Raw genomic sequence first — 230,686 nt, forward strand, 5'->3', positions numbered from 1 at the left:
CCTCCTGCCACCTGTGTTCAAATCCAAGGGTCTGACCGGGAAGTGAGGATGCAGTTTGGATAACTTGTGGCATTCACTTGCGGTCTCAACCGTGTGGCCCGAAGACTAGACCTAGATAACCGGGTAAACCGTGAAACAGGTCACAATCAACAAGCTATTCACTTTTATCTCTTATAAATTTTGACAAGTCACACAAAAATTAAATTCGCCCTAGTCACTTTTTCGACTATATATGCAGTCATAAAGAGATAATCACCAGGAATAGAATATGTTAATTCGCACATCACAATACTAAACCGGCAAGCCATGCGCCCATAACTCATTGATTAATTTGACCCTTTATTTTTCACAAAGCAGCATTGTGAATATTTAGCCGGGTTTTAGGCATAACTAATACCAATAAATAATTTACGGAATAAATTTTCAGGCAAAAAGAGAGCTAATGATGAATATATAGCTATGCAGCTCTGATCACTGTTTTTTTATATTCAACATAAAAACAGCAAGTTAGAAGTAGATTAGCAGTCAAGGTAATGCATAAAAATTTAGGAAAAGTGGCCAATCGCGCATAAAATCCTGAAAAGTGAAAATGATAAATAATTTTAACAATCCAATATTAATGCAATAGCTCCGTATCATGTTCGATTATTAAGCTATACAACCCTTACATGGTCGTTAAGAATTCAAGAAAAGGCATGAAAAATGAATTAAGTTGAGCCAACCCATGGTGACCATCCCAGAGGGTAATGAAGCGAGACACAGGGCATCCTGGGCTAGAGCTCTTTCGGACTAACCAGGGTCATCACTTCAGCCTGAGATAAAGAATTTCTGGCTTTGCTAAGCTGACCCTCTGCAGCATGGATGCTGCAGTAGAGCTCCAGGGAGGGCACTGCGAGTCCGTCTGCAAAGCCCGAGATTAATCACAGTATTGACTCCATTTATGGAGAAAATGCTCTAGCAAGACAACGAGCGGTTATATGCCGGACAGGATCAGGTCTCCATGAATCGGCGCCACCGAGCTAAGAAAGACCCTTATGATGAAGGGACACTCCAGTCATGCTCCTTTTAAGGCAGGCATCCCCTTCACACCGAGATCGGCATCACCCGGTTACGCCCCAGCTCCTTGGCCTTGTAGAGCTGTTCGTCGGCACGCTCGATCACCTTGGCGACAGTGTCCCCCTTGCTAAACTCAGCTACCCCGAACGAGGCAGTGATCTTGTCGACCTTCTTACCGGTTCGCCTATCCTGAATCGACAGCTTCTCCAGACCGCGGCGAACGCTCTCGGCAAACTGGCGCGCCACCATCAGCTTTTTACCGGGCGCCACCAAGGCAAACTCCTCCCCCCCGTAACGATAGGCCTGGATCCCCTCCTTACAGCTATCCTGCAGGCGCCGGGCAACCATCTTGAGCACCAGATCCCCAAGCTGATGGCCATATTCATCATTGAATGCCTTAAAGTGATCGATATCGACCAGCACCAGGGAATAAAGCTGGCTCTGCTGATGAAATGATTCCAGCTCCTGATCAAAGCTGCGCCTGTTCAAGAGCTGGGTCAGTGCATCGTGAGATGCCTGTTTACGGCTCTCCTGCAGGGCATTGCGCAACTGCTCTATCTCCTGCTGCGCCTCGGCCAGCTGCTTATGAAAGTGACTTGTGACCTTTTGAATATGCGCCGAGCCACTCACCAGCTCGCGGATCACCCCAACCGTTTCATCCAGTGACATCCCCTGCTCTTCAAAGTGCTCCAGCGAGGCAAAGCGCTTGTTCAGCATATTCTGGAAGTCATCCGTATCGCTAAGGGTATCTTTCATGGTGTGAAACATTTCACTGGTCATCGCCTCAAGACTCTGGCGTAGCTGCTCCATGTTGGCCTGAGATTCCTGCTCGACATGGGCCTGATAGAGAGTGTTACAGGTCACCTCGCTAATAAGGCCCGTGTCCTGGAGCTTTTCGTCAATAGCCCGGTTGAGCTCAGGTTTCTCTTCTGAGACATAGGTATACCAGAGGGTATAGTTACAGGGGGTTGCCGGGATCTGATATTTCATCATCAGGGGGACAACCTGCTTCAGGTAAGCGGCAGATTGGCGAAAATCATCCATGCCCATAACAGCATCCATCTATCAAGCAGGAACACTCTCTATAGTATGGACCCTATTAAGGACACTGCACGGCTGAGATGCCACTCCTCCCTCTAAAGTTTGCTAAGGATCTCTGGAGGTAGCTTGAGCTCATCATTGCAGTTGATGCCGATCCCGCGCTCAAGGATCTTGCGGGCGATATTTTGAGCATCTTCAAGGGAGTGCATCTGATAGCTGCCGCACTGATAGCGGTTAACCTCGGGAAGCTTGGACGGATCTGCCACCTGGAGAATATCCTTTGCCGATGCCAGCCAGGCATCAGCCACCTGCTGCTCCGAGGGGGAGCCGATGAGGCTCATATAAAAACCGGTGCGACATCCCATGGGGGAGATATCGATGATCTCGACGCTCTTGCCATCAAGATGGTTGCGCATGAAGCCGGCAAATAGGTGCTCAAAGGTATGGATCCCCTCCTGAGACAGAGCCTCCTGATTAGGCACGCAGAAGCGTAGATCAAAGACGGTTATACAATCTCCGGAGGGAGTGTGAAGGGATTTGGCCACCCGCACCGCGGGGGCCTGCATTTTGGTGTGATCAACGGTAAAACTGTCCAGCAATGGCATCTGAGCTCTCCACCGAGACTAGCCAAAGAACAGCCTCCAAAGCCAACCATGGCTGAGCTCTTCCTGGCAGGAACGAAACTGTGCTCCGTAGGTTTCGGCGCGTTTTTGAACCCGCTTGGCTGTCTTGATGAGCCAGGCCTTGTTGCGATAACTGCCACGCTTATACCCACCCCACCCTTCATGGTAGTTCAGATATTGGGCGTAGGCATTCCACTTGGATACCTTATTAATCTTATTGGTCTTGGTGATATACCAACCCATGAAGTCGATGGCATCGGCAAAGTCATCCCGATCGCCACTGTAGTTGCCAGTTTCACGCTGATACTGCTCCCAGGCTGGATCCATCGCCTGGGCATAGCCATAGGCGGAGCTCACCCGCCCGATCGGAATAAAACCTAAGAAGTAATCCATCGGCGGCTTGGCATCATCGCGAAAGCTACTCTCCTGAAACATCATTGCCATGGGCACCTGAACCGGAACCCCCCACTTATGATTCATATCCATCGCCGCATCATACCAGCTACGATTTTGCCGAAAGATGTCGCAAATATTATGGGGGTTATCGGGCAGTGAGCTGCAGCTACTCAGCAGCGTCAGTAACACCAAGACTATCACTGAACGTTTTAGCATCAAATCAACTCATCTCGCTTAGGGGGCTCCCGCTCTTCCACCACAGGTGCTGAGCCCGGAGCGCCCAGGCTCGGTACCTGCCGTGGATCACAGGGCGTCTTCGTTCTCTTCGCCGGTACGAATTCGGATCACCTGCTCAATTTCACAGACGAAGATCTTTCCGTCACCTATCTTACCGGTACGCGCCGTATTCTGAATCGCCTCGAGGCAAGCCTCCAGCTCCTCATCGGGGATCACCAGCTCAATCTTCATCTTGGGGAGAAAGTCCACCATATATTCGGCCCCGCGATATAGCTCGGTATGCCCCTTCTGCCGGCCAAACCCCTTCACCTCGGTCACTGTCATCCCGGTGATCCCGACTTCGGAGAGAGCCTCCCGAACATCATCGAGCTTAAAGGGCTTGATGATCGCCTCAATCTTTTTCATGGTTCATCCTTACCAGTTATGTCGTCCGAACCCCGAGGTAATCGGGTAACGTCGATCTTTACCAAAGTTACGGGGAGTGATCCGCGGCCCAATCGGAGCCTGGCGTCGCTTATATTCATTGAGATCCACCAGGCGAACCACCCGGCGCACCGTTGCTTCATCAAAACCTTCGGCAACAATCTCCTCAACCGAAGCATCCTGCTCCACATAACGCTGCAAAATTGTATCCAATACATCGTAAGGGGCAGGCTATCCTGATCCACCTGATCCGGAGCCAGCTCAGCCGATGGGGGACGTGTGATCACCCGATCCGGAATGATCTCCTGGTCACGGTTACAGTAGCGAGCCAGACGATACACCAGAGTTTTTGGAACATCCTTGAGCACATCAAAACCACCCGCCATATCACCATACAGAGTCGAATAGCCGACCGCTACCTCGCTCTTATTGCCCGTGGTCAGCACCAGCTTGCGATGCTTGTTGGAGATAGCCATCAAAAGAACGCCCCGACAGCGTGCCTGCAGGTTCTCCTCTGTGGTGTCACGCTCGCTGTTCTCAAACAGAGGATTGAGCTGCTGCATGAAGCTATCAAACATAGGCTCAATTGGCACGATATCAAACTGCACTCCCTGGCGCTCAGCCTGGGCCTTGGCGTCCTCGACACTCATCTGTGAGGTATAGCGAAATGGCATCATCACCGCCTGCACCCGATCGGCTCCCAGAGCATCGACGGCGATCGCCATGGTCAGGGCCGAGTCAATCCCGCCGGAAAGCCCCAGCACGGCACCGGCAAAGCCGTTTTTATTCACATAATCGCGCACCGCCAGAACCAGGGCCTGGTAGATGTCTGCCTCTTCATACTTCTTGGCCGGCACCGGTAGCACATCAACCTGAGGCTCAGCATCAACAAACTCAACCAGCTGACACTCCTCCTGAAAGGGAGCCAGCCTGTGAGTCAGCACTCCTGCACGGTTGAACACCTTGGATCGTCCATCAAAAATAAGCTCATCCTGACCACAGATCTGGTTGAGATAGACCAGGGGTAGATTGGTCTCCTGGCAACGCTGTTTCATCAAATCTTTGCGGATCCAGGGTTTATCCTGGTGGAAGGGGGATGCATTGATAGAAACCAGGATTTCGGCGCCCTGGCGCTTGGCATCCTGCACCGGGGCATCAATCCACAGATCTTCACAGATCAAAAGACCCAGCTTCACTCCCTTAAAATCAACCACCAGGGTGCCGTTACCCTCGACGAAATAGCGTTTTTCATCAAACACGCTGTAGTTCGGCAGGCTCTGCTTGAAGTAACGTCCCAGCACCTTGCCCTGATGCAGTAAAGAGACCGCATTATAGAGCTTACCCTCTTCGCGCCAGGGATGCCCCACCAGCAACGCCGTTTCACCACTGCGCGCCTGCATCAGCGCCAGGGCGTTTTCAACCCGCTGCATCAGGTCTGCGCGCAACAACAGATCCTCGGGGGATAGCCGGTTAATGCCAGCTCAGGATACACCACCAGATCGGCGCCCTGTTGCTCTGCATCAGCCAATACCCCGAGCATCTTCTCGGCATTTTGTTCGATCGCGCCCACTACCAGATTCAGCTGGGCAAGCATGATGGTTAATGATTTAGCCATATTTAGCTCGGTCTCTGCTCAAAATTAAACTCCCAGCATAATAAGAAAAAGCATCGCCTCAAGCCAGCTTCGGCGAAGCATCTGCTAAGAAAACGGCTACTTTTCAACCTGAAAGCGGCTTTTCCTGCTTGCCTGACCAGGAGTAACCTTAGCTTAGATTCTCCCGGTAACCGGGATCACTCCCCCGAAAAAGAGCTCTGCTGATGCAGCCCCCCTTGATTGAGATAATCAAATTGGGTGGTTCTTCAAGGCCGGGCCCACAAGTAGCGCACTCATCCAGCCGAAGCACTGCCCGAATGTTCATGCATAATGACTCAAGCCTCCTTCTGGCAATGGGTCGAAAAAATAGCCAGCATCGGCTGGCACTACTAAACCCCTGACAGTGACAGGTTACCTCCCGCTTACACTTTGTAAATCTTATAGTTATGCATTTTTTTTGTATTTTCTTTGCAAACGTGTTCAAATGCCGGACGAACCATTGTTAACGGTTTGTTTTCAAAATACATATCAGATGTATCTTCTTTAGAATAATAAATCAGAAATACGCCTTTATTTGAAATTTTATATGCCTGAATCGTTAGCGTTCAGGATCTTTCCCAATTTTCAGCAGAGGATGTTCTTTTTATGAGTTCTTCGATAACACAAGCTCCCCCCCGACGACTTGGATTAATGACACTACTGATGAGTGGTATGGGCTCAGTCATCGGATCCGGTTGGCTGTTTGGTGCCTATCATGCTGCCCGGATCGCCGGCCCCGCCTCTATCATCTCCTGGATCATCGGCTGGGCTGCCGTGCTGGTGGTAGCACTGACTTATGTTGAAGTAGCAACCATCTTCCCCAAGGCCGGAGGCCCGGTTCGCTACCTGGAGTTTACCCATGGTTCAGTGGTGGGTTACATGGCCGCCTGGGCCACCTGGCTGTCGATCGTCACAGTGATCCCGGTGGAGGCCGAAGCCTCGGTCCAGTATATGGCCTCCTGGAAGTGGCCCTGGGCGGAGCACCTTTTTAATGTCGCAACCGGCTCTTTGAGCACCACAGGGCTGGCCCTGGCTGCTGTGCTAATGCTGGTCTATTTTGCCCTGAACTTCTGGGGACTATCGCTGTTTGCCCGCTCGCAAAATGCCATCACTACCTTCAAGATCCTGATCCCCTGCTTTGCGGTGGGCTCTATAGTGATCGCGGGCTTTCACCAAAGTAATTTTACCCTGGTTCATCACGCCTTTGCCCCTTACGGTTGGGCTGGCCCCCTAACCGCAGTGGCAACCGCAGGAATAGTCTTTGCCTATAACGGATTTCAAAGTCCGATGCACTTTGCCGGAGAAGCGAAAAACCCCAAACGGGATCTGCCGCTGGCGATCATCCTCACCACATTGTTTGCGGTTATCCTCTATATCGGGCTGCAGGTCGCCTTTATCGGGGGGGTTGAACCCGGTGCCCTGGGCAAGTCCGGCTGGCACCTGAACTTCAGTTCGCCCTTTGCCCAGCTGGCGATCGCCCTGAACCTGAACCTTTTGATGATGCTGCTGTATCTGGATGCCTTTGTATCACCCTCGGGCACAGGTATCACCTATATGGGCACCACCACCCGAATGCTGTTTGCCATGAGTGAACATGGTCACATGCCCCACAAGTTTCAGGCCCTGCACCCGCGCTATCATATTCCGCGCCCGGCGCTGTGGGCCAACCTGGCGGTTGGCTTTCTGTTCCTCTACCTGTTCCGCGGCTGGGGACACCTTGCCGGGATCATCTCGGCCGCCACCGTCATCACCTATCTGGTAGGACCTATGTCGGCCATGTCACTTCGAAAAATCGCTCCGGATGCCGAACGTCCGGTACGGATGGGCTATCTGCAGATCCTGGCTCCCATCGCCTTTGCGATCTCCTCCGAGGTGCTCTACTGGTCTCGCTGGCCGCTGACCGGCAAGGTGATCATCATTCTGCTGATGGGATTTGTGATCTACGCCTATTACCAGAATAAGCGTGGCTGGAATGGATTTATGCGACACCTGAAGGCCAGTGCCTGGTTGCTCTGCTATTTCCTGACCATGATGCTGCTCTCCTATATCGGCAGCAAGGAGTTTGGCGGACTGGATATTCTGCCCTTTGGTTACGGCATGGCAGTAGTTGCCCTCGCCAGCGTGTTCTTCTTCTACTGGGGGGTTAACAGTGCCTGGCGAACCCCCATGCTCGAAGAGGCGCTCAAAACACCGCACTAAACGAAAGGCTGGACGCCGAGCTTAAATAGGGTATCAGGGAGGATACCCGGACCATGGGGCAACATGGATGATGCCTTGAGTCTGTAGATATATTTAAAACTCTCTCTATCTATAGGGCGAGTAACCCATTCATCTTAAACACTCACCTCTATACTCCCCCTGACTAAAGGCTCCTGAGAAGCCTCGATTCTCAAAATATTTTTGACAAACAAACAATAATTACCATGTTTTTAATCTTAAGCTCTTCCACCATAATTCACTCATCGGTTCAACGAAATCTAAATGAGGTAGATCATGAGCAAACTCACTATAGTGGCCAAGATAGTGGCAAAGACCGAACACAGCGAAAGCGTTAAACAAGAGCTTCTCAAGTTAATTGAACCCACCCGGGCAGAGGAGGGTTGCATCCAGTACGACCTGCACCAGGATAATCAGGACCCGGCGGTTTTCCTTTTCTATGAAAACTGGCAGAGCCGTGAGCTATGGCAGCAACACATGAACTCGCAACACCTGCAGGATTATGTCGCTGCTACCGAGGGGATGGTTGCCGAGTTTATTCTCAATGAGATGACGCATATCGGTTAAGTGTGATTTTAATTGTGCTGCGCACAACTGATTTGCAGCTTCGCTGCAGATGCCGGTGCTGACCGGCGGCAGGCAAGAAGGTGCGCTCGCCCGCACCCTCTTGCATCTCCCGGGGCGCCCCGGACCTCGCTTTATCCTCGGCTCACCTGAAGCTTGAAGTACCACGTAGACAGGCCTTCCATGGCCTGGCTACGCTTACACAACGTCCTGTTGCTCAACTTCAACCCCCTACGGCTCGCCTCAGTGCTCGCTCACGGGGAATTAACTATCTCTCTTCGAATCAGCTCTTGAGTAAGGTCTTAAAGGCAAGTTGAAGCTTATTTTTTCGAGGTATGGGCACTCAGATCACCCATAAGCAAAGCTTTGCAGCATGGCTCACTTGAGACCAGGAAGGGACGGGTTGACATACGGGTCTCTTTGTCTGCTGCAAATGCCCTATTTTTGCCCGCTCAATCTCTCAGTGCTATGCAGCACTCAGCAGAAGCGCTAGACTGATCTGCCCGATATAAATTCACTTAACGGACTATGAGACTGACACGGAAGGCACGCTATCAGCTAATCGCCGAGCAAGGCGATCTCGTGCTATTTCGCAATCTCAAAACCGGCAGTGACTCCCGGATGAATCCTGTTGAATTGGTCAATCAGGGACTGATCGAACAGTTCAGTGATCGGGACAGGATCAAGGTGGGTTATGCCGCAGCTGCGCAAGATGACTCCATTGTTGTCGCTAATAATAAAGGGAGTATCGCAGTTTATAGCTATAGCCGAACCCTATTCTTTCCAATTCTATTTACCGGTTATATTCTTTGCATATTCGCATCCTGTATCTTAGATGCATCCAGCACAACAATTTTCAATATACAAACTCCAACATCTTTTCTAATCCTTCCCCTCGTTTATGTATTTGAAGATTGCGTTACTGAACTATATGGGTTCAGTACAGGCTTAAGATTGATCACCAAGGGATGGCGTTGTTTCCTAAATCGATGGAACCTTTTGGTTTGAGCAAGATCTGATCTCCCATCGTCATGATGGGAAGCTTCAAATGGGTAAATCCAACGGCAAAATCAAGAACTGGTCTCAATACAATAAAGCATTGGTAAAGCGTGGCTCGATCACCTTCTGGTTGGATGAGAATGCAGTCAAAAACTGGCATTGTCAGGAGCACCATGGCGACAGAGGAAGAGGCTTCACGTTCAGTGATACCGCTATCGAAACCGCGTTGATGCTCAAAGGAGTATTCAGCCTTCCACTGAGGGGGTTGCAAGGATTCCTTGATTCGGTCTTTCAGCTCATGAATGTTCCTCTTAAGTCACCGACTTATAGCTGTATCAGCAAACGAGCGAAGACCGTTGAGATAAAATATCGCCGCCCCAGCCGAGGCCCTGTTGCTCACGTGGTCGTTGATGGGACAGGGCTCAAAATCCACGGTGAGGGAGAGTGGAAAATGCGCAAGCACGGAAAAGAAAAGCGCCGAGTTTGGCGCAAGCTCCACCTGGCTGTTGATGCTCAAACTCATGAAATCATAGCAGCCGAGGTCAGCCTTGATAGTGTTGGAGATAACGAGGTGTTGCCGACCTTATTAAACCCACTACGACGCAAGATACAGCAAGTCTCAGCAGATGGTGCATACGATACAGAGGCTTGCTATGCACTGTTACAGAGAAAGGGTTGTAAACCAACGATTCCTCCCCGCAGTAATGCAGCTTACTGGAAAGGAGATCATCCCAGAAATGAAGCTGTCGAAGCGCTTAAAAATGGGCAGCTTTCACAATGGAAGCATGACAACGACTACCATCAGCGCTCGTTAGCAGAAACAGCAATGTCTCGCTACAAACAGCTCAATTCTCCACAGCTGAGCTTACGTTGTTATAACGGTCAGGTTGGGGAAGCCTTGGCCGGAGTTAAAGCTTTAAACAAAGTGATCGGGCTTGGTATGCCTGTCAGGCAGCAAGCTGCCTGAATGGGTACAAGTCAATTATCAGACTCGGATTTAGGAAACAACGCCCCAAGGGATTATTTATCCTCCTCTTATTATCTTTGTTGATTAAGTTAATCTTTACATTCTGCTCTATTAGTCAATCAGGAATACACTCTGTTATTCAAGATAGATTCTCTTATTTATCCGGAGACCTTTCAACTAGCTCACTAGATGATTTCATATCTTCATTTGTTGACCTATATACTTTCTCTAAACTATTCAGATTTCTAAATGGGAGAAGCTTCTGGATAAGATCGCTTGCATCTTCATGTGTCTCCCAGACTGTTTGCTCTTTTATCGGTGGATTTATCATTTTATATACAGTTCCCACTACACCATTTAGCTCAATCTATAACATCATGTTTCTTTTTTGGTGTTATAATATTGCCTTTTCATTCTTATATCTACCGATATCCTATCTGATTATCTATGCTGTGAAAAACATAAGCATCAATCCAAAATATAGGCATTTCTCATGGAAGCCTACTTGTTTTTGCATTGCCAATATTATGGCTATTCTTGCATTAACTCTTTGTGGCACTACTCTGGAGTTTTTTGGTATTGAAATCAGTACCTCTGCTTTAATTTTAGCGGCCGTCGCCAGCTTAACTGTGGCTTATCTTCGCGATGACACATACTTACACTCTCTGGCATTGATCTCGATTGCAGGCATCATCATCGCTATCCTGACTCGTCAGCAACTTCCCTCTCAGATGTCTCAGGAGCTACTCATCACCGCATTAACTCTTGGGTGTATTTGGGTCCTTGGCTATTTACAGATACCGGTACTTCAAATACCTGGAGTCGGATTAATCCTAGCGATTATAGCGGTAGACTCTGGCCCAAGCTTTGCCGGATTTACCGTAACCTTGCTTCTCCAGGGAGCTATCTGCTGGTTGATCATGGATAAAGCACTCAGTCAAAGATTCCTGAACCATCGGGCTAGGTGGAAATTCCTACAACAAGGAATCAGTCTACTGATTGTTGCCAGCCTGGTTTATGCAATCGAGTTTGAGCTACTTCAGGCAAGTACCAGCCCCACTTTTTACGGCTTGTGGATCGCCATTGGCATTACCCTTGGCTGTGCCGGGTACCTTGCCTTGCGAGCCTATAGCCACCCATCACCAAAGCAAGAGACCCTTGCTATCAGTTAAATGATTCTCATTTCATCTCTAATTCGATAATAGATGACAAAAAGTTCTATCAACCACCGACCTGTTTCACAAAAAATGAACAAAAAATAGTAAGAATCACTGTGAAAGGTGAACGCCTGGGTATAAAATGACGCGTTTTTCATACTAGCCAAGGACATTGGATCATCATGTTGCGAAGAAAAGCTCGCTACGAACTGATTGTGGAGCAAGGAGACACAATCGAGTTCGAGGATATCAAAACCCAAAAGCGCCTTCAAATGAACCCGTTAGAAATCGTTAACCAGGGCTTAACCGAGCTTTTTAACGATGAAGACAGGGCAACCATAGGGCATGCAGCTGCTCGTAAAGACTCCTCTATTGTGGTGGCCAACAATAAAGGGAGTGTGGCGGTTTATAACTATGCAAGAACTTTATTTCTTCCATTATTATTTACTGCTTATGTTGTAAGTATAGTTATTAACTGCTTCATGGATGCCTCTAGCGTCAATTTCTTTGGTTCCATTGTTCCACTGTCTTTTTTTATTGGTGCACTGAGCTTTGTTTTTGAAGATTGTGTTACTGAGCTATATGGCTTCACAAGAGGCATCAAACTTATCTGCCAATCGTTTGTATTTCTTGTGATTTTGTCTGCTATTCTTTTTTTACTTGTGCACCTCTCAAGTGACAAGGAATTTCTTGGTTTCTTCTCGTATTACCCTGGTGACTTATTAGCTAGTTCATTTGCTGTTTCCATTGCCTCTCTTATTGATTTATTTGTATTCTCATTTCTTTTTAAATTTTTTAGGAACTATGGTTTCTGGCTCAGATCTATTGTTTCATCTTTCATTGCCCAATTTTTCCTATCTATTATAGGTGCATTCATAGTAACTTATTTGATTCCAGACTCTGCAACACCGTTTAAAGAGGCATTCAATAACGGAATGCTACTATGGGCTTTTAATATATCCTTTTCCATTTTATATCTTCCACTTGCATACGCAATAATTGGATTTGTAAAAAAAAAGGGTAATTAACTCAAAATACCGTACATTCAAGTGGAACTCGCAGTGCTTAAGTCTCGCTAGCAGCATATCTATTCTTGCCCTAGTAACGTCAGGGATGACGTTCAGATTTTTAGATGGAAATATCAGCACTTCAATTATCCTTCTCACTCTTCTCGCTGTTACTTGCTGGACATACTTAAAAGATAGCGTTTACCTATTAGCTCTAGTTCCTATATCAATAGTTGGGCTTGGTGTTGCAATATATCTCAGAGATCTCTTTCATATTCCATCTTCTGATAGTCTATGGATTAATACAATTATTTTATGTTGTATCTGTGTTCTCACTTATCTGAGAAATCTCCCTCTACAGCTTGCTGTTGGTGTAACCCTGATCTTAGTTATAGCACTCCAGATGGAGCTAGACTCGCTAAGCGTTGCTATTACTCTGATGTTACAAGCGCTGATCATCTGGCTAGTACTGGACACAGCCATCACCCAAAAACTTTCCAAAGAACCAAGCCGCTGGCTGGTTCCTCTTGGGATCATCACCTTCCTGGTGGTTGGTGTTCTCATCTATGAGACCGAGTTATCCGTGGGTGGATTTAGTGGTATGGCTCCGGATTACCTGGCCCAGTCTATTTTCGCAGGCGGCCTGCTACTGGCGCTTTATTATGCGTTTCGTCGCTGGCAATGCTACCAGCATGCAATACAGGGCGCGCAACTCTTGGAGCGCCGTCGCGAGCTTGCCAACAACCACCAACTCTACCGCTTGAATCACAACCCGGATGATGAGTGGCCCCAGAGTAAGCGTCAGGAGTTAGATCTTTTTATTCAAAATGAGGAGGAGAAGCAGGAGCGCCGCCTGCAGATGGATCGTAGCTACCGGAATAATCTCTTTAAATACCCTGAGATGAAGATAGCAACCCGCGACATCTTTGAGCGCTCTTTGAAAGCTGAACTTAATAACCCGGAAGTCGGGATCGGCAGCATCTTTCTCATCGAGTTTGGTGAACTGCAGGATGAAGATACCCTCAAGCTATTGAGCCTAAGTATCCATCACCTGCTGCGTGAGCAGCCCAAGCATTTGGTAGCCCGTTACGATCACAAGACTGTCGCTATCCTGCTTCCTGAAACCACTGAGCTACAGGCGCAGAACCTGACCTCCATGTTCAGCTCCACCCTGTATAACTACTTTAGCCAGGCAGAAGATCATAGCCCTTTCCATATGGGAACCGTTAGCTTTACTCACCTGGAGAGAATGCAGGAGATCCTCAATCAGGCTGAATATGCGCTGCACCTGTCTCGCCGCCTGATCGATCGCTGCTGGTACCAGCAGGAGAAAGGACTTATCTATAAACAGTCTCACGGCTGGAGCAACTGGCGAAAGCACCTGCAACTATGTATCAATCAAAATCGCCTGGAATTTAGCCTGGAGCGATATCAGGATATCCTCGGCCAAACGCTGTTTAGCAACTTTATGGCAAAGATTGAAGGGATCAGCGGCAATACCCTGGAGGATGAGCAGCTTAGCCTGATGGCTGAAAAGTCAGGGCTCTCTTTGGGACTGCTAGACCTTAAGCTTAAAGCGGCCTGCTCTGTGCTCTTTACCAGTAAAGAAAACCTCTGCCTGAATACCCACGCTGGCGTGCTTAGCAATAAGTCCAGTCTGAGCCAGCTACTCATAGAGCTGTATGGCTACCCGATGGAAATACGCCAGCGACTTATCTTTGAAATTCGCGAGTCCGAAGTCGCTGAACAGCTTAGTGCATTGAAGATGGCAAGTTTTGCCCTGCATGCCCTGGGTTGCAAGCTATGTATCAGTCGGGTCGGCCGACAGGTTGAAGCGATGGAGTATGTTCGAGAGCTGAGTGTGGACTACCTGAAACTCGATGAGCACCTACTCTCCAACCTGACCCCAGACAGCCGCCAGAGCAAGGCACTTCAAAGCATTCGCCTGATGATCGAAGGCACTCAAACCATGCTCCTCGCCCACCAGGCTGATGACGAAGCCCATTGGGCCAAACTTCAGCTAGAAGGCATAGAAGGAACTCACCTGGCTCAAGGCTAACCAAGCCTGTAGCAGAGGGGCTTCCCTCTGCTACTCTCATAGCCCGCCAATAGCATGACTTTGTTTAACATTCACTGCGGGATACAATGGGCTGCTTCGGGGCAGGTGGGATACCTATGATACGATTGCGAAGGAAAGCACGTTACAGCTGGATTGCCGAGCGCGGCGACCTAGTGCTGTTTCGCGATCTCAAAACCCAAACCAACATACAAATGAATCCGGTCGAGTTGGTCAACCAGGGACTCACCGAGCAGTTCAGCGATCAGGACAGGATCCGCATTGGCTATGCCGCCGCCGGGCAAGACTCTTCGGTCGTAGTCGCAAATAATAAAGGTAGTGTTGCGGTCTATAGTTATTCCAGAGCTCTATTCATTCCTATTCTTTTTACTGCATATATAGCCTCAATTTTTATTTCATGTATAGCTGATGCAGGAACTTTCACCGCATTTGGAATAATCACCCCGATATCCTTTATCATTTACCCGTTAACTTTTGTGTTTGAAGATTGTGTTACTGAGCTTTACGGAAGAGAAAAAGGGCTGAAAATTATATTTCATGCATTGCTTCTCCTGTTACTATCCTCCGCTGTACTTAAAGGGATATTTGCCCTATCAGAAAACCTTGATTACGAATCAAGCAATAATTTTCTGAGTACAATGAGCTTCATTCCTTTTGATGTTGCTTATGCAAGTGTGAATGCCTTTATATCGTCAGCGATAGACATCATCGTTTTCTCCTTAATCTATACGCAACTTAGAAACTATGGCTTCTGGTTTAGAGCAACCGTTTCATCATTCTCTGCACAATTTGTTGCCTCTATCCTCGCTGGTCTGTATTACTACTTTACTGTAATGACAAGCGCTCCCTTTGGTGAAATCTATAGCAACTCCCTATTCTATTTTCTATGGAGCTTTGGCCTCTCGGTTGCTTATATTCCACTATCCTACGCAATTATTATCTCAATAAAAAAGCTTTCCGTGAGTCCAAGATACAGGGAGTTTGTCTGGAACAACTGTCGACTTGCTGTCGTCAATATACTCGCTATTTTGGCCCAATTGTTCTCCGGCATAACCCTGAACCTCTATGATCTTAATATCAGCGTCTCGGCCCTCCTACTGAGCGCTATCTGTGCTTTAACCCTGGCCTACCTACGAGACAACACCTATATCAACACCCTCGCGATAACCTCCATTATTGGCCTGTTTTCCGCATGCCTCTGCCGGCAGCAACTCCCCGCTCCTATGAGTCAGGAGTTGTTAATTACCTCGCTGGCACTAGGTTGTATCTGGCTGTTAGCTTATCTGGAAAACCCATGGGTTCAGCTCGGTGGCATGCTGATTGTTTTGCTGATGACAGCCTTAGACTCTGGCCCAACGCTCGGTAGCTTTCTGCTGACGCTACTCCTGCAAGGGGCCATCATCTGGCTGCTGCTGGATAAGGTAGTGTGTCAGCGGCTACTAGCCCACAGAAGCTCCGTGCACTATCTGGCTGCTCTGCTCAGCCTGACTTTGATCGCGACCCTGACCTATACCCTGGCTAGCCCATTACTGCAGGAGTTTAATGTCCCCCTTCCCTCCCTGTGGCTGGGAGTCGCTCTGGTTGGAGCCAGTTGCGGCTACCTTACCCTGACACTAACTCGATATAAGGGGCTTCGCCAGAGCCCCTTATACAACCTCTGATCCAGATTTATCATAAGGAATGAGCGATGCACTTTGATCACCAGAACACCCGGGGATGCTATAACGCAAGAGAGGTCGATGCCAGCTGGCTCCAGTGGTGCCAAAAACTGCTGGAGCCCGTCGATAAAACCGTCATCGACTTAGGTTGTGGCGGTGGTATCTATGCCCGGGGTTTTATTCAGGCCGGAGCATCTCATGTGTACGCTCTGGATAGCTCCGAGCAATATATTCAGGAGGCTGCCGGGGATAACCCATTCCCCGGACAATTAGACTTCATTCATGCCGATGCTTGCGCCGTTCCCCTGGGCGATGCGGTTGCGGATATCCTGTTTGAACGCGCCATGGTTCACCACCTGAATGAGACTCAAAAGCTCAGCAATCTCCGGGAGGCCAGGCGCCTTCTTAAACCTGATGGCCTGCTGGTGATTCAGGATCGCACCTTTGATGACATTCTGGATATCAGCCCCCAATCCTGGATCCGCTCAACCCTATTTGAGTGTTTCCCGCGCCTCCTGGAGTTTGAAGAGAAAAGATGCCCCAGTACAGCTTCTTACCTGAGGCTGATGAAACAGGCCGGATTCACGGATATTCAGCAGCTCCAATACCGGGAAGTCAGAAAGCGTTACCCGGACTTTGAAGCGCTGGCCACTGAAATCAAAAGCCGCAAGGGCAAGAGTATTCTCTATGAGCTCAGTGAAAATGAGCTCAAACTTTACTGCCAGAAACTTAAAATAAAAAGCCTCTCTCACCCCCTGGTGGAAACGGATCGCTGGAGTGTCTGGCTGGCCAATAACACCAGGTAACCGGCAGAAGGGGCAGGTAGGCCTCACTGATGACGCCCTGCGCCCCCTCGTGCTTAATCACGCATACTGCGGCTGAGACACCCTCTCTCTGGTTAACAGACTGCTCTTTGATGCAAACAGAGACATGGCGAACCAGGCAAGAGTGCATCCAAGGCAAAGGATGAGGGGCAGTGTCCAGCTCCCTTGCTGCTCGTGTAGTGATCCCATGGTCACAGGCCCTGCGGCTGCCAAGAGATAGCTAACTAATTGCGCCATTCCCGATAAGCCTGCGGCCTGATGAGCACAGGTTGTACGAAGGCTCACCAGAGCCAGGGCCAGAATAAAACCCCCTCCGGCACCAAACCCAAAAATTGATGCCCATAGGATAGCCATAGAGGGTGCGAGCAGCAGCCCCGTGATACTGGCAAATGCCATCAGAGGCATCATCATGCAGATGGCTCGTTTATCCTTAACCCGCGCCATCAGTGGGATCAGGATAAATGCGGGCAAGGCGGTAAAGAGCTGTAATAGCCCATGGATGAAGCCCGCCTGAGATTCGCTATAGCCACTATCCACCAGTATGGTTGGTAGCCAGCAGATAAAGATGTACATCAAAAGTGAGTTCAGCCCCAAAAACAGGGTCACTTGCCAGGCAATGGGTGAACGCCACAGGTAGCCGTGGCTCTCTATTTCCGGGGTATCCCGGGCCGGGGCGGTGTGCTTTTTTAACTGGGGCAGCCAGATGACTATGCCGATGATAGGAAAGATCAAAATACCGCCAAGGGAGAAGGCCCAGCCCGGAATGAAGGTGAGTCTTGCTGACTCGGCGACTTGCATCAGAGGAATCGCCATACTCGCACTGATAAAGGAGCCCACTCCCATCGTCAGGGTGTAGATGGCTGTGATGGTGGTAATTTTTCCGGGAAAGTCTCGCTTGATAAGCCCTGGCAGCAATACATTCGAAATCGCAATTCCGCCACCTATGATGAGGGTACCACCAAACAGGGTGGATACTGTGCCCCATGAGCGCACCAGGATACCGACAAGCAGCAACATCAGTGACAGCATCAGGGCCTGCTCTAATCCGCGCTTGCGCCCCAGCATAGTCGCGATGGGCGAGAAGAGTGCAAATGCCAACAAAGGGAGAGTTGTGAGCCAACCGGCCTGGGTTGCAGACAGATCGAGCTGCAGGCGAATTTGCTCTAACAAAGGGCCGACCCCGGTAATTGGGCTGCGCAGGCTGATGGCGATCAGAATGATCCCGATTAGCAGGCCAACCGATTGGTTAAAGCGAGACGTTTTAAGTATTGCCATGGGTCTTCCTCGTAATCATTTCTGGCTAAGATTAAACCTCTCCTTATCTGTAGTATTTAGGTATATTGACTTTATATTTCTAAAAACGGTCATTGTTATGCGGCTTCCCCTCTTTCCTGAGTTTGATTCTGATGATTACCCGCAAAAAGCCGTGGGTGTGATGCTTACCGGGGGAAGTCATGATGATGAAACACCCTTTCATCATCACCATAAATGCCAGCTGGTGATGCCGCTCAGTGGTTTTATTAAGTGTAAAATTGAAGATGCGATCTGGATGGTTCCGGCTAACTCTGCGGTATGGATCCCAAGTCAGGTGCCCCACAGTAACCTGATTTCAGCGGATGCGAGTGTCTGCATGCTCTTTGTTGATCCGGACGCAGCTAAGATGCCAGACCAAAGCTGTACCATCTCAATCAGCCCGCTACTCCGCGAGCTAGTCTGCCACCTCATCGAACAGGATCAGCATTACCTGCCACAAAGTGCTACCGCAAGACTGGTGGATGTTCTGCTCGAACAGCTCGTCAATATGCCCACCCAGCACTTTGACTTTCCGATCCCAACAGAGCCCAGGCTGCATGCCATCGCACTGAGATTGATAGCCGAACCTGGTGACAGGCGCACCGTGGGCGAGTGGGCCCGCCAGTTTGCGATGAGCGAAAGAACTCTTACCCGCTTGGTCCGCCAGGAGGTGAAACTAACCTTTGGCCGCTGGCGCGGCCAACTTCATATCGTTCTGGCGCTGCAAAAACTTGCTTCCGGTGAGAGCGTGCAACGAATAGCTGATGATCTAGGCTATGAATCCGTCAGCGCCTTCATTACCTTCTTCAAAAAGAACCTCGGCCAGCCACCAAAGCAATACATGAAAACACAGGATCATTGATGTGAGCTGACCAAAGGTCAGCAGCTTAAGGGTACTTGTGCCTACGGCACAATTGTCCAGCCGCGGATGCTGCACATGGAGGTGCGAATGTAGCGAGAGTCATGGATGACGATAGCTACTCCCAGGCATCCCGCCTTCCACGGCATTAATACATCCTGTATGGCAGGATATGCTTGTCCAATACCCTCTTCACTCCCAAGGACACCCCGGTATTTGCTATTTCCTTATGCTTCATCAGATTCACTAACGGACAGACGGATCGTCCATGTCCCAGCTGTCCTTCAATCACGATTATCGTCCTGATAATCCTTCCCAGTTCAGCGTCCCTGCTTCTCGCTTCATTGCTGCGCAATTACGCCCATGTGATTGATACGTTCATCAACAATGAATCATTCGGCGAAAATTGATGGGGCCCAACTTCTCCCCCGTGAGCGAGCGCTGAGATGAACCGTAAAGGATTAAGGCTTAATCGCATGGATGCGATGAAAGCACAGTATCAATAAAGGATGTATTGTCTGTGCGAGGCCTTAATTCTTAGGTGAAGCGAAGACTAAGCGAGATCGGGGCGCCCCGGGAGATGCAAGAGGGTGCGGGCGAGCGCACCTTCTTGCCTGCCGCCGGTCAGCACCGGCATCTGCAGCGAAGCTGCAAACCGCCACCCGCAGGAGAAAAATCTCAGTCTGATCTGCGGTCAGCTTATTTGTGCCCGCGGCACATAGTCGGGGCGCCGACAGCGCCCTACTTTTGTATCGCCAAAAGTAGGCAAAAACGCGCTGCGAGTCCATCCGCAGAGCTACGCGGCTCAGCATCCTGCCTCGAATACAATATTCACTTTTAAATCTGAGTCACTGCATGCGTTCGGAGAGAGGGTTTTAATCCCCCATGAGCGAGCGCTGAGATGAGCCGTAAAGGATTAAGACTGAATCGCATGGATGCGATGAAAGCACAGTATCAATACAGGATGTATTGTCTGTGCGAGGCCTTAATTCTTAGGTGAATCGAAGACTAAGCGAGATCGGGGCGCCCCGGGAGATGCAAGAGGGTGCGGGCGAGCGCACCTTCTTGCCTGCCGCCGGTCAGCACCGGCATCTGCAGCGCAGCTGCAAATCGCCATCCGCAGGATGAACAAACATAATAGGGAGATTGGGGGCCAGAGAGGCCCCCGAAAAATCAACTAGCGTAATTCAGCCGGAAGCTCAAACACTATCGACTCTTCCTGCCCCGGTAGCTCTGAGCTCTCTTTGCCACCAAAGGACTTCAGGGTCTCGATCACCTGCTGGATCAATACCTCAGGGGTTGAGGCACCAGCGGTCACCCCGACCTTGGCGACATCGGTAAACCACTCCCTGTTGAGTTGACTGGCATCATCCACCAGCCAGGCCGGTGTCCCGAGATTTTCGGAAAGCTCACGCAACCGGTTGGCATTGGAGGAGTTGGTCGACCCGACCACCAGCATCACATCTGCCTCTGCGGCCAGGGAGCGTACCGCGTCCTGACGATTCTGGGTGGCATAACAGATATCATTCTTGCGTGGCCCCTGGATATTGGGGAAGCGCTCCCGCAACGCCGTGATCACGCTCTGAGTCTCATCAACGCTCAGGGTGGTCTGAGTCACATAGCGCAGCTTATCCGGGTTGTTCACCTCAAGCTCTGCCACCCCCTGGCTATCTTCCACCAGGTACATGCCGCCTTCGGGGTTCTCATACTGACCCATTGTGCCGATCACCTCGATGTGACCTGCGTGGCCTATCAGAACCACCTCTTCGCCCTTGAGGCTGGCCCGGTGAACCTCCATATGCACCTTGCTCACCAGCGGGCAGGTAGCGTCAAACACCTTAAGCGGGCGGCTCTTGGCCTCCTCGCGCACCGATTTAGCAACACCGTGGGCAGAGAAGATGGCGATGCTGCCGTCGGGGATCTCGCTGAGCTCCTCAACAAACACAGCCCCCGCCTCACGCAGCTTGCTCACCACATAGCGATTGTGCACCACCTCGTGACGCACATAGATGGGAGCCCCAAATTTCTCCAGGGCACTCTCAACGATACTGATTGCCCGATCCACGCCGGCACAAAAGCCGCGGGGGTTTGCCAGTAAAATTTCCATCATCCGGGATTACTCACATCTAGGATCTCTACATCAAAATTCAGGGTCTGACCCGCCAGTGGATGGTTGAAGTCCACCGTCACCGAGTCGCCCTGGACCTCACGGATCATTCCGGCAACCTGCCCGCCATTTGGCTGCTCAAAGCCGACAATCACCCCGGGCTCCAGCTCGATCTCCGGAGAGAAGCGCGCAGCCTCCATGTGGTGGATCTGATCCGGGTTCGACATGCCAAAGGCATCCTCGGGGGCCAGGGTAAAGCTCTTGTTCGAGCCGATACTCAGCCCTTTGAGGCAAGCCTCAAAGCCTGCGGTCAGGCTGCCATCACCCATTTTGAGACGGGCGGGTTTATCCTGGGTCCGGCTGGTATCTGCGACCGAGCCATCTTCAAGCTTAATGGTGAAGTGAAAGGTCACTTCACTATGATCACTAATCAGGGTATCTGTCACTTCAAGACTCCTTCTTCTTATTGAAGATACTCTCCAACACCAGCATCACCGCCCCGACACAGATGCCACTATCGGCCAGATTAAAGGCCGGGTAGTGGCTACCGCCCAGGTGAAAATCGATAAAATCGATCACATGCCCGAGGTGGATACGATCAATAACATTGCCCAGAGCACCACCTATGATCAATGCAATGGCGATCCCCAACCAACGGGACTTTGCAGGCAGTCGCTTGAGCCAAACCGACAAGACAATCGCGATCACTATGGCGAAGCCGGTAAATAGCCAGCGCTGCCAACCGGACTCATCGGCAAGAAAGCTAAAGGCGGCACCTGGGTTAAACACATAAACCAGGTTCAAAAAGGGAGTCAGCTCAATCCCCTGAAAACCATAGGGAATGGAGATACTCACCCAGTACTTAGTGAGCTGATCCAGGATCAGCACAAGGGCCGCCAGCCATAGCCAGCGAAGCCCTGATTCACAGCGAAACAGTCGTCCCATCACTTTTAAGACTCCTCCTTCTTATTGAAGAAACTCTCCAGTACCAGCATCAGTGCGCCGACACAGACACCGCAATCAGCCAGGTTAAACCTTGGGAAATGGCCGTAATTGAGGTAAAGATCGATAAAATCGATCACATGACCCAGATATAAGCGATCAATCAGATTTCCAAGGGCACCACCTATGATCAGCGCAATGGCAATCCCTATCCAGTGCGACTTCGGCGGCAGGCGCTTAAGCCATGCCAGCAAGGCTCCGGCAATCCCGATCGCAAAGCCAGTAAACAGCCAGCGCTGCCAACCCGATGCATCCGCCAGAAAGCTAAAAGCCGCTCCGGAGTTAAATACATAGACCAGGCGCAAGAAAGGATTCAATTCAATGCCCTGACTCCCATAGGGGATGTTGCTACTGATCCACAGCTTTGTGAGCTGGTCCAGGATCAACACGAGGCCCGCCAGCCATAGCCAGCGAAGCCCCGATTCACAACGAAACAGCTTTAGCATCAGGCGTATTGGCGGGTCTCGCCATTACCCTCAACATTGCTGTAGCAGCGACCACACAGAGCGTCATGGCCCTCAATTGTGCCAACCTCAGGGGTACGGTGCCAGCAGCGATCGCACTTCTGATTCTCGGAAGCACGCACACTCACCTTTAGACCCTCTACCTCGGTCTCGCTGGCCTCCGCCGGAGCCTCAGCTTCCGGCTTCACCTCGGCCTTGGAGGTGATCAGCACAAAGCGCAGCTCATCTTCGAGCAGCCCCAGCGACTCAACCAGCTCGGGCTTGGCATACAGGGTAACTTCCGCTTCCAGTGCGCCACCGATCACCTTCTCGTTACGTGCCAGCTCCAGCTGACGGTTAACCGCATCACGCACCTCGAGGATCTGCTGCCAGTAGCCATCGTTGAGCTTCTCCTGACCATCTAAGCCAAACAGTCCCTGATACCACTCGCCGGTAAACACGAACGTGTCACGCTCACCCGGCAACTCCTGCCAGATCTCGTCTGCGGTGAAGCTCAGGATCGGTGCCATCCAGCGCACCAGGGCCTCAACGATGTGATAGAGAGCCGTCTGACAGGAGCGACGTGCCACACTGTCGGTCTTGGCGGTGTACTGACGGTCCTTGATGATATCCAGGTAGAAACTACCCATCTCCACCGAGCAGAACTGCATCAATTTTTGCAGAACCACGTGGAAGTTGTAGTTGTCGTAAGCTTCGATGATCTCACGCTGCAGGGTTTCGGCACGGCCGACCGCCCAGCGATCCAGAACCACCATATCCTCTTTGGCAACCATGTGCTGTTTCGGATCAAAGCCGTTGAGGTTCGCCAGCAAAAAGCGCGAGGTATTGCGGATCCGCCGGTAAGAGTCGGCGGCACGCTTTAGGATCTCATCGGAAACCGACATATCCCCGGTGTAATCGGTCGAAGCGACCCACAGGCGCAGGATGTCACCACCGAGCTTATTCATTACCTGCTGCGGGCTGATCACATTGCCCAGAGACTTGGACATCTTGTGGCCCTTGGCATCTGTGGTAAAGCCGTGAGTCAGTACCTCTTTGTAAGGGGCCTCATCTTTCATCGCGATAGAGAGCATCAAAGATGACATGAACCAGCCGCGATGCTGATCCGAGCCTTCCAGATAGAGGTTGGCAGTGTGGCCGCCAAACTCGGGGCGGGCATCAACCACTGAGGCGTGGGTAGCACCTGAGTCAAACCAAACATCCAGGGTATCCAACACCTTGCGATACTGGTCGGCCTCATCACCCAGCAGCTCCGCCGGGTCCAGATCCCACCAGGCCTGGATGCCGGATTTCTCAACCCGCTTGGCCACCTCTTCCATCAGCTCGACGGTGCGAGGGTGCAGCTCATCGCTCTCTTTATGGATGAACAGAGAGAGCGGAGTCCCCCAGGTACGCTGACGGGAGATACACCAGTCCGGACGATTCTCGATCATCGCCTGGATACGGTTCTCACCCCAGCTTGGGATCCACTTCACTTTCTTGATCTCTTCCAGGGCGCGCTGACGCAGACCCGCCTGATCCATGCTGATGAACCACTGAGGCGTAGCACGGAAGATGATTGGAGTCTTATGCCGCCAGCAGTGTGGGTAGGAGTGCTCCATATTTTCATGGTGCAGCAGGGTGCCATGCTCTTTGAGCACCTCAATCACATCTGTGTTGGCCTTAAATACATGTTTACCGGCAAATAGCTCGGTATCCGGCAGATAAACCCCGTTATCGCCAACCGGGTTGGCCACTTCCAGGCCATACTGCTGACCGACCGCGAAATCTTCCTGACCGTGGCCAGGGGCGGTGTGTACCACACCGGTACCGGACTCCAGAGTGACGTGATCGCCGAGGATCGCCGGAACATCGAACTGGTAGAAGGGGTGGTTGAAGCGAAGGTGCTCCAGCGCCGCGCCCTTACAGTATCCCAGGTTGTGGTACTTGGTGATCCCGGCTCTGTCCATCACATCTTTCACCAGCTCAGCAGCGACGATGTAACGCACCGGATTCTCATCCCGCTCCACCTGTACCAGGGCGTAATCCAGATTCTCATGCAGGGCCACCGCACGGTTGGCCGGCAGGGTCCAGGGGTGGTGGTCCAGATCACTACCGAAATGGCGCCCTTGCCCGGATGCCCCTCGGCACAATCGAAACGGCTGGCGACCTCGGCATCATCGACGGCACTGAACAGCACATCGATAGAGGGAGAGGTCTTGTCATAGTACTCAACCTCGGCCTCAGCCAGAGCTGAGCCACAATCGGTGCACCAGTGCACCGGCTTGGAGCCCTTGTGCAGGTGGCCGTTTTTGACCACCTTGGCCAGAGAGCGGATGATCTCGGCTTCGGTGGAGTAATCCATGGTCAGATAAGGCTTATCCCAGTCACCCAATACGCCCAGACGTACAAAGCCCTCTTTCTGTCCGGCGATCTGCTTGCTGGCGTAGTCACGGCACTTTTGACGAAACTCAGCCGCAGAGACTTTCTGGCCCGGCTTACCCACCTTCTGTTCAACTTTGAGCTCAATCGGCAGACCATGACAGTCCCAACCCGGAATATAGGGGGAGTCAAAACCGGACAGGCCTTTGGCCTTGTTAATAATGTCTTTGAGGATCTTATTGAGTGCATGGCCCAGGTGAATATCACCATTTGCATAGGGAGGGCCGTCATGCAAAATAAACGGCTTCTTCCCGGTTTTGGCCTCGCGAATTTGGCCATAGAGATCCTCTTGCTGCCAACGCTTGAGCATCTCAGGTTCACGCTTCGCCAGGTTTCCGCGCATCGGAAATCCTGTCTCGGGAAGATTCAGGGTATGTTTATAATCACTCATGGATCCAAAATTCCGTAATTGGGCTTATTTCTGGGAAATTGATTCAAAATACTGCCGGGCCGCCGCGGCGTCCCGGCTAATCTGCTGTTGCAACTGGGCGAATGAATCAAACTTCTTCTCATCGCGCAGCTTGTGTCGAAATACGACTTTTAACTGCTGACCATAAAGGTCGCCATCAAAATCAAAAAGATGGACCTCCAGCCTGGGCTGTAAGCCATCCAGGGTTGGACGAAATCCGATATTAGCCACCGCCGGATAACGGTTAGAGCACCATATCACATCCACCACATAAACACCCACCATGGGCAATACCAGCCGACTGGGCTTGATATTGGCAGTAGGAAAGCCGATGGTTCGTCCCAGCTCATCACCGTGACAGACCCGGCCACTAATCGCATAATCACGCCCCAACATCCTGCGGGCCTCATCAAAGGCGCCTTGCTGCAAGGCCTGGCGCACCGCTGTGCTACTGACCCGCAGTTGATCCACCAGGATGCTGTGGCTATCGATGACCTCAAACTGATGCCGCTTTCCGGCCTCACTGAGCATCTGAAAGTCACCGGCCCGATCGCGGCCAAAACAAAAATCATCGCCTACCAGCAGGCTCTTGACCCCGAGCCGTTCAATCAGAAGCTTCTCAATAAACTCCCCTGCATCCATTCCCGCAAACTCCGGGGTGAAACGGATACAGAGTAATCGCTCCACTCCCAGCTCCCTGAGTGCCTGGTACTTTTCACGCAGGCAAGACAAGCGGGCCGGCGCCTCCTGGCCTAAAAAAAGCTCCTGAGGCTGAGGCTCAAAAACCATCACGCAGCTGGGCAACTGGTAGTGCTCCCCCCTGGATTTCAGGCGTGCGATGATCGCCTGGTGCCCGAGGTGGATACCATCAAAGTTACCTATGGTCAGGACACAGCCATGGTGCTCCGCCCTGATATTTTCTACTCCACGAATAAGCTCCATCTACATCTTCGAGCCCTGCTAACGGTCAAACTGGCGAATTATATACCAGACGCCGCCTCGGATCAGCCCTCATCCATGGCTTTTAAAATGACGGGGCGGATCCCGCAGATAAGAGTCGCCAACAGATAGCTCACCACGCCGATGCCGATGAGCTTGGAAAGCTCCATCATGCTATGCCATGAGCTCCAGTGCACCCACTGCTCCAGCGGCGGTGAAAAGTACTCCAAGGCTCCCCCCATCACCGCCGCCGCGAACACCAAACGCAGCACAAACCAGGCGGTCGCCCTCCCCGGGCAGTAGACATCTTTACGGTAAAGGCCCCAGAACAACATTCCGGCATTGAGAATACCGGACAGGGCGGTGGCAAGCGCTAGTCCCACATAGCTCAAGGGGTACACCAGGATGGCGTTAAACACCATGTTGGCGATCATCGCGATGATCCCAAAACGCACCGGGGTTTTGGTATCCTGACGGGCGTAATAGCCAGGCGCCAGTACCTTAACCATCATGAAGCCCACCAAGCCGATGGAGTACACATGCAGACTACGGGCGGCCATATGCACCTCGTGGGCGCTAAACTCCCCATGCATGAACAACACCCGTAGCAAAGGCTCACTGAGCACCACCAGCCCGACGGTCGCCGGCAAGCCCAGGGTCAACACCATTCGAACTCCCCAGTCCATGGTCTGATCAAACTGCTTGGAGCTCTGATCCACATGACGCCTCGACAGCGCCGGCAGGATCACAGTGGCGATCGCGATGCCGAACAGTCCCAGGGGAAACTGCAACAGGCGATCTGAGTAATAAAGATAACTAATGGAGCCGGTGGCCAGAAACGAGGCCAGAAAGGTATCAAACAACAGATTAACCTGGCTGACCGAAACCCCGAACAGCGCCGGGATCATCAATTTTCGAATCCGTGCCACCCCGGGGTGATTCCAGCCCCACTTCGGCAATACCAGCAAACCCTGGCGCTTAAGAAACGGCAACTGAAACACAAACTGCAATACGCCACCGGAAACCATACCGATCGCCAGACCAAACTCGGGATTCTCCATGTGCGGCGCTAGCCACAGTGCCGCCGCGATGAGGGCAAGGTTGAGAAAAATTGGGGTCAGAGCCGGAACCGCAAACTTCCCCCGGGTATTGAGAATCGCCCCGGACATAGCGGTCAATGTGATGAACAAAAGATAAGGGAAGGTCACCCTCAGGATATCGCTGGCCAGCACAAACTTCTCGGCCTCAGGCCCGCCACGCAGGTAATCCAGGAACCAGCCGGTGCCAAAAATCATCGACACCACGGGAGATGCAATCATGCCGATGATGGTCACTACCCCTACCAGCATTCCCAGGGTCCCGGCCACCCGGGAAAACAGCTCTCTGACCTCGTCATCCCCATGCTTTCTCTGATATTCGGTCATCACAGGAACAAAGGCCTGGTTAAAGGCTCCCTCGGCAAACAGGCGCCGCAGGAAATTGGGGATCCGGTTGGCAAAAAAGAACACATCGGCTGCGGTACCGGCTCCCAACAGGTGGGCGATCACTATGTCTCTGACCAGCCCTAATACACGCGATGCCAGCGTCATCACTGAAACAACAAGACCCGATTTTATTAATTTTTTACTCAAGGGTATCTCCGGGGTGCTCTGACAGAAAAAATCTGTGTAAACGTGCAGCAAGCTGCTACAATCAGCCCGACAGTTTACCCACCTCTCTGGGCACTTGCTACAGGGACGGTGGTTATTTGCACAAATGGTTTGACAAAACCCGCGAAAAAAGGCATATTCCGGGCCTTTCGATAAACTCGCTAAGACAGTTTTAGGAGTAATACCTTGGCTAATATCAAATCTGCTAAGAAGCGCGCGATTCAAGCAGAGAAACGCCGTCAGCACAACGCAAGCCGCAGCTCAATGATGCGTACTTACGTAAAGAAAGTTATCGCAGCTATCGAAGCTGGTGATAAAGAAGCTGCTCAAAAGGCGTTCGCCGTAGCACAACCTGTGCTGGATCGCATGGCAACCAAAGGGTTGATCCACAAAAACAAGGCAGCTCGTCATAAGAGCCGTCTGAGTGCTAAAATCAAAGCACTGTAAGTGGGCAACCTGCCAATAAAAAAACCGGCTTAAGCCGGTTTTTTTATGCCTGCTCCCCGCTCAGCCGGGAATGCAGAAGCAGCGATACAGGGTCTCCAGTACCGCTCGCACCTCATCACTATGCACCCGATAATAAACTTTTTGTGCGATCTTGCGTGTCGCAACCAACTCATCTCGCCGCAGCAGTGCTAGGTGTTGTGACAGGGCCGACTGGCTCAGGTTGAGTTTTTCATTGAGCTCCGTCACCGACAACTCCGCATCGAGCAGCATACAGAGGATCATCAACCTCTGCTGATTGGCCATCGCTTTCAACAGCTCGGCCGCTCTGCCCGCATTCTCTTCCATCTCAGCCAGTTCCATCCCATCGAACTCCTTAGATCGCCACCGGTGCCTTGATATGTGGATGAGGATCGTAACCCTCAATCACAAAATCTTCGAACCTGTAGTCAAAAATCGACTCTGGCTTACGCAAAATTGTCAGCTGCGGAAGTGCTCTTGGATCCCTTGATAGCTGCAACTTGGTCTGCTCCAGGTGGTTGGAGTAAAGATGTACATCTCCGCCACTCCACACAAAGTCCCCCACCTCAAGATCACACTGCTGGGCGATCATATGGGTGAGCAGGGCGTAGCTGGCGATATTAAACGGCAGCCCCAAAAAGACATCACAGCTGCGCTGATACAGCTGACAAGAGAGCTTGCCATTGGCCACATAAAACTGGAACAGGGCATGACAGGGAGACAGGGCCATCTTGGGCAGGTCGCCCACATTCCAGGCCGAGATGATCATCCGCCTCGAATCGGGATCTTTTTTGATGAGCTCGATCACCTGAGAGATCTGATCGATCACCTCCCCATCCTGACTCACCCAGCTGCGCCACTGCTTACCGTACACAGGGCCCAGGTCGCCATTTTCATCGGCCCACTCATCCCAGATAGAGACGCCATTATCTTTGAGGTAACCGGTGTTGGTATCGCCATTAAGAAACCACAGCAACTCATAGATGATCGAACGCAGGTGACACTTCTTGGTAGTGACCAGCGGAAAGCCCTGCTGGAGATCAAAACGCATCTGGTGGCCAAACACAGAGAGGGTCCCGGTACCGGTCCGGTCCTCTTTGGCCTGCCCCTCATCTAAAATATGCTGCATCAAATCCAGGTACGCTTTCATGCTTTCTCCTCTGAAGAATTACCAAACCAGCCGGGTTTACGGTGGGCGATCAAGATAAAGGTCAGGCCAATCAGAATCATTGGCGCAGACAGGATCTGCCCCATGGTGAAGTAGTGGAAATAGAATCCCATCTGCGGATCGGGCTGACGGAAAAACTCTGCAATAAAGCGGAACAATCCATAGCAAACCAGGAACATGCCGGCCACCGAACCTCGTGGCGGGTTACGCTTCCAATAGAGATTGAGAATAATGAAGAGCAGGACTCCCTCCATGGTGAACTCATAGATCTCTGAGGGGTGGCGCGGCAGGGGGCCGGCCTGAGGATAGATGACACCCCAGGGCATATCGGTCACCCGTCCCCAAAGCTCACCATTAATAAAGTTACCGATGCGCCCGGCACCTAATCCGAAAGGCACCAGGGGCGCGACAAAATCGGCAACCGTCATGAAGTGGCGGGAGTTTTTGCGCCCAAACAGCCACATCGCCAGGATCACACCGATCAGGCCACCATGAAACGACATCCCTCCGGTCCAGATCTTGAAAAGATAGAGAGGGTTGGCAATAAAGTAATCCCACTGGTAGATCAGCACATAGCCGATCCTTCCTCCCAGGATCACCCCCAGAAACGAGTAGAACACCAGATCGCTGATCTGCTCGCTGGTCCAGAATCCATTCGAACGCTTCGCCCTGGCATTTGCCAGCAGCATCGCAAAGCCAATTCCAACCAGGTACATCAAGCCATACCAGCGCACATGCAGGGGTCCAAGGCTGAACGCGACAGGATCGATATGAGGATAAACCAGATGATGAATCACTGAATATTCCTGTAGTTAACGGGTGAAGCGGCATTGTCCGATCAATCCCGATGGAGCTCAAGCCCCAATCGAATTTCTGAAAGGCTAACGTAAGGAACGCCACAAAGCCTAGTGACTCTGCAGAGCTCAGAGTCCTCTGTGGATCCGGCTCATTTAGAGCACTTCGGGTTAAGCTGGGTCATCATTTAAGCTTGGACAAAAGAATTTCTGGCTTTGCTAAGCTGACCTTCTGCAGCATGGATGCTGCAGCAGAGCACCAAGGATGGCATTGCGAGTCAGGATGCAAAGCCAGAGATTCATCCCAGCATTGACTCCATTTATGGAGAAAATGCTCTAGTAAATTCAGGCCCCTGCCCTGAGAAAACCACCGAGTTTTTTAAACTCGAGGTAGTCGGTGAAACTTTTTCGCAGCAGCTCAGAGCTCTCTTCGGCCATTCCCTGCTTGAGCAGAGGCTGAAGCTCATCGAGGCGCACCCTGCGTAATATATATTTGATCCGGGAAAGGTTCATCCGGTTCATGCTCAACTGCCGATACCCCATGGCCACCAGCACCAGGGCACCGATTGGATCGCCAGCCAGCTCACCGCAAACCGACAGCGGCTTGCCATGCTCACGAGCGAGCACCGGCAGGGGCTCAAGGGCTCGCAGCAGCGCCGGGTGCAGCACATCATACAGAGGGGAAACCCGGGTATTATTTCGATCCACAGCTAACAGATACTGAGTCAGATCATTGGTCCCGATGGAGATAAAATCGACCTTGCCCGCCAGCTCATCGAACAGATAAAGCAGTGAGGGGACCTCAAGCATCACCCCCAGACGAGGTAGCGCAGTGATCTCTTCTCCTGCTCCCTCTTTCTCCTCTTTGAGCTCTTTCCAGGCTTGCTCCAGCAGACGGCGAGACTCGAAGATCTCATGCAGCGTGGTGACCATTGGCAACATGATAGAGAGGTTTCCCAATCCCTGATCGGCTCTGAGCATCGCTTTGAGTTGTTGTAAAAAGATCTCCGGATGATCGAGCATCAGGCGGATGCCACGCCATCCGAGGAAGGGATTTGGCTCAACCACGGGGAAATAGGGCAAGAGCTTATCTCCCCCCACATCCAGGATCCGCATGCAGACAGGCTTATCCCGAAAATGTTTCAAAATGGCCCGGTAGCTTGCCTGCTGCTCCAGCTCGGATGGGAAGCTATCCTGTAGCATGAATGGATACTCACTCCGATAGAGGCCGACCCCATCAAAGTGCAGTCCATCATGGATCTGTTCCTCTCCCAGCCCAATATTCAGCAAAAGTGAGATCTCGACTCCATCCTCCAGGGCCGCAGGCCCCTGTTCATGATGCATCACATCATCAATCAGGCTACTCTCCTGGGCCTGGTACTCCCGATAACGTTGCATGGTTGAGGAGTCAGGATTGACAAAGAGATCGCCACTGTAGCCATCAATGATCAGCGAGCTATGATTGAGTTCATCCAGCGGAAGGTTAAGCCCCATCACAGCAGGTACCCCCAGAGCCTTGGCCAAGATGGCGGCATGGGAGTGGTGAGAACCATGGGCTGACACTATGCCTCTAAGTTTATCCCGAGGCAGCTCAGCCAGGGTTGCAGCACTTATCTCTTCGGCGATCAGAATAAACTCATCCGGAAACTCCTGCTGATCGACCTCATTCTGGACCAGCCGGCTTAACAGGCGACGGGCAACATCACGAATATCTGAGGAGCGCTCCTGAAAATAGGGATCGCGCATCTGAGAGAACTGGGCCACCATCCGCTCACTCACCAGTTTGACCGCGGTCGCTGCCGTATGGCTGCGCTGGCCGATCTCATCGCGTATCCCCTGCAGGTAGAGGGGATCCTTGAGGAGGTGGCGGTAGATATCAAAAATGGCAAGGGTATCCCCGGACAGGGTCTCCTTCAGGCATAGGGAGACCCTGTCCAGCTCATCAAAGACCTGTTCAATGGCCAGATCCAGGCGTACCAGTTGCCGGGCCGGGTACTCGGCCTTATGGATACCCACCTGCTCCAACTCGACATGGGGGTTCCAGATCAAAGCCTTGGCGATCCCGATCCCGGGGGCACTGGCAAGGCCCTGAAAGTGCTGGCAGATCCCGAGATGCAAACCTGTTTGCAGCTTTCCTTTGGCCTCATCATGGGCGATCACCACCGCAATCTGCGCCGCCAGAGTGACCAGGAAGGACTCTTCACTCTCATCAAAGAAACGCTTTTGCTGTTGCTGAACAACCAACACCCCCAAAACCTGGCGCTGGTGAATGATAGGAACCCCAAGAAACCCATGGAGCTGGGTGTCACAGAGTCCGGGGAGATCGATAAAACGGGGGTGCTGATGAATATCCGCGAGATTGATCGGCTCTTCACGCAGAGCCACCTGCCATTGGACCCCTTCACCCAGAGGTAGGGAGAGCTCACCTATGGCATCGGCACAGGGGCCGCAGGCAGCCATCAGGGATAGCTGCTGTGACTGCACGATAAATATGGAGCAGCAATCTGCTCCCATCACGGCCCGTGTCTTATTAACCAGAATATCGAGCGCCGATTGAAGCTCAGCTGCGGCACTCACCTGTTCAACTATCTCTCGTAACTGTGTCAGCACCTAAGATCTCCTTTCTTATTTACGGTGCCGCTTACCCTCCCGCTGAGAGTTAAATGGCATCGCCAGGGGTGCAAACTCCTTCATGACACGTCGGTACACCTCTCTCTTAAAGGATACGACATGACGCACCGGATACCAGTAACTAACCCATCGCCAATCATCAAACTCAGGGTGCCCATGGCAGCCGAACTGGATGTTAGATTCGTTCGACTCATTCAGACAGAGCAGGAACCATTTCTGCTTCTGCCCAATGCACAAGGGCTTAGAGTCCCAGCGGATCAATCGCTTGGGGAGTCGATACTTAAGCCAGTTGCGAGTTGAGCCAAGGAGAGTCACATCTCCTTTTTTTAGCCCTATCTCCTCATGCAGCTCGCGGTACATCGCATCTTCTGCTGTCTCATTCTCATCGACACCGCCCTGGGGAAACTGCCAGGAGTTTTGCCCAAAGCGCCTGGCCCACAAGACCTGACCTTTGCGATTGCACACTACGATACCAACATTGGGACGATATCCATCACCATCCACCACGCAATCACCTGTTATAAAAACTGATTTCTGTTAGAGATTGTTTCACAATAGCCCGTTACCAGCAAATCAGCCTCATCCCGGATAGCTGTTTGTGAGGTCACTCGCTCTCTAAGCCTTAAATCCCAAGCCAAAAAATAGGTTAAAACAACAAAATAGACATTTAATAAGCTTAAAAATCCATTTTATTGATGAGTTAACACCTGTTTATGATGAATAGCTCTCATTTTTTAGATAAAAATGAGGTAGTGGATAACTTAGCTGATCCTGATGGGGACGCCCCCAGAGTCGGGAGATGAAAGGCATTACAAATAAGATAACCAAATGATTATTATTACTTTAATACAAAGAACAGGAACCTTGACACTCACAGAGTTATCCACTTATCCCTTGAAAACAAGCTGATCATCTTGAGAAACACCGGTTAACATCTACATTTTTGTGGAATGAAATAGATGCCTTATGATGATAATCAACTAAAAAGCATAAAAATATCTGTTGCTTTTTCCGTTATCCAGAGTTGATGTGGATAACATTGTGGATTAAATCAAGATCCGGGTGAATACTCACTCACCGAAGCATTGTCAAATGATCCATGTAACAATAAACCCTTTGAAATCATTCAATTAGAAAAGAAAGCTCCTTCTGCCTCATTTGTAGCTCCCATCGCACATTTTTTATCCGTAACATAGGCTGCACTAAGGATAGTGCTTTAATCCTGGCTTAAAAGGCCATAGAATATTTCGCCGCTTCACAAATAGCACCGCCATGAAACTTATCCCTCCCGGCTCAGAAGAGCAGCTATTACAACGAGCAGAACAACTGGCTGGCTTGTCGATGGCCGAGCTGGCAGAGATAGCCCAGATTCAAATCCCAAAGGATCTACGCCGGGATAAAGGCTGGATTGGCCAGATGCTTGAGCTGCACCTGGGTGCCGAAGCCGGCAGCAAGCCGGAGCAGGATTTCCCCGAACTAGGGATTGAGCTCAAGACCATCCCGGTTGATCAGCTGGGCAAGCCGACAGAGACCACCTTTGTCTGCGTCGCCCCCCTTTACGATATTCTGGGCCTGAGCTGGGAGAGCTCCAGTGTTCGTAATAAGCTCTCCAGGGTGCTGTGGATCCCGATAGAGTACAACCGACAGCTTCCCCTGGCTGAGCGCCGGGTTGGAACTCCTCTGATCTGGAGCCCCTCAGCCGAGGAGGAGCGCAAGCTCCGTCAGGACTGGGAAGAGCTGATGGAGATGATCGCTCTCGGGGAGGTGGAGTCGATCACAGCCCGAACCGGACAGGCCCTGCAGCTCAGACCCAAGGCAGCCAATCGTAAAGCCCTGACCCGGGCGATTGGCTCCGATGGCCAAACGATCATGACCCTTCCCCGGGGCTTCTATCTCAAGACTCAGTTCACCCATGAGATACTCAAGCGACATTTTATGTTGTAATATACTCTCTTGAACCCTATAGAGTGTGTGGAATACTCGGAATTCATTCACAGCAATGATTGGGAAAAGTGAGTGATTATTGGGTACTATAGGAGAGTAAAGGCAAGAAATTTCTGATTTTTTAAGCTTTTCTGAGTTCTTGCCTTTACTGATTCTGTATTGATAAGGAGATTGAAATGCCGGTGATCAAAAAATTCCTAAAGTCTCGTCCAGAGGTTAAGGTAACCTTCGAAGTTGATCCGAATAGTGTTGGCGATGCCAAAAAAGTCAATATTATTGCTGAGTTTGAGCAGTGGAAACCTATCGCCCTCAAGCGTCTTAAATCAGGAAGCTTCAAGACAACCCTGAACGTTCCAACCGACAAGCAGGACCAATTCCAGTTTCGCTATCAGCTTATCATGCAAGATGGCCGTGAAGTGTATCAAAACGACCCTCAAGCCGATGGCTATATTCCAAACGAGTATGGAGAAGAGAATTCCGTGCTGCGAGTTTGTGAATAACCACCTCAAAGAGGTGGTTGAGCCAACCACCTCTTTCTCTTTTCTCACCTGACATCACTCAATATTTTTGATCCTCTCGACCACTTCGGGTGGCATCTTCAATGCCAAACGATCGAGTAACCGCTCTTCACGCTCATCTCCACCGAGCTCCTCACCGACTGAGTTCAACAACCAGTAATAAGCTTTCTCGTAATCAAGCGGACTACCATAGCCTTCGAGCAGAAGCTCAACCAGCTCGACCCGTGCAGGACGATAACCCAGGCTGGCCGCCTCTATCATCAAGGGCATGGCTCGCTGGGCATTTTGCTTGACCATGGTCCCGGTCGCATAGGCATGGCCAAGATAGGCCAGGGCCTCAGGTAACCCCTGACGGGCCGCTCGCCAGATAAAATCAAAACCAAGGGCTACGTTGGAATCAACACAGACCCCCTCGGCTAACATATTCCCCCATAAAAACCGGTAGGCGGGCAGCTTCATCACCAGGGCTCTGGCCTCAATATCCTGAACCAGCTGACACTCATCGAGGACGACACGCTCCAGGTGCAGCCCCTTATTTATGAGTTTCAGGAGATCATCCTCCCGGTAGATCTGAACCGCGCCATAAGGATCCTCTTCCTCGACGATTGGCTCTGGCTTTGACTGCTCCTTGATAGCCACCTTTTTCTGAGCTTCTGGTGCGGGTTTTGTGAGGGGCTTGGCCACAGCCTCTTTCTCGGCTATCTCGGCGCTTTTAGCCTGACCACTGGCAGCACTCGCAGCTGGATCCTGGCCTTCAGGTTTAGCGTCCGCCACCTGGGCCCGGCGAGCTTTTTCACTCACCACCTCTTCGGGGCTCTTCACCGCCTCCTTGTCTGCTTTTTCTGCGACTGAGACCGGCTCCGTTACCTCAGAGCTCACGACGGCCTCAGGTTCGGCTTCAGGCTTAAGGGTTTTTTCTGTCACCGCCGCCGGTGCTTTCTCTGAAATCTGCTGGTTTTTTTGCTGCTGGACCGGCTGGGATGGCAAGGGCTCGATCGCCCCGCCTACTTTAGCCGGAGCCGTGGTCGCGGTCGCCACTGTCGGCATCTTAACCTGGGGGGTCACAGGTCCCTGTGAACTGGCAGGCTCTTGTGCCATCACCAACCAAGGCAGCAGAGCAAGGGTCCCCCAGTACCTGGGTAACAAAAACATCGCGGCGCTCCTTTCATGGCAGCAGCGGTCAACTTAGTTGATTTATGCAAAATAGACGCCACCGACAAAAGATCTTGAGATCGCTCTATCTATAGGTATAGGTGATGTAAGGAAGGAAAAAAATGCCGGGAGAAAAGGGGCCAGAGGCAAGCTCTGGCCGCGGGTCAGGATTTACCTAAGTTACTGTGTTGCTGCTCCCGATACAGCTCGGGGATGATCCGTGCCCGGGTCACCATGTTATTGGTCACCTCCAGGATTTCAATCGGGTATCCGGCAAGACGCAATGAGATATTGGCTCCCGGAATATCTTCCAGGTACTCCAGGATCAAACCATTGAGGGTGCGCGGACCATCGGTTGGAAACAGCCAGCCCATCTCCTTATTGAGATCGCGGACACTGACGCTCCCTTCCACAATGTAGGATCCATCCTCCTGAGGGTGGATCTCCTCGCTGGGGGTCGGTGCGATAGTGGTGGTGAAGTCACCGACAATCTCTTCAAGAATATCATCCAGAGTCACCAGCCCCTGGATGTCACCATATTCGTCGACCACCAGGCCGATTCGCTCCTGGTTGCGCTGGAACTTGAGAAGCTGCACATTCAGAGGGGTTCCCTCTGGAATGAAATAGATTTCTCGCAGCGAACGCATCAGCATCGCCTTATCGAAGTGATCCTTATCATTGGCCATGAGATGCATCATCTCCCGGGCATGAATAAAACCGATGGCGTCATCCACGTTATCCCGGTAGAGCAGAGTCTTGGTGTGGGGGCTCTGCACCAGCTGGCGAACTATATCCCGCCAGTCATCATTGATATCGATACCGAAGATCTCACTGCGAGGTACCATGATATCCTCCACCGTGACCTTCTCCAGATCCAGGATACTCAGCAGCATATCCTGGTGGCGACGCGGGATCATGGTTCCGGCCTCATTGACCACGGTTCTCAGCTCATCTGAGCTCAGCTCTCTGCTGATCCCCCCCTTGGTGCGAATGCGAAACATCATCAGCAAGCCATTGGAGAGCATATTGATCAGAACCACCAGCGGATACAGGGCCTTCATCAGAGGCTTGAGGATCCAGGAGACAGGGAACGCCACCCGCTCCGGATAGAGAGCGGCCAGGGTTTTTGGCGTCACCTCGGCAAAGATCAGCACCACCAGGGTCAAAAGCCCGGTTGCCACCGCGACCCCAAGATCACCATACAGGCGCATTCCGAGAATGGTAGCGATTGCCGATGCCAGGATATTGGCCAGGGTATTGCCGATAATGATGAGGCCAATCAGGCGATCCGGGCGCTGCAGCATAGATTCGACCCGCTGAGCGGATTTATGGCGACGTTGCACCAGGTGCCTTAGTTTATAACGGTTGAGGGTCATCATCCCCGTTTCTGATCCTGAGAAAAATGCAGAGATCGCAACAAATAGGATCAACAAACCAAATAACAGATGAGTTGAGAGGTGTTCCAAGAAGGGTTCCTTTTCTAATAATCTGGTTACATTACTAAGAGTAACCTGGGCCGCTGTCAAGCTTAGGCGGCATTAATGGAGCACCAGACTCTGGATAAAGTGGCTACCAAAAAACGCCAGGGATAAAAGAGCAATGCCTATCACATTGCACCACATGGTTTTTCGAGCCCGCCACCCATACCTGTGATGTCCCCAGATAAACAGCAGGTAACAGAGCCAGGCCAGCAGGCTTCCCCCGAGCTCCTGACCCATCTGCCAGGAGGTTTTTTCATGTAGCAGAAACATCCCGGAAAAGAGCGCTAACGTCAGCAGAAAAAAACCCAGGGCAATAATGAAGAATAGCTGGCGCTCCACCGTCATCAGGGGCGGCATCTTGATGCTGGCTGGACGAAGCTTGCGCTTTTTAAGGCGCCAGTCCAGATAGCCCAGTTGCAGGGAGAACAGACAAGCGATCAGCAGCACAGAATAGGCAAACAGACTCAGGATAATATGCAGCAGCAGGGCGGGATTATCCCCGAGGTGGGTAATCACCACGCTATCACTCATGGAGACGGCAGCAATAGTCGTCAGTGCAAAAAGATAAACAATCGGCAGTAGCAACCAGCCATTGAGCCGCTCAGCCAGAATGCTCATCAACAGGGCCACCATAAAGCTTATGATCGCCATGGTATTCAGCACACTGAGGTTTTGGCCGGCATCGACAAAAACCACCTTATTGAGCCAAACAAAATGAATAACCAGGGCGATAGTAGCCGCAGCCCGCACATGAACCCGGCTCACCCCTTTGGATGAGACGAACTGATGCAGGCACAGCAGGACTGACAGCAGATAAAATGCGAGAGCCGCAATTGGCAAGGCGTTCATGAAATCAGCGGGACCCAATTAGCTATTAGCCAAATAGCACCAGTATACAAGAGCTGTGGAAGCTGAGCTACCGCGCGATCGATCCTTACGCCAAATCAGGTTATAATCGGCGCAATTTTCTGCCTTACGGTTATAGAATCGGGACACTCCATGTTTGAGAATTTGACAGATCGACTGTCGCGAACGCTGAAAAACATCAGTGGCCGCGGTCGACTCACTGAAGATAATATCAAGGAAACCCTGCGCGAAGTGCGCATGGCTCTGCTGGAAGCAGATGTTGCCCTGCCGGTTGTTCGCGAGTTCATCAAGCGCGTTAAGGAGCGTGCGGTCGGTCAGGAGGTCACCAAGAGCCTCAGCCCGGGCCAGGTATTTATCAAGATCGTAAATAGCGAACTGGTTGCAGTGATGGGCGAGGAGAACTCGGCCCTGGATCTGGCAGCACAGCCGCCTGCGGTTCTGCTGATGGCTGGCCTGCAGGGTGCGGGTAAAACAACCACGGTCGCCAAGCTGGCCAAACACCTCAAAGAGCGTGACAAGAAAAAGGTGCTGGTTGTCAGTGCCGACGTTTACCGTCCGGCAGCAATCAAGCAGCTGGAGACCCTGGCCGGTGAGGTCGATGTCGAATTCTTTCCAAGTGACATCAAACAAAAACCGATCGCCATCGTCAATGCCGCGATTGATCATGCCCGCAAGAAGTTTTTTGATGTCCTGATCGTCGATACCGCTGGTCGTCTGCACGTCGATGAGCAGATGATGGGTGAGATCCAGGAATTGCACGCCGCGGTCAAGCCGGTTGAGACCCTGTTTGTGGTCGATGCCATGACGGGTCAGGATGCCGCTAACACCGCCAAGGCCTTTAATGATGCCCTTCCCCTGACCGGGGTGGTCCTCACCAAGGCAGATGGTGATGCCCGAGGTGGTGCCGCCCTGTCGGTGCGTCATATCACAGGTAAACCGATCAAGTTTATCGGTATGGGTGAAAAGACCGATGCCCTGGAGCCCTTCTTCCCGGACCGGATCGCATCACGCATCCTGGGAATGGGTGACGTACTGTCACTCATCGAAGAGGTTGAGCGCAAGGTCGACAAAGATAAGGCCGATAAGCTCGCCAAGAAGATCAAAAAAGGTAAGGGCTTTGATCTCGAAGATTTCCGTGACCAGCTACAGCAGATGGGCAACATGGGTGGCATGGCCGGACTGCTGGACAAGCTCCCCGGAATGAATCAGGTACCGGATCAGGTCAAGAACCAGGTCAACGATAAGATGATGGTCCACATGGAAGCGATTATCAGCTCCATGACTCCCCATGAGCGCCGTTTCCCCGATGTGATCAAGGGGTCACGCAAGCGCCGTATCGCCAATGGTTGCGGGCTGCAAGTCCAGGATGTCAACCGCCTGCTCAAGCAGTTCACCCAGATGCAGAAGATGATGAAAAAGCTCTCCGGCAAGGGTGGCATGCGCAAGATGATGAGCGCCATGCAGGGAATGATGCCTCCCGGCGGTATGGGAGGAATGGGTGGCGGCCGCGGCGGGCGTCCATTCTAAAATTTTGTCAGTGGCTACTAGCCATATGGCACTAAGGGGCAACCGATCTGCATAAAAAATAGTAAGATCGGTTGCATTTGCCGTGAATAAAAGTAAAATTTCGCGGCTTACTGTAAGCAAGGTTCGGCTAGTCCGAGCCCTTTTTTATTGAAAATATATAGAGGACGGTATGGTAACCATTCGTTTACAACGCGGCGGAGCTAAGAAGCGCCCGTTCTATCAGGTAGTTGTAGCTGATAGCCGTTTCTCCCGCGATGGTCGTTTCATCGAGCGAGTTGGCTTCTTTAACCCTGTAGCTTCTGGCCAGGCAGAAAAACTGCGTCTGGACATGGAGCGCATCGAGCACTGGACTACTCAGGGCGCTCAGGTATCTGATCGCGTAGCCAAGCTGATCAAAGACGCAAACAAAGCGGCTTAATCGGTAGGTGCTTAAGTGAAAGAGCAAATCGTAATCGCCCGTTTGGGTGCCGTGTACGGTATTAAAGGCTGGCTGAAAATCCACTCTTTCACCGATGTGGCTGGAAGCATTTTTGACTATCAGCCCTGGCTGATGGAACAAAAAGGTCAGTTCAAAGAGCTGACGATCAGTAACTGGCGTCGCCACAATAAGGGTTTGTTGGTCAAGCTTGAGGGCATCGACCAGCGTGAGCAGGCTGAACTGCTGACCGGTGTGGAGATCTCGGTCCATAAGGACCAGTTACCTGATTTACAGGATGGCGATTATTACTGGCGTGACCTGATTGGGTGTAGCGTCAAAAACACCAGCAACTACGATTTTGGACAGGTGACCCAGATGATGGAAACCGGCTCAAACGACGTGCTGATGGTAAAAGCCAATCTGAATGATGCTTTTGGCAAAAAAGAACGGTTAATTCCGTTCATCGAAGAGCAGGTGATCCAGTCTGTTGACTTGGAAACCCGCACTATAACTGTTGATTGGGATCCGGGTTTTTAATGTGGTTAGGGGTTGTTAGCCTCTTCCCTGAAATGTTCAGAGCTATCTCTGATTTCGGGGTCACAGGTCGGGCCATCAAACAGGGACTGATCCAGCTTGAGTGCTGGAACCCTCGGGACTTTACCCATGACCGTCATCGCACCGTTGATGACAGGCCATATGGCGGAGGACCGGGAATGCTGATGATGATTCAACCACTGCGCGATGCGATTTTGGCAGCCAAGCAGGCCGCCGGAGGAGACGCCAGAGTCATCTACCTCTCCCCCAGGGGAGAAAGCTGGAGCAATCCGGTGTCAGAGAGCTTGCACAACACCAGAAGCTGATTCTGGTTGCCGGGCGCTACGAAGGCATCGATGAACGCTTGCTGCAGGCTGAGGTGGATGAGGAGTGGTCGGTCGGAGACTATGTCTTAAGCGGTGGCGAGCTCCCCGCAATGACGCTGATTGATGCGGTGTCGAGGCTGGTCCCCGGTGTATTGGGTAAGATGGAGAGTGCTGAGCAGGACTCCTTCGAAGATGGTCTTCTGGACTGCCCCCACTACACGCGCCCTGAGTCACTGGATGGAATGCAAGTTCCCCAGGTTTTGCTCAGTGGTGACCATAAGAAGATCGATCGTTGGCGGTTAAAACAGTCGCTGGGACGGACCTGGCAGAGAAGACCGGAACTACTAAATAATCTAGCTCTGACTGACGAGCAGGAAACACTTCTTGCTGAGTTTATTCGTGACACTCACGAATAACTGTAGAGTTATCAGTTACACCTAGGTAGGAATATTGAAATGAGCAATATCATTAAGCAACTTGAACAAGAGCAGATGCGTCAGGATCTTCCTGAGTTTGCACCAGGTGACACCGTTCGTGTCATGGTTCGCGTAAAAGAAGGCACCAAAGAGCGTCTTCAGGCTTTCGAAGGCTTCGTAATGGCCAAGCGCAACCGTGGTCTGCACTCTGCGTTCACTGTACGTAAGATTTCAAACGGCGAAGGCGTTGAGCGTACTTTCCAGACTCACAGCCCAGCTGTTGCGAGCGTTGAAGTGAAGCGTCGCGGTGACGTTCGCCGTGCCAAGCTGTACTACATGCGTGGCCGTACCGGTAAGGCAGCTCGTATCAAAGAGAAGCTGGCCAAGCGTAAGTAATAGGGGTTACCTCCCAACGGAGAGTAAGCTTTCCGTTTACGCACGAAAAACCCGCCATCAGGCGGGTTTTTTTATGGCTTGTGCTGCGCACAGCTGTTTGCAGCTTCGCTGTATTTGCCGGTGCTGACCGGTGGCAGGCAAGGCCGTTCTCAGGCATCCTGCCTTCCACGGCATTGATATATCCCTATATGGCAAAGGTGCCCGCGCTTCTGATATACAGGGAAGTGTGAATGCCGCGATAAACATGGATGTTGTTAGCGGCGTGCATCTCCCGGGGCGCCCCGAACCTCGCTAAATCCTCGGCTCTCCTGAGGATGTGCCATGCAGACAAGACCTCCCTTTCTTGACTGCATTCTCGTGGCATCCATGCCACTCAACCTTAACCCTCTACGACTCGCCTCCGCGCTCGCTCACGGGGATGTATAACCCGCACTTCGATTTAACACCGTGATTTAGTTTGAAGATTCGAGGGTAATCGTAACGGCACCATAAAACTGAATCGGAGAAAGGTCCTATAGCCTCCTGTCAATTTCCCCCGAGGTGACTCGTAGTGAACAAGACCGAACAGCATGGAGGCTGTGAATGGACAGCCCGCACATGGATGTGCGGTTTGTCCATTGTCTTGTGAGTCAAGACAAACCGAGGAGAAGGGAAATTCCAGGGCGCCGGTGGATTGTTAAGGAGGGAGGCGCTCTCTCCTTAACCCGTCGCCGCTCGGCAGCGGCAATGTGCCTCTGGCACAAATCGCTGACCACAGGTCAAGCTGAACATATTTTTATCCTTCGGATGGCCCAGTGCCTCGCCCATTGGGTGGGGTCTTGTGGCTACCGCCACTTTTGTCGGGGGTGCCCGACGACACCTTACTTTTGTACCGCCAAAAGTAAGCAAAAGCTCTCTACGCGTGATGAGTCCCTCCATCAAGCTCCGATGCTCGACATCCTGTCTCGGAAAGAAAAAACAACAAATATTAACGGTTGCCTCACCGCTTTCTCACGGGGTGTCCTTGGGAGTCCAGAGGGGGTTGGACAAGCAATCCCCTCTGGCTGTCGTCGGCAGCCCGACACTATGTTCCGCAGGCACAAATAAGCTGGCCGCAGGTCAGAACCATCTGTCAGCGGTATTTGGCGTAGATCTTCTCCAAGGCCCCATCGGCGCGCATGGCCCGAATCGTTTCATCAAATTGCGGCAGTATTTTGGTGAAAGGAGAGCCTCTTCCAACACATAGGTGAAACTTAACCGGCTTAAAGGGCACCGGAATCGCTAGCAGGTTAGCCCCATAGCCGGACTGCTTGATGTAGTAGTTGATGGCATGGGTGGCCTCAACAAAGATATCGTAGCGATTCTTATCCATCAGTTGCAGCACCCGCTCAATGGTGGGCCCCCAGATGATATCCATCTTCCCAAGTTTCAATTTCGCCCAGCCATTTCCCAGATAGGAGACCTGGCGAAATGGCTCAAGATCGGGAAGAGTCTTGATCTGCTCAATCTGTTTGAGCCTGGAGTTCTCCTTATTGGTCAACAAAGAGAAGGTCACCGGCAGGACGGTTTCTTCGCTGAACAGGGTATACTCCTGACGCACAGGCGTTGGCACTGTAACAAATGCGTCGGCCTTGTGCTCCCTGACCCTGAGCTGCGCCCTGGCCCATGGGTAGCCCTGGTGTTCGACCTTGAGTTTCATCCTGTTCTGCAGAGCCTCGGTGGCTATATCCACCAGGATCCCCTTCATCTGCCCCTTCTCCTTCCATGAGTAGGGCGGGTAACTATCAAAATAGGTCATTACCATGGTGGGTTGTGCAGTAGCCAATGCAGGAAGTAGGCTCAAAAGTGCGATCAGCCAAGTTCTCATCGGGAGCTCCAGGAAAACCTTGATGCTCTGAGTATAGCCAGATGAAGCTCATGACGATCAATCCTCACCCCATCATCACTGGTGATGTTTCGGCTTTGTCGAAGTAATCGCGACCCGAGCTCACGGGGAGTTAACTTCCTCTCTATGATTCAGCAACCAAGCCGGTCGTGAGAGTCTCATGCTGCTTGATGCTTTCGAGGCAGGACGCCGAGCCGCGCAGCTCGATGGAGGGGTGGAAATACGCAGCAATGGAGCGAGAAGCAGGATGCTGAACTGGAGAAGCCTATAGGGATATAGGCTCATCGCGCGAAGCAAGGTTTTGCTTACTTTTGACGATACAAAAGTAAGGCGGTGTCCGCGCCCCGACACCTGTGCCGTAGGCACAAAGCAACCTGCCCGTAGGGCTACAATCCCTCGCTCATCAAACACCTCTTTGGCGGTGAAGCTTGCATTAAGCGCAGCCGGGAATCCGGCATAGACTGCCATCTGGGTGATGATCTCCAGGATCTCCCGGGGCGTACAACCCACATTGAGAGCCGCGTTGATATGGACCTTGAGCTGTGGCTGGGCATGCCCCAGTGTGGTGAGGGCCGCGACCGTTGCTATCTCCCTCGATCTTAAATCAAGCTCGCTGCGGCTATAGATATCCCCGAAGCCAAACTCCACGGTATAACGAGCCAGGGCCGGATTGATCTCACTTAAAGAGGAGATCACCTCCTCTCCGGCACGACCATCGATTTCGCTGAGCTTCTCCAGACCCTTTTCAAAACGTGTGTTGCTGCGCATCTCTATCTCCTTAAGTTCAAACTCCCGAAGTGATTCTCCGGGCCACTGGAGATAGAGCCTGAGGGTTAGAGTATGCTCTAAGTCAATAGGTTATTTTATATTTAATAGGGAAATGCTTTTTCACCACTGATGAAAGAATCATACAAAGCGATCTTGTCCTGAATGTTTCTCAGATGTTCCTGCTCGATAGCAAGTCGCTGCCTGACAATCTCAACATGGGCCTCCAGCAATGCCTTGCGTTCCTGCATTGTGGTATCCCCCTGCTCCCTCAGCTCTGCATAGCGTTGGATCTGAGAAAGAGGCATTCCCATATCCTTGAGGCGCAGCACAAACTCCATCCACTTGAGATCCTGGCCGTTAAAAAACCGATGACCACTACTGCTTCGGCGGATCTCCCTGAGCACCCCGATCTTTTCGTAATAACGGATGGTATGTGCGCTGACGCCGACCCTGCTACTGAACTCTTTGATATTCACACTCTCTCCTACTGAGCTTTCGAGTCAGGCCTCGATTTTACAGAACAAGGACCCTGGCTATATAAAAAATTATCACCTCCTCAAAAAACCAGGCTGTGACCCCGATCGCAAATTAATGTAACCGGTTACATTAACTCTCACGACTTATATATCCTGTAAGCCGCATCCTTATTGACGATGCGACAAAATGTCTTCATTTGGCGACATTTTGCACATTTTTTATGCGACAGTTTTGAGCGGAATCCTGCTCTAGCTTAAGGCTTGGATCATTTGCCATCTTGGCAAATACCTTTACAGGAGTTTAATCATGCGTGTTCATTCTAATTCCATCATCAAACCACTCCAGAGGGTTAAGCCCCTCTGCTTTGGTGCCTTGCTATTCCCCTCATTGTTGATGAGCCCTGTCAGCCATGCAGGTGCTTTAGATGCAAACTCTTTATGTAGCCACCTGACCGAAGGAGCCAACTGCACTCAAGATACCAATCTGCTCTCAGGTATTAGCAAAGTAGAGGACCTGGATCGCTTCTTCTGGAGAGCAGATAACTTTTATCACTCGGGACCCGGGGAAGCTCAAATCTACACAAAGGGCCAGATTCAGTTCAACGGGTCAGATCAGAGCGTTTCATTGATAGCGGAAAAAAAGCCATCGGGCGGACATAACTACAGCTCAGGATGGCTGGCAACTCAGGGCGTTTTTGATATCAACAGGGTCGGAGGCAAGCCCGGTGATCCAACAATTAAACGCGGTGCAATCGAGGTGACCGCCAAAGTTGCTTATAGCAATGGGCTCTGGCCTGCTATCTGGATGATGCCCAACAACGATCGAATGAATGATGGCGGGGGTCACCCCTGGCCAGGAGCGGGAAAAGACACCTGGCCTGCCGGAATGGAGATCGACATCCTGGAGCTGATGTATAAGCCTTACCCCGTCATGTCTACTATCCACTACCCAAGCAACCCTTATGCTGGCGATGGAAGCGAGGCAGTGAATGCCGCTCCTGCCCAGGGGATCTCAGGCTATCACCACTATGGAATGGAGTGGAACCTGACCCAGTACGGGGATTACATGACCTTTTACTATGATGGAGATTCCTACTTCCAAATCGAGCTTCACCCGGACTCTGCCGTTTTGCGCAACCTTAAAACGGGTGGGACAAAAAATCTAAGCCCCGAAGCCTCTAAAACCGCTTACGACTCTTTCCATAAAGGATTTGATTCAGGCTATTACCTCATCATGAACATGGCCGTCGGTGGTGCTGTCACAGAACCGATCAAAATTGATGGTTTACCACAAGAGCAACGTGAGATGCGGATCCAGGCCGTGCATAGATACATCATAGGTAACAGTGAATCCGCCCAGGAATCTTAGTCCCTGCTGGCACTTAAACGTTGAGTAAGCAAATCCCTACATGGGTTCTTGCTGCCAGTCCTCAACCTCAGTGCCAGTCATTTTGAAAAACGACGAATGATAAAAATCTCAAGGGGTTATAAATCATGTCTTTTACTTTGCCAAACAGATATCAGCTTAGCTGTGCCGCTCTGATCCTCTGTAGCCTGGGAATGACTTTCGCCGCCAGTGCCGGTGAAAACCCATTTGAAGGGGTTAGAGGGATTTACACTGTACTAAATGATAGTGAGCTGCTTTCAGCCCTTGATAGCTGCCAATTGCCCGAGGAAGCAGGCGTGCGTATTATCGCGATGGCGATCACCGAATAATATGATGTCGATCACCTCAACATCCCGTCTCACAGACTGGGTTATTTTTTACCCTGAGTGATCGGCATCCGTCAACTCTGCGGTGATTTTTCTCATCGATTCTCCGCATAATTCTACACGGATCGCTCCATGAACCAGACGATCCAGGATCGCATCCGCATGGGTTGATTCACCGATCATTGTGTGCCAGTGCTCCAGCGGAAGCTGGCTGCCGATCAGTGTGGCTCCGTGACCATGGCGAGCATCGATTAACTCCAGTAGATCGCTACGCTGAAGCGCATTCAGCGACTCCAGTCCCCAGTCATCGAGGATCAGAAGCGGCGTGTTTCTCAACTGAACCATCAGCTTTCGATAGCTGCCATCAGCCTGAGCCAGCTGCAGTTGCTCCAGCAGCTCTTTAAACCGGAAGTAGCGAACCCCGAGTCCCTGCAGACAGAAGTGATGGCCCAGGGCGCAGGCCAGATAGGTTTTCCCGCACCCGGTCGCCCCGGTCAGGATCAGAGTCTGCCCCAGGCTAAGCCAGTATCCCTCTGCCAGTGAGCGGATCTGGGCTCTATGCAAGCCGCGATCACTTCGATAATCCAGTTGCTCCAGATTTGCCTGCAGCCGGAATCGGGCCTGCTTGATAAGGCGCTCGATCCGCCGCTGAGACCGATCCGTCAGCTCCTGCTCCAGCAGCAGGCTGAGTCGCTCTTCGAACCCGAGTTCCTGGTAGTGCCCGGGTTGCTGATGTTGCCTTTCCAGGGCATCCCGGATACCACTTAGTTTCAGCTCCCGAAGTTGCTGTTTGAGTTGTTCTGTCATCTTTGATCCTTAGTGATAGTAGCCTGAGCCACGGATATTGAGGTGAGTGAGCTCCGCCAGACGATCCGGCTGAGTTTCGGGCAGTGGCTGGCCATCCAGCCCCTTTTCCAGGATGGAGCGGATCCCTTTCTGATAGTAAACGCCCGTTCGGTCTGCTCGCTGGCAGGCCGCTTCTAAGCGGGGGCGTCCATATCGCTTTTCCAGGTTGAGGATCCCAAGGCTGGCCCGATATCCAAGCTCCGGGTGGGACTTTCGGTAGAGCAGCTGTTTGATCACCGCAAGCGTGGAGGGGCCTATCTCCTGAGCCCAGTTCAGAAAGCGTCCCGGGGTCCATTGCATCTGCTTTTGGTGTGCGACCGGCATATGATCGGGGTGGGTGGTTTGCCCTCCCTGCTGATAGCTGCGTGGATGTGTCGCGACACAGCGACCACCATGATAGATCCGTACCAGGTTGTCGCAGATATGCGCTTCAAGCTTGCGTTTGAGCAGGGTATAGGGAACCGAGTAGTAGTGCTTGTCGAGCTCGATGTGATAGTCGATATGAACCCGAACCGCCTTCACCCGGGTGAACTGATAGGGGTTTTGAGGCAGCGATTTGAGCACCGGTTTGTCTAGCAATTCAAACTGTGATTTACGGCTTCCCGGCAGCTTCTTGAACGGGCGATTGTTCAACTCGGTGAGCAGAGCCCCGATCCGCTGGTTTAGCTGAGCCAGACTGAAGAAGGTCTCATGGCGCAGTTTTGCCAGGATCCAGCGCTCAACGATCTGCACGCCCACCTCAGCCTTGGCTTTATCTTTGGGCTTGTAAGGACGGGCAGGAAGCACTGCAACACCATAGTGTGCAGCCAGCTGCTGATAGGTAGGATTGAGATCTGGCTCGTAGCGACACGCTCTACTGACTCCGCTTTTGAGATTATCCGGAACGATCATCTCTGGTACTCCCCCCAGAAATTCGAAGGCCCGTTTATGGCTCATCACCCAGTCTTCCAGCCCCTGACTCAAGGTTGCATCGGCGTAGGTGTAGCTGGATGCACCCATCACAGCGACAAAGATCTGAGCCCGACGCTCCTCCCCAGTCCTCGGATCCACGATGGGCACGGTTGGACCGCAGTAATCAACAAACAGTTTTTCACCGGCTTTATGGCTCTGACGCATTGAGGGAGACTGGCATTTACGCCACTCACGATAACGCATGCAGTAATGGTTATAGCTGTAGTGGTTCTTGGGATGTCGCTCAGCATACTCCTCCCACAGGAGTTGTAGCGTCATCCCTTTGCGTCTGAGCTCCTGATGGGCCACGGCCCAATCCGGCAGAGGAGGTGTCTGACGAACCGTGATCCGGGTCTCAAGGAACTCACGGCGCAGCCGCTCTTCATCCCACTCAGCAGGCAGAGGCCATTGGCATAGCCCCATCTGTTGGGCCCTTTTGCAGTAATTGGACACAGTCGACGGAGACACAGACAGGCTGCTTGCGATCTGGCGGTGACTCAGGCCGCCTTGGTACTTGAGTCTGAGGATCTCTTTGAGTTTTCGCATGGTGATATGCACCGTTGGCATGGCTGGCTCTCCGCTCGAGGTCAAACAGAGAGCATAGCCGGTTAAAAAAACACCTGCGAAACGGGAGTTGAAATGAATAACATTTCGGTCGGGACTGCATAATATTCATGCCGATCACCCAATAATATAAAACTCAAAAGTGATCGCCATCGATATTATTGAGCGATCGCGATCGATATTATTCAGTGATCGCTATCGATCTTATTGGGTGATCGCGATGGACCAAAAAACGCAAGGCGACCGGCAGCAGGACTCCGGATGCGCCATCCTGGTCCACCCCGGGACCTATAGCACCCAGGGAACGGTCGGTTACTTTACTCAGGTTGCCGGGCTCGGAAAAAACCCGGATGCCGTCCACATCACCGGAGGGGATGGGATCACTCCCGCCCCGGGTACTGCTGCTCCGAATGATACCCGAACCTTCTGGAGAGCCCTCGAAAATATGCATATCGACAGCGAGGTTTGGTCTGTATCACAGGGAGCGGCTCTCAGACGGATGCACCTGGGCTCGTTAAAGCTCAGCAAAAACGGCTACTCCAGTGGCGGTTTTATCGCCGACACCAGGATTGATGGAGGGGTGAACTACGGCTCGCAGCAACAGTGGTTTACCCGTAATTCAGAAGCTCAAACCTGGCAAGCCGGAGGAAACCCTTTTAATAAGGTATTCCTGGGCAGCACTCAGCAGGGTAACAAAATAGCAGCCCCCAATCCCAGGACAACTGTGGTTGATGTCAGTCCACAGGTTGCAGAAAAGCCCTTTATCATAGAGGAGAATAACCAATACCGGGTATTTGTGCCCAGCGCTGAATCCAACAAGACAGGGCCAACCACAGACTGGAGCAATCAGCCCGGCTCGAGCTACCCAATTCTCAGATCCGATGAAACCTGTTCTTCGGGAGCATGCTTTCATCTGGTCACACCGGATAATTCAGCAGCCGACATCAATCAATTACTCTCCTCCTCTTCAACCAAAGGAATTATCTTTGCTCCTGGGAATTACCGCTTCGAAGCTCCCATTGTGGTTTCACAAACGAACACTGTTTTGCTTGGGCTCGGCTACCCTAAGCTCCATTCAAGCGCCCAAAATAAGCCGGTCATCGAAACCCAGGCCTCAGGGGTTACATTATCCGGGCTTATGTTCGGTAACAATCAGGGATCCGAGTCTGATCTGAATAGTAGAACCGCTCCCTATTTGCAAATGGATAAGGCAAGTGGTGATAACTTAAGTTACCTGCATGACATTTTTGTGCGCATCGGGATCAATGAGCAAAAGGCCTCAGATCTGAACCAAGCCGCTATTGTCATCAAACAGAACAATGTCATCGGTGATAACCTTTGGCTGTGGGCCAGGGATGGTGGTGGTCAGGTCGGCTCAGCCTATCATGGCCTCTACATCACAGGTGATAACGTCAAGATGTATGGCCTTTCCGTTGAGCACTTTTACGGGAGTCAGGTAACCTGGAGTGGAGATAAAGGGGCTGTTTACTTCTATCAGTCAGAATTACCCTATAGTCCACCAGCTACAGGGGGAGATAAAAGAGAGCCCTCTTTTAAAATAGAGTCCTCGGTCAAAAAATTCGATGGCTATGGGATTGGTGCCTATGCCGTGGTTGGTAACAGCTGGTCAGATGCAACCCTTTATGCTCCCAATCACTCCGGCATACACCTGACCAATACATTCTTCTGGAATCTCGCAAATCCCGGAAACATCAACCATGTCATTCAAACCACCAATGATGGTGTAACACCTGTGTTTATCGATTGGGATTACGGAAAGAACGGCAATTACAATCAAGCCTATAAAACCTATTGGCAGGGCGAGCAGTAACAAGAGCTACAACCCTGAATAGTTAAACAGAGGGGATGGGTCGCTCCTTTAGTGGTCTAACCCTCTTTTCGCTGTTTATGAATCCATTCGCACAATCCGGCAATTCTTACCCTCAGCACGATTCGATTCTCACAGACTATTCCTGGCCCATAGTTTGCAGAGTGCTAGTTGAAAATGGATAAGAATACGCGAGGTGGTAGCGATGAAGTCGTGGAAGATGACAGCTTATAGCGAGCTTTGGGTTAACTGGTGTATGGCCTGGCTGTTGTTGAGTTGCTCTATCACTCTGTTGTTCCCCGATGCCCTGCTCCATGGCGCCGTCAGTGAGTGGATTGAACGCCATATCACCTACCTGGTCCTGGGGATCTTGTTTTCCAGCGCCTATTTTCTGGCCCGGGCATTGCTCCTGTTATGGGACTGGCTGATGAGTAAGCTCGAGATCTGGCACTCTCAGCACCGCCTGGAAAGGATGATCAATCACCTGGACTTTGCCGAAAAGGCGATTCTGCGCGAGTTCGTACTACAGCGCAAGAGTGTCATAAAATTGCCACTGGCCGAGCCTGCGGTCAAAAATATGTTAGATAGCGGCATTCTGGATTTTGCCTATGGCCAGCCCAGCAGCAATGATCAGGCTCATATCAAGCCGATGATGATCTCGCTGAGGGCCCGACCACTGCTGACTTACAAGGTTCTGGGAATGAGCCGCGGTAACATGAGTGAAGAGCAGATCGAGCAGATGATGAGTGCCCGTCCCAAGTTTGCCAAGAACTAAGCCACAAGTCTCCTTACGTTTTAGTGCGGGCCTCCCGCACTATTTTTTTGTCCGCTCCGCCAGATAGCCCTGATAATCGGGAACGCTGATCGTTACGCTCTCGCTCATATGTGGTGAGTCCATCAAAAAGTCGGCAGTAGCTCTATTGGTAGCCACCGGAATATTCCACACCGCAGCCAGCCGCAGCAAGGCTTTGACGTCGGGGTCGTGTGGCACCGCATTAAGCGGATCCCAGAAAAAGATCAGCACATCGATTTTCCCCTCGGCGATTAGGGCTCCCAGCTGCTGATCGCCACCCATGGGACCGGAGAACAGGCAGTTGATTGGCAATCCAGCTTCTCTTCCCAGCAAACTGCCGGTTGTTCCGGTCGCATAGAGGTGATGGAGCTTCAGCTGTTCGGCGCGAGAGCTCACCCAGTCGATAAGATCGGCTTTCATGTGATCGTGGGCCACCAAAGCAACTCGCTTGTGAGCCTCCATTTGCCTGCTTGTATACTTCATGACTTTCTCCTGTAAAAGCAATTGACAGCAGTCTACCGAAAAAAGTGCGTTACGCACTCACCCACGAGGCGAACTGTGATCCTCCATGGATCAAAGTGAAGTTTATTGTTAAAGCATAGCCCCGGTTGGCCCCCTGCCATCCCATTTTCGGCGGTTCAACATAAAATTATTTGACAATTTATAAAAAAAGTTGAGAATCAACCCATCCTCTCTCAATCTTATGGGGCTTTACGTGACGGAAGACACACTGCAACGGCGCTTTACAGCAGAAGATCATCTGCTGATGGACTCTTATGCAGATCTTGTTGATTCTCTCGCAGCCTTTGCCGGCCTCCATTGTGAAGTGGTACTACACTCACTTGAGTCACTGCATAATTCAGTGATCAAGATTGCCAACGGTTTTCATACCAAGCGTAGTGCCGGGGCGCCGATTACCGACATGGCTCTGGAGCTGGTAAAGCGCCTTGAACAGTCTTCTGAAAACTTTGTCGCCAATTACATGACACGCACCGATGACGGTTTGATGATGCGCTCCACCACCATGGGACTGCGCAATTCAAAGCAGCAGTTGATCGGACTATTGTGCTTTAACATGAACATCAGCGCTCCGTTTCATGAGCTTGCTGCCAATTGGCTGCCGGTGGGCAATGAACCGATGTCAGATTCACCCGAGACTTTCGCCTCCAATGTGGAAGAGCTGGTCACCCGGACGATTGAGAGAACTATTCATGAGATCAACCAGGATCCTCAAGTCGGCAATCAGAATAAAAACAAACTGATTGTCACTCGCCTGCATGACAAGCGGATCTTTGACATCAAAGACGCGGTACTGCTGGTCGCAAGTAAGCTTGGGATATCCAAACACACGGTTTATCTCTATATCCGACAACACAAGCAGGAAGAGCACAGCTAGCCAACCTGCACTCCCAAGGAGCAAACGATGAAAGAGATCATTGCCACTGAAAAAGCACCAGCAGCGATTGGCCCATATGTTCAGGCCAGCAAGCTGGGTAACATGGTTTACACTTCAGGCCAGATCCCTCTGGATCCAAAGAGCATGGAAGTGGTTGCCGGTGGCGTTGCTGAGCAGGCTGAGATGGTGATGCAAAACCTGATGGCGGTTCTGGAAGAAGCTGGTGCCAACGCAGACACAGTGGTTAAGACCACCTGTTTCCTGAGCGACATGAACAACTTTGCTGCATTCAACGACGTATACGGCAAATACTTCCAAAACGTTGCTCCGGCACGCTCTTGTGTTGAAGTCGCTCGCCTGCCAAAAGATGTTCTGGTGGAAGTTGAAGCGATCGCTTACATCAAGTAATCTGAGCCATTGGCGAATGAGGCTGTTCTAAGCAGCCGGATGAAGGCCTCTGCATGTCAGGGGCTTTTTTATAGGTAAATGATGGTGACCCATGAGTGCTCCTCTGACTTTTGCTCTGCTGATCTCCGGCCCTCCCTACGGCAATAGCCGAGCCAGCCGGGCTCTTCAATTGGCCAGAGCAATCCTGAATGCTGGCCACAAGCTGCCGCGTATCTTCTTCTATCAGGATGGCGTCCTCAATGCCAATAGCCTGCTTGCCCCGGCCAGTGACGAGTTTGATCTGCACCAGGGGTGGTGTGAGCTTGCGCAACAGCAGGGGGTCCAGCTGGAGATCTGTGTTGCCGCCGCCCAACGCCGCGGCGTTCTGGATCAAAATGAAGCCAGACTTGCCCGCAAACCTGGCTCAAATACAGCGGTTCCCTTTGAGATGACCGGCTTGCTGCAGCTTAGTGAAATCACCGAACAGTGCGATCGGCTGATCCAGCTTTAGGAGATATTATGACACCAACTGCCTATATCTTTCGAAGCGCCCCCCATGGTAGTGCCTCTGGCCGTGAAGGGCTGGATGCCCTGCTTGCCGCCTCTGCCGTCAATGAAGAGCTCACCGCTCTTTTTATCGAAGATGGAGTATATCAGCTACTAAGGGAGCAACAGCCGCAGCAGATCCTCGGCCGCGATTACGCACCCACCTTTAAGATGCTAGATCTCTATGATGTTGAACACATCTACGTGTGTGCTGAGTCTATGGCGGCTCGTGGACTCTCGACTGAGGATCTGCTGATCGATGTGACCCCCTGCCTCGCCGGGATATCATCGCTCAGTTCGCCGCACACCCCATCCGCCTGATGTTTTAGGAACCCAGATGCTACATATCGTTCAGGACTCGCCCTTTAGTCACTTAACTCTGGATCAGGCTCTGAGCTATCTTGGAGAGCAGGATCAGCTGCTACTGATGGGGGACGCCGTTATAGCGGCTAGCACTGCAAACGGCAATGATGCTCTGACCCGGCTAGCCGGTCAGCAGCTTCTGTATGTCAGCCTCCCGGATCTTGAGGCCCGGGGACTTAAGGCTCAGTGTGGGCAGGCTGTCGACGATGCCGGACTCATCGCCCTCGTCGCCAAGCAGGGATCACCGTTAACCTGGTAGAGTCGACCACACAGCAGAATTTGCACAAAATTTCTTACGCCAGAGGCATTTTTGGCCTGTATAATTCTTGACTCAGCACCTAGGCAGTAATAAAATTCCGCGTCCCCATTTTATGGGGATGTTTTTCACACGTTTATGAAAATGAATTTTCAGGAGCTACATTAGATGGCAACTATTAACCAGCTAGTGCGTAAGCCCCGCGAGAGACAAGTTGACAAGAGCAACGTCCCTGCGCTGGCTGCTTGCCCACAGAAGCGTGGCGTATGTACTCGTGTATATACTACCACTCCAAAGAAACCAAACTCTGCACTCCGTAAGGTGTGTCGTGTTCGCCTGACCAACGGTTTTGAAGTTTCTTCATACATCGGTGGTGAAGGCCACAACCTGCAAGAGCACTCTGTTGTTCTGATCCGTGGCGGTCGTGTAAAAGACTTGCCAGGTGTTCGTTATCACACCGTTCGTGGTGCACTTGACTGTGCCGGTGTTAACGATCGCCGCCAGGGCCGTTCTAAGTACGGTGCTAAAAAGCCTAAATCTTAATGGTTCTCCGTTAAGTAAGGCCAAACAACTTTTAGTTTAATCCCAGGTTTTGGAAATTACCTGAAGATACGGAGAATTAGCAATGCCAAGACGTCGCATTGTCGGTCAGCGTAAAATGCTGCCAGATCCTAAGTTCGGATCTGAGCTGCTGGCTAAGTTTGTAAATGTAGTAATGGTAGACGGTAAGAAGTCTACTGCAGAAAAAATCGTATATGGTGCACTGGAAATCTGTAACCAGAAGTCCAACAAAGAGCACCTGAACATCTTCGAGGAAGCTCTTGAGAATGTTCGTCCAACCGTCGAGGTTAAGTCTCGTCGTGTTGGTGGCTCTACTTACCAGGTTCCTGTAGAGGTTCGTCCTGTGCGTCGTAACACTCTGGGTATGCGCTGGATGGTAGACGCCGCTCGTAAACGTGGTGAAAAATCAATGGCTCAGCGCCTGGCTGGCGAGATCCTTGACGCGGCTGAGAACAAAGGTTCTGCAGTTAAGAAGCGTGAAGATGTTCATCGCATGGCTGAAGCGAACAAAGCGTTCGCTCACTATCGCTGGTAGTCTGCTGGTGCAGATCATAAAATCTGCACCTATCATTAGATTCCAGGGATTTTCCTTAGGATAAGAGGGGACGTATCGTGGCTCGTACAACTCCAATCGAGCGTTACCGTAATATCGGTATCTGTGCTCACGTCGACGCGGGTAAAACCACTACGACTGAGCGTGTTTTGTTCTACACCGGCCTGTCTCACAAAATTGGTGAGGTTCATGACGGTGCTGCGACCATGGACTGGATGGAGCAGGAGCAGGAGCGTGGTATCACTATCACCTCAGCTGCGACTACTACATTCTGGCGTGGTATGCAGGGTCAATTCGAAGAACACCGTGTCAACATCATCGACACCCCGGGACACGTTGACTTCACTATCGAAGTTGAACGTTCTCTGCGTGTTCTCGATGGTGCCGTGGTTGTTTTCTGTGGCTCTTCAGGTGTTGAGCCTCAGTCTGAGACCGTATGGCGTCAGGCTGACAAGTACAGCGTTCCTCGCATGGTATTTGTCAACAAGATGGACCGTGCCGGTGCTGACTTCGAGCGCGTTGTTGAGCAGATCCGTGAGCGCCTGGGCGCTACCTGTGTGCCAATTCAGCTGAACATCGGTGCTGAAGATGAGTTCAAGGGTGTTATCGATCTGATCAAGATGAAGGCGATCAACTGGAATGAAGAAGACCAGGGGATGACCTTCACCTACGACGAGATCCCTGCTGAGCTGCAGGATCGCGCCGCTGAGCTGCATGAAGAGCTGGTTGAAGCTGCCGCTGAAGCCACTGAAGAGATGATGGAGAAGTACCTCGACGAGGGCGAACTGTCAGAAGAAGAGATCAAAGCAGGTCTGCGTCAGCGCACCCTGAACAACGAGATTGTTCTGGCGACCTGTGGCTCTGCATTCAAAAACAAAGGTGTTCAGGCAGTACTGGACGCGGTTGTTGAATTCCTGCCAGCTCCAAACCAGGTTGAAGCGATCAAAGGCGTGGACATGGATGACAATGAGATCACCTGTCCTGCTGATGACGACGCACCATTCGCGGCTCTGGCATTCAAGATCGCCACTGACCCGTTTGTTGGTACTCTGACCTTCATGCGTGTTTACTCTGGTGTTCTGCCTACAGGCTCTGGCGTTTATAACTCTGTTAAAGAGAAGCGTGAGCGTGTGGGTCGTATGGTTCAGATGCACTCTAAAGATCGTAAAGAGATCAAAGAGGTTCGCGCTGGTGACATCGCTGCAGCGATCGGCCTGAAGGACGTGACCACAGGTGATACCCTGTGTGACATCGACCACAAGGTTGTTCTGGAGCGTATGGAATTCCCTGAGCCTGTTATCCAGATCGCTGTTGAGCCTAAGACCAAGGCTGACCAGGAGAAGATGGGTATCGCTCTGGGCAAACTGGCTGCAGAAGATCCATCATTCCGTGTTGAAACTGACGAAGAATCAGGTCAAACTCTGATCGCCGGTATGGGTGAACTCCATCTGGACATCATCGTTGACCGTATGAAGCGTGAGTTCAAGGTTGAATGTAATGTTGGTAAGCCTCAGGTTGCGTATCGTGAAACGATCCGTAAAGAAGTTGAGGTTGAAGGCAAGTTCGTTCGTCAGTCTGGTGGTCGTGGTCAGTTCGGTCACGTCTGGCTGAAGCTGGCACCTCTCGTAGACAGCGAAGAGAACTTCGAGTTTGTCAACGAGATCGTCGGTGGTGTGGTACCAAAAGAATATATCCCTGCGGTAAGCAAGGGTATTGCCGAGCAGATGACCGGTGGTGTTCTGGCTGGTTACCCAGTCCTGAACGTCAAGGCGACTCTGTTCGACGGCTCTTACCACGATGTTGACTCGTCAGAAATGGCATTCAAAATCGCAGGTTCTATGGCATTCAAGAAGGGTGCTCTCGAAGCAGACCCTGTACTGCTTGAGCCTATGATGAAGGTTGAAGTTACTACCCCTGAAGACTTCATGGGTGATGTAGTTGGTGACTTGAACCGCCGCCGTGGCATGATCGACGGTATGGACGATGGCGCAGCTGGCCTGAAGATCGTTCGTGCTCAGGTACCACTGGCAGAAATGTTTGGCTATGCAACTGACTTGCGTTCTCAAACTCAGGGTCGTGCTTCTTACTCTATGGAGTTCTTGAAGTACAATGAGACTCCGAATAACATCGCTCAGGCGGTGATTGAGAACCGTAAAGCCAATTAAGTTAACTTAAAAATAATTTAATATCCTGCCCATGGCTTCCTCGTGGGCAGGCTCAACCTAGGAAGGACAACGTTGTGTCTAAAGAAAAATTTGACCGTTCCAAGCCCCATGTAAACGTTGGTACTATCGGCCACGTTGACCATGGTAAGACCACTCTGACTGCAGCTATCACCTCAGTTCTGGCTAAGACCTACGGTGGTGAGATGAAGGCGTTCGATCAGATCGATAACGCTCCTGAAGAGCGTGAGCGTGGTATCACCATCGCAACTTCTCACGTTGAGTATGACACTCCTGAGCGTCACTACGCTCACGTAGACTGCCCAGGACACGCTGACTATGTTAAAAACATGATCACCGGTGCTGCTCAGATGGACGGTGCTATCCTGGTTGTTGCTGCTACTGATGGTCCTATGCCTCAGACTCGTGAGCACATCCTGCTGGGTCGTCAGGTTGGTATCCCATACATGATCGTGTTCATGAACAAGTGTGACATGGTTGATGATGAAGAGCTGCTTGAGCTGGTTGAGATGGAAGTTCGTGAACTGCTGTCTGAGTACGACTTCCCAGGTGACGACCTGCCAGTAATCCAGGGCAGCGCTCTGAAAGCACTGGAAGGTGAAGCTGAGTGGGAAGCTAAGGTTGTTGAGCTGGCTGAAGCACTGGATTCTTACATCCCTCTGCCTGAGCGTGACATCGACAAGCCATTCCTGATGCCTATCGAGGACGTATTCTCAATCTCTGGCCGTGGTACTGTTGTAACTGGTCGTGTTGAGCGCGGTATCGTTACCGTTGGTGACGAAGTAGAAATCGTTGGTATCAAAGAGACTACCAAGACTACTTGTACTGGTGTTGAAATGTTCCGTAAGCTGCTGGACGAAGGTCGTGCAGGTGAGAACATCGGTGCCCTGATCCGTGGTACTAAGCGTGACGAAGTTGAGCGTGGTCAGGTTCTGGCTAAGCCAGGTTCTATCACTCCTCACACCAAGTTCGAGTCTGAGGTTTACGTTCTGTCTAAGGACGAAGGTGGCCGTCATACTCCGTTCTTCAAAGGCTATCGTCCACAGTTCTACTTCCGTACTACTGACGTGACCGGTACCATCGAGCTGCCAGAAGGCGTTGAAATGGTAATGCCTGGTGACAACATCAAGATGGTTGTAAACCTGATCTGCCCAATCGCAATGGACGAAGGTCTGCGCTTCGCTATCCGTGAAGGCGGCCGTACTGTTGGTGCGGGTGTTGTTGCTAAGATCATCGAGTAATCGATAATCTAATCAACACGAAAAAGGTCGCTTCGGCGGCCTTTTTTATTATCTGCAGAAAACCACCTCCGGCTTCATGACTGAGCCCGAACTGAGATCCAGATACTCCCCCCTTCATCTAAAGGCGACTAAGATATAATCAGTTCAGCAAAGGATGATGCAATTATGAAAATACGGATCCTGGGTGTTGGCTGTATCGCTCTGATTGTTACAAGCCTGCTCGGCGGATGTGCCGTCAACCAGTCCAGACAGCGCACCAGCATAGTGGATTACCTCTACCCGAAAAATACGCAACAGGTGATCGAGCCATCAATTCCGACACTCAAGCTTCCTCTGAGCGTTGGTATCGCCTTTGTCCCCAACCCTCAATCCCAACCCGGAGCTCCAAACCTTTGGTCCGGGAGAGTGGATCAGAACAACCTGACGGAAGAGACCAAGATGGCTTTGCTACAAAAGGTGCAAAGTCATTTTGAGAAGCTCGACTTTGTCAGTGATATTCAGCTGATCCCTTCGGCATACCTGACACCGGAGGGGGGATTTAATAACCTTAATCAGATCCAAAATATGTTTGGGATCGACGAGATCGCCCTGGTCTCCTACGATCAGGTTCAATTTACTGACGAGGGAGCTCTTTCGCTTACCTACTGGACCCTTATCGGGGCTTATGTTGTCTCGGGTGAAAAGAATGACACCAGCACCATGCTGGATACGGCAGTCTATGACATCAAGAGCCAGAAGATGCTATTTCGGGCGCCAGGGATGAGCCGGGTCAAGGGATCATCGACTTTGGTGAACCTGAGTGATCAGCTGAGAAAAGATAGCGTGACAGGCTTTAATCAGGCAACCGAGCAGATGATTAAAAACCTGGATATCCAGCTCAAGCTGTTTAAGGAGAAGGTGAAGAGTAACCCTGACAAGTTCAAGGTAGAGCATAAAAAAGGCTACACAGGCGGGGGAGCATTTGGGCCAGTCATGCTAATACTCCTGCTGATTGCTGGCTGTATTTTCAGACTTAGATTTCGCCAAACCGATTAAGCTCATTGAGGCCGCCAGTGCGGCCTCTTCCTTCCTGATGCATATATTTTCCTTTGATTCAGGATATCTTCAGTATTTGTTGCCTAGGCCGTACAGAAAGCATACAATCGCCAGCTTTCATCATCCCCTGCGACAAACCAAGTTGTTCCTCCGCAGGGTATATCTGAATTGGTGACACTTTAAGCGTCACTCATGAAACCCCGGTCATACATATGACACGAGTTACCGCCTGGGAGGCATTTTTGAGTTTTTTAAGAAAACTGCATCAGGGGCAGCTGAGTATCAGCTCTCACCTGCTCACTCTGATCTATTCCTTTTTTATTATAACCTTCTGCAATTTCTCTTTGTGGAGCGATGCGCTGCATGGTCATGGAGCGGATCCTCATCCGGCAAGTCCCCTGCTTGCATTCGTGCTGTACCTGGTGCTTATTATTGTTCTCAACACCCTGCTGTCGATCGTCTCTTTTAAATACCTGCTCAAGCCGATATTAATCGTGGTGCTGTTTATCGCTGCCGGTACGGCACACTTTCTGGATAACTACGGCGTCATGATCGATAAGAACATGATCCGCAATGTGATGCAGACCGATGTTCACGAGAGCGGTGAGCTACTGACAACCCACCTGCTTGTCTACATGCTGCTGTTAGCCGTGATCCCAAGCTATGTCATCAGTCGCCTGAAGATCTCCTATCACTCCTTCTTCAAAGAGCTGGCGATTCGGGTGGTGACAGCCTTGGTCCTGCTGCTATTCGCCGGGGCTCTGATGTGGAGCCAGTACCAGGATCTGGCCTCATTTATTCGCAACAACCGCTACCTGAGGTTCGTGCTGGACCCATCGGCTCCCATCTACTATAGCTTTGGCTATCTTCGGGGAGATATTCATAAGGGCCCCATCGTTCTGAAGAAGCTCGGAACCGATGCCCACAAGGGCAAGACCCTGAGCGAGTCGAAGAAAAAGCTCCTGACGATTGTGGTCGTTGGCGAGGCGGCACGGGCACAGGAGTTCAGCCTGGATGGCTATCCACGCCAAACCAACCCCGAGCTCTCCAAACTGGATGTAGCCAGCTTCAAGCAGTTCTCAAGCTGTGGCACCGAAACCGCGGTCTCGGTTCCCTGCATGTTCTCCATCTATAATCGCAGCGATTATAGCTACGAGAAGGGGATATCAACCGAAAATGTAGTCGATGTGCTCAAGCATGCCGGATTCAACCTGCTGTGGCGCGACAATGATGGTGGCAGCAAGGCGGTCGCCGATCGGATCAAGGAGATCGATGTAGACTCCCTTGGGGATACCCGGGACTGCAAAGATGGGATGTGCAGGGATGATGCGCTGCTCTATAAGCTGCAGGACTACCTGGACAAACAGACCGGTGATACTGTGATTTTCCTGCACCAGAAGGGCAGCCATGGTCCGGCCTACTATCGCCGGGTTCCCGAGGCCTATACCCAGTTTAAGCCAATCTGCAAGTCAGCATCTTTCTCTGACTGCTCACGCCAGCAGATCATCAACTCCTATGACAACACGATCCTGTATACGGATCACCAGCTCGCGAGAGTGATCGATTTTCTCAAGAAAAATGAGGGACGTTTTAACAGCTCTATGCTGTATCTCTCCGATCATGGGGAGTCCACGGGAGAACATGGGATCTATCTGCATGGCACCCCCTACATGTTTGCTCCCAGTCAGCAGACCCATATCCCGTTTATCGCCTGGTTCTCCCCCGGTTATAAAAAGGAGATGGGGCTCAACATGCAGTGTGTCAACAAGCTGTTGAATAAGCCTTTCTCTCAGGATAACCTGTTCCATACGCTACTGGGTGTGACCGATGTGAAGAGCAAGGTCTATCAGCCCGAGATGGATATCTTCAGAGAGTGTCGCCAATGAAACCCGGTAATACAGGGCTAATCCGCATCATCAAGGCAACCGGCTACTCCCTCAAGGGATTTGCCGCCGCTTTTCGCCATGAGGCAGCCTTTCGTCAGGAGCTGTTGATGGCGGTGATCCTGATCCCACTGGCCCTGTGGCTGGGCGATAGCGGGGTCGAGCGAGCAGTGCTGATCGCCAGCGTGGTGTTGGTGATGCTCGTTGAGCTCGTCAACTCGGCGATTGAAGCCGTGGTCGATCGCATCGGCTCTGAGCGTCACGAGCTGTCGGGGCGAGCCAAAGATATCGGCTCTGCTGCGGTGATGTTGGCACTGCTATTGATGGTTGTCTGCTGGGCACTGATCCTCTGGCCCTAAACCGAAACAAACAGACCGGCTTAGGGCGGTCTGTTTGCATCTGTACCCTCTCCTTTGCGATAAACTCCCCTTGCTTCACCGCACGCATGCCGATAGAATATCAGCTCATTTTTTGACCTGGCGTTATTCTGATGTCTCTGAGATCCCTACTTTGCGCTGCACTACTGCTGATTGCCTTTTGCGGCACAGCTCAGGCTGAAAGTACGCCAAGTGCATCTCAGGATCTCATCCCGCAAACCGAGATGCACCAGCTCATCCAGAAGGGACTGGCTCAATTCAAGCAGCGTCTGGTCACCCTGACCGCTATCAAAAACTCTAAGCCCCTCATCGATTTGAGTAAGCCTGAGCCCACAAGTAACGATGACTATTTTGGCCCCACCCTGAGAGTCGATAACCCTCTGACGGAAGATCAGCAGATCTGGGTTGGGATCAAGGCGCCCCTGAGCTAATAATTAGCTCACAGTCACAACCTGAGTCTCCATTCTGAAGCCGCTCTCCTCTGCAACCAGTTTGACCTCCATTGCCTTGATCTCAGACAGGGATCGCAAATGGGTACCACCACAGGGGATCACAGCTTTCGGTTCCCCCTCCAACTGACAGTGCCAATAGCGAGAATCCAGCAGCCCCTCTCCCGCATGCTCCATCCACACCTTTGCCTCTGCGGCCTGCCACCCATTAAGTTGCTGATTAATTCGGGCTGTAATCTCAGGCAGTTGCTCCAGCGCATCGGCCGAGTTAAAACCTTTTTTGCGCAATGACTTTCCAAGGCGGTAGCGATCCAGTGATTCAAGCTCGGCAATTTTTGACTCGGTGATCGCCAGGCGATCAAAATCAATCTCTCCCAAAGCATCGCGAGCCCCGGGATCTTTGCGCCAGTACTCCCTGAGCGCCCGGTTAAGAGCCAGGGAAGCCAGGTGACAGCCGGTATGGGCCGCACTTAGCCGTGACAGGTATGCCATATCCAGCTCAAGAGTCACCTGCTGGCCAATCTCAACTTGTGGCTGACACTCCAGGAGATGAGCCGCGACAAAGACCCAGCCTTCACTGCCCACCTTCACCGGGATCTCATGCTCAAGATAGAGCTCGCCAGCTGAGTTATAGGCTCCCAGAATGCAATTGATTATCGGGTAGCTCTGCCCCTTAACCCTTAAACTTCCCCGGTCCCCCGGCTGATCCGGCCAGCGAAAATTCTCGGCATGGAACTGGGTCTTTTCAGTCACGGCTATCCAACCGCGGGCGGTTTGCTGCAGATCCAGCAGGCGGGTTTCCAGCTCAGGACAAGATGCCTCCAGGCGGGTGGGTTTCATCTCAAACATCATGCTCTCTTCATTGTGTGTATTCAACGACGGCGGTTTATCCAGTCAAAAAGGCTGTGGCTGACCCATTCAAATCCGCTATCTACCCATCCCAACAGGGTGCCACGCCAACGAATACAACTCAATCACAAAGGTTGTTGCGCCTGTGGTAGTAATTTTATACAATAGCGCGCCTTTTAAATCAGTCACATTCTATTCGTTCCTTGCCTCTTAAGGTCTGACTGAGCCTAGGCGGAGGCTGATTAATCCGTAAGGAGCAACCATGCGTCATTACGAAATCGTATTTATGGTGCATCCGGACCAGAGCGAACAGGTTCCGGGCATGATCGAGCGTTACACTGGTTCGATCAAAGAGAACGGCGGTCAAATCCACCGTCTGGAAGATTGGGGTCGTCGTCAACTGGCTTATCCAATCAACAAGCTGCACAAAGCTCACTATGTTCTGATGAACGTAGAAGCTGAGCAAGCGGTTATCGACGAGCTGGAAACTACTTTCCGCTATAACGATGCTGTACTGCGTAGCATGGTCATGCGCGTTAAAAACGCTGTAACTGAAGCTTCTATCATGGCTAAGGCCAAAGAAGAGCGTCAAGAGCGTTCTGACCGTCAAGAGCGTCAGGTTAAGCGTGAAGAGTCTCAGCAGCCTGCTGCCGAGTAAGCATTTAAGTTATAGAGGATAAGCGCAATGGCACGTTATTTCCGTCGTCGTAAGTTCTGTCGCTTCACCGCTGAAGGTGTAACTGAGATCGATTACAAAGATCTGGCGACTCTGAAAAATTATGTTACTGAGTCTGGCAAGATTGTACCTAGCCGTATCACTGGTACTCGTGCGAAGTATCAGCGTCAGCTGGCTCGCGCAATCAAGCGTGCTCGTTACCTGGCTCTGCTGCCATACACCGATCTGCACAAGTAATCGGTAGTTAGCAGGCCTAACTCCATTCATATTAAGAGGAAAGGTAATGGAAATCATTCTGTTAGATAAGTTCGCTAAACTTGGCTCACTGGGTGACAAAGTTTCTGTTAAATCTGGTTATGCTCGTAACTTCCTGATCCCACAGGGCAAGGCTGTTATGGCAACCAAAGAGAACATGGCTGCTTTCGAAGCGCGTCGTGCTGAGCTGGAAGCAAAAGCTGCTGACGATCTGACCCGTGCACAGGGCCGTCTGACTCTGCTGACCGAGATGGACACTGTCGTGATCACCACTAAAGCGGGTGACGAAGGCAAGCTGTTCGGCTCTATCGGTACTCGCGACATCGCTGATGCCGTGACTGCTAAAGGTCAGGAGCTGGCTAAGAGTGAAGTTCGTCTGCCTGAAGGCGCTCTGCGTCACACTGGTGAGTTCGAAATCACTGTTCAGCTGCACTCTGAAGTTAAGGGTGCTATCAAGCTGGAGATCGTTGCTGCCGAGTAATCTCGTCTGCCTTGATCAGAAGCTGAAAAACCCGTGCCACCTGGCGCGGGTTTTTTGTTATGGTACTGTCTATGCCAATCGTTTTAGGAACGCCCTATGGCCAACTGGATTGAAGCCACAGTCACCGAAAATCATCACTGGAACCCTCAGCTTTTTTCTCTCAAAATCTCGGCCCCACTCCAGCCTCACCTGGCCGGACAGTTCGTCAAGCTGGCGCTGGATGAAGGCGATAAGCGCGTCGCACGAGCCTACTCCTTCGTCAATGCCCCGGATAACAGAGCCCATGAATTTTTGATCATCGAGATTGATGATGGCGCCCTGACCCCCAAGCTCAACCAATTAAAACCCGGCGATAGGCTGTGGGTGACAGAGAAGCCCCAGGGTTACCTGACCCTTGATGAACTCCCTGAAGGCAAAGATCTGTGGCTGCTTGCCACAGGTACCGGCCTCGGACCATTTCTCTCTATTTTGCAGGAGTCGGGAGTCTGGGAGCGTTTTAGCAAAATTAACCTGGTCCACGGGGTACGCTTCGCTACCGATCTCGCCTACCAACCGCTGATCGCCAAGCTGCAGGCCCAATATCCGGATCGCCTGAGTTATGTCCCTGTGGTGAGCCGGGAATCCCACAATGAAGGGCTTAGCGGCAGGATCCCTGCGGCGATAGAGTCCGGAGCTCTCGAAAGCTACTGTGATACTAGCTTTACCCCTGACTCTAGCCAGGTGATGATCTGCGGCAACCCGGCGATGGTGAAAGATGCAATCACAGTCCTGAAACTCAAAGGACTGACAAAAAACCTGCGGCGTAAGCCGGGTAACATAACAGTTGAACAGTACTGGTAAGCAAGGAGTGTTTGATGGATGTAAGCTGTAAGGCGCTGATTTTTGACCTTGATGGAACCCTGGCCCATAGCATAGAGGCTCATAATCAATCCTGGGCCGAGGCTCTCAATCAATTCGAGATCCCCTTTACCCGGCAAAGGATGAATCAGCTCGGCGGGGTCTCACTCAAAGAGACGATCCGAATATTGCTTGAAGAGGCTGATATGCAGCAGGATCAGGCCGCTGTACTTGCCGCCAAGGAAGAGGCTTTTTATCGCCGGGTTGAGCAGGGTATCAGGGAGACACCACTGGTTGAGCAGGTGGTACGTTACTTCTATGGAAAGCTGCCGATGGCCGTTGGCACCGGATGTGAAACCCTGATGGCCCAGCGGGTACTGGAGGCGATGGGGATCCGCCACTACTTTGATCAGCTGGTCGGCGTAGAGCAGGTATTACATGGTAAACCTGCCCCGGATATCTTTTTGCGCTGTGCCGAGCTCCTGGATACCCAACCTGAGTGCTGCATGGTGTTTGAAGACGCCGAAGCCGGAGTCCAGGCGGGCAGAAGAGCAAAGATGCAGATCATCGATGTTCGTCAGGGCTGGCCAACGGCTGCAGAGTTACTATCTCTTTAATTCCATAAATATAGAAATACCACTTCCCCACAGCATCCATTTACGTTAAAGTGAATGCCGTTTGAGGTTGAAAAATGTTTCAGCCGCCACCATTTCTTGTTACAGAGCATGGACGCTGAGGTCTTATGCATTCTGACTGGCAGCCAGCCCCAGGGCGACTGTTCCAATTCAGCTAGCTGGAGCTATCTTGTGAGCGAATCTTGTACCAAGCAACTGGAGCAACTATCGACTCCGGAAAATATTTCCTCCCTGCGAGGGATCCGTCGTGGCATAGAAAGGGAGACACTGCGTGTCACTCCCGATGCTCATCTGGCACAGAGCCATCATCCTGCGACTTTGGGCTCAGCCCTCACCCACGCCAACATCACGACCGATTACTCTGAAAGCCTGCTGGAGTTTATCACCCCGGTCTCGGACTGTACCGAAATCCTGCTCAACCAGCTGTCGGATATTCACCATCAGGTCACCAAACAACTCGATGGCGAACTGCTGTGGCCGATGAGCATGCCCTGTATCGTCGAAGACGATGCGGGTATCCCTCTGGCCCAGTATGGCAGCTCTAATATCGGTAAGATGAAAACCCTGTACAGGGAGGGGCTACGCAACCGCTATGGCAGCAGGATGCAGGTGATTGCCGGGGTCCACTATAACTTCTCAATGCCGGATCGCTTCTGGAGCCTGCTGCAGAAGCTCAATAACAACCAGCAGCCGCTGCAGGATTTTATCTCCGACAGCTATATGGGACTGATCCGTAATTTCTACCGTTACGGCTGGCTGATCCCCTATCTGTTTGGTGCCTCTCCCAGCATCTGCCGCTCATTCGTCGAAGGCCGTGAGCAGGAGCTGCCTTTTGAGAGCTATGGCAATGGCACCCTGTTTTTACCCCATGCCACCGCGCTACGTATGTCTCGCCTGGGTTACACCAGCACAGCTCAAAGCAAGCTGGATATCTGTCACAACAGCTTACGTGGCTATATTCGCTCCCTGCAACAGGCCGCCTGCTGTAAAGAGCCTGAGTTCAGCGCAATAGGCCTTTACAACAAAGATGGCAAGCGCCTGCAGCTCAATGACAACATTCTGCAGATAGAAAATGAGCTGTATGCGCCGATCCGCCCCAAGCGCACCACTAAGCCGGGAGAAACACCTCTGGAGGCCCTGCACTCTCGTGGTATCGAGTATATTGAGGTCCGCTCTTTGGATATTAACCCATTCAATCCCCTTGGGATTGGTGAAGAGGAGATCCGCTTCCTTGATGAGTTCCTGATCTGGTGCCTGCTCACCCCATCGGCTCCGCTGACCCAATCGGAGACCACTGCCAATCGGAGTAACTTTGAGAAAGTGGTTCTCGAGGGGCGCAAGAGCGGACTAGAGCTTGAGCTGAATGGGCAGTCGATCGGGCTTCAGGATTGGGCGAAAGAGATCTTTAATCAGCTCAAACCTATCGCGCAGTTGTTGGATAAGTCAGTGTGCCGGGATGCTTATCTCAAGAGCTGGCAGCAGCAACTCAACAAGATTGAGGAACCTGAGCTGACCCCATCGGCGCTCCTGCTGGCAGAGTTTAAGCGCCGGGGTGGCAAGATGACCGAGCTTGCGATGGAGCTTGCTCAGGAGTACCGCCAGGATCTGCTGAACCGGGATTACGGCTACTTTGATGCCAACTACTTCAATGAAGAGCGCGAGCGCTCATTGCAGCAACAGCGGCAAATCGAAGCCACCGACAACATCAGCTTTGAGGCATTTCTTGAGAACTACTTCGACAAGCTCCAAGGCAAATACCAGCCTCAACATCTGACCAAGGAATAACCTCAGGCAGGATAAAATCTCAGGGGCCATCATGCGCCCCTGAACAAATTAGTGTGGATAGATAATCAACCCTTTACCGAAGTTTCATGCAGATACCGCCAACATAATTGCCCATCAGTTAACTCCATGATGGCAGTTGCCCATCGCTGGCTTATGACATCGTTTTGAGAATGCACCTCTCGGTAGCAAACAACTGCATTATCTTCTATTACAGTAATCACTTCTATTGAGTCAATATCAATCTTTAACCCCTCTCTCTTTCCCATGTTATTTATAAACATCTCATTTACCTGAGTTAAGCCTATCCTCTGTCCCTCAGTAGTGACCATTTCAAAATCATCAAGGAAATAGCTATTAATTTTTTCAAGTGCACCATCGATTAAAGGCTCTTTATTTATAAAGATGTCTTCTATTAGCTCATGGATATCAATAATGCTTTTCTTTGCCTGAAACTCTAGGTTATTTTTCATCAATTGCGCCTTTTACTTAATTTATAGTAAGAATATCATTCACTAATCATTTAGAAGATCAAATAAGTCATGAATAAGATATCTTTAACGAAGATATAATCCACCATTAATATCTATCGTCGTTCCGGTAATCGATGATGCATCGGGCGATGCTAATATGGCCGTCATCTTAGAAATATATCCGGGGTCACCATGCTTTCCTACTGGAATTGAGTTATTAATCTTTTGAATCTCCTCAGAAGATAGGATTTCTCGATTCAACTCAACATCCAGAGGACCAGGTGCTATGGCGTTTACAGTAATCCCCTGTGATGCTAACTCACGTGCAAATACTTTTGTTAGAGTAATGATCCCCCCTTAGATGCCGCGTAGTGGGCACCGGTTGCTGAGCCCCCGTTCTGGCCAGCCAGTGAAGAGATGTTAATTATTCTCCCATAATTATTATCTTTAAAATAACTACCGAAAACCTGACTCCCTAAAAAAACACTCAATAGATTTGTTGAGCTAACATCCAAAAATTCATCCGGGGAGATATCAAATATTGGCGTCGTACTTGTACGGGCGGCATTATTAACTAGCACCCCCACTCCTCCAAATCTCTCTGCAACTAGTTTTAAAGCAGATTCAAACCCAGACTTGTCTGTCACATCCAATCTTATAGCAATTGAAGAACCACCATCTTTATTGATCCTATGCGATAATTTTTTTGCTCGTTCTAAATCAATATCTGTTATGGCAACATGATACCCAGAGTCTGCTAGCTCTTTAGAAATAGACTCACCCAGACCTCGCCCAGCTCCGGTGATTACTGCGACATTTTGATAATTAAGTGTTTTCATTACTCACCTTCATTAAATGGTGTTTTTTATTAGTTTAATACCCTATCAGCTACAGCATGAGCTGAATAAATTAATAGAGTAAATATGATGCATAGGAAAATTAACACTTTCTCAATCATCGTGAGAGAAGATAAGTTAGCAAGAGTGGTTATGCTTTCTGTTTGACTATTCTAATAATATCTGTTTATCTATCAATATTCGAATTATCAATTAATAATTACTCTAGAGGTAATAATGAAGCAGTTCCAGGGACTCTACGAGTTTGTGTCTGTTGCTGAAAAGCTCAGCTTTAAACTTGCCGCTGAGGCACTTGGCGTTTCACCAGCCCAAGTCAGTCGCCAAATCTCAACCCTGGAACAAAGACTCGGGGTCAAGCTCCTGTACCGCTCCACCCGACAGGTGGCCTTAACCGAATCTGGCGGTATCTATTATGATTACTGCAGCAAGATCATTGAACAAATAGACGAGGCAGAGAGTGCGATAAGCCAGCTCCAGCAGAACCCCATGGGCTTACTACGCGTCACGGCTCCTCATGCCTATGGAGAGCAGGTCGTCTCACCACTTCTCAATCAATTTGTAATGCAATATCCAGAACTCAAACTCTGGCTACAGCTTTCTAACCAGGTCATCGATCTGGTCCAGGAGGGCATTGATCTTGGTATTAGAATTGGCAACCTGACTGACTCCAGCATGATTGCGCGTCGTCTGACCGAACGCTCCTTGCACCTGGTTGCCACTCCTGACTACCTGGCTAAATTTACAAAGCCAAACTCTATTAGAGAGTTGGTGAATCACAGCTGCCTGGCACGGTTTAATCAGGCATGGAGCCTGAAAATTGATGGCAAAGAGCAAAGCTATAAGCCAAAAGGAAAGCTTAGTAGTGATAGTGCTCAGGCACTTCTTAATGCTTGCCTGGAAGGACTTGGCATCGCTCAACTTCCGAACTACTATCTTGACAGTTACCTGGCATCAGGAGAGTTGATCCCATTACTTGAGGCACACCAGCCTGATCCTGAAGGTATCTGGGCAATCTACCCTCATAACCGCCAGCTATCACCCAAAGTGAAGTGTGCCGTCGACTTTCTGCAGGAGCGGATTCAGGGCACTATAGATAAATAGGGAAAATATCAGCAAACCCGACCATATAGCCAAGAAAGCTGTAGTAAGCAGGGTCTTACTCGTTGTAGATCACTATCGTCAGATGAAACTGATCTGAGATCAGCTAATTAGTTTACGAGCTCAACCATCTCCTCCTTCATAAGAGAGTCGTATGCCTCCTGTAATTTAAGCTTAATCGAATCAGGGGTCGCCAGGCTGAGCGCTATGTATGGAGGGGTTCTGAAAAGAGGCATAACATGAACGGCTCGGTTGGGATCCCAGCCATAGTGGGAAAATTCCGACTTCATGGTGGAGTCATCGAAGGCGATCATGTCGAACCTGTCATAGAAGAACATCTTGATGGTCAACTCAACCGCATGAGGTGTATACAGGTTATGAAAACCATTGTCTTGTAGCCACAAGTGATCCATTGAGTCCTTATTGGCCCCGATCCTATAGCTCTTAGCCTCCTGCAAAGTGATAGGGCTGATATGCTTATTCTTTTTCAGCCTATACAGAGAAGTAACTCCCCCACGCCCCAGGGGCCTGACCCACTTAAACAGTTTCTCGCGAGTTGGGATCCGGATGATGGTATAGATCATGACACTTTTATCTTCCTGGGCCATTCGATACGCCCTTGCCCATGGGTAAACCTTGATCTGATACTTGATTCCTGCACGCTCCAGAACCTTCTTCACTATCTCGGTTGACAGCCCTTTAACCTCGCCAAACTCCTCATAATTATATGGCCGCCAGTTTTCAGTCACCACCAATAGCTCCTCTGAATGGCTATTCAGCGAGCAGGAGAGCAGAGGCAATAGCAGCAACAGTCGCATCCGTTTAACACGACTGCGGATAACATGACCCAGTCGAGAAAAGTGTCCCATTCGTAAACGATCGGTGAACCAGGTGGGGATATTACTCATGCCAGCTCTCCATGCCGGGATGAATCCAGATCAATTCATCGCTTCGATAGCTCATCCTCTCTTGATTATTGTCCCGAACCACAGATAGCTCCAATTTTCACAGGGCACTTCGGATCCGGCCAATCGCTTCTCTTGGCAGGCTCTCACAGGTGGCACCCAACCCAACTAAGGTTAGGCACTGATATTTGCAAACTGTTGCACTCTTCTTTCAACTTCTGGAATATAGAACACTGCCCTTCCTGCCCGGGAAGAACTCAGTCAGTTCAGGGAGTATCGATTTGAAAAAAAAGGAATTTAAGGGATTACTGCTGCAGATCCGCGATCAGCGTAAGGTCCGCCTAGAGGAGTGGGAAAGCTTTGCCTGTTTAAGTGGCCTGGCCCTTGAACAGCTGGATATTCTCAACGTGTTTGATACCCCGCACTTTGATGCCGATGTGCTCCAGGGGTATGACGCTCTGTTCGTCGGCGGTGCCAGCGAGGCGAACGTTCTGCAGCCCGATAAATACCCCTTTGTTGGCAGTGCCCAGCGGCTGCTTGTGGAGTGCCTTGACTCTGAGCTTCCGGTCTTTGCCTCCTGCTTTGGCTATCAACTGGCAGTGTTAGCCCTGGGAGGTGAGATCATCCACCAGCAGCAGGACTTTGAGATGGGCAGTGTGCCTATCTCTTTAACCCGTGAGGCACGTCAGGATCCTCTTTTCTCAAGGGTTGATGATCCCTTTATGGCGATCTCCGTCCATCAGCAAAAATCCCTGCAGTGTCCCCCGGGCTGTGTCTCTCTTGCCTATACTCAGCAGTGTCACCACGCCTTTCGGGTCAAGGATAAACCCTTCTGGGCATTTCAGTTCCACCCAGAGGTCGACCGGGCAACCCTGGTGGAGCGGCTAACCTTCTATAAAGACAAATACACCACGAATGATGCCCACCTCGATGAGGTTTTGAAGAGCACGGTTGAAACTCCCGAGTCCAACGCCCTGCCTCGAATATTTACAGACTGGGTGGTATCACAGAAGAGCTGACTCAGGGGAGTTGGATCTCGATATCCTTGCGCGTGACCAGATCCGCTCCGCTGGCATCAAGCCTTGCAACCAGCTCCCAAGAGAGCCTGGCGTCCTCCCCGGGTTGAATCAGCTCGGCCCAGGCTTTCAGAGAATGCCGACTGCCCCTGACCGGTTGAAGATTCTCTTCAGAAAGCCTGAACATAAAATCATATGATCTCTCGTCGGCTGGCTCATAGTTGCCCCCCTCATCCAGCAGCAACTCCTGTCGATAAAGGGTCTCCTTGAACTCCCTGACTCGATCCCCCTGACTGCGGCGAGCCCTCTTTATGCAGTGCAAGTTAATCTTGAGCCGATTCCCCCGGATCTGACGTTTGGCCTTGACCCTGAGCCTGCCACTCACCGGCTGCTGCGGACTGAAGGGACCAGGCTCACACTCTATGGTTAGCTCCCCCTTGCTGCGTCTTAACAGGATCAACCCAAGGGTACCTCCCACCACAAGGATAAAAGCAAACAAGATCATCAGATTATCAAATGGCATGTAAATATCTCCTGACAGGGAGCCGCGCTCGGCAACACGAGCCGATGAAAGATACCTCTTTACCTGACAGTATGTATCCCAACCTCTTTAAGGAGAACATTTTCTCAGCAGGGTCGACAACAGTATGGAAAGGATCCGGACAATAAAAAACGGCAACCCGGGATGAGTTGCCGTTTACTACCAGACTTTCAAAATGTTAATGCTACCTCTTAGGTAGGACGGTGTTTCACAATGTTAGGCCAAGGGGTTGGCTTTCTCATTCTCTTCTGCCGGATATAAGCAGGGTTATCTCAACATTTCTAACCAACGGTGATTGGCCCTTCTGGCTGCTCGAAATATTGATGCGAGCAAGATTTAAATTACGCCCTTCCTCCGTCACTTCAATAGTTATCTTCTCCAGATGAGATCCCGATCACAGAGCTTTTTCACTCCTTCCCGGGTCAGCTTGCTTCTGCCGGGATAAGTTGGCAATTAAAAGTGAATTTAACCAATCACTTCAGGAACTTTTTGAGAAAAACTCTCATCAAAGATATGGGGAGAGATCTCCTTATATCCATATCAAAAAAGAGAGCACATAACCTATGAAAAAATTTTTGTCTGTAGTGGCGATACTTTTTGCCTTTACACTCACGACAGCAACCGCAGAGGCGAAGAAATTCGGAGGGAGCCGCTCCTTTGGCAAGAGCTATAAAACTGCTCCGGCCCAACCTAAGAATGGTGCAACCAGCCAAGCCCAACAGAAAACCCAATCAAACAGCAAGAAAGGGCTGATGGGCGGCCTGCTGGGAGGCCTCCTGGCCGGTGGCCTGTTGGCGGCCCTGATGGGTGGAGCCTTTGAAGGCTTCAAGATGATGGACTTTTTGATCATGGCGGTGATCGCCTTCGTGCTGTTCCGCATTTTCAGAAGCATCATGCAGGCCAAAGCCGGCGCCATGAAACAGCAGCAGCCAGCCTACGCAGCCAACACGCAGCAGCGCACCTCTGAACTGAACTGGGGACAGCAATCCTCAGCGGCAGCCACTTCTGATCCCCATGTACCTTTTAACCTGCCCCAGGGATTCAATCTGGATGCATTTCTGGAGGGAGCCCGCGACCACTACAACACACTGCAGCAGGCCTGGAACAGCAATGATTTTTCCAAGATCCAGGAGTATGTGACCCCGGAACTCTACAACCTTCTCAAAGAGGAGCGTGCAACCCTCAAGGGAGAGCAGCACACCGAGGTCATGTACCTTAACTGTGAGCTGGTTCGAGCCGATCAAACCGCGAGTGCATCTCAGCTCAGCGTACTGTTCACTGGTCGTTATCGCGATGCCAAGAGCGGCGAAGAGGAGGATATTAAAGAGGTATGGCACCTGGAGCGCGCCCTGAATCAGAGCAACGCTCCCTGGCTCATCGTCGGTATTGAGCAGTAATTATCACACCAGAGCCCCGCAGGAGAAGTCCAATCCGGGGCTCTGAGCCCAAGACTTCAGGGGCTGCAGCTTCACATTGGAAGCCTCTGCAACCCCTGCTATGGAAGTCTTACCTTTTCCCGGTAGGAGGCTGCAGCTGCTCAATGGCACAGGCAAGCCTGACGAAATCTTTTTCGCTTGGATAGGGTAATAGATCTTCTAAATCTTCAACCATGGCGCGGATCCCTACCAACCCAACATTCGCCGCACAGCCCTTCAGGGCATGCAGCAGGTAACTGAGTTGCTCGGTATCCTCCTCTATAAAGGCATCATGGGCCTTTCGGTAGAGCCCTATCAGCTCATGATGAGCCAACTCCATTAAATCAGGCTCTGCGTGGAAGTGAGTGGCTGTATCCACCCGAGGGGCGCTATGCAGGGTTACTCCGCGCGCTTGCTGAAACACGCAGGCCTTTTCCACGACCCTGGCCAGCTGCATCAGGGTCACCGGCTTAACCAGGTAATCATTCATCAGCTCCTCAAGAAGCGCACTTCGCTCAACCGGGTGAGCATTGGCAGTTAATGCCACTATGTAGCAGCCAGGATCCAGTACCTCTGCAAGCTCTCTGCGCCAGAGCCGGGTCACTTCTACCCCATCAATATCTGGCAGGCGAATATCCATCAGCACCAGATCAAACACCTGCTCCTGTGCTATCTTTAACGCCTCTTGCCCACTTCGTGCCTGCACAACCCTCTGCCCAAGCTTGGTTAACATTTTGCAAGTCAACTCTCGGTTGGTCGCGATATCATCCACCAGCAGGATATTAAGCTCTGCCGTTTGCAGCTGCTCCTGAGGCTCAGGGGATAAAACCAGGGCTGAGTCCTCTCCGGGCTCCACGGTCTCAGGCAGTTCGACTGGCAGTGTCAGGGTGAAAGTTGAACCGAGCCCAACTTCACTTTCAACGGTCAGATCGCCTCCCATCATCTGGGCAAGCTTCGAGCTGATGGCCAGGCCTAATCCTGAACCGGACTGGAGATCCGGTGCCTGACGATAGGGCCTGAAGATCAGCGGTAGCTGATCGGGCTCAATCCCCACTCCCGTGTCCCGAACCCTGAGCCGTAACTGCTGTTGATCACGTTCCAGGGTGAGCACGACGCCTCCCTCTGTGGTGAAATTGATAGCGTTGGACAGCAGGTTGATCAGAATCTGTTTTAGCCTTAGTCCATCACAAACCATGCTCTGGGGAATATCGGAAAAATCATTGAGAGTAAGATACAAGCGCTTACGGATTGCGCGCGATTCCACGACCTTCAAGGATTCCTGAGCCAGCTTTACGATTGAATATGGCTTACAGGTCAGAGCCATCTCCCCGGCTTCAATCCTGGAAAAGTCCAGGATGTTGTTTATCAGTGACAGCAAAGACTCGGTGCAGTGCTCGGCGGTCTGGGTCATCCCAAGCTGCTCCCGGTTAAGGCCGGACAGCTTGAGCAACTCCAGAGCCCCCACCACCCCATTGAGCGGGGTGCGGATCTCATGGCTGACATCGGTGAGATACTCACTCTTGCGCTGGTTGGCTATCTCGGCGGCTTGCCTTGCGATCTCTGACTGCTGCAGCGCCCGGCTGCTCTCATCAAGCTGTTGGTTGAGCTGCTTAAGTCTTTCGTACTTTTGCGCCAGGTGATGACCTATTTCTGCGACAATAATCATCAGTGGCAGGAAGAGAAAAAAGAAGTTTCCGATGATCGAAACCCAGGTCGCCGTTGCTTTATAATCAAGCCCACGCGAAAGGGGGGTTGGGTCCACACTAGTGACCGTCAGGTACCCGACCCCGGACATAAGTAGCATGCAGATCGCTGCCGTCACATAAGCACTGCGCCTGCCGAGGAAAATAAGTGCCACCAGAATCGCACCTATGATATCTCTCTCAAGAGAGATCACCGTCCCCCAGACCAGATACTCATAAACCGCCAGGACGATAAAAAAGAAGATAAACAGGAAAGCTTTAAGCTGATAGTTCAGCCAGCGATAGCTCAAAGAGGTAATAAAAACGCTGACCATGCCAATGGTCGACAGCGTATAACTTGGGCTCCAGCCAACAAAGTAGGCACGGGTAAAAAGGAGGCAAGTCGCCAGTAAAACAAGGAGCCCGATAAGTCGCCATGCTCGATTTAATAGAGTCTCCTGAATCTCTCTATGCTCAGCAACTCCTGTTACTGGGTGATTCGGTTTGTTATCGCTCATGGCCTTCTCAAATTAGCCCGCTGTCTCGGGGAATACTATTAGTTATCAAGGTTCAGGTTGTGCTTTAAGGCTGGCGATCAGCCACTGATTGATCTCTGATGCCAGCTGCAGGCTTGCCTGGCTGCTGGCTTTAACCATCCCTTCGGGGCTCACGATGGCGGAGCTCTCGATTTTAAACTCTTTTTGTCCAATCACTTTGCCAGTGCGATTATCTTTCAGGGTACAGGCGACCTCCAGCAGCAACTGACTCTGCTTATCTAAAAGCATCAGGCTGTTAAGATGACTCATCAAGCTGTAATTGCTAAAGCCTATATAGCCGCCGGGAACGACAAACAAACCGGCGTGTTGAGTCAGGTACTGATTGAGCAGTCCGGTCAGCATATTTTGCGGCGGAGCTACCCACTGGTGACTGGCGTAGCTGCCAAGGGAGTACTCCCCCTGGCTGAAATACATCGCCTTACCATTAAAGGGTTCACTGGCGGTCATTCGCTGCAGCAGTAAGATCGGCTGCTTGTTTGGAGCAACGACCCCAGAGGTCGATGATTCGGACTTAGGGAGCACCAGCTGGTATTGAGTCATGGCGGGCTGCTGGACCGGCTCAAGGGCACAGCCACTCAGGGCGAACAGAACCGTCATGCTTAAAAGAGCCATTAGCAAATGTCGCATATTATTTCTCTCCTGGTCCCGGGGCCTTGGGCGCCTGACCTCGTACCAGGGCCGATGGATTATTGTTAATCGTCTCAAGCAGCAACTCCAGCTGGCGAGAGGTGTTGTTTACCCGCTGCAGAGTCTGGCCTAGGGTTGGCAGTATGGTCTGGTTCATTCCCTGGACCGTTGTATTGTTGAGGCTCTTGCTTAACGCCGTCAGCTCCTGACTCGCCTTGGCGATATCCTTGGAGGTCTGCCCGATATTTTGCATCATCTGACCCATGTTGCCGCTATTGGCTGAGACATTGGCCAAAATCTTGTCAAGGCTCGCCAGGCTGTGGGCAATGTGCTGATTGCTTTTGGAAAAAGCAGAGGTAACATCGGCAAGATTGTTGAGGATCTGCTGCAAATTATTGGCATTTTTCTCATTCACCAACTCCCCGATCTGATCGGTCACTTTCGCGATGTTTTTTGAGATATCCATCACCTGACTGGTCACGCTGTTAAACAGGGAGGGGTGTGTCGGGATCCTGGGATAGGGCGCCTCGGTGCTGGGTGGGCGTAATACCCCTTTCGCCTCATCTTTATCGATCTGCAGCCCCACATAGTTGAGGCCCGTGATCCCCTGGGGCACCAAAGTGGCATAGGTGGCCATGGTAATAGGTGAGCCCTCTGCGATATCCAGGTAGACATCCACATTGCTTGGATTGTGGCGGTCCAGCTTGATTTGCCGCACCTTACCGATCGCAACCCCGTTAAACTTAACGTCTGAACCTATATTGAGCCCATCCACAGACTCATGAAATACGGCAACATAAGTGTAATATGTTACCGACTGCAACCCACGCGCCAGCCAGAATCCGATAAAGATCAGGACAAAGGTCGCCAGGATGATAAAGAAACCGACAAAGATGTAGCGGCTATTGTTGTTCATGCAAGATCTCCTGTGGATCACTGTCATGCTTTTGGAAACATTGAGCTGCCTTGCCCCGCGGCCCGTTAAAAAAATCATAGAGGGTCTTATAGCGCGTCTCTTTGGCCGCATCCTCGACACTGCTATGCACCAGCACCCGCTTTTGCCCGAGGTAGACCACCTCATCGACAATTCCCCAGATGGTATCCAGGTCATGGGTGATGATGATCACCGTCAGATCCAAAGACTCCTGAAGCCCCTTGATCAGCTGATCCAGCTCATAGGCACCCTGAGGATCGAGTCCCGCAGAGGGCTCATCTAAAAATATGATTTTAGGATCCAGCGCCAGGGTTCGCGCCAGGGCGGTTCGCTTGAGCATCCCCCCGCTCAGCTCTGCCGGCATTTTAGCAAAGCTGCTTTCGCTGAGCCCAACCATTTTGAGCTTCAACTTGGCAATGTTCTCAATATGCCGGTTATCAAAATTGGTATATTCACTAAGCGGAAACATCACATTCTCCAGCACGGTCAGGGATGAAAACAGAGCGCCCTGCTGAAACATCATCCCCATGTGGCTGGTGAATTTTTTGATCTGGAGCTCAGATAAAGGGATGCCGGCAATCTGCTCTCCATACAGGTAGATCCCGCCCTCAGTCACCTGCTGTAGCATCAGGATCTCACGGATCAGGGTGGTTTTGCCGCAGCCACTATCCCCAATGATAGCGATGATCCGCCGCTCGCGGATCTCCAGGTCCAGATTTTTATGCACCCAAAGGTCATCAAAACAGGTTCCAAGACCCTCAACCCGGATGATCACCTCATTTTGCTGCTCCATCCTGCTTATACTCCGGTAGTACTGAAAATTATCGAGAAGATCGCATCAGTAATGATAATAAAGAAGATGGCATAAACCACGCTGCGAGTCGTTTCTTCACCAATACTATTGGCATCCCCCTTAACCTTAAGCCCCCGGTAACATGCCACCGCCGCAATAATGATCGCAAAGACCGGAGTCTTGATGAGGCCGATCGCGTAGTGCTTGACGGCAACCGTCTTGCCAAACTGAATCAGAAACTCAGAAAAACTAAGTCCCAGAACCGCCTTAGACATCAACATGCCTCCCAGGATACTAGCGACATCGGCCAGTACCACCAGCAGAGGCAGAGCAATCATCAGGCCTGCGATACGCGGCATCACCAGACGCTTAATCGGTGAGAGGCCGAAGGTCTGCAGGGCATCCACCTCCTCCTGGACCTTCATGGTTCCTATCTGGGCAGCGAAGGCCGCCCCCGAGCGCCCCGCAACGATTATCGAGGTGATAAGCGGGGCAAACTCCCGCAACACCGAGACACCCAACAGATTGACCACAAAGATATTGGCGCCATAGGTCGCCAGCTGTGGTCCCATCTGGTAAGCCAGTACTACTCCTATCAGAAATGACAACAAACAGACGATACCTATCGCCTGATAGCCGGAGTTATACACCACATCCATCACCAGCCGTCCCCGCACTTTCCAGGGCGCCCTGGCAGTTTCAAACAGGGTCTGGCCTATCTGGCCAACAAAGCCGACAAAAGAGACAAAGTCTTTGATGTGCTGACTGGTTTTGACACCAATCTGGTAGGCGATCTCAAATTGATGGGTTTTACCGTTGCGGGTCTTCTCAAAGGTACTGTTATCCGCGACCAGCTTAAACAGTATCCCCTGCTTGGGGCTTAACAACAGATCGATTTCACTCGCCTGCTTCTCCTTTAATCGTCCCTGGAGTTCATTGATAAAATAGGCACCTGTCGTATCTAACCTGCCAATCTCCCTGGCATCGATCTCTTGGATCGGCATATCCGGGTCCAGGGTCTCGATGAGGTTTTTGGCGATCCCCTGCCAGGTCCAGTTACCCGTGAGCTTGATCCGGCCCTCATTGACGGTGAAATTAGCAACATTTCTCTCTAACCGGTTATTCTCAATATCTTTATGCATACCCTGGCACGCTGCGGCTCATCTCTACCCATGATTAAATACATGCACCCATAAGAATGCAACAACTGACGCTGCAGCATACTCCTTTAATCCGGCACGCGACATCTTTATAAATCCTCAACCATTTAACAAAAAACCAACATCCGAGGGCTATCAAAAATCCTCACTTTTCAGCGGGAAATAATTACCTCGAATTTGTGATCTGAAACAGGTATCTCATTTGTGTTTTCTTTACTTTCGTAATCGAACACAGTTAGGAAGGACTCGCTCAAAACGAAATGACAGGGTTGAAGTGATGGAGCCCGCATTTTCTAAAATCGTGGGCCAAATGTTCTGGACTTGTTACAAAAAATAAGCAAAATCAAAGACCGTTTGATTTTGATAGAAAAAGCTCACTCAGTGAGCAAAATCGAACATTTAAACTCACGTGATGGAAACAACACAAAAGGACAACCCTATGAGCTTGAAAAGCCAGGATAATCTCTTGGGAGAGTGTATTGCCGAGTTTCTTGGGACAGGTTTATTGATATTTTTTGGTGCCGGCTGTGTCGCAGCCAAGGTGCTCTCCGGGGCTGAATTTGGCCAGTGGGAGATCAGTATTACCTGGGGATTGGGTGTGGCGATCGCTATCTATGTTGCAGGTGGTGTCTCCGGTGCTCATATCAATCCGGCAGTCACCCTTGCTCTTGCCGCGTTTAAAGGCTTCGAAAAACGCAAAATTATTCCCTATATCATCGCCCAGGTTGCCGGAGCTTTCTGCGCTGCCGCCCTGGTCTACTTCCTCTATATGAATCTGTTCCATGACTGGGAGACAACCAACCACGTGGTGCGTGGTAGTGCCGCCAGCCTGCAAACCGCCGGCATATTCTCCACCTATCCTTACCACTCCCTGAGTAATTTTCACGCATTTCTGGTTGAGCTGACCATTACAGCCGTCCTGATGATGGGGATCCTGGCACTGACAGATGATAACAATGGTGCTCCCAAGGGAATGGCTGCGGCCCTGCTCATCGGTCTGCTGATCGCCGTCATCGGTGCGTCCATCGGCCCGCTGACTGGCTTTGCGATGAACCCTGCCCGTGACTTTGGCCCGAAACTCTTTACTTATCTGGCAGGATGGGGTGATATCGCTCTCAGCGGAGGGCGAGCAGACCCATACTTCTGGGTCCCCATTTTAGGCCCCATAGTCGGAGCCCAGGTTGGCGCCTTCATCTACCTGAAGCTGGTTAGCCCCTATCTTCCAGCTCACCGCCGTCCAACCAGCGAAACCAATGACAAGGCTACCGACTCAACTCATATCAGCCACAATGCCTGATAGACATGGAGAATAAGCAATGACCGAGGAAAAAAAATATATCGTCGCTCTGGATCAGGGTACCACCTCTTCCCGTGCGGTGATCTTTGATAAAAATGCACGCATTGTCGGCGTTTCACAGCATGAGTTTACCCAGATCTACCCACAATCGGGCTGGGTTGAGCATGATGCCATGGAGATCTGGGCCAGCCAGAGCGGCACTCTGACCGAGGTCCTGGCAAAATCAAATATCGGCAGCCATGAAATTGCAGCCATAGGGATCACCAACCAGCGTGAGACCGTGGTGGTGTGGAACAAAGAGACCGGGCGCCCCATCTATAACGCCATCGTTTGGCAATGTCGCCGCACCACAGAGACCTGTGATCAGCTCAAGGCCGATGGTCTTGAGGACTACATCCGCGACAATACCGGCCTGGTGGTTGATCCCTATTTTTCCGGCACCAAGCTCAAGTGGATCCTGGATAACGTCGAGGGCGCTCGTGAGCAGGCGATGCGTGGTGAGCTGCTGTTTGGCACCATAGATACCTGGCTGGTGTGGAAGATGACTCAGGGACGGGTGCATGTCACCGATTACACCAATGCCTCCCGTACCATGCTGTTCAACATCAATACCCTGGAGTGGGATGAGAAGATGCTGGATCACTTGGGGATCCCGGTATCCATGCTTCCAGAGGTTAAGGCTTCCAGTGAGGTATATGGCCAAACCAACATCGGTGGTAAGGGGGGAACCCGGATCCCTATCTCCGGAATCGCAGGCGATCAACAGGCGGCTCTGTTTGGTCAGCTCTGCGTGCATAAAGGGATGGCTAAAAACACCTATGGCACCGGCTGCTTCTTGCTGATGAATACAGGTGATAAGCCGGTCAAGAGCCAAAATGGCCTGCTCACCACCCTAGCCGTTGGCCCCAAAGGCGAGGTCAACTATGCCCTGGAAGGCTCGGTCTTCATGGGTGGCGCTACCGTACAATGGCTGCGTGATGAGCTCAAGCTGATTCACGACACCGCCGATAGTGGTTATTTTGCCAGCCGGGTCAAAGACACGGCCGGGCTCTACCTGGTGCCCGCCTTTGTTGGCCTGGGTGCCCCCTATTGGGATCCCGATGCCCGTGGAACCCTGATCGGTCTGACCCGCGGAACCAACCGCAATCACATTATTCGGGCTGCCCTGGAGTCGATCGCCTATCAGAGCCGGGATGTTCTGGAGGTGATGCAGCAGGATTCGGGCCTGAAGCTTCCCACCCTTAAGGTCGATGGTGGCGCCGTAGCCAATGACTTCCTGATGCAGTTCCAGGCCGATATCATAGGCACCCGGGTAGTACGCCCCACCCTGATCGAATCAACCGCCCTGGGTGCAGCCTATCTGGCAGGTTTGGCTGTTGGCTTCTGGGAGAGCACCGCCGAGCTTGAAAATAACCTGCAGGTCGATGCAAGCTTTACCCCTGAGCTGGAGCGTGGCGAAAGAGATAAACGTTACCGGGGCTGGAAGCGAGCCGTGGAGCGCTCACTTGCCTGGCACCAGGAAGATAACCAAGAGTAATTCATCAGGGGGCGAAAGCCCCCTTTTTTGATGCTGGCAAACCCGACCTTTCAACCGGGTGAGCCCATGAAACCTGAGTGGCTTAGAAACGACCGTTGATAATCGGGAATACCGGTAGATCCTTACTGACAAAGGTGCCTGACTTATCATAGTTGATGAGGCCAATCTGCACCCCTTTCTCGATATGGTTGGTGCCATTGATCAGGCCAAACTGCAATCCTGTCAGGTTATCCGCAAAGTTAACAAAACCGAGCTGAGCTCCCTTCAACGGCCCCTGATTCAGGTTTAGCAGGCCAAACTGGGCACCTGTGTAAGCGCCTCCCGTGTAGTTCATCAGGCCCAGGCTGGCGCCGGTTGCCGTATTATCATTCCAGTTGACCAGGCCAAGCTGAGCACCCGTCATGTCGGCCCGGTTGCGGTTTGCTCCAAAAAAACCAAACTGTAACCCCTTAAACTGGTTCACATCCGACAGACCAAACAGGGCAAAGTCCACACCGGACACCTTATCGGTTTGTCCATAGAGCAGCACCAGCCGCCCCCCTCTACATTGTCATTAGGAAAGTTCTTGTTGGGAACCGACAGCTGTACGGGCTGAGTTTGTTGAGTTGGTTGAGCTGGCTCAGCAGCCATAGCCGAGGCGGATGCCAATGCTAACAGGGCGAGGGTCACGGGTCTGAGTTTCATTTTATTATCCTGGATTGTTTGTCTGTCGGAAATATCAACGGCAACTTTCAGTAGTAACACTGAAAGCTGCCGTCACAAACTAAAAACCAGCTAACCGATGAAAGGGAGGGTCTCAGTCGAAATTCAGCTCCATCATCTGATGGGGTAACCCGGCCTCTTCAAACTCACTGCCGTAGGCCTTAAAGCCAAGCTGCTGATAGAAGTCGATCGCATGGCACTGGGCCCCCAGATAGACCCTGGGGAGCTGCTGGAGGCGGGCCGACTCAATGAGAGTCTCGACCACCAGACGCCCTACACCGCTGCCCCTATGAGCTTTTAAGACGGCAATCCGCCCGATATGTCCATCGGACTGCATCCTGCCGGTGGCGACAGGAGTCTCCCCCTCATAGACCAGCACCTGGGTTGAAGCCGGATCCAGCCCATCGAGGTCGATGGCGGCATCAATTCCCTGCTCCAGGGTAAATACCTGCTCCCGAACATAGGCGATCGCTTCAGCATTCTGACCCGAAAAATCGACAACCCTGGCTTCGAGCTGTCCCTGGGAGCAGAGAAGCATCATCTTGTGGGGGATCCCATCCTCCAGCTCCTCTTCACCTGCAACCCTGAATTCATGCTGCAGGTAAAAGTCCTCAAGATAGCTCTGGGCATGGGCCCCGATATTAGAGCTTGGCCACAGCCGACGACACTCAGCAACCCCACGCTCCAGCAGGTGATGGGCGATCCCCTGGCCCCGCTGTGCGGGCGACACCACCACCCGACCGATCATCGCCTGGTTATACTCAGCGGACACGGGAGCCAGCAGGCGTAGGTAGCCAACCAGGGTCTCCCCCTGCCAACCACACAGATGATAAGTTCCCGAGAGGCGGTCCTGACCATCGGGATCCAGATAGGCACACTGCTGCTCGACAACAAACACCTGGCTACGAAGTGCCAATATCTGATAAAGCTCTTCTGGACTTAGCTCGCAAAAGCGCTGACAACTCCAGCGCAGCTCCTGACTGTGCATCGCTCAACTTCTCCCCGGGAAATCTGAAATTTACACTCTACGCTGACGCACCGCCTCAAACAAGCAAACCCCGGTGGCGACCGAGACATTAAGGCTGGAGACAGCGCCAGCCATAGGGATCCGAATCAACTGATCGCAGCACTCCCGGGTCAGGCGGCGCATCCCTTTCTCCTCGGCTCCCATCACCAGAGCCATGGGCCCGGTGAGCTGGGCCTGATAAAGCTCAACATCCGTCTCTCCTGCAGTGCCCACAATCCAGATCCCTCGCTCCTGGAGAGATCTGAGAGTCCGGGCCAGGTTAGTCACCTGAATGAAGGGAACAGATTCAGCCGCACCGCAGGCCACTTTGCGGGCGGTACCACTCAGACCGCCTGATTTATCCTTAGGCACCACCACAGCCGTGACACCCACCGCATCGGCGCTGCGCAGACAAGCTCCAATGTTGTGGGGATCGGTCACCCCATCAAGCACCAACAACAGCGGAGATTCACTCTTATCAAGCAGCTCCTCCAGATCCTGTTCATTGAGCCTTGGCGCCTCACGTAATCTCAACATGATCCCCTGGTGACGACCTCCTTTGGCTTTGTCATCCAGGTTCTTGCGTGACATGGTCTGAATCGAAACCCCATAGGCTTTAAGCTGCTCGAGCAGCGGCATCAGCCGCTGATCGAGGCGTCCCTGCATCACAAAAGCCTCAATGATCCGCTCCGGGCTTCTCTCTATGGCACTGCTGGCGGCATGGATGCCGAAAATTAATTCATGACTCATTTGCTACTCTTTTTTACCTGCTTGCTGCTTTTGCGCCGTGGGCGCTTGTTGCTACTCTCTGTTGATCTCTTTTTTGGCGCTTTCTTTTCGGAAGTGCTGCTACGACGTTTGGTGGAGGCTCTCGCCCCCTTCTCCTTTTCGGCACCAGATGTTTTAACAGGCTTTGCTGAGCTCTTGCCAGGCCGGGAGCGACGCTGCTTACCCTTATCTTCACCCACCAACTCAAAGTCAATCTTGCGATCCTCCGGATCGGCCCGCACCACCTTGACCCTGAGCTCATCACCGAGACGATAGACACGGCGGAAACTCTCACCGATCAGAGATTGGCGCTGCGGATCAAACTGGTAGTAATCGTTCTGCAGGCTGGAGACATGGACCAAGCCATCGATATGCAGCTCCCTGAGTCTCACAAAAAAGCCAAAGCCGGTCACCGCCGCGATTACCCCATCAAACTCAAGGCCGACATGATCCTGCATGAATTCACACTTGAGGCGATCCGAAACCTCGCGGGTCGCATCATCGGCGCGCCGCTCCGTCATTGAGCAGTGCTCCCCCAAGCCATCGGTCTCATCATGCTGGTAGTTAAAGCCACCATCCGAGGTCCACTTCTTCTTAAACAGCCCCTGCTCTTTCTTAAACAGATACTTGATGGCCCGGTGCAGAATCAGATCCGGATAGCGGCGGATCGGTGAAGTAAAATGTGCATAGGCGGTTAATGCCAACCCAAAGTGCCCCTCGTTTGAACCCTCATAGATAGCCTGCTTCATCGAACGCAGCAGCATGGTCTGAATTAGTTCGGCATCGGGGCGTCCCTCGATCTTGCGAGCCAGTTCGGCAAAATCCTTCGGCTGGGGCTGGTTGCCACCATTGAGAGATAATCCGAGCTCCCCTAAGAAGCTATGGAATGCCGTTAACTTCTCCTCACCCGGGCGGGCATGGGTACGGAACAAAGCCGCTGCCTTATGCTTATCCACGTAGCGAGCTGCCGCTATGTTTGCCAGGATCATGCACTCTTCGATGAGCTTGTGCGCATCATTACGCACCAGGGGCACGATATGATCGATTTTACGCTCGGCATTAAAGATAAAGCGCGTTTCCTGGGATTCAAACTCCATCGCACCCCGCACCTTACGGGCCGCATTCAAAGCCTGATAGAGGTTATGCAGCTCCTCGATATGTGGAACCAGGGGCGCATACTGCTCACGTAGCTCCTTATCCCCCTCCAGCATCGCCGCTACCTTGGTATAGGTCAGCCGCGCATGAGAGTTCATCACCGCAGGATAAAACTTGTACCCGGAAAGCCGACCCGCCTTAGAGACTGTCATCTCACAGACCATACACAGGCGATCAACTTTGGGGTTCAGCGAACACAGGCCATTGGAGAGCACCTCGGGTAACATGGGGACCACCTGATCAGGAAAATAGACCGAGTTACCCCGGGTATAAGCTTCCTTATCTAAAGCGGTGCCAAGCTTCACATAATGAGAGACATCGGCAATGGCAACCCACAGCCGCCAGCCACCAAGGCGCTTTCGCTCACAGAAAACAGCATCATCAAAGTCCCGGGCATCTTCGCCATCAATGGTGACCAGTGGCAGCTCTCGCAGATCCATCCGATCTTTCTTGGCCGATTCCGGTACCTCCTCCTTAAGACCTTTGACAGCCTTGGTGACCTCCTCGGGCCAGGTATGGGGAATGCCGTGAGTGCGCAGGGCCATCTCGGTTTCCATCCCCGGCGCCATCTGCTCGCCCAGCACCTCGGTGATCCGCCCGACCGCATTGCGCCGGCGCGATGGCCGGTGGATCAGCTCAACAACCACGATCTGGCTTTGACGAGCACCCCGGTTCTCTTCGGGCGGAATGATAATATCCTGACAGATCCTCTGATCATCAGGCACCACCATGCCAATCCCATCTTCAATGAAGTAGCGACCTACGATCTCATTTTCCCGGCTCTTGAGGACCCGCACCAGGCGAGCCTCCTTCTTGCCGCGGTAACTCTCACCATTGGCCTGAGCCAGGATGTAGTCACCGTGCATCAGCTGCTCCATCTCCCGTGCCGATAAAAAGAGATCGCCCTCTCCATCGTCCGGGCGGAAAAAGCCATAGCCATCCCTATGCCCCATCACATATCCCTGGAGCATATTCAGTCGTGACGGAAGCGCATAGCAGCGACTGCGGGTAAATACCAGCTGGCCATCACGCTCCATCGCTCGCAATCGATAGCGCAGGGCCTTGGTCTGCTCCTCCTCTTCGAGCTTGAGCAGTTTAACCAGCTGATCAAAGCTGGCAGGGGCTTTTCGCTCCTCAATCATTTGCAGAATAAATTCGCGACTGGGGATCGGGTTTTCGTATTTCTGAGCCTCTCGCTCAAAGTGGGGATCGGCTGGCATAAGATACTCGCTTTTGAAGGTCGGTCATTACTATAAATGTATGCCACACAGCGGATCTATGATGGCAGGCAGTAGATATTGGATTGCACCGCAACCCATTTATTTTCGTCATATAAATTTTTTCTTGGTCCTTTTCGGATTCTGTTTCGGAGCAACAAAGGCTGCTGCTGCGATACACACCAAGATCGCTATCAGCCCTATCAGCTCAAATATTTCAGTTCCCATCACATCAGAGCCTCCTGAAAGTCATCTCAAGAGTGCCTGAATTCGGGCAGGGAATCACCCGTTGATTATAAAAAACACTCGGCTTGAACCGCTTTTTACGCTTTTTATCAGGCAAGCTCAACCTTTTGTGAGATATTCGGCGATTTAGCTTACCTGAGTTAACCTCGTCCGCGAACTAAAGGGGGACGAGGCACCGGCTTCACGACTCTTTGCTCACGCTGTTGCACCGGGCTGACGCCTTGAATATCGCCACACTCAGCCTCGATACAGTGAGGTGTGACGCCGGGCTTCACAACCTGAGGTGTATGGGTTGGCTGGCCTCTTTGTGGTGCTCCACCCATTCGGCCTGGCATCGCAAATGCCGCCAGGCAGATAAACAGCCCGCCACACGCTATCAATAACTTGAGCCTGAACATAGTGCACACTCCTCGGCCATGACTAAGTTAAGCATGGTTCGCCGCTGAGGTTCTGGCGAGGTCGTCTGAGAGATTCAGGGTAAGTTTGATATAGGGATGATATGCAAAAAAGCCCCAACCTTTCGGCTGGGGCTTTCGATATGGCGGAGCGGACGGGACTCGAACCCGCGACCCCCGGCGTGACAGGCCGGTATTCTAACCAACTGAACTACCGCTCCAAAATCAAAGTCTGGCGATGACCTACTCTCACATGGGAACCCCCACACTACCATCGGCGCTACGGCGTTTCACTTCTGAGTTCGGAATGGGATCAGGTGGGGCCACCGCGCTATGGTCGCCAGACAAAAAACTTAAATCCAGAAAGTGATTAATTCGTTCTTAAGACACACAAGCGTCTCTCACTTGGGTGTTGTATGGTTAAGCCTCTCGGGTCATTAGTACAGGTTAGCTCAACGCCTCACAACGCTTACACACCCTGCCTATCAACGTCCTAGTCTCGGACGGCCCTTCAGAAGACTTATAGTCTTAGGGATGACTCATCTTGAGGCCTGCTTCCCGCTTAGATGCTTTCAGCGGTTATCAGTTCCACACGTAGCTACCGGGCAGTGCCACTGGCGTGACAACCCGAACACCAGAGGTGTGTTCACTCCGGTCCTCTCGTACTAGGAGCAACTCCTCTCAATCATCCAACGCCCACGGCAGATAGGGACCGAACTGTCTCACGACGTTCTGAACCCAGCTCGCGTACCACTTTAAATGGCGAACAGCCATACCCTTGGGACCTGCTCCAGCCCCAGGATGTGATGAGCCGACATCGAGGTGCCAAACACCGCCGTCGATATGAACTCTTGGGCGGTATCAGCCTGTTATCCCCGGAGTACCTTTTATCCGTTGAGCGATGGCCCTTCCATTCAGAACCACCGGATCACTATGACCTACTTTCGTACCTGCTCGACGTGTCTGTCTCGCAGTTAAGCGGGCTTATGCCATTGCACTAACCGTACGATGTCCGACCGTACTTAGCCCACCTTCGTGCTCCTCCGTTACTCTTTGGGAGGAGACCGCCCCAGTCAAACTACCCACCAGACACTGTCCCTAATCCAGATAATGGACCGAGGTTAGAACATCAAACATGCAAGGGTGGTATTTCAAGGATGGCTCCACGATAACTGGCGTTACCGCTTCGAAGCCTCCCACCTATCCTGCACATGCAGGCTCAATGTTCAGTGCCAAGCTGTAGTAAAGGTTCACGGGGTCTTTCCGTCTAGCCGCGGGTACACTGCATCTTCACAGCGATTTCAATTTCACTGAGTCTCGGGTGGAGACAGCGTGGCCATGGTTACACCATTCGTGCAGGTCGGAACTTACCCGACAAGGAATTTCGCTACCTTAGGACCGTTATAGTTACGGCCGCCGTTTACCGGGGCTTCGATCAACCGCTTCTCCCGAGGGATAACGACATCAATTAACCTTCCGGCACCGGGCAGGTGTCACACCGTATACGTCCTCTTTCGAGTTTGCACAGTGCTGTGTTTTTGATAAACAGTCCCAGCCACCTGGTCACTGCGACCACCGACAGCTCCATCCGCAAGGGACTTCACCATCAGCGGCGTACCTTCTCCCGAAGTTACGGTACTATTTTGCCTAGTTCCTTCACCCGAGTTCTCTCAAGCGCCTTGGTATTCTCTACCCGACCACCTGTGTCGGTTTGGGGTACGATTCTCTGTAATCTGAAGCTTAGAAGCTTTTCCCGGAAGCAGGGTATCAATGGCTTCCATCCCGTAGGATGTTCGTCTCGTGTCTCAGCCTAATGAGCGTCCGGATTTACCTAAACACTCAGCCTACGCACTTTCACCAGGACAACCAACGCCTGGCCCACCTAACCTTCTCCGTCCCTCCATCGCAATTACAGCGAGTACAGGAATATTAACCTGTTTCCCATCGACTACGCCTTTCGGCCTCGCCTTAGGGGTCGACTCACCCTGCCCCGATTAACGTTGGACAGGAACCCTTGGTCTTTCGGCGTGGAGGTTTTTCACCCCCATTATCGTTACTCATGTCAGCATTCGCACTTCTGATACCTCCAGCAGACTTCTCAATCCACCTTCACAGGCTTACAGAACGCTCCCCTACCCAGCATAACTAGTATGCTGCCGCAGCTTCGGTGTATCACTTAGCCCCGTTACATCTTCCGCGCAGGCCGACTCGACCAGTGAGCTATTACGCTTTCTTTAAATGATGGCTGCTTCTAAGCCAACATCCTGGCTGTCTGGGCCTTCCCACATCGTTTCCCACTTAGTGATAACTTTGGGACCTTAGCTGGCGGTCTGGGTTGTTTCCCTCTCCACAACGAACGTTAGCACCCGCTGTGTGTCTCCCGGATAGTACTTATTGGTATTCGGAGTTTGCATCGGGTTGGTAAGTCGGGATGACCCCTAGCCGAAACAGTGCTCTACCCCAATAGTATTCGTCCGAGGCGCTACCTAAATAGCTTTCGGGGAGAACCAGCTATCTCCCGGTTTGATTGGCCTTTCACCCCCAGCCACAGGTCATCCCCTAACTTTGCAACGTTAGTGGGTTCGGTCCTCCAGTTGATGTTACTCAACCTTCAACCTGCCCATGGCTAGATCACCGGGTTTCGGGTCTACTCCCAGCGACTATTCGCCCAGTTAAGACTCGGTTTCCCTACGGCTCCCCTATTCGGTTAACCTCGCCACTGAAAGTAACTCGCTGACCCATTATACAAAAGGTACGCAGTCACACCCCGAAGGATGCTCCCACTGCTTGTACGTACACGGTTTCAGGTTCTATTTCACTCCCCTCACAGGGGTTCTTTTCGCCTTTCCCTCACGGTACTGGTTCACTATCGGTCAATCAGGAGTATTTAGCCTTGGAGGATGGTCCCCCATGTTCAGTCAAGATACCACGTGTCCCGACCTACTCGATTTCATTCAATATTCGCTTACGTGTACGGGGCTATCACCCTCTATCGCCGGACTTTCCAGACCGTTCCACTTGCTCATATCAAACTTAAGGGCTAATCCCCGTTCGCTCGCCGCTACTTAGGGAATCTCGGTTGATTTCTTTTCCTCCGGGTACTTAGATGTTTCAGTTCCCCGGGTTCGCCTCTACATGCCTATGTATTCAGCATGAGATACTCACTAAAGTGAGTGGGTTTCCCCATTCGGACATGGTTGGCTATAACGCTTCTTACCAGCTCACCAACCCTTTTCGCAGGTTAGCACGTCCTTCATCGCCTCTGATTGCCAAGGCATCCACCGTGTACGCTTAGTCACTTAACCATACAACCCCAAATGAACTCAGGGTCATAAAGCAACTAATGTATTAGTTGTTTTCCGCCTCAAGTTTCCAAGACACTTGTTATGTCTAAAGAACTTTGAATTTAATCAGCTTTCCAGATTTTTAAAGAACAAGACTTTCTATACAAGAAAAGTCACAGAGATACATCAATGCATCTCTCTGACTTCTCGAGAATTGGTGGAGCTATGCGGGATCGAACCGCAGACCTCCTGCGTGCAAAGCAGGCGCTCTCCCAGCTGAGCTATAGCCCCAACTCTATGTCATACCAATTCCTTTCGAGACAAGGCATGAAATGAGGACGCTTAGTTCACTAAGCGACGATTTTCATAACGATGCATCGGAATGAATTGGTGGGTCTGAGTAGATTTGAACTACCGACCTCACCCTTATCAGGGGTGCGCTCTAACCAACTGAGCTACAGACCCATAGAAACTCTTATATAAATCGAACAGTACAATCTGTGTGGACACTAGCATGATAAAGCGCATAGGTAAGGAGGTGATCCAACCCCAGGTTCCCCTAGGGTTACCTTGTTACGACTTCACCCCAGTCATGAATCACAAAGTGGTAAGCGCCCTCCCGAAGGTTAAGCTACCTACTTCTTTTGCAACCCACTCCCATGGTGTGACGGGCGGTGTGTACAAGGCCCGGGAACGTATTCACCGTGACATTCTGATTCACGATTACTAGCGATTCCGACTTCATGGAGTCGAGTTGCAGACTCCAATCCGGACTACGACGGACTTTATGGGATTCGCTTACTCTCGCAAGTTCGCTGCCCTTTGTATCCGCCATTGTAGCACGTGTGTAGCCCACCCCGTAAGGGCCATGATGACTTGACGTCGTCCCCACCTTCCTCCGGTTTATCACCGGCAGTCTCCACAGAGTCCCCAACTTAATGATGGTAACTGTGAACAAGGGTTGCGCTCGTTGCGGGACTTAACCCAACATCTCACGACACGAGCTGACGACAGCCATGCAGCACCTGTATCTGAGTTCCCGAAGGCACTAATCCATCTCTGGAAAATTCTCAGTATGTCAAGGGGTGGTAAGGTTCTTCGCGTTGCATCGAATTAAACCACATGCTCCACCGCTTGTGCGGGCCCCCGTCAATTCATTTGAGTTTTAACCTTGCGGCCGTACTCCCCAGGCGGTCAACTTAACGCGTTAGCTCCGAAACCCACAACTTATAGTCACAAGCTTCAAGTTGACATCGTTTACAGCGTGGACTACCAGGGTATCTAATCCTGTTTGCTCCCCACGCTTTCGCATCTGAGTGTCAGTCTCTGACCAGGGGGCCGCCTTCGCCACTGGTATTCCTTCCGATCTCTACGCATTTCACCGCTACACCGGAAATTCTACCCCCCTCTCCAGGACTCTAGTCTGCCAGTTCCAAATGCTATTCCGGGGTTGAGCCCCGGGCTTTCACATCTGGCTTAACAAACCACCTGCATGCGCTTTACGCCCAGTAATTCCGATTAACGCTTGCACCCTCCGTATTACCGCGGCTGCTGGCACGGAGTTAGCCGGTGCTTCTTCTGCGAGTAACGTCACAGATGCGCAGTATTAATACGCACCCTTTCCTCCTCGCTGAAAGTGCTTTACAACCCGAAGGCCTTCTTCACACACGCGGCATGGCTGCATCAGGGTTTCCCCCATTGTGCAATATTCCCCACTGCTGCCTCCCGTAGGAGTCTGGGCCGTGTCTCAGTCCCAGTGTGGCTGATCATCCTCTCAAACCAGCTAGAGATCGTCGCCTTGGTGAGCCCTTACCTCACCAACTAGCTAATCTCACATAGACTCATCCAATCGCAAGAGGCCCGAAGGTCCCCCTCTTTCCCCCGAAGGGCTTATGCGGTATTAGCCACCGTTTCCAGTGGTTATCCCCCTCAACTGGGCAGATTTCTATGCATTACTCACCCGTCCGCCGCTCGACGCCGAAGTAGCAAGCTACTTCTCGTTTCCGCTCGACTTGCATGTGTTAGGCCTGCCGCCAGCGTTCAATCTGAGCCATGATCAAACTCTTCAATTTAAATCATTGCTCTCTTTAATCACTGAATTAACTTATATAGTCACTCAACAATATAAAGAGATAAAATATGTTTTATCGCTTTAACTCATTGCGAGTGCCCACACAGATTGCCTGTTCTAATTTTTAAAGAGCGTTGCTTCTTCTCGAAGCAGGACGAGCATTCTACCCGTTCCGAATTTTGAGTCAAGCCGTTTGTTTCAACTTTTTGACCTCGTCGCCAGTGCGCTTGGCACTGCCTGACAACGGAAGCGAATTATAGAGATCTCCCGCGCTCATGCAAGGCTTTTTTTAAGAAAAATGCTAAAAAGACTGAGGCTCGAGGTTAACCACACCTTAGCAAGGCATTTTGCACACTTTTATCCACAAAACCCGTCAAGCAGAACAAAGTTTAACCAAAACTTACCGAAGGCTGACACGAACTGAACAAATATAGCTGCTATTCTCTCCACCTTATCTGGCGTCGATGGACAAGAGCCGTTAACATAACCCCTATAACATAATTATTTTGGTGCCTTCACACATAGAGGACGTATCCATTATGAAAATCGAACTCAACGGAAAAACTTTCCTGAGAGCTGTATTGGCGGCCATTATCCTCGCCGCTGTTGGTTATCTTGTTGCACATGCGATGCACTGGACCCTGGATCATGAGCTGGTGTTTGCTATTGGTCTGGCGATCGGTGGTTTTGCCGTGGCTCTGTTTATGCCGGGTAAGCGGGTGACAACACTGGAAACCAAAACCCTGTATGTGGGTAATCTGCCATATCGCGCTAACGAGGTTGCTGTTCGTACTCTGTTCGAAACATACGGTCGGGTTCTCTCGGTACGCCTGATGATCGACAAAGAGACAGGTAAGCGCCGTGGCTATGGATTTGTTGAGATGTTGGAAGCCGACGCGAATCAGGCTTTGGCAGCTTTGAACGAGAGTGAATATCGTCAGCGGACTCTCAAGGTTCGCGAGGCAAACGAGAAGAAAGAGCCGATCAATATTGCTCCGGATGAGAATGATTAATCGACCCTCAGTATACTGAATGAAAAAAGCCTTCTTTAAGAAGGCTTTTTTATTGGCAGTGAGAGTCACTCCCTGTCTGCAGCGCTACTGAGCAGCCGATAGCCACTGAAGCCCCTCTTTTCAAAACTCAAGCGTAAGCGGTCGACTTTAGCTTCACTTTTGGTATAAAGCGCAAGGTAATCGCTTGCCACTGTGCAAGCCCCCCTCTCTTTATGAGCAGGCTTAAGTAAAGCAATAACCCTTCTGGCAATCGCATCTCCTGAGTCAATCAACCGAACCCCTGGGAGTAAAGTTGTCAGCTCCTTACTAAGCAGAGGAAAGTGAGTGCAGCCCAACACCACACAGTCCGGTGCCGGACGATGAAAAAGAAGTGGCGAGATATCTGAAGCAAGCTTATCCCGTTCGACCTTAAGCCCCTGCAACTTACGCTCTGCCTGCTCAACCAGATTTGGAGCCGGGCAACAGAGCACCTGCTGTCCCCGGGCAAACTGCTCTGCGAGTTGTCGGGTATAGGTACTATTCACAGTGCCGGCTGTTGCCAGCAGCCCAATCACCCCGCTCTGGCAAAGAGCTGCGGCGGGCTTGATGGCCGGCACAACTCCCACCACGGGAATAGATAAAACCTCCCGCAGGGCATCCAGCACCCGGGTACTGGCACTGTTACAGGCGATCACCACCAGCTCTATGTCTCGTTGAGATACGACTTGAGGGATCAACTGCAGACAGCGCTCAGTCAGCTCAGTTGCGGTGAGCTCTCCGTAAGGGTAACAGGCGTTATCAAACAGATAGGTATAGTTAGCATCCGGGATCCGGGTGTGGATCGAGTCAAAAACAGAGAGTCCACCCACCCCGGAATCAAACAGCAGAATATTGTGTGACACCAACTACACCTTCACTTGATTAGATACGACAGCTTACACCGACATAGATACCCCGATCGGCACTTGGGTAGCCCTGATCCGTTTGGTATCTCTTGTCGAGCAGATTATCGATTCGGCCCTTGAGTGTCCAGCGCGCATCTAGCTGGTAGCTGGCGGTCGCTGTCCATAAGCTATAACCACCTAGCACAGAGCTTTTATCAGAGGCTAGCCGCTGTCCGGTGTAATCATACTGAAGGCCCAGCCTTAGTTGCTGAAGCTGGATGTCGCCCTGCCAGCCACCTAACCAGCGTGATGTCAGCTGGATATCCTGCCCTGTTTCTTCATTCTTTGGCCGCTGATAAGTCGCATGAAGTCTCTGAGACGCAATTCCAGAAGTAAAACCCAGAGTACCAGTAACGCCCTGCACTCGCGCCTGACCGATATTCTCCGCTATATAGGTTGAGGGGTTCGGTACAATCTTATTGGTCACACGATTATCGAAAGCGTTTAATTCCCAGCTAAATAACTCAGGCTGACCAGATAGTGTTAATTGCCAGCTTTTACCTTTTTCGGGCTTTAACTCTGGGTTTTCATAGCCTGGAAAATACAGATCCATCAAGCTTGGAGCCCTGAAGCTAGTCCCATAACTCAACTTAGCTTGGTAACCCGGCGCAAAACTCCAACCACCTCCGATGCTCCATGTCTGATGGTTGTTATATTGCTCATTGTGATCGGCGCGCCCACTGAGCTCTGCACTCCAAACGCCATGCTGATATTGCACTAAGGAATATGCGCCGGTGTTGTCTCTATGATTTGGAGCATCAAATGTTTGAGAATAGGATATCGATTCAGGCATTAGTTGATCCCGACGCCAATCCAACCCCGCTCCCAGAGTCCAATCCGGAGTTAACCAAAAAGTATTGCTCCAGTTACTCTGATACTGACGAATTGAAGTATAAGCAGGAGCACTACCTTTCGAATCAGCAGTGCTACCGTTCCACATTTTATATTTCCCAAAGCCTGCACTAAGAGCGGTACCATAGCCACTATGTTGGTAACGCAGCAGCCCATTTACATTAGTGTTTTCCACCCAAGTCTCGTTATCAGATGTAAATCCTACTGATTTAGTCTCACTCTGCTGGTGTCGTACTGTGCCGTAAAAATCTAGATCTGTTGCTAACTGCTGACTATAACCGACTAAGCCATTATAGGATTCAAATCCATAATTATGACCATCATTGTAGCTTACCGGTTTGATGTTATACCCTCGGTCTCCTTTACCATCGAGTGCTACTTTCAGGTGCCCATTTTTAGTGGTATCAAAAGAACTCACCAGGCTACCACCGGCGTAGTTGCGGCTACCAATAGTGCCATCCAGTAAGGTCGACTGCTCCCCCTGAGGATCTCGGGTAATCAGGTTGATCACTCCGCCCATAGCATCTGAACCATAGATGCTGGCGCGGGCGCCACGGATATACTCGATGCGAGAGATAGAGTTGAGTGGCAACTGGCTTAAATCAACAGATCCGCTATAGGAGGATGATGCGGTACGCATTCCATCAACCAATACCAATACCTCACTTGAGGATGCTCCCTGTATTTGAATAGAAGCCTGATGTCCAGGGCCTCCCAGCTGTTTGACCTGAACCCCAGGTAGGGTATTAAGCACATCCACCAGAGTCTTGGCCTGCATTTTCTGGATCTGCTGGGCTGTAACCACTTCTACTGGAGCTAATACTGAGGCTTTGGCCTGAGGAAAATGGTTGGCGGAAATTACAAAAGTTTCATCGGGAGTTTTTGAAGTTTCATTTTGAGCCGGTTGCGACTGAGCACAAGCAACCGCTGGCAGCAAGAGAGCTGCCAAATAGAGCTTTGACATTTAAACGTCCTAGTTCGCGTAGTGTCTGAAAACCGCATCTGCGGAATATACCTGGTCGGTCTTCGGGCTCAGAGACAGACTGCATACCTACGGCGATGGCTTCCCACCCTTGGCAGTGCCACATCATATCGCTTTCGTTTCTCTATACCGCTGCGCGCCAGCTCCGGATTCTCACCGGATTCCCGATTAAGCTCGAGGGCACCAAGGCATTTGAATTATATGAGGGGAAGTTGGGCTTGTATATCCTGACTCATAACAAGCTCAACCATCGGGTGAAACACACAGGGTGAGATTTAACCTGAATCATCCATAACTGATACTGATAAATGGCACTTCCTTAAACCCCTGCAGCATATTGACACGCAGTGTTAACACAAACAAAAAGTTGGTTACAAGGTGACTGAAGCGTAGCAAGATAGGCGCGACCTGCACCTCATCATGAAGCAGACGATGGAGCTGGCGTACCACCTTTTTTCCCTGACAGCGGCAAAGATGCAGGGTACAGCCAAGTGTTTCACCCCGGGGCAGCACAAATCCACCGACACAATCCCGGGTCAACTCCTGATAATAGGCATATCTTTGATGCAGCCACTCCAGGTCCTCCTCAAAGATCCCACAGCGCCCCCGTACCGAGCCATTGAGGTGATAAATCAGAAGCTGTAATTTATCCAGATCACCACGAATCTCCCCGGCATCCCCGGGTAACTCACTCAGCCGTGCTAACACCATTCCAAGCCCAGAGCAGAGCTCATCGGTCAGCATCTCAAAGTCACAGATTCCCCCCTGCTCTTTCATAAAGGGGTAGCAAAGCTCAGCCAGGGCACGTTTTCTCTTATCGCTCATCAGATTATTGCCAAAGGTAGGGGACAGTAGGAGGAGTGTGCCAGCACTCGGTGAGTGCTGGCAACAGTTGGTCTGGCTGTGTGAGGGATTATGCCAGATCGGATATCACTTTAAGCAGGCGCTCATTGAACTTATTAAACTCATTCAAAGACTCAAGGAATGTCTCCATGAATTTAGGCTGCTCCTCAAGATTTGGCTGCATCAACACAACCTGCTCGGTCAGCTTGGGAAGCTCCTCTTCGGGCAGTGTGACTTGTGCCCTCTCGGTGAAATCTTTGAGAAGATCAGCATAGTCCGCCAGAGGCAGCAGTGAATCTCTAACCTCAGGCTGAGGCAGCTCCTGCTGGTAGGTCTGCGACACACTTACAGCTCGGGAGTGCTTGAGATTAAAGGCAAAGCCCATCAGCTCTTCATCGTCATAGCCAACCTGGGTGGCCATCTCGAACGCTTCATCCAGATCACCGGCAAAAAAGGTGGTTGCCAGCTCATCCAGCTGAGAGACCAGCTCACCGATTGCAGCAAGCTCCTCATCATCCAGCTCACCCTCTACAGACAGGCTGAAGTGACGAGACTCCTGCAAATGCAGATGCATCTTCTCGGATGAGAGTTCGCGGTGCTCACTGGCCTGGCTATGTCCTTCATTGGGCCCTAAGCCATAAGCTGCAGCGGCTCTTGGGCTGACACTATGACTAAACTGTGCCTGGCTTCGCTCACCGATATTGAGCGTCACCTTATCACCATCATTGGTGGTGATCTCGAGGCTGGTTTGCTTTTGCTCCGCGGCTGCGAATCGGGTGTCTACAGCCTGTAATACTGGCTGCTCCTTCACTCCGAACAGCTCATCTTCGAAGGCTTGCATTCGCTCACCGATGAGATCATAACTCTTGTCGATCCCCTCGGAGAGCTTTTCTGTCATCACACCCAAACCTTCCAGCTCTTCACGAGCCTGGGAAAAACCCTCATCAATACCGCGCCGAGCTGCATCCATCATGCTCCGGAGCTTTTCATCATCAGCGCCATCGGCCTGAGCGTAGCGTACCCGCGCCTCAACAAAATCCATCACGTTACGGGCAACCGCTTCAAAATCAAACTCGAGAGGGGGCTCCGCGGGCTCTTTCACCTCAGGAAGTTCTTTCCCTTCAAGCCGGACATGCATGTGCAGCGACAAACTCACAGCCTTAAAACCGATCTGAACCGCTGAAGATCGATCGAAAAGGGACGGTTTGTCGTCTGTCTGTTGTGAGCCAGGTGACTCAGCTTTAACCCCTGGTGGTTGAAGGCGAGCCAGCAAGGCCTCTCTTAGGCCATGAATTTCCATAAATCCTCCAGACCAACTGTTAAATATACCCTCGTCTGTAAGTATCGGCCTGAATGGATAAAACTTAACCAAAAAAGCTGGACAATCTTTTACTGCTCTTTAAAATCAGCCCACTTGATTACAGTTAACACACCGAGAGCCAACCGATGACCTCATCCCCAACCGATGCCAACCGCTATCAGACACAACTTCAGGAGAAGGCTCAGCGCCTGGAACTACTGTTCGCCGACTTCAAGGCACCTGAACTGGAAGTGTTTGAATCTGTAGAGGAAAACTACCGGTTGCGGGCCGAGTTCCGAGTCTGGCATGAGGGTGAAGATCTCTACTACATCATGTTTGATCAGAAAACCCGTGAGGCTTATCGGGTCGATCAGTTTCCAGCGGCCAGTGCCCTGATCAATGAACTGATGCCCAGGATTATTGATGGTGTAAAAGAGATCCCCGCATTGCGCCGTAAACTGTTCCAGGTTGATTTTCTGTCTACTCTCAGCGGTGAAATCCTGGTCTCCCTGCTGTATCACCGACAGCTGGATGATGAATGGCAAAAAGAGATCCACCAGCTCAAAGACAGATTAGGTCAGGATTACAACATCGATTTTGTCGGACGAGCCCGTAAGCAGAAGATCTGCATCGAGCGCGACTATGTGATTGAAAAACTCGATGTCGATGGTCAGGAGCTCATCTATAAGCAGATGGAAAATAGCTTCACCCAACCCAATGGTGTCATCAACCAGAAGATGCTTGGCTGGGCTCTGGACTCCACCCAGGGCTGTGAAGGTGATCTGCTGGAGCTTTACTGTGGTAATGGTAACTTCTCTTTGGCCCTGGCTAAAAACTTCAGGAAGGTTCTGGCGACTGAGATCTCAAAATCCTCGGTGGCCTCGGCTCAGTACAATATCGCTCAAAATCAGATCGATAATGTCACCATTTTGCGAATGTCTTCCGAGGAATTTACCGAAGCGATGAACGGGGTGCGCAGCTTCCGCCGCCTTAAGGATATCGACTTAAGCGAGTATCAGTGTGAAACCGTCCTGGTGGATCCACCACGGGCCGGACTGGATGATGATACCCTGAAGATGATTCAGCAATACTCTCGTATCGTTTATATATCCTGCAATCCGGATACGCTGCACGCCAACCTGCAGACCCTGAGCCAGACCCACAAAATTGAGCGATTTGCACTGTTCGACCAATTCCCCTATACCCACCACATGGAAGCGGGTGTGGTACTGACTCGCAAGTAACAACAGAGACTCGGATTTACATACCGCTGCGATATGTAAATCCGACTAGAAGCTGTCCCCATCAGTAATAAGTGATCTCCGATACTTTGTGGGCGTGATAAGATATCCGCCCATTCCAGTTCAGGATCAAATCTAATATGAAGTTTCAAGCTGCAATATTTGATATGGATGGGTTGCTGCTCGATACTGAGCGCGTGTGCATGACTATCTTTAAGCAATCCTGTGCTGAGTTGAATATTCCCTTTCTTGAAAAGGTTTACCTCTCCATTATTGGAAGAGATGCGGCAGGGATAGAGCAGGTTATTCGTGATGGCTATGGCCCGGAGCTAGATTATCCCACACTCAATGCCGAGTGGCGTAAACGCTACTACGCAGTCGTCAAACACCGGGCCATTCCGGTCAAAGAGGGTGTCATCAAGCTACTGCAATGGCTGAAATCTCACGAGATACCAACCGCAGTTGCAACCTCAACCCATAAAGAGATCGCACAGATAAAGCTCAGATTAGCAGGACTTGATCAATACTTTGACAACCTGACCACGGGTTGTGAAGTGACTCAGGGAAAACCTCATCCAGACATTTATCTTCTGGCAGCGAAACGCCTTGGCAAACGACCCGAACATTGCCTGGCATTTGAAGACTCGAACAATGGTGTCCGCTCCGCGGTAGCGGCTCGAATGACCACTTATCAGATCCCGGATCTGGTGGAGCCAACTAAAGAGGTCAAGGCACTCGGACATCAGATCAGGCCATCACTGGCAGCGGCCTTAGAAGAACTTGCAGCGCCTTGAGGCTCATAGCCAGAAGCTATTGAACAGGCTCAGTGAATAACAGACATAAAGAAAAGGCCGTGCAATGCACGGCCTTTTCCGGTCCAGTTTCGCAGGCAAATTACTTCTTGCCGACCATGCCGAAACGCTTCTTGAAGCGATCAACACGACCACCGGTGTCCATCACACGCTGCTTACCAGTGTAGAATGGGTGACACTCAGAGCAAACGTCCAGGTGGATGTCTTTGCCCATAGTAGAGCGAGTCTTGATCTGATTACCGCAAGAACAAGTTGCAGTGATCTCGGCGTATTCTGGATGGATACCTTGTTTCATGGAAAAACCCCTAGTTAAGGCCGCGTCGCTACCTGATCCAAAGCCAGGCACCACACGTAAATTAAACATACTCTTCGAAGGCGCGAATGATATAAGATCCTCTACGGATAACGCAAGTATTCGTGAAGAAAAAATAGCCAAATTTTAAAATGAGCAAAAGAGATCCGCTTATGAGTTGCCTGTTGCTAAAGGTTGCCCTCCCTGTCCCCCTGCGTAGGAGCTTTGACTACCTCTGTGAAGAGCCTAAGGCTGAGGTGGGCTGCAGGGTGAAGGTGCCTTTTGGCGCACGGCATCTTGTTGGGATCGTAACCCATAGTGAACCCTTGACCGAACCCGCCTCTGAACGCCTTAAGAGTGTCGAAAAAGTGCTGGACTCAGAGCCTCTCATCGAACCCGGACTCTACCAGTTTTTAGAGAAAAGCGCTCACTACTATCACCACTTCCCGGGAGAGGTTCTGCTCCATGCCCTTCCTCCCCTGCTGAGAAAAGGCGAGCCAGCACAGCATAAGCCCAAAATCTACTGGCAACTCAGCCCGAAGGGGGAATCATTTGATATCAGCACTCTCAAGCGAGCCCCCAAACAGCAGCAAGCATTGATGGCACTTATGGATGGCCCCGTCCATAAGGAGTCTTTAAGTGAGCTCAACATCAATGGTGCAACCCTCAAGGCTCTTAGGGAAAAAGGCTTGTGCCAATCTGAGGCACTAGAGATCAATGATGACTCCTGGCATGTAAGTTTTAAAAGCTTTACTCCTGAGACATTAATACCCAACGTCGAGCAGCAGCTCGCAATTGAGACTATCAGTCAACAGTTAGGACAGTTCTCACCGATTCTTCTGGAGGGGGTGACCGGCTCAGGCAAGACAGAAGTCTATTTGCGGATCCTGGAGCAGGTTCTCAGCCAGGGGCAGCAGGCGCTGATTCTGGTTCCCGAGATTGGGCTCACGCCCCAAACCGTACAGCGGTTTAAGCGGCGCTTTAATGTGCCGGTGCTGGTACAGCACTCGGCGATGAATGAACGGGAGCGGCTCAATGTATGGCTCAAGATGCGTGATGGTAGTGGAGCTCTGCTGATCGGCACCCGCTCTGCTCTGTTTACCCCTGCCCGTAACCTTGGACTCATCATCATAGATGAGGAGCATGACAACTCATTCAAGCAGCAGGATGGCTTTCGTTATCACGGGAGAGACCTGGCGGTCTTGCGAGCAAAACTGGAGAATATCCCGATCCTGCTTGGCTCGGCGACCCCCTCTCTGGAGACCATATATAATGCCGAGCAGGGGCGCTATCGGCACCTGACACTCACCGAACGTGCCGGAGATGCGGCCTTTGCAGATCAGCACCTTTTGAATATTCGTGGCGTTCAGCTTACTTCCGGGCTATCGCCACAACTTATCACCCTCATCAGTGAACATCTTGGCCGGGGAGAGCAGGTTCTGCTATTCCTTAACCGCAGGGGTTATGCCCCCTCTTTGCTGTGTCACCAGTGCGGCTGGGTTGCCCAGTGTCCGCACTGTGATATCCCGCTGACCCTGCATCAGGGGCAAAGGCGCCTAATCTGTCACCATTGCGACTACAGGATCAATCAACCCTATAACTGCCCCCAGTGTCACCAACCACAACTGATGGGCTCAGGGTTGGGTACCGAGCAGGTAGAGCAGGCTTTAAAGCAACTCTATCCTCAATACCAAACGATTCGTATCGATCGGGATACAACCCGGCGTAAGGGTGAACTGGAGGAGCACCTTGAGGGCGTGGTTCGCAAGGAGTACCAAATCCTATTGGGAACCCAGATGCTCGCCAAGGGACACCACTTTCCGGATGTCACCCTGGTCGCTCTGCTGGATGTAGACTCAGCTCTATTCAGTCCTGATTTTCGGGCTCAGGAGCGACTGAGTCAGCTCATTACCCAGGTTGCCGGGCGCGCCGGACGCAGTGATAAACCAGGAACCGTTCTGCTACAGACCCATCACCCTGAGCATCCTCTGCTCCAGGATCTCATCAGCCATAATCACGCTTTAGTGATAAGAGAGCTGCTCAATGAGCGTCAACAAAGCATGCTCCCACCCTATAGCTACCAGGTGTTGCTGCGAGCAGAAGCATTTAACGCCGAGGATGCCATAAGGTTTCTGGAGGAGGCCTGTGGCATTTTACATCCTGCCGCAGTAAGTATCGGGGCAATTCAGCTATTGGGCCCGATGCCTGCACCGATGGAGAAGCGCGCCGGACGTTACCGCTACCTGTTACTCCTACAGGCAAGTCAGCGCCAGCCATTAGCAAGACTATTGAGTCACACTCTTGAACAACTGGACAAACTCAAACGGCCGAATCAGCTGCGCTGGTCACTGGATGTGGATCCACAGGAGTGGATCTGAGCCATCCAATCTATGGTCACTGCCGCGGGTAAAAGCTCGGAGATCTCACATATCCCCTGAAGCCTTATTCCGGGCTGCTGGCACCTCCCCCCCGGGTCTCTGCCCGGGATCAGTAAAACTGACTGAATGACTCTATACTCAAATTGGATCCTCTATTTCATACATAAGGAAGGCTGTTGTGGTTGCATGGAATGCACAAACCATGGGAATGGATATCGAGGTGATTGACCATCAACATCAGAGGTTAATTCAGATCATCAATGAGCTGGAGTGGGCGATTCAGGAAAAACCATTCGATAGAGAAAAGCTCAAGGAAGTACTGGGTAGCATGTTTGACTATGCTTACTATCACTTTCAAACCGAAGAATTTTACCTGGATAAATTTAATTACCCTGGAATTGTGAGTCACAAAAACGAGCACCGGTATTTTATTGAGCGCTACCAGATGCTGATAAAGCTATTCAACACAGATGATGACTACCTTGAGATCGCCAAAGATGCACAGGAGTTTCTCGAAAATTGGCTAGTCTCGCATATTTGCGGCACGGATCAGGGCTATGCGGCACTCTTTAAAGAGCATGGGATGTAGCCAAATTCCGGCCAAGACGCAGTTCCAATAAAACTCTATAATGGCCACTTTTAAGTCCCGCTTTGGAGTCACCATGTATTACCCCATATCCCATCACAGCCTGCAGCTTGCAAAAGATAAGCACAGCAAGCGACAGAAACAGCCTCGAGCTCAGCTGGTATGGTTGATTGATGGTGAAGCCTCGGTTCGACTCGGGAACAATTACTATCCTCTAAGCAGGGGATCCCTGTTGTGGCTGCCCGCGGACTGCTTAAGCTCACTCAGGGCCGACAGCGATTGCTCCATGTTTATCTCTAAGTTGTCACTTCGGGTCACCGGAGAGCTCCCCGGGCAAGCGGGTTACTTCAGCAGCTCTCCCCTGCTCGATGCCCTGGCGATAACCCTGCAAGATTACCCCCGTGAAATGAGCTGGGAGGGTGAGTATGGCCGGATGGGACGCTGCATTCTGGATCAACTCAGACACCAGAGCTTTAGCAAACTATAACCAAAGGGTAGTGTTTCACATCTGTTGTTGATGTCTGATTTCATGTCTCACCAACACGGTGTGTATACTTCCATGGAACCTCTGCTGCCGCAGCTATCATCCCTAATAGCCCATCCCAGCTCGGTGTCCATACCTCGCGTTCAATGGCTCTGTGAGCCATCTCCCCCCTACGGCAGAAGGTCGGTGACCTTGAAATCAGTACACCTTTGTATGAGCAACGGATCTGAGACATAACCAACCAAAGCTCTGCTTTTCCCCTGGGGAAAATTGACCTACAGACTGCAAGTCATGAAGCGTCCCCGGGATCAGCGGGGACGCCATAAGAGTTAGAGAGTGATTAATGACATCTGTTGTTGATGTCTGATTCAATCACCACCGACACGATGTGAATCCATCCCTGGAATCTCTACTGCCGCAGCTATCATCCCTAGCCATCTCCCCCCTGCGGCAGAAGGTCGGTTGCATTGAAGCCAGCACATCTTAAATACCGGCAACAGATCTGAAATATGACAAATTAGTGCTTGGCAGGCTTGAGGGTTAGCGAATAACAATACTCAGGCTCTTCAAGTAAAAACTCGGAGTGGACACTAGGGCTCCAGGAGTCATCTCCCCCAACTCCCATGTGGTAGCCATCTAACCTCAGGTAAAGGCGATCCTCTTTAACCAGCTCATTAGTATGCCGAGCCTCTGCGAGGTTCTCCTGACTATAGGGGCTCACACCGAAGTGAAACCACCCCTCAACCAGCAGGGAGCCGACCCTTAGGGTCTGACAGTCACAGCGCAAACCATTTTCGGTCGGGAAGATATAGTCGGTATGCATCTCCTCCAAAGATCGGGTATAGCTGCCTATATCTGCGGACAGTTTACGATCGGGGTAGTTTTCATGGGGGCCTCGACCCAACCAGCTCACCTCACGGGTATTCAGGGGTAATTCAAACTCGACTCCAACCCGCGGCAGTGAAGGAAGCTCACTGTTCCTCTGAGCCCTTATCTCAAGCTTAATCTCCCCTCTGCCATCGATCCGATACAACCACTGGCTGCTCAAGCGATGCTCACCACTGGCAAGGTACTCACGACTAACATGGACCCAGATCTCACCGCCCATCACAGAGGCATCAATGGTCCGGCATTTTGCTTCGAGTTTGTCCAGCCCAGCGGCTTTCCAGCGTTCAGCCCAGGCATTGGGGTCGATTCTGTCGACCTCACTCACCCCAATATCATTATCCAGGGGTGCCCGGTAGAAGTTATCCCTGGGGGATTGAGCAGCATCTCCTTCCCCGCAACCAGCCACTGAGCCAGGTCACCAGAGCTAGGATCAAAGGTAAGGCTAAAGCCATCACCGGTGACCCGGATCGCATCTGTGGTTGTTTCTAGCTGCGGGGCTGAAACCTCGGAGGGTTGCCACTGAGCTAACGCCCTGGCCCCCGGTAACTGAATTTGCCCGCCAGCCACACTGTACCCAGCTTTTGCCCATGAAGTATCTTCACTGAGCTGAACATCCAGGGTCAGGTAATAGCTGGCACCGGGTTTAACTGCGGGTAGCTCATCCATGAGTCTGAGAAGCTGCTTTTGTTGCGGCTCAATCTGTAACCTGGCGGTTCCTTCAGCAACCGTCTTGCCATCTTCGATAATGCTCCAACACAGGAGCTGGTTGCCGACAGCTTCAAAAAGGTTCTCAGACTGAACCTCCAGGGTTAAAGGCTCAGCATGGATAAGCCTGAACTGCAGGAACTGCTGAGCCCGTTTGGCTTCATAGGCACTGGGGTGCGGGGTACGATCCGGGAAAAACAGACCATTGGCACAAAACTGGCGATCATTGATGCTATCCCCAAAGTCTCCTCCATAGGCCCAGTAACTTTGACCCTGTTGATCTTGCTTGGTCAGTCCCTGATCGACAAAGTCCCAGATAAACCCACCCTGCAGGCGAGGGGTCTGACGAAATGCCTGCCAGTATTTATCAAAGGAGCCCAGGCTATTGCCCATGGCATGGGAGTACTCACACAAGATAAGTGGCCGCGACTCATCACTGCGGCCGATCCAGCTTTTAATCGACCACTTGGGATTTGCCTCGGTTGGCTGATCCTGATCGACCCTGGAGTACATAGGGCAGATAATATCGGTGACCGGACTGTCGGCTCCCCCGCCTTCATACTGAACCGGACGGCTTGGGTCCCGATATTTGATCCAGTTATACATGACCGCATGGTTCGCCCCGACACCCGATTCGTTTCCCAGGGACCAGATGATGATGGAGGGGTGATTTTTATCCCGCTCCACCATCCTGATTGTTCGCTCCAGATAGGCGGTGGACCAGAGCGGATCATCGGATAGCCGCCCCATCGGCTCCATGCCATGGGTCTCCAGGTTGGCTTCATCAATCACATACAGGCCATGGCGATCACAAAGCTGATACCAGTAGGGATGGTTCGGGTAGTGAGCCGTTCGAACCGCATTAAAGTTGTACTGCTTGAGCAGGCGGATATCCTGCTCCATACTTTCCCGGTCAACCGCATGCCCGCGCTCAGGATGATGCTCATGGCGGTTTACCCCCCTGAGCAGCAGCGGCTGGCCATTAAGCTTGAGTAAGCCTCCCGAAATCTCCACCTGGCGAAAACCAACATCACAGGCCTCCATATCGACAAGCTTTCCACTGCCATCATAGAGACTCAGTACACATCGATATAGGTTGGGAGCCTCCGCAGACCACTTGTGTGGGTTACTCAATTTAAGACTATGTTCAATCCTGTCATTCCAGCCTCCGCGCTCATCTTCCGCTCTCTGGTTGGTCATGGCTCTCACAGCGTCTGTCACAGGCCCGTTCTCATCAAAAAGCTGCACCGTTAAGCGATGTTCAGCAGATCCTTGAGTCAATCGTGTACACACCTTAAGCTCAGCATCCCGGTAACAGGCATCCAGCTCGGTCACCACAGAGAAATCTTCGATGCCCAGTTGTGGTTTGCTGAGCAGAGTTACATCACGGAAGATTCCGCTGAGCCACCACATATCCTGATCTTCCAGGTAGCTTGCGTCTGACCAGCGCATCACCATCAGCGCCAGCACATTCCCCCGGGGCTTGAGATAGTCGCTAAGATCAAACTCGGCAGGCAGGCGGCTATCCTGAGAGAACCCCACCCAGCGCCCATTACACCACAGATGAAAAGCGGAGCTTACGCCGTTAAAGATGATCCGGTTGGATCGTCCGGACCAGTTTTCGGGAAGATCAAACTCCAGGCGATAACATCCGGTTGGGTTTTCAGCAGGAACTCTGGGTGGGTCCACCGGGAAGGGGTACTTCACATTGGTATAAATTGGCTTATCGTGCCCCTCAAGTTGCCAGTTTGCCGGAACCTTGATCATCGTCCAGGCAGCTTCGGGACAAAAACTCTCCTCTGTAAACTTATCCGATACCTGTTCCGGGGAGTCATACAGACAAAACTGCCACTGCCCGTTTAAACTCAGCTGGTTCTGTGAACTGCCCTCATCACGAGCCTGCTTTAGATCCTGATAGCTCGCTAGTGGACTATGGGCCTGGCGGCGGTTCACGCTGGTTACCTGAGGGTTTTCCCAATCCCGGCGCGCAATTATTTCGGCAAAAGAGTGCATCTTATCTTTCCTTATCAACATCTATAAGCGGGTAAATACATTCAGCAGAGCGGCCTCACCAATGCCTAATTCATGTCAGGCATCGGCAATCCTGTATGTGATATCCCCCATATCAGGAGATCCCGTGGCCCGATGAGTAACAGGGTTAGCCACACCGAAAGAGGCAGCTAACCCTGGAATCAAAAGTCGCAACGAATGAAGATGAGTTGCGATTAAAGTCTCTTACCGGCTGGGAGCTGGCAGATCTTCTCCTGTAACCTCGTCTGAGTCTTGCTGCTCATCGTTCAGCAGCTCTTCCTGGGTCATTCCCATCTTGGCGCTTAGTTTGCCCAGTACATCCTGATGGAAAGATTCGGTCAGTTTTACCTTTTTAATGAACACGATCCCGGCGATTAAAAACAAAACCAGTGGCACAGCAAACATCACCAGTTTGAATTTCAGGAGATTGCTGGGATCGGCAGCAACACTCTCGGGAGTAGCATTGTTGGTCATAGAGACCCAGATTGCAGTCAGTCCTACGACCCCATTGGAGATAGCTCCACCCAATTTATCCAGCAGAGGTCTGACACACAGGGTAGTCCCTTCGGAGCGAGTTCCTGTTTTGAGCTGTCCATACTCCACGCTATCTGCCAGCATCAGCAGGACACAGACAAACAACATTGGGTAAGGGAAGAAGAAGAGAATATATCCAGCCATAACCATCGTCAGGCTCTTACCCGCCAGCCAGAAAATGATGAGACCTATCAGCATCACAGCGATACCGACGATGAAGACGTTCTTCCTGCCCTTCAGAAGGCGGCTCAGGAAAGGGAACAGGGCAACACTGACAAAGCCGAGAACTAAGTTGATGGTTCCGATAAGTGCAAATTTAGAGGCATCACCGAAAACATAGGTAAAATAATAGAGCAGGAACGAAGTACAGATGACATATCCCAGAGCAAACAGACCATAAGACACGGCCAGCCACAGCAGCTGATCATTGCGGATGATTGCCGAGAAAACCTTGAGGATGTTTGTCTTCTCTTCTGATTTTCTCAGGGCTGAGTTTTGCTCTTTTGACCAAATAAGGGTACAGACAGCACCTGCAAAGGAGACAACGGCCACAATCACTGCAAACGCCAGCCAACCATGCTTATCACCGATAACTGACTCTGTTCCGTGCTCTTTTGAGAAAAAGAGAACTATGGGTACTACACAAACTGCAACCGCAGCTTGTCCCAGAGTCGAACCGATCCGCGCAAATACACCGACCGACTCGCGTTTCTCGCTATCGGAAGCCAGCGCAGGAATCATCCCCCAGAAGGCAATATCTTTAAATGAATAAACAACATCAAGAATTGCAAAGATGAGTATGAAAAGGGCTATGTAGAGAAATGGATTAGAGGTGGATAATCCGCCCAGATCGGTGAATAACAAGATGATACAGATAGAACCTGAGCCACCACCCAACAGTATCCAGGGTTTAAACTTACCGAAGCGGGATTTTGTATTATCAATAATACCGCCAATCATAGGGTCTATGACCAGCTCGACAAAACGCAACACAAAAAGCATCAGGGATACGATCGCGATCATCTTGGTACTGGTACCCTGACTCATACCAGTTGTTTCAGGGTTGAACAACTGAGAGGTGATAAACATGATGAGATAAGTTGAGAGGGCTGCATAAAAAACATCATGGCCAAATGCACCACTAGAATACGCAGCAAGTGTTTTACGAAATCCTTTAGTATATTTCATACTATCCTTTCCCACATAAAATTATGAAAGTTTTCCCATGACAGCAGTACCTTCTTCCCTGCGTATTTCTGGATCCATCCAGGCAAATCGACTCGTCATCACCGGCAACAGCTGGCTCATCCAAAATTGAATGCATATTTCAACGATGGGCAGTGTAGCGACTCCCTGAAACGAAAACGGTGAAGAAGGTCACAAAGTGTAAACGTTTACCCAGAGGCCCCGGCTAAAATGAGATCCATTTCACTCAAAAATGTCGCACAAAAAAGGAATTTGAGTATAAAAGACAGCCAACACGGCTAATTTGGATACAGACTTGCTAGCCAGATAGTTCATATCCGGCTAATAACTGATAATGTCGCAGGAGTCAGGTAAAACGCTTACACAAGAGGTGTAAACCCTCAAATGCGGGGAGGCATAGCTACCGAATAGCGCTTGATCAGGGTTGGTACATAGAGGCGGCTATGGTTGGTTGCGACTTGCTTGTTCTCTGCCAGGGCTAATGCCTGGTGAGCACACTGGGCAGCCATAATCGCAATTGGATAGCGCATAGTGGTGAGTTTAGGTCTGAGATAACGGGCAAAGATCACATCATCGAAGCCGATCACTGACACATCTTCGGGCACACGATAACCATTATCGGTCAACACAGAGATAACCCCGGCAGCCATGGCATCGTTATAGACAAAGACCCCGGTCAGGGGCAGGCCCTTCGCCAGCAGATTGAGCATCGCCTGCTCTCCTCCCTCTTCATCGGGCTGTGTGTACTCCACCAGCTCCGGATTAAAAGGAAGATCTGCCTGCTCCAGGGCTTGCCGGTAACCGGCGCAGCGGCTTAGAGTGTCATCAATCTGATGATTGGAGCTCACGTGGGCGATCTGCCTGTGGCCCAGCTCCAGCAGGTGGCGGGTTGCGATCATCCCCCCCTTGCTGTTGTCCAGGGCAAAGCAGCGCCCCTCCAGCTCGGGGATCATCCGGTTAATCAGCACCATCCCGGGCGCCCGCCTGGCATATTCTATGAGCTCGGCATCACTGAGGGCTTTACTGTGAATGATCAGGGCATCGCTGCGCTGCTCACACAAGAGCTCCAGTGCCTCACGCTCCATCTGCTCCTGGTGAAAGCCACTACATACCAGTAGCTGCTTATGATTATCCCGGGCAACCTGAGAGATGGCATTGACCATGGCGCCAAAAAAAGGATCGGAGACATCTGCCACCAGCACCCCGATACAATCACTGGTTTGATTCACCAGAGCCCTGGCATAGGCGTTCGGCCGGTAACCTAATGACTCCATGGCCGCCATCACAACCTGCCGCGAGCTTTCACTGGCCTTGGGTGAGTTATTGATGACCCGTGATACTGTCGCAACAGACACATTCGCCAGCCTGGCGACATCCTTGATGGTTGACACGAACAAAGCCCTATATGTAATCGATAACAAGGGGTGGATTATCCTGCATTGTTGGCAGTTACTCCAGTCATAAGCTGCACTTGTCGCCTCAGCTTCCACCATTCCATAGCATTTTTTGCACAAGATCACAGTTTAAAACATGGCTGGAAAAGCCACTTGCCTTGCAAGTGTAAACGTTTACACTAGACAGCAATTTCAACTCTCAATGATTCCGGCTAAGCTACGGCTTTTGGTTCCCTTCAAGGAGTTATAGCATGGAAAAAGTTCTGGTCACCGGCGGTACAGGTTATATAGGAAGCCACACCTGCCTTGCCCTGATAGCGGATGGCAAGCAGCCCATCATCATAGATAACCTGTGCAATAGTAAACCCATTGTCCTGGATCGCATTGAAACCATCAGTGGCAAGCGTCCTGTTTTTTATGAAGGTGATATTCGGGACAGAGCCCTGCTGGATCGGATCTTTGAAGAGCATCAGATCCAAAGCGTTATCCACTTTGCTGCTCTCAAGGCGGTCGGTGAGTCGACCCAGGTTCCCCTTCGCTACTATCAGAACAATATCGCCGGAACCCTGAACCTGCTTGAAGCGATGCAGGCTCATGGGGTTAAAAGCTTTATCTTCAGCTCCTCAGCCACCGTCTACGGTGATCCTGCATCTGTGCCAATCACCGAGGAGTTTCCACGCAGTGCGACCAACCCCTACGGCCGCAGTAAACTGATGATTGAGGAGATCTGTGAAGATCAGCTCAAGGCTGAGAATGACTGGAGCATCACCCTGCTTCGCTACTTCAATCCGGTTGGCGCTCACGAATCAGGAACTATGGGTGAAGATCCCAGCGGGATCCCCAATAACCTGATGCCCTATATCGCCCAGGTGGCCATTGGTCGTCGCGACGCCCTCAGTGTATTTGGTAATGACTACCCCACAGCCGATGGAACCGGGGTCAGGGATTATATCCATGTCATGGATCTCGCCGAGGGACATGTGAAAGCCCTCAACGTCTGCAGCGCCAAGCAGGGGCTGCATGTGTACAACCTGGGAACCGGGCAGGGATACAGTGTCCTGGAGATGGTCAAGGCCTTCTCTGACGCTGCTGCACGCCCCATTCCCTATCAGATTGAGCCTCGCCGCCCCGGTGATATCGCCGAGTACTGGGCCAATCCGGCCAAAGCAGAGCGAGAGCTGGATTGGAAGGCCAGCCGCACGCTTTCACAAATGACGGCTGACAGCTGGCGCTGGCAGTCTCAAAACCCCATGGGTTATGAAGAATAATCGTTAAGGAATGCATTATGTTTAATCCGGTAGATCATCCACACCGCCGCTATAATCCACTTTTACAACGCTGGGTTATCGTCTCTCCCCACCGCGCCAAACGCCCCTGGCAGGGGCAGATCGAGGAGCCGGATCAGAGTGCCCGACCGATGCACGACCCTGAATGTTTTCTGTGTGCCGGAAACATCCGCATCAATGGTGAGAAAAACCCGGACTACACAGGGACCTTCGTGTTTGGCAATGACTTTGCGGCCCTGATGGATGACACACCGGATGCTCCGGTTTCTGAAGACCCTCTGTTCCAGAGTCAAACGGCCCGGGGCGAGAGCCGGGTGATCTGTTTTTCACCTAATCACGCCAAGAGCATGCCGGAGCTCTCAGAGACCGCGATCGGCCAGGTCATCGAAACCTGGTGTGAGCAGGTCACGGAGCTGGGGCAAAAATACCCCTGGGTCCAGGTCTTTGAAAACAAGGGATCGGCGATGGGCTGTTCCAACCCACACCCTCACGGGCAGATCTGGGCCAACAGCTTTATCCCGAGTGAAGTAGCCAGTGAGGCGCAAGCTCAATTAAACCATTTTAATGAGCATGGCACCCCCATGCTCCACGAATATGTGCAAAAGGAGCTTGCGCGCCAGGAGCGGATCGTGGTCGAAACCGAGCACTGGGTCGCACTGGTTCCTTACTGGGCAGCCTGGCCTTTTGAAACCATGCTGCTCCCCAAGGCACATGTGACACGTCTGACAGAGCTCAGCGATACCCAAAAATCCGATCTGGCGATTGCACTGAAGAAGCTGACCAGTCGCTATGACAACCTGTTCCAGTGCTCCTTCCCCTATTCCATGGGGTGGCATGGAGCCCCCCATACCGATGAGTCATCAACACACTGGCAACTGCATGCTCATTTCTATCCGCCCCTGCTGCGCAGTGCAACCGTGCGTAAGTTCATGGTGGGCTACGAGATGCTGGGAGAGTTGCAGAGGGATCTGACCGCCGAACAAGCAGCCGAACGTCTGCGCAGTGTCAGTGATGTGCATTACACACACAAGTTTCAGGAGAGATAAGATGGCACCTCTACAGCGAGTGAAGACAATTTTTCAGGAGATTTTTTCAAGTGCGCCGGCGATGCTGGTTCAGGCCCCGGGGCGAGTCAACCTGATTGGTGAGCACACAGATTACAATGATGGTTTCGTCCTGCCCTGTGCCATCGATTTTCAGAACTGCATCGCCATCGGCCCCCGCGATGATGGCCAGCTGGTCGCCATTGCCGCCGACTACGATAACCAGAGTGACGAATTCGATCTGGGCTCAGAGATCCCCAAACATGCTAACCAGCTGTGGAGCAACTATGTTCGCGGCGTCTGTCATCACCTCAAGGCCCGGGGCTACGCCCCCGGCGGTGCCAATCTGGTGATTTCGGGAAATGTCCCTCAGGGGGCAGGACTAAGCTCATCTGCGGCCCTCGAAGTGGTGGTGGCTCAGGCTCTCAACGAGCTTTATCAGCTCAATATCCCCAAACAGGAGCTTGCGCTGATTGGTCAACAGGCCGAGCACACCTATGCTGGCTGTAAGTGCGGGATCATGGATCAGACCATCTCTGCGATGGGCAAAGAGCACCATGCCCTGCTACTGGACTGCCGCTCCCTGGAAGGGCAGCTGGTCTCTATGCCGGACGATCTCTCACTGCTGATCATCGACTCGAACGTTGCCCACAGCCTGGTCGATGGTGAATACAACGCAAGACGGGCTCAATGTGAAGCCGCGGCACGCCACTTCGGGGTTCAGGCGCTGCGAGATATCGATGAAGATCAGCTGAATGCACGAATTGATGAGCTGGACTCGGTTGTTGCCAAGCGTGCCCGTCACGTGGTCACTGAAAATGCCCGCACCCTAAAGGCTGCTGAGGCCCTGAAAAACCGCGACATGTTATTGATGGGGCAACTGATGGCTCAATCCCATGCTTCGATGCGCCATGACTTCGAGATCACGGTCCCGGAAATTGATGCTTTGGTGGATATAGCTAAAGAGGTGGTTGGAGAGCGCGGTGGCGTGCGCATGACTGGCGGTGGCTTTGGAGGCTGTGTGATCGCACTGGTTCCTGAACAGCTGGCCGATGCGGTTCAGTCTGCGGTGGAAGCCCAGTACCCCGAGCGAACCGGACTGCAACCTCGGATCTTCCGCTGCCGGGCATCTGCCGGCGCCGGACGGGTTGAGTGAGGAGCAGATGATGAATCAATCCAGGGAACAGGTTTGGCATTCAGACAGCTTCGAACAGCCGATTCACCACTTTGAGCTCAATAACGGTCAGGGACTCAAGATGCGCGCCATGGAGCTTGGCGCGACTATCACCTCTGTGACCCTTGAGGTTCAGGGGGAGACTCGGGAGCTGGTCCTGGGTTGTGACACCCTTGAGGACTACCTCAGCCAGGAGGTTTACCTGGGAGCGACTGTGGGTCGTTATGCCAACCGCATAGCCAATGCCAGGATTAACGATGGTGAGCAGGAGTTTGAACTGAGCATCAATCAGGCACCTCACTGCCTGCACGGTGGCGTTGATGGTTTCCATCGCCGCCACTGGCAGGGTGAACAGCTCGATGCTGCCTGTGTGCGCTTTAAGCTCAGCTCAGCCGATGGGGATCAGGGATTCCCCGGAACTCTGGACGTCAATGTCACCTACCGCCTCACCGAGGATAATCGACTGAGTATCGAGTACCGGGCGACGACCGATAAACGCACCCCGGTCAATCTCACCAACCACAGCTACTTTAATCTCAATGGCTACCCGGGTGATTGTCGCCGCCACACAGTGCAGTTGCAGGCGAACCGGTATCTGCCAATCAATCAACAGGGGATCCCCCTGAGCACCCCAATTAGCGTCGAAGGTTCTATGGAGCTGCGCTCCCCGGTTCAGCTCAGCCAGCAATGGTTGCAGCATCCGCAGCTAAAGCTTGCCCGGGGCTATGATCACTGCTACCTGCTGGATCGCGAAGCGCACCAGGGAAAACCTGCAGCCATCGTCAGCAGCGATGATGAGAGAGTGACGCTCTATTTTTATACGGATCAACCCGCGGTGCAGTTTTATACCGGGAATTACCTGTATCCGGCCCCGGCCCGTGCGGGTACTCACTACCAGAATCACCAGGGTTTCTGCCTGGAAGCACAACGGGCACCGGATGGCCCTGCGCATCCGGAATATAGCGGCGATGTCTGGTTAAATCCCGGCGACACCTACCGCCAAACCACCCAGTACCAATTTCTGGTGAGATAAAGTCATCCGCTGAAAATCTCCCTGATGGGATCTGCTCTGGCAATTTTAGGGGCTGATCCCATTTTCATCTGGACAGCTCGCCTCATGATCAAGTAAAAATGGGGCGTCTGCCTGCATTACCATCCCCTCCCGGGATGTTCCAAAGGGCAGCGTCTCAGTGGAATTCCCCGAAGCGAACCAGTACAATTCAGCGCTGGGTGATTATTTACTCACTGAGTTATCTATCTACTATTTTCACTTTCCGGTGGTCAACAATGAAAGAGCATATACAACATCTACTTGAACAGGCCGTTTCAGCACTGAAATCCAAAGAGATCCTGCCCGCTGATATCGCACCACGCATTCAGGTAGACCGATGTAAAGATCGTGCTCACGGCGATCTGGCCACCAACCTGGCACTGATCCTGGCTAAGCCTGCAGGTAAACCGCCCAGGACTCTGGCCGAGGCGATTATCGAAAACCTGCCCTCCTCCGACCTGGTGGGTAAGACAGAGATCGCAGGCCCAGGCTTCATCAACTTCTTCATGGATCGCGGCTATCTGGCCCGGCAGGTCGAAGCCGTGGTCAAGGATGAGCACGCCAATGTGCAACGTCCTGAAAAAGTCCAGACCGTGGTGGTGGATTACTCCGCGCCGAACGTTGCCAAAGAGATGCACGTGGGTCATATCCGCTCCACCATCATCGGTGATGCGGTTGTGCGTACCCTGGAGTTCCTGGGACACAAGGTGATCCGCGCCAACCACCTGGGAGACTGGGGAACTCAGTTCGGCATGCTGATCGCTCATCTTGAAGATCTGCAGAAACAGAACCCTGACTCTCTGAACATGGAGCTTTCCGATGTGGAAAACTTCTATCGGGAGTCCAAAAAGTGCTACGACAGCGATCCGGCCTTTGCCGAAAAAGCGCGTAACTATGTGGTGCGCCTGCAAGGAGGCGACCAGGACGTCTTGGCGATGTGGCAGAAGCTGGTGGATGTAACCCTGGAGCAAAACTCCAAGGTTTATGATCGTCTGAATGTTTCCCTGACCCGTGACGATGTGATGGGTGAGAGCATGTATAACCCAATGCTGCCGGCCATTGTCGAGGATCTTAAAGAGCGCGGCATCGCCGTCGAAGACGATGGTGCCCTGGTGGTATTTCTCGAAGAGTACGCCAACAAAGATGGCCAGCCGATGGGTGTTATCATCCAGAAAAAAGATGGCGGATTCCTCTACACCACCACAGATATCGCCTGTGCCAAGTACCGTTATGAAACCCTGGGCGCAGACCGGGTGCTCTATTTCATCGACTCACGTCAGCATCAGCACCTGATGCAGGCCTGGACCATAGTTCGCAAGGCTGGCTATGTGCCTGAATCTGTACCTCTGGAGCACCATGCCTTCGGGATGATGCTGGGTAAAGATGGTCGTCCGTTTAAGACTCGCTCCGGCGGCACCATCCGCCTGTCTGATCTGCTGAACGAGGCCCACGAGCGGGCAACCAATCTGCTGGAGAGCAAGCTGAGCGATCTGAGCAAAGAGGAGCGCGATGAGATTATCGAGGCGGTAGCCATAGGTGCGGTTAAGTATGCGGATCTCTCCAAGAACCGCACCACGGACTATATCTTCGACTGGGATAACATGCTGGCCTTTGAGGGCAATACGGCACCTTATCTGCAGTACGCCTATACCCGGATCCAGTCGATCTTCCGTAAAGCGGGTGTTGATGCAAACTCCCTCACCGGGCAGATTGTTCTCAACGCAGATGCCGAAGATGCGCTGGCACAGAAGCTGACCCAGTTCAACGAAGTGGTGCAGAGTGTTGTCGCCAAAGGGATGCCTCACCTGCTGTGTACCTACCTCTATAGCCTGTCCGGGGCCTTCATGAGCTTTTATGAGGCTTGCCCAATCAATAAGGATGGTGTCAGCCCTCAGGAGAAAGAGTCCCGCCTGCTGCTGTGTGCCGCAACCGCCAAGACCCTGAAGATTGGCCTCGAGATGCTGGGGATCAAGACTCTGGAGCGTATGTAATCTATGGCGACCAAGGATTATGTCCGCCGCGGTAAAACCTCCAGCAAGAAAAAAAAGGGCGCTTCACGGCGCCCCACCAAAAAACGGAATGCGCCACAGCGGCGCATTCCCGTTATAGCGATTCTGATCGCCGTTATCCTGGTTGGTGCTTTTGGTTATGGCCTGTTCTGGCTGGGACAACATAAAAGCTCCACGCCTCAAACCAGCGAACTCAAGCCCCAGGCTAAGCCTCCCAAGAAAGAACTCCCTAAGCCTCCGGCTGAGCACTGGAGCATTGCCAGGCAGCTTGAAAACAAAGAGGTCCAGGTTGTGGTACCGGAGCAGCCTAAACCTCCTCATCCCTACCAGATGCAGTGTGGCTCATTCCGGGTCGAAAAGCAGGCTGAAACACTCAAGGCTCGAATCGCCTTCCAGGGGCTCAGCTCGCAGATCCTCAAGAGCAAGAGCAGCAAGGGTGGTTACTGGTATCGAGTTGTGCTTGGCCCCTACCCGCGCAAGCGTGAGGCACAAAATGATCAGCACAAGCTTCAGCGAGCCAAAATCTTCGGCTGTGCAATCTGGTATTGGCAGGGTTGAAAAACCCAGCCTCCATCCTCATGTTAGATAGAAACTATCCCTCCAGCAGGATTAAGGCGCTGGAATCAACACTGAGAGGCTTCAAGTGACTACTATTGTTTCAATTCGCCGCGACGGCAAAGTAGCAATTGGCGGCGATGGCCAGGTTTCCCTGGGTAATACCGTAATGAAGGGTAACGCTCGCAAGGTCCACCGTTTATACAATGGCAAGGTGATCGCAGGCTTTGCCGGCGCGACTGCTGATGCTTTCACCCTCCTGGAGCTTTGTGAAGCCAAACTCCAGGCACATAATGGAAATTTGGAGCGAGCCGCGGTATCTCTGGCCAAAGATTGGCGTACCGATCGCGCGCTGCGTAAACTCGAGGCGATGCTGGCGGTCGCCGATAAGGACAACTCTTTTATCATCACGGGTAATGGTGATGTCGTATCCCCGGAGCAGGATCTGATTGCGATCGGCTCGGGTGGTCCTTATGCCCAGGCTGCGGCCCGCGCTCTGTTTGAAAATACCGAGCTCAGCGCCAAAGAGATCGTCGAAAAAGCCCTGACTATTGCCGGAGACATCTGCGTCTACACCAACGGCAACCAGAATATCGAAGAGCTAACCAATTAAGCGCGGGCAGTGCCTCGCACTGCCCTGCCTGCAAATACAGGATTTCAAACCATGTCTGAAATGACTCCCAGAGAGATTGTCCATGAGCTGGACCGCCACATTATCGGCCAGAATGATGCAAAGCGCGCCGTTGCGATCGCCCTGCGTAACCGCTGGCGCCGGATGCAACTTGAGCCAGAGCTTCGTCAGGAAGTCACGCCCAAGAATATCCTGATGATCGGCCCTACCGGTGTCGGTAAGACAGAGATCGCCCGCCGCCTGGCAAAGCTTGCCAATGCTCCCTTTATCAAGGTTGAGGCGACAAAATTCACCGAGGTTGGCTATGTGGGCAAAGAGGTTGACTCCATCATCCGCGATCTGACCGATGTTTCGATGAAGCTGACCCGTGAGCTGGAGATGGAGCGGGTTCGCTATCGCGCCGAAGAGAATGCCGAGGAGCGCATCCTCGATGCCCTGCTGCCAACACCTAAAGACAACTGGAACAAGGACGAGAAGCCGAGCAACGACAATACCCGTCAGATCTTCCGTAAAAAGCTGCGTGAAGGCCAGCTCGACGATAAAGAGATCGAGATCGAGCTGTCACAGCCTCAGGTCGGCGTTGAGATCATGGCACCTCCGGGCATGGAGGAGATGACCAACCAGCTACAAAGCATGTTCCAAAACATCTCTGGTGGTGGCACCAAGAAGGCCCGCAAGCTGCGGGTTAAAGATGCTCAGAAGCAGCTCATCGAAGAGGAAGCGGCCAAGCTGGTCAATCCCGAGGAGCTCAAAGAGCTGGCTATAGCTGCGGTTGAAAACCACGGTATCGTATTTATCGATGAGTTCGATAAGATCTGTAAGCGTGGCGAGAGCAGTGGCCCGGATGTTTCCCGTGAAGGGGTTCAGCGCGACCTGCTGCCACTCATTGAAGGTTCAACCATCAATACCAAGCATGGCATGGTGAAAACCGACCACATCCTGTTTGTCGCCTCCGGCGCCTTCCAGGTGGCCCGTCCATCGGATCTGATCCCTGAGCTGCAGGGACGCCTGCCAATTCGTGTCGAGCTCTCCGATCTGACCAGTGAAGACTTCGTGCGGATCCTGACCGAGCCAAATGCCTCGCTGACCGAACAGTATCAGGCACTGATGAAGACCGAATCGGTCGATATTGAGTTCACCAAAGAGGGAATCGATGCCATCGCCAAGGCGGCCTGGACTGTGAACAAACAAGCCGAAAATATCGGAGCTCGCCGTCTGCATACCGTCATGGAGCGCCTGATGGAGGAGATCTCCTATGATGCCTCGGAGAAATCTGGTGACACCTTCATCATTGATGCAGAGTATGTCGACCAGCACCTGGGAACCCTGGTTGAGAATGAAGATCTGAGCCGCTTCATCCTGTAAACCTCAGGAGCCATGCTCTTTGGCATGGCTCTTTCTTCTGCCCGCACTGGCGATTTTTATCCCACTACCCCCCCTTTTCATCCTCCTCAAATACCTGGCTCTTAGCACCTCTCAGCAGCAACTCACTTTTAGCCTCATAAGTCGCAAAATCTTACCCCTTTTTGTTCTATGTCAGCATCTGATACGACAGATGGCGGGAAAAACAGCCTAGCCGTTGAAAACACTTTTGAAGCCTTTATACTGGAGATCAGAGTTTTCTGGGTCCCAATACGCGAGGGCTGATAATGGAATACAATACTTCTGAGCTTTGTGATACCTATCTTGATATGGTCGATGTTGCCGAGCCCATGTTTACCACCTTTGGTGGACGAAATTCATTTGGCGGTATCATCACCACGGTAAAGTGCTTTGAGAGCAATGGGTTGCTATCTGAAGTGGTTCAGGAGAACGGTGTTGGCCGGGTGCTGCTGATCGATGGTGGTGGCTCGCTGCGCAGAGCGTTAATCGATGCCGAGATCGCTGAGATTGCCACTGAGAATGGCTGGGAAGGGATTGTCTGCTACGGCTGTGTGCGTGAAGTTGACACCCTGGAAGAGCTGGATATAGGGATCCAGGCACTGGCATCGATTCCGGTTGGAGCCGATAGTGAGGTGAGTGGAGAGCGGGATGCGGCGGTCAACTTTGCAAGCGTCACCTTCTTGCCAGAGGATCACCTGTATGCCGATACCACAGGCATCATCCTCTCGCCCGAACCCCTTGATATTGAATAACTCATACAAAAACGCCAGCTAATGCTGGCGTTTTTGATTTACACATTCTCTTCGACCTGTTCAATTTTTCCCAACAGGGCATGCAGACGCTCTTGCCAATGGTTGTGCTCATTGCGCATATGATCGTTTTCGTTACGCATGTGCTCATTTTCCTGGCGAAGGTGCTCATTCTGCCCACGCAACTCTTCAAGCTCCATTTGGAGTAGCGAAATGGTGTCAACTGCCGCCTGAACCTTAGCTTCCAATTTTTCAAACACTTCGAAAGACATAATGAATTCCCACCTGTTATTGCTTGACCAATAAAATTCCCTGTATCTATGCAGGATACCTATTACTCATGGCCTCAACAAGACTCCATGAGTAATCGATCGTTAAAAAATCCGAGCTACTTCAATGTTTAAAGCCATGGCTAGGCTCGACTCCCCCAATGCCCCTGATTACGCAGCTCTTTGGGAACTACAGAGAGAGGATCCATGTGGACAATCACATCGGCCCCGGGAAACTCCTCAAGCACCCGCTGCTCCACCCTGTCGGCAAGCGCATGGGCCTCCAGCAGAGGCTGGCTGTCATCAAGCTCTAAGTGGAACTGGATAAACCGGGTCGGCCCCGCCTGGCGGGTCCTGAGATCGTGAACCCCATAAACACCCTCAATCCCGGAGGTTAACTCGAGGATCCGCTTTTGCTCCTCTTCGGGAAGCTCCCTGTCCATCAGGGACTGGGCTGCATCATAACCGATCTTCAGTGCACCATAGAGAATATAGCCCCCCAAGAGCAGGGTGAACAAACCATCGGCCCACAGCCAACCAAAATAGGAGAGCGCCAGAGCCAAAAGTACCCCAAAATTCAAAAAGAGATCCGTCTGGTAATGCAACGAATCAGCCTTGATCATCAAAGAGCCGGTCCTCTTGATCACATAACGCTGGAAAGACACCAGGATCAAGGTTGCTACGACAGAAAATAGCATCACTCCCATGCCAGCTCCCAGATGAGAGAGCGGCTGAGGCGAAATTAGGGATGAAATCCCATGGATCACCAGAAGAACCGCCGAGCCACTAATGAAGGCAGACTGGGCCAATACAGCCAGGGATTCGACTTTACCATGACCGAATCTATGATTTTCATCGGCGGGGGTCATCGCAAAACGGATCGCTAAAAGGTTAATCAAAGAGCCGGAGATATCCAGCATGGAATCGGTCAGAGCTGCCAGAATACTGGCCGCATCCGTGGTAAACCAGGCGATCAGCTTAACGACGATTAACACTGCAGCCGTAAGGGTTGCAGCCCAGGCCGCTGATTTGACCAGGCGAGAGTATTGCTGCTCCACAGCAGTGCTCCTCTTAGAAAAAATGAAAAGCCGATTATACCCCTATCTGGCTAAGACCTTCCATTTCTCTCACAAGCTGGGTATGCTGCTGAGCTTTCATTTCGACAGTAAAAACCTCATGTTACAGATTGCCCTCTACCAACCCGAAATCCCACCCAACACAGGGAATATCATCCGGCTGTGTGCTAATGCAGGTTTTGCTCTGCACCTGATAGAGCCACTTGGATTTGACTGGAATGAAAAACGGGTACGTCGGGCGGGCCTGGATTATCATGAATTCGTCAATGTTAAACGCCACAAAGATTATGAAAGTTTCCTGCAGGATGTTGGCCCGGCCCGGATCTTTGCCTGTACCACCAAGGCGACCCGCTATCACCACGAAGTAAATTATCAAGCCGGCGATGTCTTGCTGTTCGGACCGGAAACCCGGGGCCTACCGCCAGAGATCAGGGAGTCTTTACCCCCGGAGCAGAGGGTACGTATTCCGATGAAGCCGGATAGCCGGAGCATGAATCTCTCCAACGCAGTTGCCGTGTTCGTGTATGAAAGTTGGCGCCAGCTTGGGTTTGAGGGAGCGATTTAAGCTCCCAGAGTTGCGAGAAGGGGCTCACCAGAGCGCGAAGATGATCGCAGCAAGGATGCAGAGCAGGGTAAACACGATATCAAAGAGTCTCTCGCCTTTTCTGACAGGCTTTTTATCATTGGCAGGCTTTTTGGCTTTCTTATCCTGAGGAATAGGTTTGCCTGCCGGGTCGTTCTCTATGACCTCTTTGGTTGCTTTATCGGGCTCTGCCACTGTCCACACTCCTGTATCCAGAGAAACAAAACGCCTGCTTCTGGTACAATTTTAGCCCAGACCCATGGGTCAGCACACCCAAAAATCCTATTGTTTTTAAAGCTCAGCTAACGCTGCCGGAGATGCTCTGAAGCGGACCGCTTTTCACACAATAAACTCAGGAAATACAATGCGACCGCTCTAATATAAGGAGCTTATGTCACCGCCGCCTTACCGAAGCCTAAGCCAAAGAAAGCTGGTTAAAGCGCCGCTCTTTGCGCCACAGGATAAGCGCCATACTCAGACCCCTTCCTAGCATAAAAGCACTCATCGCCGCCCACAGAGCATGGTTTCCATAGCTACTCAGGAGCCACCATATCGGGAAGAAAAAGCAAGTCGTCGCAACCAGCATCGCATTGCGCATCTCCTTGGCCCAGGTAGCCCCGACGAATACCCCATCGAGAATAAAGCACCAGGCACTTAGCATGGGGATCGCCACCAGCCAGGGCAGATAGAGCTCGGCGTTGTGCTGTACCTCTTTGAGGCTGGTAATAAGGCCGATCAGGAGATCACCTCCCAGGCCATAAACCAGCGAGAAGCCGATCGCAACCAGGCCACCCCAGAACAGGTTGAGGATCACCACCTGGCGAAACTGAGATCGCTTTCCCCGACCCAGGGCATGGCCCGCCATCGCCTCTGAGGCATAGGCAAAACCATCCAGACCATAGGAGATAAACATCAGAAAATTCAGCAAAATGGCGTTGGCGGCAACAATATTGTCACCCAGCGCCGCACCCTGCATCGTCATGAAAGCAAAACAGAGCTGCAGGCACAGCGAACGAATGAAGATATCCCGATTCAGCCCCATCATCAGCAGAAGCTCCCGACCACTCGCCAGCTGTCGCCAGAGCTTCTCCCCGAACTCTTTCCATAGGGGCGAAAGCATGCGAGAGCAATAGAGCAGCGCAAATGCTAATCCACAATAGTCAGCCAATACTGATGCAGAGGCACTGCCCGCAACCCCCCAGCCAAGCCCAATCACAAACCAGACATCCAGCACTATGTTGACCAGATTGGTAAGGATCAACAGCAGCATCGGCCCCCGGGCGTTTTGCATGCCGATCATCCAGCCCAATAGGGCAAGGTTTGCCAGGGCAGCCGGGGCGCTCCATACCCGGATCTTAAAATAGATTTCGGCATAGTGGCGAACCTCAGTACTGCCTCCCGTCAGCTGAAACAGCCAATGAGCCAGGGGCCAATGCAGCAATAAGATAATTAGTGCCAGCACCAGTGCAACCAACAGTGAGCGCCCCAGGATCAATAGCTGCTGACGTCCATCACCTGCCCCTAGCGCCTGAGCGGTCAGCCCTGTGGTGGACATCCTCAAAAAGCCCAGCAGCCAGAACAATAGGTTGATCACCATCGAGCCCACTGAGACTCCCCCCAGATACCAGGACTTATCCAGATGGCCGATTACGACCGTATCCGCCAGTCCCAGCAGAGGCACGGAAACACTGGACAGTACCATGGGCAGAGCGAGGGAAAATACCCGCCGATGGGCAGATTTTTGAACAAACCAGCTTGGAAGCATGCAAAGAGTATCCTGGAAACTTACCGGGCTCGAAAGAGGGCGCATAAAAAACCGCCAGATCATAGCGGTTTCATTGCCTGATGAAAAGGCGATGGGGCCTGATAGCCCCAAAGAGATGGAGTGCCTGAGATTTGGCTTGAAGCTTTACATCCAGTCGGCGTTTCGAATGATGCCCACAGCCAGCCCCTCGATGGCCAACTCCTGCACACTGAGATCTACGATAATGGGATCGAGTTCTTCATTTTCGGGATGAAGCAGCACCTCGTTTCCTTTACGCTCAAAGCGCTTAACCGTGACATCTTCACCACCAACCCGGGCCACCACTACCTGGCCATTTTGTACATCCTGTGTTTTATGCACCGCCAAAAGATCCCCATCCATGATCCCGATATTCTTCATACTCATCCCATGTACCCGCAGTAAAAAATCGGCGCGGGGTCGAAACAGGCTCGGGTCAACCTGGTAGTGAGACTCAATATGCTGCTCCGCTAAAATTGGCTCTCCGGCGGCTACCTGTCCGATTAGAGGCAAGCCTGACTCACTGTCGGCCTCCAGCTCTTCTCCAAGCAAACGGATCCCACGTGAAGTACCGGGAACAATCTCGATCATCTCTTTGCGGGCCAGGGCCTTGAGGTGTTCCTCTGCAGCATTGGCGGAGCGAAAACCAAGCTCTCGTGCAATCTCTGCCCGGGTCGGAGGCATGCCGGTTGCCTGAATATGCGATCGGATCAGATCGAGCACCTGAGTCTGGCGGGGAGTTAGTGGTCTCATCACAGCCTTTTCAGTAAGTTATGAGCTATATACTGTGAGTATATACAGTAGGTTTTAAATGGCAACGAAAAAACCCCGCAAATCATTGCGGGGGGCTCCACTCAATTCATCTGCTACTGGTAGATATACTTGGTGAACAGCAGCTCACTAATCAGTTTTTTGCCTGTCTCCTGAACCAACAGCTCGTTGAGCTTATTCTTACACCTGAGGCGAAACAGCTCTCGCTCCTTGAGGGACCTTGCCTGAGTCGCCGTCAAACTACCCAGCATCTTGATCAGGGCATCTCGAAGCAGCGGCTCGTGGGTTTCTACGGCGGCGAGAGCAGACTTGTTGTCCACCATCACCTCAACCGTAACCCTGACATAACCCAGGTGCTTTCCCCTGGAGATGTAATTGGTGATGATATCGGGACGAAATGCAAAGTAGGCATACTCTTTTTTTCCACCCGATGTCTCTTCGGCAGCCGGGGCAACCTCCTCTTCAGCATACACATAGGAAACCGGGGGGATGGCAAACAGCATTAGCAGAGCAAAAGAAAAGAGTGCGGCTTTCATCATCAACAATCCCTTAATTATCTTCCCACTACTTTAGTGTTGGTGCCCCAAAGATAACCGTCAAGAAAGGAGCTTCATTTGCTCCCTTACATTTTATCTCGCTTTACCTGATAATAAATCCCCTTTTCATTTAGCCGGTTCAGACAGATCGCAGCTGAGGATATGACAGCATTATCATCACTATCATCACAGTTAAGCCTTGAGTGGCAGGATTCATCCTGTTTTCCTAACCTGCCTCATAGACTCAGCGGCTGGTTAAACTCCCAGGATTCTATGACGGCCCGCCTCAAACGCCACTGCGCCCACTTCGAGGTTCTGCGGCTTAGTGAGAGCTGGTACAACAATGAGCAACATCAGCTGATCCGATTACTTGATGACGGCATGCTGTTTGGTCGTGAGGTATTACTGTGCTGTGATGAGAGCCCTGCTGTTTATGCCTGGACCCTGATCCCGGAAACAACGATCCAGGCCACCGGCCACCCCCTGATGCAACTAGCCGATCAACCTCTTGGGGAGCTGCTGTTCAAGGGTTCAAAGGCGCGCCGGGAGAGGCTACAATTAGCAACATTTGCTCAACATGAGCTGCCGCCTAAGGTATTACGCCACATCAAGCTTCAGAGTTCGGAGCCTTTGTGGGGACGCCGTTCCATGCTCTATTATCAGCAACACCCTCTGCTGGTTCATGAGCTTTTCCTTCCGGGGATGGCAGCTTACAAGGATAATCAATGAAGCTGACTCTCAGGCAACGCTGCACCGCCTATGCTCAACTCACCCGACTGGATAAGCCAATTGGCAGCCTGCTGCTGCTCTGGCCAACCCTGTGGGCACTGTGGATTGCCAACCAGGGTTTTCCCAGCCTCCACCTGCTTGTGGTTTTTGTCATAGGGGTTTTTGTGATGCGCTCGGCCGGTTGCATCATCAATGACTTCGCTGACCGAAAGCTTGATGGCGCGGTCAAACGTACCGCAAACCGCCCCCTTCCCAGTGGCACCCTGAGTGAAAAGGAGGCCAAGGGCCTCTTTACCGTCCTGGTGTTGATCGCATTCGGCCTGGTGCTCACTCTGAACCGATTCACTATCCTGCTCTCAATAATCGCGCTGGTGGTCACCATCTGTTATCCCTTCATGAAGCGGATCACTCATCTGCCACAGTTTGTTCTGGGTATCGCCTTCTCCTGGCCGATCCCCATGGCATTTGCCGCATCCCTTGGGCATATTCCACCCATCGCCTGGCTACTATTTATTGCCAACTACTTTTGGATCATCGCCTATGACACCATGTATGCCATGGTCGACCGGGATGATGATATTCGGATTGGCATCAAATCGACCGCTATCCTGTTTGGTCGCTTCGATCGCCTGTGGGTTGGGATATTTCAGCTACTGACCCTGCTGCCCCTGTTGTTGCTGGGAGAGATTGCCCGGCTCGGAGCTTTTTATCTGACCGGGCTGGCCGCCATGACGGCGCTGTTTGGTTATCAGCAGTATCTTATCCGTCACCGGGTGCGCACTGGATGCTTTCGAGCCTTTCTCAATAATAACTACGCCGGAGGCCTGCTGTTTATCGGGCTGGCGATTCATTACCTGCAGGGGTAAGAGAGAGGTTTATCCTGCGGATGGCCTGATTGCCGCTTTGCGGCAATTCACTTTTCCTAATAGCAACCGGGTTGCATTGCATGCTGCTCATATTGTGGCTGCCGCCACAGGTCTCGGGGTGCCGACAGCACATTACTTTTGTACCGCCAAAAGTAATCAAAAGCTCTCTTCGCGTGATGAGTCCCTCCATCAAGCTACGATGCTCGCCATCCATGGCTCGTTAAGTTAAAGGCTGCCTCTTAGCCCAAAGCAAACAGCCCTACTCAATATACCCTGTCACCTCAGATGCAAGAATGAAGTCCTGGTCTCTTTCATCTGGATGATGGAGTTTCATCATAAGGATCCAATGAAATGTAAAAAGATGAATCCCCACAACGTAAGAATTTATACATACTCAAGAACACCGGAGAGCCTAAGAGTAATGGTATTCACACCTCTATGTTGAGGGAGATGAAACTTAAGTGTCGCACTCATTCGATCATCAGCCGATAGATCAAGTGAAAGCCCTGTTAGCTCAGAGTCCAATAAGGAAGTATTGTTTTTCATAAACTCCTGAAGCTGCCTATTTTTACCTATCTCTTTCATCACTCCAGTCCTATTAGCGCCTTGAAAAACAGGGTGTCTGAGAACAACCTTGACCAGCAGCTTCAGGCAAAAAAATCAGTCCGCAGGGTAAGGGTCAGCCGCCTGCCAGTTTTACCTTATAGCCCTGCTTTTCGAGATACTCCTTGAGCTTTTCCCGGTTATCGCCCTGGATCTCGATCTGCCCCTGCTTGATAGCACCACCACAACCACACAATTTTTTGAGCTTCCCGGCCAGAAGCTTGAGCTCAGCATCATTAAGCTTGAGCCCTGTGATGATACAGACTCCCTTGCCCTTACGTCCCTTAGTCTGGCGAAGGATACGGATCACCCCATCATTTGGCCCTGAAGATGGTTTTGCCTCTGCGGGAGCTTTTTCCTGGTGAATCCGACCGGTCTCGGTGGAGTAGACTAATCCCATGGGATACCTCAAGTAAGATGGCCGTAAGGCGGCACTGGAAACGGGTTACCTGTGCAGGATAATCCAAACAGGTGTGCAAGCGAAACAGAAACTCTCATCTGCGCAATTAAGTTTTAATCTTAGCCATATCAAATGATCGATGGCTGATGTCTATCTAGAGCTATTTCGGATTAATCAGAATAATCACATTCGGCTCGACTAAAAGAATTTCAGGCTTTGCTAAGCTGACCTTCTGCAGCAGAGCGGCCAGGGGCGTGGTTGCATAGCAACAAGCGAGAGGCAGGGACGCCGAACTGGTAAGGGTTATCATGGATGATAATCGGCATTGCGAGTCAGCGTGTAAAGCCTGAGATTAATCACAGCGTTGTCTCCATTTATGGAGAAAATGCTCTAGGGGCTGTCGTCATGAGCGGACTAGTTTGAGTACAATATATTCTTTCATCATTAATCTGGAACTACACAATGAAGAGCCCAGCCCACCGACGCCATGACATATCAGACCGAGTATGGAGCCTAATCGAACCCCATATATTGGGAAGAAAAGGTGATTGGGGAAAGGCGGGTCGAGATAACCGACTCTTTATCAATGCTGTTTTTTGGATTTTAAGGACAGGCTCACCTTGGAGAGACCTTCCTCCCGATTATGGCGACTGGAAAAATACCCATCGACGCTTCAGTCGCTGGCGTGATAAGGGAGTTTGGGCTCGCCTCCAGGAACGTTTAATCCATGAGCCTGATTTTGAGTGGCTGATGATCGACGCCAGCCATATCAAAGTCCACCCAGATGCCAGCGGTGCTCAGGGAGGTAATCAGGATATGGGGATAACAAAAGGGGGCTAAACAGTAAAATCCACTTGGCTGTAGACTCTCATGGCATGCCTGTTAAGTGCTTTGTTACCTCAGGTACAACGGCAGACTGTTCTCAGGCCTTGGCTCTGATTGATAGTGTCGATGCTGAGTATTTACTGGCTGACAGAGGCTACGATACCAATGCCTTGGTCTCCCAAGCCGAGTTTCTGGGAATGAAAGTGGTTATTCCATCGAGGAGAAACCGGAAGGTGCTACGGGAGCATGATAAAGGTCTCTATAGAGTTAGGCATTTGGTAGAAAATGCTTTTCTTCATCTGAAGAGGTGGCGAGGAATCGCGACACGATATGCAAAAAATACCGCTTCATTTGAAGCGGCGGTTCAAATACGTTGTGTAGCACTATGGGCTGCCATCTTATGACGACAGCCCCTAGGGCACGGAATGTCCCCTGGAGGCCACCCACACCCGATACCACTGCTCAGGTGTCAGCCGATACCTCAGGGAATCTATGGCTGATTTGACCCGTTGGATCTGTCCCGAACCAATGATCGGTAGCGGCTGGCTTGGCAGAGTCATGATCCAGGCGTAGACCACCTGATCCAGGCTGGTGCATCCGAGCTCATCGGCGATCGACTCCAGCTCACGGTGTACCCTGCGCCCCTGCTCAGTCCTTGCTGAGAAAATATCTCCTCCCGCCAGGCAGGACCAGGCCATAGGGCGAGCTCTTAATCTCTGTAGCTGATCCAAAGTGCCATCGTCAACCACAGTGAAGTTGAGTGGATTGATTTCGACCTGATTGGTGACCAGGGGTTGATCCAGGCGTGACTGCAACAACTCAAACTGAGATGGAGTAAAGTTAGAGACACCAAAGTGTCGAACCTTTCCTGACTCTTTGAGCGTATTAAATGCTTCGACAACCTCATCGGCGTCCATCAAGGCGTCTGGGCGATGGATCAGCAGCAGGTCCAGGTAATCGGTATGCAGGCGCTTAAGAGAGTTTTCAACCGAGAGGACTATGTGCGCCTTGCTGGTATCATAGTGATTGATCTGACGCTCGGGAGTTGACGCTGATACCAACTTTATCCCACACTTTGAGACAATCTGCATCTTGGATCGTTGCACGGGCTCAAGCCTCAGGGCTTCACCAAACAGGGTCTCACACCGATAGTCGCCATAGATATCCGCGTGATCGACCGTAGTGACCCCAAGCTCCAGGTGCTGTTTGATAAATGCGAGTCGTTGCTGGGGAGACATCCCCCAGTCGGCCATCCGCCAATATCCCTGAACCAGCCGGGAAAACTGCGGCCCCCGGGGGCCATTAAAATACTTTGAACCTGAGACACAAGCATCCTTCCTGTAAGTGATGGTGAGCCATCACAAGTGGCTCTTTTCCTCAACCAAGTACACAACAAACTGCCTCATCCGGGAATAAAAGTCTATTGAAGGGCGAGGTGACCATGTAAACAAAGATTATCTAAGGAACCTGAGCTGCGCATAAGAGGGGAACTAAAAGCCCAAGCTGCGATCTGATCGTTTGTCCAGAACCATCAATCGCCAAGGAGCTTGGGCATGATCAATTTAGAAGCTATTTTCGTTGATGTCGATGATTTCTGTCAGGTCTTTCTACCCGCTTGGCAAAAACAGCAGATCTCCTTAGGTGTGAAGCAGCGGAACAGACCCTCTCGCCTGGCTGTCAGTGAAGTGATGACCATCGTCATCGCATTCCATCGCTTGGGATTCCGAGACTTTAAATCCTATTATCTTCAGTTCGTATGTAAGTACTGGAAAAGCGAGTTCCCCGGCCTGGTGAGTTACACCCGGATGTTGAAATTGATGCAAACGACCCTTGTCCCTTTGTGCTCCTATTTCACCCACAGACAAGCAAAACCTACTGGGATTGCATTCGTCGACTCAACAAAACTTCAGGTTTGCCATAACCTTCGCATCCCTCGACATCAAGTATTTCAAGGTGCTGCCAAGCGTGGCAAAGGAACCATGGGGTGGTTTTATGGATTTAAATTGCACCTTATCATCAATGATCAAGGTGGTGTTATCTCGGTCAAATTAACCCCAGCCAATGTTGATGACAGAACTCCTCTTCCTGAAATGTGCGAGCAGCTCTGGGGTTCACTCTATGGAGATAAAGGCTATATTTCAGGACCACTTGCAGAAGAGCTGGCAGACCAAGGGGTCACATTAATTACCAGCATCAGGAAGAATATGAAACCAAAGTTGATGCGGCTATGGGATAAGCTGATGCTTCGCAAACGCTTCATCATTGAAACCGTCTTTGATCAGCTGAAGAACATCTCTCAGATAGAACACTCACGGCATCGTAGCTGCGTCAGCTTTATGGTGAATCTCCTTGCTGGCCTCATTGCATATACCTTCCAGGAAAAGAAGCCGAGCATCCGAATGTCTCGGCTTGAAAAGGAAGCGCTTATGCAGATCTGAGGTTAAGGAGGGGCAGCAGGATCTTCCATGATCCTGCAAATCCGGGAGTTAACGGGATTTACGATGGAGCTTTTGCTCAACCAGGGCTTCCAGACATCCAACCACCAAGCCGGTCAGGTGGGCCGCATTTGCCAGTGACGGTGAGAAAAAGTCAAAAAAGCCCAGCACCAGCCACACCAGCATCAGGATGACCAGCCCCTTAGGAAACGAGAACGGAGAATCTCTGTCCAGCCAGTGACTCCACCACACATAGCCTAACAGGACATACACCACACCGGAAAGGCCACCAAAAGCCGGGCCACTGACCAAAAACTGCACCATGTTGGAGATCCCGGCGCCGAGAACCAGCAGCCATAGCAGACGCAAGCTGCCCTTATGGCGCTCGATCATGCCACCAAAGTACCACCACCATAGCAGGTTAAAAACCAGCGCCATCAAGCTAAAGTGAAACAAGGCCGGAGAGATATACCGCCAAATCTGCCAACTCCACAGGGCTTCAAGCCTGGTGTGGAACGATAGGGCATAGAAAAGCTGCTGCTCATATCCAAAAAAGCCCGACAGGTAGATCACAATCGCCAGGGCCGCAATCACCAGAGTCAGCGGGCCGGCATGAAGGATCACATTACTCCAGACTCCGGAAAGCCCGGAAGTTCCAAGCTTCAGTGAGGACTGTCCCACCTGCCAGGAGGCACTCCGGTAACGAGGATGACCAGGCTCAGCCATGAAGCGGCGGATCTCCAGCTCGGCCTGCTGAAGCTTTTGTTCATCCTCAAGCCAGATTTCGGCACCATATTCGGATAGATTGAGGTGGCAGGGGATTTGTTGGGTCTTGAGGTAATCGATGAGCGTCTGCGCCATTTCGGCATTTTCCATGACCAGTAGCTGTCTCATTGGCCCTTCACCTCATCCGGGTAGCTTTTTTGCCAGGCCTCAAAACCACCTCTTAGGCTATATACCTCGGAGAATCCCTGATTAAACAGATATTGAGCCGCTCCAATACTGCTGATCCCGTGATAGCAGATCACGATAATGGGTTGCTCAAAGTCAGCCTCCAGCATAAAGCGTGACAGGCTGGCATCGGTCAGATGAAATGCGCCCTTCACATGGCCCCTGGAAAAGCTATCGGGATCGCGAATATCTACCAGCAGAGCATTTCCCTGTGCCAATAAACGTCGTGCTTCATCGGGAGTTACCTGTGCGATCGACTCCTGCATACTGTTTACACCTCCAGCTTATGCGACTCATGAGTCTCGCACGATAGCATGCCCTAACCCCCAATCCCAATAGAAACTCTCAGCCCACACTTTTGGAGCCTAACTCTTGCTGAGTCGAGGGAATTATGCTGAGATCCCGCGGCGTAATCTCCCACCTTAGCTCGAGCTATCATCCGACAAACTCAGACATCCAGAGCTCCAGACAGTTAGATTGCTAAATTTTAATCTAATGGTACAATTAGCCCCTTAAATCACACGGATAAAATAGATTTCAGGTACCCCATGACGATTTGGAATGGCGAATATATCCCGCCCTATGCCGAGCACGGAAAGAAAAGCCAGCAGGTAAAAAAAATTACCGTTTCTATTCCTCTGAAAGTACTCAAGATCCTCACCGATGAAAGGACTCGTCGTCAGGTGAACAACCTGCGTCATGCCACCAACAGTGAACTCTTGTGTGAGGCGTTTTTGCACGCTTACACCGGGCAGCCTCTGCCTGAGGATGAGGATCTTCGAAAGGACCAAGCCGATGGGATCCCGGCTCAGGCTCTTGAGCTGATGAAAGAGCTTGGTATTGAACCGGATGAAGAATAGGAGTCAGGCTCAGCATTGAGCAAATTCCCACAGCAAACCCGCGTAGAGAAAGGGCAAACATTTGAGATGCCCAAAAAAGAAAAAGCAGGGCTAAAAGCCCTGCAAAAAGACCCAGAGGGAGTGCTCCACAACTCGTGTTACCGAACACAACCTGAAATCAACAGCAACTTCACTCTAGCAAAAACTAAACGCCATTTTTGAGACTGAAACCTTTTTCATGAGCAATTACTGGTAAAAAATCAGCCCTTTTATGCTGATTTAAGGATCCCGGCCAGCTCCTTAGCAGCCAAAACCATAAAATCCGGATTCTCCAGACTCTCACGCTGATTGTAGGTCAGTGGTTTTTGCTGCAACGACAGGATCTCTCCTCCCGCTTCTTCAACGATACACTGCACCGCAGCCGTATCCCACTCCCCTGTCGGGCCGACTCTGAGATATGCATCCACCCTGCCCGCGGCAACCGCACAAGACTTGAGTGAGCTTGAGCCCAGCGCAACAAACTGGTACTCCAAATCTCCCTTAAGCCTGGTTTTGATGAGATCCAGCTTTTGTCGACGGCTTACTGCAATTGTAAGTGACTCTCTCGTCTGCCGGGTATGGATCGGCTCAGGCACACTATCGAGGGCCTGATAATAAGCACCCTGTCCGCGACAGGCATAATAACAGTCCCCGCTCTCTGGCGCGCACACTACTCCCAATACGGGAATCCCCTCCTCGACCAGAGCAATCACGGTCGCGAAATCTCCGCTGCGAGCGATAAATTCCTGGGTGCCATCCAGGGGATCCACCAGCCAGTAACGTTTCCAGAAACTGCGCTCACTCAGCGGAATATCAGAGTCTTCCTCGGAGAGCACAGGGATCTCGGGCGCCAGCTCCGCCAGGGCTTTGGTCAGGTAGTCATGGGCCGCATAGTCGGCGCTGGTGACCGGGGTCTGATCGGCCTTGAGTTGCTGTTGGTAGTCCTTGCTCTGATACACCTTATGCAGGATCTCGGCTGCCTGCCTGGCGATAGCCAGGGTTTGAGGCAGAAGTTGGCTGGGAGTCATCTGCTCCTCCTTCGATGGGATGCGGGCTTGGGGAAGCCCCTATGATAGGGAGATTGCTCAGCAGACTAAAGCGTCAACCAGCAAAATTCAGATAAAAAAATAGCCCTCACTGAGGGCTATTTTATTCCAAGACAACCTTAATTAAGCACGGCTGGCACGCTTACGATCGGTCTCGGTCAGAAGCTTCTTACGAATTCGGATATGCACTGGAGTCACCTCGACTAGCTCATCATCGTTAATGAACTCGAGAGCCTGCTCCAGGGTCATGCGGATCGCCGGGGTCAGCTGGATGTTTTCGTCGGTACCTGAGGCACGAACGTTGGTCAGCTGCTTGCCCTTGAGGACGTTCACCGTCAGATCGTTGGTACGGGTGTGGATCCCCACAACCTGCCCCTCATACACCTGCTCACTTGGACCAATCATCAGCTTACCGCGCTCTTGAAGGTTCCATAGCGAGTAGCCCAGCGCCTTACCGGTTGCATTGGAGATCAAAACCCCGTTACTACGCTGGCCGATCTCACCCTCTTTACGCGGTGCATAGTGGTCAAAGCTGTGATAGATGAGGCCGGTTCCAGAGGTCAGGGTCATGAACTCGGTCTGGAAACCGATGAGGCCACGACTTGGGATGATGTAGTCGACACGGATACGCCCCTTACCATCGGGCAGCATCTGCTGCAGTTCACCCTTACGCAGGCCCAGCTGCTCGATCACTCCCCCTGGAACTCCTCAGGGATATCCACGGTTAGAGTCTCATACGGTTCCTGTGTCTGTCCATCGATTTCACGCATGATCACTTCAGGGCGGGATACCGCCAGCTCGAAGCCTTCACGGCGCATGTTCTCAATCAGGACACTCAGGTGCAGCTCACCACGGCCTGAGACGCGGAACTTATCGGGATCGTCCATCTGCTCAACACGCAGGGCCACGTTGTGCTTGAGCTCCTGCTCCAGGCGCTCTAAGATGTTACGTGAGGTCACGAACTTACCTTCCTGACCGGCAAACGGAGAGGTGTTTACCTGGAAGGTCATGGTGACGGTTGGCTCATCAACGCTCAGGGCTGGCAGAGCTTCAACCTGAGACTGGCTACAGATGGTATCGGAGATCTTAAGATCGCCCAGTCCTGTGATCGCAACGATATCGCCGGCACTCGCCTGCTCAACCTCGTTACGCTCCAGTCCGAGATAACCCAGCACCTGGCCAACCTTACCGTTACGGGTCTTGCCCTCTTTATCGATGATGCTGACCTGCTGGTTGGGCTTGATGGTGCCGCGCACGATACGGCCGATGCCGATAACCCCAACATAGGAGGAGTAATCCAGCTGAGAGATCTGCATCTGCAGCTCACCGGCAGGATCGGCCTGTGGCGCAGGGGCCTTCTCAACAATCGCCTCAAACAGAGCCGTCATATCTTCGGTCTGTTCCTCGGGATCCATCGCAGCATAACCGGCCAGAGCTGAGGTGTAGACCACAGGGAAGTCCAGTTGCTCATCGGTTGCACCCAGGTTGTCAAACAGATCAAACACCTGATCGATAACCCAATCCGGGCGTGCACCGGGACGGTCAATCTTGTTGACGACAACGATAGGCTTGAGGCCACGAGCAAATGCCTTCTGGGTGACGAAACGTGTCTGAGGCATAGGACCATCGACCGCATCTACCAGCAGCAGTACCGTATCGACCATAGACATTACACGCTCAACCTCACCACCGAAGTCGGCGTGTCCCGGGGTGTCTACAATATTGATGCGGTAATCTTGCCAATTGATCGCTGTGTTCTTAGCGAGAATGGTAATACCGCGCTCTTGCTCCTGTGCGTTAGAGTCGAGGATCCTTTCCTGACCTTCGTTGCTGCGCTCTAACGTTCCAGACTGTTGTAGCAATTTATCTACCAGAGTAGTTTTGCCATGGTCAACATGAGCAATAATCGCGATATTTCGCAGTTTATCTAACATTCCCGCCTCAGAGTCTTTCAGTTGAATAGGATAAAAAGAGGCAGTATTGTACTGATTGATCGAAAATCTGCCTAGAAAAAACTCAATCTATTGCACAATCCCAGTTGCACCAAGATGGACACCACTCTAGCGCATTGCACCAACAAGGTGCATGAGACAGGCTGTTTAAAATTTTCGATTTTGTTAGTGGTTGATTTTAAAGGATTTTAAAAGGTGGCACGGTTTCTGCAAAGAATCTGCTAGTTACTATTTTGCATACGGTCGAGGAGGACCCTGCATGTCAATCGAAGCAACTCTTCAGCTCATTAAAGAAAATGAAATCAAGTTTGTTGATCTGCGTTTTACCGATACCAAGGGTAAAGAGCAGCACGTTTCTATCCCTGCACACCAAATCGATAGCGACTTTTTTGAAGATGGCAAAGCGTTTGATGGCTCCTCCATCGCCGGCTGGAAAGGGATCAATGAGTCAGACATGCTGCTGATGCCGGATCCAACCACTGCTGTGGTGGACCCCTTCACCGAAGAAAATACCCTGATCGTTCGTTGTGACATCGTCGAGCCCGAGACTATGCAGGGCTATGACCGTGACCCTCGCTCCATCGCCAAGCGCGCCGAAGCCTTCATGAAGGCCGAAGGGATCGCCGATACCGCACTGCTGGGGCCTGAGCCTGAGTTCTTCATGTTCGATGATGTGCGTTTTCACACCGACATCTCCGGCAGCTTCTACCGCGTCGATTCAGAAGAGGCAAAGTGGAACTCTGGCAAGAGCTATGAAGAGGGTAACCTGGGTCACCGTCCCGGAATCAAGGGCGGCTACTTCCCGGTTGCACCGGTTGACTCCTCTCAGGATATCCGTAGCTCCATGTCTATGGTGATGGAGGAGATGGGCCTGGTGGTTGAAGCTCACCACCACGAAGTAGCAACCGCAGGTCAAAACGAGATCGCAACCCGCTTCAACACCCTAGTGAAAAAAGCCGACGAGCTGCAGATCTATAAGTATGTGGTGCACAATGTTGCTCACCTGTTCAACAAGACCGCGACCTTCATGCCCAAGCCGCTGGTCGGTGATAACGGCTCCGGGATGCACTGTCACATCTCACTACAAAAAGATGGTGAAAACCTGTTTGCTGGGGACGGCTACGGCGGCCTGAGTGAAACAGCGCTGTTCTTTATCGGTGGAGTCATCAAGCATGCTAAGGCGATCAACGCCTTTGCTAACGCTTCAACCAACTCCTACAAGCGTCTGGTTCCGGGCTTTGAGGCACCGGTAATGCTGGCCTACTCGGCTCGTAACCGCTCCGCTTCGATTCGGGTACCTGTGGTTGCTTCCGCCAAGGCGCGTCGCATCGAGATCCGCTTCCCGGATCCGACGGCTAACCCATATCTTGCCTTTGCAGCCATCGCGATGGCGGGTCTGGACGGGATCCACAATCGCATCCACCCGGGCGAGCCTATGGATAAAGACCTCTATGATCTGCCACCAGAAGAGGCGGCTGAGATCCCAACGGTTGCAGCCTCATTCTGTGAAGCTCTGGACTGTCTGGATCAGGATCGTGCGTTCCTGACCCGTGGTGGGGTATTCTCTGATGACTTCATCAACTCCTATATCGAGCTTAAGCGCCAGGAAGTTGAGCTGCTGAACGTCACGACTCACCCAATCGAGTTTGATCTCTACTACTCAGTTTAAACTGACCCTTTGGGAGGCCGGTACAATCTGGCCTCCCCAATTCTCCCACCGCCTGCTAATCTCATAAAAAACAACTGAAAATTGCTATGAACAGATTCAGCATCGCACTCTTGATCACTCTGCTACTGCCCTATCACCTGGTGTGTGCTAACGCCATCTACAAATGGGTTGATAAGCAGGGAGTCACTCACTTTACCGATACCCCGGTCTCGGGAGCAGAAAAAACCGATGTCAGACCCTCTATAGCAGCAAACATTCCTAAGGTTATCTCGGAGCCTGTAGTTGAGCAGGCCAAGGCAACAAGCTATCAATTATCACTGCTCCAGCCCAAAGATCAGACAACGATTCGCAACAACCAGGGGAATATTGCGGTCACCAGCAAGATTGCTCCCATGCCAAAAAGCTATCGCATGCAAGTATTTGTCGATGGGGCCTTGTTTAAGGAGATAAAAAATCAAACCTCTGTCTTGCTCAGTAATGTGGAGCGAGGGGAGCATCAAATCCAAACAAAACTGCTCTCTGATGATGGAGTACTTGAAGCTGAATCACCTGTTGTTACCGTGTATCTGCATCGGACCTCGATTCACGCACCGGCCAGGACCCCAAGAGCCGGAGTGGCGAACTAAAGATTCCGGGTTTTGTAAGCCTGCAAACGATTCAATAAATCAATGACTTGCAATCAGGCTACCAGGTCTGCAATCTGATACTATCCTAAACCAATCTGCCAACGGGAGAAGGCTGTGGGCCACAGTGTCAACTATGAGCAGCTTCTTGATAATCAATTAACTGCTGTCTTGCTGCTCACCCGTGAATTGCAGATCATCTACGCCAACCCGGCAGCAGAAGATCTGTTCAGTCGCAGCATCCGTCAGTTACAAAAGCTCGCCCTGCCGTCACTGATCCGTAAAGAGGATCTTGATTGCAACTGGCTTTGTGAGCAGCTGATACAGCATCAAAGCCTGAGAGTCTGTGAAATTCGCCTTGAGCTACCCTCCCAGAATCATATTCTGGATCTCAGCGCCAACCTTATCGAAGGCGAGCAGGGCTCACAGATCCTGATGGAGCTCCATCCCCAGGATCTGCACCTTAACAGTCAGCCACAGCTCCACCCTCAACAAAGAGCGCTGCGCCAGCTGCTGCGAAACCTGGCTCACGAGATCAAAAACCCCTTGGGAGGCCTCAAGGGGGCAGCTCAGCTCCTCTCCAAGCAGCTTACCGATCCTAAGTGGCAGCCCTATACTGAGATGTTACTCAGCCAGAGTGAGCGGCTCGCTCAGCTGGTCGAGCGGATGCTTGGACCGCGCAAACTCGAACCGATGCAGCCGGTCAACCTGCATCAACTGCTTGAGCAACAACTTGAGCTCTTAGCAATCGATACTCCCAAAGCGATTGTATTTAAGCGGGACTATGATCCCAGCCTGCCGGAGATCCCGGTTGCCAGCGCCTCCCTGCAACAGGCCCTGCTGAATATCATGCTCAACGGCATTCAGGCGATGGGTGACAGTGGCACCCTGAACATAAAGACCCGCTCAATTGCTAATATGACCCTCAACAACAAACGCTACCGCCTGACCGCTATGATCACTATTGGTGACACTGGCCCGGGGATCCCGGATGAGATCCGCCCTAACCTCTTTGTCCCCATGGTCACCGGACGCGCCGATGGTACAGGCCTTGGCCTTTCGATTGCGCAGGAGCTGATCGCAAGGCATGATGGCCATATTGAGTGGCAGAGCGACCCGGGAGACACCAGCTTTACCCTTTATCTTCCCTATCAGGAGTAACATGGAACAGACAGTCTGGATCCTTGATGATGACCCGGCGATTCGCTGGGTCTTAGAGCAAACCCTGGCTCAGGACAGCCTCAAATGTCTTTCATTCAGCCAGGGACAGGAGCTGCTGGATGCACTGGATCTGCATCCTCTTCCCAGCCTGGTAATTACCGACATCCGCATGCCCGGCATGGATGGACTGACCCTGCTACAACAGCTCCAGCAGCAGTACCCTGAACTCCCGGTGATCGTGATGACCGGTTACTCAGATCTCGACAGCACGGTCAGCGCCTACCAGCATGGCGCCTTCGATTACCTGGCAAAACCCTTTGATCTGGATGAGGTGCAATCTCTCATTCACAAAGCATTACATCAGCATCAGGAGACTCAACCACAGCAGATCCAGCTCAGTGAACAGAGCCGCCTGATAGGTCAATCTCCGGCGATGCAGACCCTGTTTCGCACCATAGGTAAGCTCTCGCGCAGCAGTGTTTCGGTGCTGATCACCGGCCCCTCCGGAAGTGGTAAGGAGCGGGTTGCCGAGGCCCTGCACCAACATAGTCCTCGTAGTGATGGTCCCTTCATCGCCCTCAATATGGCAGCGATCCCCATGAACTCATAGAGTCTGAGCTGTTTGGTCATGAGAAAGGTGCCTTTACCGGCGCTCATCAGGTGCGCCAAGGGCGGTTTGAACAGGCCAGAGGTGGCACTCTGTTTCTCGATGAAATTGGTGATATGCCACTGGCGATCCAAACCCGCTTATTACGGGTCTTGGCCGATGGAAGCTTCTATCGGGTCGGTGGACAGCAACTGCAGCAGGCGGATGTCAGGATCATAGCCGCAACTCACCAGGACCTGATGCGCAAGGTTGAACAGGGGAGTTTTCGTGAAGATCTCTACCACCGCCTCAATGTGGTGCATCTTGAGATCCCGGCACTGGCAGCAAGGCGCGAGGATGTGCAGCTACTGGCGCAGCATTTTCTACAGCGCTGCGCCCAGGAGCTTGAAGAGCCAGCCAAGCAGCTCTCACCGGAGGCGCTATTTTTGCTGCAGAACCATCCCTGGCCCGGTAATGTTCGCCAGCTGGAGAATCTGTGTCGCTGGCTCACCGTGATGGTGGGGCATCAGCTGATCAATGACACGGATCTGCCGGGAGAGTTTCAAAACCACCATTCCGACGCGACGCCAAATCAACCCTGGCAGGAGCTGTTTGAGCAGTGGGCCTCCCAGCAGTTAGCATCCGGGGTCGGAGTGGATGTGACCGGACTTGAACTTAAGCTTGAGAGCATCCTGACCCGGCTGGCCCTGGAAAAATGTGCCGGCCACAAACAAAATGCCGCTAAGCTTCTGGGCTGGGGTCGCAACACCCTGACCCGTAAACTTCAACAATTTTCAGTGGAGTGCCCGGAGTTACAGCCCTACCTCGAAAATTCAGCCAAAGAGCCGAAGGCACACCCTGGCAGCCCGATATCAACCGAAGGGACAAGCTCATGATCAATAAAAACCTTCCCCTGCTGGATCTCTACATCGCCACCTGGATGGCAATATCCACCCACAAACCATTCTGGAGCTGGGGCAGCGACATGGCATCGAGCTGCCGGGAGCCGATCTCGAATCTCTGCGTCCCCATGTGCAGATCATTGAGAACGTACCCTCTCTGGTGGCCTTTTTGAGTAAGCTCGACTGGGGAGTTAAGGTACTGGCCGATTATGATGCCTGCTACCGGGTTGGCTATGAGAATGCCGAAGATCTCAAGCGCGCAGGAATCGATTATGCCGAGCTTCGCTTTAGCCCGGCTTACATGGCGATGACTCATAAGCTGGCACCACAAGGCGTGGTCGAAGCGGTGCTGGATGGGGTTGCGGCAGGATGTCGCGACTTTGGGGTCAAAGCAAAGCTCATCGGCATCATGAGCCGCACCTTTGGCGTTGAGCAGTGTATGGGCGAACTTGATGCCTGCCTGGCCCTTAAGGATAAGCTGGTGGCGATTGACCTTGCCGGTGATGAGCTGGGATTCCCCGGCGAGCTCTTCAAAGAGCACTTTACAAGGGTGCGCAAAACCGATCTGCAGATCACAGTGCATGCAGGTGAAGCTGCGGGCCCCGAGAGTGTCTGGCAGGCGCTGGACGACTTTGGTGCCAGACGCATTGGCCACGGCGTTCGGGCGATCGACGATCCTAAGCTTATGGAACGCCTGGCTAAAGAAAAGATAGGGATTGAGTCCTGCCTCACCTCCAACATCCAAACCAGCACTGTCAGTGATATCAAGCAGCACCCTCTCAAGGCCTTCCTGGCACAAGGCGTATTGGCTTGTCTGAATACCGACGACCCTGCGGTCGAAGGGATTGAACTTGCCCACGAATACAATGTGGCAGCCCACGATGCGGAGCTCACTTAGCAAGAGATAGAACTCTGCCAACGCAACGCTCTGGAGATGGCGTTGTTAAGCGCCGGTGAGCGCCTTGAGCTAGTGCAGCCTAAAGAAGGCTAAAGTAGTCCAAATACAAAAGGCCTGCCTATAACCAGGCTGGCCTCAAAAATCACGTATTTGCTATGGGCTAATCGAGCTCAGCCTTATCGAAAGGTGGCGCAAGCCTATCCTTCTCAGCAAGAAGAGGCTCAAAATCAAAAGGCCAGCTAATGTTTAGGGTTGAGTCATTCCAGGCAATGCATCGCTCACTGTGAGGGGCATAATAGTCTGTCGTTTTATATAAAAACTCTGCTGTCTCACTTAAGGTCACAAAACCATGTGCGAAACCGGCTGGAATCCACATCTGCTGTTTATTTTCTGCGGAAAGATGCGCTCCAACCCATTGACCAAAAGTGGCTGAGCCCTGACGAATATCGACAGCTACATCAAACACCTCACCGGCAACACAGCGTACCAACTTTCCCTGGGCATGGGGAGCTAATTGATAATGCAGACCTCGAAGTACTCCTCTGGCAGATTTGGAATGGTTATCCTGAACAAACTCAACCGATCTCCCAATCGCAGCCTCAAACTGCTTTTGGTTATAGCTCTCAAAGAAGAAGCCTCTTTCGTCACCAAATACTTTTGGCTCGATAATCAATACATCGGGAATTTCTGTTTTTATGATATTCATCGCACTTAACTCTTAATCATATCCAATAGATATTGGCCATAGGCATTCTTGGCCAGAGGTTTTGCCAGTTTACGGACCTGCTCAGCATCGATAAACCCTTTACGGTAAGCAACCTCCTCCGGACAAGCAACCTTGAGCCCTGACGATGCTCTATGGTTTGAATAAAGTTCGTTGCCTCAATCAGGCTTTCATGGGTTCCGGTATCGAGCCAGGCATAGCCTCGCCCCATCATGGCAACAGATAGCTCTCCCTGTTTGAGATAAGTGCTATTCACATCGGTGATTTCTAGCTCCCCGCGAGCCGAGGGCCTCAGGCATTTAGCGATATCAACAACCTGGCTGTCATAGAAGTAGAGTCCGGTAACGGCATAATTGCTCTTCGGCTGCGCTGGCTTCTCCTCAAGTGACAGCGCATTCCCTTGATCATCAAACTCGACGATCCCATAGCGCTCAGGATCTTTGACATGATAAGCAAAAACAGTTGCTCCGCTGGCATTAGCCGCGTCTTCAAGCTGTTGCTGTAGATTGTGACCATAGAAAATGTTATCGCCAAGTACTAAGGCACAGGGATCATCCCCGATAAAATCTTCCCCTATGATAAATGCCTGGGCTAATCCGTCCGGTGATGGCTGTACCGCATACTGCAAATTAAGTCCCCACTGGCTACCATCACCCAGCAGCTGCTCAAAACGTGGCGTATCCTGGGGAGTACTGATGATTAGAATATCCCGGATCCCCGCCAGCATCAGAGTCGTCAGCGGGTAGTAGATCATCGGCTTATCATAGATGGGCAGCAATTGTTTACTTACAGCCATAGTCACCGGATAAAGGCGAGTCCCAGACCCACCGGCAAGAATAATCCCTTTGCGTGCTGTCATCATTACTCTCCTAAAATCTCATCTAGCATGCGCTTCACCCCCTGCTGCCAAGCTGGTAGCACTAAACCAAAGCTCGTTTGAAACTTAGCAGTATTCAAACGAGAGTTGTGCGGACGGGTTGCTGGAGTAGGAAAGACACTGGTTGTAACAGGATGCAGCTTTTGTATAGCGAGCTCAACGCCTGCTTTGCTGGCACAATCGAACACCAGTGAAGCATACTCATACCAGCTGGTAGTACCTGATGCCGTCAGATGATAAAGGCCAGCTAACTCAGGGTTAATTTGGGCTTTAGAAACAGCATGTGCAGTACAATCAGCCAGTAGCTCTGCACCGGTCGGTGCACCAAACTGATCATTGATAACCGACAGCTCATCTTTATCTTGCCCTAAACGCAACATTGTCTTGGCGAAATTATTGCCTCTGGCAGCATAAACCCAGCTGGTACGAAAAATCAGGTACTTGGAGCAGTGATTTTGAATCGACTGCTCACCTGCATGCTTAGTTTTGCCATACACATTGAGAGGCGCTGGTGTATCCACTTCTTCCCATGGTTTATCACCGCCACCATCAAACACATAATCAGTAGAGTAGTGAATCAGCCAGGCACCGATCGCCTCGGCTTCTTTTGCTAACACTTCCACGGCAGTTGCATTCAATAACTTTGCATACTCATACTCAGATTCAGCCTTATCCACTGCAGTATGGGCAGCTGCATTGACGATCACATCAGGCTTTAGGTATCGAATGGTTTGTGAAAGCCCATCCAGATTACTGAGATCTCCGCATAATGAATCTGAATCATAATCTAGGGGTGTAACCCGACCTAGGGGAGCTAGGGAGCGTTGCAGCTCCCAACCAACCTGGCCATTACATCCCAGCAGCAGAATATCCATCAGTTGCGCTCCCCGTAGTTTTTATCAATCCAGCTTTGGTAGGCGCCACTTTTTACATTCTCGACCCACTTCTGGTTACTTAGATACCACTCTACGGTTTTACGGATCCCTGACTCAAAAGTCTCTTGTGGCACCCAGCCTAATTCATTCTCAATCTTTGCTGCATCAATGGCATAGCGGTGATCATGCCCGGGCCGATCCGCAACAAAAGTTATTAGATCCCGGTATGAACCAAGATGTTGGGCTGAAGGGTTATCTGCTATCGGACATAACTCACCTAATAGATCACAGATGGTTTCAACCACCTCTAAGTTGCGTTTTTCGTTATGTCCACCGATGTTATAGGTTTCACCAATTTCACCTTGAGTAACCACCTGGTAGAGTGCCCTGGCATGATCTTCAACATAGAGCCAATCCCGGATCTGATCGCCCTTACCATAGATGGGCAGAGCTTTGCCCTCCAAGGCGTTCAAGATCACCAAAGGAATTAGCTTTTCAGGGAAGTGACAGGGACCATAGTTGTTGGAGCAGTTCGTAACTATGGTTGGTATCCCATAGGTACGCTGCCAGGCACGAACCAGATGATCGCTGGATGCTTTGGACGCAGAGTAGGGGCTACTCGGCGCATAAGGCGTCTCTTCTGTGAAAAGATCATCGGTACCATCCAGATCCCCATACACTTCATCGGTCGATATATGGTGAAAACGAAATGCCTCTTTTCGATCCTCTGGAAGCTCATTCCAATAATGACGGGCAGCTTCCAGTAAGGTGTAAGTACCTACAATATTGGTCTCGATGAAGTCGGCTGGTCCGGAGATAGAACGGTCCACATGGCTCTCTGCTGCCAGGTGCATCACTACATCAGGCTGAAACTCTGTAAATAGTTTGTCCAAACCTTCACGATAACAGATATCCAGGTGAGCAAACTGGTAGCACTCTGACTCAGAAACTTCAGCAAGGGACTCAAGATTACCCGCATAGGTGAGCTTATCGACATTGAGTACACTATCATCAGTATTCTGGATAATATGTCGGATAACAGCAGAGCCGATGAAGCCTGCACCGCCTGTGACCAATAGCTTTTTTGTAGCTTTTTTATTCAATTGCTAACACCCCAAGTTTGCTCATGTAACTGGGTAAGATTAGCATGATTTGGTGCCTCATAGATCCTGGTTCAGACTACTGGATGAATGGCTATGTTCCCGCTAACTGTTGTTGAACCTGAAATAGACTGCATACGCTTGGATTTTTATTCATATCCAGGTATCTAAACCACCCAAATGCCTTTATCTCGCCAGCGGCAGAAGCGTCGATGGGTATTTTTCCAATCACGTAGTCAGGAGGCAGGTCTCGCCAAAGGCTACCCATCCTCAAAATCCAAAAAACAGCATTGATAAATAATCGATTATCACGACCAGCTTTTCCCCAATAACCCTTTCTCCCCAGTATGTGGGGTTCAATAAGGCTCCAAACGCGGTCGGGTATGTCATGAGGCCGGTGGGCTGGGGTCGTCATAGTGCTCTGCCTGATTCCTACTGAAAGCCTGTATTCTACTCAAAACAATCCACTCATGACGACAGTCCCTAATAAACCTCATCGATTTGGCGAGCCTGCTTATCAGAAAGCCCTGTAATTCTAAGCGTTGAAGTGGTAACCAGTGACGGCATAGGAATAATACGAACAATCTTGCCATCAACTACCAGAGCCATCCTGTCGTGAAGATGAAGCTCAAACACCTGATGTAAACGTCGAACCGCATCCGAGCTCAAAGTAATAGTCACTGCTCGAGGCTGAGTAGGATTTTGTTCAGCTGAGAGAATGTCTTGGCTGCTAAAAAGAGGCTTACCATCAAGATACGGCTTCACCTTACCAGAGGCCTGCTCCACACTACTTACAGAGGGGGTTTTAAGTACCAAAAAGCCCTGGATTTTTGGCTTATTGCCACAGCCGGATAGCATAAGGGCCAGAGTGCAGATGATCAGGAGATAACGCATTACCTTAAACTTCCTCCTTAGTGAAAGGTGAGAGATTAGCACAACCACAGGTTAGGTGTCATAACACATGAAACCTTAGGCCCTGGTACCATGGTGTTTAAGAGTCTATCTTCATGCTAATATTCGCCAGTTAAATTGTTTTACCGACTCCGAGAACAGGATGGAAGCACTATGATTATCGTTACTGGCGGCGCAGGATTTATCGGCAGCAATCTGGTTAAGATGCTCAACGAGCAGGGCAGGGAAGATATCGTTGTGGTAGACGATCTCACCGATGGCACCAAGTTTGTCAACCTAGTGGATCTCAAGATCGCCGATTATCTGGATAAAGATGAGTTCATTGCCCGCATTGTCTCCGGCGATATCTTCGAAGAGTGGAACGGCATTGAGGTGATCTTCCATCAGGGGGCTTGCTCAGCTACCACAGAGTGGGATGGCAAGTTCATGATGGAGAACAACTACGAGTACTCCAAGGATCTGCTGCACTACTGCCAGGAGCATAGCATCCCCTTCATCTACGCCTCTTCTGCTGCCACTTATGGTGGACGGACCGATAACTTTATCGAAGATCCTAAGTTTGAGCAGCCTTTGAATGTCTATGGCTACTCTAAGCAACTGTTTGACCAGTACGTACGCCGTATGCTGCCGCACGCAGAGGCTCAGATCGTCGGTCTTAAATATTTCAATGTCTACGGCCCTCGCGAGCAGCACAAGGGCTCAATGGCGAGCGTTGCTTTCCACCTGAACAACCAGATGCTTGATGGAAAAAATCCCAAACTGTTTGAAGGCACCGAAGGCTATGAAAATGGCGGCCAGATGCGTGACTTTGTCTATGTCGAAGATGTCTGCAAGGTTAACCTTTGGTTCTGGAAAAATGCCAAAAAATCCGGGATCTTTAACTGTGGCACCGGCAAGGCAGAACCTTTCAGGAACGTTGCAAACTCTGTGATTCGCCACCATGGCAAGGGAGAGATTGAGTATATCCCGTTCCCGGATCATCTAAAGGGACGCTATCAGTGCTTCACCGAAGCCGATCTCACTAAGCTTCGCGATGCAGGCTATGACCAGCCGTTTAACAGCGTTGCCGAGGGTGTTGCCAAGTATATGGATTGGCTGAACAAGGCATAAAAATAGATGAATATTTTGATGGCCCTGTCTCAGCTGGAGATCACCGGGGCAGAAGTTTACGCTACCACCATAGGTGACCGTCTCACCGAGCTTGGCCATAACGTCAGTTATGTCTCAGATACACTGACTATGCCCCATCAGGGGCAATTTTTCGGACTGCGCTTTAATAAGCGCAGTCTATTTCGCCGTTTCTGGCATGTCGGACGACTCATCTACCTCATAAAAAAACACAAGATCCAGCTGGTGCATGCCCATTCCCGCGCCTCAAGCTGGAGCTGCCAGGTCGCCTGTAAGCTCATCGGCGTTCCACTCATCACCACGGTCCACGGCCGTCAGCCGGTGCATAAGTCCCGCAAACTATTTCGCGCCATGGGCGATCGGACGGTTGCCGTGTGTGAAGCGATTGCTGAGCAATTGATTCGGGAACTTGAATTTGAGGAAAGCCAGCTTCAGGTGATCCGTAATGGAGTAGATGCGAGCGCCTTTACTCCACAACCTACTCCTCGCAACTCTAAGCCCATAATTTCAATTGTGGGACGCCTGACCGGCCCCAAGGGAGAAGTTTGTTACAGGCTACTGGATGAAGTCCTGGATCTTGACAGGTACCAGGTGCAGATCATCTCAGGCTCTACACTTCCTGACCGCTTCAAATCCTTCTTAGACAGGATCGATTTTGCTGGGCATGTCAGTGATATTCCAAGCGCCCTGGCTAAAGCTGATTTGGTGATAGGAGCAGGACGCGTTGCCATCGAGGCCCTGTTAATGGAGCGCCCCACGGTTGCTATCGGAGAGGCCTTTGCCATCGGTCATCTGACCCTGGATAACATCCAGCAGGCGATGACCTCCAACTTCGGTGACATAGGCCCTAAAGATCTGCAGATCGATTTTCAGGCTATCAAACGTGATGTCGAAAATGCACTGGCTAGCCCGGTTAATCCGCCTAAGCTTCGTGAGACTGTGCTCACAGAGTATGAACTGGAAGAGGTCACTCGCAAGCTTGAGTACCTCTATCAGAGCACCTATGTGCGCAAGCATAAGCGTGAGATGCCGATCATCATGTACCATAGAGTCACAAAAGATGCCTCTGAGAGAGGAGTCCATGGGACCTGGGTCGATCTCAAGATGCTGGAAAAGCATTTTAAACTAATTAAGAAAATGGGCTTTGAGACCATCACCTTTGAGGACTTAAAGCGTGATGGCATGGCAAGTCGGCTGGCTCCGGGACGACGCAGTATCATGCTGACCTTTGATGATGGCTTTGCCGATAATTACCACTACCTGCTGCCACTTCTCAAAAAGTACAATTTTAAAGCGGTGATCTATGCGGTAACCGGAGAGGTTTTCAACCGTTGGGATGTAGAAAACCCAGATAACCCAGAGAAACGCTTTGAACTTATGACCCGCGAACAAGTCAAAGAGATGGATGCTTCCGGATTGGTTGAGTTTGGCGGACACACCCAGAGTCACCCAAGACTAAGCCAACTGACCGAAGAGGAGCAGATATATGAGATCGAAACAAACAAGAAGATCCTCGAACAATGGATAGGCAAGCCTCTGAACTCTTTTGCTTATCCATATGGCGACTTGGATAGAAGCAGTAAGCTACAAGCCCAAAAATGGGGATACCCTTATGCGGTAGCCACCAACTCAGGTCCACTGCCACTCCATGAAGATCTTTACCAGATCCGCCGGATCGCGATTTTCCCCCGTACAAATACTTTTGGATTATGGCGTAAAATTCATGGCAATTATACCTTTAGAAAAGAGAAGTGTTAATGTTAAAGCATTTTATACCTAAAAATATGTCACTTCATCTTGTGATATCTATTATCGTTTTTTTATTTGCTCCTCTATCCTTGATATTCAGTGGTGGCTATAACTATTCCCCGGCACTCTTACTGCTAATTGCTCTACCATTTTTATTTATACCTTCCAGTTATCGTCTAAATAAAGAGACCTTATGGCTTATTAGCGCACTCTTATTATACTTCTTTGTCTACCTTAGTTTCATGCTGGTGTATCATGAAGACATAAGTCAACTAGACAGACCCAGCCGGGCGATAATGGCGGTTGCCATTTTGATTCTATTACTACGCTACCCGCCGAAATCAAGCTGCTTATTGATTAGTTTTGCATTAGGGGCCATAGTCAGCGGCATTTTTGCCGGCTATCAAAAGTTCTTTTTACATATGCCTAGGGCTTTATCAAACAATATGCCAATACAGGCTGGTGATATCTGCATGGCATTCGGAACCATTTCTTTGGTTGCACTTTTTTATCACCTCAAGTTGAAGAGGTATGATTGGTCTCTGTTTTATCTTCTCGCGACATTCCTTGGCGTTTTTGGGAGCGTTGCATCTCAGAGTCGCGGGGGGTGGTTACTTTTTCCGTTTATCCTTATTTACCTTATTTGGACTAATCGAGCCTTCTTCTCCAGACGGCTAAAAATAGTCGCCGGCGTAGTTATTATCATTATTTTTTCTATTATGCTAACCCCAAAATTTGGCATCCAAAGCTCGATAAATAAAACAATACATCAGGTAGATATGATTAAGGATGGCCAATACCTGAGCCAAGATAGTTCTATTGGAACTCGCCTCCTGCTATGGTCTAGTGCATGGCGAAGCTTCGCCCATAAACCTCTGACAGGGTGGAGCCAGACTGGGCTATGCCAGGATAAAACTGCACAATATAATCAGGGTGAACTTAGCTACTACATATACCGAAACTGGGCCTGCAATATGCATGCTCATAGTGAATATTTTGATTCCATTCAAAAACGGGGAATAATTGGATTTCTTCAGGTGATGGCTGTTTTTCTCATTCCTTTGATTATTTTTATTCGTCACTCTAGAAAGATGTATGGAGTAGACTTGGTAGTAGCCCAAGCTGGTGCCATGATTGTAATTAGCTCTATGGGATTTGGCTTCTCACAACTATTTTTTGGGCATAACTCTGGAAGTATTTATTACTTTTTTACTCTAGTTTTATTTTATTCAGCTTTATCCGACACGAAGGATTCAAAATGAATAAATCCATGACTGAAATTAATACATCACCACTCAACATTGATGTGTCAATCATTTTAGTGAACTATAACTCATCTCAGTTCTCAATAAACTGTGTGAACTCAATTATTGAGAAATCACAATCCGCTCTAGTTTATGAGATAATAATAGTTGATAACAACTCAGATAGAGAAGATTGGAACAATCTCAATGAAAGCCTTGCTGATAACAGCCGAGTTATATTAATAAAGAGCAAAGTCAATAGTGGCTTTGCTCTTGGAAACATGACAGGAGCAAACATAGCGCAGGGAAAGTATTTATTTTTATTAAATAATGACTCAATACTTATTAACGATGTAGTGCAATATATGTTTGATTATATGACACACAACTCAAGTGTTGCACTATCTGTTCCCAAGTGTATCGATGATGAAAATAAATTAGTCCCCTCATTTGACTACCTTCCGTCCATTTCAAAAGTTTGGCTAGGCTCTTCATTCTGTCGATTATTTTCACCAAATGCATACCCAAAAAGGAAAAAGGAATACAGCGCCCCAATAAATGTACCTATGGTGTCGGGTTGTGCCATGTTTTTTGACGCTTATAAGTTTTATGAAATTGGCGGTCTTGATACAAATTTCTTCTTATATTGCGAGGAAGAAGATATTTCTTTAAGGATTAAAAAAAATGGCTATTCTATATCCTACATACCAGATGCAATAATAAATCATGAAGGTGGAGGTAGCACCTCTAGGAATATAGACATTGAAAAAGAATTCTATATCTCTTTCTTTTACTTTTTAGATAAACACTTCGGGGTAATAGCATCAAGCATAATAAAGCTTAAATACACCTTGCGTTTATTTTTAAAATCACTCAGAAGAAAGTCACCATGGGCTTTGCTCCTATTCGTTTTAAAAAGACCCAAACTCTCCAGTTCATTAAGGCACCGACAAAAATGGCATGATACTTAAGCTTAAAGATATTAGGTTTTATCTGCTCATGTATTTTAGTTCATCCCTAAAGGGGTATAACGCATGTAGCTTTACAACATAAGCCTCTAAATGAGTAAGTTCAGACAATGAAAATTCTGGTTATAGCTCCATCCTGGATTGGCGACATGGTGATGTCCCAAAGCCTGTATAAAACGATCAAGCAGCAGCATGGTTGTGAGCTGCATGTAATGGCTCCAAAGTGGTGCCTACCTTTGCTCTCTCGAATGCCAGAGATCGACACAGCGATCGAGATGCCTCTGGGGCATGGAGAGTTTAAGCTAAGAACTCGCTATCGCCTTGGTAAAAGCCTGAGAGTTGAAAGCTATGATAGAGCCTATATTCTTCCAAACTCCCTAAAATCAGCCCTAATCCCTCTTGTTGCCAAAATCCCACTACGAACCGGCTGGAAGGGTGAGAGTCGCTATGGGCTCCTCAATGATCTGCGCTCAAACAAGCAAGATTTTCCCTTGATGGTTCAACGCTATGTCGCATTGGCCTATTCTAGGGAGCAGATGCAATCATCAGCAAATCTCCCAGACTTCCCTCACCCTGAACTCAAAATAGATCCTGAAAATCAACAAGCGCTGCTTGAGAAATTAAAACTCACAGCGAAAAAAAGCATACTCGGGCTCTGCCCTGGCGCAGAGTTTGGTCCAGCCAAGCGCTGGCCAGCAGAGTATTATGCCAGGGTTGCAGAGCATCATATTGAGCAAGGTGGGCAAGTCTGGCTGTTTGGCTCTCAAAAGGATAGCGAAGCCGCTCAATCCATCTGCAACCGACTTCCAGAAGAGCTACAGCAGTATTCCCACAATCTTGCCGGCAGGACCCAGTTGGTGGATGCTATCGATCTGATCAGTCTATGCTCAGCCGTTGTTTGTAATGACTCAGGGCTGATGCATGTAGCTGCTGCATTGCAAAGACCCTTGATTGCACTCTATGGCTCCAGCTCACCAGGCTACACGCCGCCACTGGCCCAGAGGATTGAGATCCTGCATACAGATATTGAGTGCCGCCCCTGCTTTAAGCGCGAATGCCCACTAGGGCACCTTAAGTGCCTGAAAGAGCTGTCACCTGATCGTGTGATTAAAGCACTGACAGAGCTTGCAGCAGAATAATGATAGGGGCAGCATCATGCCCCTTACTATATTAGGATATTAGAAGTCTTAGATATCAGCATGAAATTGATCGAATAGGCCTAACTCATCAACCATGCGATCAAGCTCCTGAATCGCAAATTCAGGGGTTAGTTTTTCAAACCACTCGAACTGATTCTCATTGGTGATTTTTTCTGCTCGCAGCTTCAGCCACTCTTCTTCACTTAGCCCAAGAGCATCGCCGGTGGAGAGCCCACGGAACCTGGGGTGATTACGTGGATGGGAGATATCCTTATCGCTTCGCGGAGATGCCACACACAGGGTAGGAAGACCCAGAGCCTGCGCCATATTGCGTGGCCCGGTGTCATTCCCAAAAAAGAGTTGACAATGGCTGAATAGCCCGCACAAATCACGAACCGAAGAAGTCTCTATCTCATCGAAGACATTGACCTGCAAATCCTCAGGAAGCATTTTTTTAAGCTGCTGATTGTACTCCTGCTCCCCAGGCCCTGAATAAACCAATAGCTGCGCCCCATGTCGCTTGATGAGGTGAGCCGCAACCTTCTCAAAATACTGAATTGGCCAGCGCTTGTACAAACCGCGAACACTTACACCAAGAGCGACAAGGGGCTTACTTAGGTCAACTCCTGCAGCCACTAGCTTTTCTTTACCTTGCTCCAGCTCAGTGTCTACGAGCCAGATTTTATAGCTTCTATCTTCATACTTAAGTCCCAGGGGCTTCAGCAGAGCAAAGCGATCATCTATGATCCAACCATTGCCCTGATCTTCGGTTGCCTCACGAAACGCAATTCGCTCCGTATGAGCCACCTGCCAGAACTTCGAGTTAAAGCCAATGCGTCTTGGAGCACCACTAAATAGACAAGTGAGTAAACCAATAATCTGTCCCTGACTATTAATCACCATATCATAGTTTTGACGGCGCAGCTTCATCATTAAAGACCAGAGATACCGCCAGCTATCTTTTTGTTTTTTATCAATTTTTATGATGTTATCTATATGAGGATTGTTCTCCGCCATCCCTGCACAGTAGTCCATCACCAGGTAGTCTACCTGAGCATTTGGAAAGTTTAATTTGAGAGTATTGCAAAGTGAGGTCGAAAACAGCACATCTCCGATCTCTTTAGTCTGAACCACCAAGTACTTCACGCTGTAATCCTCTTATCACTGTCTATTGCCCCAATAGGTTTCGCTGTTGCTCTGCTCTTACTGGCTACAAGAGCAGTATTTAGCTCATGGAGAACTTGCTCAGGCTGCGGCTTTGAACCATCGGAATTGATAACGACAATATGCCCCGGCTCATAACGCGGCCAGTAACGAAATGGAACTGTCGAATAAAAGATCCCAACTGTGGGAGTATGGGTGCAGATCGCAAGATTACGCACCCCAGTATCCGGACTTACGACTACACTAGCTTTAGCCAGATAGGAGGTGAGATCATCCAGAGGCATGGTCGCTTGAATCGATACATTCTTTTCACTCTTTACTAATCCCTGAAGGAAATCCCCTCGCTCATCTTTTTTGATTCCTTCAAGGAATACATGCTGATACTCAGGTAACACACGAGCTGACAGCTCAATTAATTTGTAAGTCAGCTCATTTGGATAGCGCTTACTCGCCAAAGATGCGCCATTGAAATAAACGACATAGGCCTTCTCAGGCCTGTCCACTAAACGGTGATCCGGATAAGCATAATTCGGTGGATTTTGCGGCAAATGACCAAGTACCGTCAGCATACTTAGCATACAATCGAGTTCCGTAAGCTGATCGGGCCTTGGAATCGCCAGATCATATAAAAGCCTCTGCTGAATACCCAGATAAGGAAAACCGATCTTTAATTTAGCCTTAGAGAGTAACATCAGATAGGAAGAACGGTTGGTTGCTGCCAGATCAAAGATAATATCCTGCTCCCCAAGCTCGCGCATGTTGCAAGCTCGCTCGTAGATCCCTTTTTTCCTGTGTTCTGGATCTGTGCCGTACTGGTAATGCATCCGGTCAACCAGATCCTCGGGAGCAGAATAACAATAGTTGGTGACGACAGACAGAGTGATCTCAGCATTGGGGAAAAAACGTCTGGCTTCCACCAAAAAAGCCCGCGTTATCACCATATCACCAAAGGCGGCATGACGAATTACAGCTATCTTTTTGACAGACTTTGGGTCGAAGTTTGCTAAATATTGCTTTGCTTTCTTTGAGACATAGAGTCCCCGCTGTTCAGTCCATAGATGATTCATTGTGAGCTTACTTTCAAAAATCGGTTTAACTCAGAGCCTCGTGCCTGCAGAGCTTGTGTTGTCCCGTGCCTTTAGTAGATACTGTTGCCAATTTTTGGCATACCGCTCGGGTACTCTGTGTTTCGCACTCTCTACACGCTGCTAATCTATCTGTTCAGCCCTCTGGCTCTATTCCTGCTATATCGGCCCCGTAAAGGCAAAAAAGGCTATGCCGAGCGCTGGAAAGAGCATTTAGGCTATATCCCGAAGCTCAAAGCCCGAGAGCCACTGTGGCTACACGCCGTATCTGTTGGTGAGGTCGTTGCGGCAACGCCTGTGATCCGGGAACTTAAGCAGCGTCATCCTGAGCTCCCCATACTGCTAACCACCACCACCCGCACCGGAGCTGAACAGGCCGCTAGTTTAGCGGATCTGGTGGAGCATCGCTACGCACCTCTGGATTTTCCGGGGGCAATAAGGCGCTTTCTGAATAAAACCTCCCCTCGGGCGCTGCTTATCATGGAGACCGAGCTTTGGCCCAACCTCTTGGCCCAGTGCCATAAACGTAATATCCCGGCTTTGGTGCTTAATGCTCGCCTCTCGGATCGTACCTGCCGCCGTTACCGGCGCTTTTTAGGGCTGTTCAAGGGGATGCAGCGTAACCTCAAAAAAATCCTGTGTCAGCACAAACCGGATGCAGATAACTTCAGGGCTCTGGGAGTCCCTGATTCCAAAATCTCCATCACAGGCTCAGTCAAGTTTGATATCAACTATCCGGCAGAGCTGATTGAGAAAGCCCACTCATTTCGCAAGACCCTGGGTTGCAAACGCCCGATCTGGATTGCTGCCAGTACCCATAAGGGGAGGATGAGCAGCTCCTAGAGGCGCACAAGAGCCTCCTAAAGAAGCTTCCCAATGCTCTACTGATCATTGTTCCACGCCATCCGGAGCGTTTTGATGTTGTTGCTAATCTGGTGAAGGGAGCGCAGCTACGCATGGCGCGCCGCTCGCTTGGAGAAGAGATTGGTCAGCACACCAAGGTTTATCTTGGGGATACCATGGGTGAACTTCCTCTTCTCTATGGAGCCAGCGATATCGCCTTTGTCGGTGGCTCGCTGATTCCCCGTGGTGGGCATAACCTGCTCGAGCCTGCGGCGCTGGCTCGCCCCTGCCTGACCGGTCCTAACTTCTTTAATTTTGATGAGATCACCCGCCACCTAGTGGATCACAGGGGTGCCAAGATCGTCAGTGATGCCGATGGGTTGACCGAGACCTTGCTTAATCTCTTTAACGACCCGCAACAACGAGATGCCATGGGTGCGGCAGCGCTGGATGTGGTGGCCGCCAATCAGGGGGCTTTGGCCAAAACCCTCAACGAGATTGAGCTGGAGCTTGTTGATATCCTGCCATGAGACTCTCCCAATCACTCTCTTGCCAGTGAAAACTGGCAAGCTGAGACTTTTCTTTACGAAATGAGCGCAGTAACCTCTCCAGATTCTGCAGCTTCCATTTTCCCGGGTGGCGAATTGCCCCCTTATCAAAATCGATGAGCCATAGCTGTCCATCCTCGCCTTGCAGTATGTTGTGGGCATTCAGATCGGCATGGTAAACCTGCTGGTCATGAAAGCGGCGGATCATCGCTCCCACCTGCTTCCAAGCCGTTTCATCGAGGGGCCCATCCTGTAAGGCAGCCACCAGATCCCGGGTCTCCTGGAGCAATTCAATCAGGATATCGCAGCTACAGTAGGCCCCTTTACGCACCATCTGTCCGGCAACTGGTTTTGGAACCGGCAAGCCAGCCTGGTGAAGTTTTTGAAGCAACTCAAACTCGCGCCAGCTTCGTGAGCGCTTGAGGCCAAACATAGGAAACTGATCACGCAACACCCGGCCAATCATTCCGCCCCGGTAGTAATGACGCAGCACCAGGGGCCCTGTTGGCCTTTTCACAAACCAAGCGGTGCCTCTGCCAGTTGAGGATCCAAGCACAGCATCCTGCTGCTGCCAATACTCGGGGCTGAACATCTCAGAGCGAACAGAGTCCAGTACTTCGGGGTCGAAAAACAGCGTATGCCGCTTGTCATGCACTACAGTGATCATCGCACTCTCCTGAAAAAATGAATTTTACAACGCATGCGGCCCTTTGCATAATGGCTCGATCATCTAAACGGAGTTCTGATATGCCCATTTTTGGCAACGAGGGTCCAAAATCTGTCTGCATTTTGCGCCTGTCCGCGATTGGTGATGTCTGCCATGCCATCGCGGCCGTACAGGCGATTCAGCGCCAATGGCCAGAGACAGAGATAACCTGGGTAGCCGGTAGTATTGAGGCCAAACTACTGCAAGGCTTACCCGGGATCCGTATCATCGCCTTTGACAAAAAAGCAGGTCGAAAAGGCTATCTGGAGATCTGGAAAAAGATCAAAGGAGAACGCTTTGATGCGCTGCTACATATGCAGGCAGCTCTCAGAGCCAGTATTCTCTCCCTTGGCATCCGGGCACGCCATAAACTTGGTTTTGACAAGGTACGGAGCAAAGATCTGCAGGGACTCTTTACCAATTGTAAGGTGAAATCACCGGCATCACCTCATGTGCTTGATGGCTTCATGCAGTTTGCTTACAAACTCGGTGTTGACCCAAATATCAAACCTGAATGGCATATGCCCATCTCTGATCAAGATAGAAACTGGGCACAGCAACATATCCCTCAAACAGGACTCTCATTATCTCGGCTGCCGCTAGTCAGGATTACAAAAACTGGACCCCTCAGGGCTATGCCGCAATCGCTGACTATGCCGTGAGTCGCGGTTTCGAGGTACTGCTATGTGGTGGACCAGCCCCCCATGAGCAGCGGCTGGCACAGGAGATCCAATCCCTCGCCCAGAGCTCGCTACACAACCTGGTGGGTCAAACCAACCTCAAGCAGCTTTTGGCTCTGATTGAGCAGGCCTCCCTGGTACTGGCACCAGATACCGGGCCTCTGCACATGGCAACCACAGTCGGTACTCCGGCCTTGGGCCTTTATGCCCACCACAACCCAGAGCGTACCGGCCCCTATCGGGATCGGCAGTTCGTGGTCAGTGTCTACCTGCCACTCGTGGAAGCCCAGAACCAAAAAAGCCTGGATGAGCTCCCCTGGCGCACTCGTCTTAAAGATGATCAAGCGATGAGCACGATCACAGTAGAGCAGGTCAAATCCCAGTTGAATCATATATTGTCTCACTACAACCTTGGATAACACATCATGAGTCAAGCCAGTATTGCTGCCGTATTGATCGTCAAAAACGAAGCTGAAAATCTTGGCCCCTGTCTGGAAACAGTCAAAGAGTGGGTCGATGAGATAGTGATTCTTGATAGTGGTAGCAGTGACAATACAGAATCGATCGCTCGGGAATATACAGATAAATATTTCACCAATGATAACTGGCAGGGCTATGGCAGGCAGCGCCAGATTGCTCAGAAACATGTCAGCAGTGACTGGATCCTGTGGCTGGATGCCGATGAGCGGGTCACCCCTGAACTAAGACAAAATATTCAGTCCGTTCTTGCGGAAAACCGCCAGGGGCTCTACTCCATCCCCCGGCTAAGCTGGGTATTCGGCCGCTTTATCCGCCACTGTGGCTGGTATCCGGACCGGGTGATCCGTCTCTATCCAACGATGCTGACCGGCTATAATGATGCCATGGTTCACGAGAAGGTAGAGATCCCACAAGGACAAAGTGTCATACCGCTCAAGGGCGATCTTCTCCACTACACCTACCGGGATCTGAACCACTACCTGACTAAGTCAGCCTACTACGCCAAGATGTGGGCCGAGCAGCGCCAGAAACGTGGCAAAAAATCCAGCCTCTCTCAGGGAATCGGCCATGCCATCGGCTGTTTTATGAAGATGTACTTCCTCAAGGCTGGTTTTCTCGATGGTAAACAGGGCTTTCTACTATCCGTGCTGTCGGCGCACTCCACCTTCGTCAAATATGCTGATCTGTGGATCCGTTCAACCACTGAGCCACCCGAGGCTTAACACTGGCCGCAACTTCAGCAACCCGAATAAGGGACATATCCTGTTGCTGCTCCTCCCCCGGGGTGGAGCAAACGCCTGATGATTCCCATCGCTATTGAGGGGCTGCCAGCGAAGGGGGGTTGCCGAGCGCCGGCTTGGGAAAAAACCTATGGTCGGAACATCGAGTGCCCCGGCAATATGCAAAGGGCCGGTACTGCCTGCGATAAACAGCGCGCCATTCGCGATCACCTCACAAAACTGCTCCAGCCCACCCTGTGATATGTACAGAGCCACATTCACCCCAAGCTCACGGCACAGCTCGGCTAATTTCTGGGTTTGATCCTCTTCTCCCGGCCCTGCGGTTAGAAGCCATTGGCACTGAGGCTGCTGCTTTGCCAGTGTCGCGATGAGCCCGGCATACTGCTGTAACGAGAGGTTATTGGCCGAGCCACCACTTCCGGAATGCACCAAAGCCCAGGGACTGTTAGCATCCAACTCAAGTTCACACGCGACCTTTAGTCGACAAGCTGTCTTGCTATCAGGGGGGATCGTCAGATAGGGAGCCAGGGGTTCAACAATGTCGCGCTGCTGATACTGCAGAAAGGCTCGAACCAGATCCAGGTTATATTCTGACTCCGGCTTTTCAGAGCGAGAGCGGCGCTGAACTACCCTGTGGTTATAGAGAAACTGGGCCAGCTTGGTTGCCGGAGCCCAGCGCTCGGGGATCCGCGCCTTCTTGACCAAAAGCGCATTACGGGTGTTGGAGAAAATACAGATGGCCGCACTGCACTTAAGCTCGCGTAACTCCCGCAGAAGGGCTTTTTGCTCACTTCGCTCGGCACGCTTACCAGGATCGGTCACTACCCGGTCAATCCAGGGGCATAATCTCGCCAGGGGCGCCGTATACCCGGGAACCAGGGCACAAACCTCGACCTCAGGCATAGAAAGCTTGAGCATGGCAAATGCCGGCCAGGCCAGCATGAAATCCCCTATCTTATCGTTTCGAACCACCAGGACCCGCTTCATTCACCATCCCTCATTCTATCTCTCTCATCCGCTCAGGGTTTGAATCGCACCAACGCATGATAACAAAATTCAGTTTGTTAAATGACTCGCTTCAGAGCCAAGGTAGTGATTTCAAGGTCACCCCCCATGGCTATATGAGTGATGAACGCACAATTTCAGGCAAGAGTGTTTTATCTGGCCAGCAATGTCAGTGGCAGATTTCTCAGCTGTAGATTATCTCAAGGGGTCGCTATTGCCAGGCTCCCTTGGCTATAATGCGCGAAAACCCTTTTATGATGTGACAACACCATGACCATCCGCGTAATCTACCCCGGAACCTTTGATCCCATCACCAATGGCCATACCGATCTGATCGCCCGGGCCTCCCGGCTGTTCGATCAGGTGATCGTGGGGGTCGCAGCCAGTCCCAGTAAAAAGCCGCTGTTTGATCTTGAAGAGCGGGTTGAAATGGCGCGCCAGGTCACCTCCGTCTATCCCAATGTGTCGATCATCGGCTTTTCCGGATTACTGGTCGATCTCGCCAAACAAAGCAATGCCAATGTGCTACTCAGGGGACTGCGAGCCGTCTCAGACTTTGAGTATGAGTTTCAGCTGGCAAACATGAATCGCCGCCTGATGCCAGAACTGGAGAGCGTATTCCTGACTCCGGCCGAAGAGAACTCATTTATTTCCTCCTCCATCATCAAGGAAGTAGCCCTGCATGGCGGTGATGTCTCCCAGTTCGTCGATCCCAGGGTTAAAGAGCGATTACTGGCTCGCTTCTCTGACTAAGTCTTGCAATCAGTACCACATAACTTGGATAGCTTGAGCTCCTATCAAATAAGATTATGGAGCTCTGTCACACTGACGTCTCACTATCACCTAAAAAGAGACTGAGCTATGGAAGCCTTTAGAACAGTCATCCAGCCTCTGAACGAATGTGGGGACGAACCACTCACAGTTTTTCCGAGACAGGATGTCGAGCTGCGTAGTTCTGTGGAGGGACTCACAGTACGAAGCGAGTTTTTGATTACTTTTGGCGATACAAAAGTAATGTGCTGCCGGCACCCAGGCATCGATGCAGCACAGCTGCACTAACCCTTCGGTGCCTCCTGGCACCTGGGGCAGCAGAAGGTTGCCCGCTGTCCCTGGACAAACTTCTCGATCGGATGCTGGCAGTCCGGACAGGGCTCCCCTCCCGCCCGTAGACATTGAGGTTCAGGGCAAAATATCCGGGCTTACCATCTGCCTGTAGGAAGTCTTTGAGGGTCGTCCCTCCGGCACCGATCGCCTCAATCAGGGTTCGCTTAATTGAGTCGACCAGGATCTGAGCCTGCTCACGGGTCAGTTGGCAGGCTATCATCCGCGGTGATATCCGGGCACGAAATAGTGCCTCATTGGCGTAAATGTTCCCTATGCCAACAACCACCTTAGAATCCATCAGAAGCTGCTTAATTGAAATAGAGCGCCGGGTACTGCAATGAATCAAATAATCAGCGTCAAACTCATCACAGAGCGGCTCAGGGCCAAGTTGGGCCAACAGAGGGTGCAAAAGCCCATCTCCCTCCTGCCACAGGACGGCACCAAAGCGTCTGGGATCATGAAATCTCAACACCGAGCCATTGCCCAGCAGGATATCCAGGTGATCGTGCTTTCCCGGCCTCGGTGGCGAATGCAGCACCCGCACATTCCCCGACATCCCGAGATGGATCAGCAGGGTGCCGCCTGTGGTTTCCAGCAGCAGATACTTGGCTCTGCGGGAGACTCGGATGATCTTGGCCCCCTCCACCCGCTTAACCTCGTCAGGAACCGGCCAACGTAGCTTGGGAGTACGCACCTTGATCTGCTCAATTGTTTGCTCAAGCAGCCAGGGTTCAATTCCCTGACGACTCACTTCCACTTCGGGTAGCTCAGGCATTTTTCTCGACCACCAGTTCCTTTAATTTCCAGTAATCTTCTGATGTTACCTGAAGCCATACCCCAAGCCAATTGCGGACATAATAGTCCCCCTGAAAGCGAGACAGGGTTAACAACAGAGGCTGATCATGACCCGCCAGCCACACCCTAATCACCTCTCCCTGCTCCGGGAACTGCTGATTCGGGGATTTAGGCCACTGCTGGTGCAACCAGTAATCAAGACGGGAAGATATTTGCAGAGAGCTAATCTTAAGTGCCGGCTGGACTCGCCAGCTGTTGCCGATGCGCTCAATGCTATAATCCGGGCCCTTCCAGGTCAGGATCACCGCATCCTTAGGAAGCAGACTCAGGATCTGCTCGGCGGGAGCATTGCGCTGGATCCTGCGATCAGCCAGCTGAAACAGTAGTATGATTGCCATCACGGCAAAGATCAGGACATTGTTCCAGCCCTTGCGGGTTAATCGCACCATACGCCCCTCACTTCCTGTGGATCTTTATCCATATATACTAAAAAACCCGGCCAATGGCCGGGTTTTTTTAACAAAAGCTGTAATCAATTACTTGATTTTGCCTTCTTTGTACATCACGTGCTTACGAACCACGGGATCGTACTTTTTGATTTCCATCTTACCAGGCATGGTACGCTTGTTCTTAGTGGTCGTGTAGAAGTGACCGGTACCAGCGGATGAGTTCAGACGGATTTTTTCACGAATACCTTTAGCAGCCATGAGTTACTCCTTAGATCTTCTCACCACGGGCACGCATTTCCGTCAGAACGGCGTCGATACCCTTTTTATCGATGATACGCATACCTTTAGCAGATACACGCAGTTTTACAAAACGGTTCTCGCTCTCAACCCAGAAACGGTGTGAGTGCAGGTTTGGCAGGAAACGACGCTTAGTTGCGTTGTTTGCGTGCGAGCGGTTGTTACCAACAGCTGGGCGTTTGCCAGTTACTTGGCATACTCTAGACATGTCAAATAGTCTCCAAAAATCTTACTTTCTTGCTCGAGCTTTATGTGCCTCTTTGGCCGTCAAAAATAAGAGGCACTGAAAGGCGGGTTTTTATACAGGATCTGGTTTTAAAGATCAAGAAAAACCGGCTCGGGACTAAAAATTCCGATGCGCTATTGTTCCACTGTCAGCCGCCACTATCAAGTAAAATAGCCGTGTCTGTGAACAATAACCCGCCAGCAGGCCCATCTGGCCCACAAAATTGCTATAAAATCAGCTCTTTTACCTGAGGATCTTTACGATCCAGGTAATGAGTTGACTGAATTCGGCGAATCGTCCGGCTCTTACCACGGATCAACAGGGTCTCGGTATGAGCAAAACAACCATCACTGGTGATCCCGCCTAACAGATCCCCTTGGTGATCCCGGTAGCCGAAAAGATCACATTGTCGTTCTTGGCAAGCTCTGCCATCTTGAGCACCTGACCACACTCCAGGCCCAGTTCACGACAGCGTTCGATCTCCAGCTCACCATGACGGCGGTTCTCGGGGGTATCTTCCTTCACCTGGTGACGGGGAAGCAGACGCCCCTGCATATCACCATCCAGAGCACGAACCACGGCCGCAGAGATCACCCCTTCGGGAGCCCCGCCGACACCATAGAGAACATCCACCTCATTTTCAGGCAGGCAAGCAAGAATCGAAGCGGCAACATCGCCATCGGGAATCGCGAACACCCGCACGCCCATCTGCTGCATGCTGGCAATTGCCGCATCGTGCCGGGGCTTGGCCAGGGTCATCACGGTCAGACGCTCCATAGGCTTATTCAGTGCCTTGGCAATCGATACCAGGTTTTCTTCCAGAGGCTTATTGAGATCCAGGGCCCCTTTGGCGCCTTGTCCAACAATCAGCTTCTCCATATACATATCGGGAGCCTTGAGGAAGGTACCTTTATCACCCACAGCCAGCACCGCCAATGCATTGCCCTGGCCCATGGCGGTCATTCGGGTCCCCTCGATAGGATCGACCGCAATATCCACTGCCGCTCCCTCGCCGGTTCCAACCTTTTCACCGATATACAGCATGGGTGCTTCATCGATTTCACCCTCACCGATGACAATCTCACCCTGAATATCGATCTGATTGAGCAAGATCCGCATCGCTTCAACCGCGGCGCCATCGGCCTGGTTCTTATCACCGCGCCCCAACCACTTATAACCTGCCAAGGCGGCAGCCTCGGTTACCCGTGAAAATTCGATTGCCAACTCTCTACGCATTCGCTGTTACCTCCAGTTGAGAGGCGCCTATTGTAGAGAAACTGTGCAACTGATTCCATGCCAGTTACAAAACGTCACGCCCCCATCCCTGAATCTTCGGAGCTATCAATATTTAACACCTCTAAATAAATATTGTCCTCCAGTGGTTTTCGTTACACTAGCGGCTGTTTCCTATCCCAAGCATCACGAGGTATTGTGCCAATGTATAAAGTTGTTGTCTCCGATCTGGATGGAACCCTGTTCAATCAGGCTCATCAAATCAGTCCCTATACCCGCCAGGTAATTCATCAGCTCCTGGATCAGGGATACAAATTTATACTTGCGACCGGGCGCCACCACCAGGATGTGCAAAAAATTCGCAGCCAACTTGGCATTGATTGCTTCCTTATCACCAGCAATGGTGCCATGGTGCATGATAAGCAAGATAACCTCATCCATACCCAAAGCATTGAGCCCAAACTGGTTGCAAAACTACTCGAGATCGAGCGGCCGACCGGTGTGCATGCCAATATCTACCGTGGCGATGAATGGTTTGTTGAACAAGAGAGCCCGGATCTTCTTGAGTTCCATCCAGACTCAGCTTTTAGTTACCAGCTCTGTGATTTCAGATCCCTGGATAAAGAGGGAACCACCAAGCTATTTTTCTCCGGCTCTCACGAGGAGCTGCTCGCTTTAGAAAAAGTATTTGAAGCTCAGTTAGGAGACAAGCTGCATATCGCCTTCTCGCTTCCTACCTGCCTGGAGGTGATGGCCAAGGGAGTGAACAAGGGAAGCGCCCTTGAAGCTGTACTCAAGGTGAAGGGCTTTAAGGCGGAGCAGTCGGTTGCCTTTGGTGATGGAATGAATGATTACGAGATGCTAAAAACCGCAGGACTTGGGGTAGTGATGTCCAATGCCCACGACCGGCTGAAACAACAGCTCCCCGAGCACCCCAGAGCTGGTAGTAATGATGATGATGGGGTCGCTCACTTCTTAAATGAGCTGCTTTTCAACCAGCAGCAACAGCAAAGCGCCTGATCTTTTAAGACCTGGGTAGTCGACTCCGGGCTACCCAAAATCCCTTTTTGAAACTCCAAATAGCAGATTCTGTAACTATTTTTTTGCGAAAATCCCATCTCCGGCAGAATAATTAAAAAAGAGCCCAAGGTTTGAGGCTCCACTTTTTGTTGATCAACACGGAAGGTTACGATGGATAATCGCATCAAAAAGGGATTGCAGTTGCTGATCATCCCCGCCCTGGCAGCCTGTAGTGGCGGACAGTACACACTAAAGCCCACACTCCTACCCGATAAAACAGGCTCACAAATCACCACGGATCCCGGTTTTCACACCGTGCTGCAGCAGGGGTATATAGAAAAACGGGACAAACAAAGCCTGTTTATCCCCTGTCAGAGTGATAAGCCGATTCCATTTGAAGCATCCTCCAAATTCTGGGCTCTTTTTCATCAACTGCAGAAAAAGCCCTCAGAAAAATTATATGCCGAGTTTGCCGGTGAGCTTCATTCCGCCAGTGCCACAACACCTTACCGGGTAGAGCTCAAAGAGATGCGCTACCTGAGCAAGCCTAAGGCTGACAGCTGTAAATCTAAGCCAAAGCATTATGCCTTTGAAGCCGAGGGATTTGGGGAGCAACCCTGGACACTTAAGGTTCAGGGCCAGATCATCCAGGTAGTGACACCACCACCCAATGAGTTTGATTTTAAAGTCACCTCTGTTCAGGCCCAGAGTCACCGCCACCTGGTTAAGTTCATCGATCAGCTGGGAACCGAGGGGATGCTGCGCTTTGAACAAAAAGCCTGTATCGATCCGAATCAGCAGTGGATCAAGCCCTATCAGGTGAATCTGAGGATTGGCCCTACCCTTTACAAGGGGTGTGGTATGGCCGGTTGGCTCTCTCCTCAATATCCAATCCTGGGAGACTGGAACGGTCAATACGCCTCCAAGGAGGGGCCTGTCATCTACAAGCTGGAACTTCAGCCTGACTACAGCACCAGCCTATCGGTTCATAAGCCCGGTCAATCCGCTCAGCCTGAACAGGGTTTTTGGAAGCCCAGAGGCGCGGGAGCCGAAATATTTACCTATTCAGCCACTGGGGCGACCAGCCTGCTGTTTGACTATCAGCAAGGGATGCTAGTCAGTAAGGGACAAACTCTTGATGGAAAATTCACTCCCTTCGACAAGCCGCTGCAGATGTTGAAAAAAGGCCACCCGATGGCCCAACACTCCACCCTACCACCCAAACAGGCGATCCTGGGGACACGCACACTGCCGGTCGAAACCCTGAGTGCAACCACCAGGGTCGATCCTATGGTTCACAAGGCGCTGCTGAAGTATTTCTCAGATCACCGCACCAAGCCCGATGGTAATTTCTATCGCTACCTTCGCTATGACCTCAATGGTGATGGGATCAAGGAGCTGCTGATCGAGATGAACTGGTGTCGCCGCGCCAGTGATGGCTGCGTCCTGCTGATTTTCCAGGGTGAGAAGAAAGGCTATCGCTACATTAGCCGTGCCTTTGATGCCGGCCAGGAGATCTGGATATCCGAAGTCACTCATCATGAGTGGCAGGATATGTGGACCCAAAATAGCAAAGGCAAATGGATGCTGCTTAAATTTAATAACATCTCCTATAACGAGCAGCTTAAACCTGCATCGGATCACCAGATCCCTGAGCAGATGCCGGTGCAACTTAAGTTCGGGAAAAAATCCTGGATCAAGCTGCAATAAACGCAAAGAGGGAAAGCTCCCTCTTCACTCCCAAGCTCAAAGATGCAGCCCTTCGGGGCTGCTTTTTCCTTTGCCATCAGCATTCCCGGTCAGGATGCTGAAAATCGGCATCTAGGGCACAACCTGAAATTCACTTTGGTACAAAGCTGACTTGTGGAATTTGACCTGCGGTCAGCTGATTTGTGCCTGCGGCACAAGTGTCCGGCCGCGGACTGCGGGTCAGGCCGTTCTCAGGCATCCTGCCTTCCACGGCATTGATACATCCCTGTATGGCGGGGATGTTCACCAGTCCCCCTAACAACCCCGAGGGTGCCCCTCGATTCGTGGAGATCCTGAAAATCACTTACTCCTTGAAGCTCAGCATAGACACGCCGTCCTTGCCGTGGCTATGCACTCATGGGATCCAGCCACTCGGCTTCACTCGCATTATGATTTTCAGGCTCGAATCAAAGGGGCCCCCGTGAGCGAGTGCTAAGGGGAACTATAAACCCACTATTTTATTTTTCGAGGCAGGGTGGAATTGCTCCCGGAGCAATGAAACACGAGGTATGGATACCGAGCTGGTAGGATTATCAGGGATGATAATCGCCGAGCACCGCAGCTCTGCGGAGGGACTCGCAGCGCGAAGGGAGGTTTTGCTGACTTTTGCCAGTACAAAAGTCAGGCGCTGTCGGCGCCCCGACATATTCTGTGGCGAAGCCACAATATTAGCAGAATGCAATGCAATCAAGTTCGCTTTTGGTACGCTGCGAGCTTAGATAATTTGCCCTTAGATCTGATGATTCGTGTTATAACACTAGCGCCTGTCCCGAGGACTCAGGGTCATAGGGGCTTATCACCCAGTCCTACTGTCGTCTCAAGAAAGCGATCCCGAATGGGATTAGCGACCGATGAGTTCCAGGCCAGGCAGATATCCCATGATGACTTATCCCCATCTAAGGGGTGAATATTCACAGCAGAGCCAGCTAAGAAACGAACACTTTCAGGTAAAATAGCATTACCGATCCCGGCAGAAACCAGAGCAACCAATGTATGGATGTCTTCGGCCTCCTGCATCGCTCTCTCCGGGCGGTTCACCCCCAAATATCTTGCGATCTGGTTGTTGAGTCCCCCGGCTCTTCGGGAAGACATCTGAAGAAAGGGGCGTTCGTATAAGATAGTGTTAAGTTCATCTTGAGATTTATCAAAGTTGCCTTCCGATGACGCAGGCGTAACTAGAGCCAGCCTATCGGATAGCACCTTCTTTGTGCTTAGAGTGTCATCATGTGGATCTCGTATAAATCCCAACTGAATCTGATCGGCTAACAGCATCTCATGCTGCACCGACGATGGCAGGTCCTGTAGATGGACCATGACATCTGAGGTGTGCTGGCGGAATTTTGCAACCAAAGCGGGAGCCAGTTCAAAGGTGGAAAGCCCAAAACCGATACTCAGCTGGCCAGAAACGCCTAAAATCAAGGATTTTGCCTTTGCCTGAAAACGATCGCCCTGTTCGACCAATATCTTTGCCTGGGGAAGCAGCTGCTGTCCCATAGCGGTTAGCTCAGCGCCGTGGCGCCCCCGGTACAACAGGGTACAACCCAGAATCTTTTCAAGTGACTGTATTTGCTTGGTTAAGGCGGGCTGAGTTATGTGCAGCTGTTGAGATGCCTCCTGATAGTTGCCAGTCTCGGCGATAGCTACAAGAGCCTGAAGCTGCCTAAAATCTAATCTCATTCCAAATCCTTATTGAACATGAAACATTATTCATTATTCATCAGCCAAATATTTTGCTGTAATAATTCTACTTGACTTTTCGTGTCGTGTTAACAGGGAAGATTTAATCTCATGAAGGAAACAAGGTATGTATTCTTAACTAAGGATGATGTCACCGTCCCACAGTCCTTAGAGGATACAGACGCGGGTGAAATTCTAATTAGTCTGCTTAGGCAAGGGTTTACACTATCCCCCTATCAAGTAATGGCAACAGATGCCAAGGATGCTATTGCCATCTCTGAATTTAAAAAAAGTGGACAGCTTCGTCAGGATAATGGTCTGCGATGGTTAGGACGTAATCCTACTTTAATTACCAGTTAAGGCTTAACATACGTATGAAAAACTTCTCTGCGGTTTTATTTGATATGGATGGGGTGCTTATTGACTCTCGCCAAGTAATCGAGCAAGCATGGACTAGAGCAGCCCTAGATAAAGGGATACAATTAACGGATGATGATATTCATATGTATGTTCATGGCCGGCCTGGTCAATACACCCTTGATCATATTTTTCATGAATACTCTGAAGAAGAAAAAGCATCTATAAAATCTCAGGTTGATAATTATGAAGAAACAGCTGACTGCAAATTAACCCCAGGTGTTTATTCTTTAATAAAAAAACTAATTGAGCTAGAAATACCAACAGCTTTGGTAACCAGCAGCTGGAAAGAAAGAATTGATTATGTTCTCAAAAGCCACTCTCTAGAAAATGCTTTTAATACGATTATCAATAGACATGATGTCATCCATGGAAAACCCCACCCGAGCTGCTATCTATTAGCCGCATCACAGTTAAATATAAACATATCTGATTGCGTTGTTTTTGAAGATTCTATCAGCGGTGCTATTTCTGCAGAAAAAAGTGGTGCCACTTGCATTGGTATCGGTGATGATAGCCGTCTGATAGAGAATGGTGCCATCGCCTTATACAGGGACTTTCAAAACATAAAATTTAATAATGGTTTGTCAATCAACATAGGTAGTTCATTTTACCCACTAACTATAGGAAAGGAGCTCGATATGGTTAGCTGAGTCAGGTCTTACAGACTCATTAATTTACCTGAGGAGAGCTGTTTTAATAGGTTTTCATCTCCAAACAAACAGCTCATCATTAAATATGATCACATCGACAATATTTTCCTGTAGTGCAGATATTGCATCATCTATGCTCTCCACTATAGGTTCTTCATGCTTATTAAATGACGTATTAATTAGAGCCGGTTGATTTGTTTTTGAGTGCCAATTTACTAATAACTCATGAACAAAAGGGTCATCCTCTTTTTTTACGATCTGGGGTCGAGATGTATTATCTACGTGAACAACGGCAGGGCATGTATAACTTAGAAAATCATGGCACTCATATGTCATTGTCATAAATTCAGATGAGTAGTGCTCTTTTTTCCAGCCAATATAACAATCGGCAGCTAATTCAAAGGCGGTTATTGGAGCGAAAGGCATGAATTCTGTCCTACTCATCCTTTTATTTAGCCACTCATTAACACCTTTATCTGACGCAGGATAAATTATACTCCGGTTACACAAAGCCCTTGGCCCAAACTCCATTTTCCCTTTTACAAGGCCAACGACTTTGCCTTTTCTAAATAACTCCCCTACTAAATCAATAGGGTTTTCAGGTATATCAAATGATAGCTGAGGATATTGTTCTCTTAATATATCCATACATCGAGTCGACTCTGGAACTTCTGGCCCTAATTTCATACTAGGGTTCTTGAACCTATATCCATTTTTTTGAAAAGATACTGCAACTGCAGCAGCAAGTGGAAGCCCTTCATCCCCCATACATGGAAGGACATACACATTTTTTACACCTTGGATCTCTCTTATTCTTTGGTTCAACTTCACATTACCAAATACACCACCAGCCAAACAAACATTCTCACCATTTTTTATGTGCTTGCTGACTATTCCGCATACAATATTCTCAATATGATACTGAGCCGCTGCAGCAATATCTTCTGGATTTTCATCTTTTAAAAGCTCAGTGAGAGCATCACTATACCCAGAGTAAGAGGGATTATATAAGTCCCCACAGCTTGACATTACTCTTCCATCATCACCAAGACTGATCATTTTTGTCATAAGAGGAAGAAGTTTGTATTTATTCCCATGTGAAGCAAGCCCTGTAACTTTCCCCTCGTGCCTATTTGCTTTAAATCCAAGCAAGTGAGTTATTCTGCCGTAAAAGAACCCTAAACTATCAATTGTCGTTTCTCTTTGTAGAACGTCTACTCCCGACTCACTATATCGACTAACAGTTAATGACTGAAAATCACCTCGACCATCACAAGTAACTGTCAATGCCTCTTCAAATGGAGAGCAAATGAATGCGCCAAGAGCATGACATTCGTGATGGTCTATATATACAGCTTTACTCTGCAGGTTATTTTTTGCAACGAACTCTTTGAACTCATGGCTCTTCTCTTTGTTATTATTTACTTCGTTAATCATCCTTGTTTTAATTATATCTACGGATGCAGGATGACTCTCTTTAAATATGCGCTCTACATATAAATTCAGATGCTTCTCTGGATTAAATCCTGCACTCCACCCATAAGCCACAAAATCAATATCATCCAAAGATACTCTTGCTTCATTTAATACATATGAAATTGATCTTGAAGGCCAAGTTTTATGATTTTTTATTCTCGTTAATCTCTCTTCACTAACCGCAGATATAATGGTGTCAGCATTAACCAGGCATGCACCTGAAACATCATTGTTTGAGATACCAAGAACGAGCATACATCAATTTCCATGAGCGAGATCCGTAGGAACTCTGGATTCTACCACTCGATTAAAACTCAATCAAACAGACAGCTTCTTATGTGTTATGTCAAATAAAAAATAGCTAAAGGCACTCAGTGCTTTATATGCCAAGGCCTTGGCATATAAAGAAATTCAGGACTTTATCTCTGCCCGAAGACAAGCCGAATGTCACTATTCAATCTTTAAGGCGTTGCCTGCGGCCACTCCACTGGACCAGGCCCACTGGAAATTAAAGCCTCCCAGGTGCCCGGCCACGTCGACTACCTCACCGATGAAGTAGAGCCCTTTGACCTTACGAGCCTCCATGGTTTTGGAGGAGAGCTCCTGACAGTTGACCCCACCTAACGTCACCTCTGCGGTTCGATAGCCCTCGGTACCATTGGGCAAGATGGACCAGTTGCGCAAGCTCTCTGCCACCAGCTCAAACTGTTTTGGCCCCAGTCCCTTCAGCGGTTGCTCCAGAAACTTAAGCTCCCCCAGAATCGCACTCACAAAGCGCTTCGGATAATAAGAGCTCAGGGTGTTTTTAAGGCTCTGTCCGGGATGAGCCTTCTGTTGAGTCAGTAGCTCAGAGACGATATCCAGCTCCCCCAGCCAATCGATCCTGACTCTTTCTCCCGGCAGCCAATAGGAGGAGATCTGCAAAATCGCCGGGCCAGATAAGCCCCTGTGGGTGAAGAGCACATTCTCACGGAAGCTGGCTCCCCCCTCGGCAAAGACCTCAGCGCGCAACGCGATGCCGGAAAGCTCTCCAAAACGCTCCTTATCCTCGGTATGCAGAGTCAGGGGTACCAGCCCGGCCCTGGGAGGGATTACCTCCAGGCCAAACTCTTCTGCAAGCTGCCAGCCAAAGGCGCTCGCCCCAAGCTTGGGCATCGACAGGCCACCGCTCGCCACCACCAGCGAGTCACAAACAAGATCGCCCTGAGATGTACTCAGTGCAAACCCAGTTTCCTGGCGGGCGACTTGCTCAACCTTGCACTGATAACTAAACTCAACCCCGGCGCTACGGCACTCACTGATGAGTAGCTCGACGATCGCCTTGGCACTCTCATCACAGAAAAGCTGTCCCCAGTCCCGTTCGTGGTATGGGATCCCATGCTTTTCAACCAGGGCGATAAAATCCCAGGGAGTAAAACGTGCCAAAGCCGATTTACAGAAGTGAGGGTTAGCGGATACGAAATCAGCGGGAGTGAGATCCTTATTGGTAAAGTTGCAGCGGCCGCCACCGGAGATCAGCAGTTTACGCCCCGGGCGTTTGCCATGCTCCAGCACCAACACCCGTAACCCACGCCGCGCCGCCGTTGCGGCGCACATCAGTCCGGATGCACCTGCACCGATAATTATACTGTCCCAGCTCTGCTGTTGATTCACGTCTCTGGCTCATTGGATAAAGGGGCGTTGATTTTAGCCATTTTTTCAGCAGAATCCAGCCCGGATGGCAGGGACTCCAGGTGCACAGACTGGGTTGGGAACGCAAAATCGGCCCCGTTTTGGTGCACAATCTCGATGATCTCCACCATCACCCGCTGCTTGGCCTCCTGAAACTCGATCCAGTTGGTGGTGCGGGTGAAGGTATAGACCATGATATCCAGCGAGGAGGGGCCAAAGCCGTTGAGATTCACGATCAGGGTCTGATTCTGATCGATATCCGGATGCTGCTGCAGCATCGACTTAATATCGGCAACCACCTTGGTCAGCAATTTGGAGTCCTGGTAGCGGATGCCGATCGTCTCCTTGATCCGCCGATTGCTCATCCGCGATGGATTCTCAACAGAGATCGAGGTGAAAGCACCATTTGGAACATACAGTGGTCGTTTATCAAAGGTCCTAATCAGGGTTGAACGCCAGCCAATCCGCTCGACGGTTCCCTCGATACTGCGATCGGGTGAGCGCACCCAGTCTCCGACCTTAAAGGGCCGATCCAGGTAAATCATCAACGCGCCGAAGAAGTTCGCCAGCATATCCTTGGCACCGATACCGATTACCAGGCCACTGACACTACCGAAGGCCACCACACCCGACAGGCTCACTCCCAACATCTGGAAGATGATCAAAGCGCCGATCACCACCACGGTAGCTCGTAGAAGCTTTCCTATCGCCAATACCGTGGTGGTATCCCGACCGCGTGTCAGCTGATTATGCTCACCACGGCGAATCAGTCGGATCAGGAACCAGACGATCACCAGGACATAGCAGATCCGCCGGGTGGGGTCGATGTAGTCGGCCCATTTGCCGCTCAGCTCACTGGCAAGCAGATGCAGCAGAGCCAGTGCCCCGGTCAGCCAGATCAACACCTTGACCGGTTTATTGATGGCATACCACAGGCTGTCATCCCACAGGGTCTTACTCTTGCCGACCAGACGCTCAATCCGCCGGCCCACATGACCCCAGATCAGCAATCCAGCCAGTATCAAAACAACCAGAAATAAGGCCTCAACCAGCCAGCCATGCTCTGTCAGATACTGATGCACCGGCTCCCACCACTGAAGATTCATCATATTCCCCATCATCAAAAAAAGGCTGGGATTTAGCCCAGCCAGTCATTATCGTTTATCCCTGTGAGCCAACCTGGGCTCCGTTGGCCATCATCACCGAGCCATTTTTCTCCGGATTATCCAGCATCTCCTGGAGCTCCCTGTCAATGAGATAGAGCCCATGACCATCCTTGCCAAGCAGCTCAAGCTTGTCGACAATCCCCTTGAACAGCTTCTCCTCCTCATGCTGCTCTGCGACATACCACTGCAGGAAGTTAAAGGTCGAGTAGTCCTGAGTGGTAAAGGCAACATGAGCCAGTTCATTGATCTTCTTGGTCACCAGGTACTCATGCTCAAGGGTCTTATGAAACACATCATTGAGTGATTCAAACTCATGAGCCGGCGCCGCGATCGCCCCCAGGATCGGCATCGCCCCTGTTTCACTCACATAGGTAAACAGACGCTCCATATGCTCACGCTCTTCAATGGCGTGATGGCTCATGAACTTGGCTGCCCCCTGAAAGCCCCGGGCCTCACACCAGGCGCTCATCTGCAGATACAGATTGGAGGAGTAGAACTCGAGATTGATCTGCTCGTTCAGTTTTTCAATCATCGATTTATGTAACATCGTTTGCCATCCTTCTTTGCAACTTAGGTTGATTCCACCTGCTAGTGTGACAAACCCTCCCTGATTTCACCACCCTATTAACAAACTGGCTGAGTTGGCCAACATATTCTGCGACCTATGGACTCACCTGCAACAGCATCTGTTATGCTAAAACGATAAAGACCAGCATCGGGACAGAGGTTTGCTCATCTACAGGCTCGGGTTTGGATTGGCACTGCTCATGGCAGGCACGGCTTATGGAATGGATCTCTCCAATCTCGCTGCCGCTATCAGCATCGAAAAACTCTCCACAGATGATGCCTGCCCAAAAATCAGTAGCTCCCCGGTCAAGCTCTCAATGGAGCACAATCTGCTCAGCATGAGTCTGGATAGCCTGACGCTGGATCTGCGCTGTAAAAGCTCCTCTGCCCACCAGAGCCCCCCCGCATCTTCATGGCTCCCACCCGAGGCGCCCGCCTGGCTTCAGTGGCTTCCCGATGCAAAACTGTCTATTCAGCATATCTTGGTGCAACTGCCACACAAAAAAGTGAGGGGAACTCTCAGCGCCAACTATCAGGGCAGAGAACTCACCTTGACAGGAGAACTTGAGCACCAGAAATTCAATGCAAAGGCTAGCCTCACAGAGCATGGCTGGCGTCTCGGGGCGAAACTCCCCACAGAGCTCATCAGCCTGCTGGCTCCTAAACTTCAGCTTACAAAGCCCCTTAAACTGGATGCTGAAGGGACTTTATCCCCCCTGCAAGGAAGCTGGCAGCTCGGCTGGCAGGGTGCCATCAAGTATCCACCCTATGCCTTTAACGCAAAATCAGATCTCGGGGGACTCTTAAACCCTCACTGCTAACCATAGCCCCCGACTCCATAGTCACTCTGAAAACGACTCGGAATGACTCATCAAGACTCAAGCAACTCTCGATTCGCTTTTCCCGGTCGGAACTTACCCCCGAGAGATTCTCAATACCGATGCAGCTAAGCATCGCCCCTGAGACAGCTCTTGCTAAAAAATTGGCAAACACAATCAAGGCACAGCTCGGACTCCTGATCACTCCCCAACAGCAAAAGATGCAACTCTCTTTAACCCTGCCCCCCATCAAGCCCATTCAGACGGATCTCACTTGGCGGCAGGGGGTAGAGATCTCGATTCCCAAACAGGAGATCCCAGCTCGGGATATTGCCAGCTGGGCCAGGCAGTTTCGCTTGTTCAAAGGTAAGGATCTCAAGGTCTACTCGGGGAGCCTGGTCGTTTCCGCTATCCCAGCCAAAGAGCAACTCAGGGTGCAGGCTGAGCTTCGAGGAGTGGATGCGAATATTCAGCAATTTGAGATCACAGACCTCAATAGTGAGTTTAAGGCTAAGCTCAACTCACAAAGCTGGCACCCGATAGCCCCACCGGAGCTAATGCTTCGGGCAAAGCAACTCAATGTTGGAATTCCCTTAGATCAACTGAACCTTGAGGTGCAGGGTGTCGCACCGCCACGACTCCAACAGTTTGAGACCAAACTACTGGGAGGCAGTTTAACCGCCAGGGATATTCCAATCTCAGAAAATACCAGGGGATTATTTGGCTGAAACATATCTCGCTTGCCGAGTTACTCAAGCTCCCCAATCTTACAGGTCTCAGTGGTGAAGGCTATCTGGATGGATCCCTGCCCTTTCACTGGGAGAGTGGGCTCTCTATCGAACAGGGCGAGATCCATAACCGGGGACCGGGGCATCTCAGCTACATTCCTGAGCCCAAGATCCTCAAAATGAGCCAGGGGAACCCATCGATGAGCCTGCTACTCAGATTATTGAAGGATCTCAACTACCACCAGCTCAGCTCTCAGGTCAGCTATCAGAGCAACGGAGACACGACACTTAAGGTCTCTATCAAGGGCAAGAGTCCGGCCCTGAGCGCACAACGGGAGGTCAACTTTAACTACACGCACCAGGAAAATCTGTTACAACTACTAAAGAGCCTGCGGATCACCCATGATGTTGAGACGCAGCTGGACCGACTTCTCGGTGGAAAGGACGAATCATGACCAAGCGACTGGTACTACTTACTATGTTCCTGTTTGCACTTGCTGCCTGTACCCCAAGGGTTGAAGTGGCAGTGCCAGACAAACCCATCACGGTAAATCTCAATGTCAAAATCGATCACGAGATCCGAGTTAAGGTAGATAAAGAGCTGGATCAACTGTTTGAAGATAACAGTGGACTGTTTTAATCAAGGAGATGCTATGAAACGCCTGATTATCCTGTTTAGCGCACTCTTGCTAAGCTTTTCTGCATTAGCCCTGAACCTGCAACAAGCCAAACAACAAGGACTGGTTGGAGAGCAGGCCAACGGCCTGCTAGGCGTGGTCAAGGGAGGCCCAGGGGTTGGTGAGCTGGTTGCGAATGTCAATGCACAGCGTCTACAGCAATATAAGAAGATCGCCAGAAAAAGTGGCGCCAGCCTGCAACAGGTCCAGGATCTGGCGGGCCAAAAGACCCTTAAAAATGCCAGTCCCGGTCAGTATGTTCAGGGCTCTGGCGGCTGGCGCAAAAAATAGATTCTGATACGTTTAATAGCGGCTCAGCTCCTGAAGCAGCCGCTCCATCGCCCGATATCCCAGGGCCTCAGCCAGGTGCTCATGAGCTATCTGTGGCTCATCGCTCAGATCGGCTATGGTTCGGGAAACCTTGAGGATCCTGTGCCAGGCCCGCACCGATAACCCCAGCTTATGGATGGCGTTCTCCAAAAACAGGCTCTCCTGCTCACTCAGGGTGCAATACTGTTTGAGCTCGGCCGCGCTCAGGTGTGCATTTAACTTGCCGGCCCTGCTTACCATCCGCTGCTGTGCCGCCAGGATCCTCTCGCGTACCTCGGCCGATGACTCCCCCTCGGCTCGGGGGTGAGTCAGTTCTCCGCGCTCCAGTGCGGCAACTTCGACACTCAGATCAAAGCGATCCAACAGCGGCCCGGAGAGTTTACGCAGGTAGCGCAGGATCTGCTCCGGCGAGTCCCGGCGCCGCTCTCCACGATAATAACCACCGGGACAGGGGTTCATCGCCGCAATCAGCTGAAAACGGGCAGGAAAGGTGAGCTGTCCGGCCGAGCGAGAGATGGTGATGTCGCCACTTTCCAGGGGTTGCCTCAAGATCTCAAGGGCCCGGCGTTCGAACTCAGGCAACTCATCCAGAAACAGCACTCCATGATGAGCTAATGAAATCTCACCAGGGCGTGGAATGGTTCCCCCTCCCGCCAGTGCTATGGGTGAGGCGCTATGATGAGGCGCCCTGAACGGCCTTTGATACCAATGGTAAGAGGTGACAGGGTGGCCAGCCGCACTGTGGATCACGGCTCGCTCCCGAGCCTGCTCTTCACTGAGCTCAGGAAGCAATCCGGTCAATCGCTGAGCCAGCATACTCTTGCCGGTGCCCGGAGGCCCAAGCAGTAACAGGTGGTGGGCTCCGGCTGCAGCAATCTCCAGCGCACGCTTGGCATGCTGCTGACCGATGACATCCCTGAGATCCGACAGAAGCTCTGGTGGTGAGTCCTCTTCGAGCAGAGGTTGATTAAGCTCGGTGCAGCCGTTGAGAAAGCCGGTGACCTCCAACAGATGGGTCGCGGTTCGTACCGAGGTATCTTGCAGGCAGGCAGACTCACTACCATTTTCGACGGGCAGGATAAGCTCCCGATTGGCACTTTTTGCGGCCAGAGTCGCAGCCAGGGCACCATGGACCGGACGGATTTCGCCGGACAGGGCAAGCTCTCCGAGAAACTCATAGCGGGAAAGCTTGCTGGCGGGGATCTGCTCAGAAGCAGCCAGGATCCCCAGGGCAACCGCCAGATCATAGCGCCCTCCCTGCTTGGGGAGATCGGCCGGGGCCAGATTTACGGTAATTTTCTGCGAAGGGAAGGTAAAGCCGGAGTTCAGCAGGGCGCTGCGCACCCGGTCCCGGGCCTCACGAACCGAAGCTTCCGGTAATCCGACGATTGCAAAGCCGGGAAGCCCCGCCGACAGGTGGGTTTCGACAGTTATTTCGGGGGCCCCTACCCCCAGGCAAGCCCGGGTATTGATAATCGAAAGAGACATACACAGAACCTTTCCATGGCCAGGTACACTTCCAAGTGTGCGCAAAAAACAATCGGCCGCCAAGGCTTAGGCCAAAAAAAGCCATGCTGAGCATGGCTTTTTCAATCCCGGGCTTTGGTAGCATTATGGATTTGAGGCAATGGCTAAATTCAGACCTTTACGGTAGTAACCTGCCGCCTTATCCGGCAGCCGCGCCTGCTCAGACAGAGAAGCCAGTTTGAGGTAGTCTTCGGCCGTGACGTCTTTTAGACTCACCAGCTTCTCATAGCTCTGGGCCGCCTTATCCGGTAATCCCAGCTGCAGCTGGATTGAGCCCTTGGCCCGATATAGCGCAGCCTGGCTCGGCTGACTCTCAATGAGCTTATCCAGATAACGCTCCGCAACCTGCAGATCGTTCAGCTTGAGCCTGCCAAACAACGCCAGCAGTTGAGGATCCAGTGAGAGCTTGAGCCCCTCCTTAAGAAATTCAAAGGCTTGCTGATCGGCATTGAGTAACATCAACTGCCGACACAGGGCCGCCAAGATGACAGGATCGAGCCGTTCAGCTTTCGACAGCGAGCGCCAGCTGTTGATCAGGGGAGCCGGATCCTTATCCTTCGCCAGTTGCTCAAACAATCCCTGTATCGCCACACGTAACAACTTGTGGCACTCGGATTCACTGCACACCTTTTGCTTTTGCAGGTTCGGCAGCAGATCGAGTAGATCCTGCCATTCCCCAAGCTTTAGATACACCTGCCTGAGCAGCCCCAAAACCTCAACATTGCGGGGCTGAGAGCGATACAACTGCCTGAGCGTGGCCAGCGCCTCCTCAAATTGCTTGCTTTGTAGCTGAAGACGCGCCTGAACTATGCCAATAGCCAACTCAGCCTTGGGTTCATGCTCATAGGCCAATCGCAGATAGTTATCACGCTGCTCCGGTTTGCTCTGCCCCTGAGCTGCCTCTGCTGCCGACAGGTAGTTCAGTAGCGGAGTGTGGTGCTCCCGGGCGCCCCTAACGATGAGCTTCTCCGCTTTACGGTAGTTTCCCTCGGTCATCGCCAGCATCCCACTCATGGTGTTGTCTACCGCCTTCTGTTTGCGGCGGCGGATAAACCAGTTACGCAGACGTGAGCGGCATGAGAACAACCGGGAGATCAGCCACTCAAGCAACAGCAGAACTATGAAGGCCAGAGCCAACAGGACTCCTGCGGTGGTTGCTGAAGTTTCGATGTTATATCCAGCCACCGAGAGCAGCAGATACCCCTGATGTCCGGCGGCCATAGGGCCAACGACCAACCCGAGTAGCAAAACGGCACAGATGATGATAATTCGGATCATTGTGCCTCCTGGGGGTGATCGCTCCGCCTTGAGACAAGCGCTGCTGCAAAATTCCCTCAAGCTGCGGCAGAGACTTTAGCTGTTTAGGGTACTCGACAGAAACCGGCTGTTTGATGAGTTGGTCAAGCTCTCTGATAACGCCCTGGGCCTTGGGATCATTGGCTGAGAAATATTGAGCTACCCACTGTCTGGCATCGGCCAGGCTCTGACGGTAGAGCTCTGGCTGCTCCTGGTACACAGCCTGCTGGGCCTGCAGAATCATCAGCCGCAAATTCTGCCTCAGGTACCAGTTCTGTGAAGGAGAAAGCAGAGGTTTCACCTGCCCATCCTGGCGCTGCACGGTCACAAAATCATTGATGAAATGGTGCCAGCTTTTTACCAGGTTCTGTTTCCAGTCGGCAACCTGGCTGCTCAATTGATCCTGCTGGGCATCCTGCTGCTTTCTGACATAGGGATGGGCAAGCTCCAGCTTATCGATCTGGGTTACCAGTGCTCCCAGACGCAGGGCGATTCCCTCGCGATCAGGACGGTGTAGGGCCTGCAGCTGGGTGATGTCATTGGCAATGGTCCGTCTCAGGGGGATAAGGCTTGGATCATGTAGGCTCAAAATACGCTCGTCGGCGGAGTTCAGCAGTAAAATAGCCGTGGGAACATCATGCTGCAACCAGAGTTTATGACCAGCCATCTTCAGCAAATAGTCGGCCTCGGAGAGTACCCAGTTGGCGGGGGTGCGCTGGGCCTTCTCCCTGAGCTGAGCTCTGAGCTGCCCGACCACTTCGGAGAGTTGTTTGGCATCTTGCTGCTGCTCATCAAGTTGCTGGCGGGTTTGCTGCAGGGTCTGCGATAACTGCTCCCGGGCCGTTTTTTCCTGGGTAAGCTGCGAGTCCACTTGCAGGTTGCTCATAGCCTGCTGCTGAACTCGCTCCTTTCCAAGCCATAACAAGGATCCACCGATAACTATTGCCAATAGTAGCGCCAGAATAGAGACTAACAGTGAAATTTTTGGAAGCAGGGCTCCTTTATTGCTGGTCGCAGGCTTAGAGGATGACCCCTTGGCTGCTGAGGTCTCGATATTTTTATTCTCCGCCGTCATATCTGATCCTTTGTTGATTGCCCAATTACATCAGCCAGCGCTTTCGCTGAAGCATCCGATGCAATCTGTAGCTCTTTGAAGCCTGCGTCCCTTGCCAGCCGAGCGATGCGAGATGATGTCACGATCACACGCAGGGAAAACAACCAGTGATGCTGGTTTAAAGGCGCAAGTTCACACAATCGTTGTAACAATTCACCACTGCTGATGATAACACTATTTACCCTGAGTTGTTGCCACTGCGACACCAGGACTGCGCCATCCAGCGGCGGATAAACCCGCCGATAAGCCTCCAGGATCTCAAGCCTAGCTCCACGCTCCACCAGGGTCTCCGGAAGCAGCTCCCTGCCACCATTCCCCCGGAGTAACAAGATACGTCTCCCGGCAACTGCAGAAGCTTGCAGAGAGGGGAGCGCCAACAGGCCTTCCGAGGAGTGTTGCTCCGGCAGGTGGATGGGGGTTACTTGTGGCAACTGCCAGTCACTGGCGGTCGCGGGCCCCACCGCATAGTACTCACAATCGGGCCACTGTCGCTGATGATTGTTAAGTTCACCTTGGGCCCATTCGATGGCGTAGCGACTGGTTGCGATCAACTTATCGGTAGTCGTTAAGGCGGTAAGCCGCTCTCCCAGCCGATGAAGATCTTTGCCTTTCTCAATCACCATCAAGGGAGTTGCACAGCAGTGCACTCCCAGTTGGTCAAGCTCCCGGGCAAGTGTGCTTGCCTGGGGCTCGGCGCGAATGATCAGGGTACAATCAGTCAAACTGGATCCCGGCCTGTCTCAGGAGCTCACCTGCCCCCTGGCTAAGAAGCTCTTCGGCAAGCTTGGTGCCAAGGCTTTCGGCTTGCTCGCTCCCCCCCTCAACCTGGGCCTCAAGCACCCTGGAGCCATCGACAGCCCCCACCAGACCACGGAGTTTGAGATGAGATCCAGTTAGTTCGGCAAATGCACCGATCGGGACCTGGCAGCCACCATTGAGTCGCCCGTTAAAGGCTCGCTCGGCCGTGACACAGATCCTGCTGGGAGCATGCTCCAGTACACTCAGCAGCTTAAGCACCTGCTCATCATCCTGGCGGCACTCGATCCCGACGGCCCCCTGGCCATTGGCTGGCAGTATCTGCTCCGGCTCAATAAAGCTGGCAATGCGCTCATCCAGCTCAAGGCGCTGCAATCCGGCAGCCGCCAGGATGATGGCGTCATACTCCCCCTGATCCAGTTTGGCCAGGCGGGTATTCACATTGCCACGCAGATCCCGAATCTCCAGCTCGGGATAATGGGCCTTGATTTGAGCCTGACGTCGCAGACTGGATGTGCCAACGACACTCCCTGCCGGGAGTTCAGCCAGATTCTGATAACCGGAACAGACAAAAGCATCCCTGGGATCGGCACGCTCACAGATGGTCGCCAAACACAGTCCCTCCGGAAGCGCCATAGGTACATCCTTCATCGAATGCACCGCGATATCAGCACGCAGCTCAAGGATCGCTTGCTCAAGCTCTTTGAGAAATAGCCCCTTACCACCGATTTTTGCCAGGGGAGTATCCAGAATCTTATCCCCCCGGGTGAGCATAGGGACCAGCTCTACCTGCAGATGAGGGTGATGCAACTCAAGTTGCTGCTTCACAAATTCAGCTTGCCACAGAGCTAGCTTGCTCTGGCGAGTCGCAATTTTAAGGCTCGTTTGCGCCATGACCGGATCCTGTCTGAAAAAATTCGCAGTCATAGTATCACTAAGGCTCTGTTGACCTAACAGGTTTTGAGCCTGTCAGATCACCTGTTTAAATAAAAAAGCCAGCTCTTTTACAAGCTGGCTTATTAGATTCAGTGGTGTTACCCGGATTTATTCAAAATGGGTAGTCCCCGTAGAACTCAGATCATGGCTCAGGTCAGTTTGAGCTTCTTCATTAAGGGGTGGATCGTCATCCCCTGTACCACCAGGGTAAAGAGCACCACCCCGAAGGTCATATCCATGATGAGATGCCGGTACTCGAGATCTTTAGGCAGGCTCAGCACCAGGGCAATTGGGATCGCCCCCCGCAGCCCGCCCCACCACATGACCAGCTGGCGACGCCAATCAACCTTATAGTTCGGCAGGAACCGATTCGAGATAGACATGAGCACAGGGATCAGAATAAAGCGGCTCACCAGCACGGCGAAGACTGCAATCACAATATACCAGCCATGATCAGTGTAGCGCCCGATGTTGGCAAACAGTTGATCCTCGGTCAGTCCCAGCAACAGGAAGATCAGGGCATTAGCCACAAATGCGGCATATTCCCAGTAATGCTCCATGAAGTTATGTACTTCGTGATCGAGGATCTTGGTCGCCTGGATCCGAAACACAATGCCGGCACTCATCACCGCCATGATTCCGGAAAAGCCCAGGTGCTCAGGAATGATATAAGCTACATAAGCGATCACTGTGCTGAGGGCAATCTGAATTAGCGGATCGCCACGCTCTACCCGAATCAACCAACTCAGAACAAAGCCGATCACGGCCCCTGATACGGCTCCTCCGATAAAGATCTTAAAGAACTGGAAAACCGCGCCTCCCAGCATCCCCGCCGACAAGCTAATCCCCTGACCGGACTGGGCCAGGGCGGTAATCATCCCCATCAGCACGGTAAAGAGTACAATTGCCGTAGCATCATTGAGCACGCTTTCACCATCGACCAGCATGGTCAGGCGCTTACAGACTCCCAGCTCCCGGAAAAGAGCGATCACCGCAACCGGGTCGGTCGCAGAGATAAGGGCGCCGAACAGAAAAGCCAGCAGCAATGGGAGTGGCGTCCAGTGGCCGACCATAATCCCGATAATCGCCGTGGAGATCAGCAATCCGGGGATCGCCAGCATCAGGATGAATAGCAGGTTCTTTTTCAAGAGCTTCACATCCAGCGCCATGGACGCTTCAAAAATCAGCGTCGGCACGATCAGATACAGAATAAAATCGGGTGTGAGCTGCGCCTTTGACAGAAAACTAAAAAACTCCGTGGTATGTCCCAGGTACCCCAGAAGCATACCGATCAACACCAGCCCTACCGTAAAGGGCATTCGAATTTTTCGTAGCAAGCTGGCAGCCAGGGCCGCTATAAACAGCAAAAAGACGATAATCTTTATTTCGATGACCATTGATTTACCTTTGAGTGGTTCAGCCTTCCTAGCACACTGTCCATTGAAAGCAAAAAAAACGGCCTGCGATGGGCCGACTGCCGAGCATACAAGGAAAGCGCAAAACTCTCTAGGTCTGCTGAGGTTTCAATTTTGCCTGGGCTATGCATCATTTTGTTATCAGTCAGGCAGTCATTTAGAAAAGCAAATCCCATGACTCACACACGCACCAAAGCTATCTCAGGGCGATAGATTCACGAGATGAAATCTCAGCAGAGCCAAATGCAAGCTCGACGGATGGTTCTATCAGATTTTATCGGACAGAAAATGAGCTTAGATCAATAGATAACACGCCTTGGGGATATTTCGTACAGATCGGGGCAAATTTCAGGGGCTAAGTGGTTGAAATAACGGCCAAATGGAAGTGATTCTCAATTCGGATGAAAACGCTTTCTTTTGCAAGGAATTTTCTATTATATCAAACAATTACTACTAAAAATATCGAGCTAACCACAAATGAACTTTACGGAACTTTATCAAATCGTTACCATGATCACAGTTTTTGTTATGTGATGACAAAAGTGACCTTGCCCTGTCCCTCAATCGATCAAGTGACGGCAAGCACCCCGGATCCAGCGATCCAGCAACGCATTGAGCGCCTAAAAAAACGTAATAATACATGCTACATGCGTGCACTGGGGGGGCTAAGCCATTTTGGCCGGCAGATATTGCAGCTGCTGCCATCACTGCTGCATTATAATCAGCCAAACTTGCCAGGTTTTGTCAGCCAACAGGTACCTCACGGTATCTGCAACTACCAGGTTGATGAACAGGAGCTACAACTCCTGGAAACCTTTTGCCTGGTGCACTCCCCGACGGAGCCCATCGTCAATCAGGACTCAATTCTCGGTGTTTACTGCATGGGCAGTACCGCCTCCATGGGCCAGTCCAAGTTTTCCGATCTTGATATCTGGTTGTGCCACCCCCGCCACTGGACCCCGGAGCAGTGCCAACTGCTTGAGCAAAAATGCCAGCTACTGACCCGCTGGGCCGAACGCCACGATGTTGAACTCAACTTCTTTCTGATCCCAGATGATAAGTTTCAAACCAATAATCACACGGATCTTGGGGGCGAAAGCTGTGGCAGCGCCCAACACCTGCTGCTACTCGATGAGTTTTATCGCTCCTATACCTATCTGGCAGGCAAGCAGATCCTCTGGCCTCTGGTTGCAGCTGCCGATGAGGATAACTACGAACTGGCCGTAGAGAAGTTATGGGCTGATCCAGCAATCTCTCCTGAACAGTGGTTTGATCTCGGAGGTCTGACCCGGATCCCAGCTGAGGAATACTTTGGCTCCGCGCTCTGGCAACTGTATAAGAGCCTGGACTCCCCCTATAAGGCGGTCATCAAGACCCTTTTGATGGAAGCCTACTCTCACGAATACCCGGATACCCGCTTACTGTCTCTGCAAGCCAAGCGCTGGATGCAAAATAACGATGAGTACGGGCCGCAGCTCGACTCCTACTACATGATGCTGGATAAGGTCACCAACTACCTTAAATCAATCGGTGATACCGAGCGTCTTGATCTGGTTCGTCGCTGCTTCTACCTCAAGGTTCGCGCCGGATTTCGCGAAACTGCGGATCCCTTGTTTGCTGAGAACCGCCGCCTGACCGAAAAGTGGCTGGCAAGCCTGACCGACTACTGGGGCTGGCCGGAGCACAAGATCAAACACCTGAACCACAGGCGCTACTGGAAAGTTGAAGATGTGCAAAGCGCCTATCAGGAACTGCTCAGCGCCCTGATGCAGAGCTACCGAAAGCTGATTAACTTTGCCCGGCGCAACAACATCAGTGAGTCGATTAACCCTGAGGATATCGGGGTTCTGTCCCGTAAACTCTACGCCGCCTTTGAAAGCCTTCCCGGCAAGGTTCAGCGAATCAACCTCAAGATAGCCCCGGATCTTCATGAAGGGGATCTGAGCTTTATCCAAGTTTCACAACCGCGCAACTATCCTAAGGGCTGGTATCTGTATAAATACCCGCTGAACTCCCGGGAGCTGCTGGGGCGCAGCTATCTGGAGCATAACTCCTATATCAGTAAGCTGGTGGCCTGGGCCTATTTTAATGGTCTGCTGACTCAGCGCACCGAAGTACACCTGCATCCCAAGAATACCGATCTTGGCTTTGATACCCTCAACCAGTTCTGTTCGGACCTGGCTAACAGCTTCCCGGTTCGCTTCTCCAAGGCAACCAACCAGGCCCTGAGCCGCCCCTGTGAGATCCAGCACCTTGGAATCTTCCTTAACCTGGAATGCGACCCGACCGCCCGCTGGAGCGCTAAAGAGCTAAAGCGTAATACCCAGGGGGATGTGTTCTGCTTTGGTAAGGACTCTCAGTGCATCATCGGCAGTATCGACCTCATCTACCGCAACTCCTGGAACGAGATCCGAACCCTACACTTCCAGGGGCCGGAGCGGGTGATGAACTTTATGACCACCCTGCTGGGTAAGATGCATCAGGATGCTCGTGCCCCTCAATCGATCGAGGTGTTCTGCTATAGCCAACATTACAAAGAACAGATAGAGACCCGGATCCGCGAACTGGTCGATGAGTTTATTCAGCTCAGGCTGGCACCCGAGCAGACCTGTGTGGTGAAAACTCAGCAGATTGGCCAGGAAAAATACGGAGTCTTTTTTGAGCGCCGCGGGGTCAGTGTCAAACGTCTGGAGAATGCCATCGATTTTTACTGCAAGATCTCAGATAAGAAACTTGAGCACGCCCCCATCCCCTGGATGAGAAGCAGCGCCCCCGGATCCCCAAGATCGTCGATGCCTATGCCAGCGAGGGCCTGGTTCAATACTTCTTCGAAGATTGTGACAACTGCTTTAATCTGTACATTCTCGATGAACACAACCAGATGGAGATCTACCACAGGTTCTCGGGCAACAAGGATGAGCTTATTCAACGGATTAACCAGTACTACACCAGTACCACAGAGCGCGCCAAAGAAGATCCCCACCATGTCAATTTTAACCTGCCCCAGTTCTACGAAATGACCCGCCAGGGAGAAGGCTACGAAGTTCACCCCTACCGTTCTTCGGGACGCTACCCCGGCCCATAAAAATCGTCGGCAGAGCACACAATCCACTTTGAATAAGTTGTTAGCCCAGTGTTAGAATTGCCGCTTTGCAAAATGCCCCGGCTCCTTGCGCTATGGGCCTCCCACAAGATATTAACGAGCTTAAGGACTATGCTGACGGTCTTACCAAGATTTATTCTGTTTATCTTAAATGTGCTACTGGTTGTAGCTGCGACTGCATTTAATACCCTTCTTATCTTTATCTGCTCAGTCTTGAAGCTACTGCTGCCATTCGGGCCGACACAGCGCTTCTTCAGTCGCCTGAATAACCGATTCATGGGATGGTGGCTTGAGGCTAACCGCTTGATTCTCTCCCTCACCAACCGGGTTGAGTGGGATATTGAAATGCCAGATTATCCCTTTAGCAAGCGGGAGTGGTATCTACTGACCTGCAATCACCAGAGCTGGAGCGATATAGTGATCCTCGGCTACCTGTTCGGCCGCCTGATCCCACCACCTAAATTCTTTCTCAAGCACTCTTTGCTATTTGTCCCCTTTGTCGGATTGGCCTGCTGGGGGCTGGACATGCCCTTTATGCGGCGTTACTCCAGAGAGAAGCTGCTGAAAAAACCTCATCTTCGCGGAAAAGACGTTGAAGTCACGAAAAAATCCTGTGAAAAGTTCAGGACTCTGCCTACCACTGTGATCAATTTTGTAGAGGGTACCCGCTTCGATATAGAGAAGCAGCGCCGCCTGAAGTCACCGTACCAACACCTGCTCCCTCCCAAGGCCGGCGGCTTCTCTACTGCACTGGGGGCCATGGGGCCATTCTTTAATCAATTGATCGATGTGACTCTGCTCTATCCGGAAAACCAGAAGTCACCCTTTATCGATCTCCTGTGCGGGCGAATGCGCCGCATCGTGGTGCGGGTCACCATTCACTCTTTGCAGCAACAGGAGCTGGAGCTTGATCCACAGCTGACCGAGGCTCAGCAAAAACGTCAGCAACAACAGTGGTTACAAAAACAGTGGCAGGAAAAAGATCTGTGGATTGAAAGCTACTATCAACAACACCCGACCCCGGATTGAGCCTGGATACCTCTCAGGCTCTGCTGTCCTGGCCAACTTGCTGGTCGCAGAGCCGATAACCCACTAAACACTCTTCACCACAGCTCCCGGGGAGTACTTTACCCACACAACCGAAAAAAATTTTAATTTTTTTTATGACCCTAAAAGCCATTTAGACGGCTAAACATCCATACTGCCTAAAATAAAATTCCGCCCATCAATATAAAGTCAAAATATATGTCGTAAATGATGGCAATTCCTGCTCTTTGCCGAACCTGACAAACATTGACTCTGCTCACAGATTTGGGTTCAATGAACTCAGTCAAGCTGTTGAGAAGATCATGAAACAACCCACCTTCAGACAACGAATGCTCATGCTCAACCTGGGTACTGCCCTAGCGGTTGAGCTTAAATGTGGATGAGTAAGCGTTACATCTCCTGACTTAAGTTCAATGCCGGTACCCAGGCACATTGGCGATTTCGCAGCCCTGGTAACGCGAGCCCTGGAAATGACGGCATGATTGAACTTAAAAATATTCATAAAAGCTACCAGCAAGGTAATCAGAGTGTCGAAGCCCTGCGCGGGATCGATATCCATATTCAGCCCGGAGAGATCTTCGGCATCATAGGTCGCAGTGGTGCGGGTAAATCAACCCTGGTTCGCTGTATCAACCTTTTGGAAACACCCACCTCTGGTGATGTGATCCTGGATGGGGTCGCACTCAACCAGCTGAATGCGAAGCAGCTTCGACTGGAGCGCCAGCAAATCGGTAAAGTGTTCCAGCACTTTAACCTGCTGCAGTCTCGCACAGTGTCAGGCAATGTGGCCTTCCCATTGGAGCTTATCAAGCAGCCCAAAGAGCAGATCAACAACCGGGTCAACGAACTACTGGAGTTGGTCGGCCTTCAGGACAAGGCCAATGCCTACCCCTCGGAGCTCAGTGGCGGGCAGAAGCAGCGGGTCGCCATTGCCAGGGCGTTAGCAGCCGAGCCTAAGGTCCTGTTGTGCGATGAGGCCACCTCAGCCCTTGATCCCGAGACCACGCAGCAGATCCTGAGCCTTCTCAAGGAGATCAACCAGCGCCTCGGAGTGACCATTATCCTGGTGACCCACGAGATGGATGTGATCAAATCTATCTGCCACCGGGTTGCAGTGCTTGAAGCGGGCAAGGTTGCCGAGCTCACCTCGGTCCTTAAGCTGTTTTCCGATCCGCAGCACCCCACCAGCAAGGCGCTGATCCAGGCAAACCTGCATATCGAACTACCCTCTACTCTCAAACTCCAGCCCGAGTGGAGTGAGCAAAACCCGGATCCTGTGGTCCAGCTGCTGTTTGTCGGTGATGCCTCAGAGGCACCTGTGATCAGCGATCTCCAGCAGCACTATGGGGTCAAAACCAGCATCTTGCAGGCGGACCTGGATACGGTTCAGGACAGCCTGTTCGGCATCACCATTCTCAGGCTGATCGGTCAGCCCTCTCAGATAGAAGAAGCGCTCGCTTACTGCCAGCAACAGCAGGTTAAAACGGAGGTACTGGGATATGTTTAATGCGACTTGGCAGCAATTTGCTTTAGCGAGCTGGCAAACCATCTACATGGTTTTTATCTCAGGGTTCATCAGTATTGCCTTTGGTACCCTGGTTGGGCTTCTCTTGTATCTCACCGCACCGGGTAGCCTGCGCCCGCATCCTAAGCTATACCGGGTGCTGGGGATCATCGTCAATATCGGGCGCTCCTTTCCCTATATCATTCTGATGATCGCAGTGTTGCCACTAACCCGGCTGTTGATTGGCACCACCATAGGCACCAATGCAGCGATCGTCCCTCTGGTGTTGGCTGCAATCCCCTTCTATGCCCGGGTTGCTGAGTCCGCATTTTCCGAAATTCCAAAGGGAGTGGTTGAAGCGGCTATCTCGCTCGGGGCAACCACCCGCCAGATTGCGCTTTCAGTGCTGATCCCGGAAGGGTTACCCAGCCTTATCAAGGGTGCAACCCTGACCCTGATAGCCCTCATCGGCTACTCAGCAATGGCCGGTGCCATCGGTGGCGGAGGTCTTGGGGAGCTTGCGATCAACTACGGATACCAGCAGTTTGATATCCCGGTGATGATAGTGACTGTGGTGCTGCTGATCGTATTGGTGCAACTGGTGCAGTGGTATGGCGATCACACAGCAAAGAGCCGTAGCTACAAGAGCCTGAGCGCGGTCAGCATAGTGCTGTGGGCGGCCTGTATCTTCAGCCAGGTTGGAGCCTCAATGATGACCCCCACCAGCAACCGGGTGACCATTGGAGTTATGAGTGGCGCCATGCAGCAGGTGATGGCGGTAGCGCAGAAGGAGGCCAAGGATAAGTATGGCCTTAACCTTGAGGTGGTTCCCTTCAGTGACTATAACATCCCTAACATCGCCCTGGAGTCTGGCCAGCTGGATGCGAACATGTTCCAGCATATGCCCTTCCTGGAGGCACAGATCAAGGCCCATGGCTACAAGATTGAACCGATTGCCAAGACCTTTGTGTTCCCCATGGGAGTGTTCTCCCACAAGATCGACAGCCTGGCTCAGTTAAAAGATGGATCGAAGATCGCCATTCCAAACGACCCAAGCAATGAGGGGCGCGCCCTGATGCTGTTTGCCGATAAGGGGCTGATTAAGCTTAAGCCGGGAACCGGCATCAAGGGAACCATCAACAGCATAGTAGCGAACCCAAGACACCTGAAGTTCATCTTGCTGGATGCAGCCCAGATCCCTCGCTCACTCAACGATGTGAGTCTGGCAGCGATCAACAATGACTTCCTCAAACCTGCGGGATTAAAACTCTCCCACTCGGTGTTTCATGAGGGGCCGGATAACCCTTACGCGAATCTAATCGTCGCACGTAAAGGTGATCATAATCCTCTGCTCAAGAAGCTGGTTGCCGTGTTGCACTCCAAACCCGTAGCGCAGAAGATGCAGGAGATCTACCCGGATGGGGCGGCTATTCCTGCCTGGAAGGGAGCTTCTCAGGAGTAGCTCTCAACCGGCAAGAGCGCTGAGCTCTTGCCGGTTTCTTTTCTATCATGCAGAGGCTGGGATCAGTTGCTCCTTTGCTCTGTCCAGACGTTTGATGACCACGCTGTAGATCATCAAGGAGATGGCTGAGGTCAGCGCGATTGCCGCAAATACATACCAGATGTAATGAGCATGAGTCGCCGAAGCGGCCCAGGCCTCATGAGATGCAAACTTGCGTGGATCGGGGCAGTAGGCATCGAGCAGATAGCCCGACAAACCGAATCCAAGAATAGAGCTGATAAAGGAGTGTAGATGGGAGAAGCCCAGATACATTCCCTCCTCTCCTTTGGGGGCCTGCAGGGAGAAATACTCAAGGAACCTGGGCGAGATAAAGGACTCCGCCAATCCCTGGAATACGATTCCCGCAATCATCATAAAGGTGATCGGGTGCACCTGGATGAAACCCAGATCGATATAGCCGCTAAAGAAATTCCCCGAAGCCATAGTCAAAGCAGAGATCGGCATAATCAGCATGCCTATCATCATTGAAAAAAGAGCGGTGCGCTTTTTCATCATCGCCGTCACAAGTCCGACACTAAGCACCACCACCAGCGGGTTCACATTGGCATACCAGGAGGGAGAAGCCCCCTCACCAGCCATCCGTAATACATACTTTGGCATGGTCGCATAAAGCTGCTGCTGAACCATCCAGAAACCTGTGATGATAAGGGTCAGAATCAGCAGCCGTGCGTTCCCCAAAACCTTGGCCAGTGCAGAAAACACCTGAGACAAAGAGCGATTCTGAGACAGATCTTCTGAATGCCGGAAGAACAGAAACACACTGACCAGGGCGATCAGGGTCATAGCGGCGGCATAGTAGTTGAGGTTAATAAGCCCCAGATCTCCCATCGACTCCCTGAGGGGTTTTACTATGGTCTTGCCGGAAAAAGCACCGATGTTAACCATCATATAAAAGATCGAAAAACCCTTGGCCCGGTTCATTGCTGTGGTGGATTTTGCCACAGTGCCGGTGATCACCGCCTTGATGAAGGAGCCACCGATCATGATGACCACCATTATGGGGACTATGGTCCAGCGGATATCTGCGTCCACAAGCCCATGGAAAGTCACCTCCCGACCATACTCAACCAGGCCTTGCTGCTCAAGTAACATAGGAAATATTGCCAGTCCGGCATAGCCCAGGGTCAACAAGCCAAACGCCAGCATCAGGGCCTGTTTAAAGCCGATCTTATCCGCCAAAGCCCCGGTAAAGGTTGGCAAAAAATATAATCCAGCGGAAAAGGCCCCTGAAATCCAGGCCGACTCTACATCGCTGAAACCAAGAATTCGTGACAGATACAGGGTGATCACGATAAACACCCCATAATATGCGGCACGCTCGAGTAGCTCGACACCATTGGCTACCCAGAAGTTTTTAGGGAACCCTCTGAGTAAGGAAAGTGTTAGCTTTTGCTTCATATTATTGATTCTCCATTGGCACTATCCCGGCAACTCCAGGTAACTCTGTGACCTTCAGTCTCTCCCTTACCGGGAGACACCAAGCTGCCTTGTTGAGCTGTTTAAGCCCACCAGTGTTAAAAATCGACCGCACATCCTACCCTATTTTCTCTCTGAGACCTCTTGGTTTTTCTTCCAAAAACCGAAATAAAATCACAAAATCTATAAAAAACCCGCCCATGCAGCATAAAACTCGCTCAACACATCACCCACCTGAGGCGGAGCAAACGAAACCGACACAGCAAGAATGGGCCATAAACACTCAACCACAGAGGATCGCCACTGTTTGTCCCTCTGTGTTGGAAGAGAGTTCACCCGAGAGCCATTGCAAGAGGGATAATCACCAAAGGTGGTCGGAGATAAACAGCAGGGGAACTCATGGGTGAATGCCAAAGTCTGTCTCACCTAAATTTGTCGCACTCTGTCTTGTCGGCTCACTTAGCCAAAGCAAGTGATTGCAAACCTACAACCACAAGTTATATTCTTGGGACTGCTTTCAACTCACCTTCTCATTCATAAGATCTCAAAATTCAGCCATGCACCGTTCACCTTTTTGTGCCGGCATGCTCGCTGTGATGCCCTTGATCCCCGGGATGCTACCTTTTGGGATGATCACCGGGATGGCAGCAGTGCATGCGGGAATGCCCCCGATAACCGCTCAGCTCTCTTCATTGATCCTGATGGCCGGTGCCTCACAGATCGCGGTCTCCTCTCTTATCAGCAGCCACACCCTGCCGCTGATGGTGATTCTCACCATCTGGATCATTAACCTCAGGTTTATGATGTATAGTGCGGCCCTTTCGGCCCACCAACTTAAATTGAATGGACCGATGCGCCTGTTGTGTGCCTATCTGCTGACGGATCAGTCTTACGCTGTGTCTCATCTTCACTTTGAGCAACACCCTCTATCGGCAAAGGAGAAAACCCTGTTTTTTCTGGGAACCGGCTTTCCGCTCTGGTTGTTCTGGCAACTTTCAACCGGGGTTGGGATCTTTTTTGGGCAGGCGGTCCCACAGAGCTGGGGGCTGGATTTAGCGGTTCCCCTGTGTTTTCTCTCATTGCTGATCCCTGCGTTGAGAAATCGCCCGAGTGTTCTGGCTGCCGTGGTCGGGGGGACTTTATCTGTGCTCCTTCATCAGATGCCCTATAACCTGGGGCTTTTAATCGCGGCCGTCTGTGGGATCTTTAGTGGCTTTTTCGCCGAGCGTTACCTTGGGCAAGGCTCAGGACAGGAGGTGGTCTCATGAGCCAGTCACAGATCTGGATCATCCTATTGGCGGGCAGTCTTGGCACCTTTGCCTTTCGCTACTCCTTTTTATGGCTGGCCGATCGCTATCAGATGCCGCAAACCCTGCGTAGCCTTCTTAAATATGTGCCCGCCGCCGTGCTGGCAGCCTTGGTCACTCCTGCAGTGATGACTCCCGCCATCAACAGCAGTAACTGGCACGACCCACGCCTCATCGCCGGGATAGTGGCTTTGGCGATCGCCTGGCGCACCCGCAATACTCTGCTGACACTGATCGGTGGAATGCTGATGATGTGGCTCTGTTTGTGGCTGGGATTCTAACTCTCTTCTTCCTCATCCTTAGTAAACAGCTGCACCCCCTGGCGTCCGCCCTTTTTCACCAGGTACATGGCCGCATCTGCGCATTCGATCAGCTGCTCAACCTTATCGGCATCCTGGGGATATATCGAGATCCCGATACTGGCACTGAGGCTCAGGGCTTTCTCTTCATAGATGATCGGCCGCTCTATTTCACTGACAAGCTGCTTGGCGATGAGCTCTGCCTCCGAGGCACTACTCTTACAGATAAAGACCATGAACTCATCGCCTCCGATCCGCCCGGCACAGTCATCACGACGTAGCCTGGACTTGAGTCGCTGAGCAACCACCTGCAAAACGAAGTCTCCTGCGGCATGCCCCTCGTTGTCATTGATCGCCTTGAAAAAGTCCAGATCGATAAACATCAGAGCCAGGGGTTGCTCCATCTCTTCGGCCACCTGGAGCTGGCTGGAGAGAAGCTCCATGAAGTAACTGCGGTTGGGAAGCTTAGTCAGTTCATCGGTGCTCGCCTGAAGCTTAAGCTTTTGGTGGGTTTCCAGTTTTAACAGGGTCATCATGATCTGGGATGCAAAATCGGTCACCGCCAGTACAAAACTCTGCTCATCGGAATACCAGCGATCCGTTACCCTCTCCTTCTCAACCACGATAAATCCAAGAAGCTCTCCCTTGTGGTGAATCGGTGAGATGATCACCGACCCATACAAGGTTTCCAATCCAAGGTTGCGGACCATTCCCTGGAGTCTTGGATCCATTAAAGGCTCAAGAATAATCAGCGAACTCTGATGAAAATCGGACATCCGACGCTGGTAACGCTCCTTGACCAGGCGATAAGGTATAGATAGGCCGCTGCGATGCTCATCCTCAGGGGCAAAGTAGAGATCCTTACAATGCATCAGCTCTTTATCCTTGGAGCAAAACCAGATACTACTTCTCGCGGCTCCCGAAGCCCTGCACAAAGCCTCATTGAAGCGGCGGGTGGTATTGACTAAAGAGCCTTTTGAAATCCAGTCTCCGGTGGTTAGACTCACTAGCTCTTCATTTTGAATGCGCTGACGCTGCTCCACTGCATCCTTCTCGCGACGCATGATTTCAAGTCCATCCAGCATGTGATTGCAGGAGCGCGCCACATCAGCAATCTCATCATGGCCCTCGACCTTGACCCTCTGTTGAGAATGCTCCTCATCGCCAACCAACTTGAGGTTACGGGAGAGGCGGAGTAAGCGTGAGGAAACATACCCATGCAGAGTCACCAGAACAACCAGAGCATAGATCAATCCACCAATGCTCAGGTAGAAGAAGAATGAATACACCATCTTACGACCCAGCAGGTAAAACTCTCTTGGCTGATAGATATCAATGACCAGCCCGGGCTGTTTATCATAGGTGCGCAGCAGGGTCATACCATGAATATACTCCTGCTTGATGAATACCTGGTTCTCTCCCCTGCGTAACCGCGCCAACAGAGGTTCCCGCCCGATAAAATCTTCCGGATTAAAACGCGAGATGGAGGCGGTCGCAGCTGCAGACTGCTGCAACTCGCTCTTGAACTGGGCATCCACCCGTTTGAGCATCATCAGGGAGCCCATGGCTCGCCCCTTGCCACTACTGGGAAGGATCGGCTTTCTTGAAAAAAGATAGATCTCATCATCGAGTCGCCACAGACCTGCCTGTGGATGATAAACCAGCTGCTCACTCATATAGCGCGCCAGCTCCTGGGACATTTTAAATGACAAAGGTGCAAGAACTCCCTTCTCAAGAGCAACCCCAGTATAGAGCTGTCCATCGAGATCCAGATAGGCGATGATGTCTATATTCAGGTTAGCCAGAGTCGATGCCGTGAGATTACTGGATTCATAGAGGGGATCGCGATGCTGCATATAGGCATAGCTATCATCCCACTCAGACCAATCCTGAGTGAAAATATTCATCTCTTTGAGGCGACCGAAATATGCCTGATGCAGACGAACCAGGTTTCGCTCGACGCTGCTTCGCTCCAATTGCTGAAACTCATTGAGGATCAGAAATCGGGCCCCCAAATAGACGCCTCCAAGTACCAGGATCAACACCGCAAGGATCACAAAAGTAATACTCTGGCTAATCTTCATCGTTGCTAAGACTCAATTGTCGATTAATAAAAGTTTAAGCAGCTCTTGGTATTCTGCCCAGCCGATCTAGCCGAATCTCTAAAGATCAAGGAGTTAAAAGATCAGTACAAGGCTCTGTTGACGTTTCCAATTTTGAACCTATTGCCGCTGAAAATGTTCTATTCGCGGCGCGAGTCATGAGATTTAGTTGCTCTAAATGAGTGATGAGCAACAATAAACAGAGCTTTCTCAGGCAGAGCCCGAAGTGCAGTGGCTATTTTTCCTCCCTGCCGAGTTATCAGATGCTCATGTAGAGCAACTACACCAGACATCTTCAGCTTTGCTGGATGAAAAAATTGCCAACTGCAGAACCAAATCTGAAACGTCAACAGAGCCTAAGCCAGCCACGACGAAATGGATGGTTTCATCTACATTTAGGGAGAGAGGGCGACACATTCAGGTGTGCAGGAATAAAGTGAGGGATTAAAGATGGATAAAATCGCCTATGAAGAAGGGATCCGCGTCTGTTATGAGGGCGGAGATCGGGATGAGATCTATAAGCTATATCACAACCCGACTGATGAGGAGATCAGAGCATTTCACCACGGCTTTGATGATGAGAACGCTGCAGAAGAGGAAGGCAACAGCCTCTATTAACTATCACCCTCCCCTAGAAAAGAAAGAGCTCTGACTCGGAGCTCTTCTTATCTTAGGCTCTGTTGGCATTTCCAATTTTGAACCTGTTGCCCCTGAAGATATTCTGTTCGCGGCGCGGATCATGAGGTTTAGTTGTTCTAAATGAGTGATGAGCAATAATGAACAGGGCTTTTCCGAAGGGCAGTGGCAATTTTTTCCTCCCAGTAGCGTTATCAGATGCTCATGTAGAGCGGCTACACCACACATCTTCTGCCTTGCGGGATGAAAAAATTGCCAACTGCAGAGCCAAATCTGAAACTTCAACAGAGTCTGATACTTGTGAAAGTAATCGCATACATTACAGGTCATGCCTTGATTCTGCATTAGTAATTGAACGGTAGATCTACTATGCTTAATAAACAGGTTGAATATATGACCCTATTCCACAATACAGTGAGAGAATACAAAGCTGAATCCATCACCCGAAGTATCTATTAGCCTATTAGTATATTCATCCAGAACATATTTTCTTTCAACTCCCAAGTTTGGGTGTTTTATAGTGACGAACTTACTACCAGGTTGAAAATCAACATCAACATTCATTGATTCCTCATATAATCCGCCATCAATTCTCTGATATGTGTATGTGGATATAGGATTTGGTTCAGGTTTAAAATTCAGAATATATTGATGCTGCTCTTTATTCTTAAGATCCACTCGAGCCCATACACTTTTCCATGAGTGCCCACAAGTAAATAGATCACCATATGAATCTGCCAATACACTTGTTGACACGAAAAATAATGCTAAAACATAGTTTACCAGATATATCTTCAACTTCATTTCACTACTCCTAATATCTGAAATTCAATAATCCCCATAATCCATTTTCACTCATAAAATAAGAACCCCATAGGATGTGACATATACATATCAAACCCTAAAATCAACTCAGCATTTAAACACCCCCGTTATTTTTACTGTAAATTCCATTTAACTTAAAACATTCGAAATAAATTAGTAAAATCTGGACGCCTTCTATAAGTCAGTTTCCAAAAATAACTTCATCTGAAGCGATGGTAACATTTGAGCTCGAGTGATAGACCTTCATTACCTCCGATCTTATTACTAACTTATCAGTTACTAATCTTGCATTCCCTCTCATTATAATTTGATCATTATGGTAACTAAGTATATCAGCTTCCAATCTAATAGGATCACTATCATCCATATTAATAACAACATCCCCTGTATATTTAAGGTTACCATCACCTAAATCTTTCACTTTATATGCATCAATTGAAAGAACCTTAGCATAAGCCGAGGTGCAATACATAAAAAGCAGGATTACTAGCAACTCTTTTATTTTATTGGCAAACCTCCAATAATTATTCATGCGATTCTCCTCAGTTATAAAAACCCGGAAAAGCAAACATATACAAAAATGTCTTGTTATGTGTTGGTATAACCTTCAATCTCGATGCTAAATCTAAAAAATAAAATCTAATGCGACGAGATAATATCAACCCCTTCCTTAACACTTAATTCATCACATCTAATAACTGTTCACTATTATTAAAGATCGATGCAATCTCTTTTATTGCATCAGGATTGTTTAATGTTGAAAGATCTCCCACCCCGTCCAAATTGCAGGTTGCTATATGACGTAATAGTCTACGCATAATCTTTCCGGATCTTGTTTTTGGTAGTTCCGGCACGATAATAATGTTATCCGGTTTAGCAAACGGTCCAATTATATTGCAAACATAACCTTTCAACTCAGACGTTATATCGCCCCTATCAGAATCACTCTCCTTTAGAATGACAAATGCATAAATACCTTGCCCCTTTATAGGATCAGGAACACCAATGACTGATGATTCAACACAAGCAGGATGCTGCGTCAATGCATTCTCAATCTCACCACTACCTATTCTATGACCAGATACATTTAGCACATCATCAATGCGCCCGGTAACCCAATAATAACCATCTTTATCTCTATATACTCCATCTCCTGTATAGAACAAACCCGGATGAGTTTTACAGTACAGTTCAATGAACCTTCGATGATCGCCATAAATACTACGTGCTATCCCGGGCCAGCTTTGGCGAATGACAAGCTCACCGTGAACATCATTCCCCAACAGAGCCTTACCATCTTCATCTAAAATAATCGGCTCAATACCAAAAAAAGGATGATGTACAGATCCAGGTTTGTTTTCGGATACGCCTGGAAGCGGGCTCATCATGATACCTCCACACTCAGTTTGCCACCAGGTATCAACAACTGCGCAACGTCCCTCTCCTACAATTTCGTGATACCATTTCCAGGTCTCCTGATCGATTGGCTCCCCTACACTTCCTAATACACGTAGAGATGAGCGATCATAGCTATTGACCCAGAGATCACCATGCTTGTTCAGATTACGCAATGCCGTAGGAGAGGTATAAAAGATATTTACTTTATGCCGTTCAACCATATCCCAGTAACGCCCTGGATCGGGATAAGTCGGCAGGCTTTCAAACATTAAGGTGCTTGCTCCATTGGCTAGGGGTCCATAAACTACATAGCTATGTCCAGTGATCCAACCAAGATCTGCAACACAGGCATATACATCGCCAGGATGATAGTCAAATATATACTGATGAGTAACCGCAGCATATAATAAATATCCAGCTGTAGTGTGCATAATCCCTTTTGGGATCCCTGTGCTTCCTGACGTATAGAGAATGAAGAGAGGATCCTCACTATCCATTTCTTCACAAGGACAATAGGGTCTTTCCGTATCCATTAACTTATCGAGGCTGTAATCTCGACCGGAGAGCATCTTTACCTCAGAAGACGTTCGATGAGCGACTAGAACAGAATGAACCTGGGGACACTCAGAGAGTGCCTCATCAACAATTTCTTTTAAGGGAATACGTTTTACACCCCTAACCCCCTCATTTGCTGTAATAAGCAAATTAGCATTAGCACTATTAACTCTCTGTGCCAATGCTTTTGAACTAAAACCAGCAAAAATGACTGTGTGTATGGCACCAATACGAGCACAGGCTAACATTGCGATTATAGCCTCAGGAATCATAGGCATGTAGATAGCTACACTATCTCCTTTACGGATCCCTTTTCTTTTCAGGGCATTTGCTAAGCGACAAATATCCTGGTGCAGCTCATAATAGCTTATTGAGCGCACCTCATCTGGCTCATTCCCCTCCCAAATAATAGCGGTTTGATATCCCCTTTCCTCCAGATGTCTATCAACACAGTTATAGCAAGCATTTATCTTTCCATCTAAAAACCAGGAATACAATCCTCGTGATGATTTCTCTGACTTTACTTTCGAAAAAGGATTTATCCACTTAAGCTTAGAGTATGCTAAATTCTCCCAAAAATCTTCATTATTCTCGATACTGTATCGATACCTCTCTTGGTAGTAGCCCTCAGAGTTAATATATGCTCTATTTCGAACTCTTTCCGGAACTGGATACCTTTCCATGGATATCTCCCAATTTTTAAGAACAGTGAAATAAATTAGCTATCGATAATTTAAAGATGAAACTATTTCTTATCTTGAGGCTGCATAAGATTCTGAAAAACTCAAGTAGTCCAAAGCAACTTCACCATAGGGTAGAGTCAAGTCAGCAATAAAATGTGATGCAGAGATAACTCTTTTTACTGGTAGCTCATTTACGGGAGCTAATGCATGAGCATGGAACTCTAAAGCAGCGGGACCTGTATAAGCCCACTTTACCCGGATATCGGTCATCTGATAACGAACCAGTTGACAAATTGCTGGTGTGCCATCCACATGTGGGATCGATTTAACCAAGAAGTTTTGTCCCCCCAGAGCTTCCTGAACAGCGAGTTTATCAAGCTCTTCAAACTTAAAGCCCATGGTCCCCGTTGCAATTCGGGTTTTACCATAGTCTAAGGTTCCTAACAGGGTATCGCCATCGATTTCCAGCTTGGGCGATCCCAGCTTTTTAGGAAATCCCCAGATTTCCCGACCAGCGGCAATCGGTGGATGACAGTCCAAAAACATCGAATGGACATAGGTTCCAGGTTCCCCCTCGAACGTCACAGGGATCACCTGGCCCGACTCATTAAATTCTCCAAACCCACTGGAGTTTGGCATCCGCATGAATTCATATTTAACCAGTGGCTCTGGCGCTTCCAATCCCGGCGGTAAGATCCGAGCCAATGCATCAGGATCTGTTTCATAGGTAATCAAAAAATACTCACGATTCACAAATCGATTTGGGGCGACAGTATATGCTGGATTCCCCTGAATGACAGGCATATCAAAGGCCTTCTTTTTACTCTTTAAATCCATAAAGTCCATAATAAATTGATCACCGAATATTATTTATAAAGCCTCGTGAAATTTACGATGCTCCTGGATTGTTATAATCCTAGTATTTACTAGCTAGATCATAAATTGATATGAATAATTATTTACTACTGGCGAAGTGGTATTTTCACCCCCATGGATATCCGTTATTCTTGATATCCTTGTGACACTCCATCATAGAGAGAGCCTCCTCTTCACTCATAGCCTTCACTTGATAAGGTGAAATGATAAAGTCCTGTCGCAATAAACTGACAAGTACAATCCCTGCATCATCATCATCTAAAGACTGGGCTAGAGTCACGCTATCCTTAATCATAAAAACATATCTACTCTCACTCATGATCTGCCATCCACTTTCAAAAGATCACAAAAGGAGGCATTCAATAATTCCGATACCTCCCGGTAAAACTGTTAGCTTAATAATCCAGAATGGGTCTTAATCCACGCAGCGCGTCATAAGTCCCCTGACACAGCGCCTGCATCTCATCCTCTCCCGGATAAATCACAACCTCGGAAGTAATAAATTGTACGCGACTTGAGATCCAATCCGTGAGGAGCCCGGAGTGGGCGATGCTTCCGGTCAGCAAGATCGCATCTACCTTGCCAGATAGGGCTACGGCACAGGCACCGATCTCCTTAGCGACCTGGTAGGCCATTGCTTCAAAGATCTGGTTCGCCTTGGCATCTCCTCCCAACGCCCGACGCTCAACTTCACGCATGTCCTTGGTTCCGAGATAGCTGTAGACCCCCCCCTCACCAATCAGCTTCTTGTAGATCTCCAGATAGCTGTACTTGCCCGAAAAGCACATGTCGATCAAAGCCAAAGGAGGGACTCCACCGGCCCGTTCCGGAGAGAAGGGGCCGTCGCCTCCCAGCGCCGAGTTCACATCAACAATCCGTCCTGCCTTATGAGCACCTATGCTCACCCCGCTGCCCAGATGAGCAACGATTAGATTCAGCCCAGAGATCGGTTTGTGAAGATCTTTGGCATAGCGAGTCGCTACTGCTTTGTGATTGAGCGCATGAAAGCTACGGACCCTCGAGATATCCGCCATTCCTGAGAATTTAGCGATTTCTTCATACTCATCCACCATCACAGGGTCAACCGTATAGGCGATCTTGTCGGCAGCCACCTCTTTAGCAAGCTCGTCCGCCAAAACTCCCCCCAGGTTGGACGCATGCTCACCGTTGAGGCCCACAGACGCATCATGCAGATACGCCTCATTGATCCGATAGACACCGCTCTCAAGATTGCGCACCATGCCACCACGCCCTACGAACTGGTCGATCTCACTCAGGTCGATCCCTTTCTCTTTGAGGGAGTCGAGGATCAGCTGCTTACGATAAGCTTTTTGATCCGCAACCTTTTTAAAAGGCGCCAACTCAGCCATGGAGTGACCAATCGACTTGCAAAACAACTCCCGCTCATTTTCATAGACGGCGATTTTGGTCGACATCCCACCGGGGTTAATCGCTAATATTTTCATAACTTCCCCTTAATGACACTGAGCGACGACACAAGCCATAGAGTAGAACTTAGTTTCAATAGAGTCAGAACGTGATGGGAAGTCAATGGGTGCCATGGTGCCCATAATAAAGCTCGCCCCCCTGGCACCACCTAAGAAGGTACAGGACTTATAGAAAGCATTCGCGGCATTGATATCGGGTAGCAGAATAAGATCAGCGTCCCCACCCACCGGGGTATCCATTCCCTTATGCGCAACGGACTCTTTGCTAAAGGTCAGATCAACAGAAAGGGGTCCATCCACGACACAGCCCTGAATGCTACCGCGGCGGTTCATCTGGGTCAGGATCGCCGCATCAATGGTGGATGGTATGGCTGTCTTTACTCCTTCGGTCGCCGCCATCACGGAAACCTTGGGGTTGTCGATGCCAACGCTGTGGAAGACTTTGACACAGTTTTGGATCATCAGCGCCTTGTCGTTCACATCCGGCGCGATGTTGATCCCGGAGTCGGTAAAGGCAAAAACCTTGTGATAAGTAGGCATCTCGAGAAATGCTGCATGGGAAACTAGGCGAGCATTTTTCAATCCCTTATCCTTGTGCAGGATAGGGCGTAAGTAATCTGGTGTACTCAGCAGGCCACGTGTCAGAACATCGGCCTCACCTTCGCGCACCAGCTCAACCGCTTTTTGACAGGCCTTGAATGGCACCTTGACATCAATCAACCGGAAGCTGCGAATATCAAAGTCAATCTCCTGGCTGAATTTCTCAATCTTCTGCTCATCACCGACTAAGATCGGTGTTGCGATTCCCTCTTCAACAATCCTTTTCAGGGCCTGAAGCGTGGTTCTATCTTCAGCTGCTGCAACAGCAATTCTCTTATCAGTCTTGGCTTTAGCAATTTCAACAAATGTTTGGAGTGTTCTTAGCATCTGGTACCCTTATTAAATAACATTGGTGGCCTTAATATCTAAATGATTAAGCCAAATCTATCTGTTATTTTTTAATAATTTCTCTAAGTAAAATCCCGGAATTGATATTTTTCTACACTCTTCATCTCTTTCTACTGTAGCCGCAATCCCCATTCCCCCACCAATACATAGAGTAGCCAAACCAGTTGTTGTATCCCGGCGCATCATTTCATGCACCAGAGTCACGAAAATACGTGCACCTGATGCACCTATTGGATGGCCGAGTGCAATTGCACCGCCATTGACATTAACTTTCGAAGTGTCCCAACCCATTTCACGATTAACTGCTATCGCCTGAGCAGCAAATGCCTCATTCGACTCAATAAGGTCAAGCTCACTCGCACTCCACATTGATTTATCCAGTACCTTACGTGAAGCTTGAATCGGTCCTGTCCCCATCAAGGCAGGTTCCACTCCGGCAGTTGCAAATGCCTTAAGCTTCGCAATAGGCTGAATTCCTAGTTGTTTCGCTTTTTCTGCAGAACAGAGAATTACCATCGCAGCTCCGTCGTTAATCCCAGAGGAATTTCCCGCTGTGACAGTCCCATCATTGGCAAATGCTGGGGGCAAACTCGCAAGTCCCACGAGCGAAGTTTCTGGGCGAGGAAACTCATCCCGTTCAACAATAAGAGGATCTTTACGCTTCTGAGGCACTTCGATCGGCACAATTTCACTTACAAACTTATGACTTTTTACTGCCTTAATCACTTTAGACTGAGATTCAAAAGCAAAATCGTCTTGCTCAAAACGACTAATTTTAAATTTCCTGGCAATATTCTCAGCAGTTTGCCCCATATGATAATCATGAAAAGCATCCCAAAGACCATCTTTAATCATGCTATCTTCAAGAGACCATGAACCCATTTTAACTCCATTTCGAGAGTTATGGATCAAATGGGGAGCCATACTCATATTTTCCTGGCCACCTGCGATGATCAAATCTGAATCGCCACATAAGATAGCCTGATAGGCAAGCTGAATAGATTTTAATCCCGAACCACAGACCTTATTAAGGGTAAAGGCTGACACCTTTTCTGGAATACCAGATCCCAGGCTTGTTTGTCTGGCTGGGTTCTGACCACAGCCTGAAGTAAGCACCTGACCAATTATCACTTCATCGATATCATCCGGACATATACCATTCCTTGCTAATAAATTATTTATTACATCTGAACCAAGCTTTGTTGCAGGAACAGTGGATAGCCCCCTCTAAAGGCTCCTACTGCGGTACGACCTGCATCCAATATGACCACCTCTCTTTTTTCCATCTCTCGCCCCGACTAAATTAAGAACAGTAAAGTTCGAATTTTCTATCTCTATAATTAATTAACATCCAGTCACTTAGAAATTAGAAGTCAAATTTTTCAACTTGCTTAGCTCGATCTCCTCCCCAAACGATGGTAACAATGAGTTGTCTGAATTAAATTCATAACGATAATATTTGTCATTATTTTCAGTATCGATTAAAACCGCATACCGCTCTCTGGTGTCAGAGTAGATAACTCTTGCAAATTGGCCTTTCCTCTTGATGTTTCCCATTGTTTATATCTCCATTTATAAACCATAATGCTATTTCTACCAGCTTATTACAGAGTCCATAATGATAATATTTTATTAATACATTAGTGGCTATAGTGGCTATGCCCTCCACATCACTATAAAATGCAATTAAGCGAAACTTATTAGTACAACACTATGCTGAATACTGAGGCGCTGAGGCGCCATACGAGCACCTAACCAACATACTCAAAGTAGGGTTTATTTTGGAATGGAATAAATTTGAAAAACCATGAATTATTATTATTCATGAATTCATATAATCAACAATCACTCCTCAAAGCATGAGGGCTTGAACTGGCTGTTCATCATGTATGTTATGATATGGAATACTAGGGATTAAGTGAGAGTACCCCTATTAACGCACAGGGGTGAATAGCAGATCTCTTATCGTACGGACTCAAAAATTTCGTAATGAAATGTACAAAAAATGAGATTATTATTCACCAAGGTGAACGCCAGCCCACATGGTATTAGAAGTTATATGAAATACCAAGAGCCATCATATCTATAGATGCGACCTGGTTGTAATCATCACTAGTTCCTGGATTTGGAAATGCTGTTGGTTTGCTTCCAAAAACGTGGCTAAGTTGGGTATTTAACTCCCAATTATTAGTTAGTTCATAACCCACACCCAGAGTAATCTTGGGAAGAGTTTGCTGTTTACTATAGTTGACCGAAGAATTACCTGACGTAACTTGCTTTACAAATGCGAGGCCAAATTTAGATATTACAATCCATCCCGAATCAAATTTATAACGCCCGATACCCATTAAGTCACCATGCTTTCCTTCATAGTTAAGTTGCAGACCATTCAACTCATATTTGTTTTCAGGATACATATAGTATCCTGCTTCTATACCATACTGTATACTATCGCCACCCCATAGATAACCTGCATTAATCCCACCAGACAGGCCACCTATTGAATCACTTCCAGAGTCAGCACTTGGAGTATCCATTCTTCCTATCCCAGCATTAATTCCAATATAAGGAGATGCAACTGCCTGAGAAACAAGTGAAGCTAATGAAAAAATAGATGCGATCGAAACAACTGAAGCTCTCTTACAATTCACTATATATACCTCTCATTAATGACCTAGTTGAAAACCTAACAAAAATAGAGTGCATAATATCAATAAACATGACCTATAATCTTGAAAATTAAGATAATCACACAAAATCATTGTTCTTCAAAAAAATAATAAAATTTCATTCTGTATAGAAATAAAAATGGCCCACAATATTGATGTAAGATATTCTATGCAAGGCCATCCAATATGAGACATAAATCACCAAGCAAAATCATCATCGCAGATGACCATCCATTCATAAGGCTAGGCATTAAGTCCATAATAAAATCCAAACTATCTCAATCTATGAGCGACTCTCTAATGATTGACGAAGCATCGTCACCAGATGAGTTACTAAGCAAACTGAGCACTAATGATTATGACCTTGCAATTACGGATTACTATATGCCTTCGATGGAACAGGCCGATGGTCTTTATATGATAAACAAGATCGTCCGGAAATATCCCCACCTTCCAATCATTGTCATTTCATCTATATCAAATGCCGGATTAATTGATAAAATACTCAACACGGGAGTCGCTGGGTATATATCAAAATCATCGGGAAATGAAATTATAGAAGCAATAAAATCAGTTATTAATGGATACCCATATATTAATAAAGACATAAGGGAGTTCTTAGAGTCTCAGGTTTGGAGGGTACGTAGCCGAACCCTTACCAAAAGAGAGAGCGAGGCAATAAGGATGTTTGTCAGTGGAAAATCTATAACAGAGATATCAAAAATAAATCATCGCAGTGTTAAAACCATTTTCAATCAAAAGAAAAGTGCCATGGATAAAATTGGAGTCAGAAATGACATTGAATTATTTCAATATGCAATTGAAAACGGCTGGGTCGAAAACAACATGAAACCCTAAATATATTGATAGTTATATACACCTATAGCTCTGCCGTATGACTATTCATAATCGAGTTTAGCTTTTCCCAGTTTTTTGCATAATTAGTATACTTATATGACACATAACCAGAGCCCGTTTCATCTTTAGATATCACATCTATATGGTTAATACTCGAAAGGCAATTTCTCACTGTGCTTCCTGGTATGAGTGCAATCATAGATATTTCTTTAGATGTCAGCCATCTTTTTTCTTTTTTTAAAATATTAATTAGCTGCTCTTTAATAGATGACATTTCTTACTCCCAACTTTATGTAGTGAATAATATTATTATAAGTACCTTGATATAGATGAAGCCCTAAAAATCAATAGAGCCTCTATCTTGTTAATATGTTATCTAACCACAGTCAGAATAGCTGTTCACTTTGACATCTTCTGATTTGTAAACAACATGACTATTGGAATGCAACTTTGTACTGTAATCATAATCAGATACTATCTGAAACACATGAAAATATAATTGCCTCATGAAATAATATCAGATTAACCTCTTTCATATAATCAGATATTGTTGTGATAGCAATCAATATAAAACATTAGATGAGAACAATAATCCCATTTGTTTGAACTAGAAATCTATTAAGTCATACTCTTAGTTATCTGGATTCACAATGACTTGTGTATCAGGCCCTCTGGACAGCAATGCATTTGCATTTCCATGCCCTCCAATATGGCCGCTCGATGATGCATGAGCTGTAATATCAGGAAATTTAGAACGTTCACCATATCGAGTTTCATAATCTCGCTCAGAGTCATCTAAACCGGATTCAATGCTAGACCTTGATGCTTGAGTATAGGTAGCAGTCACATCAAATTCACATGAACAACAGGCATGGTCACCTCTTACAGTCTGAGTAGGGCAGCTAACGGTAAAGCCATCTGGAGATCCCCCACCACAGGTAACTTTTCCGGAACTCTCCACAAAAATAGTCAGGTGTAGTGTTCCTGACACGCTGCCACTGAAGCCTGAATTATATCCAGCTTCAGCTGGTACATCATAATAGTAAGGAAATCCTGATGCGGATAATCCTTCCTCACATTTTTGTCCAAAACTTGGGGGACCATGATGCTCACAACTACACTCTGCATATACAAAAAATGGGCTTATTGACAATAACAAAGCAACAAGAGATTTTATCAAATAATTCATTTTTGTTTCCTTATGTTTATTCAGACACAATAATTCCGCCTTCAAAAAACAATAACTATATAGCGCATTTTAAATCCAAAAAATAAATATACTTTTTAGCTGCGGAACGATTACTAATTATATTCTCCATAGATATCAACACAAATCATCGCGGGGTCAAAATAATCTCAATCAAGAGAAAGATCTCACGGATGAGATTGGTTACAAAAAGCTATTTAATAATTTAGATATACAATTAGAATATTTATAGAAACATAACCAGAATCCGTTTCACTCTTAGAGATTACATCAATATTATTGCCATTCGAAAGGCAGTTTCAGATCATGCCTCCAGGTACTTTAGAGATGGCTGATATCTATTCTCACGGCAGCCACCAGTTCTCTTTTTAAAAAACACCAACTGATAGTTATTTAATTGAGAACATACCTTATCCCCAATGCAACAGTGGAAATTAAGCCTGTTGAAATACAATATTTACTTCAATCATTTTAACAATAAATAACTGAAGCTGATGAGACTCCATGTTCACACAGATCCTCGGTCTCTGGTCACCAAGTAGGTATCTGTCAAACAGCTCAATCACAATAAGTTGCACTATACTATTTAATTGGGTTACCTATTATCCTAGCAACCAGTAAATGATATTAAGATCAGCATGCTTCCAATATCATACCTCACTTTAGTGGATCAACAATTGATTCTTTTGAGGGTCCTTTAGAAAGAATTACATGAGCATTGCCAGGCCGACCTCCGTCTCCAATATGCCCAGCCGAGAATGCACTCGCTGAAAAATCAGGAAACTTTCCATTCTCTCCATAACGTGTTTCATAATCTCTATCAGAATCATCTAAACCTGACTCTAAACTAGCTCGAGATGCCTGCCTATACGTAACTGTCACATCATAATCACAAGTACAACAACTATGTCCTTTTTCTGAGGACACTGTTATAGAATTTGGATTGCAATATGCTGTAAATCCAGGAGTTCCTCCATTTGCAGTACTACAAGAGATACTTCCTGAGTCTTCTACAAACATCCTTAAATGTAACTGACCACTCACAGAGTCACTAAAACCTTCGTTATACCCTGCTGAATCAGGGATAGTGTAATATTCCGGAAAACCTGATGCTGATAAATTTTCCTCACAAGGCAGCAGAATCCCTGGTGGATTATATTCACAGCTACATCCAGCATAAGCAATTAATGATACTGTTGACATAAAAGAAACGACACAAACCCTTGCTAATAAACTCATAATATTACCTTATAGATATTAATAAATCAGAATCGAATCACCCCAAAAACAAAAGAGGCATGAGCTATAATTCTATATTCAGCCCAAAAAAATCAGCTTTCTTTTTAACTGCAGAGCGATTATGCACAGGGCTTTTAATATAGATCTCATTGAGATCTCTGCCACTTAGATCCATTGTCTGATCAAGTGAATAATACTCCTCCATAACAATTACATCACCCTCCAATCCAACAACTTCAGATATACTTGTTACTCGACGGCTTCCATCATTAAGTCGTTTAACCTGAACAATAATATCCACTGCACTTGAAATGTTCTGCTTGATAGCCTTCAAAGGAAGCGAAGCATTAGCCATCATGACCATATTTTCGATTCTTGATATAGCATCCCTTGGAGTATTTGCGTGTAGCGTTGTCATTGAACCATCATGCCCGGTATTCATCGCCTGTAGCATCTCAAGTGCTTCTGCCCCCCGGCACTCCCCAATGACAATACGATCGGGACGCATTCGTAGTGCGTTGATGAGTAACTTATTCTGATCAATTGCGCCAGTGCCCTCTATATTATCTTTTCTGGTCTCCAGTCTGAGAGTATGCTTTTTTGATAGTCGTAGCTCAGCGGCATCCTCAATAGTGATAATTCGCTCATCATCAGAGATGTATTCAGACAGAGCGTTCAGCAAAGTTGTTTTCCCTGAACCAGTCCCTCCCGATATGATTATGTTCAACCGGCAGTAGGTTGCAACCATGAGTAACTTTGCCATCTCTGAGGTCATAGCACCAAAATCTACAAGATCATTAAGTGAAATTGACTTATCAGAGAATTTTCTTATTGAAATACTAGTACCATCAAGAGCAAGAGGAGGCAGAACCATATTAACTCGGCTACCATCATGTAATCTTGCATCGCACAGAGGAGATGATTCATCAATACGCCTTCCGACACTTGATGCGATTCTTTTTGCTATCGTCTGTAGTTGTATTTCATCAATAAATTTTAATTCAGATTCCTCAAGCTTTCCAAACTTTTCGTAATATATTTGATTTGGACCATTTATCATAATGTCTGAGACCTGAGGATCATCCATTAGACTTTGCATTGGACCAAGTCCAACTAACTCATCAACCATATCTTGAACAAATAATTCCTTTTCAGAGAAAGATACTGGTAGCTGTTCCCTGGATATAATTACATCAATCGCAGTGGATATTTGCTCTCGAAGCTCCTGTGGGGTCAACCTAGATATCATATCAGCCTCAATAGCGGCAAATATTCCGGCCCTTACTTTCAGAAAGTACTCTTGCAGTAAATTCATTAACTTTTTCCCTTACACAGAATTAGGATTAATTCTTTTTCTTATGAAATTCCATCTTTCTTTATAACGTGCCGCCTTGAATGTAGCTAGAGCCTCATACTGCCAGCTATTAACATGATCTATAAATCCCTCCAAATCATTACTCCACTTTAGGCTGGATGCCTCATGGATTTCATCTTGCCTTGCTTGTCTACTTATACTTTGGATCATATAAATGGCCAACCTCTTCATAAAAAAGTAGTAAAATCTTGTTATATATATCTTCATAGTCTGTCGCAACAAAATAGCTATCCTGACTTACACAGTTTAAAGAAGGGATGTTGTTATCTTTATATGTAATGACAGCAATTCGATTAGGTTTAGTATCTAAAAAATCATGATTTTGATTAGGGTATTGTGAGTTCAGAAATCCTATTATTTCATCACACCGGCCTCCATAACTTCCAGAAGATGGATTATCTTCTTCATCCGTTAAAAGAATGATCAACCTCCTTTTTCCTGTTTTTTCTGTCGGTTGATCGCTTATCATTTGTGTCGCTCTATATAATCCTTCTATTGCATAGGTTTTTCCTATAGGCTTCCAACTCGCTATCTTTGATTTGAATTCATACGGATCATCCGTGAAGTCAATTTGACTTCCGATAAACAATTCTGGCTCTCCTTTAGCACTACTCTCTAAATCAGGTGGTCCAGTTGTAGTGTACGTCTGGTTATTGTCACCAGATGAAACCTCATTATATGCAACTGCCGCAAAACGATTCTTGGGAAAGAGTTGATCAATCTTACCATTTAACTCATCTATCTTGATGACGATCTTATTCATTACCTTAATCACACCCTGATACTTTTTATCTCTATCCCACTCATGAAACATGCTTCCTGAAAAATCAGCAACAAAAATTACATCAACATTATCGGATACTGACTTTCTTGCGACGCCAAACCCACTAACCTCTTGTTGCTTGTCAAACCCAGAATCAAACCAGGATTCAAACTTTGAATTTACCGATATTCTATACTCCAGGAACTTCAATCCGTTGCGATCGTATTTACCAACAGCTTCGCAATCAGTTCCATACACAGATCCACTGCGACAAAGAAGACTTTCGATATTTATATCACTATCTGATACCTCATAATCTGGAATAAAAACATCCAGGTAGCGCTTCACCATTTCTTTCTTTTCAGATTTTTGCTCAGTTAGTGTGGCTCCAGGAAATGATGATATTGCTATTCCGGCAGACTCTATGGCATCATTAACTCTTGAGTATGACTCTATATATCTGGCCCCCTCAACAGATAGAATCACCATAGATGAAAGTGTAAATAATATTAGGATTAAAGTTATTGTTGCCACGCCAGATTGATAGGACATTCTCATGGTAATTCCTGTCATGCCAATTTATTATAGATGACTCTCGCTTCATCGCGGGACACCTCATACTTTTCAGTTAGTATTTGCATGACATAATCTTTATCTCTTAATTTAGATAACACAAGAATCATATTGGAGGTGACTTTTTTATCTTGAGGATTTCTTAAATAGATTGGCATCAACATCCCTAGAGACTCCTTATACTTCCCTTCCATGTAAAGAGACACCGCAATATTATTTTTTATTTTTGTATTATCGAACAATAGCGCCCTAGCTTGATTAAACTGAACAATTGAATCTTCATACTTTTTCAGTGAAGATAAAACTATCCCTTTTTGGTTATAATATTTAGCAACATCAGACTTAGATTTAATTGCTGAGTTGATCAGCCTGAGAGACAGCTTGAATTTACCTAGCTTATAAAAGTTATCCGATTGCATAAAAAGATATTCTGGATTATTGCTATTTCTTTTTAGTAGATTTTCAATATGATATGAGGATGCTTCATAATCATTTAGTTTATAATAATACGTGGCTAACTTAAATCGATTTTCTTCTGAGTCTGACTTTTTAACCTTATCAGAGTATAACTTCACTAATCCAGAGTAATTATTTGCCTTTTCCATTATTGATTCTTTTTTCGCTGACTGATCGATTGTCTTATTCGTGCTGCATCCAACAAGCCATAGAATTGAAATAAATATTATAGTGAACTTAATCATGAAACCCCCATCATACGTAATATGCCTGGTGCTGTAATTAAAAAGACAATTGGAAGTAATATAAAAACAATCAAAGGTATCGACATTTTTGAAGACAGTTTTCCAATTTTTTCCTCCAGAGCTAAAGTCTTTACTTCACGAATATCTGATGAAAGATTGATTAACACAGAGTATATTGACGTTCCAAACTTAATACTTTGATTCAAAGTGTAAGAAAATGTTTTCACTTCAGATATGTTTATGTTCTCCTGTAGCTCATTGAGGGAAGCACGCATTCCTATAATGTTGCTTCGTTCCATAATTTTATCGATTATCTTTGATAGTAATGGGAATTGAAATTTAATCTCTTTTGAGATATATACCAATGATGATTCAATACTCATTCCGGTTTGAGAACATATCGCCATCAGATCAACAACATATGGAACACCTTCTCTCACCCTATGTATCACTTCTTTTTTTTTCGATCTTACCCAGCTAGCACAAACAAAACCTAATAGGATATAACAGATTGAAATGGCCGCAATCTTCATCTGAAATGATTCAAGTAGCTTAAAGTTTGAGCCTCCTACAAGTATATAAATTAAAATCGATATTGTGGCTGTATACTTAATTAACTTTGATTTTCTTTCAAGGTCATCAAAATAATCAAACTGCACATAATCTGATTTCTGTTTCTCATTAAATAATTCATCTTTGCTATTTTTAGATAAAAGACTAATAAATGTAAACTTATCCTTCAATTCTATATCATTGGACATATATCTCATCATAGCTAACTGTCTATTCTTCCTTATCAGGAATCCTCTTATCAGGTAGATTATGAGCAATGAAGAGAAAAGTGAGATAAACAACCAGCGTATTAATTCATGATTCATTTACTTTACCCCAGAAAGTAGCATTCTTATAATCCCCATCCCTATCAACTCACTTATAACAACATATCCTAGCAAATACCTCCCTATTGTTGAGGTAAATATGTAGTCAAAATTATCGGGGCTAAGAAACCTCATTATAATGAGAAATATGAATGGCAGACTTGCAACTATTTTAGCTGATGAACGCGCCTCGGCCGTTAAAGCCATCTTTTTTTTATCCGCAGCATAATTTGCAAAAATTATCCGATCAATCTTTTTTATCACCTCATTGAGCTGACCACCTTGTTCTATATTCACTTTTAAAGTCGATATAAAGAACTTGTATTCGGCTATATCTATCTTTTGTGAAGCCTTATCTAAAACTTCAACAGGTGGCTCGCCAATAATCAACCGGTCAGCAACCCACTTTAGTTCAATACCAACAACGCCCTTTATCGTTTCAGCTACGTATCTGAGGGAGTTAGTCAAACTCTCACCTGAAGATATAGAGCTAGCAAGCAAATTAATTGCGTCTGGGAACTCTGAAATGAACTTTTTCTTATAGCGTCCTTTTAATACTTTCATACCCATTATTGTGGAGACTATTATTGAAACACCCACGGATAAGATAATATTATTTACTAGATACTTGCTGATACCTAAACCGATTACAATTACAATAGCATAAAATAGTAATATCTTAACCCTGAATTTATCTCCTAACTCATGAATTGCACTTTCAATCTCGGCTTTTGCTTTAATTAGCAAACCACTTTTGCCAAAGGATATTAGACTTGTTCCTCCAGACGCTTCATCACTAGCTACCCCACTAGTGGCAGGTAAAAATCCTAATTTTGCCTTTTTTCTACTCCGAGTTTTATATTCAACAAAGATAAATATAACAATAAACAATCCCATTAGGTAATATATCATAGGAATCCGTCTTAGATAGAAATCAGAAGAGTTTATTTAGCAAAAAGTGATTTCACTATATCACTTAATCCACCTCTAAAATATTTTCTCGCAGCCTCAGATTGACTGCTTCCAATAACACTATTCGTCATATCGAAAATAGCATCACCAACTTTTGAACCAGATTTATAAGGAAGCTGTTTATCAATAAGAACATCATCTATTTTCTCCTCATATGGAATAACAAGATCAACAGAGATAGATAGTGTTTTTTCTATATAATTCTTTAGTGCTAGCAGGTTTGATTTCTGTTTTTGAACTATCACGATCAATGTTCTTACATCATTATTATTGGAGTTTACTAGCACAGAGAGCTCACGGAGAGATGAAAAACTACTATCTGAAACATAGAGGATCACATCGCTATTATTACTAATCCATTCACTATTTAGGTTTAGCGTATTTGCTCCGGAAATATCTGAAACAACAAAGCTAGTATCGTTAGATAGACAATCTGTTACCCTATCATTCACTGGAAATAGGTATGCTAGCTTTTCAAGAGGGAACCTCAAATTTACGAATTTTAATTTACTTGTTATTTCCTGAATAAATGGCTTAATAAAATTTGAATCTATTTTGTCAAGAGAAATATCTCTTAAGCTATCAATTGATTTAATATCTTTATTACCGAACAATATATCATGGCAGCCCTTTCCATTGTGATAATTGATGTATAACACTTCCCTATTTTTGACTTCAGATAAACAAAGAGCTAGTTGTGAAGATACGAGACTACAGCCAACCCCCCCTTTGGCACCTATAACATTAATTCGCTTTGCTGTTCTCTTTACGCCATCTCTCTTTGGGTTACCATTTATTATTTCTATAATTCGGGATATATTTTTCGGGAAGAATATATAATTAATTCCTTTAGATTCAAGATCTAATAAAAAAGAGATCTCATTAATGCTACCAATGACGATAATGTTTGTATCACTACTATATGACTGACTTATTGAATTTAGAAAGCTCTCAGATCTTTCTCTTCCCTCTAACTCAAATATCACATTTTGCACGTCGTGACTTTTCATAATTTCACTTTCATAGGTATCTTTATTTAATTCGATCCCTACTAGATCACCAAGCCCTTCTAATATAAAAACTCTTTGACCTGGTCAAATACATCTTCAGACTTATAATAAAAATATACTTTCTCACTCTTAACAACAGTTTCGTTGCTTTTCATTTTTGATGTTGATGTTATATTTTCTAATATTTTAGTTAAGCTCATTTATCCACCACCACTATTGGGTTTTAATCGAATTTTCATAGTTATTAATAGATTTATAGCGAAGATACTCTTGAGTGCAGCCGGAGTTATTTTGTGACAGATTGAGTATTGATATAGATCTGCAGTCTGGATCTAGCACTCTGTAGCTAAATATTTCAATTGCCATATCATAGCCATCTCCAAATTTTGGGTTTATCCTATTTATATTTATGTCTGATTTATCCTTACCTAAAGATATTAGCCAACTCTGAACCTTATTTGATATCTCTAAGCAGATATTTGTAGAGCATATGAAATTTATTCTTTTATGGATAAATAGTTCATCATCCTTTTTTAGTTCCTCTTTAATGTCTTCAATAACAACACTAGATCTCTTGTTCGAAGAATTAATTTTTACCTCCTTCTTATTTAGCCTTATTGGGATCTCATAGTTTATTTTTGATATTGCATTAAAGGACATGAAAACTGTAATACAGATAACTAGATACTTGATCATCTTGAATATCCCCCATCATTTAGTATTTTGCTGATTTTTATATTTTCTTTTGTATCTCGCTGTAAGTTAATCCCCAAAAATCGTGACAGATCAGATGTCTTATTCATAAAAGGAACTTTGATATCATACGGAGATATAGACTTAACTAGTGTGACAGTTGCAATGATGACCAATTCAGTTTTCACTCTCTCACTCTTAGTGTGCCTGAACATTGCACCTATAATAGGTACATCCCCAATAAATGGTATTTTCTCCAGGGACTCTCTGTCTTCAGAGTTTAGCAATCCTCCTAAAACAAAGCTGTCACCATCTGCTAATTGAAGTGTTGTTTTAGTCTTTCTCGATTTGAATGATGGAATCCCCTCGTATGAATGCTCTGCATCAATTGCACTTACACCTGTCGATAGAGATAGTTTAATATTTTTATGATTTATAACCTTTGCCGCAATATCAAGTTTCACACCAAATTCTTTATACTGCACATTAAAAGAATCTTGTGACTTCTGAACGATTGGCATCTCACCCCCAACAAGTATTGTTGCATTTTCCCCTGATAAAACTGATACATTAGGTTCAGCAAGAACTTGACCAACATTATCGTGATTGACGGCCGTAATCAAACCACGAATGTCATCTAATGATATACCTTTTCCTATGTTGAATTGTCCATTTCCACCTTCTGGAAAACCTTCTGATGACAGAAGATTAGACCATTTAACTCCCAGTTCGTTAACGATGGAAGATGAAACCTCAACTACATTGACTTTAACATTTACCTGTTGTGGAAAGCTTATTTTTAACTGGTTTGAAATCCCCTGGTATTCAAACTCATCTAATACTTTCTTTGAAACCTTATAACCAAATTTATCATCACCACTCTCACTGCCAGAATTATCATATTTCAACGGTATTTTATTTTTATTTAATAGTGTACCCACAATATTATAAATATCATCTTTTTCTTCTTTATTAGAAACAGTTCCGTATAATATGACCTGATCCCCTCGGTTTATGATACTGATATCAAGATCTGGATATTTATCCAGCACAGCTCGCTTTACCTTACCAAGACTCTTTTCAATAAAAACGGTTGATTTATATATAGTATTTCCTTTTTTATCATTGACTATGATACTCGTCTCACCTAGACTCTTGCCGTAAATGACCACCTGGCTTTTATCCAGAACCTTGTAATCTGCAACTTTTGGGTTAGAGACAAATATTGTGCTTACATCTTTTTGTAATCTTACGACTCTTGAATCGTTGAGCCCTATGACAATCACTCCAGCCAAAGCTGATTTTGAAATAATATATATAGTCAGCGCTATGTAAAATGTTTTTTTTAACATGAATTACCCTCTTAGTTCCTTAATTACAAATTCATCAGGAGATATATCATATATGTTTGCGCTATTACTAGCTGAGGATCCCTTGGTTGATTTATATATTTGGATCACACTTGCTGCCGATTCAGCAAAAATCAATTTTTTTAGCTCTGCTTGATTAACAGCCAGTTTTATTTTACTTATTTTGTCTTTATCTATACCTATATCTAGTATTTTTTTATTTGAAATGAGCTTTATTGCTTTATTATTAAGGCTCTGAGAGCTTCGGGATCTCACGACATTGGATGAAGGTAACATGATAAACACATCAATAATATCATCTATACGGATATCACTCTTGCCTATCGATTGCTTTTTTAAGGATAATTCATACAGCGTCGAGCTGTTATTTATCATTAAATCTAAGTAACCAGGCTGATTAGGATATAATATATCATTATTGTTTACAGGCTGATCCTTTTGGATATTTTGAGCCGCCCTAGCCTTATCTTTTAAAATGAACTCCCCTTGGATAGATATATTAAGTTTATGGACTTCATCTTTAGTAAGCTTACGCTTAATAAGATCTCTCTTTGTAACCAGCTGCCCTTCTATGATATTATTTCTTGCGAAAGAAACATTGTACATTAGCGCTCTTTTTTTAGGCTCTTTATGAGCTGTGTTTTCATTTTTATTTCCAAAGATATTAGAGGATATAAAAATCAAAAAAAACACTACTGCAAATGCTAACAAGAAAATCCTGCTTCTATTCAAGAACCACCTCCAACTATATTAATTTACTAAGATATACGATACTAGTATTGGTATGCTAAATGGTGTCGTTCTGTATATCGATTTATCTCTTTTTATGATATATCTTTCCATCAAATATATGATGACTGTCGAGACCCCACCTATGGTTAAAGTAGATACAATTAGCTGACTAATTACATCAGGTTTGAGCCATGGGATCATGCTCATCAGTATTTTAATATCAGCTCCGCCAATAATATTAAGCTTCATAAGTATTAGACCAAGAAAAATAATAATAGGTAACATCATTAAGCTTGATGCATATATGTATCCACTACGATTAAACTCCGTTATGAAAAGTATCAGCACAAACTTATTCTTTATTTTTCTATACACACAGTCATTTACTACAATATATATGGTTATTATGGAAAATAGCATTGGAGGTATTATCGTGAAAGACTTATCGCATCGGAGTGAACTATGGCATCACCAATCTCAGTATTTCCCATGAAAGGTTCGTTTTTATAGCATAATGTCACCTGATACAGTAACCTCCTTTGCGCATTATGTGTTATTGGTGAAAAATCCTGACCGGCCTCTTTAGGTTTACATTCGTAACCTGCTGAACCCCGTTGCCACTTCTGATGTCGATTAGGGAAACCATATTGCTGAAAAATAACTTTAAGGTTACTTTCTGAGAAATTGTTTATTGTGCGTCCTAATGATTGTTTTATGAATAAATAGAGCAAATCAATTTCGTTATTATCGACATTCTCACCGGTGCCGGTGAAAAGCTGAGTTCGCTCCTTAAATAAGCTCACAACAGAGAATGAAACTCTATTTATTTTTCCTCTAGTTGATAAGGCTATTACTGAGTCTTTCACAAATAGTAGCATTAGCCCCATAAAGAATGCGACCATTGCAAACTCTATTGAAAATACTCCTTTTTGTTTAGTTATGGAATTTATTCCTTTCATACTCCTGGACCTCAACAATTTCTCGCTTAAAGTTTATCTTGGGAAATATCGATGTAAATATCGGAATATATTGATAGTCTATTTTATATAATGCAATTGGAGATTTCGTATTGAAGTTTTGAGAACCATTCGCTAACTCGGTTATGCTTCCATAATACTCAACGTGTGTTTTTATACTATTAATGTCCATAAAATATTTCCAAATAGCATTTCTCTTATTTTGTCTTTTATATTCATTAAAGCTTTCAAGGTAATCATCCCCAAGAGAGTCGCTTGCTTGTGCCCATTGATTTTTTGAGGCTCTAATTGATTCTGAAAGAGCGAGATCTAAGACAGCTGATTTCAAGCCAATCAGGGAAATCTCAAATAATATAAAAATGAATATACAAAATACAAAAAATCCGATAGAAAACTCAATTGTCACGACGCCCTTCTGATTTTTCATATCCTCCCCCGAAGCTTATGCGTTCAATTTATATATTTCTACACGCCGTCCCTTTTTACCCGGTTCACTTTCACCATAGGCCCTTATCACTATATTTGATGGCTTAAACCCTTGGGTTATCAAGTGCTTTTTAACCTCTTCTGCTCTTCTTTCACTCAATTTTTTATTAAAATATTTATCTCCGGACTGGTCTGCATAGCCATCAATAATAATGTTTTCATTCTCCATATTAACCCCAATTAAAATCTCGCTCATTAATCTCTTAAGTTCATCCGTTAGTTCAAATTGAGAGTTATTATAGTATAGTGTTGCCATTAGCTTATTTGTTGGCAATTGAATACACTGCTGCCTAGCACTTGTTAGCACCTTATCACTTGAATACAGCTTATCCTTCATATATGTGTATGACTTTTTACCATCAAGATGAAAGCCAACATTCAAATATTGGTATGAGTTATTTACTTTTAAATAATTGTCATTCTTTATTATACATTTCTCATTATTGGATTTAGCTTGTGTTGGTATTGATATTATTAGCATGGTGGCTATTGTAATTATCTTTATTTTCATATATCACCTGGTCAATAGTTTAATAACATTGCTATTTACAGAATTTATATCAATTGCTTGCCGATTGATGACTTTACTATTTTCCACTTCAAAATATTCAGGAATCACCCTTGGTCTCATCCATAAACTAAAATCAAAATCATCATTAGAAAGGTATATGAACTCACCTTTGAATTCTTTCTTTTTGTTTGCTAAGTCAACAACAACCAAGGTTTTATTAGCCAGTCTTATTTTTTCTTCAAATAAGAGAAGATTAATACTCTCAACCAACTCTTGCTGTTTTTTGTTATCACTGTTAACAAACAGATAGCCTGTAACTTCTTTCGTGCCACCTGATTTTGCAAACAGCAGTGAAGTAAATATCAGGACCCCTATTATTTTAGATTTATATTTCATACCATGGTCGTTAATATCGATATTCATTTATTGGCTCATGCAGCGACCTCTGTTATGCCTATGAGCCAGCTCTATATATTTTGTTCTATATCCCTCTCTGCATTGCTATCCGGTACCACCACCGCCATTTTCACTACCACTACCGGCATCCGCTGCCTTATCAATATTAGCTGATATCGTGTCAACAGCATGATTTAAGGCTTTATTCAAAACACCACCTTCTCCCATCACAGCCGCAACGATGGCTGAAATAGCAACACCAACAATGGCATATTCAACCGCGGTGACTCCGCGCTCATCATTAAAAAATTCATTTGATAATATTTTAACCTTAGTATAGCCAAGTCTGCACAGGTCATTGAACATAATTAAGATTCTCCAAAGTCATGATTCCTATAAGTGATAGCTACCGCACCCCTTTAGATCAAGCTAAGTTGGCTAGCATCTCTTGATGTAGCATCCTTACGTTTATAGATCGTCGTCCTGACGTGATATTAGATAGTTCTCTTACTTTCATTTCATCTATACTCGAAATCACCCCCATACGATAATTCGCGGGATAAATTAATGAAAGCTGAACGGATATTACTCCGTCATTGAGATTTTCCTCAATTACTAATTATGAATAAATTTGAAACTTATAATGGAATAGTGAAACACGAATAAAACTCTTATTTATCAGTGGGTTATCATGGACTGTGCAGTGCCGTGTGAATATAATATTTCTTATTACTAAGGTGGGTAATCCGAAAATTTCATACTTTACCTGTACTTAGATTATTCATGAGGCTTATCATCAGCTTTTCAATTCGGAGGTTGTGATAGAAAGCGAGCTTTTAATCTCTATTGAAAATTACCAGGGAGTAAACAGCCTGATATTTAATTTTCTCTTGGTTCATTAATACTTATCATATGTACTATCTTAAAAGATAGTCCTGCATCAGTTGAGATTACTAGTTAAGAAGTTAGGAAGTTAAGAAGTTAAGAAGTTAAGAAGTTAAGAAGTTAAGAAGTTAAGAAGTTAAGAAGTTAAGAAGTTAAGAAGTTAAGAAGTTAAGAAGTTAAGAAGTTAAGAAGTTAAGAAGTTAAGAAGTTAAGAAGTTAAGAAGTTAAGAAGTTAAGAAGTTAAGAAGTTAAGAGTCGCGCTATCCTTTAAGGAAAATCAAATCAACTGCGGGCTTGCAGAAACCGCATTTTATCTGCAAGCGACCATTGCTCCTTATTACTTATGATGCTCAACCGAAATAATGTTAGCTTAATTTATGAGTATTTCCATATTGTAAATATTCTTTTATCTCTTTAGTCAAGTCATCCATATCTACATACTCAGAGTTAATGGGATGCAATGGCAATCCGCTCATGGCGTCAACTACTTCGATGTTTTTAAGCTGCTTATTTGGATTTCTTAGTATATCATCCTCTGATAAGTAGTTTTTTTGCCTAATTTTCACCCTTTTTAATCCTGGGTATGCCCTAAACTGTACCAGGATTGGCCTACCAACTACCTTTTTACCCATGTGTCCAACATCTATCCCAAAATCAGGATAGTGCTTATTGTATTGAATAATCACGTTATGTGTACCTCTATCCAATTCACTATCTCTAATACCAGCAGTTAAAATACTACCGTCGGCAATAATGATTTTATATGGAGACTCCACATATATAGGTGCTTGTATTTCTTTCGTCAGCTCCAATGCCTTTCCATTAATATTGATTTTTTCAAGCCCTCCATAAAAGTAGATCCCTGTAATTAGCAATCCAGTAAGTAAGCAAAAATTGATTAGTGATATTTTGACAAGCTTTAATCTTTTCTCGTTTTTCGTGAATGAATTTTTATCTTGATCCGATTCATGATTATCTGACATGCCCTATTCTCCATCCTTAGATTGATTACTATTACCATTATCTATTTACAGCATGTTTGCTCAATGGGAATTATCTTACTTTTATTTGGGAGTATTCTCATTCACCATTTCATTTAAAAATCCGACACTTTACCCCCTCTTTGATTATGGTGTTACCTGATGAAAGCTAAAGCTATTACAATGATTTTGATTACCGGGTTATCAGTTCCCAGTTATGCAAATATGACCAAACTGTCGAATAATGTAAGTCCACCTGAATTCCTAAACATTAAGAATACAAAAGAGAAGAAGGATACTTTTTTTAACTATTTTTATAATATCTCGAAACATGAGAACATGAAAATTCTTTCAGAGAGGGAAACATTACTCAATTACCCTAAAATGCTTAATTCAATTTCAAGGATATGCCATAAGTACAGTAAGTTTAAATGTAATCCTGAGCAACTTAATCGTAAGACGATCGACTCCTTACTATCCAGGGTCGATATTATCCCCTATTCACTTATTCTTGCGCAAGCAGCAAATGAATCAGCCTGGGGCTCATCACGATTTGCAAGGAAGGCTAATAACTACTTTGGTCAATGGTGTTTTAGTAAAGGCTGTGGCATTGTTCCCCTCAATAGGTCTATAGGGATGCATCATGAGGTTAAAAAGTTTAATTCGCCCCAGGAGTCTGTAGCGGCCTATATTTTTAACCTGAATACAAATTCAGCCTATTCTAAGCTTAGAGAGATCAGAAATCAGTCACACTTAACAGGCAAACCCATAACGGGAACCTCTCTGGCAAATGGACTTCAAAAATATTCAACTAGAGGGAATGATTATATTAGAGAAATAAAACAGATGATCAAATACAACCATCTAGCTGAACGTTTTGATTCCATTGGATAATCACTTTATGGCATAAATTTGGAGTGGTTGAATACCATAAATATTAATAAATCAACAAGTTAAGTTATCTGAATTGATTGTTGTGTTGCTTCTGCTGTTGATGACTGGCTAAATCATCAACAGCACACTGTGAAAGCAGGTCTATTCCACTCGGCTCTCAACCGCATACTCTAAGGGTTTCTTAGTGCCTGAATCGATACTATGACCTCTTCTTTGCCATGAAAGTCACTACTATTTAATCTGCTTCACATATTCTTTCAGAAGTAGAACAAAATCATAATAAACTATAATGACATTTGCTCAGAAAACTGCATTCTCTTCTGCTGAGGACTCTTTCGAACCATATTGGTCATAACGTCTATCTTCTTTTTTATATAGTACATAAAGATCTCCATATGCAGAAATAAACTTGACATCCTGATCTGAGTAGATCATTTCAAATTTTTCATTTCTATATTCATTGGATATAGAGACAATACGCCGATATCTCTCTGATTCATCTAAGTTTGAAATTTTTGGAAGATCATAGGGCTCTACGCATGACTTAAATTTATAGTCATAACCATTATGGCCATAGATCTCTCCCTTCACATGAAATATTGCCGTATCATTGATTCCATTTTCATCCAGGAAAATACTGCCACTATACTCTCCATCCTGATTGAATCGAATATCTCGACTAATTTTAGTAACAGAACCTTTTGTATCGGTTTGGATAAGATTAGACTTATATCTACCACTTGCAAATGAAGACCTATCCCCATAGTAGAAGGTGGAAGTAAATATTATTGCGAATAGAGCCAGAACAAAATAATGCATAGCTAATAACATCCGGATTCATTGAGATAACTGATGACTTCTTTTTGATCGACATTCAGACCAATAAAGCTTCGTCCGGTTTTTTTCTCTCTAAAATAGATACCGAACTTTTCTATCTTATCATCTGCATCATAGGCCACTATACTATCGCAAGTTAACTTATTCACTAGTTCCTTAATGAAACTAGTACTTTTATCTCCACTATTGATTAACAGCGTTATCTTAGAGCTATTATCATTACTCTTTGTAACGATATTGTAATTACGATTGTTTTCAACTTTATTTTTCTCATCAAAAATATTGATAAGATTAAATATTATCCCCATCAGAAATATGCTACTGGCAAAGTATGAAATGTAGCGCGCTTTAGCTGTATTCAACTTAGAAGCTAAAAAGCCATTTTTTTTAGAGTCACCCTGCTGCTCAGCATTTACCAAAATCTTTTCTGCAACTGCAGAGCTTTCTTTATTGGATGTTTCGGACGTTGATTGAGTGATTATTTTATATCCAACTCTTGGCACAGTCATTATGACAGGCTCTTCATGATATAAATCGATGACACTTCTAAGATTCGCGATTGACTTAGCCAATGATGAGTCCGTTACGACAGAGCCTCGCCACGCGTACTCCTTAATCCTATCTTTTGTGAGATCCGTATTTGCGTTACGAATCAAAAACTCGAGTACTTTTGTTTCACGTGAGCCCAGTGTATGCTTAGCTCCACTAGCCTCCAAAAGACACCTGTCTGGATAGAAGCTTAGAGCTGGAGATATTTTATATACTTTCATAAAGATCAGTTGTTCCTTGATTCGTAGCTCTTAGCCAACCAAAAGTAAGCACAATTGAATCTATACCTGTCTGATATTGATGAAAAATCATAATTCGTTAACTTGGTAAATCTTGTTCAATTTATGAGCGGCGCGGTATTATCACGATCTATTGAGCAATTGTCTACCTCTTGTTCGATACATATTGTTTTTTTTTACATAAAGTTACACTCAATCACAACCAACCAACACTACTCTTAGTCTTTGCAACCCTACACATAATGCTGAATTACACCTAGCTACCGAACATATAACGCATTGTTATAAAAATATTGAATTATATTTTATGCGCCAGTTTTTGTCTAAAGCCCTTTTGTTTGATTATTTATGCTCTGAGATTGCAGAGAGATGCCTACAAGTTAAATGGGATATTTCTGATTATTGGCCTGTCAGGCTCTTGCAGAATTTACGAACATTCCTCTATAGCAAGTGGCTAACCTTACCTGAGTAAACCACTTTACACCGGCTTGCGCAGCATCTATTAACCCGAAATGGCCTCATACAATCAGATAATTACAAAGACTTTGCGTATACGTCTCATGATTTGGCTTTGCTCCTACCTTATTGAGCCTATTACCAACTACATAGGATCACTGGGCTCATAAAAGATAGCCGCTCGTACACATATCAGCATATCTTCTATTCGCCGATTGCAGGCTCGTTCGATGAGTCATAAAAGCGACCTTTAGTCGCCGCAGTCTGGCTATGACGGTAAACGGAAAGCTTGAGTAGTATTGCGGGCACTTTTTCTAAGACACGCTTTCTCAATGGTTCATTGAACTGACAATGAAATTGAGACATAAATTGATGAGCGTTTTTTTGGTACACGGAAAGATTGGGCTGCGAATTAGTAGGACCTATGAACCCGCTAAAAGGCGGGCTCACAGGTAATCATCTTTATGTTTGCTTTGCCCTCACCGCCAGATAGAGGCAACAAGCTGCACCTCCCCAGGTGATAGCAAACCCCAGGGCTAACATGAAAATCGAGATGCTGCTCATGCGGTTGCCTCCTTCTGAGCTATTGAGTTGGTCCGGGTATTAATCGCGATCGATGCCACCAGCATCACTATGACCATGCCCCAGCCAATCCACAGGATATCTTGATTGCTGTAGCCACCGTAGTTGACCCGCAATTCATCGATAAAGTTACTCAGGAACAGAGCTCCCAGGATCAGCAGGGTGAAGTAGCGGATACAAAGCTCCCACCAATAGCCCAATTTAAAGTCAGAGATCTGGTTGGTGTGATCTCGCAATGTTGCAATCCTCAATCCCCATCCCAGCAGTACCAACTCGATCAGGGCGCCACCCAACAGAGCGATGTTATTGATAAAGTGATCTACCAGATCCAGCAGCAGAATACCGCCCTGGGTCACAAACAGCATGCTCAGAACAAATCCTACCCCGCAATAAGCGATCACACTGCGACGGCGCGACCATCCAAATTTTTCCTTGATCGCCGATACCACAGCCTCGGTCAGCGAGATATGCGAGCTTATCCCAGCAAATACCAGAGTCAGGAACAGCAGCGGTCCCATGATATAGGGAGCAGGCATCTGGTTGATCACACTTGGTAGAGTTACAAATGCCAGACCAACCCCGGATGTAACGACATCACTCAAAGCCTTGCCTTCATGATGGGCCATGAACCCCAGGGCGCCGAAGATCATCACCCCCGCCAGCAGCGAAAATCCACAGTTGGCAAATACTGTGATGAATGCACTGTTATTAATATCACTCTTCTTCGGCAGGTAACTGGAATAGGTCAGCATTATGGTCAGGCCTATACTCAAAGAGAAAAAGATCTGTCCATAGGCTCCCGCCCACACCTTGGGATCGCTCAGCTTGGAAAAATCCGGGGTAAACAGCCAGTCAATGCCACTCAAGGCTCCGGGTAGAGTAAGCACGCGGATCACCAGCGCCAGTACGATCAGAAACAGCAAGGGCATCAATATTTTATTTATTCGCTCAAGCCCCTTCTTTACCCCGGTCAAAACCGTTGCAAAAGTGATAGCCCAGGCGATCGCGACCGGGATCACCACCTGCCACTGGATGCTTCCAAGATTCGAGGGGGAACTTGTGGCACCAACCCCCAGATACTTGCTAAAGAAGAAGGCATTGGTGTCAGTCCCCCAGGATTGGGTGAACGAAAAATTAAGATAGGAAAGGGACCAGCCGATCACTGCGATGTAATAGATCCCGATGACAGCGGCAACCAGGGTCTGAAACCAGCCCAGCCACTCAAAGTTTCGGTTGATCATTGAGTAGATTTTAGGAGCGCTGCGCCGGTATTTATGACCGACGGTAAACT

At 49.5% G+C, this 230,686-nt stretch carries 203 protein-coding genes, 3 tRNA genes, 3 rRNA genes, 19 pseudogenes and 1 riboswitch (1 of these 229 running past the window's edge); of the genes and pseudogenes, 99 read left to right on the forward strand and 129 right to left on the reverse strand.

The window, feature by feature from the left end; all coding sequences use genetic code 11:
* Nucleotides 1-1,083 precede the first annotated feature (1,083 nt).
* The 5 genes and pseudogenes from DB847_RS20705 to DB847_RS20725 form a co-directional block, all read right to left on the reverse strand.
* Nucleotides 1,084-2,106: a GGDEF domain-containing protein gene (locus DB847_RS20705; protein WP_108652376.1), complete on the reverse strand. Its 1,023-nt coding sequence runs from the start codon at nucleotides 2,104-2,106 to the stop codon at nucleotides 1,084-1,086.
* 86 nt (nucleotides 2,107-2,192) lie between these two features.
* Nucleotides 2,193-2,702: an S-ribosylhomocysteine lyase gene (luxS, locus tag DB847_RS20710; protein ID WP_108652377.1), complete on the reverse strand. Its 510-nt coding sequence runs from the start codon at nucleotides 2,700-2,702 to the stop codon at nucleotides 2,193-2,195.
* 18 nt (nucleotides 2,703-2,720) lie between these two features.
* Nucleotides 2,721-3,332, reverse strand: coding sequence for a transglycosylase SLT domain-containing protein (locus DB847_RS20715; protein ID WP_108652378.1), 612 nt, complete (start codon nucleotides 3,330-3,332; stop codon nucleotides 2,721-2,723).
* Nucleotides 3,333-3,419: 87 nt separating this feature from the next.
* Nucleotides 3,420-3,758, reverse strand: coding sequence for a nitrogen regulatory protein P-II (glnB, locus tag DB847_RS20720; RefSeq protein ID WP_108652379.1), 339 nt, complete (start codon nucleotides 3,756-3,758; stop codon nucleotides 3,420-3,422).
* A 9-nt stretch (nucleotides 3,759-3,767) separates the two neighbouring features.
* Nucleotides 3,768-5,391, reverse strand: a pseudogene (locus DB847_RS20725) (NAD+ synthase).
* Between the two features lie 624 nt (nucleotides 5,392-6,015).
* On the opposite strand from DB847_RS20725, the gene DB847_RS20730 reads away from it, so the two are divergent.
* The 8 genes from DB847_RS20730 (at nucleotide 6,016) to DB847_RS20770 (ending at nucleotide 16,861) form a co-directional block, all read left to right on the forward strand.
* The gene (locus tag DB847_RS20730; RefSeq protein WP_108652380.1) at nucleotides 6,016-7,608 is read left to right on the forward strand and encodes an APC family permease; all 1,593 of its coding nucleotides are present in this window, start codon (nucleotides 6,016-6,018) and stop codon (nucleotides 7,606-7,608) included.
* Between the two features lie 294 nt (nucleotides 7,609-7,902).
* Entirely contained in the window at nucleotides 7,903-8,193 is a 291-nt protein-coding gene (locus DB847_RS20735) for a putative quinol monooxygenase (RefSeq protein WP_108652381.1), read from the forward strand.
* Between the two features lie 1,045 nt (nucleotides 8,194-9,238).
* Nucleotides 9,239-10,156, forward strand: a complete 918-nt coding sequence (locus DB847_RS20745; RefSeq protein WP_108648954.1) for an IS5 family transposase — start codon at nucleotides 9,239-9,241, stop codon at nucleotides 10,154-10,156.
* A gap of 80 nt (nucleotides 10,157-10,236) precedes the next feature.
* Nucleotides 10,237-11,328, forward strand: a complete 1,092-nt coding sequence (locus DB847_RS20750) for a VUT family protein (protein ID WP_159084777.1) — start codon at nucleotides 10,237-10,239, stop codon at nucleotides 11,326-11,328.
* A gap of 167 nt (nucleotides 11,329-11,495) precedes the next feature.
* Nucleotides 11,496-12,341 carry a VUT family protein gene (locus DB847_RS20755; RefSeq protein ID WP_108652384.1) on the forward strand — a complete coding sequence of 282 codons (846 nt, stop codon included), beginning with the start codon at nucleotides 11,496-11,498 and terminating at the stop codon, nucleotides 12,339-12,341.
* Between the two features lie 382 nt (nucleotides 12,342-12,723).
* Nucleotides 12,724-14,379, forward strand: a complete 1,656-nt coding sequence (locus tag DB847_RS20760) for an EAL domain-containing protein (RefSeq protein WP_159084778.1) — start codon at nucleotides 12,724-12,726, stop codon at nucleotides 14,377-14,379.
* A gap of 116 nt (nucleotides 14,380-14,495) precedes the next feature.
* The gene (locus DB847_RS20765) at nucleotides 14,496-16,058 is read left to right on the forward strand and encodes a queuosine precursor transporter (protein ID WP_159084779.1); all 1,563 of its coding nucleotides are present in this window, start codon (nucleotides 14,496-14,498) and stop codon (nucleotides 16,056-16,058) included.
* A gap of 26 nt (nucleotides 16,059-16,084) precedes the next feature.
* A complete protein-coding gene (locus DB847_RS20770; protein ID WP_108652387.1) occupies nucleotides 16,085-16,861 on the forward strand; it encodes a class I SAM-dependent methyltransferase in 777 nt (258 codons plus the stop codon).
* 57 nt (nucleotides 16,862-16,918) lie between these two features.
* Here DB847_RS20770 and DB847_RS20775 read toward each other — a convergent pair whose 3' ends face one another.
* Nucleotides 16,919-18,154, reverse strand: coding sequence for an MFS transporter (locus DB847_RS20775; protein ID WP_108652388.1), 1,236 nt, complete (start codon nucleotides 18,152-18,154; stop codon nucleotides 16,919-16,921).
* 97 nt (nucleotides 18,155-18,251) lie between these two features.
* Here DB847_RS20775 and DB847_RS20780 point away from each other — a divergent pair, with 97 nt between their 5' ends.
* Nucleotides 18,252-19,034, forward strand: a complete 783-nt coding sequence (locus DB847_RS20780) for an AraC family transcriptional regulator (protein ID WP_108652389.1) — start codon at nucleotides 18,252-18,254, stop codon at nucleotides 19,032-19,034.
* Between the two features lie 1,174 nt (nucleotides 19,035-20,208).
* Here the strand turns inward: DB847_RS20780 and ispH are convergent.
* The 7 genes and pseudogenes from ispH to murJ all read right to left on the reverse strand — a co-directional run bounded on the left by ispH (nucleotide 20,209) and on the right by murJ (nucleotide 28,004).
* Nucleotides 20,209-21,138 (reverse strand): 4-hydroxy-3-methylbut-2-enyl diphosphate reductase, encoded by a 930-nt coding sequence (gene ispH / locus DB847_RS20785; RefSeq protein ID WP_108653050.1) that lies wholly within the window; start codon nucleotides 21,136-21,138, stop codon nucleotides 20,209-20,211.
* Nucleotides 21,138-21,584 (reverse strand): FKBP-type peptidyl-prolyl cis-trans isomerase, encoded by a 447-nt coding sequence (gene fkpB / locus DB847_RS20790; protein WP_108652390.1) that lies wholly within the window; start codon nucleotides 21,582-21,584, stop codon nucleotides 21,138-21,140. The genes ispH and fkpB overlap by 1 nt, the downstream gene beginning before the upstream one ends.
* A gap of 1 nt (nucleotide 21,585) precedes the next feature.
* Entirely contained in the window at nucleotides 21,586-22,083 is a 498-nt protein-coding gene (gene lspA, locus DB847_RS20795; RefSeq protein WP_108653051.1) for a signal peptidase II, read from the reverse strand.
* Nucleotides 22,084-22,088: 5 nt separating this feature from the next.
* The gene (gene lspA / locus DB847_RS20800; protein WP_108652391.1) at nucleotides 22,089-22,586 is read right to left on the reverse strand and encodes a signal peptidase II; all 498 of its coding nucleotides are present in this window, start codon (nucleotides 22,584-22,586) and stop codon (nucleotides 22,089-22,091) included.
* A pseudogene (gene ileS / locus DB847_RS20805) lies at nucleotides 22,586-25,416 on the reverse strand (isoleucine--tRNA ligase). Before ileS ends, lspA (DB847_RS20800) begins: the two are co-directional and overlap by 1 nt.
* 24 nt (nucleotides 25,417-25,440) lie before the next feature.
* Nucleotides 25,441-26,376, reverse strand: a complete 936-nt coding sequence (gene ribF / locus DB847_RS20810) for a bifunctional riboflavin kinase/FAD synthetase (protein WP_108652392.1) — start codon at nucleotides 26,374-26,376, stop codon at nucleotides 25,441-25,443.
* Nucleotides 26,377-26,438: 62 nt separating this feature from the next.
* Complete coding sequence (gene murJ, locus DB847_RS20815) at nucleotides 26,439-28,004, reverse strand: murein biosynthesis integral membrane protein MurJ (protein WP_108652393.1); 1,566 nt, start codon at nucleotides 28,002-28,004, stop codon at nucleotides 26,439-26,441.
* Between the two features lie 204 nt (nucleotides 28,005-28,208).
* Here murJ and rpsT point away from each other — a divergent pair, with 204 nt between their 5' ends.
* Complete coding sequence (gene rpsT / locus DB847_RS20820) at nucleotides 28,209-28,469, forward strand: 30S ribosomal protein S20 (protein WP_108652394.1); 261 nt, start codon at nucleotides 28,209-28,211, stop codon at nucleotides 28,467-28,469.
* A gap of 60 nt (nucleotides 28,470-28,529) precedes the next feature.
* On the opposite strand, the gene DB847_RS20825 is transcribed toward rpsT, so the two are convergent.
* The 5 genes from DB847_RS20825 to rppH all read right to left on the reverse strand — a co-directional run bounded on the left by DB847_RS20825 (nucleotide 28,530) and on the right by rppH (nucleotide 33,587).
* Nucleotides 28,530-28,829 carry an ArsR/SmtB family transcription factor gene (locus DB847_RS20825; RefSeq protein WP_108652395.1) on the reverse strand — a complete coding sequence of 100 codons (300 nt, stop codon included), beginning with the start codon at nucleotides 28,827-28,829 and terminating at the stop codon, nucleotides 28,530-28,532.
* 13 nt (nucleotides 28,830-28,842) lie between these two features.
* Complete coding sequence (gene thyA / locus DB847_RS20830; RefSeq protein WP_108652396.1) at nucleotides 28,843-29,637, reverse strand: thymidylate synthase; 795 nt, start codon at nucleotides 29,635-29,637, stop codon at nucleotides 28,843-28,845.
* Nucleotides 29,634-30,452 (reverse strand): prolipoprotein diacylglyceryl transferase, encoded by an 819-nt coding sequence (lgt, locus tag DB847_RS20835; protein ID WP_108652397.1) that lies wholly within the window; start codon nucleotides 30,450-30,452, stop codon nucleotides 29,634-29,636. Before lgt ends, thyA begins: the two co-directional genes overlap by 4 nt.
* A 342-nt stretch (nucleotides 30,453-30,794) precedes the next feature.
* Nucleotides 30,795-33,059: a phosphoenolpyruvate--protein phosphotransferase gene (gene ptsP, locus DB847_RS20840; RefSeq protein ID WP_108652398.1), complete on the reverse strand. Its 2,265-nt coding sequence runs from the start codon at nucleotides 33,057-33,059 to the stop codon at nucleotides 30,795-30,797.
* A gap of 15 nt (nucleotides 33,060-33,074) precedes the next feature.
* Nucleotides 33,075-33,587 carry an RNA pyrophosphohydrolase gene (gene rppH / locus DB847_RS20845; protein WP_108652399.1) on the reverse strand — a complete coding sequence of 171 codons (513 nt, stop codon included), beginning with the start codon at nucleotides 33,585-33,587 and terminating at the stop codon, nucleotides 33,075-33,077.
* 765 nt (nucleotides 33,588-34,352) lie between these two features.
* On the opposite strand from rppH, the gene mutH reads away from it, so the two are divergent.
* Nucleotides 34,353-35,024, forward strand: a complete 672-nt coding sequence (gene mutH / locus DB847_RS20850) for a DNA mismatch repair endonuclease MutH (protein ID WP_199911651.1) — start codon at nucleotides 34,353-34,355, stop codon at nucleotides 35,022-35,024.
* Nucleotides 35,025-35,200: 176 nt separating this feature from the next.
* The gene (locus DB847_RS20855; protein WP_108652400.1) at nucleotides 35,201-35,524 is read left to right on the forward strand and encodes an isoamylase early set domain-containing protein; all 324 of its coding nucleotides are present in this window, start codon (nucleotides 35,201-35,203) and stop codon (nucleotides 35,522-35,524) included.
* A 54-nt stretch (nucleotides 35,525-35,578) separates the two neighbouring features.
* Here DB847_RS20855 and DB847_RS25825 read toward each other — a convergent pair whose 3' ends face one another.
* The 3 genes from DB847_RS25825 to DB847_RS20870 form a co-directional block, all read right to left on the reverse strand.
* Nucleotides 35,579-36,694: a tetratricopeptide repeat protein gene (locus DB847_RS25825; protein ID WP_234418453.1), complete on the reverse strand. Its 1,116-nt coding sequence runs from the start codon at nucleotides 36,692-36,694 to the stop codon at nucleotides 35,579-35,581.
* A gap of 164 nt (nucleotides 36,695-36,858) precedes the next feature.
* On the reverse strand, nucleotides 36,859-38,160 hold the full coding sequence (locus DB847_RS20865) for an HlyC/CorC family transporter (RefSeq protein WP_108652401.1): 1,302 nt from the start codon (nucleotides 38,158-38,160) through the stop codon (nucleotides 36,859-36,861).
* Between the two features lie 72 nt (nucleotides 38,161-38,232).
* Entirely contained in the window at nucleotides 38,233-39,024 is a 792-nt protein-coding gene (locus DB847_RS20870) for a cytochrome C assembly family protein (protein ID WP_108652402.1), read from the reverse strand.
* A gap of 150 nt (nucleotides 39,025-39,174) precedes the next feature.
* Here DB847_RS20870 and ffh point away from each other — a divergent pair, with 150 nt between their 5' ends.
* From ffh to rplS, 5 genes and pseudogenes are all read left to right on the forward strand, one after another.
* Entirely contained in the window at nucleotides 39,175-40,569 is a 1,395-nt protein-coding gene (gene ffh, locus DB847_RS20875; RefSeq protein ID WP_108652403.1) for a signal recognition particle protein, read from the forward strand.
* Between the two features lie 169 nt (nucleotides 40,570-40,738).
* Nucleotides 40,739-40,987: a 30S ribosomal protein S16 gene (gene rpsP, locus DB847_RS20880; RefSeq protein ID WP_108652404.1), complete on the forward strand. Its 249-nt coding sequence runs from the start codon at nucleotides 40,739-40,741 to the stop codon at nucleotides 40,985-40,987.
* Between the two features lie 15 nt (nucleotides 40,988-41,002).
* Complete coding sequence (gene rimM / locus DB847_RS20885) at nucleotides 41,003-41,524, forward strand: ribosome maturation factor RimM (RefSeq protein ID WP_108652405.1); 522 nt, start codon at nucleotides 41,003-41,005, stop codon at nucleotides 41,522-41,524.
* Nucleotides 41,525-41,556: 32 nt separating this feature from the next.
* A pseudogene (gene trmD, locus DB847_RS20890) lies at nucleotides 41,557-42,263 on the forward strand (tRNA (guanosine(37)-N1)-methyltransferase TrmD).
* A 39-nt stretch (nucleotides 42,264-42,302) separates the two neighbouring features.
* The gene (gene rplS, locus DB847_RS20895; protein ID WP_108652406.1) at nucleotides 42,303-42,659 is read left to right on the forward strand and encodes a 50S ribosomal protein L19; all 357 of its coding nucleotides are present in this window, start codon (nucleotides 42,303-42,305) and stop codon (nucleotides 42,657-42,659) included.
* Nucleotides 42,660-43,770: 1,111 nt separating this feature from the next.
* Here the strand turns inward: rplS and DB847_RS20900 are convergent.
* From DB847_RS20900 to DB847_RS20910, 3 genes are all read right to left on the reverse strand, one after another.
* On the reverse strand, nucleotides 43,771-44,505 hold the full coding sequence (locus tag DB847_RS20900; protein ID WP_108652407.1) for a substrate-binding periplasmic protein: 735 nt from the start codon (nucleotides 44,503-44,505) through the stop codon (nucleotides 43,771-43,773).
* 120 nt (nucleotides 44,506-44,625) lie between these two features.
* On the reverse strand, nucleotides 44,626-45,291 hold the full coding sequence (locus DB847_RS26765; RefSeq protein WP_108652408.1) for a carboxymuconolactone decarboxylase family protein: 666 nt from the start codon (nucleotides 45,289-45,291) through the stop codon (nucleotides 44,626-44,628).
* A gap of 101 nt (nucleotides 45,292-45,392) precedes the next feature.
* The gene (locus tag DB847_RS20910; RefSeq protein ID WP_108652409.1) at nucleotides 45,393-45,767 is read right to left on the reverse strand and encodes a MerR family transcriptional regulator; all 375 of its coding nucleotides are present in this window, start codon (nucleotides 45,765-45,767) and stop codon (nucleotides 45,393-45,395) included.
* 307 nt (nucleotides 45,768-46,074) lie between these two features.
* Here DB847_RS20910 and DB847_RS20915 point away from each other — a divergent pair, with 307 nt between their 5' ends.
* Together DB847_RS20915 and DB847_RS20920 are read left to right on the forward strand one after the other, a co-directional pair.
* Entirely contained in the window at nucleotides 46,075-47,136 is a 1,062-nt protein-coding gene (locus DB847_RS20915) for a glycoside hydrolase family 16 protein (protein WP_108652410.1), read from the forward strand.
* A gap of 125 nt (nucleotides 47,137-47,261) precedes the next feature.
* A complete protein-coding gene (locus tag DB847_RS20920) occupies nucleotides 47,262-47,483 on the forward strand; it encodes a hypothetical protein (RefSeq protein ID WP_108652411.1) in 222 nt (73 codons plus the stop codon).
* 48 nt (nucleotides 47,484-47,531) lie between these two features.
* Here DB847_RS20920 and istB read toward each other — a convergent pair whose 3' ends face one another.
* Nucleotides 47,532-48,287, reverse strand: coding sequence for an IS21-like element helper ATPase IstB (gene istB, locus DB847_RS20925; RefSeq protein WP_108649424.1), 756 nt, complete (start codon nucleotides 48,285-48,287; stop codon nucleotides 47,532-47,534).
* 9 nt (nucleotides 48,288-48,296) lie between these two features.
* Nucleotides 48,297-49,844, reverse strand: coding sequence for an IS21 family transposase (istA, locus tag DB847_RS20930; protein WP_108649425.1), 1,548 nt, complete (start codon nucleotides 49,842-49,844; stop codon nucleotides 48,297-48,299).
* Between the two features lie 217 nt (nucleotides 49,845-50,061).
* Between istA and DB847_RS20935 the strand changes: the two genes are divergently transcribed.
* Together DB847_RS20935 and DB847_RS20940 are read left to right on the forward strand one after the other, a co-directional pair.
* Nucleotides 50,062-51,672 carry a hypothetical protein gene (locus DB847_RS20935; protein ID WP_108652412.1) on the forward strand — a complete coding sequence of 537 codons (1,611 nt, stop codon included), beginning with the start codon at nucleotides 50,062-50,064 and terminating at the stop codon, nucleotides 51,670-51,672.
* Nucleotides 51,673-51,874: 202 nt separating this feature from the next.
* Nucleotides 51,875-52,444: a superinfection exclusion B family protein gene (locus DB847_RS20940; protein WP_108652413.1), complete on the forward strand. Its 570-nt coding sequence runs from the start codon at nucleotides 51,875-51,877 to the stop codon at nucleotides 52,442-52,444.
* Between the two features lie 39 nt (nucleotides 52,445-52,483).
* Here the strand turns inward: DB847_RS20940 and DB847_RS20945 are convergent, their stop codons facing one another.
* Nucleotides 52,484-52,945 carry a methylglyoxal synthase gene (locus DB847_RS20945; RefSeq protein ID WP_108652414.1) on the reverse strand — a complete coding sequence of 154 codons (462 nt, stop codon included), beginning with the start codon at nucleotides 52,943-52,945 and terminating at the stop codon, nucleotides 52,484-52,486.
* Nucleotides 52,946-53,177: 232 nt separating this feature from the next.
* On the opposite strand from DB847_RS20945, the gene DB847_RS20950 reads away from it, so the two are divergent.
* The 13 genes and pseudogenes from DB847_RS20950 (at nucleotide 53,178) to DB847_RS21010 (ending at nucleotide 63,674) form a co-directional block, all read left to right on the forward strand.
* A complete protein-coding gene (locus tag DB847_RS20950; RefSeq protein WP_234418454.1) occupies nucleotides 53,178-53,858 on the forward strand; it encodes a helix-turn-helix transcriptional regulator in 681 nt (226 codons plus the stop codon).
* 27 nt (nucleotides 53,859-53,885) lie between these two features.
* Entirely contained in the window at nucleotides 53,886-54,266 is a 381-nt protein-coding gene (locus tag DB847_RS20955; RefSeq protein ID WP_108652416.1) for a RidA family protein, read from the forward strand.
* A 91-nt stretch (nucleotides 54,267-54,357) separates the two neighbouring features.
* Nucleotides 54,358-54,756, forward strand: a complete 399-nt coding sequence (tusD, locus tag DB847_RS20960; protein WP_108652417.1) for a sulfurtransferase complex subunit TusD — start codon at nucleotides 54,358-54,360, stop codon at nucleotides 54,754-54,756.
* Nucleotides 54,757-54,764: 8 nt separating this feature from the next.
* Nucleotides 54,765-55,120 (forward strand): annotated as a pseudogene (gene tusC, locus DB847_RS20965) (sulfurtransferase complex subunit TusC).
* An 8-nt stretch (nucleotides 55,121-55,128) separates the two neighbouring features.
* Nucleotides 55,129-55,413, forward strand: a complete 285-nt coding sequence (gene tusB / locus DB847_RS20970) for a sulfurtransferase complex subunit TusB (RefSeq protein ID WP_108652419.1) — start codon at nucleotides 55,129-55,131, stop codon at nucleotides 55,411-55,413.
* Between the two features lie 165 nt (nucleotides 55,414-55,578).
* Nucleotides 55,579-55,953, forward strand: coding sequence for a 30S ribosomal protein S12 (rpsL, locus tag DB847_RS20975; protein WP_108652420.1), 375 nt, complete (start codon nucleotides 55,579-55,581; stop codon nucleotides 55,951-55,953).
* 82 nt (nucleotides 55,954-56,035) lie between these two features.
* Nucleotides 56,036-56,506 (forward strand): 30S ribosomal protein S7, encoded by a 471-nt coding sequence (gene rpsG / locus DB847_RS20980; protein WP_108652421.1) that lies wholly within the window; start codon nucleotides 56,036-56,038, stop codon nucleotides 56,504-56,506.
* A 77-nt stretch (nucleotides 56,507-56,583) separates the two neighbouring features.
* A complete protein-coding gene (gene fusA / locus DB847_RS20985) occupies nucleotides 56,584-58,689 on the forward strand; it encodes an elongation factor G (RefSeq protein ID WP_108652422.1) in 2,106 nt (701 codons plus the stop codon).
* A 74-nt stretch (nucleotides 58,690-58,763) separates the two neighbouring features.
* A complete protein-coding gene (tuf, locus tag DB847_RS20990) occupies nucleotides 58,764-59,948 on the forward strand; it encodes an elongation factor Tu (RefSeq protein ID WP_108652423.1) in 1,185 nt (394 codons plus the stop codon).
* 165 nt (nucleotides 59,949-60,113) lie between these two features.
* Nucleotides 60,114-60,983, forward strand: coding sequence for a rhombotarget lipoprotein (gene rhlP / locus DB847_RS20995; RefSeq protein WP_108652424.1), 870 nt, complete (start codon nucleotides 60,114-60,116; stop codon nucleotides 60,981-60,983).
* 212 nt (nucleotides 60,984-61,195) lie between these two features.
* Nucleotides 61,196-62,869 (forward strand): phosphoethanolamine transferase, encoded by a 1,674-nt coding sequence (locus DB847_RS21000; RefSeq protein ID WP_108652425.1) that lies wholly within the window; start codon nucleotides 61,196-61,198, stop codon nucleotides 62,867-62,869.
* Nucleotides 62,866-63,225, forward strand: coding sequence for a diacylglycerol kinase (locus DB847_RS21005; RefSeq protein WP_108652426.1), 360 nt, complete (start codon nucleotides 62,866-62,868; stop codon nucleotides 63,223-63,225). The genes DB847_RS21000 and DB847_RS21005 overlap by 4 nt, the downstream gene beginning before the upstream one ends.
* 131 nt (nucleotides 63,226-63,356) lie before the next feature.
* Complete coding sequence (locus DB847_RS21010) at nucleotides 63,357-63,674, forward strand: hypothetical protein (protein ID WP_108652427.1); 318 nt, start codon at nucleotides 63,357-63,359, stop codon at nucleotides 63,672-63,674.
* A gap of 3 nt (nucleotides 63,675-63,677) precedes the next feature.
* Here DB847_RS21010 and DB847_RS21015 read toward each other — a convergent pair whose 3' ends face one another.
* A complete protein-coding gene (locus tag DB847_RS21015) occupies nucleotides 63,678-64,541 on the reverse strand; it encodes an alanyl-tRNA editing protein (RefSeq protein ID WP_159084780.1) in 864 nt (287 codons plus the stop codon).
* Nucleotides 64,542-64,803: 262 nt separating this feature from the next.
* Between DB847_RS21015 and rpsF the strand changes: the two genes are divergently transcribed.
* The 6 genes from rpsF to gshA all read left to right on the forward strand — a co-directional run bounded on the left by rpsF (nucleotide 64,804) and on the right by gshA (nucleotide 69,210).
* Nucleotides 64,804-65,199: a 30S ribosomal protein S6 gene (gene rpsF, locus DB847_RS21020; RefSeq protein ID WP_108652429.1), complete on the forward strand. Its 396-nt coding sequence runs from the start codon at nucleotides 64,804-64,806 to the stop codon at nucleotides 65,197-65,199.
* Nucleotides 65,200-65,226: 27 nt separating this feature from the next.
* Nucleotides 65,227-65,454: a 30S ribosomal protein S18 gene (gene rpsR, locus DB847_RS21025; protein ID WP_108652430.1), complete on the forward strand. Its 228-nt coding sequence runs from the start codon at nucleotides 65,227-65,229 to the stop codon at nucleotides 65,452-65,454.
* Between the two features lie 46 nt (nucleotides 65,455-65,500).
* Nucleotides 65,501-65,953 carry a 50S ribosomal protein L9 gene (gene rplI / locus DB847_RS21030; protein WP_108652431.1) on the forward strand — a complete coding sequence of 151 codons (453 nt, stop codon included), beginning with the start codon at nucleotides 65,501-65,503 and terminating at the stop codon, nucleotides 65,951-65,953.
* A 96-nt stretch (nucleotides 65,954-66,049) separates the two neighbouring features.
* Nucleotides 66,050-66,793: a ferredoxin--NADP reductase gene (locus DB847_RS21035; protein WP_108652432.1), complete on the forward strand. Its 744-nt coding sequence runs from the start codon at nucleotides 66,050-66,052 to the stop codon at nucleotides 66,791-66,793.
* A gap of 14 nt (nucleotides 66,794-66,807) precedes the next feature.
* Nucleotides 66,808-67,407 (forward strand): HAD family hydrolase, encoded by a 600-nt coding sequence (locus DB847_RS21040; RefSeq protein ID WP_108652433.1) that lies wholly within the window; start codon nucleotides 66,808-66,810, stop codon nucleotides 67,405-67,407.
* Nucleotides 67,408-67,596: 189 nt separating this feature from the next.
* Nucleotides 67,597-69,210 carry a glutamate--cysteine ligase gene (gene gshA / locus DB847_RS21045; RefSeq protein WP_234418455.1) on the forward strand — a complete coding sequence of 538 codons (1,614 nt, stop codon included), beginning with the start codon at nucleotides 67,597-67,599 and terminating at the stop codon, nucleotides 69,208-69,210.
* Between the two features lie 65 nt (nucleotides 69,211-69,275).
* Here gshA and DB847_RS21050 read toward each other — a convergent pair whose 3' ends face one another.
* Nucleotides 69,276-69,680 (reverse strand): DUF4440 domain-containing protein, encoded by a 405-nt coding sequence (locus DB847_RS21050; protein ID WP_108652434.1) that lies wholly within the window; start codon nucleotides 69,678-69,680, stop codon nucleotides 69,276-69,278.
* An 84-nt stretch (nucleotides 69,681-69,764) separates the two neighbouring features.
* Nucleotides 69,765-70,519 (reverse strand): annotated as a pseudogene (locus DB847_RS21055) (SDR family NAD(P)-dependent oxidoreductase).
* A 234-nt stretch (nucleotides 70,520-70,753) separates the two neighbouring features.
* On the opposite strand from DB847_RS21055, the gene DB847_RS21060 reads away from it, so the two are divergent.
* Complete coding sequence (locus DB847_RS21060) at nucleotides 70,754-71,638, forward strand: LysR substrate-binding domain-containing protein (RefSeq protein WP_108652435.1); 885 nt, start codon at nucleotides 70,754-70,756, stop codon at nucleotides 71,636-71,638.
* Nucleotides 71,639-71,745: 107 nt separating this feature from the next.
* Here the strand turns inward: DB847_RS21060 and DB847_RS21065 are convergent, their stop codons facing one another.
* Entirely contained in the window at nucleotides 71,746-72,543 is a 798-nt protein-coding gene (locus DB847_RS21065) for a substrate-binding periplasmic protein (RefSeq protein WP_108652436.1), read from the reverse strand.
* Nucleotides 72,544-72,821: 278 nt separating this feature from the next.
* On the opposite strand from DB847_RS21065, the gene DB847_RS21070 reads away from it, so the two are divergent.
* On the forward strand, nucleotides 72,822-73,559 hold the full coding sequence (locus DB847_RS21070) for a type 1 glutamine amidotransferase (RefSeq protein ID WP_199911653.1): 738 nt from the start codon (nucleotides 72,822-72,824) through the stop codon (nucleotides 73,557-73,559).
* A gap of 1 nt (nucleotide 73,560) precedes the next feature.
* Here DB847_RS21070 and DB847_RS21075 read toward each other — a convergent pair whose 3' ends face one another.
* The gene (locus tag DB847_RS21075; protein ID WP_108652437.1) at nucleotides 73,561-74,079 is read right to left on the reverse strand and encodes a vacuolar protein sorting-associated family 26 protein; all 519 of its coding nucleotides are present in this window, start codon (nucleotides 74,077-74,079) and stop codon (nucleotides 73,561-73,563) included.
* A 581-nt stretch (nucleotides 74,080-74,660) separates the two neighbouring features.
* On the opposite strand from DB847_RS21075, the gene DB847_RS21080 reads away from it, so the two are divergent.
* Nucleotides 74,661-75,494: a Tim44 domain-containing protein gene (locus tag DB847_RS21080; protein ID WP_108652438.1), complete on the forward strand. Its 834-nt coding sequence runs from the start codon at nucleotides 74,661-74,663 to the stop codon at nucleotides 75,492-75,494.
* Nucleotides 75,495-75,603: 109 nt separating this feature from the next.
* Here the strand turns inward: DB847_RS21080 and DB847_RS21085 are convergent, their stop codons facing one another.
* From DB847_RS21085 to DB847_RS21105, 5 genes are read right to left on the reverse strand one after another with little or no spacing between them, the layout of a single operon-like run.
* Complete coding sequence (locus tag DB847_RS21085) at nucleotides 75,604-77,712, reverse strand: ATP-binding protein (RefSeq protein WP_108652439.1); 2,109 nt, start codon at nucleotides 77,710-77,712, stop codon at nucleotides 75,604-75,606.
* A gap of 45 nt (nucleotides 77,713-77,757) precedes the next feature.
* A complete protein-coding gene (locus DB847_RS21090) occupies nucleotides 77,758-78,378 on the reverse strand; it encodes an ABC-type transport auxiliary lipoprotein family protein (RefSeq protein ID WP_108652440.1) in 621 nt (206 codons plus the stop codon).
* Nucleotide 78,379: 1 nt separating this feature from the next.
* Nucleotides 78,380-79,294, reverse strand: a complete 915-nt coding sequence (locus DB847_RS21095; RefSeq protein ID WP_159084781.1) for an MlaD family protein — start codon at nucleotides 79,292-79,294, stop codon at nucleotides 78,380-78,382.
* Nucleotides 79,281-80,105 (reverse strand): ABC transporter ATP-binding protein, encoded by an 825-nt coding sequence (locus tag DB847_RS21100; RefSeq protein ID WP_108652442.1) that lies wholly within the window; start codon nucleotides 80,103-80,105, stop codon nucleotides 79,281-79,283. The genes DB847_RS21095 and DB847_RS21100 overlap by 14 nt, the downstream gene beginning before the upstream one ends.
* Nucleotides 80,106-80,110: 5 nt before the next feature.
* Complete coding sequence (locus tag DB847_RS21105) at nucleotides 80,111-81,247, reverse strand: MlaE family ABC transporter permease (RefSeq protein ID WP_108652443.1); 1,137 nt, start codon at nucleotides 81,245-81,247, stop codon at nucleotides 80,111-80,113.
* Between the two features lie 457 nt (nucleotides 81,248-81,704).
* Between DB847_RS21105 and DB847_RS21110 the strand changes: the two genes are divergently transcribed.
* Together DB847_RS21110 and glpK are read left to right on the forward strand one after the other, a co-directional pair.
* Nucleotides 81,705-82,562: an MIP/aquaporin family protein gene (locus DB847_RS21110; RefSeq protein WP_108652444.1), complete on the forward strand. Its 858-nt coding sequence runs from the start codon at nucleotides 81,705-81,707 to the stop codon at nucleotides 82,560-82,562.
* A gap of 19 nt (nucleotides 82,563-82,581) precedes the next feature.
* Nucleotides 82,582-84,099 carry a glycerol kinase GlpK gene (glpK, locus tag DB847_RS21115; protein ID WP_108652445.1) on the forward strand — a complete coding sequence of 506 codons (1,518 nt, stop codon included), beginning with the start codon at nucleotides 82,582-82,584 and terminating at the stop codon, nucleotides 84,097-84,099.
* An 82-nt stretch (nucleotides 84,100-84,181) separates the two neighbouring features.
* Here the strand turns inward: glpK and DB847_RS21120 are convergent, their stop codons facing one another.
* The 11 genes from DB847_RS21120 to DB847_RS21175 form a co-directional block, all read right to left on the reverse strand.
* The gene (locus DB847_RS21120) at nucleotides 84,182-84,628 is read right to left on the reverse strand and encodes an LA_2272 family surface repeat-containing protein (protein ID WP_108652446.1); all 447 of its coding nucleotides are present in this window, start codon (nucleotides 84,626-84,628) and stop codon (nucleotides 84,182-84,184) included.
* Between the two features lie 267 nt (nucleotides 84,629-84,895).
* Complete coding sequence (locus DB847_RS25830) at nucleotides 84,896-85,789, reverse strand: GNAT family N-acetyltransferase (protein ID WP_234418456.1); 894 nt, start codon at nucleotides 85,787-85,789, stop codon at nucleotides 84,896-84,898.
* A 30-nt stretch (nucleotides 85,790-85,819) separates the two neighbouring features.
* The gene (rlmB, locus tag DB847_RS21135) at nucleotides 85,820-86,557 is read right to left on the reverse strand and encodes a 23S rRNA (guanosine(2251)-2'-O)-methyltransferase RlmB (protein WP_108652447.1); all 738 of its coding nucleotides are present in this window, start codon (nucleotides 86,555-86,557) and stop codon (nucleotides 85,820-85,822) included.
* A complete protein-coding gene (gene rnr / locus DB847_RS21140) occupies nucleotides 86,554-88,950 on the reverse strand; it encodes a ribonuclease R (protein WP_108652448.1) in 2,397 nt (798 codons plus the stop codon). Before rnr ends, rlmB begins: the two co-directional genes overlap by 4 nt.
* A gap of 383 nt (nucleotides 88,951-89,333) precedes the next feature.
* Nucleotides 89,334-89,591, reverse strand: coding sequence for a hypothetical protein (locus tag DB847_RS21145; protein ID WP_108652449.1), 258 nt, complete (start codon nucleotides 89,589-89,591; stop codon nucleotides 89,334-89,336).
* A 141-nt stretch (nucleotides 89,592-89,732) separates the two neighbouring features.
* Nucleotides 89,733-89,809 (reverse strand) — tRNA-Asp (locus DB847_RS21150).
* Nucleotides 89,810-89,818: 9 nt separating this feature from the next.
* Nucleotides 89,819-89,933: ribosomal RNA gene (rrf, locus tag DB847_RS21155) — 5S ribosomal RNA — on the reverse strand.
* Between the two features lie 71 nt (nucleotides 89,934-90,004).
* A 23S ribosomal RNA gene (locus DB847_RS21160) occupies nucleotides 90,005-92,893 on the reverse strand.
* A gap of 194 nt (nucleotides 92,894-93,087) precedes the next feature.
* Nucleotides 93,088-93,163 (reverse strand) — tRNA-Ala (locus DB847_RS21165).
* Between the two features lie 97 nt (nucleotides 93,164-93,260).
* Nucleotides 93,261-93,337, reverse strand: a tRNA-Ile gene (locus DB847_RS21170).
* A 66-nt stretch (nucleotides 93,338-93,403) separates the two neighbouring features.
* Nucleotides 93,404-94,944: ribosomal RNA gene (locus DB847_RS21175) — 16S ribosomal RNA — on the reverse strand.
* The 16S, 23S and 5S rRNA genes sit together here with 3 tRNA genes alongside, the layout of an rRNA operon.
* Before the next feature lie 538 nt (nucleotides 94,945-95,482).
* Here DB847_RS21175 and DB847_RS21180 point away from each other — a divergent pair.
* Nucleotides 95,483-95,956: an RNA recognition motif domain-containing protein gene (locus DB847_RS21180; protein ID WP_108652450.1), complete on the forward strand. Its 474-nt coding sequence runs from the start codon at nucleotides 95,483-95,485 to the stop codon at nucleotides 95,954-95,956.
* A 65-nt stretch (nucleotides 95,957-96,021) separates the two neighbouring features.
* Here DB847_RS21180 and murI read toward each other — a convergent pair whose 3' ends face one another.
* From murI to DB847_RS21200, 4 genes are all read right to left on the reverse strand, one after another.
* A complete protein-coding gene (gene murI, locus DB847_RS21185) occupies nucleotides 96,022-96,837 on the reverse strand; it encodes a glutamate racemase (protein WP_159084782.1) in 816 nt (271 codons plus the stop codon).
* Between the two features lie 19 nt (nucleotides 96,838-96,856).
* Nucleotides 96,857-98,695, reverse strand: coding sequence for a TonB-dependent receptor domain-containing protein (locus DB847_RS21190; RefSeq protein WP_108652452.1), 1,839 nt, complete (start codon nucleotides 98,693-98,695; stop codon nucleotides 96,857-96,859).
* Nucleotides 98,696-98,731: 36 nt separating this feature from the next.
* A riboswitch (cobalamin riboswitch) is annotated at nucleotides 98,732-98,916 on the reverse strand.
* An 82-nt stretch (nucleotides 98,917-98,998) separates the two neighbouring features.
* Nucleotides 98,999-99,538, reverse strand: coding sequence for an ATP:cob(I)alamin adenosyltransferase (locus tag DB847_RS21195; RefSeq protein WP_108652453.1), 540 nt, complete (start codon nucleotides 99,536-99,538; stop codon nucleotides 98,999-99,001).
* Nucleotides 99,539-99,626: 88 nt separating this feature from the next.
* The gene (locus tag DB847_RS21200; RefSeq protein WP_108652454.1) at nucleotides 99,627-100,856 is read right to left on the reverse strand and encodes a DUF5610 domain-containing protein; all 1,230 of its coding nucleotides are present in this window, start codon (nucleotides 100,854-100,856) and stop codon (nucleotides 99,627-99,629) included.
* Nucleotides 100,857-101,002: 146 nt separating this feature from the next.
* Here DB847_RS21200 and trmA point away from each other — a divergent pair, with 146 nt between their 5' ends.
* Nucleotides 101,003-102,100, forward strand: coding sequence for a tRNA (uridine(54)-C5)-methyltransferase TrmA (gene trmA / locus DB847_RS21205; protein ID WP_108652455.1), 1,098 nt, complete (start codon nucleotides 101,003-101,005; stop codon nucleotides 102,098-102,100).
* Between the two features lie 137 nt (nucleotides 102,101-102,237).
* On the forward strand, nucleotides 102,238-102,891 hold the full coding sequence (locus tag DB847_RS21210; RefSeq protein WP_108652456.1) for an HAD family hydrolase: 654 nt from the start codon (nucleotides 102,238-102,240) through the stop codon (nucleotides 102,889-102,891).
* Between the two features lie 100 nt (nucleotides 102,892-102,991).
* Here DB847_RS21210 and rpmE read toward each other — a convergent pair whose 3' ends face one another.
* Nucleotides 102,992-103,204, reverse strand: a complete 213-nt coding sequence (gene rpmE, locus DB847_RS21215) for a 50S ribosomal protein L31 (RefSeq protein WP_108652457.1) — start codon at nucleotides 103,202-103,204, stop codon at nucleotides 102,992-102,994.
* Nucleotides 103,205-103,374: 170 nt separating this feature from the next.
* Between rpmE and priA the strand changes: the two genes are divergently transcribed.
* From priA to DB847_RS21230, 3 genes are all read left to right on the forward strand, one after another.
* Nucleotides 103,375-105,579, forward strand: a complete 2,205-nt coding sequence (gene priA / locus DB847_RS21220) for a primosomal protein N' (RefSeq protein ID WP_108652458.1) — start codon at nucleotides 103,375-103,377, stop codon at nucleotides 105,577-105,579.
* A gap of 178 nt (nucleotides 105,580-105,757) precedes the next feature.
* Nucleotides 105,758-106,168, forward strand: a complete 411-nt coding sequence (locus DB847_RS21225; protein ID WP_108652459.1) for a bacteriohemerythrin — start codon at nucleotides 105,758-105,760, stop codon at nucleotides 106,166-106,168.
* A gap of 73 nt (nucleotides 106,169-106,241) precedes the next feature.
* Nucleotides 106,242-106,652 (forward strand): AraC family ligand binding domain-containing protein, encoded by a 411-nt coding sequence (locus tag DB847_RS21230; RefSeq protein WP_159084783.1) that lies wholly within the window; start codon nucleotides 106,242-106,244, stop codon nucleotides 106,650-106,652.
* A gap of 514 nt (nucleotides 106,653-107,166) precedes the next feature.
* On the opposite strand, the pseudogene DB847_RS21235 reads toward DB847_RS21230, so the two are convergent.
* The 3 genes and pseudogenes from DB847_RS21235 to DB847_RS21245 form a co-directional block, all read right to left on the reverse strand.
* Nucleotides 107,167-110,255: pseudogene (locus DB847_RS21235) on the reverse strand (beta-galactosidase).
* Between the two features lie 222 nt (nucleotides 110,256-110,477).
* Complete coding sequence (locus DB847_RS21240; protein ID WP_108652461.1) at nucleotides 110,478-111,995, reverse strand: glycoside-pentoside-hexuronide (GPH):cation symporter; 1,518 nt, start codon at nucleotides 111,993-111,995, stop codon at nucleotides 110,478-110,480.
* 398 nt (nucleotides 111,996-112,393) lie between these two features.
* On the reverse strand, nucleotides 112,394-113,404 hold the full coding sequence (locus tag DB847_RS21245) for a substrate-binding domain-containing protein (RefSeq protein ID WP_108652462.1): 1,011 nt from the start codon (nucleotides 113,402-113,404) through the stop codon (nucleotides 112,394-112,396).
* A 254-nt stretch (nucleotides 113,405-113,658) separates the two neighbouring features.
* Between DB847_RS21245 and galE the strand changes: the two genes are divergently transcribed.
* The 9 genes from galE to rraA all read left to right on the forward strand — a co-directional run bounded on the left by galE (nucleotide 113,659) and on the right by rraA (nucleotide 123,291).
* Nucleotides 113,659-114,675 carry a UDP-glucose 4-epimerase GalE gene (gene galE, locus DB847_RS21250; RefSeq protein ID WP_108652463.1) on the forward strand — a complete coding sequence of 339 codons (1,017 nt, stop codon included), beginning with the start codon at nucleotides 113,659-113,661 and terminating at the stop codon, nucleotides 114,673-114,675.
* 17 nt (nucleotides 114,676-114,692) lie between these two features.
* On the forward strand, nucleotides 114,693-115,739 hold the full coding sequence (galT, locus tag DB847_RS21255) for a galactose-1-phosphate uridylyltransferase (RefSeq protein ID WP_108652464.1): 1,047 nt from the start codon (nucleotides 114,693-114,695) through the stop codon (nucleotides 115,737-115,739).
* A gap of 1 nt (nucleotide 115,740) precedes the next feature.
* Nucleotides 115,741-116,892: a galactokinase gene (galK, locus tag DB847_RS21260; protein WP_108652465.1), complete on the forward strand. Its 1,152-nt coding sequence runs from the start codon at nucleotides 115,741-115,743 to the stop codon at nucleotides 116,890-116,892.
* Nucleotides 116,893-116,902: 10 nt separating this feature from the next.
* On the forward strand, nucleotides 116,903-117,943 hold the full coding sequence (gene galM / locus DB847_RS21265; protein ID WP_108652466.1) for a galactose-1-epimerase: 1,041 nt from the start codon (nucleotides 116,903-116,905) through the stop codon (nucleotides 117,941-117,943).
* Nucleotides 117,944-118,197: 254 nt separating this feature from the next.
* Complete coding sequence (gene argS / locus DB847_RS21270) at nucleotides 118,198-119,952, forward strand: arginine--tRNA ligase (RefSeq protein WP_108652467.1); 1,755 nt, start codon at nucleotides 118,198-118,200, stop codon at nucleotides 119,950-119,952.
* Nucleotides 119,953-119,955: 3 nt separating this feature from the next.
* Nucleotides 119,956-120,528, forward strand: a complete 573-nt coding sequence (locus tag DB847_RS21275) for an SPOR domain-containing protein (protein WP_108652468.1) — start codon at nucleotides 119,956-119,958, stop codon at nucleotides 120,526-120,528.
* A gap of 85 nt (nucleotides 120,529-120,613) precedes the next feature.
* On the forward strand, nucleotides 120,614-121,138 hold the full coding sequence (hslV, locus tag DB847_RS21280) for an ATP-dependent protease subunit HslV (RefSeq protein ID WP_108652469.1): 525 nt from the start codon (nucleotides 120,614-120,616) through the stop codon (nucleotides 121,136-121,138).
* A gap of 51 nt (nucleotides 121,139-121,189) precedes the next feature.
* A complete protein-coding gene (gene hslU / locus DB847_RS21285; protein WP_108652470.1) occupies nucleotides 121,190-122,521 on the forward strand; it encodes an HslU--HslV peptidase ATPase subunit in 1,332 nt (443 codons plus the stop codon).
* Nucleotides 122,522-122,805: 284 nt separating this feature from the next.
* Nucleotides 122,806-123,291 carry a ribonuclease E activity regulator RraA gene (gene rraA / locus DB847_RS21295; protein WP_108652472.1) on the forward strand — a complete coding sequence of 162 codons (486 nt, stop codon included), beginning with the start codon at nucleotides 122,806-122,808 and terminating at the stop codon, nucleotides 123,289-123,291.
* Between the two features lie 38 nt (nucleotides 123,292-123,329).
* Here rraA and DB847_RS21300 read toward each other — a convergent pair whose 3' ends face one another.
* Nucleotides 123,330-123,560, reverse strand: coding sequence for a cell division protein ZapB (locus tag DB847_RS21300; RefSeq protein WP_108652473.1), 231 nt, complete (start codon nucleotides 123,558-123,560; stop codon nucleotides 123,330-123,332).
* 140 nt (nucleotides 123,561-123,700) lie between these two features.
* Nucleotides 123,701-124,615, reverse strand: a complete 915-nt coding sequence (locus DB847_RS21305; RefSeq protein WP_108652474.1) for a cation diffusion facilitator family transporter — start codon at nucleotides 124,613-124,615, stop codon at nucleotides 123,701-123,703.
* Nucleotides 124,616-124,733: 118 nt separating this feature from the next.
* Here DB847_RS21305 and trmL point away from each other — a divergent pair, with 118 nt between their 5' ends.
* A complete protein-coding gene (gene trmL, locus DB847_RS21310; protein WP_108653057.1) occupies nucleotides 124,734-125,198 on the forward strand; it encodes a tRNA (uridine(34)/cytosine(34)/5-carboxymethylaminomethyluridine(34)-2'-O)-methyltransferase TrmL in 465 nt (154 codons plus the stop codon).
* A gap of 24 nt (nucleotides 125,199-125,222) precedes the next feature.
* Here the strand turns inward: trmL and DB847_RS21315 are convergent, their stop codons facing one another.
* From DB847_RS21315 to DB847_RS21330, 4 genes are all read right to left on the reverse strand, one after another.
* Nucleotides 125,223-125,411 (reverse strand): hypothetical protein, encoded by a 189-nt coding sequence (locus tag DB847_RS21315; protein ID WP_108652475.1) that lies wholly within the window; start codon nucleotides 125,409-125,411, stop codon nucleotides 125,223-125,225.
* Between the two features lie 220 nt (nucleotides 125,412-125,631).
* Nucleotides 125,632-126,981, reverse strand: a complete 1,350-nt coding sequence (dinF, locus tag DB847_RS21320) for an MATE family efflux transporter DinF (protein WP_108652476.1) — start codon at nucleotides 126,979-126,981, stop codon at nucleotides 125,632-125,634.
* Between the two features lie 144 nt (nucleotides 126,982-127,125).
* Entirely contained in the window at nucleotides 127,126-127,752 is a 627-nt protein-coding gene (gene lexA, locus DB847_RS21325) for a transcriptional repressor LexA (protein ID WP_108652477.1), read from the reverse strand.
* Between the two features lie 113 nt (nucleotides 127,753-127,865).
* Nucleotides 127,866-128,306 carry a flagellar basal body-associated FliL family protein gene (locus DB847_RS21330; protein ID WP_234418457.1) on the reverse strand — a complete coding sequence of 147 codons (441 nt, stop codon included), beginning with the start codon at nucleotides 128,304-128,306 and terminating at the stop codon, nucleotides 127,866-127,868.
* A 162-nt stretch (nucleotides 128,307-128,468) separates the two neighbouring features.
* Here DB847_RS21330 and DB847_RS21335 point away from each other — a divergent pair, with 162 nt between their 5' ends.
* Nucleotides 128,469-129,035, forward strand: coding sequence for a chorismate--pyruvate lyase family protein (locus DB847_RS21335; RefSeq protein ID WP_108652478.1), 567 nt, complete (start codon nucleotides 128,469-128,471; stop codon nucleotides 129,033-129,035).
* Nucleotides 129,032-129,901 carry a 4-hydroxybenzoate octaprenyltransferase gene (gene ubiA / locus DB847_RS21340; protein WP_108652479.1) on the forward strand — a complete coding sequence of 290 codons (870 nt, stop codon included), beginning with the start codon at nucleotides 129,032-129,034 and terminating at the stop codon, nucleotides 129,899-129,901. The genes DB847_RS21335 and ubiA overlap by 4 nt, the downstream gene beginning before the upstream one ends.
* A gap of 384 nt (nucleotides 129,902-130,285) precedes the next feature.
* Here the strand turns inward: ubiA and DB847_RS21345 are convergent, their stop codons facing one another.
* Nucleotides 130,286-130,486, reverse strand: a complete 201-nt coding sequence (locus DB847_RS21345) for a hypothetical protein (protein WP_108652480.1) — start codon at nucleotides 130,484-130,486, stop codon at nucleotides 130,286-130,288.
* A gap of 94 nt (nucleotides 130,487-130,580) precedes the next feature.
* Nucleotides 130,581-130,904 (reverse strand): stress response translation initiation inhibitor YciH, encoded by a 324-nt coding sequence (gene yciH / locus DB847_RS21350; protein ID WP_108652481.1) that lies wholly within the window; start codon nucleotides 130,902-130,904, stop codon nucleotides 130,581-130,583.
* Between the two features lie 462 nt (nucleotides 130,905-131,366).
* Here yciH and DB847_RS21355 point away from each other — a divergent pair.
* Nucleotides 131,367-132,133 (forward strand): IS5 family transposase gene (locus DB847_RS21355; protein WP_108650678.1). Its coding sequence is split into 2 segments (ribosomal slippage): nucleotides 131,367-131,742 and nucleotides 131,742-132,133, totalling 768 coding nucleotides; the frame shifts between segments, so codons are not numbered across the junction.
* A 9-nt stretch (nucleotides 132,134-132,142) separates the two neighbouring features.
* Here DB847_RS21355 and DB847_RS21360 read toward each other — a convergent pair.
* Nucleotides 132,143-132,982, reverse strand: a complete 840-nt coding sequence (locus DB847_RS21360; RefSeq protein ID WP_108652482.1) for an aldo/keto reductase — start codon at nucleotides 132,980-132,982, stop codon at nucleotides 132,143-132,145.
* Between the two features lie 300 nt (nucleotides 132,983-133,282).
* Between DB847_RS21360 and DB847_RS21365 the strand changes: the two genes are divergently transcribed.
* Nucleotides 133,283-134,167, forward strand: coding sequence for an IS982 family transposase (locus tag DB847_RS21365; RefSeq protein WP_108649402.1), 885 nt, complete (start codon nucleotides 133,283-133,285; stop codon nucleotides 134,165-134,167).
* Between the two features lie 48 nt (nucleotides 134,168-134,215).
* On the opposite strand, the gene glpG is transcribed toward DB847_RS21365, so the two are convergent.
* Nucleotides 134,216-135,058: a rhomboid family intramembrane serine protease GlpG gene (gene glpG / locus DB847_RS21370; protein ID WP_108652483.1), complete on the reverse strand. Its 843-nt coding sequence runs from the start codon at nucleotides 135,056-135,058 to the stop codon at nucleotides 134,216-134,218.
* Nucleotides 135,055-135,381 (reverse strand): thiosulfate sulfurtransferase GlpE, encoded by a 327-nt coding sequence (gene glpE / locus DB847_RS21375; protein ID WP_108652484.1) that lies wholly within the window; start codon nucleotides 135,379-135,381, stop codon nucleotides 135,055-135,057. The genes glpG and glpE overlap by 4 nt, the downstream gene beginning before the upstream one ends.
* A gap of 282 nt (nucleotides 135,382-135,663) precedes the next feature.
* Between glpE and metJ the strand changes: the two genes are divergently transcribed.
* Nucleotides 135,664-135,975, forward strand: coding sequence for a met regulon transcriptional regulator MetJ (metJ, locus tag DB847_RS21380; protein ID WP_108652485.1), 312 nt, complete (start codon nucleotides 135,664-135,666; stop codon nucleotides 135,973-135,975).
* Between the two features lie 248 nt (nucleotides 135,976-136,223).
* Here metJ and cysQ read toward each other — a convergent pair whose 3' ends face one another.
* Together cysQ and typA are read right to left on the reverse strand one after the other, a co-directional pair.
* A complete protein-coding gene (cysQ, locus tag DB847_RS21385) occupies nucleotides 136,224-137,021 on the reverse strand; it encodes a 3'(2'),5'-bisphosphate nucleotidase CysQ (protein ID WP_108652486.1) in 798 nt (265 codons plus the stop codon).
* 141 nt (nucleotides 137,022-137,162) lie between these two features.
* A pseudogene (gene typA, locus DB847_RS21390) lies at nucleotides 137,163-138,973 on the reverse strand (translational GTPase TypA).
* Nucleotides 138,974-139,250: 277 nt separating this feature from the next.
* Here typA and glnA point away from each other — a divergent pair.
* The 5 genes and pseudogenes from glnA to add all read left to right on the forward strand — a co-directional run bounded on the left by glnA (nucleotide 139,251) and on the right by add (nucleotide 144,923).
* Nucleotides 139,251-140,660, forward strand: a complete 1,410-nt coding sequence (gene glnA / locus DB847_RS21395) for a glutamate--ammonia ligase (RefSeq protein ID WP_108652487.1) — start codon at nucleotides 139,251-139,253, stop codon at nucleotides 140,658-140,660.
* Between the two features lie 86 nt (nucleotides 140,661-140,746).
* Nucleotides 140,747-141,286, forward strand: a complete 540-nt coding sequence (locus DB847_RS21400; protein ID WP_108652488.1) for a DUF4124 domain-containing protein — start codon at nucleotides 140,747-140,749, stop codon at nucleotides 141,284-141,286.
* A gap of 114 nt (nucleotides 141,287-141,400) precedes the next feature.
* Nucleotides 141,401-142,444 carry a nitrogen regulation protein NR(II) gene (glnL, locus tag DB847_RS21405; RefSeq protein ID WP_108652489.1) on the forward strand — a complete coding sequence of 348 codons (1,044 nt, stop codon included), beginning with the start codon at nucleotides 141,401-141,403 and terminating at the stop codon, nucleotides 142,442-142,444.
* A 1-nt stretch (nucleotide 142,445) separates the two neighbouring features.
* Nucleotides 142,446-143,926, forward strand: a pseudogene (gene ntrC, locus DB847_RS21410) (nitrogen regulation protein NR(I)).
* Nucleotides 143,923-144,923 (forward strand): annotated as a pseudogene (gene add / locus DB847_RS21415) (adenosine deaminase). Before ntrC ends, add begins: the two co-directional pseudogenes overlap by 4 nt.
* Before the next feature lie 67 nt (nucleotides 144,924-144,990).
* On the opposite strand, the gene rfbC reads toward add, so the two are convergent.
* The 6 genes and pseudogenes from rfbC to DB847_RS21445 all read right to left on the reverse strand — a co-directional run bounded on the left by rfbC (nucleotide 144,991) and on the right by DB847_RS21445 (nucleotide 149,300).
* Nucleotides 144,991-145,536, reverse strand: a complete 546-nt coding sequence (rfbC, locus tag DB847_RS21420; protein WP_108652490.1) for a dTDP-4-dehydrorhamnose 3,5-epimerase — start codon at nucleotides 145,534-145,536, stop codon at nucleotides 144,991-144,993.
* Between the two features lie 5 nt (nucleotides 145,537-145,541).
* A pseudogene (rfbA, locus tag DB847_RS21425) lies at nucleotides 145,542-146,413 on the reverse strand (glucose-1-phosphate thymidylyltransferase RfbA).
* Nucleotides 146,414-146,415: 2 nt separating this feature from the next.
* The gene (gene rfbD / locus DB847_RS21430; protein ID WP_108652491.1) at nucleotides 146,416-147,306 is read right to left on the reverse strand and encodes a dTDP-4-dehydrorhamnose reductase; all 891 of its coding nucleotides are present in this window, start codon (nucleotides 147,304-147,306) and stop codon (nucleotides 146,416-146,418) included.
* Nucleotides 147,306-148,409: a dTDP-glucose 4,6-dehydratase gene (gene rfbB / locus DB847_RS21435; RefSeq protein ID WP_108652492.1), complete on the reverse strand. Its 1,104-nt coding sequence runs from the start codon at nucleotides 148,407-148,409 to the stop codon at nucleotides 147,306-147,308. Before rfbB ends, rfbD begins: the two co-directional genes overlap by 1 nt.
* A 173-nt stretch (nucleotides 148,410-148,582) precedes the next feature.
* A pseudogene (locus tag DB847_RS21440) lies at nucleotides 148,583-148,821 on the reverse strand (transposase); the annotation flags it as partial.
* 68 nt (nucleotides 148,822-148,889) lie between these two features.
* A complete protein-coding gene (locus tag DB847_RS21445) occupies nucleotides 148,890-149,300 on the reverse strand; it encodes a preprotein translocase subunit SecD family protein (RefSeq protein ID WP_108652493.1) in 411 nt (136 codons plus the stop codon).
* 171 nt (nucleotides 149,301-149,471) lie between these two features.
* Here DB847_RS21445 and rfaD point away from each other — a divergent pair, with 171 nt between their 5' ends.
* The 5 genes from rfaD to waaF all read left to right on the forward strand — a co-directional run bounded on the left by rfaD (nucleotide 149,472) and on the right by waaF (nucleotide 155,546).
* Entirely contained in the window at nucleotides 149,472-150,428 is a 957-nt protein-coding gene (gene rfaD / locus DB847_RS21450) for an ADP-glyceromanno-heptose 6-epimerase (RefSeq protein WP_108652494.1), read from the forward strand.
* A 6-nt stretch (nucleotides 150,429-150,434) separates the two neighbouring features.
* Entirely contained in the window at nucleotides 150,435-152,204 is a 1,770-nt protein-coding gene (locus DB847_RS21455; protein WP_108652495.1) for a polysaccharide deacetylase family protein, read from the forward strand.
* A complete protein-coding gene (locus DB847_RS21460; RefSeq protein ID WP_108652496.1) occupies nucleotides 152,204-153,457 on the forward strand; it encodes an O-antigen ligase family protein in 1,254 nt (417 codons plus the stop codon). The genes DB847_RS21455 and DB847_RS21460 overlap by 1 nt, the downstream gene beginning before the upstream one ends.
* Nucleotides 153,454-154,410, forward strand: a complete 957-nt coding sequence (locus DB847_RS21465; protein WP_108652497.1) for a glycosyltransferase family 2 protein — start codon at nucleotides 153,454-153,456, stop codon at nucleotides 154,408-154,410. The genes DB847_RS21460 and DB847_RS21465 overlap by 4 nt, the downstream gene beginning before the upstream one ends.
* A gap of 107 nt (nucleotides 154,411-154,517) precedes the next feature.
* Nucleotides 154,518-155,546 carry a lipopolysaccharide heptosyltransferase II gene (gene waaF / locus DB847_RS21470; protein WP_108652498.1) on the forward strand — a complete coding sequence of 343 codons (1,029 nt, stop codon included), beginning with the start codon at nucleotides 154,518-154,520 and terminating at the stop codon, nucleotides 155,544-155,546.
* A 48-nt stretch (nucleotides 155,547-155,594) separates the two neighbouring features.
* On the opposite strand, the gene DB847_RS21475 is transcribed toward waaF, so the two are convergent.
* Both DB847_RS21475 and DB847_RS21480 read right to left on the reverse strand, forming a co-directional pair.
* Complete coding sequence (locus DB847_RS21475; RefSeq protein WP_108652499.1) at nucleotides 155,595-156,692, reverse strand: glycosyltransferase family 9 protein; 1,098 nt, start codon at nucleotides 156,690-156,692, stop codon at nucleotides 155,595-155,597.
* Nucleotides 156,689-157,777 (reverse strand): glycosyltransferase family 9 protein, encoded by a 1,089-nt coding sequence (locus tag DB847_RS21480; protein ID WP_108652500.1) that lies wholly within the window; start codon nucleotides 157,775-157,777, stop codon nucleotides 156,689-156,691. Before DB847_RS21480 ends, DB847_RS21475 begins: the two co-directional genes overlap by 4 nt.
* 117 nt (nucleotides 157,778-157,894) lie before the next feature.
* Between DB847_RS21480 and waaA the strand changes: the two are divergent.
* Nucleotides 157,895-159,168 (forward strand): annotated as a pseudogene (gene waaA, locus DB847_RS21485) (lipid IV(A) 3-deoxy-D-manno-octulosonic acid transferase).
* Here the strand turns inward: waaA and DB847_RS21490 are convergent.
* On the reverse strand, nucleotides 159,128-159,853 hold the full coding sequence (locus tag DB847_RS21490) for a 3-deoxy-D-manno-octulosonic acid kinase (RefSeq protein ID WP_108652501.1): 726 nt from the start codon (nucleotides 159,851-159,853) through the stop codon (nucleotides 159,128-159,130). The pseudogene waaA and the gene DB847_RS21490 overlap by 41 nt on opposite strands.
* An 80-nt stretch (nucleotides 159,854-159,933) precedes the next feature.
* Here DB847_RS21490 and DB847_RS21495 point away from each other — a divergent pair.
* Together DB847_RS21495 and DB847_RS21500 are read left to right on the forward strand one after the other, a co-directional pair.
* A pseudogene (locus tag DB847_RS21495) lies at nucleotides 159,934-160,991 on the forward strand (glycosyltransferase family 9 protein).
* Nucleotides 160,992-160,997: 6 nt separating this feature from the next.
* Entirely contained in the window at nucleotides 160,998-161,774 is a 777-nt protein-coding gene (locus DB847_RS21500) for a glycosyltransferase family 2 protein (protein WP_108652502.1), read from the forward strand.
* On the opposite strand, the pseudogene DB847_RS21505 reads toward DB847_RS21500, so the two are convergent.
* Nucleotides 161,722-162,779, reverse strand: a pseudogene (locus DB847_RS21505) (glycosyltransferase family 9 protein). The gene DB847_RS21500 and the pseudogene DB847_RS21505 sit on opposite strands and share 53 nt — an antisense overlap.
* Before the next feature lie 288 nt (nucleotides 162,780-163,067).
* Between DB847_RS21505 and coaD the strand changes: the two are divergent.
* Nucleotides 163,068-163,550, forward strand: coding sequence for a pantetheine-phosphate adenylyltransferase (gene coaD / locus DB847_RS21510; protein ID WP_108652503.1), 483 nt, complete (start codon nucleotides 163,068-163,070; stop codon nucleotides 163,548-163,550).
* Between the two features lie 302 nt (nucleotides 163,551-163,852).
* Here the strand turns inward: coaD and mutM are convergent.
* From mutM to glpX, 5 genes and pseudogenes are all read right to left on the reverse strand, one after another.
* Nucleotides 163,853-164,676 (reverse strand): annotated as a pseudogene (gene mutM / locus DB847_RS21520) (bifunctional DNA-formamidopyrimidine glycosylase/DNA-(apurinic or apyrimidinic site) lyase).
* On the reverse strand, nucleotides 164,669-165,145 hold the full coding sequence (locus DB847_RS21525; protein WP_108652505.1) for a hypothetical protein: 477 nt from the start codon (nucleotides 165,143-165,145) through the stop codon (nucleotides 164,669-164,671). Before DB847_RS21525 ends, mutM begins: the two are co-directional and overlap by 8 nt.
* A gap of 87 nt (nucleotides 165,146-165,232) precedes the next feature.
* Nucleotides 165,233-165,403, reverse strand: a complete 171-nt coding sequence (gene rpmG / locus DB847_RS21530; protein ID WP_108652506.1) for a 50S ribosomal protein L33 — start codon at nucleotides 165,401-165,403, stop codon at nucleotides 165,233-165,235.
* Between the two features lie 10 nt (nucleotides 165,404-165,413).
* Nucleotides 165,414-165,650, reverse strand: a complete 237-nt coding sequence (gene rpmB, locus DB847_RS21535) for a 50S ribosomal protein L28 (RefSeq protein WP_108652507.1) — start codon at nucleotides 165,648-165,650, stop codon at nucleotides 165,414-165,416.
* A gap of 244 nt (nucleotides 165,651-165,894) precedes the next feature.
* Nucleotides 165,895-166,904, reverse strand: a pseudogene (gene glpX / locus DB847_RS21540) (class II fructose-bisphosphatase).
* A 201-nt stretch (nucleotides 166,905-167,105) separates the two neighbouring features.
* Between glpX and DB847_RS21545 the strand changes: the two are divergent.
* A complete protein-coding gene (locus tag DB847_RS21545; protein WP_108652508.1) occupies nucleotides 167,106-167,921 on the forward strand; it encodes a Cof-type HAD-IIB family hydrolase in 816 nt (271 codons plus the stop codon).
* Nucleotides 167,922-168,092: 171 nt separating this feature from the next.
* Entirely contained in the window at nucleotides 168,093-169,631 is a 1,539-nt protein-coding gene (locus tag DB847_RS21550) for a hypothetical protein (protein ID WP_108652509.1), read from the forward strand.
* Between the two features lie 822 nt (nucleotides 169,632-170,453).
* Here the strand turns inward: DB847_RS21550 and DB847_RS21560 are convergent.
* Nucleotides 170,454-171,347, reverse strand: coding sequence for a LysR family transcriptional regulator (locus tag DB847_RS21560; protein ID WP_108652511.1), 894 nt, complete (start codon nucleotides 171,345-171,347; stop codon nucleotides 170,454-170,456).
* 111 nt (nucleotides 171,348-171,458) lie between these two features.
* On the opposite strand from DB847_RS21560, the gene DB847_RS21565 reads away from it, so the two are divergent.
* Entirely contained in the window at nucleotides 171,459-171,707 is a 249-nt protein-coding gene (locus DB847_RS21565) for a hypothetical protein (RefSeq protein ID WP_108652512.1), read from the forward strand.
* A 14-nt stretch (nucleotides 171,708-171,721) separates the two neighbouring features.
* Nucleotides 171,722-172,417, forward strand: a complete 696-nt coding sequence (locus DB847_RS21570) for an HAD family hydrolase (RefSeq protein WP_108652513.1) — start codon at nucleotides 171,722-171,724, stop codon at nucleotides 172,415-172,417.
* 54 nt (nucleotides 172,418-172,471) lie between these two features.
* On the opposite strand, the gene DB847_RS21575 is transcribed toward DB847_RS21570, so the two are convergent.
* The 4 genes from DB847_RS21575 to ftnA all read right to left on the reverse strand — a co-directional run bounded on the left by DB847_RS21575 (nucleotide 172,472) and on the right by ftnA (nucleotide 177,277).
* The gene (locus tag DB847_RS21575) at nucleotides 172,472-174,148 is read right to left on the reverse strand and encodes a carbamoyltransferase C-terminal domain-containing protein (protein ID WP_108652514.1); all 1,677 of its coding nucleotides are present in this window, start codon (nucleotides 174,146-174,148) and stop codon (nucleotides 172,472-172,474) included.
* Between the two features lie 195 nt (nucleotides 174,149-174,343).
* Nucleotides 174,344-175,489, reverse strand: coding sequence for a BaiN/RdsA family NAD(P)/FAD-dependent oxidoreductase (locus tag DB847_RS21580; RefSeq protein WP_108653059.1), 1,146 nt, complete (start codon nucleotides 175,487-175,489; stop codon nucleotides 174,344-174,346).
* A gap of 53 nt (nucleotides 175,490-175,542) precedes the next feature.
* Nucleotides 175,543-176,670, reverse strand: a complete 1,128-nt coding sequence (locus DB847_RS21585; RefSeq protein ID WP_199911655.1) for a mechanosensitive ion channel family protein — start codon at nucleotides 176,668-176,670, stop codon at nucleotides 175,543-175,545.
* A 55-nt stretch (nucleotides 176,671-176,725) separates the two neighbouring features.
* A complete protein-coding gene (ftnA, locus tag DB847_RS21590; RefSeq protein WP_108652516.1) occupies nucleotides 176,726-177,277 on the reverse strand; it encodes a non-heme ferritin in 552 nt (183 codons plus the stop codon).
* 220 nt (nucleotides 177,278-177,497) lie between these two features.
* Here ftnA and DB847_RS21595 point away from each other — a divergent pair, with 220 nt between their 5' ends.
* The 5 genes from DB847_RS21595 (at nucleotide 177,498) to DB847_RS21615 (ending at nucleotide 179,811) form a co-directional block, all read left to right on the forward strand.
* Nucleotides 177,498-178,118 carry a hypothetical protein gene (locus DB847_RS21595; RefSeq protein WP_159084784.1) on the forward strand — a complete coding sequence of 207 codons (621 nt, stop codon included), beginning with the start codon at nucleotides 177,498-177,500 and terminating at the stop codon, nucleotides 178,116-178,118.
* Between the two features lie 119 nt (nucleotides 178,119-178,237).
* On the forward strand, nucleotides 178,238-178,843 hold the full coding sequence (locus tag DB847_RS21600; protein WP_108652518.1) for an intermembrane phospholipid transport protein YdbH family protein: 606 nt from the start codon (nucleotides 178,238-178,240) through the stop codon (nucleotides 178,841-178,843).
* 5 nt (nucleotides 178,844-178,848) lie between these two features.
* Nucleotides 178,849-179,298, forward strand: coding sequence for an intermembrane phospholipid transport protein YdbH family protein (locus tag DB847_RS21605; RefSeq protein ID WP_234418648.1), 450 nt, complete (start codon nucleotides 178,849-178,851; stop codon nucleotides 179,296-179,298).
* Nucleotides 179,295-179,483, forward strand: coding sequence for a YnbE family lipoprotein (locus tag DB847_RS21610; protein ID WP_108652520.1), 189 nt, complete (start codon nucleotides 179,295-179,297; stop codon nucleotides 179,481-179,483). Before DB847_RS21605 ends, DB847_RS21610 begins: the two co-directional genes overlap by 4 nt.
* Nucleotides 179,484-179,496: 13 nt before the next feature.
* Nucleotides 179,497-179,811 carry a YdbL family protein gene (locus DB847_RS21615; RefSeq protein WP_108652521.1) on the forward strand — a complete coding sequence of 105 codons (315 nt, stop codon included), beginning with the start codon at nucleotides 179,497-179,499 and terminating at the stop codon, nucleotides 179,809-179,811.
* Nucleotides 179,812-179,823: 12 nt separating this feature from the next.
* Here the strand turns inward: DB847_RS21615 and DB847_RS21620 are convergent, their stop codons facing one another.
* The 6 genes from DB847_RS21620 to DB847_RS21645 form a co-directional block, all read right to left on the reverse strand.
* Nucleotides 179,824-181,338 (reverse strand): YifB family Mg chelatase-like AAA ATPase, encoded by a 1,515-nt coding sequence (locus DB847_RS21620; protein ID WP_108652522.1) that lies wholly within the window; start codon nucleotides 181,336-181,338, stop codon nucleotides 179,824-179,826.
* Between the two features lie 123 nt (nucleotides 181,339-181,461).
* Nucleotides 181,462-182,655 carry a heme biosynthesis HemY N-terminal domain-containing protein gene (locus tag DB847_RS21625; RefSeq protein ID WP_108652523.1) on the reverse strand — a complete coding sequence of 398 codons (1,194 nt, stop codon included), beginning with the start codon at nucleotides 182,653-182,655 and terminating at the stop codon, nucleotides 181,462-181,464.
* Nucleotides 182,549-183,748: a uroporphyrinogen-III C-methyltransferase gene (locus DB847_RS21630; protein WP_108652524.1), complete on the reverse strand. Its 1,200-nt coding sequence runs from the start codon at nucleotides 183,746-183,748 to the stop codon at nucleotides 182,549-182,551. The genes DB847_RS21625 and DB847_RS21630 overlap by 107 nt, the downstream gene beginning before the upstream one ends.
* Nucleotides 183,745-184,509, reverse strand: a complete 765-nt coding sequence (locus DB847_RS21635) for a uroporphyrinogen-III synthase (protein WP_108652525.1) — start codon at nucleotides 184,507-184,509, stop codon at nucleotides 183,745-183,747. The genes DB847_RS21630 and DB847_RS21635 overlap by 4 nt, the downstream gene beginning before the upstream one ends.
* A complete protein-coding gene (hemC, locus tag DB847_RS21640; RefSeq protein ID WP_108652526.1) occupies nucleotides 184,502-185,437 on the reverse strand; it encodes a hydroxymethylbilane synthase in 936 nt (311 codons plus the stop codon). Before hemC ends, DB847_RS21635 begins: the two co-directional genes overlap by 8 nt.
* Before the next feature lie 191 nt (nucleotides 185,438-185,628).
* Nucleotides 185,629-186,876: a cation:proton antiporter gene (locus tag DB847_RS21645; protein ID WP_108652527.1), complete on the reverse strand. Its 1,248-nt coding sequence runs from the start codon at nucleotides 186,874-186,876 to the stop codon at nucleotides 185,629-185,631.
* A gap of 665 nt (nucleotides 186,877-187,541) precedes the next feature.
* Between DB847_RS21645 and DB847_RS21650 the strand changes: the two are divergent.
* From DB847_RS21650 to DB847_RS26775, 5 genes and pseudogenes are all read left to right on the forward strand, one after another.
* Nucleotides 187,542-189,979: pseudogene (locus tag DB847_RS21650) on the forward strand (class I adenylate cyclase).
* Between the two features lie 129 nt (nucleotides 189,980-190,108).
* A complete protein-coding gene (locus DB847_RS21655) occupies nucleotides 190,109-191,026 on the forward strand; it encodes an acyltransferase (RefSeq protein ID WP_108652528.1) in 918 nt (305 codons plus the stop codon).
* Between the two features lie 496 nt (nucleotides 191,027-191,522).
* Entirely contained in the window at nucleotides 191,523-192,551 is a 1,029-nt protein-coding gene (locus DB847_RS21660; RefSeq protein WP_108652529.1) for a methionine ABC transporter ATP-binding protein, read from the forward strand.
* A pseudogene (locus DB847_RS26770) lies at nucleotides 192,544-193,167 on the forward strand (methionine ABC transporter permease); the annotation flags it as partial. The gene DB847_RS21660 and the pseudogene DB847_RS26770, both read left to right, overlap by 8 nt.
* 150 nt (nucleotides 193,168-193,317) lie before the next feature.
* A pseudogene (locus tag DB847_RS26775) lies at nucleotides 193,318-194,010 on the forward strand (MetQ/NlpA family ABC transporter substrate-binding protein); the annotation flags it as partial.
* 45 nt (nucleotides 194,011-194,055) lie between these two features.
* Here the strand turns inward: DB847_RS26775 and DB847_RS21670 are convergent.
* Complete coding sequence (locus DB847_RS21670) at nucleotides 194,056-195,468, reverse strand: MFS transporter (RefSeq protein ID WP_108652531.1); 1,413 nt, start codon at nucleotides 195,466-195,468, stop codon at nucleotides 194,056-194,058.
* A gap of 575 nt (nucleotides 195,469-196,043) precedes the next feature.
* Between DB847_RS21670 and DB847_RS21675 the strand changes: the two genes are divergently transcribed.
* Nucleotides 196,044-196,754 (forward strand): AzlC family ABC transporter permease, encoded by a 711-nt coding sequence (locus DB847_RS21675; RefSeq protein WP_108652532.1) that lies wholly within the window; start codon nucleotides 196,044-196,046, stop codon nucleotides 196,752-196,754.
* The gene (locus tag DB847_RS21680) at nucleotides 196,751-197,074 is read left to right on the forward strand and encodes an AzlD domain-containing protein (RefSeq protein WP_108652533.1); all 324 of its coding nucleotides are present in this window, start codon (nucleotides 196,751-196,753) and stop codon (nucleotides 197,072-197,074) included. The genes DB847_RS21675 and DB847_RS21680 overlap by 4 nt, the downstream gene beginning before the upstream one ends.
* Here the strand turns inward: DB847_RS21680 and DB847_RS21685 are convergent.
* Nucleotides 197,071-199,176 (reverse strand): diguanylate cyclase, encoded by a 2,106-nt coding sequence (locus DB847_RS21685; protein WP_108652534.1) that lies wholly within the window; start codon nucleotides 199,174-199,176, stop codon nucleotides 197,071-197,073. The genes DB847_RS21680 and DB847_RS21685 overlap by 4 nt on opposite strands.
* A 468-nt stretch (nucleotides 199,177-199,644) precedes the next feature.
* Between DB847_RS21685 and DB847_RS24575 the strand changes: the two genes are divergently transcribed.
* Entirely contained in the window at nucleotides 199,645-199,812 is a 168-nt protein-coding gene (locus tag DB847_RS24575) for a hypothetical protein (protein ID WP_159084785.1), read from the forward strand.
* A 417-nt stretch (nucleotides 199,813-200,229) separates the two neighbouring features.
* Here the strand turns inward: DB847_RS24575 and DB847_RS21690 are convergent, their stop codons facing one another.
* The 9 genes from DB847_RS21690 to DB847_RS21735 form a co-directional block, all read right to left on the reverse strand.
* The gene (locus DB847_RS21690; RefSeq protein WP_108652535.1) at nucleotides 200,230-200,634 is read right to left on the reverse strand and encodes a hypothetical protein; all 405 of its coding nucleotides are present in this window, start codon (nucleotides 200,632-200,634) and stop codon (nucleotides 200,230-200,232) included.
* Between the two features lie 202 nt (nucleotides 200,635-200,836).
* Nucleotides 200,837-201,187, reverse strand: a complete 351-nt coding sequence (locus DB847_RS21695; protein WP_108652536.1) for a hypothetical protein — start codon at nucleotides 201,185-201,187, stop codon at nucleotides 200,837-200,839.
* A gap of 145 nt (nucleotides 201,188-201,332) precedes the next feature.
* Entirely contained in the window at nucleotides 201,333-203,291 is a 1,959-nt protein-coding gene (gene acs, locus DB847_RS21700) for an acetate--CoA ligase (RefSeq protein WP_108652537.1), read from the reverse strand.
* 69 nt (nucleotides 203,292-203,360) lie between these two features.
* Nucleotides 203,361-204,137 (reverse strand): acetoacetate decarboxylase, encoded by a 777-nt coding sequence (locus DB847_RS21705; RefSeq protein WP_199911656.1) that lies wholly within the window; start codon nucleotides 204,135-204,137, stop codon nucleotides 203,361-203,363.
* Between the two features lie 136 nt (nucleotides 204,138-204,273).
* Nucleotides 204,274-204,486: a hypothetical protein gene (locus tag DB847_RS21710; protein WP_108652538.1), complete on the reverse strand. Its 213-nt coding sequence runs from the start codon at nucleotides 204,484-204,486 to the stop codon at nucleotides 204,274-204,276.
* A 76-nt stretch (nucleotides 204,487-204,562) separates the two neighbouring features.
* On the reverse strand, nucleotides 204,563-205,633 hold the full coding sequence (gene buk / locus DB847_RS21715) for a butyrate kinase (RefSeq protein WP_108652539.1): 1,071 nt from the start codon (nucleotides 205,631-205,633) through the stop codon (nucleotides 204,563-204,565).
* A 9-nt stretch (nucleotides 205,634-205,642) separates the two neighbouring features.
* Nucleotides 205,643-206,542 carry a phosphate acyltransferase gene (locus DB847_RS21720; RefSeq protein ID WP_108652540.1) on the reverse strand — a complete coding sequence of 300 codons (900 nt, stop codon included), beginning with the start codon at nucleotides 206,540-206,542 and terminating at the stop codon, nucleotides 205,643-205,645.
* 57 nt (nucleotides 206,543-206,599) lie between these two features.
* Nucleotides 206,600-207,745, reverse strand: a complete 1,146-nt coding sequence (locus DB847_RS21725) for an acetyl-CoA C-acetyltransferase (protein WP_108652541.1) — start codon at nucleotides 207,743-207,745, stop codon at nucleotides 206,600-206,602.
* 866 nt (nucleotides 207,746-208,611) lie between these two features.
* Nucleotides 208,612-209,214, reverse strand: a complete 603-nt coding sequence (locus DB847_RS21735) for an outer membrane protein (protein ID WP_159084786.1) — start codon at nucleotides 209,212-209,214, stop codon at nucleotides 208,612-208,614.
* A 204-nt stretch (nucleotides 209,215-209,418) separates the two neighbouring features.
* Here DB847_RS21735 and DB847_RS21740 point away from each other — a divergent pair, with 204 nt between their 5' ends.
* Nucleotides 209,419-210,090: a response regulator transcription factor gene (locus tag DB847_RS21740; RefSeq protein ID WP_108652544.1), complete on the forward strand. Its 672-nt coding sequence runs from the start codon at nucleotides 209,419-209,421 to the stop codon at nucleotides 210,088-210,090.
* Between the two features lie 22 nt (nucleotides 210,091-210,112).
* Here the strand turns inward: DB847_RS21740 and DB847_RS21745 are convergent, their stop codons facing one another.
* The 19 genes from DB847_RS21745 to DB847_RS21830 form a co-directional block, all read right to left on the reverse strand.
* The gene (locus DB847_RS21745) at nucleotides 210,113-210,364 is read right to left on the reverse strand and encodes a hypothetical protein (protein ID WP_108652545.1); all 252 of its coding nucleotides are present in this window, start codon (nucleotides 210,362-210,364) and stop codon (nucleotides 210,113-210,115) included.
* 357 nt (nucleotides 210,365-210,721) lie between these two features.
* A complete protein-coding gene (locus DB847_RS24580) occupies nucleotides 210,722-211,279 on the reverse strand; it encodes a hypothetical protein (protein WP_159084787.1) in 558 nt (185 codons plus the stop codon).
* 675 nt (nucleotides 211,280-211,954) lie between these two features.
* Entirely contained in the window at nucleotides 211,955-212,536 is a 582-nt protein-coding gene (locus tag DB847_RS24585; RefSeq protein ID WP_159084788.1) for a hypothetical protein, read from the reverse strand.
* A 64-nt stretch (nucleotides 212,537-212,600) separates the two neighbouring features.
* Nucleotides 212,601-213,851, reverse strand: a complete 1,251-nt coding sequence (locus tag DB847_RS21755) for a CpaF family protein (RefSeq protein WP_108652547.1) — start codon at nucleotides 213,849-213,851, stop codon at nucleotides 212,601-212,603.
* Nucleotides 213,852-214,041: 190 nt separating this feature from the next.
* Entirely contained in the window at nucleotides 214,042-215,232 is a 1,191-nt protein-coding gene (locus DB847_RS21760; protein WP_108652548.1) for a vWA domain-containing protein, read from the reverse strand.
* 11 nt (nucleotides 215,233-215,243) lie between these two features.
* Nucleotides 215,244-215,948 carry a tetratricopeptide repeat protein gene (locus DB847_RS21765; RefSeq protein ID WP_108652549.1) on the reverse strand — a complete coding sequence of 235 codons (705 nt, stop codon included), beginning with the start codon at nucleotides 215,946-215,948 and terminating at the stop codon, nucleotides 215,244-215,246.
* Entirely contained in the window at nucleotides 215,945-216,709 is a 765-nt protein-coding gene (locus DB847_RS21770; protein ID WP_159084789.1) for a type II secretion system F family protein, read from the reverse strand. The genes DB847_RS21765 and DB847_RS21770 overlap by 4 nt, the downstream gene beginning before the upstream one ends.
* A 117-nt stretch (nucleotides 216,710-216,826) precedes the next feature.
* Entirely contained in the window at nucleotides 216,827-217,738 is a 912-nt protein-coding gene (locus tag DB847_RS21775; protein ID WP_108652551.1) for a type II secretion system F family protein, read from the reverse strand.
* A 32-nt stretch (nucleotides 217,739-217,770) separates the two neighbouring features.
* Nucleotides 217,771-218,808 (reverse strand): AAA family ATPase, encoded by a 1,038-nt coding sequence (locus DB847_RS21780; RefSeq protein ID WP_108652552.1) that lies wholly within the window; start codon nucleotides 218,806-218,808, stop codon nucleotides 217,771-217,773.
* 213 nt (nucleotides 218,809-219,021) lie between these two features.
* Nucleotides 219,022-219,504, reverse strand: coding sequence for a hypothetical protein (locus tag DB847_RS21785; protein ID WP_108652553.1), 483 nt, complete (start codon nucleotides 219,502-219,504; stop codon nucleotides 219,022-219,024).
* Nucleotides 219,501-220,853 carry a type II and III secretion system protein family protein gene (locus tag DB847_RS21790; protein ID WP_108652554.1) on the reverse strand — a complete coding sequence of 451 codons (1,353 nt, stop codon included), beginning with the start codon at nucleotides 220,851-220,853 and terminating at the stop codon, nucleotides 219,501-219,503. Before DB847_RS21790 ends, DB847_RS21785 begins: the two co-directional genes overlap by 4 nt.
* 3 nt (nucleotides 220,854-220,856) lie before the next feature.
* Entirely contained in the window at nucleotides 220,857-221,582 is a 726-nt protein-coding gene (locus DB847_RS21795; protein ID WP_159084790.1) for a hypothetical protein, read from the reverse strand.
* A gap of 39 nt (nucleotides 221,583-221,621) precedes the next feature.
* Nucleotides 221,622-222,023: a prepilin peptidase gene (locus DB847_RS26780; RefSeq protein WP_108652556.1), complete on the reverse strand. Its 402-nt coding sequence runs from the start codon at nucleotides 222,021-222,023 to the stop codon at nucleotides 221,622-221,624.
* An 8-nt stretch (nucleotides 222,024-222,031) separates the two neighbouring features.
* Entirely contained in the window at nucleotides 222,032-222,562 is a 531-nt protein-coding gene (tadF, locus tag DB847_RS21805; protein ID WP_108652557.1) for a tight adherence pilus pseudopilin TadF, read from the reverse strand.
* Entirely contained in the window at nucleotides 222,537-223,007 is a 471-nt protein-coding gene (locus tag DB847_RS21810; protein WP_108652558.1) for a hypothetical protein, read from the reverse strand. The genes tadF and DB847_RS21810 overlap by 26 nt, the downstream gene beginning before the upstream one ends.
* Nucleotides 223,008-223,022: 15 nt before the next feature.
* Nucleotides 223,023-223,577, reverse strand: coding sequence for an OmpA family protein (locus DB847_RS21815; RefSeq protein ID WP_108652559.1), 555 nt, complete (start codon nucleotides 223,575-223,577; stop codon nucleotides 223,023-223,025).
* 3 nt (nucleotides 223,578-223,580) lie between these two features.
* Nucleotides 223,581-224,000, reverse strand: coding sequence for a hypothetical protein (locus DB847_RS21820; RefSeq protein WP_108652560.1), 420 nt, complete (start codon nucleotides 223,998-224,000; stop codon nucleotides 223,581-223,583).
* 78 nt (nucleotides 224,001-224,078) lie between these two features.
* Nucleotides 224,079-224,339: a Flp family type IVb pilin gene (locus DB847_RS21825; RefSeq protein ID WP_108652561.1), complete on the reverse strand. Its 261-nt coding sequence runs from the start codon at nucleotides 224,337-224,339 to the stop codon at nucleotides 224,079-224,081.
* Between the two features lie 884 nt (nucleotides 224,340-225,223).
* Nucleotides 225,224-225,841 carry a hypothetical protein gene (locus tag DB847_RS21830; RefSeq protein ID WP_108652562.1) on the reverse strand — a complete coding sequence of 206 codons (618 nt, stop codon included), beginning with the start codon at nucleotides 225,839-225,841 and terminating at the stop codon, nucleotides 225,224-225,226.
* Between the two features lie 159 nt (nucleotides 225,842-226,000).
* Here DB847_RS21830 and DB847_RS21835 point away from each other — a divergent pair, with 159 nt between their 5' ends.
* Complete coding sequence (locus tag DB847_RS21835; protein WP_108652563.1) at nucleotides 226,001-226,732, forward strand: glucosaminidase domain-containing protein; 732 nt, start codon at nucleotides 226,001-226,003, stop codon at nucleotides 226,730-226,732.
* 300 nt (nucleotides 226,733-227,032) lie between these two features.
* Here DB847_RS21835 and DB847_RS21840 read toward each other — a convergent pair whose 3' ends face one another.
* The 4 genes from DB847_RS21840 to DB847_RS21855 form a co-directional block, all read right to left on the reverse strand.
* Entirely contained in the window at nucleotides 227,033-227,563 is a 531-nt protein-coding gene (locus DB847_RS21840) for a hypothetical protein (RefSeq protein WP_108652564.1), read from the reverse strand.
* Nucleotides 227,554-228,339, reverse strand: coding sequence for a winged helix-turn-helix domain-containing protein (locus tag DB847_RS21845; protein WP_108652565.1), 786 nt, complete (start codon nucleotides 228,337-228,339; stop codon nucleotides 227,554-227,556). Before DB847_RS21845 ends, DB847_RS21840 begins: the two co-directional genes overlap by 10 nt.
* 936 nt (nucleotides 228,340-229,275) lie before the next feature.
* Nucleotides 229,276-229,377, reverse strand: a complete 102-nt coding sequence (locus DB847_RS26785) for a MetS family NSS transporter small subunit (protein ID WP_108652566.1) — start codon at nucleotides 229,375-229,377, stop codon at nucleotides 229,276-229,278.
* On the reverse strand, nucleotides 229,374-230,686 hold the 3' portion of the coding sequence (locus DB847_RS21855; protein WP_108652567.1) for a sodium-dependent transporter. The gene runs 178 nt beyond the window's last position; only the last 1,313 of its 1,491 coding nucleotides appear in the window; its start codon lies beyond the right edge, outside the window — the gene reads right to left on this strand; its stop codon occupies nucleotides 229,374-229,376. Before DB847_RS21855 ends, DB847_RS26785 begins: the two co-directional genes overlap by 4 nt.

It is taken from the genome of Dongshaea marina, assembly GCF_003072645.1.
Lineage (GTDB): Bacteria > Pseudomonadota > Gammaproteobacteria > Enterobacterales > Aeromonadaceae > Dongshaea > Dongshaea marina.

Coding starts and splice junctions, on each gene's coding strand:
- DB847_RS21345 (WP_108652480.1), bottom strand. CDS start 130,486: ATGAAAGAGATAGGTAAAAATAGGCAGCTTCAGGAGTTTATGAAAAAC.
- DB847_RS21835 (WP_108652563.1), top strand. CDS start 226,001: ATGAAAGCTAAAGCTATTACAATGATTTTGATTACCGGGTTATCAGTT.
- DB847_RS21100 (WP_108652442.1), bottom strand. CDS start 80,105: ATGGAGCAGCAAAATGAGGTGATCATCCGGGTTGAGGGTCTTGGAACC.
- DB847_RS21845 (WP_108652565.1), bottom strand. CDS start 228,339: ATGAAAGTATATAAAATATCTCCAGCTCTAAGCTTCTATCCAGACAGG.
- DB847_RS21400 (WP_108652488.1), top strand. CDS start 140,747: ATGAACAGATTCAGCATCGCACTCTTGATCACTCTGCTACTGCCCTAT.
- rnr (WP_108652448.1), bottom strand. CDS start 88,950: ATGCCAGCCGATCCCCACTTTGAGCGAGAGGCTCAGAAATACGAAAAC.
- DB847_RS21745 (WP_108652545.1), bottom strand. CDS start 210,364: ATGTCATCTATTAAAGAGCAGCTAATTAATATTTTAAAAAAAGAAAAA.
- DB847_RS21550 (WP_108652509.1), top strand. CDS start 168,093: ATGGATAATCGCATCAAAAAGGGATTGCAGTTGCTGATCATCCCCGCC.
- DB847_RS21655 (WP_108652528.1), top strand. CDS start 190,109: ATGCTGACGGTCTTACCAAGATTTATTCTGTTTATCTTAAATGTGCTA.
- DB847_RS21775 (WP_108652551.1), bottom strand. CDS start 217,738: ATGATATATTACCTAATGGGATTGTTTATTGTTATATTTATCTTTGTT.
- DB847_RS21490 (WP_108652501.1), bottom strand. CDS start 159,853: ATGATCACTGTAGTGCATGACAAGCGGCATACGCTGTTTTTCGACCCC.
- DB847_RS21095 (WP_159084781.1), bottom strand. CDS start 79,294: ATGAACAACAATAGCCGCTACATCTTTGTCGGTTTCTTTATCATCCTG.
- luxS (WP_108652377.1), bottom strand. CDS start 2,702: ATGCCATTGCTGGACAGTTTTACCGTTGATCACACCAAAATGCAGGCC.
- galM (WP_108652466.1), top strand. CDS start 116,903: ATGAATCAATCCAGGGAACAGGTTTGGCATTCAGACAGCTTCGAACAG.
- rraA (WP_108652472.1), top strand. CDS start 122,806: ATGGAATACAATACTTCTGAGCTTTGTGATACCTATCTTGATATGGTC.
- DB847_RS20870 (WP_108652402.1), bottom strand. CDS start 39,024: ATGAACGCCTTGCCAATTGCGGCTCTCGCATTTTATCTGCTGTCAGTC.
- DB847_RS21330 (WP_234418457.1), bottom strand. CDS start 128,306: ATGAAAGCCGCACTCTTTTCTTTTGCTCTGCTAATGCTGTTTGCCATC.
- DB847_RS21145 (WP_108652449.1), bottom strand. CDS start 89,591: ATGTTCAGGCTCAAGTTATTGATAGCGTGTGGCGGGCTGTTTATCTGC.
- DB847_RS21040 (WP_108652433.1), top strand. CDS start 66,808: ATGGATGTAAGCTGTAAGGCGCTGATTTTTGACCTTGATGGAACCCTG.
- DB847_RS20705 (WP_108652376.1), bottom strand. CDS start 2,106: ATGGGCATGGATGATTTTCGCCAATCTGCCGCTTACCTGAAGCAGGTT.
- glnB (WP_108652379.1), bottom strand. CDS start 3,758: ATGAAAAAGATTGAGGCGATCATCAAGCCCTTTAAGCTCGATGATGTT.
- DB847_RS24575 (WP_159084785.1), top strand. CDS start 199,645: ATGGATAAAATCGCCTATGAAGAAGGGATCCGCGTCTGTTATGAGGGC.
- rlmB (WP_108652447.1), bottom strand. CDS start 86,557: ATGAGTCATGAATTAATTTTCGGCATCCATGCCGCCAGCAGTGCCATA.
- DB847_RS21110 (WP_108652444.1), top strand. CDS start 81,705: ATGAGCTTGAAAAGCCAGGATAATCTCTTGGGAGAGTGTATTGCCGAG.
- galE (WP_108652463.1), top strand. CDS start 113,659: ATGGAAAAAGTTCTGGTCACCGGCGGTACAGGTTATATAGGAAGCCAC.
- DB847_RS21360 (WP_108652482.1), bottom strand. CDS start 132,982: ATGGCCGACTGGGGGATGTCTCCCCAGCAACGACTCGCATTTATCAAA.
- istA (WP_108649425.1), bottom strand. CDS start 49,844: ATGCCAACGGTGCATATCACCATGCGAAAACTCAAAGAGATCCTCAGA.
- DB847_RS20730 (WP_108652380.1), top strand. CDS start 6,016: ATGAGTTCTTCGATAACACAAGCTCCCCCCCGACGACTTGGATTAATG.
- DB847_RS21630 (WP_108652524.1), bottom strand. CDS start 183,748: ATGACGGCGGAGAATAAAAATATCGAGACCTCAGCAGCCAAGGGGTCA.
- DB847_RS21465 (WP_108652497.1), top strand. CDS start 153,454: ATGAATAAATCCATGACTGAAATTAATACATCACCACTCAACATTGAT.
- DB847_RS21625 (WP_108652523.1), bottom strand. CDS start 182,655: ATGATCCGAATTATCATCATCTGTGCCGTTTTGCTACTCGGGTTGGTC.
- DB847_RS21460 (WP_108652496.1), top strand. CDS start 152,204: ATGTTAAAGCATTTTATACCTAAAAATATGTCACTTCATCTTGTGATA.
- rpmG (WP_108652506.1), bottom strand. CDS start 165,403: ATGGCTGCTAAAGGTATTCGTGAAAAAATCCGTCTGAACTCATCCGCT.
- ribF (WP_108652392.1), bottom strand. CDS start 26,376: ATGGAGCTTATTCGTGGAGTAGAAAATATCAGGGCGGAGCACCATGGC.
- DB847_RS21060 (WP_108652435.1), top strand. CDS start 70,754: ATGAAGCAGTTCCAGGGACTCTACGAGTTTGTGTCTGTTGCTGAAAAG.
- DB847_RS20920 (WP_108652411.1), top strand. CDS start 47,262: ATGTCTTTTACTTTGCCAAACAGATATCAGCTTAGCTGTGCCGCTCTG.
- DB847_RS21335 (WP_108652478.1), top strand. CDS start 128,469: ATGACAGCATTATCATCACTATCATCACAGTTAAGCCTTGAGTGGCAG.
- DB847_RS21615 (WP_108652521.1), top strand. CDS start 179,497: ATGAAACGCCTGATTATCCTGTTTAGCGCACTCTTGCTAAGCTTTTCT.
- DB847_RS21600 (WP_108652518.1), top strand. CDS start 178,238: ATGCAGCTAAGCATCGCCCCTGAGACAGCTCTTGCTAAAAAATTGGCA.
- DB847_RS21015 (WP_159084780.1), bottom strand. CDS start 64,541: ATGTTTGAGATGAAACCCACCCGCCTGGAGGCATCTTGTCCTGAGCTG.
- DB847_RS21570 (WP_108652513.1), top strand. CDS start 171,722: ATGAAAAACTTCTCTGCGGTTTTATTTGATATGGATGGGGTGCTTATT.
- rpsP (WP_108652404.1), top strand. CDS start 40,739: ATGGTAACCATTCGTTTACAACGCGGCGGAGCTAAGAAGCGCCCGTTC.
- DB847_RS21840 (WP_108652564.1), bottom strand. CDS start 227,563: ATGTTATTAGCTATGCATTATTTTGTTCTGGCTCTATTCGCAATAATA.
- DB847_RS21595 (WP_159084784.1), top strand. CDS start 177,498: ATGGCAGGCACGGCTTATGGAATGGATCTCTCCAATCTCGCTGCCGCT.
- DB847_RS21690 (WP_108652535.1), bottom strand. CDS start 200,634: ATGAAGTTGAAGATATATCTGGTAAACTATGTTTTAGCATTATTTTTC.
- DB847_RS21580 (WP_108653059.1), bottom strand. CDS start 175,489: ATGTGCGCCGCAACGGCGGCGCGGCGTGGGTTACGGGTGTTGGTGCTG.
- DB847_RS24585 (WP_159084788.1), bottom strand. CDS start 212,536: ATGAGTTTATTAGCAAGGGTTTGTGTCGTTTCTTTTATGTCAACAGTA.
- rfaD (WP_108652494.1), top strand. CDS start 149,472: ATGATTATCGTTACTGGCGGCGCAGGATTTATCGGCAGCAATCTGGTT.
- cysQ (WP_108652486.1), bottom strand. CDS start 137,021: ATGACTCCCAGCCAACTTCTGCCTCAAACCCTGGCTATCGCCAGGCAG.
- DB847_RS21780 (WP_108652552.1), bottom strand. CDS start 218,808: ATGAAAAGTCACGACGTGCAAAATGTGATATTTGAGTTAGAGGGAAGA.
- trmA (WP_108652455.1), top strand. CDS start 101,003: ATGACCTCATCCCCAACCGATGCCAACCGCTATCAGACACAACTTCAG.
- DB847_RS21275 (WP_108652468.1), top strand. CDS start 119,956: ATGGCGACCAAGGATTATGTCCGCCGCGGTAAAACCTCCAGCAAGAAA.
- DB847_RS21195 (WP_108652453.1), bottom strand. CDS start 99,538: ATGAGCGATAAGAGAAAACGTGCCCTGGCTGAGCTTTGCTACCCCTTT.
- glnA (WP_108652487.1), top strand. CDS start 139,251: ATGTCAATCGAAGCAACTCTTCAGCTCATTAAAGAAAATGAAATCAAG.
- glpE (WP_108652484.1), bottom strand. CDS start 135,381: ATGCAGGAGTCGATCGCACAGGTAACTCCCGATGAAGCACGACGTTTA.
- DB847_RS21720 (WP_108652540.1), bottom strand. CDS start 206,542: ATGCTAAGAACACTCCAAACATTTGTTGAAATTGCTAAAGCCAAGACT.
- hslU (WP_108652470.1), top strand. CDS start 121,190: ATGTCTGAAATGACTCCCAGAGAGATTGTCCATGAGCTGGACCGCCAC.
- DB847_RS21710 (WP_108652538.1), bottom strand. CDS start 204,486: ATGAGTGAGAGTAGATATGTTTTTATGATTAAGGATAGCGTGACTCTA.
- DB847_RS21105 (WP_108652443.1), bottom strand. CDS start 81,247: ATGCATAAAGATATTGAGAATAACCGGTTAGAGAGAAATGTTGCTAAT.
- DB847_RS21825 (WP_108652561.1), bottom strand. CDS start 224,339: ATGTTCAATGACCTGTGCAGACTTGGCTATACTAAGGTTAAAATATTA.
- DB847_RS21080 (WP_108652438.1), top strand. CDS start 74,661: ATGAAAAAATTTTTGTCTGTAGTGGCGATACTTTTTGCCTTTACACTC.
- hemC (WP_108652526.1), bottom strand. CDS start 185,437: ATGGCGCAAACGAGCCTTAAAATTGCGACTCGCCAGAGCAAGCTAGCT.
- DB847_RS21455 (WP_108652495.1), top strand. CDS start 150,435: ATGAATATTTTGATGGCCCTGTCTCAGCTGGAGATCACCGGGGCAGAA.
- acs (WP_108652537.1), bottom strand. CDS start 203,291: ATGGAAAGGTATCCAGTTCCGGAAAGAGTTCGAAATAGAGCATATATT.
- DB847_RS20765 (WP_159084779.1), top strand. CDS start 14,496: ATGATACGATTGCGAAGGAAAGCACGTTACAGCTGGATTGCCGAGCGC.
- DB847_RS21545 (WP_108652508.1), top strand. CDS start 167,106: ATGTATAAAGTTGTTGTCTCCGATCTGGATGGAACCCTGTTCAATCAG.
- DB847_RS20940 (WP_108652413.1), top strand. CDS start 51,875: ATGAAGTCGTGGAAGATGACAGCTTATAGCGAGCTTTGGGTTAACTGG.
- DB847_RS20955 (WP_108652416.1), top strand. CDS start 53,886: ATGAAAGAGATCATTGCCACTGAAAAAGCACCAGCAGCGATTGGCCCA.
- DB847_RS21090 (WP_108652440.1), bottom strand. CDS start 78,378: ATGCGACATTTGCTAATGGCTCTTTTAAGCATGACGGTTCTGTTCGCC.
- DB847_RS20745 (WP_108648954.1), top strand. CDS start 9,239: ATGGGTAAATCCAACGGCAAAATCAAGAACTGGTCTCAATACAATAAA.
- buk (WP_108652539.1), bottom strand. CDS start 205,633: ATGAAAATATTAGCGATTAACCCCGGTGGGATGTCGACCAAAATCGCC.
- glpG (WP_108652483.1), bottom strand. CDS start 135,058: ATGAGACAGCTACTGGTCATGGAAAATGCCGAAATGGCGCAGACGCTC.
- DB847_RS21645 (WP_108652527.1), bottom strand. CDS start 186,876: ATGGTCATCGAAATAAAGATTATCGTCTTTTTGCTGTTTATAGCGGCC.
- DB847_RS21770 (WP_159084789.1), bottom strand. CDS start 216,709: ATGTCCAATGATATAGAATTGAAGGATAAGTTTACATTTATTAGTCTT.
- DB847_RS21810 (WP_108652558.1), bottom strand. CDS start 223,007: ATGAAAAATCAGAAGGGCGTCGTGACAATTGAGTTTTCTATCGGATTT.
- DB847_RS20735 (WP_108652381.1), top strand. CDS start 7,903: ATGAGCAAACTCACTATAGTGGCCAAGATAGTGGCAAAGACCGAACAC.
- DB847_RS26780 (WP_108652556.1), bottom strand. CDS start 222,023: ATGCTATTTTCCATAATAACCATATATATTGTAGTAAATGACTGTGTG.
- DB847_RS20775 (WP_108652388.1), bottom strand. CDS start 18,154: ATGGCAATACTTAAAACGTCTCGCTTTAACCAATCGGTTGGCCTGCTA.
- DB847_RS25830 (WP_234418456.1), bottom strand. CDS start 85,789: ATGCACAGTCAGGAGCTGCGCTGGAGTTGTCAGCGCTTTTGCGAGCTA.
- DB847_RS26765 (WP_108652408.1), bottom strand. CDS start 45,291: ATGCGCAGCAACACACGTTTTGAAAAGGGTCTGGAGAAGCTCAGCGAA.
- DB847_RS21300 (WP_108652473.1), bottom strand. CDS start 123,560: ATGTCTTTCGAAGTGTTTGAAAAATTGGAAGCTAAGGTTCAGGCGGCA.
- DB847_RS20760 (WP_159084778.1), top strand. CDS start 12,724: ATGGAGCTAGACTCGCTAAGCGTTGCTATTACTCTGATGTTACAAGCG.
- DB847_RS21240 (WP_108652461.1), bottom strand. CDS start 111,995: ATGAAATATACTAAAGGATTTCGTAAAACACTTGCTGCGTATTCTAGT.
- priA (WP_108652458.1), top strand. CDS start 103,375: ATGAGTTGCCTGTTGCTAAAGGTTGCCCTCCCTGTCCCCCTGCGTAGG.
- rplS (WP_108652406.1), top strand. CDS start 42,303: ATGAGCAATATCATTAAGCAACTTGAACAAGAGCAGATGCGTCAGGAT.
- DB847_RS21765 (WP_108652549.1), bottom strand. CDS start 215,948: ATGATTAAGTTCACTATAATATTTATTTCAATTCTATGGCTTGTTGGA.
- yciH (WP_108652481.1), bottom strand. CDS start 130,904: ATGGGATTAGTCTACTCCACCGAGACCGGTCGGATTCACCAGGAAAAA.
- DB847_RS21815 (WP_108652559.1), bottom strand. CDS start 223,577: ATGAAAATAAAGATAATTACAATAGCCACCATGCTAATAATATCAATA.
- lexA (WP_108652477.1), bottom strand. CDS start 127,752: ATGAGACCACTAACTCCCCGCCAGACTCAGGTGCTCGATCTGATCCGA.
- galT (WP_108652464.1), top strand. CDS start 114,693: ATGTTTAATCCGGTAGATCATCCACACCGCCGCTATAATCCACTTTTA.
- DB847_RS21680 (WP_108652533.1), top strand. CDS start 196,751: ATGAGCCAGTCACAGATCTGGATCATCCTATTGGCGGGCAGTCTTGGC.
- DB847_RS21190 (WP_108652452.1), bottom strand. CDS start 98,695: ATGTCAAAGCTCTATTTGGCAGCTCTCTTGCTGCCAGCGGTTGCTTGT.
- DB847_RS20915 (WP_108652410.1), top strand. CDS start 46,075: ATGCGTGTTCATTCTAATTCCATCATCAAACCACTCCAGAGGGTTAAG.
- rpmB (WP_108652507.1), bottom strand. CDS start 165,650: ATGTCTAGAGTATGCCAAGTAACTGGCAAACGCCCAGCTGTTGGTAAC.
- DB847_RS21760 (WP_108652548.1), bottom strand. CDS start 215,232: ATGAGAATGTCCTATCAATCTGGCGTGGCAACAATAACTTTAATCCTA.
- ispH (WP_108653050.1), bottom strand. CDS start 21,138: ATGGAAATTTTACTGGCAAACCCCCGCGGCTTTTGTGCCGGCGTGGAT.
- rpmE (WP_108652457.1), bottom strand. CDS start 103,204: ATGAAACAAGGTATCCATCCAGAATACGCCGAGATCACTGCAACTTGT.
- DB847_RS21585 (WP_199911655.1), bottom strand. CDS start 176,670: ATGAATCTTCAGTGGTGGGAGCCGGTGCATCAGTATCTGACAGAGCAT.
- DB847_RS21445 (WP_108652493.1), bottom strand. CDS start 149,300: ATGCGTTATCTCCTGATCATCTGCACTCTGGCCCTTATGCTATCCGGC.
- DB847_RS20855 (WP_108652400.1), top strand. CDS start 35,201: ATGCCGGTGATCAAAAAATTCCTAAAGTCTCGTCCAGAGGTTAAGGTA.
- DB847_RS20715 (WP_108652378.1), bottom strand. CDS start 3,332: ATGCTAAAACGTTCAGTGATAGTCTTGGTGTTACTGACGCTGCTGAGT.
- rpsR (WP_108652430.1), top strand. CDS start 65,227: ATGGCACGTTATTTCCGTCGTCGTAAGTTCTGTCGCTTCACCGCTGAA.
- DB847_RS21065 (WP_108652436.1), bottom strand. CDS start 72,543: ATGAGTAATATCCCCACCTGGTTCACCGATCGTTTACGAATGGGACAC.
- glpK (WP_108652445.1), top strand. CDS start 82,582: ATGACCGAGGAAAAAAAATATATCGTCGCTCTGGATCAGGGTACCACC.
- DB847_RS21000 (WP_108652425.1), top strand. CDS start 61,196: ATGACACGAGTTACCGCCTGGGAGGCATTTTTGAGTTTTTTAAGAAAA.
- DB847_RS21755 (WP_108652547.1), bottom strand. CDS start 213,851: ATGAATTTACTGCAAGAGTACTTTCTGAAAGTAAGGGCCGGAATATTT.
- lspA (WP_108653051.1), bottom strand. CDS start 22,083: ATGGGACGACTGTTTCGCTGTGAATCAGGGCTTCGCTGGCTATGGCTG.
- DB847_RS21670 (WP_108652531.1), bottom strand. CDS start 195,468: ATGAAGCAAAAGCTAACACTTTCCTTACTCAGAGGGTTCCCTAAAAAC.
- lspA (WP_108652391.1), bottom strand. CDS start 22,586: ATGCTAAAGCTGTTTCGTTGTGAATCGGGGCTTCGCTGGCTATGGCTG.
- DB847_RS21620 (WP_108652522.1), bottom strand. CDS start 181,338: ATGTCTCTTTCGATTATCAATACCCGGGCTTGCCTGGGGGTAGGGGCC.
- rfbC (WP_108652490.1), bottom strand. CDS start 145,536: ATGAATATCATAAAAACAGAAATTCCCGATGTATTGATTATCGAGCCA.
- rpsF (WP_108652429.1), top strand. CDS start 64,804: ATGCGTCATTACGAAATCGTATTTATGGTGCATCCGGACCAGAGCGAA.
- DB847_RS25825 (WP_234418453.1), bottom strand. CDS start 36,694: ATGTTTTTGTTACCCAGGTACTGGGGGACCCTTGCTCTGCTGCCTTGG.
- DB847_RS21365 (WP_108649402.1), top strand. CDS start 133,283: ATGATCAATTTAGAAGCTATTTTCGTTGATGTCGATGATTTCTGTCAG.
- DB847_RS21705 (WP_199911656.1), bottom strand. CDS start 204,137: ATGGACTTTATGGATTTAAAGAGTAAAAAGAAGGCCTTTGATATGCCT.
- DB847_RS20780 (WP_108652389.1), top strand. CDS start 18,252: ATGCGGCTTCCCCTCTTTCCTGAGTTTGATTCTGATGATTACCCGCAA.
- mutH (WP_199911651.1), top strand. CDS start 34,353: ATGAAACTTATCCCTCCCGGCTCAGAAGAGCAGCTATTACAACGAGCA.
- rpsG (WP_108652421.1), top strand. CDS start 56,036: ATGCCAAGACGTCGCATTGTCGGTCAGCGTAAAATGCTGCCAGATCCT.
- DB847_RS24580 (WP_159084787.1), bottom strand. CDS start 211,279: ATGAATTATTTGATAAAATCTCTTGTTGCTTTGTTATTGTCAATAAGC.
- DB847_RS21790 (WP_108652554.1), bottom strand. CDS start 220,853: ATGTTAAAAAAAACATTTTACATAGCGCTGACTATATATATTATTTCA.
- DB847_RS21820 (WP_108652560.1), bottom strand. CDS start 224,000: ATGAATATCGATATTAACGACCATGGTATGAAATATAAATCTAAAATA.
- DB847_RS21230 (WP_159084783.1), top strand. CDS start 106,242: ATGTATTACCCCATATCCCATCACAGCCTGCAGCTTGCAAAAGATAAG.
- DB847_RS21575 (WP_108652514.1), bottom strand. CDS start 174,148: ATGCTCGTTCTTGGTATCTCAAACAATGATGTTTCAGGTGCATGCCTG.
- DB847_RS21785 (WP_108652553.1), bottom strand. CDS start 219,504: ATGATCAAGTATCTAGTTATCTGTATTACAGTTTTCATGTCCTTTAAT.
- DB847_RS21480 (WP_108652500.1), bottom strand. CDS start 157,777: ATGAATCATCTATGGACTGAACAGCGGGGACTCTATGTCTCAAAGAAA.
- istB (WP_108649424.1), bottom strand. CDS start 48,287: ATGACAGAACAACTCAAACAGCAACTTCGGGAGCTGAAACTAAGTGGT.
- DB847_RS21525 (WP_108652505.1), bottom strand. CDS start 165,145: ATGGTGCGATTAACCCGCAAGGGCTGGAACAATGTCCTGATCTTTGCC.
- DB847_RS21685 (WP_108652534.1), bottom strand. CDS start 199,176: ATGAAGATTAGCCAGAGTATTACTTTTGTGATCCTTGCGGTGTTGATC.
- thyA (WP_108652396.1), bottom strand. CDS start 29,637: ATGAAAGCGTACCTGGATTTGATGCAGCATATTTTAGATGAGGGGCAG.
- DB847_RS20770 (WP_108652387.1), top strand. CDS start 16,085: ATGCACTTTGATCACCAGAACACCCGGGGATGCTATAACGCAAGAGAG.
- DB847_RS21085 (WP_108652439.1), bottom strand. CDS start 77,712: ATGAGCGATAACAAACCGAATCACCCAGTAACAGGAGTTGCTGAGCAT.
- ubiA (WP_108652479.1), top strand. CDS start 129,032: ATGAAGCTGACTCTCAGGCAACGCTGCACCGCCTATGCTCAACTCACC.
- argS (WP_108652467.1), top strand. CDS start 118,198: ATGAAAGAGCATATACAACATCTACTTGAACAGGCCGTTTCAGCACTG.
- galK (WP_108652465.1), top strand. CDS start 115,741: ATGGCACCTCTACAGCGAGTGAAGACAATTTTTCAGGAGATTTTTTCA.
- rpsL (WP_108652420.1), top strand. CDS start 55,579: ATGGCAACTATTAACCAGCTAGTGCGTAAGCCCCGCGAGAGACAAGTT.
- DB847_RS21210 (WP_108652456.1), top strand. CDS start 102,238: ATGAAGTTTCAAGCTGCAATATTTGATATGGATGGGTTGCTGCTCGAT.
- DB847_RS21675 (WP_108652532.1), top strand. CDS start 196,044: ATGCACCGTTCACCTTTTTGTGCCGGCATGCTCGCTGTGATGCCCTTG.
- dinF (WP_108652476.1), bottom strand. CDS start 126,981: ATGCTTCCAAGCTGGTTTGTTCAAAAATCTGCCCATCGGCGGGTATTT.
- trmL (WP_108653057.1), top strand. CDS start 124,734: ATGTTACAGATTGCCCTCTACCAACCCGAAATCCCACCCAACACAGGG.
- DB847_RS26785 (WP_108652566.1), bottom strand. CDS start 229,377: ATGAGCAGCATCTCGATTTTCATGTTAGCCCTGGGGTTTGCTATCACC.
- coaD (WP_108652503.1), top strand. CDS start 163,068: ATGACCATCCGCGTAATCTACCCCGGAACCTTTGATCCCATCACCAAT.
- DB847_RS21565 (WP_108652512.1), top strand. CDS start 171,459: ATGAAGGAAACAAGGTATGTATTCTTAACTAAGGATGATGTCACCGTC.
- DB847_RS20935 (WP_108652412.1), top strand. CDS start 50,062: ATGGACCAAAAAACGCAAGGCGACCGGCAGCAGGACTCCGGATGCGCC.
- tusD (WP_108652417.1), top strand. CDS start 54,358: ATGAGTGCTCCTCTGACTTTTGCTCTGCTGATCTCCGGCCCTCCCTAC.
- rfbD (WP_108652491.1), bottom strand. CDS start 147,306: ATGGATATTCTGCTGCTGGGATGTAATGGCCAGGTTGGTTGGGAGCTG.
- tusB (WP_108652419.1), top strand. CDS start 55,129: ATGCTACATATCGTTCAGGACTCGCCCTTTAGTCACTTAACTCTGGAT.
- DB847_RS21035 (WP_108652432.1), top strand. CDS start 66,050: ATGGCCAACTGGATTGAAGCCACAGTCACCGAAAATCATCACTGGAAC.
- DB847_RS21560 (WP_108652511.1), bottom strand. CDS start 171,347: ATGAGATTAGATTTTAGGCAGCTTCAGGCTCTTGTAGCTATCGCCGAG.
- DB847_RS21660 (WP_108652529.1), top strand. CDS start 191,523: ATGATTGAACTTAAAAATATTCATAAAAGCTACCAGCAAGGTAATCAG.
- rplI (WP_108652431.1), top strand. CDS start 65,501: ATGGAAATCATTCTGTTAGATAAGTTCGCTAAACTTGGCTCACTGGGT.
- ftnA (WP_108652516.1), bottom strand. CDS start 177,277: ATGTTACATAAATCGATGATTGAAAAACTGAACGAGCAGATCAATCTC.
- DB847_RS21005 (WP_108652426.1), top strand. CDS start 62,866: ATGAAACCCGGTAATACAGGGCTAATCCGCATCATCAAGGCAACCGGC.
- DB847_RS21500 (WP_108652502.1), top strand. CDS start 160,998: ATGAGTCAAGCCAGTATTGCTGCCGTATTGATCGTCAAAAACGAAGCT.
- DB847_RS21010 (WP_108652427.1), top strand. CDS start 63,357: ATGTCTCTGAGATCCCTACTTTGCGCTGCACTACTGCTGATTGCCTTT.
- waaF (WP_108652498.1), top strand. CDS start 154,518: ATGAAAATTCTGGTTATAGCTCCATCCTGGATTGGCGACATGGTGATG.
- DB847_RS21695 (WP_108652536.1), bottom strand. CDS start 201,187: ATGAATAATTATTGGAGGTTTGCCAATAAAATAAAAGAGTTGCTAGTA.
- rhlP (WP_108652424.1), top strand. CDS start 60,114: ATGAAAATACGGATCCTGGGTGTTGGCTGTATCGCTCTGATTGTTACA.
- DB847_RS21610 (WP_108652520.1), top strand. CDS start 179,295: ATGACCAAGCGACTGGTACTACTTACTATGTTCCTGTTTGCACTTGCT.
- DB847_RS20825 (WP_108652395.1), bottom strand. CDS start 28,829: ATGGAACTGGCTGAGATGGAAGAGAATGCGGGCAGAGCGGCCGAGCTG.
- DB847_RS21050 (WP_108652434.1), bottom strand. CDS start 69,680: ATGAAAAATAACCTAGAGTTTCAGGCAAAGAAAAGCATTATTGATATC.
- DB847_RS21200 (WP_108652454.1), bottom strand. CDS start 100,856: ATGGAAATTCATGGCCTAAGAGAGGCCTTGCTGGCTCGCCTTCAACCA.
- DB847_RS21740 (WP_108652544.1), top strand. CDS start 209,419: ATGAGACATAAATCACCAAGCAAAATCATCATCGCAGATGACCATCCA.
- metJ (WP_108652485.1), top strand. CDS start 135,664: ATGACGATTTGGAATGGCGAATATATCCCGCCCTATGCCGAGCACGGA.
- DB847_RS21075 (WP_108652437.1), bottom strand. CDS start 74,079: ATGCCATTTGATAATCTGATGATCTTGTTTGCTTTTATCCTTGTGGTG.
- ffh (WP_108652403.1), top strand. CDS start 39,175: ATGTTTGAGAATTTGACAGATCGACTGTCGCGAACGCTGAAAAACATC.
- DB847_RS20755 (WP_108652384.1), top strand. CDS start 11,496: ATGTTGCGAAGAAAAGCTCGCTACGAACTGATTGTGGAGCAAGGAGAC.
- DB847_RS21180 (WP_108652450.1), top strand. CDS start 95,483: ATGAAAATCGAACTCAACGGAAAAACTTTCCTGAGAGCTGTATTGGCG.
- DB847_RS20945 (WP_108652414.1), bottom strand. CDS start 52,945: ATGAAGTATACAAGCAGGCAAATGGAGGCTCACAAGCGAGTTGCTTTG.
- tadF (WP_108652557.1), bottom strand. CDS start 222,562: ATGAAAGGAATAAATTCCATAACTAAACAAAAAGGAGTATTTTCAATA.
- DB847_RS21830 (WP_108652562.1), bottom strand. CDS start 225,841: ATGTCAGATAATCATGAATCGGATCAAGATAAAAATTCATTCACGAAA.
- DB847_RS20900 (WP_108652407.1), bottom strand. CDS start 44,505: ATGAGAACTTGGCTGATCGCACTTTTGAGCCTACTTCCTGCATTGGCT.